Origin of the sequence: Streptomyces sp. NRRL F-5650 (assembly GCF_000721365.1) — a bacterium.
Lineage (GTDB): Bacteria > Actinomycetota > Actinomycetes > Streptomycetales > Streptomycetaceae > Streptomyces > Streptomyces ardesiacus.
In genome coordinates this window covers 394,736-606,902 of record NZ_JOGV01000001.1, presented here as the reverse complement: position 1 = coordinate 606,902, position 212,167 = coordinate 394,736, and the positions used below count along the sequence as shown (strand labels likewise).

At 73.6% G+C, this 212,167-nt stretch carries 196 protein-coding genes and 3 pseudogenes (1 of these 199 only partly in view); 103 read left to right on the top strand and 96 right to left on the bottom strand.

Annotated elements, in window-relative coordinates; genetic code table 11:
* From IG88_RS44080 to IG88_RS0102805, 4 genes and pseudogenes are all read left to right on the top strand, one after another.
* Window positions 1-1,334 (top strand): annotated as a pseudogene (locus IG88_RS44080) (alpha-amylase family glycosyl hydrolase); the annotation flags it as partial.
* 28 nt (window positions 1,335-1,362) lie between these two features.
* Complete coding sequence (locus IG88_RS0102815) at window positions 1,363-2,724, top strand: maltokinase N-terminal cap-like domain-containing protein (RefSeq protein ID WP_031034549.1); 1,362 nt, start codon at window positions 1,363-1,365, stop codon at window positions 2,722-2,724.
* A 3-nt stretch (window positions 2,725-2,727) separates the two neighbouring features.
* Entirely contained in the window at window positions 2,728-4,953 is a 2,226-nt protein-coding gene (gene glgB / locus IG88_RS0102810) for a 1,4-alpha-glucan branching enzyme (RefSeq protein WP_031034547.1), read from the top strand.
* Window positions 4,954-5,025: 72 nt separating this feature from the next.
* On the top strand, window positions 5,026-6,117 hold the full coding sequence (locus IG88_RS0102805) for a glutamate--cysteine ligase (RefSeq protein ID WP_031034544.1): 1,092 nt from the start codon (window positions 5,026-5,028) through the stop codon (window positions 6,115-6,117).
* Between the two features lie 40 nt (window positions 6,118-6,157).
* Here IG88_RS0102805 and IG88_RS0102800 read toward each other — a convergent pair whose 3' ends face one another.
* Entirely contained in the window at window positions 6,158-6,394 is a 237-nt protein-coding gene (locus IG88_RS0102800; RefSeq protein ID WP_030403920.1) for a DUF6480 family protein, read from the bottom strand.
* Window positions 6,395-6,489: 95 nt separating this feature from the next.
* On the opposite strand from IG88_RS0102800, the pseudogene IG88_RS44075 reads away from it, so the two are divergent.
* The 3 genes and pseudogenes from IG88_RS44075 to IG88_RS0102785 form a co-directional block, all read left to right on the top strand.
* Window positions 6,490-6,984 (top strand): annotated as a pseudogene (locus IG88_RS44075) (AMP-binding protein); the annotation flags it as partial.
* Window positions 6,870-7,244 carry a hypothetical protein gene (locus IG88_RS43695; RefSeq protein WP_420712063.1) on the top strand — a complete coding sequence of 125 codons (375 nt, stop codon included), beginning with the start codon at window positions 6,870-6,872 and terminating at the stop codon, window positions 7,242-7,244. The pseudogene IG88_RS44075 and the gene IG88_RS43695, both read left to right, overlap by 115 nt.
* An 84-nt stretch (window positions 7,245-7,328) precedes the next feature.
* The gene (locus tag IG88_RS0102785) at window positions 7,329-7,763 is read left to right on the top strand and encodes an ATP-binding protein (protein ID WP_031034539.1); all 435 of its coding nucleotides are present in this window, start codon (window positions 7,329-7,331) and stop codon (window positions 7,761-7,763) included.
* A gap of 9 nt (window positions 7,764-7,772) precedes the next feature.
* On the opposite strand, the gene IG88_RS0102780 is transcribed toward IG88_RS0102785, so the two are convergent.
* Both IG88_RS0102780 and IG88_RS0102775 read right to left on the bottom strand, forming a co-directional pair.
* Complete coding sequence (locus tag IG88_RS0102780) at window positions 7,773-8,246, bottom strand: ATP-binding protein (protein WP_031034537.1); 474 nt, start codon at window positions 8,244-8,246, stop codon at window positions 7,773-7,775.
* Between the two features lie 39 nt (window positions 8,247-8,285).
* Window positions 8,286-8,657 (bottom strand): PRC-barrel domain-containing protein, encoded by a 372-nt coding sequence (locus tag IG88_RS0102775; RefSeq protein ID WP_031034535.1) that lies wholly within the window; start codon window positions 8,655-8,657, stop codon window positions 8,286-8,288.
* A 317-nt stretch (window positions 8,658-8,974) separates the two neighbouring features.
* Here IG88_RS0102775 and IG88_RS0102770 point away from each other — a divergent pair, with 317 nt between their 5' ends.
* From IG88_RS0102770 to IG88_RS0102725, 10 genes are all read left to right on the top strand, one after another.
* Window positions 8,975-12,970 (top strand): HAMP domain-containing protein, encoded by a 3,996-nt coding sequence (locus IG88_RS0102770; RefSeq protein ID WP_107452016.1) that lies wholly within the window; start codon window positions 8,975-8,977, stop codon window positions 12,968-12,970.
* Window positions 12,967-15,432 (top strand): SpoIIE family protein phosphatase, encoded by a 2,466-nt coding sequence (locus IG88_RS0102765; RefSeq protein ID WP_031034531.1) that lies wholly within the window; start codon window positions 12,967-12,969, stop codon window positions 15,430-15,432. Before IG88_RS0102770 ends, IG88_RS0102765 begins: the two co-directional genes overlap by 4 nt.
* Window positions 15,433-15,550: 118 nt before the next feature.
* Complete coding sequence (locus IG88_RS0102760) at window positions 15,551-15,943, top strand: STAS domain-containing protein (protein WP_031034528.1); 393 nt, start codon at window positions 15,551-15,553, stop codon at window positions 15,941-15,943.
* 157 nt (window positions 15,944-16,100) lie between these two features.
* Entirely contained in the window at window positions 16,101-17,000 is a 900-nt protein-coding gene (locus IG88_RS0102755; protein ID WP_031034526.1) for an STAS domain-containing protein, read from the top strand.
* Window positions 16,997-17,428, top strand: a complete 432-nt coding sequence (locus tag IG88_RS0102750) for an STAS domain-containing protein (protein WP_031034524.1) — start codon at window positions 16,997-16,999, stop codon at window positions 17,426-17,428. Before IG88_RS0102755 ends, IG88_RS0102750 begins: the two co-directional genes overlap by 4 nt.
* Complete coding sequence (locus IG88_RS0102745; RefSeq protein ID WP_031034522.1) at window positions 17,428-17,868, top strand: anti-sigma regulatory factor; 441 nt, start codon at window positions 17,428-17,430, stop codon at window positions 17,866-17,868. Before IG88_RS0102750 ends, IG88_RS0102745 begins: the two co-directional genes overlap by 1 nt.
* Window positions 17,868-18,932 (top strand): ATP-binding SpoIIE family protein phosphatase, encoded by a 1,065-nt coding sequence (locus tag IG88_RS0102740; protein WP_031034520.1) that lies wholly within the window; start codon window positions 17,868-17,870, stop codon window positions 18,930-18,932. The genes IG88_RS0102745 and IG88_RS0102740 overlap by 1 nt, the downstream gene beginning before the upstream one ends.
* Window positions 18,929-20,650, top strand: coding sequence for a PP2C family protein-serine/threonine phosphatase (locus IG88_RS0102735; RefSeq protein WP_031034517.1), 1,722 nt, complete (start codon window positions 18,929-18,931; stop codon window positions 20,648-20,650). Before IG88_RS0102740 ends, IG88_RS0102735 begins: the two co-directional genes overlap by 4 nt.
* A gap of 211 nt (window positions 20,651-20,861) precedes the next feature.
* Complete coding sequence (locus IG88_RS0102730) at window positions 20,862-22,238, top strand: NAD(P)/FAD-dependent oxidoreductase (protein ID WP_031034515.1); 1,377 nt, start codon at window positions 20,862-20,864, stop codon at window positions 22,236-22,238.
* Window positions 22,239-22,372: 134 nt separating this feature from the next.
* On the top strand, window positions 22,373-24,619 hold the full coding sequence (locus IG88_RS0102725; RefSeq protein ID WP_031034512.1) for an FUSC family protein: 2,247 nt from the start codon (window positions 22,373-22,375) through the stop codon (window positions 24,617-24,619).
* A gap of 22 nt (window positions 24,620-24,641) precedes the next feature.
* Here IG88_RS0102725 and IG88_RS0102720 read toward each other — a convergent pair whose 3' ends face one another.
* The 5 genes from IG88_RS0102720 to IG88_RS0102700 all read right to left on the bottom strand — a co-directional run bounded on the left by IG88_RS0102720 (window position 24,642) and on the right by IG88_RS0102700 (window position 27,945).
* A complete protein-coding gene (locus IG88_RS0102720) occupies window positions 24,642-25,076 on the bottom strand; it encodes a hypothetical protein (protein ID WP_031034511.1) in 435 nt (144 codons plus the stop codon).
* Between the two features lie 28 nt (window positions 25,077-25,104).
* Window positions 25,105-25,938, bottom strand: coding sequence for a DUF1206 domain-containing protein (locus IG88_RS0102715; RefSeq protein ID WP_031034509.1), 834 nt, complete (start codon window positions 25,936-25,938; stop codon window positions 25,105-25,107).
* A 181-nt stretch (window positions 25,939-26,119) separates the two neighbouring features.
* Window positions 26,120-26,395 carry a DUF5133 domain-containing protein gene (locus tag IG88_RS0102710; RefSeq protein ID WP_031034505.1) on the bottom strand — a complete coding sequence of 92 codons (276 nt, stop codon included), beginning with the start codon at window positions 26,393-26,395 and terminating at the stop codon, window positions 26,120-26,122.
* Between the two features lie 55 nt (window positions 26,396-26,450).
* Window positions 26,451-27,311: a SigB/SigF/SigG family RNA polymerase sigma factor gene (locus tag IG88_RS0102705; RefSeq protein ID WP_031034504.1), complete on the bottom strand. Its 861-nt coding sequence runs from the start codon at window positions 27,309-27,311 to the stop codon at window positions 26,451-26,453.
* A gap of 184 nt (window positions 27,312-27,495) precedes the next feature.
* Window positions 27,496-27,945, bottom strand: a complete 450-nt coding sequence (locus IG88_RS0102700; RefSeq protein WP_031034501.1) for an ATP-binding protein — start codon at window positions 27,943-27,945, stop codon at window positions 27,496-27,498.
* Between the two features lie 153 nt (window positions 27,946-28,098).
* Here IG88_RS0102700 and IG88_RS0102695 point away from each other — a divergent pair, with 153 nt between their 5' ends.
* The 3 genes from IG88_RS0102695 (at window position 28,099) to IG88_RS0102685 (ending at window position 30,628) form a co-directional block, all read left to right on the top strand.
* On the top strand, window positions 28,099-28,335 hold the full coding sequence (locus IG88_RS0102695) for a hypothetical protein (protein WP_031034500.1): 237 nt from the start codon (window positions 28,099-28,101) through the stop codon (window positions 28,333-28,335).
* A 28-nt stretch (window positions 28,336-28,363) separates the two neighbouring features.
* Window positions 28,364-29,869: an aminotransferase class I/II-fold pyridoxal phosphate-dependent enzyme gene (locus tag IG88_RS0102690; RefSeq protein ID WP_031034497.1), complete on the top strand. Its 1,506-nt coding sequence runs from the start codon at window positions 28,364-28,366 to the stop codon at window positions 29,867-29,869.
* A gap of 303 nt (window positions 29,870-30,172) precedes the next feature.
* On the top strand, window positions 30,173-30,628 hold the full coding sequence (locus IG88_RS0102685) for a cyclic nucleotide-binding domain-containing protein (protein WP_031034495.1): 456 nt from the start codon (window positions 30,173-30,175) through the stop codon (window positions 30,626-30,628).
* Between the two features lie 7 nt (window positions 30,629-30,635).
* Here IG88_RS0102685 and IG88_RS0102680 read toward each other — a convergent pair whose 3' ends face one another.
* Window positions 30,636-31,943 (bottom strand): MFS transporter, encoded by a 1,308-nt coding sequence (locus IG88_RS0102680; RefSeq protein ID WP_031034493.1) that lies wholly within the window; start codon window positions 31,941-31,943, stop codon window positions 30,636-30,638.
* 99 nt (window positions 31,944-32,042) lie between these two features.
* Complete coding sequence (locus IG88_RS0102675) at window positions 32,043-32,657, bottom strand: LysE/ArgO family amino acid transporter (RefSeq protein WP_031034491.1); 615 nt, start codon at window positions 32,655-32,657, stop codon at window positions 32,043-32,045.
* 77 nt (window positions 32,658-32,734) lie between these two features.
* Between IG88_RS0102675 and IG88_RS0102670 the strand changes: the two genes are divergently transcribed.
* Window positions 32,735-33,637, top strand: coding sequence for a LysR family transcriptional regulator ArgP (locus IG88_RS0102670; protein ID WP_031034489.1), 903 nt, complete (start codon window positions 32,735-32,737; stop codon window positions 33,635-33,637).
* Between the two features lie 123 nt (window positions 33,638-33,760).
* Window positions 33,761-34,012, top strand: a complete 252-nt coding sequence (locus tag IG88_RS0102665) for a WhiB family transcriptional regulator (protein WP_031034487.1) — start codon at window positions 33,761-33,763, stop codon at window positions 34,010-34,012.
* A 91-nt stretch (window positions 34,013-34,103) separates the two neighbouring features.
* On the opposite strand, the gene IG88_RS0102660 is transcribed toward IG88_RS0102665, so the two are convergent.
* Window positions 34,104-35,777 carry an FAD-binding dehydrogenase gene (locus tag IG88_RS0102660; RefSeq protein WP_031034484.1) on the bottom strand — a complete coding sequence of 558 codons (1,674 nt, stop codon included), beginning with the start codon at window positions 35,775-35,777 and terminating at the stop codon, window positions 34,104-34,106.
* A gap of 39 nt (window positions 35,778-35,816) precedes the next feature.
* Window positions 35,817-36,440, bottom strand: coding sequence for a TetR/AcrR family transcriptional regulator (locus IG88_RS0102655; protein WP_031034482.1), 624 nt, complete (start codon window positions 36,438-36,440; stop codon window positions 35,817-35,819).
* A gap of 136 nt (window positions 36,441-36,576) precedes the next feature.
* Between IG88_RS0102655 and IG88_RS0102650 the strand changes: the two genes are divergently transcribed.
* The 3 genes from IG88_RS0102650 to IG88_RS0102640 all read left to right on the top strand — a co-directional run bounded on the left by IG88_RS0102650 (window position 36,577) and on the right by IG88_RS0102640 (window position 39,272).
* A complete protein-coding gene (locus IG88_RS0102650; RefSeq protein WP_031034480.1) occupies window positions 36,577-37,206 on the top strand; it encodes an alpha-ketoglutarate-dependent dioxygenase AlkB in 630 nt (209 codons plus the stop codon).
* A 77-nt stretch (window positions 37,207-37,283) separates the two neighbouring features.
* Complete coding sequence (locus IG88_RS0102645; protein ID WP_031034477.1) at window positions 37,284-38,030, top strand: MBL fold metallo-hydrolase; 747 nt, start codon at window positions 37,284-37,286, stop codon at window positions 38,028-38,030.
* A 9-nt stretch (window positions 38,031-38,039) separates the two neighbouring features.
* Window positions 38,040-39,272, top strand: coding sequence for a DUF4032 domain-containing protein (locus IG88_RS0102640; RefSeq protein ID WP_031034475.1), 1,233 nt, complete (start codon window positions 38,040-38,042; stop codon window positions 39,270-39,272).
* A 22-nt stretch (window positions 39,273-39,294) separates the two neighbouring features.
* On the opposite strand, the gene IG88_RS0102635 is transcribed toward IG88_RS0102640, so the two are convergent.
* The gene (locus IG88_RS0102635; protein ID WP_031034472.1) at window positions 39,295-40,167 is read right to left on the bottom strand and encodes a universal stress protein; all 873 of its coding nucleotides are present in this window, start codon (window positions 40,165-40,167) and stop codon (window positions 39,295-39,297) included.
* A gap of 207 nt (window positions 40,168-40,374) precedes the next feature.
* Between IG88_RS0102635 and IG88_RS0102630 the strand changes: the two genes are divergently transcribed.
* From IG88_RS0102630 to IG88_RS0102600, 7 genes are all read left to right on the top strand, one after another.
* Window positions 40,375-42,051, top strand: a complete 1,677-nt coding sequence (locus IG88_RS0102630) for an FAD-dependent oxidoreductase (RefSeq protein WP_031034470.1) — start codon at window positions 40,375-40,377, stop codon at window positions 42,049-42,051.
* Window positions 42,048-43,505 carry an ATP-binding protein gene (locus IG88_RS0102625; protein ID WP_031034467.1) on the top strand — a complete coding sequence of 486 codons (1,458 nt, stop codon included), beginning with the start codon at window positions 42,048-42,050 and terminating at the stop codon, window positions 43,503-43,505. Before IG88_RS0102630 ends, IG88_RS0102625 begins: the two co-directional genes overlap by 4 nt.
* Window positions 43,502-43,855 carry a UBP-type zinc finger domain-containing protein gene (locus IG88_RS0102620; protein WP_031034465.1) on the top strand — a complete coding sequence of 118 codons (354 nt, stop codon included), beginning with the start codon at window positions 43,502-43,504 and terminating at the stop codon, window positions 43,853-43,855. The genes IG88_RS0102625 and IG88_RS0102620 overlap by 4 nt, the downstream gene beginning before the upstream one ends.
* A gap of 58 nt (window positions 43,856-43,913) precedes the next feature.
* Window positions 43,914-44,591, top strand: a complete 678-nt coding sequence (locus tag IG88_RS0102615; protein ID WP_031034463.1) for an AIM24 family protein — start codon at window positions 43,914-43,916, stop codon at window positions 44,589-44,591.
* 103 nt (window positions 44,592-44,694) lie between these two features.
* Entirely contained in the window at window positions 44,695-45,654 is a 960-nt protein-coding gene (locus tag IG88_RS0102610) for a threonine/serine dehydratase (protein ID WP_031034461.1), read from the top strand.
* Between the two features lie 77 nt (window positions 45,655-45,731).
* Window positions 45,732-46,709 carry an LLM class F420-dependent oxidoreductase gene (locus tag IG88_RS0102605; RefSeq protein WP_031034459.1) on the top strand — a complete coding sequence of 326 codons (978 nt, stop codon included), beginning with the start codon at window positions 45,732-45,734 and terminating at the stop codon, window positions 46,707-46,709.
* Between the two features lie 96 nt (window positions 46,710-46,805).
* Window positions 46,806-47,234, top strand: a complete 429-nt coding sequence (locus IG88_RS0102600; protein WP_031034457.1) for an SsgA family sporulation/cell division regulator — start codon at window positions 46,806-46,808, stop codon at window positions 47,232-47,234.
* Window positions 47,235-47,267: 33 nt separating this feature from the next.
* On the opposite strand, the gene IG88_RS0102595 is transcribed toward IG88_RS0102600, so the two are convergent.
* A complete protein-coding gene (locus tag IG88_RS0102595) occupies window positions 47,268-47,693 on the bottom strand; it encodes a DUF6328 family protein (RefSeq protein WP_420712065.1) in 426 nt (141 codons plus the stop codon).
* Between the two features lie 230 nt (window positions 47,694-47,923).
* Here IG88_RS0102595 and IG88_RS0102590 point away from each other — a divergent pair, with 230 nt between their 5' ends.
* Window positions 47,924-48,268 carry a hypothetical protein gene (locus IG88_RS0102590; RefSeq protein WP_031034453.1) on the top strand — a complete coding sequence of 115 codons (345 nt, stop codon included), beginning with the start codon at window positions 47,924-47,926 and terminating at the stop codon, window positions 48,266-48,268.
* Between the two features lie 27 nt (window positions 48,269-48,295).
* On the opposite strand, the gene IG88_RS0102585 is transcribed toward IG88_RS0102590, so the two are convergent.
* From IG88_RS0102585 to IG88_RS0102565, 5 genes are all read right to left on the bottom strand, one after another.
* Window positions 48,296-49,279, bottom strand: a complete 984-nt coding sequence (locus IG88_RS0102585) for an aldo/keto reductase (RefSeq protein WP_031034452.1) — start codon at window positions 49,277-49,279, stop codon at window positions 48,296-48,298.
* A gap of 12 nt (window positions 49,280-49,291) precedes the next feature.
* Window positions 49,292-50,551 (bottom strand): FAD-dependent monooxygenase, encoded by a 1,260-nt coding sequence (locus tag IG88_RS0102580; protein ID WP_199807412.1) that lies wholly within the window; start codon window positions 50,549-50,551, stop codon window positions 49,292-49,294.
* A gap of 98 nt (window positions 50,552-50,649) precedes the next feature.
* The gene (locus tag IG88_RS0102575; RefSeq protein WP_031034448.1) at window positions 50,650-51,351 is read right to left on the bottom strand and encodes a ribonuclease H family protein; all 702 of its coding nucleotides are present in this window, start codon (window positions 51,349-51,351) and stop codon (window positions 50,650-50,652) included.
* Between the two features lie 31 nt (window positions 51,352-51,382).
* Window positions 51,383-52,180, bottom strand: a complete 798-nt coding sequence (locus IG88_RS0102570) for a VOC family protein (protein ID WP_031034447.1) — start codon at window positions 52,178-52,180, stop codon at window positions 51,383-51,385.
* 47 nt (window positions 52,181-52,227) lie between these two features.
* On the bottom strand, window positions 52,228-52,710 hold the full coding sequence (locus tag IG88_RS0102565; protein ID WP_031034446.1) for a VOC family protein: 483 nt from the start codon (window positions 52,708-52,710) through the stop codon (window positions 52,228-52,230).
* A 217-nt stretch (window positions 52,711-52,927) separates the two neighbouring features.
* Here IG88_RS0102565 and IG88_RS0102560 point away from each other — a divergent pair, with 217 nt between their 5' ends.
* The gene (locus IG88_RS0102560; protein ID WP_031034445.1) at window positions 52,928-53,581 is read left to right on the top strand and encodes an ATP-dependent Clp protease proteolytic subunit; all 654 of its coding nucleotides are present in this window, start codon (window positions 52,928-52,930) and stop codon (window positions 53,579-53,581) included.
* A 1-nt stretch (window position 53,582) separates the two neighbouring features.
* Window positions 53,583-54,185, top strand: a complete 603-nt coding sequence (locus tag IG88_RS0102555; RefSeq protein WP_031034443.1) for a ClpP family protease — start codon at window positions 53,583-53,585, stop codon at window positions 54,183-54,185.
* A 78-nt stretch (window positions 54,186-54,263) separates the two neighbouring features.
* Here the strand turns inward: IG88_RS0102555 and IG88_RS0102550 are convergent, their stop codons facing one another.
* Entirely contained in the window at window positions 54,264-54,713 is a 450-nt protein-coding gene (locus tag IG88_RS0102550) for a helix-turn-helix domain-containing protein (RefSeq protein WP_031034441.1), read from the bottom strand.
* A 174-nt stretch (window positions 54,714-54,887) separates the two neighbouring features.
* Between IG88_RS0102550 and IG88_RS0102545 the strand changes: the two genes are divergently transcribed.
* Window positions 54,888-55,775, top strand: a complete 888-nt coding sequence (locus tag IG88_RS0102545; protein WP_031034439.1) for an RNA polymerase sigma factor SigF — start codon at window positions 54,888-54,890, stop codon at window positions 55,773-55,775.
* 54 nt (window positions 55,776-55,829) lie between these two features.
* On the opposite strand, the gene IG88_RS0102540 is transcribed toward IG88_RS0102545, so the two are convergent.
* Window positions 55,830-56,285, bottom strand: coding sequence for an ATP-binding protein (locus IG88_RS0102540; RefSeq protein ID WP_031034437.1), 456 nt, complete (start codon window positions 56,283-56,285; stop codon window positions 55,830-55,832).
* Window positions 56,286-56,452: 167 nt separating this feature from the next.
* On the opposite strand from IG88_RS0102540, the gene IG88_RS0102535 reads away from it, so the two are divergent.
* The 3 genes from IG88_RS0102535 (at window position 56,453) to IG88_RS0102525 (ending at window position 58,992) form a co-directional block, all read left to right on the top strand.
* A complete protein-coding gene (locus tag IG88_RS0102535) occupies window positions 56,453-57,037 on the top strand; it encodes a PRC-barrel domain-containing protein (protein WP_031034435.1) in 585 nt (194 codons plus the stop codon).
* Entirely contained in the window at window positions 57,037-57,564 is a 528-nt protein-coding gene (locus IG88_RS43200; protein ID WP_420712064.1) for a hypothetical protein, read from the top strand. Before IG88_RS0102535 ends, IG88_RS43200 begins: the two co-directional genes overlap by 1 nt.
* A gap of 135 nt (window positions 57,565-57,699) precedes the next feature.
* Window positions 57,700-58,992: a streptophobe family protein gene (locus tag IG88_RS0102525; protein ID WP_234331982.1), complete on the top strand. Its 1,293-nt coding sequence runs from the start codon at window positions 57,700-57,702 to the stop codon at window positions 58,990-58,992.
* Window positions 58,993-59,023: 31 nt separating this feature from the next.
* Here the strand turns inward: IG88_RS0102525 and IG88_RS0102520 are convergent, their stop codons facing one another.
* Window positions 59,024-59,434, bottom strand: coding sequence for a hypothetical protein (locus tag IG88_RS0102520; protein ID WP_031034427.1), 411 nt, complete (start codon window positions 59,432-59,434; stop codon window positions 59,024-59,026).
* 323 nt (window positions 59,435-59,757) lie between these two features.
* Here IG88_RS0102520 and IG88_RS0102515 point away from each other — a divergent pair, with 323 nt between their 5' ends.
* Window positions 59,758-60,138 (top strand): nuclear transport factor 2 family protein, encoded by a 381-nt coding sequence (locus IG88_RS0102515; RefSeq protein ID WP_031034426.1) that lies wholly within the window; start codon window positions 59,758-59,760, stop codon window positions 60,136-60,138.
* A gap of 72 nt (window positions 60,139-60,210) precedes the next feature.
* Here IG88_RS0102515 and mgrA read toward each other — a convergent pair whose 3' ends face one another.
* Window positions 60,211-61,203, bottom strand: coding sequence for an L-glyceraldehyde 3-phosphate reductase (mgrA, locus tag IG88_RS0102510; RefSeq protein WP_031034423.1), 993 nt, complete (start codon window positions 61,201-61,203; stop codon window positions 60,211-60,213).
* A gap of 128 nt (window positions 61,204-61,331) precedes the next feature.
* Here mgrA and IG88_RS0102505 point away from each other — a divergent pair, with 128 nt between their 5' ends.
* Both IG88_RS0102505 and IG88_RS0102500 read left to right on the top strand, forming a co-directional pair.
* A complete protein-coding gene (locus IG88_RS0102505) occupies window positions 61,332-62,216 on the top strand; it encodes a LysR family transcriptional regulator (protein WP_030403862.1) in 885 nt (294 codons plus the stop codon).
* 70 nt (window positions 62,217-62,286) lie between these two features.
* Complete coding sequence (locus tag IG88_RS0102500; protein WP_031034421.1) at window positions 62,287-62,802, top strand: mycothiol transferase; 516 nt, start codon at window positions 62,287-62,289, stop codon at window positions 62,800-62,802.
* On the opposite strand, the gene IG88_RS0102495 is transcribed toward IG88_RS0102500, so the two are convergent.
* The 7 genes from IG88_RS0102495 to IG88_RS45215 all read right to left on the bottom strand — a co-directional run bounded on the left by IG88_RS0102495 (window position 62,784) and on the right by IG88_RS45215 (window position 68,742).
* A complete protein-coding gene (locus tag IG88_RS0102495) occupies window positions 62,784-63,863 on the bottom strand; it encodes an adenosine deaminase (RefSeq protein ID WP_031034413.1) in 1,080 nt (359 codons plus the stop codon). The two genes, IG88_RS0102500 and IG88_RS0102495, sit on opposite strands and share 19 nt — an antisense overlap.
* Window positions 63,864-63,955: 92 nt before the next feature.
* Window positions 63,956-64,351, bottom strand: coding sequence for a VOC family protein (locus IG88_RS0102490; RefSeq protein ID WP_031034408.1), 396 nt, complete (start codon window positions 64,349-64,351; stop codon window positions 63,956-63,958).
* A 178-nt stretch (window positions 64,352-64,529) separates the two neighbouring features.
* The gene (locus IG88_RS0102485) at window positions 64,530-65,429 is read right to left on the bottom strand and encodes an aldo/keto reductase (protein ID WP_031034406.1); all 900 of its coding nucleotides are present in this window, start codon (window positions 65,427-65,429) and stop codon (window positions 64,530-64,532) included.
* A gap of 27 nt (window positions 65,430-65,456) precedes the next feature.
* The gene (locus IG88_RS0102480; RefSeq protein WP_031034404.1) at window positions 65,457-66,347 is read right to left on the bottom strand and encodes a glycoside hydrolase family 19 protein; all 891 of its coding nucleotides are present in this window, start codon (window positions 66,345-66,347) and stop codon (window positions 65,457-65,459) included.
* A gap of 224 nt (window positions 66,348-66,571) precedes the next feature.
* Complete coding sequence (locus IG88_RS0102475) at window positions 66,572-67,720, bottom strand: LLM class flavin-dependent oxidoreductase (RefSeq protein WP_031034402.1); 1,149 nt, start codon at window positions 67,718-67,720, stop codon at window positions 66,572-66,574.
* Between the two features lie 90 nt (window positions 67,721-67,810).
* On the bottom strand, window positions 67,811-68,374 hold the full coding sequence (gene ssuE, locus IG88_RS0102470; protein WP_031034399.1) for an NADPH-dependent FMN reductase: 564 nt from the start codon (window positions 68,372-68,374) through the stop codon (window positions 67,811-67,813).
* Between the two features lie 284 nt (window positions 68,375-68,658).
* Window positions 68,659-68,742, bottom strand: coding sequence for a putative leader peptide (locus IG88_RS45215; protein WP_350891961.1), 84 nt, complete (start codon window positions 68,740-68,742; stop codon window positions 68,659-68,661).
* A 271-nt stretch (window positions 68,743-69,013) separates the two neighbouring features.
* Here IG88_RS45215 and IG88_RS0102465 point away from each other — a divergent pair, with 271 nt between their 5' ends.
* Together IG88_RS0102465 and IG88_RS0102460 are read left to right on the top strand one after the other, a co-directional pair.
* Window positions 69,014-69,457 (top strand): SPW repeat protein, encoded by a 444-nt coding sequence (locus tag IG88_RS0102465; RefSeq protein WP_031034398.1) that lies wholly within the window; start codon window positions 69,014-69,016, stop codon window positions 69,455-69,457.
* A gap of 194 nt (window positions 69,458-69,651) precedes the next feature.
* A complete protein-coding gene (locus tag IG88_RS0102460; RefSeq protein ID WP_031034397.1) occupies window positions 69,652-69,921 on the top strand; it encodes a GlsB/YeaQ/YmgE family stress response membrane protein in 270 nt (89 codons plus the stop codon).
* Window positions 69,922-69,936: 15 nt separating this feature from the next.
* Here IG88_RS0102460 and IG88_RS0102455 read toward each other — a convergent pair whose 3' ends face one another.
* A complete protein-coding gene (locus IG88_RS0102455; RefSeq protein WP_031034395.1) occupies window positions 69,937-70,896 on the bottom strand; it encodes an NAD-dependent epimerase/dehydratase family protein in 960 nt (319 codons plus the stop codon).
* 140 nt (window positions 70,897-71,036) lie between these two features.
* Here IG88_RS0102455 and IG88_RS0102450 point away from each other — a divergent pair, with 140 nt between their 5' ends.
* The 5 genes from IG88_RS0102450 (at window position 71,037) to IG88_RS0102430 (ending at window position 77,245) form a co-directional block, all read left to right on the top strand.
* Window positions 71,037-71,522, top strand: coding sequence for a nucleoside deaminase (locus tag IG88_RS0102450; protein ID WP_031034393.1), 486 nt, complete (start codon window positions 71,037-71,039; stop codon window positions 71,520-71,522).
* Between the two features lie 195 nt (window positions 71,523-71,717).
* Complete coding sequence (locus IG88_RS0102445) at window positions 71,718-73,382, top strand: alpha/beta hydrolase (RefSeq protein ID WP_031034390.1); 1,665 nt, start codon at window positions 71,718-71,720, stop codon at window positions 73,380-73,382.
* Window positions 73,383-73,443: 61 nt separating this feature from the next.
* Window positions 73,444-74,538 carry a hypothetical protein gene (locus IG88_RS0102440; RefSeq protein WP_031034388.1) on the top strand — a complete coding sequence of 365 codons (1,095 nt, stop codon included), beginning with the start codon at window positions 73,444-73,446 and terminating at the stop codon, window positions 74,536-74,538.
* 117 nt (window positions 74,539-74,655) lie between these two features.
* Window positions 74,656-75,675 (top strand): Gfo/Idh/MocA family protein, encoded by a 1,020-nt coding sequence (locus tag IG88_RS0102435; protein ID WP_031034385.1) that lies wholly within the window; start codon window positions 74,656-74,658, stop codon window positions 75,673-75,675.
* Between the two features lie 271 nt (window positions 75,676-75,946).
* The gene (locus IG88_RS0102430; protein WP_031034382.1) at window positions 75,947-77,245 is read left to right on the top strand and encodes a PAS domain-containing protein; all 1,299 of its coding nucleotides are present in this window, start codon (window positions 75,947-75,949) and stop codon (window positions 77,243-77,245) included.
* On the opposite strand, the gene IG88_RS0102425 is transcribed toward IG88_RS0102430, so the two are convergent.
* Window positions 77,242-78,750, bottom strand: coding sequence for a hypothetical protein (locus IG88_RS0102425; protein WP_031034380.1), 1,509 nt, complete (start codon window positions 78,748-78,750; stop codon window positions 77,242-77,244). The two genes, IG88_RS0102430 and IG88_RS0102425, sit on opposite strands and share 4 nt — an antisense overlap.
* 293 nt (window positions 78,751-79,043) lie before the next feature.
* Here IG88_RS0102425 and IG88_RS0102420 point away from each other — a divergent pair, with 293 nt between their 5' ends.
* Both IG88_RS0102420 and IG88_RS0102415 read left to right on the top strand, forming a co-directional pair.
* Window positions 79,044-80,186: an aminoglycoside phosphotransferase family protein gene (locus IG88_RS0102420; RefSeq protein WP_031034378.1), complete on the top strand. Its 1,143-nt coding sequence runs from the start codon at window positions 79,044-79,046 to the stop codon at window positions 80,184-80,186.
* 316 nt (window positions 80,187-80,502) lie between these two features.
* Window positions 80,503-82,428, top strand: coding sequence for an N-acetylmuramoyl-L-alanine amidase (locus tag IG88_RS0102415; RefSeq protein WP_037835173.1), 1,926 nt, complete (start codon window positions 80,503-80,505; stop codon window positions 82,426-82,428).
* A 15-nt stretch (window positions 82,429-82,443) separates the two neighbouring features.
* Here the strand turns inward: IG88_RS0102415 and IG88_RS0102410 are convergent, their stop codons facing one another.
* The 4 genes from IG88_RS0102410 to IG88_RS0102395 all read right to left on the bottom strand — a co-directional run bounded on the left by IG88_RS0102410 (window position 82,444) and on the right by IG88_RS0102395 (window position 85,841).
* Entirely contained in the window at window positions 82,444-82,941 is a 498-nt protein-coding gene (locus tag IG88_RS0102410) for a hypothetical protein (RefSeq protein ID WP_031034369.1), read from the bottom strand.
* Window positions 82,942-83,034: 93 nt separating this feature from the next.
* Window positions 83,035-83,937: a universal stress protein gene (locus IG88_RS0102405; protein WP_031034367.1), complete on the bottom strand. Its 903-nt coding sequence runs from the start codon at window positions 83,935-83,937 to the stop codon at window positions 83,035-83,037.
* 85 nt (window positions 83,938-84,022) lie between these two features.
* A complete protein-coding gene (locus IG88_RS0102400) occupies window positions 84,023-84,265 on the bottom strand; it encodes a DUF397 domain-containing protein (protein ID WP_031034365.1) in 243 nt (80 codons plus the stop codon).
* 37 nt (window positions 84,266-84,302) lie between these two features.
* A complete protein-coding gene (locus tag IG88_RS0102395; RefSeq protein WP_051851726.1) occupies window positions 84,303-85,841 on the bottom strand; it encodes an acyl-CoA synthetase in 1,539 nt (512 codons plus the stop codon).
* A gap of 174 nt (window positions 85,842-86,015) precedes the next feature.
* Between IG88_RS0102395 and IG88_RS0102390 the strand changes: the two genes are divergently transcribed.
* Window positions 86,016-87,791 carry a serine hydrolase domain-containing protein gene (locus IG88_RS0102390; RefSeq protein ID WP_031034361.1) on the top strand — a complete coding sequence of 592 codons (1,776 nt, stop codon included), beginning with the start codon at window positions 86,016-86,018 and terminating at the stop codon, window positions 87,789-87,791.
* Between the two features lie 31 nt (window positions 87,792-87,822).
* Here the strand turns inward: IG88_RS0102390 and IG88_RS0102385 are convergent, their stop codons facing one another.
* From IG88_RS0102385 to IG88_RS0102370, 5 genes and pseudogenes are all read right to left on the bottom strand, one after another.
* Window positions 87,823-88,014 carry a DUF2795 domain-containing protein gene (locus tag IG88_RS0102385; protein WP_031034359.1) on the bottom strand — a complete coding sequence of 64 codons (192 nt, stop codon included), beginning with the start codon at window positions 88,012-88,014 and terminating at the stop codon, window positions 87,823-87,825.
* Window positions 88,015-88,101: 87 nt separating this feature from the next.
* The gene (locus IG88_RS38265; protein WP_063760574.1) at window positions 88,102-89,685 is read right to left on the bottom strand and encodes a phytoene desaturase family protein; all 1,584 of its coding nucleotides are present in this window, start codon (window positions 89,683-89,685) and stop codon (window positions 88,102-88,104) included.
* 495 nt (window positions 89,686-90,180) lie between these two features.
* Window positions 90,181-92,367, bottom strand: a pseudogene (locus IG88_RS0102380) (tetratricopeptide repeat protein); the annotation flags it as partial.
* A gap of 20 nt (window positions 92,368-92,387) precedes the next feature.
* Window positions 92,388-93,290 carry an oxygenase MpaB family protein gene (locus tag IG88_RS0102375; RefSeq protein ID WP_031034352.1) on the bottom strand — a complete coding sequence of 301 codons (903 nt, stop codon included), beginning with the start codon at window positions 93,288-93,290 and terminating at the stop codon, window positions 92,388-92,390.
* 39 nt (window positions 93,291-93,329) lie between these two features.
* Window positions 93,330-93,707, bottom strand: a complete 378-nt coding sequence (locus IG88_RS0102370; protein ID WP_031034345.1) for a four-helix bundle copper-binding protein — start codon at window positions 93,705-93,707, stop codon at window positions 93,330-93,332.
* 157 nt (window positions 93,708-93,864) lie between these two features.
* Here IG88_RS0102370 and IG88_RS0102365 point away from each other — a divergent pair, with 157 nt between their 5' ends.
* From IG88_RS0102365 to IG88_RS0102355, 3 genes are all read left to right on the top strand, one after another.
* A complete protein-coding gene (locus IG88_RS0102365) occupies window positions 93,865-94,269 on the top strand; it encodes a ChaB family protein (protein ID WP_031034344.1) in 405 nt (134 codons plus the stop codon).
* Between the two features lie 37 nt (window positions 94,270-94,306).
* Window positions 94,307-94,660 (top strand): DUF6479 family protein, encoded by a 354-nt coding sequence (locus IG88_RS0102360; RefSeq protein ID WP_031034343.1) that lies wholly within the window; start codon window positions 94,307-94,309, stop codon window positions 94,658-94,660.
* Between the two features lie 73 nt (window positions 94,661-94,733).
* Complete coding sequence (locus IG88_RS0102355) at window positions 94,734-96,398, top strand: cytochrome b (protein ID WP_031034341.1); 1,665 nt, start codon at window positions 94,734-94,736, stop codon at window positions 96,396-96,398.
* On the opposite strand, the gene IG88_RS0102350 is transcribed toward IG88_RS0102355, so the two are convergent.
* The 6 genes from IG88_RS0102350 to IG88_RS0102325 form a co-directional block, all read right to left on the bottom strand.
* Window positions 96,374-96,784: a cytochrome c oxidase subunit 4 gene (locus tag IG88_RS0102350; protein ID WP_031034339.1), complete on the bottom strand. Its 411-nt coding sequence runs from the start codon at window positions 96,782-96,784 to the stop codon at window positions 96,374-96,376. The two genes, IG88_RS0102355 and IG88_RS0102350, sit on opposite strands and share 25 nt — an antisense overlap.
* The gene (gene ctaD, locus IG88_RS0102345) at window positions 96,781-98,457 is read right to left on the bottom strand and encodes a cytochrome c oxidase subunit I (protein ID WP_051851725.1); all 1,677 of its coding nucleotides are present in this window, start codon (window positions 98,455-98,457) and stop codon (window positions 96,781-96,783) included. Before ctaD ends, IG88_RS0102350 begins: the two co-directional genes overlap by 4 nt.
* Before the next feature lie 151 nt (window positions 98,458-98,608).
* Window positions 98,609-101,416 carry a hypothetical protein gene (locus tag IG88_RS0102340; RefSeq protein WP_031034335.1) on the bottom strand — a complete coding sequence of 936 codons (2,808 nt, stop codon included), beginning with the start codon at window positions 101,414-101,416 and terminating at the stop codon, window positions 98,609-98,611.
* 132 nt (window positions 101,417-101,548) lie between these two features.
* Window positions 101,549-102,274, bottom strand: coding sequence for a hypothetical protein (locus tag IG88_RS38260; RefSeq protein ID WP_107452005.1), 726 nt, complete (start codon window positions 102,272-102,274; stop codon window positions 101,549-101,551).
* Window positions 102,271-103,794 (bottom strand): sensor histidine kinase, encoded by a 1,524-nt coding sequence (locus IG88_RS0102330; RefSeq protein WP_031034331.1) that lies wholly within the window; start codon window positions 103,792-103,794, stop codon window positions 102,271-102,273. The genes IG88_RS38260 and IG88_RS0102330 overlap by 4 nt, the downstream gene beginning before the upstream one ends.
* Window positions 103,791-104,480 (bottom strand): response regulator transcription factor, encoded by a 690-nt coding sequence (locus IG88_RS0102325; protein WP_031034329.1) that lies wholly within the window; start codon window positions 104,478-104,480, stop codon window positions 103,791-103,793. Before IG88_RS0102325 ends, IG88_RS0102330 begins: the two co-directional genes overlap by 4 nt.
* A 113-nt stretch (window positions 104,481-104,593) precedes the next feature.
* Between IG88_RS0102325 and IG88_RS0102320 the strand changes: the two genes are divergently transcribed.
* Window positions 104,594-105,508 carry a DUF3152 domain-containing protein gene (locus tag IG88_RS0102320; RefSeq protein WP_031034326.1) on the top strand — a complete coding sequence of 305 codons (915 nt, stop codon included), beginning with the start codon at window positions 104,594-104,596 and terminating at the stop codon, window positions 105,506-105,508.
* 4 nt (window positions 105,509-105,512) lie between these two features.
* On the opposite strand, the gene IG88_RS0102315 is transcribed toward IG88_RS0102320, so the two are convergent.
* The 3 genes from IG88_RS0102315 to IG88_RS0102305 form a co-directional block, all read right to left on the bottom strand.
* The gene (locus IG88_RS0102315; RefSeq protein WP_030398960.1) at window positions 105,513-106,538 is read right to left on the bottom strand and encodes an SPFH domain-containing protein; all 1,026 of its coding nucleotides are present in this window, start codon (window positions 106,536-106,538) and stop codon (window positions 105,513-105,515) included.
* A gap of 2 nt (window positions 106,539-106,540) precedes the next feature.
* On the bottom strand, window positions 106,541-106,972 hold the full coding sequence (locus IG88_RS0102310) for an NfeD family protein (protein ID WP_031034325.1): 432 nt from the start codon (window positions 106,970-106,972) through the stop codon (window positions 106,541-106,543).
* Between the two features lie 148 nt (window positions 106,973-107,120).
* On the bottom strand, window positions 107,121-107,855 hold the full coding sequence (locus tag IG88_RS0102305; RefSeq protein ID WP_031034323.1) for a lytic polysaccharide monooxygenase: 735 nt from the start codon (window positions 107,853-107,855) through the stop codon (window positions 107,121-107,123).
* A gap of 311 nt (window positions 107,856-108,166) precedes the next feature.
* Between IG88_RS0102305 and IG88_RS0102300 the strand changes: the two genes are divergently transcribed.
* The 4 genes from IG88_RS0102300 to IG88_RS0102285 all read left to right on the top strand — a co-directional run bounded on the left by IG88_RS0102300 (window position 108,167) and on the right by IG88_RS0102285 (window position 113,177).
* Complete coding sequence (locus IG88_RS0102300; protein WP_031034321.1) at window positions 108,167-108,622, top strand: DoxX family protein; 456 nt, start codon at window positions 108,167-108,169, stop codon at window positions 108,620-108,622.
* Window positions 108,623-108,915: 293 nt separating this feature from the next.
* Window positions 108,916-110,100 carry a type III polyketide synthase gene (locus IG88_RS0102295; protein ID WP_031034319.1) on the top strand — a complete coding sequence of 395 codons (1,185 nt, stop codon included), beginning with the start codon at window positions 108,916-108,918 and terminating at the stop codon, window positions 110,098-110,100.
* A gap of 182 nt (window positions 110,101-110,282) precedes the next feature.
* The gene (locus IG88_RS0102290) at window positions 110,283-112,442 is read left to right on the top strand and encodes a SpoIIE family protein phosphatase (RefSeq protein ID WP_031034317.1); all 2,160 of its coding nucleotides are present in this window, start codon (window positions 110,283-110,285) and stop codon (window positions 112,440-112,442) included.
* Between the two features lie 108 nt (window positions 112,443-112,550).
* Complete coding sequence (locus IG88_RS0102285) at window positions 112,551-113,177, top strand: histidine phosphatase family protein (RefSeq protein WP_031034315.1); 627 nt, start codon at window positions 112,551-112,553, stop codon at window positions 113,175-113,177.
* A gap of 91 nt (window positions 113,178-113,268) precedes the next feature.
* Here IG88_RS0102285 and IG88_RS0102280 read toward each other — a convergent pair whose 3' ends face one another.
* Window positions 113,269-114,654, bottom strand: coding sequence for a PLP-dependent aminotransferase family protein (locus IG88_RS0102280; protein ID WP_051851724.1), 1,386 nt, complete (start codon window positions 114,652-114,654; stop codon window positions 113,269-113,271).
* 116 nt (window positions 114,655-114,770) lie between these two features.
* Here IG88_RS0102280 and IG88_RS0102275 point away from each other — a divergent pair, with 116 nt between their 5' ends.
* The 10 genes from IG88_RS0102275 (at window position 114,771) to IG88_RS0102230 (ending at window position 124,032) form a co-directional block, all read left to right on the top strand.
* Window positions 114,771-115,994 carry a Tm-1-like ATP-binding domain-containing protein gene (locus IG88_RS0102275; RefSeq protein ID WP_031034311.1) on the top strand — a complete coding sequence of 408 codons (1,224 nt, stop codon included), beginning with the start codon at window positions 114,771-114,773 and terminating at the stop codon, window positions 115,992-115,994.
* Between the two features lie 78 nt (window positions 115,995-116,072).
* Window positions 116,073-116,903 (top strand): phosphoenolpyruvate hydrolase family protein, encoded by an 831-nt coding sequence (locus tag IG88_RS0102270; RefSeq protein WP_031034307.1) that lies wholly within the window; start codon window positions 116,073-116,075, stop codon window positions 116,901-116,903.
* A 168-nt stretch (window positions 116,904-117,071) separates the two neighbouring features.
* On the top strand, window positions 117,072-117,512 hold the full coding sequence (locus IG88_RS0102265; protein ID WP_031034306.1) for a nuclear transport factor 2 family protein: 441 nt from the start codon (window positions 117,072-117,074) through the stop codon (window positions 117,510-117,512).
* Between the two features lie 107 nt (window positions 117,513-117,619).
* The gene (locus IG88_RS0102260) at window positions 117,620-118,666 is read left to right on the top strand and encodes an ABC transporter substrate-binding protein (RefSeq protein ID WP_031034304.1); all 1,047 of its coding nucleotides are present in this window, start codon (window positions 117,620-117,622) and stop codon (window positions 118,664-118,666) included.
* A gap of 44 nt (window positions 118,667-118,710) precedes the next feature.
* Window positions 118,711-119,721, top strand: coding sequence for a FecCD family ABC transporter permease (locus tag IG88_RS0102255; RefSeq protein ID WP_031034301.1), 1,011 nt, complete (start codon window positions 118,711-118,713; stop codon window positions 119,719-119,721).
* The gene (locus IG88_RS0102250; protein WP_031034299.1) at window positions 119,718-120,806 is read left to right on the top strand and encodes a FecCD family ABC transporter permease; all 1,089 of its coding nucleotides are present in this window, start codon (window positions 119,718-119,720) and stop codon (window positions 120,804-120,806) included. Before IG88_RS0102255 ends, IG88_RS0102250 begins: the two co-directional genes overlap by 4 nt.
* Entirely contained in the window at window positions 120,803-121,633 is an 831-nt protein-coding gene (locus IG88_RS0102245) for an ABC transporter ATP-binding protein (RefSeq protein ID WP_031034297.1), read from the top strand. Before IG88_RS0102250 ends, IG88_RS0102245 begins: the two co-directional genes overlap by 4 nt.
* A gap of 351 nt (window positions 121,634-121,984) precedes the next feature.
* Window positions 121,985-122,977, top strand: coding sequence for a dihydroxyacetone kinase subunit DhaK (gene dhaK / locus IG88_RS0102240; RefSeq protein WP_031034294.1), 993 nt, complete (start codon window positions 121,985-121,987; stop codon window positions 122,975-122,977).
* A 49-nt stretch (window positions 122,978-123,026) separates the two neighbouring features.
* Window positions 123,027-123,626, top strand: a complete 600-nt coding sequence (gene dhaL, locus IG88_RS0102235) for a dihydroxyacetone kinase subunit DhaL (RefSeq protein ID WP_031034292.1) — start codon at window positions 123,027-123,029, stop codon at window positions 123,624-123,626.
* A 10-nt stretch (window positions 123,627-123,636) separates the two neighbouring features.
* Window positions 123,637-124,032 carry a PTS-dependent dihydroxyacetone kinase phosphotransferase subunit DhaM gene (locus IG88_RS0102230; protein WP_031034290.1) on the top strand — a complete coding sequence of 132 codons (396 nt, stop codon included), beginning with the start codon at window positions 123,637-123,639 and terminating at the stop codon, window positions 124,030-124,032.
* Window positions 124,033-124,412: 380 nt separating this feature from the next.
* Here the strand turns inward: IG88_RS0102230 and IG88_RS0102225 are convergent, their stop codons facing one another.
* Window positions 124,413-125,264: a glycoside hydrolase family 75 protein gene (locus IG88_RS0102225; RefSeq protein ID WP_037835171.1), complete on the bottom strand. Its 852-nt coding sequence runs from the start codon at window positions 125,262-125,264 to the stop codon at window positions 124,413-124,415.
* A 420-nt stretch (window positions 125,265-125,684) separates the two neighbouring features.
* Between IG88_RS0102225 and IG88_RS0102220 the strand changes: the two genes are divergently transcribed.
* A complete protein-coding gene (locus tag IG88_RS0102220; RefSeq protein WP_031034285.1) occupies window positions 125,685-126,674 on the top strand; it encodes a fibronectin type III domain-containing protein in 990 nt (329 codons plus the stop codon).
* A 165-nt stretch (window positions 126,675-126,839) separates the two neighbouring features.
* The gene (locus IG88_RS0102215) at window positions 126,840-127,403 is read left to right on the top strand and encodes a hypothetical protein (protein WP_031034283.1); all 564 of its coding nucleotides are present in this window, start codon (window positions 126,840-126,842) and stop codon (window positions 127,401-127,403) included.
* Window positions 127,404-127,512: 109 nt separating this feature from the next.
* Here the strand turns inward: IG88_RS0102215 and IG88_RS0102210 are convergent, their stop codons facing one another.
* From IG88_RS0102210 to IG88_RS0102190, 5 genes are all read right to left on the bottom strand, one after another.
* Window positions 127,513-128,064: a PadR family transcriptional regulator gene (locus tag IG88_RS0102210; protein WP_031034281.1), complete on the bottom strand. Its 552-nt coding sequence runs from the start codon at window positions 128,062-128,064 to the stop codon at window positions 127,513-127,515.
* A 32-nt stretch (window positions 128,065-128,096) separates the two neighbouring features.
* Window positions 128,097-130,112, bottom strand: coding sequence for an NADPH-dependent 2,4-dienoyl-CoA reductase (locus tag IG88_RS0102205; protein ID WP_031034278.1), 2,016 nt, complete (start codon window positions 130,110-130,112; stop codon window positions 128,097-128,099).
* A gap of 110 nt (window positions 130,113-130,222) precedes the next feature.
* Window positions 130,223-130,594: a hypothetical protein gene (locus IG88_RS0102200; protein ID WP_031034276.1), complete on the bottom strand. Its 372-nt coding sequence runs from the start codon at window positions 130,592-130,594 to the stop codon at window positions 130,223-130,225.
* A gap of 167 nt (window positions 130,595-130,761) precedes the next feature.
* Window positions 130,762-131,643: a hypothetical protein gene (locus tag IG88_RS0102195; protein ID WP_031034274.1), complete on the bottom strand. Its 882-nt coding sequence runs from the start codon at window positions 131,641-131,643 to the stop codon at window positions 130,762-130,764.
* Window positions 131,644-131,800: 157 nt separating this feature from the next.
* Window positions 131,801-132,634 (bottom strand): putative protein N(5)-glutamine methyltransferase, encoded by an 834-nt coding sequence (locus tag IG88_RS0102190; RefSeq protein WP_031034272.1) that lies wholly within the window; start codon window positions 132,632-132,634, stop codon window positions 131,801-131,803.
* A gap of 281 nt (window positions 132,635-132,915) precedes the next feature.
* On the opposite strand from IG88_RS0102190, the gene IG88_RS0102185 reads away from it, so the two are divergent.
* The 6 genes from IG88_RS0102185 to IG88_RS0102160 all read left to right on the top strand — a co-directional run bounded on the left by IG88_RS0102185 (window position 132,916) and on the right by IG88_RS0102160 (window position 137,581).
* Entirely contained in the window at window positions 132,916-133,413 is a 498-nt protein-coding gene (locus IG88_RS0102185; protein WP_037835170.1) for a MarR family winged helix-turn-helix transcriptional regulator, read from the top strand.
* A gap of 107 nt (window positions 133,414-133,520) precedes the next feature.
* Complete coding sequence (locus IG88_RS0102180) at window positions 133,521-134,126, top strand: sulfite oxidase-like oxidoreductase (RefSeq protein ID WP_031034268.1); 606 nt, start codon at window positions 133,521-133,523, stop codon at window positions 134,124-134,126.
* A complete protein-coding gene (locus IG88_RS0102175) occupies window positions 134,119-134,895 on the top strand; it encodes a ferredoxin reductase (RefSeq protein ID WP_031034267.1) in 777 nt (258 codons plus the stop codon). Before IG88_RS0102180 ends, IG88_RS0102175 begins: the two co-directional genes overlap by 8 nt.
* Before the next feature lie 153 nt (window positions 134,896-135,048).
* Complete coding sequence (locus IG88_RS0102170; protein ID WP_031034265.1) at window positions 135,049-135,633, top strand: hypothetical protein; 585 nt, start codon at window positions 135,049-135,051, stop codon at window positions 135,631-135,633.
* Window positions 135,634-135,750: 117 nt separating this feature from the next.
* On the top strand, window positions 135,751-136,719 hold the full coding sequence (locus IG88_RS0102165; RefSeq protein WP_031034263.1) for an acetylxylan esterase: 969 nt from the start codon (window positions 135,751-135,753) through the stop codon (window positions 136,717-136,719).
* Between the two features lie 124 nt (window positions 136,720-136,843).
* Window positions 136,844-137,581, top strand: a complete 738-nt coding sequence (locus tag IG88_RS0102160; RefSeq protein WP_031034261.1) for a GntR family transcriptional regulator — start codon at window positions 136,844-136,846, stop codon at window positions 137,579-137,581.
* Here the strand turns inward: IG88_RS0102160 and IG88_RS0102155 are convergent.
* Together IG88_RS0102155 and IG88_RS0102150 are read right to left on the bottom strand one after the other, a co-directional pair.
* Window positions 137,559-138,317 carry a class I SAM-dependent methyltransferase gene (locus IG88_RS0102155; RefSeq protein WP_037835169.1) on the bottom strand — a complete coding sequence of 253 codons (759 nt, stop codon included), beginning with the start codon at window positions 138,315-138,317 and terminating at the stop codon, window positions 137,559-137,561. The genes IG88_RS0102160 and IG88_RS0102155 overlap by 23 nt on opposite strands.
* Before the next feature lie 4 nt (window positions 138,318-138,321).
* Window positions 138,322-138,909 (bottom strand): PadR family transcriptional regulator, encoded by a 588-nt coding sequence (locus tag IG88_RS0102150; protein WP_031034256.1) that lies wholly within the window; start codon window positions 138,907-138,909, stop codon window positions 138,322-138,324.
* Between the two features lie 80 nt (window positions 138,910-138,989).
* Here IG88_RS0102150 and IG88_RS0102145 point away from each other — a divergent pair, with 80 nt between their 5' ends.
* From IG88_RS0102145 to IG88_RS0102135, 3 genes are all read left to right on the top strand, one after another.
* A complete protein-coding gene (locus IG88_RS0102145; RefSeq protein WP_031034254.1) occupies window positions 138,990-139,418 on the top strand; it encodes a nuclear transport factor 2 family protein in 429 nt (142 codons plus the stop codon).
* Between the two features lie 340 nt (window positions 139,419-139,758).
* Window positions 139,759-140,898, top strand: coding sequence for a transcription termination factor Rho (rho, locus tag IG88_RS0102140; RefSeq protein ID WP_031034252.1), 1,140 nt, complete (start codon window positions 139,759-139,761; stop codon window positions 140,896-140,898).
* 123 nt (window positions 140,899-141,021) lie between these two features.
* Window positions 141,022-142,194 (top strand): D-alanyl-D-alanine carboxypeptidase family protein, encoded by a 1,173-nt coding sequence (locus IG88_RS0102135; protein WP_037835168.1) that lies wholly within the window; start codon window positions 141,022-141,024, stop codon window positions 142,192-142,194.
* A 10-nt stretch (window positions 142,195-142,204) separates the two neighbouring features.
* On the opposite strand, the gene IG88_RS0102130 is transcribed toward IG88_RS0102135, so the two are convergent.
* The gene (locus IG88_RS0102130; RefSeq protein ID WP_030398894.1) at window positions 142,205-143,137 is read right to left on the bottom strand and encodes a glutaminase; all 933 of its coding nucleotides are present in this window, start codon (window positions 143,135-143,137) and stop codon (window positions 142,205-142,207) included.
* A 135-nt stretch (window positions 143,138-143,272) separates the two neighbouring features.
* Here IG88_RS0102130 and IG88_RS0102125 point away from each other — a divergent pair, with 135 nt between their 5' ends.
* Window positions 143,273-144,331 carry a fatty acid desaturase family protein gene (locus tag IG88_RS0102125; RefSeq protein WP_031034247.1) on the top strand — a complete coding sequence of 353 codons (1,059 nt, stop codon included), beginning with the start codon at window positions 143,273-143,275 and terminating at the stop codon, window positions 144,329-144,331.
* A gap of 20 nt (window positions 144,332-144,351) precedes the next feature.
* On the opposite strand, the gene IG88_RS0102120 is transcribed toward IG88_RS0102125, so the two are convergent.
* Genes IG88_RS0102120 through IG88_RS0102105 form a run of 4 tightly spaced genes read right to left on the bottom strand, consistent with a single transcriptional unit; the run spans window position 144,352 to window position 146,404 of the window.
* Window positions 144,352-145,188: an undecaprenyl-diphosphate phosphatase gene (locus tag IG88_RS0102120; protein WP_031034245.1), complete on the bottom strand. Its 837-nt coding sequence runs from the start codon at window positions 145,186-145,188 to the stop codon at window positions 144,352-144,354.
* Between the two features lie 39 nt (window positions 145,189-145,227).
* Window positions 145,228-145,602: a fluoride efflux transporter CrcB gene (gene crcB, locus IG88_RS0102115; RefSeq protein WP_031034242.1), complete on the bottom strand. Its 375-nt coding sequence runs from the start codon at window positions 145,600-145,602 to the stop codon at window positions 145,228-145,230.
* Complete coding sequence (locus tag IG88_RS0102110) at window positions 145,599-145,943, bottom strand: DUF190 domain-containing protein (RefSeq protein ID WP_031034240.1); 345 nt, start codon at window positions 145,941-145,943, stop codon at window positions 145,599-145,601. Before IG88_RS0102110 ends, crcB begins: the two co-directional genes overlap by 4 nt.
* Window positions 145,940-146,404 carry a fluoride efflux transporter FluC gene (locus IG88_RS0102105; RefSeq protein ID WP_031034230.1) on the bottom strand — a complete coding sequence of 155 codons (465 nt, stop codon included), beginning with the start codon at window positions 146,402-146,404 and terminating at the stop codon, window positions 145,940-145,942. The genes IG88_RS0102110 and IG88_RS0102105 overlap by 4 nt, the downstream gene beginning before the upstream one ends.
* A gap of 285 nt (window positions 146,405-146,689) precedes the next feature.
* Between IG88_RS0102105 and IG88_RS0102100 the strand changes: the two genes are divergently transcribed.
* On the top strand, window positions 146,690-147,100 hold the full coding sequence (locus IG88_RS0102100; RefSeq protein ID WP_031034227.1) for a MarR family winged helix-turn-helix transcriptional regulator: 411 nt from the start codon (window positions 146,690-146,692) through the stop codon (window positions 147,098-147,100).
* 36 nt (window positions 147,101-147,136) lie between these two features.
* Here IG88_RS0102100 and IG88_RS0102095 read toward each other — a convergent pair whose 3' ends face one another.
* Window positions 147,137-147,538: an SseB family protein gene (locus tag IG88_RS0102095; protein ID WP_031034225.1), complete on the bottom strand. Its 402-nt coding sequence runs from the start codon at window positions 147,536-147,538 to the stop codon at window positions 147,137-147,139.
* A 213-nt stretch (window positions 147,539-147,751) separates the two neighbouring features.
* Between IG88_RS0102095 and IG88_RS0102090 the strand changes: the two genes are divergently transcribed.
* Window positions 147,752-149,197, top strand: a complete 1,446-nt coding sequence (locus tag IG88_RS0102090; protein WP_031034223.1) for a glyceraldehyde-3-phosphate dehydrogenase — start codon at window positions 147,752-147,754, stop codon at window positions 149,195-149,197.
* An 88-nt stretch (window positions 149,198-149,285) separates the two neighbouring features.
* Here the strand turns inward: IG88_RS0102090 and IG88_RS0102085 are convergent, their stop codons facing one another.
* From IG88_RS0102085 to IG88_RS0102060, 6 genes are all read right to left on the bottom strand, one after another.
* The gene (locus IG88_RS0102085; protein ID WP_031034221.1) at window positions 149,286-149,975 is read right to left on the bottom strand and encodes an N-acetylmannosamine-6-phosphate 2-epimerase; all 690 of its coding nucleotides are present in this window, start codon (window positions 149,973-149,975) and stop codon (window positions 149,286-149,288) included.
* Window positions 149,972-150,919, bottom strand: a complete 948-nt coding sequence (locus IG88_RS0102080; protein ID WP_031034219.1) for an ROK family protein — start codon at window positions 150,917-150,919, stop codon at window positions 149,972-149,974. Before IG88_RS0102080 ends, IG88_RS0102085 begins: the two co-directional genes overlap by 4 nt.
* The gene (locus IG88_RS0102075) at window positions 150,916-151,875 is read right to left on the bottom strand and encodes a dihydrodipicolinate synthase family protein (protein ID WP_031034217.1); all 960 of its coding nucleotides are present in this window, start codon (window positions 151,873-151,875) and stop codon (window positions 150,916-150,918) included. Before IG88_RS0102075 ends, IG88_RS0102080 begins: the two co-directional genes overlap by 4 nt.
* A 91-nt stretch (window positions 151,876-151,966) precedes the next feature.
* On the bottom strand, window positions 151,967-153,442 hold the full coding sequence (locus IG88_RS0102070) for an exo-alpha-sialidase (RefSeq protein WP_031034216.1): 1,476 nt from the start codon (window positions 153,440-153,442) through the stop codon (window positions 151,967-151,969).
* A 25-nt stretch (window positions 153,443-153,467) separates the two neighbouring features.
* Window positions 153,468-154,490, bottom strand: a complete 1,023-nt coding sequence (locus IG88_RS0102065) for an acetylxylan esterase (protein WP_031034215.1) — start codon at window positions 154,488-154,490, stop codon at window positions 153,468-153,470.
* Window positions 154,491-154,739: 249 nt separating this feature from the next.
* On the bottom strand, window positions 154,740-155,492 hold the full coding sequence (locus IG88_RS0102060) for a FadR/GntR family transcriptional regulator (protein WP_037835167.1): 753 nt from the start codon (window positions 155,490-155,492) through the stop codon (window positions 154,740-154,742).
* Between the two features lie 187 nt (window positions 155,493-155,679).
* Here IG88_RS0102060 and IG88_RS0102055 point away from each other — a divergent pair, with 187 nt between their 5' ends.
* From IG88_RS0102055 to IG88_RS0102035, 5 genes are all read left to right on the top strand, one after another.
* Window positions 155,680-157,233 (top strand): ABC transporter substrate-binding protein, encoded by a 1,554-nt coding sequence (locus tag IG88_RS0102055; RefSeq protein ID WP_051851731.1) that lies wholly within the window; start codon window positions 155,680-155,682, stop codon window positions 157,231-157,233.
* Between the two features lie 76 nt (window positions 157,234-157,309).
* On the top strand, window positions 157,310-158,260 hold the full coding sequence (locus tag IG88_RS0102050; RefSeq protein ID WP_031034208.1) for an ABC transporter permease: 951 nt from the start codon (window positions 157,310-157,312) through the stop codon (window positions 158,258-158,260).
* Window positions 158,260-160,236, top strand: a complete 1,977-nt coding sequence (locus IG88_RS0102045; protein ID WP_031034207.1) for a dipeptide/oligopeptide/nickel ABC transporter permease/ATP-binding protein — start codon at window positions 158,260-158,262, stop codon at window positions 160,234-160,236. The genes IG88_RS0102050 and IG88_RS0102045 overlap by 1 nt, the downstream gene beginning before the upstream one ends.
* On the top strand, window positions 160,233-161,240 hold the full coding sequence (locus tag IG88_RS0102040; protein WP_031034203.1) for an oligopeptide/dipeptide ABC transporter ATP-binding protein: 1,008 nt from the start codon (window positions 160,233-160,235) through the stop codon (window positions 161,238-161,240). The genes IG88_RS0102045 and IG88_RS0102040 overlap by 4 nt, the downstream gene beginning before the upstream one ends.
* Window positions 161,241-161,345: 105 nt before the next feature.
* On the top strand, window positions 161,346-163,631 hold the full coding sequence (locus IG88_RS0102035; protein WP_031034201.1) for a PI-PLC domain-containing protein: 2,286 nt from the start codon (window positions 161,346-161,348) through the stop codon (window positions 163,629-163,631).
* 21 nt (window positions 163,632-163,652) lie between these two features.
* Here IG88_RS0102035 and IG88_RS0102030 read toward each other — a convergent pair whose 3' ends face one another.
* Together IG88_RS0102030 and argG are read right to left on the bottom strand one after the other, a co-directional pair.
* Window positions 163,653-167,048, bottom strand: coding sequence for a CARDB domain-containing protein (locus tag IG88_RS0102030; RefSeq protein WP_031034199.1), 3,396 nt, complete (start codon window positions 167,046-167,048; stop codon window positions 163,653-163,655).
* A gap of 381 nt (window positions 167,049-167,429) precedes the next feature.
* Window positions 167,430-168,875 (bottom strand): argininosuccinate synthase, encoded by a 1,446-nt coding sequence (gene argG, locus IG88_RS0102025; protein WP_031034197.1) that lies wholly within the window; start codon window positions 168,873-168,875, stop codon window positions 167,430-167,432.
* A 185-nt stretch (window positions 168,876-169,060) separates the two neighbouring features.
* On the opposite strand from argG, the gene IG88_RS0102020 reads away from it, so the two are divergent.
* On the top strand, window positions 169,061-169,633 hold the full coding sequence (locus tag IG88_RS0102020; RefSeq protein WP_031034195.1) for a dihydrofolate reductase family protein: 573 nt from the start codon (window positions 169,061-169,063) through the stop codon (window positions 169,631-169,633).
* 24 nt (window positions 169,634-169,657) lie between these two features.
* Here IG88_RS0102020 and IG88_RS0102015 read toward each other — a convergent pair whose 3' ends face one another.
* Genes IG88_RS0102015 through IG88_RS0102000 form a run of 4 tightly spaced genes read right to left on the bottom strand, consistent with a single transcriptional unit; the run spans window position 169,658 to window position 175,122 of the window.
* A complete protein-coding gene (locus tag IG88_RS0102015; protein WP_031034193.1) occupies window positions 169,658-172,039 on the bottom strand; it encodes a beta-glucosidase family protein in 2,382 nt (793 codons plus the stop codon).
* Complete coding sequence (locus IG88_RS0102010; protein WP_031034191.1) at window positions 172,036-172,854, bottom strand: carbohydrate ABC transporter permease; 819 nt, start codon at window positions 172,852-172,854, stop codon at window positions 172,036-172,038. The genes IG88_RS0102015 and IG88_RS0102010 overlap by 4 nt, the downstream gene beginning before the upstream one ends.
* Complete coding sequence (locus IG88_RS0102005) at window positions 172,851-173,807, bottom strand: carbohydrate ABC transporter permease (protein WP_031034189.1); 957 nt, start codon at window positions 173,805-173,807, stop codon at window positions 172,851-172,853. Before IG88_RS0102005 ends, IG88_RS0102010 begins: the two co-directional genes overlap by 4 nt.
* A 10-nt stretch (window positions 173,808-173,817) precedes the next feature.
* Complete coding sequence (locus IG88_RS0102000) at window positions 173,818-175,122, bottom strand: ABC transporter substrate-binding protein (RefSeq protein WP_031034187.1); 1,305 nt, start codon at window positions 175,120-175,122, stop codon at window positions 173,818-173,820.
* Between the two features lie 138 nt (window positions 175,123-175,260).
* Here IG88_RS0102000 and IG88_RS0101995 point away from each other — a divergent pair, with 138 nt between their 5' ends.
* Window positions 175,261-176,307, top strand: coding sequence for a LacI family DNA-binding transcriptional regulator (locus tag IG88_RS0101995; RefSeq protein ID WP_199807407.1), 1,047 nt, complete (start codon window positions 175,261-175,263; stop codon window positions 176,305-176,307).
* Between the two features lie 33 nt (window positions 176,308-176,340).
* On the opposite strand, the gene IG88_RS0101990 is transcribed toward IG88_RS0101995, so the two are convergent.
* From IG88_RS0101990 to IG88_RS0101980, 3 genes are read right to left on the bottom strand one after another with little or no spacing between them, the layout of a single operon-like run.
* Window positions 176,341-177,366, bottom strand: a complete 1,026-nt coding sequence (locus IG88_RS0101990) for a pyridoxal-phosphate dependent enzyme (protein WP_031034182.1) — start codon at window positions 177,364-177,366, stop codon at window positions 176,341-176,343.
* A complete protein-coding gene (locus IG88_RS0101985) occupies window positions 177,324-178,343 on the bottom strand; it encodes a GHMP kinase (protein WP_031034181.1) in 1,020 nt (339 codons plus the stop codon). Before IG88_RS0101985 ends, IG88_RS0101990 begins: the two co-directional genes overlap by 43 nt.
* Window positions 178,340-179,128 carry a Rossmann-like domain-containing protein gene (locus IG88_RS0101980; protein WP_031034179.1) on the bottom strand — a complete coding sequence of 263 codons (789 nt, stop codon included), beginning with the start codon at window positions 179,126-179,128 and terminating at the stop codon, window positions 178,340-178,342. The genes IG88_RS0101985 and IG88_RS0101980 overlap by 4 nt, the downstream gene beginning before the upstream one ends.
* 300 nt (window positions 179,129-179,428) lie before the next feature.
* Between IG88_RS0101980 and IG88_RS0101975 the strand changes: the two genes are divergently transcribed.
* Window positions 179,429-180,715 (top strand): MFS transporter, encoded by a 1,287-nt coding sequence (locus IG88_RS0101975; RefSeq protein WP_031034177.1) that lies wholly within the window; start codon window positions 179,429-179,431, stop codon window positions 180,713-180,715.
* A gap of 69 nt (window positions 180,716-180,784) precedes the next feature.
* On the opposite strand, the gene IG88_RS0101970 is transcribed toward IG88_RS0101975, so the two are convergent.
* From IG88_RS0101970 to IG88_RS0101955, 4 genes are all read right to left on the bottom strand, one after another.
* Complete coding sequence (locus IG88_RS0101970) at window positions 180,785-181,795, bottom strand: ABC transporter substrate-binding protein (RefSeq protein ID WP_031034175.1); 1,011 nt, start codon at window positions 181,793-181,795, stop codon at window positions 180,785-180,787.
* A 14-nt stretch (window positions 181,796-181,809) separates the two neighbouring features.
* Entirely contained in the window at window positions 181,810-182,583 is a 774-nt protein-coding gene (locus tag IG88_RS0101965) for an ABC transporter ATP-binding protein (RefSeq protein WP_031034174.1), read from the bottom strand.
* Window position 182,584: 1 nt separating this feature from the next.
* Window positions 182,585-183,604, bottom strand: a complete 1,020-nt coding sequence (locus IG88_RS0101960) for a FecCD family ABC transporter permease (RefSeq protein ID WP_031034172.1) — start codon at window positions 183,602-183,604, stop codon at window positions 182,585-182,587.
* A gap of 269 nt (window positions 183,605-183,873) precedes the next feature.
* Entirely contained in the window at window positions 183,874-186,570 is a 2,697-nt protein-coding gene (locus IG88_RS0101955) for a M4 family metallopeptidase (RefSeq protein ID WP_158853741.1), read from the bottom strand.
* 708 nt (window positions 186,571-187,278) lie between these two features.
* On the opposite strand from IG88_RS0101955, the gene IG88_RS0101950 reads away from it, so the two are divergent.
* Window positions 187,279-189,327 (top strand): NPCBM/NEW2 domain-containing protein, encoded by a 2,049-nt coding sequence (locus IG88_RS0101950; protein ID WP_031034167.1) that lies wholly within the window; start codon window positions 187,279-187,281, stop codon window positions 189,325-189,327.
* A gap of 44 nt (window positions 189,328-189,371) precedes the next feature.
* Here IG88_RS0101950 and IG88_RS0101945 read toward each other — a convergent pair whose 3' ends face one another.
* The 4 genes from IG88_RS0101945 to IG88_RS0101930 form a co-directional block, all read right to left on the bottom strand.
* Window positions 189,372-189,851 (bottom strand): NUDIX hydrolase, encoded by a 480-nt coding sequence (locus IG88_RS0101945; RefSeq protein WP_031034166.1) that lies wholly within the window; start codon window positions 189,849-189,851, stop codon window positions 189,372-189,374.
* 67 nt (window positions 189,852-189,918) lie between these two features.
* Entirely contained in the window at window positions 189,919-191,532 is a 1,614-nt protein-coding gene (gene lnt, locus IG88_RS0101940) for an apolipoprotein N-acyltransferase (RefSeq protein WP_031034163.1), read from the bottom strand.
* A 94-nt stretch (window positions 191,533-191,626) separates the two neighbouring features.
* Window positions 191,627-192,169 (bottom strand): hypothetical protein, encoded by a 543-nt coding sequence (locus IG88_RS0101935; RefSeq protein ID WP_031034160.1) that lies wholly within the window; start codon window positions 192,167-192,169, stop codon window positions 191,627-191,629.
* A 79-nt stretch (window positions 192,170-192,248) separates the two neighbouring features.
* Entirely contained in the window at window positions 192,249-193,034 is a 786-nt protein-coding gene (locus IG88_RS0101930; protein WP_031034158.1) for a glutamate racemase, read from the bottom strand.
* 57 nt (window positions 193,035-193,091) lie between these two features.
* On the opposite strand from IG88_RS0101930, the gene IG88_RS0101925 reads away from it, so the two are divergent.
* Window positions 193,092-194,327, top strand: coding sequence for a glycosyltransferase (locus IG88_RS0101925; RefSeq protein WP_107452001.1), 1,236 nt, complete (start codon window positions 193,092-193,094; stop codon window positions 194,325-194,327).
* Between the two features lie 18 nt (window positions 194,328-194,345).
* Here IG88_RS0101925 and IG88_RS0101920 read toward each other — a convergent pair whose 3' ends face one another.
* Window positions 194,346-195,689, bottom strand: coding sequence for a TerD family protein (locus tag IG88_RS0101920; protein WP_031034153.1), 1,344 nt, complete (start codon window positions 195,687-195,689; stop codon window positions 194,346-194,348).
* A gap of 294 nt (window positions 195,690-195,983) precedes the next feature.
* Between IG88_RS0101920 and IG88_RS0101915 the strand changes: the two genes are divergently transcribed.
* From IG88_RS0101915 to IG88_RS0101900, 4 genes are all read left to right on the top strand, one after another.
* The gene (locus IG88_RS0101915) at window positions 195,984-196,436 is read left to right on the top strand and encodes a DUF6643 family protein (protein ID WP_031034151.1); all 453 of its coding nucleotides are present in this window, start codon (window positions 195,984-195,986) and stop codon (window positions 196,434-196,436) included.
* A gap of 42 nt (window positions 196,437-196,478) precedes the next feature.
* The gene (locus IG88_RS0101910) at window positions 196,479-197,306 is read left to right on the top strand and encodes an MOSC domain-containing protein (protein ID WP_031034149.1); all 828 of its coding nucleotides are present in this window, start codon (window positions 196,479-196,481) and stop codon (window positions 197,304-197,306) included.
* Window positions 197,307-197,539: 233 nt separating this feature from the next.
* On the top strand, window positions 197,540-198,145 hold the full coding sequence (locus tag IG88_RS0101905) for a hypothetical protein (protein WP_031034146.1): 606 nt from the start codon (window positions 197,540-197,542) through the stop codon (window positions 198,143-198,145).
* Between the two features lie 108 nt (window positions 198,146-198,253).
* Complete coding sequence (locus tag IG88_RS0101900; protein ID WP_031034145.1) at window positions 198,254-200,695, top strand: right-handed parallel beta-helix repeat-containing protein; 2,442 nt, start codon at window positions 198,254-198,256, stop codon at window positions 200,693-200,695.
* A 28-nt stretch (window positions 200,696-200,723) separates the two neighbouring features.
* Here the strand turns inward: IG88_RS0101900 and IG88_RS0101895 are convergent, their stop codons facing one another.
* The gene (locus IG88_RS0101895) at window positions 200,724-203,081 is read right to left on the bottom strand and encodes a hypothetical protein (protein ID WP_031034142.1); all 2,358 of its coding nucleotides are present in this window, start codon (window positions 203,079-203,081) and stop codon (window positions 200,724-200,726) included.
* A gap of 256 nt (window positions 203,082-203,337) precedes the next feature.
* Here IG88_RS0101895 and IG88_RS0101890 point away from each other — a divergent pair, with 256 nt between their 5' ends.
* Window positions 203,338-204,162 (top strand): DeoR/GlpR family DNA-binding transcription regulator, encoded by an 825-nt coding sequence (locus IG88_RS0101890; protein WP_031034140.1) that lies wholly within the window; start codon window positions 203,338-203,340, stop codon window positions 204,160-204,162.
* A gap of 58 nt (window positions 204,163-204,220) precedes the next feature.
* On the opposite strand, the gene IG88_RS0101885 is transcribed toward IG88_RS0101890, so the two are convergent.
* A complete protein-coding gene (locus IG88_RS0101885) occupies window positions 204,221-205,345 on the bottom strand; it encodes a PLP-dependent cysteine synthase family protein (RefSeq protein WP_031034138.1) in 1,125 nt (374 codons plus the stop codon).
* 361 nt (window positions 205,346-205,706) lie between these two features.
* On the opposite strand from IG88_RS0101885, the gene IG88_RS0101880 reads away from it, so the two are divergent.
* Together IG88_RS0101880 and IG88_RS0101875 are read left to right on the top strand one after the other, a co-directional pair.
* Window positions 205,707-206,030, top strand: coding sequence for a hypothetical protein (locus tag IG88_RS0101880; RefSeq protein ID WP_030398852.1), 324 nt, complete (start codon window positions 205,707-205,709; stop codon window positions 206,028-206,030).
* Between the two features lie 185 nt (window positions 206,031-206,215).
* The gene (locus IG88_RS0101875; RefSeq protein WP_199807406.1) at window positions 206,216-206,764 is read left to right on the top strand and encodes an ATP-binding protein; all 549 of its coding nucleotides are present in this window, start codon (window positions 206,216-206,218) and stop codon (window positions 206,762-206,764) included.
* Window positions 206,765-206,902: 138 nt separating this feature from the next.
* On the opposite strand, the gene IG88_RS0101870 is transcribed toward IG88_RS0101875, so the two are convergent.
* Entirely contained in the window at window positions 206,903-207,187 is a 285-nt protein-coding gene (locus tag IG88_RS0101870; protein ID WP_031034132.1) for an SHOCT domain-containing protein, read from the bottom strand.
* A gap of 284 nt (window positions 207,188-207,471) precedes the next feature.
* Between IG88_RS0101870 and IG88_RS0101865 the strand changes: the two genes are divergently transcribed.
* Window positions 207,472-207,867, top strand: a complete 396-nt coding sequence (locus IG88_RS0101865) for a VOC family protein (protein ID WP_031034130.1) — start codon at window positions 207,472-207,474, stop codon at window positions 207,865-207,867.
* A 21-nt stretch (window positions 207,868-207,888) separates the two neighbouring features.
* On the opposite strand, the gene IG88_RS0101860 is transcribed toward IG88_RS0101865, so the two are convergent.
* Together IG88_RS0101860 and IG88_RS0101855 are read right to left on the bottom strand one after the other, a co-directional pair.
* Entirely contained in the window at window positions 207,889-209,127 is a 1,239-nt protein-coding gene (locus IG88_RS0101860; protein WP_031034127.1) for an ROK family protein, read from the bottom strand.
* On the bottom strand, window positions 209,124-209,816 hold the full coding sequence (locus IG88_RS0101855; protein ID WP_037835209.1) for an alpha-ketoglutarate-dependent dioxygenase AlkB family protein: 693 nt from the start codon (window positions 209,814-209,816) through the stop codon (window positions 209,124-209,126). Before IG88_RS0101855 ends, IG88_RS0101860 begins: the two co-directional genes overlap by 4 nt.
* A 156-nt stretch (window positions 209,817-209,972) precedes the next feature.
* Between IG88_RS0101855 and IG88_RS0101850 the strand changes: the two genes are divergently transcribed.
* Window positions 209,973-211,106 carry a methyltransferase gene (locus IG88_RS0101850; protein WP_031034123.1) on the top strand — a complete coding sequence of 378 codons (1,134 nt, stop codon included), beginning with the start codon at window positions 209,973-209,975 and terminating at the stop codon, window positions 211,104-211,106.
* Here IG88_RS0101850 and IG88_RS0101845 read toward each other — a convergent pair.
* Both IG88_RS0101845 and IG88_RS0101840 read right to left on the bottom strand, forming a co-directional pair.
* Complete coding sequence (locus IG88_RS0101845; protein ID WP_031034120.1) at window positions 211,096-211,986, bottom strand: class II fructose-bisphosphate aldolase; 891 nt, start codon at window positions 211,984-211,986, stop codon at window positions 211,096-211,098. The two genes, IG88_RS0101850 and IG88_RS0101845, sit on opposite strands and share 11 nt — an antisense overlap.
* A 29-nt stretch (window positions 211,987-212,015) precedes the next feature.
* On the bottom strand, window positions 212,016-212,167 hold the 3' portion of the coding sequence (locus IG88_RS0101840; RefSeq protein ID WP_031034117.1) for an SIS domain-containing protein. 730 nt of this gene lie beyond the right edge of the window; 152 of the gene's 882 nt are visible here — the last part of the coding sequence; its start codon lies beyond the right edge, outside the window — the gene reads right to left on this strand; the stop codon is at window positions 212,016-212,018.

Here is a 212,167-nt window from a genome sequence, read left to right as displayed (position 1 = left end):
GGCGCACCAGCGCGGCATGCGCGTGATCATCGACTTCGTCATGAACCACACCAGCGACCAGCACCCGTGGTTCCAGGAGTCCCGCAAGAACCCCGACGGCCCCTACGGCGACTACTACGTCTGGGCCGACGACGACACCCGGTACGCCGACGCCCGGATCATCTTCGTCGACACCGAGGCGTCGAACTGGACCTACGACCCGGTCCGGGGCCAGTACTACTGGCACCGGTTCTTCTCCCACCAGCCGGACCTCAACTACGAGAACCCGGCCGTGCAGGAGGAGATGCTGGCCGCCCTGAAGTTCTGGCTGGACCTGGGCGTGGACGGCTACCGTCTCGACGCCGTGCCCTACCTGTACGCCGAGGAGGGCACCAACTGCGAGAACCTGCCCGCCTCGCACGCGTTCCTCAAGCGGGTGCGCCGGGAGATCGACGCCCAGTACCCGGACACGGTGCTGCTGGCGGAGGCCAACCAGTGGCCCGAGGACGTCGTCGACTACTTCGGCGACTACGCCACCGGCGGCGACGAGTGCCACATGGCCTTCCACTTTCCCGTCATGCCCCGCATCTTCATGGCCGTGCGCCGCGAGTCCCGCTACCCGGTCTCGGAAATCCTCGCCAAGACCCCGGCCATCCCCTCCGGCTGCCAGTGGGGCATCTTCCTGCGCAACCACGACGAGCTGACCCTCGAAATGGTCACCGACGAAGAGCGCGACTACATGTACGCGGAGTACGCCAAGGACCCGCGCATGCGCGCCAACATCGGCATCCGCCGCAGGCTCGCCACCCTGCTGGACCGGCGACGAGATCGGCATGGGCGACAACATCTGGCTCGGCGACCGCGACGCCGTGCGCACCCCCATGCAGTGGACCCCGGACCGCAACGCGGGCTTCTCCACCTGTGACCCGGGGCGCCTCTACCTGCCCACGATCATGGACCCGGTCTACGGCTACCAGGTGACCAACGTCGAGGCGTCCATGGCCTCGCCCTCGTCCCTGCTGCACTGGACCCGGCGCATGATCGAGATCCGCAAGCAGAACCCCGCCTTCGGACTCGGCACCTACACCGAGCTGCCCTCGTCCAACCCGGCCGTGCTCGCCTTCCTGCGCGAGTACGAGGACGACCTGGTGCTGTGCGTGAACAACTTCGCCCGGTTCGCCCAGCCCACCGAGCTGGACCTGCGCGAGTTCGCCGGACGCCATCCCGTCGAGCTGTTCGGCGGGGTCCGTTTCCCCGCCATCGGTGAACTGCCGTACCTGCTGACCCTCGGGGGCCACGGCTTCTACTGGTTCCGGCTCACCCGAGTCGCATCCCGCATCGGCCGCCGCGCTTGAGCGTGGGCCGAGGAAAGGACGCGTCACCATGCCGAAGACCGCACCCCTGCGCCCCAGCCGCGGGCAGCTCGCCGAGCCGATGGCGTCGCTCGGCGAGTTGCTGCGCCAGTGGCTGCCGCGCCAGCGCTGGTTCGCCGGCAAGGACCGGCCCGTGGCCGAGCTGGGTCTGCTGTCCATGACCGAGCTGTTCCCCGGCTGTCTCCACCTCCTGGTGCACACCGGGCAGGGCCCCGTGCCCTCCCCCGGCGGCACTCCCCCGGCCGGTGACTGCTACCAACTGCTGCTCGGCGTGCGCGAGCAGCCGTCGCCGCGCCTGGGACGGGCGGTCATCGGGCAGGTGCAGGACGGTCCGCTGGCCGGGCGGACGGTCTACGACGCGCTGCACGACCCGCGGACCGCCCAGCTCCTGCTGGAACGGCTGCGGCACCCGGGCAAGGCCGGCCCGCTGCGCTTCGAGGCCGACCCGGCGCGTCCGGTGCCGGGCGGTCTCGCACCGCGGCTGCTGGACGCCGAGCAGTCCAACTCCTCACTGATCTACGGCGACGAGTTCATCCTGAAGCTGTTCCGGCGGGTCCAGCCCGGCGTCAACCCCGACCTGGAGGTGCCGGACGCGCTGGCCCGGCAGGGCTGCGGCCGGGTCCCGGCGCCGGTGGCGTGGATGCGCACGACCCATCCGTACGGGGCGACGCTCGGTGTGCTCCAGCCGTTCCTGCACGGTGCCTCGGACGGCTGGACCCTGTCCCTGAACGCGCTGGCCGCCGGCGACGAGTTCACCGTGCAGGCGCACGAACTGGGGCGGGCGATGGGCGACGTGCACCTCGCGCTCGCCTCCGCCTTCCCGGTCGGCGCCCCCGGCGAGAACGGGCGTACGGCGGCGGACATGACCGAGCGGCTCACCGCCGCCGCGCACTGCGTACCGGCGCTGCAGCCCTTCGTCCCCGGTCTGCGGGCGGCCTTCGCGGCGCTGTCCACCTGCGACTCGGGGCCGCCCGCCCAGCGCATCCACGGCGACCTGCACCTCGGCCAGGTGCTGCGGGCCGGCCGGGACTGGTTCGTCATCGACTTCGAGGGCGAACCCTCGCGCCCGCTGGCCGAACGGCGCAGCGCGCACTCCCCCGTCCGCGACATCGCGGGGATGCTGCGTTCCTTCGACTACGCCGCCCGGCAGCGCCGCCCGTGGCGCCCCGAGTGGGCGCGCCGCTGCCGGGAGGCATTCTGCGCGGGCTACGCCGCGCGCGCCGGCTGGGACCCCCGCAAGAAGCACGGCCTGCTGCGCGCCTACGAGACGGACCGTGCCGTGTACGAGGTGCTGTACGAGGCCCGGCACCGCCCCGACTGGCTTCCCGTACCCATGGCGGCGATCGAACGACTCGCCGTGAGAGGAGACTGACCCGTGGCCCTCCGCGACACCTCGATCCCCGAGCCCTCCGCCCCGGCCCCGCACCCGTCCGGTGCGTGCGCGGCCGCACCGCCCCTGGACCCCGCCGACCGCGGGCGCCTGCTGGCGGGCGCCCACCACGATCCGCACGCCCTGCTCGGCGCCCACCCGGTGCCCGGCGGCGTCGCCTTCCGGGCGCTGCGCCCCTTCGCCCGCGAGGTGGGCGTGGTCGTCGACGGCGAGCGCCACGCCCTCGTGTCGGAGGGGGACGGGCTGTTCTCCGCCGTCCTGCCGCTGGCCGCGATTCCCGCGTACACCCTCGTGGTGGCGTACGAGGAGGGCGAGCCGCAGGAGACGCACGACCCGTACCGCTTCCTGCCCGCCCTCGGCGAGCTGGACCTGCACCTGATCGGCGAGGGCCGGCACGAGCAGCTCTGGCGGGCGCTGGGCGCGGAGCCGATGACGCACGAGGGCGTGACCGGCACCCGGTTCACGGTGTGGGCGCCCAACGCGCAGGGCGTGCGGGTCGCCGCCGACTTCACGCACTGGGACGGCACCGCGTTCCCGATGCGTTCGCTGGGCTCGTCCGGGGTGTGGGAGCTGTTCCTGCCGGGGGTCGGCGAGGGCACCCGGTACAAGTTCGAGATCCACTCCCGCTACGGGCACCGTTTCCTCAAGGCCGACCCGATGGCCCGCGCGGCCGAGGAGCCGCCGGACACCGCGTCCGTGGTGACCGCCTCGCACTACGAGTGGAGCGACGCGGAATGGATGCGGACCCGGTCCGCCACACCCGTGCACGAGGCGCCGTTCTCGGTGTACGAGGTGCACCTGCCGTCCTGGCGGCCGGGGCTGACCTACCGCGAGCTGGCCGAGGAGCTGCCCGCGTACGTGAAGGACCTGGGCTTCACCCACGTCGAGCTGATGCCGGTCGCCGAGCACCCCTACGGGCCGTCCTGGGGCTACCAGGTCACCGGCTTCTACGCCCCGACCGCCCGCCTCGGTTCCCCGGACGACTTCCGGTACCTGGTCGACGCGCTGCACCGGGCCGGGATCGGCGTGATCATGGACTGGGTGCCGGCGCACTTCCCGAAGGACGACTGGGCGCTGGCCCGCTTCGACGGGGACCCGCTGTACGAGCCCGGGGACTCCCGGCGCGCGGAGCACCCGGACTGGGGCACGTACACCTTCGACTTCGCGCGGACCGAGGTGCGCAACTTCCTCGTGGCGAACGCCGTGTACTGGTGCGAGGAGTTCCACATCGACGGCCTGCGCGTGGACGCGGTCGCCTCGATGCTCTACCTGGACTACTCGCGCGACTCCGGGCAGTGGGAGCCCAACCAGTACGGCGGCCGGGAGGACCTGGCGGCGATGGCGTTCCTCCAGGAGATGAACGCGACCGTCTACCGGCGCTGCCCCGGCGTGGTGACCATCGCCGAGGAGTCGACGGCGTGGGGCGGGGTGACCCGGCCCACCGACACCGGCGGGCTCGGCTTCGGCCTGAAGTGGAACATGGGCTGGATGCACGACTCGCTGGAGTACGTCGCCCACGAGCCGGTGCACCGCAAGTACCACCACCACGAGATGACCTTCTCGATGGTGTACGCGTACAGCGAGAACTACGTGCTGCCGATCTCGCACGACGAGGTGGTGCACGGCAAGCAGGCGCTGGTGTCGAAGATGCCGGGCGACTGGTGGCAGCGGCGGGCGAACGTGCGCGCCTACCTGGGCTTCATGTGGGCCCACCCGGGCAAGCAACTGCTGTTCATGGGGCAGGAGTTCGCGCAGGGCGCCGAGTGGTCGGAGAAGCACGGACCGGAGTGGTGGCTGCTGGAGGAGGGGTACCACTCGGCGGGCGACCACCGCGGGGTGCGGGACCTGGTCCGCGCACTCAACACCCGCTACGCGCGCACCCCCGCCCTGTGGCAGCGCGACACCGACCCGGCCGGTTTCCGGTGGGTGTCGGTGGACGCGGCCGAGGACAACGTCTTCGCGTTCCTGCGGTACGCCGCGGACGGCGCCCCGCTGCTGGCGGTGTCGAACTTCTCCCCCGTCGTCCGGCACGACTACGGGCTCGCGGTCGGTGACGGGGCCGCCGCCTGGCAGGAGGTGCTCAACACCGACGCGGAGGAGTACGGCGGCAGCGGCGTGACCAACCCGGACCCGGTCGAGCCGGAGGACGGGAGCATCCGCGTCACGCTGCCCCCGCTGGCGACGGTCTGGCTGGTGCCGTCCGCTCTGTGAGGCGACCAGGTGTCCGACCGGCCGCCCGGGGCAGTCGGTCGGTGGCACCGGCCCACAGAAAGGCGGCATCACGTGCGCACCGTCGGAGTGGAGGAGGAACTCCTCCTGGTCGATCCCGCGACCGGCGAGCCGCGGGCGCTGTCCGCCCCCGTGCTCGCCCGGGCCTCGCTGGACGACACCGGGCAGGACGTCTTCGAGAAGGAACTGCACGAGCAGATGCTCGAGTTCGCCACGCATCCGCAGGCGGACATGGAGCGGCTGCACGCGGAGATCGTCCGCTGTCGTGAGAAGGCCGGGCGGCACGCCGCGGGCACCGGATGCGCCGTCGCCGCGCTCGCCACGTCGCCCCTGCCGGTGGCGCCCTCCATCGCCGTGAACCGGCGCTACGAGTGGATGGCCGAGCAGTACGGCGTCGTGGTCCACGAGCAGTTGGTCCTCGGCTGCCACGTGCACGTCTCGGTCGACTCCGACGAGGAGGGCGTCGCGGTGATCGACCGGGTGCGGCCCTGGCTGCCGGTGCTGGCCGCGCTCAGCGCGAACTCGCCGTTCTGGCAGGGGCGGGACTCCTCGTACAGCAGTTACCGCAGCCGGGTCTGGCAGCGCTGGCCGTCGGCCGGTCCCACGGAGCTGTTCGGCTCGGCGGAGCGCTACCACCGCCGGGTCGCGGACATGCTCGCCACCGGGACGATCCTCGACGACGGGATGGTCTACTTCGACGTCCGGCTCTCCCCGCGCTATCCGACGGTCGAGTTCCGGGTCGCGGACGTGTGCCTGGACGCCTCGACGGCCGTCGTGCTGGCCGCGCTCGCCCGCGCGCTGGTGGACACGGCCGCCCGGGAGTGGCGCCGGGGCGCGGAGCCGGCCGCCCACAGCGTGAGCCTGCTCCGCCTCGCGGCCTGGCGGGCCGCCCGGTCCGGGCTGACGAGTGAGCTGCTCCACCCCGCGACGATGCGGCGGCTGCCGGCCGAGAGGGTCGTACGGGCCCTGCTGGAGCACACCGGGGAGGCCCTCGCGGCGTCGGGCGACCTCGACCGGGTGCGGGAGGGGACCGACGACCTGCTGCGGCACGGCAACGGTGCCCAGGTGCAGCGCGCGCTGCTGGAGCGCACCGGCAGCCTGCGGGAGGTCGTCGCCGCGTGCGTGCGCCGCACCCAGGCGGCCTGAGACACCCACCGGGAGCGTCGGGCAACGTGCTCCTCGGTGCTCAGTAGATCAGGGCCAGGGCGTAGCCCAGGAGGCCCGCCGCGAAGATCAGCACGACCGCGAGGATCAGGGCCATCGGGCCCTTGGCCCAGCCCTTGGCCGGATTGATGGGCAGGTCCTGGGGACCGGCCTCGGGCATGCTGCTCTCCGCCGGCGGGGTCTCCCCGGGCGGCACGCCGCCGCCGGGCTCCAGGCCGGTGCTGACTCGGGGATCGGGGTCGGGGTTCACGTAGGTCATGTCCCCCGGGTCCCCCGATCGGGCCGGATCACCGGGCGGGAACACTTCCGCGGTCCCGGCCCCCCACCGCTCGCGGCTGGGCCAGGAGGCGCCGTTTGGATCAGGCCGGGCTCGCGGACAGCCTCTTCGAGACGGCCGCCCGCACGCCGGACCTGCCGATGCTCACCCGCCGCCGGGCTCCCCGGCTCGGCGGTGTGGGACGAGGTGACGGCGGCCGGGTTCCGCGACGAGGTGGGCGGCCTGGCGAAGGGGTTGATCGCCGGCGGCCTCGCGCCGGGCGACCGGGGGGGGTGATCCCGGCCCGCACCCGGTACCAGTGGGCGATCTTCAGCCACGCCCTGTGGGCGGTGGGCGCCGAGGTGGTGCCGGTCCACCCGGCGTCCTCGCGCGACCAGGTCGTGTGGATCCCGCGGGGCGCGGGCTGCGTGGGCGTGCCGGCCGAGGACGAGCGGGGCGTGATGACCGTCGGCTCGGTGTGCGCGTGGCTGCCCGCGCCGTGCCACGTCGGGCAACTGGCCGCGGGCACGCCGTACACGCTGGTGGAGCGCGGCGCGTTCCTGCCGTCCGCCGCGGCAAGAGCGTGGCCCCGGCCGCCCTGGAGGAGCGGCTGCGGAGGCACCCGCTCGTCCACCAGGCCGTGGTGGAGGGTCACAGCCGGCCCTGCGTCGGCGCGCCGATCACGCCGGAGCCGGAGTTCCCGGCACCCTCGCGGGCCGCCCCGGCCCTGCCGGGCGACGCCTCCCGGCCGCCGCCCCGGGAGCCCGGCGGCTGGGAGGACACGGACAACGTCTTCCCGCGCCGACCCGCGCCTCCGTCCCCGCCCCTGGCCCGGCGACCGCGGCGCGACTAGGTTCGCCCGGCACGGGAACTTACAACGCAGGGAATGCGAAGGAGAAGGAACGACGCCCGGCCGGTGCCGGGCCGGGAAGGCGCAATGGCAGCCGAGTCGCGTTGGGACAGGACACTGGCTTCCGAGGAGATCACGAACCGCACCGCCAGCTTCACCGGGGAGCTGCACAACGTGACCGGTGCGCGGCTGGTCGCGGAGGAGTTCCTCCACGACCTGGCCCGGGCGGCGCCGCCCGCGGCGCCCGAGTACTGGGACGACATCCTCCTCGTCGTCACGGAGCTGGCGGCCAACGCCGTGCAGTACGCTCCGGGGCCGTTCCAACTGCGGTTGCGCCGTACCTTCGACGGCGTGCACGTGGTGATGCACGACACCAGCACGACGGAGCCCGCGCCGCGGCCCTTCCATCCGAGCAAGGGGGGCGGCGGCATCGGCTGGCACCTCATCCACACGCTGTCCGACCAGGTGAGCGTGGTCACCGGGGAGCAGGGCAAGGACATCCACGTCTTCCTGCCCTGGTGACCGCGCCGGTCACGGGGTGTCCGCGGCCCGCAGGGGCACCAGGGCGCTGATCGTCTTGCCGCCCTCGGGGCGCGGTTCCACCGTGACGTCCCGGGCGAGGCGGGCGACGAGCGGCCAGCCGTAGCCGCCGCCGGGGTGGGTGGTGGGGAACGCGGACGTGGCCCGGGGCACCACCGTGTTGTTGTCGTGGACGGCGATCCGCAGTCCCTCGCGCGTCGGCCGGGCCTCGAAGCCGGCCAGTCCGCCGCCGTGCCGGATCGCGTTGGTGACCAGTTCCGAGACCACGAGCAGCAGGTCGACGACGTCCTCCTCGCGCACCCCGCGGCCCAGACCGTCCCGCCACGTCCGCGCCACCGACTCCGCGTACGCCCGTGCCGCCGCCGCACCGGCCCCGGCACCCGGCGCCGGCGGGGCGGCGGGCACGGCGTCGGAGGGTGCCGCGACGGCTGTGACGGGCGTGGTGGTCCGGTCGGCTGGGCGCATGTCGGTGGTTTCCCCGTTGTCCGCGTGCTGGTGGTCCGGTCAGGTCGCGGGGCTCTCCCGCGGCGGCAGCCGGTGGTAGTAGTCGCCGACGGACGCCAGGTAGTCGCGGTCCATCGTCTCGCTGTCGGTCCGGAACCTGGGCGCGGCCTTGACCTCGGCCCTGGTGCAGTTCAACGTGACCGTGCGGGCCTCGGCGTCGATGCCGCGGATCAGTCCCACCGGCACCAGGACGCTGCGGCCGAACACCCAGACGCCGGTGTCCACGACGAGGTGGCGCATGCCGAAGTGTTCGGCCTGCCGGTCCACGTGCCCGATGGTGCCGTCGTCGGCGACGACGGTGCAGCCCGTCAGGTCCGCCACCGCCTCGTAACCGCTGTCCGCCGTGTACGACCAGATGCTCTCCATCGGCACGCTGTCCTTCCCTCCCGTTTCGGTGACGACCGTGGGAGCCGGGCGGCGCGACGGGCCGGACCGGCTCCACAGCAGCGGATACCCGGCCGCGCCCGCCGCAATCGGTCCCGGCGCGACCCGTCCGGGGGTACGCGTCCGGCCGGGTGACGCATCGCTTTGTCCCCGCCCGGAGGCTGGGTTAGCCTCTGACGTATTTTCTGCTGGGGGCACTCCGTGAACTGCGCGGACGCAGGCACGGGAGCCGGACCGCCCGAGCGGTCCGGAGGGGGTGGCGAGTCCTCGCACGAGGACTCCCGGGGAGCGGAACGAGGATGCGCATGACCAGCGACAGCACGGGATCCGTCGACACGGTTCCCGGCGACCAGGAGTTGCGCCGTCTCCTGGCGGGCCTGACGGCCGTGCGGGACGGCGACTTCGGCACCCGTCTGCCGGACGACGCGGACGGTCTGATGGGGGACATCGCCAAGGTCTTCAACGGCATGGTGGACCAGTTGTCCGTGTTCACCTCCGAGGTCACCCGGGTCTCCCGCGAGGTCGGCACCGAGGGTGCCCTCGGCGGTCAGGCGAAGGTGCCGGGGGTCTCCGGCACCTGGGCCGACCTGACGGACTCGGTCAACGCCATGGCGGGCAATCTCACCACCCAGGTCCGGGACATCGCCCAGGTGGCCACGGCGGTCGCCCGGGGGGACCTGTCCCAGAAGATCGACGTGGACGCCCGCGGCGAGATCCTGGAACTGAAGAACACCATCAACACCATGGTCGACCAGCTCTCCGCCTTCGCCGACGAGGTCACCCGGGTGGCCCGCGAGGTCGGCACCGACGGACGGCTCGGCGGCCAGGCCGACGTCCAGGGCGTCAGGGGCACGTGGCGCGACCTGACCGACTCGGTGAACTTCATGGCGGGCAACCTGACCAACCAGGTCCGCAACGTCGCCCAGGTGGCCACCGCGGTGGCCAAGGGCGACCTGTCCCAGAAGATCACCGTGGACGCCCGCGGCGAGATCCTCGAGCTGAAGAACACCATCAACACCATGGTCGACCAGCTCTCCGCCTTCGCCGACGAGGTCACCCGGGTCGCCCGCGAGGTCGGCACGGCGGGCAACCTGGGCGGCCAGGCCCGGGTGCGCGGGGTGTCGGGCACCTGGAAGGACCTCACCGACAACGTCAACGTGATGGCGTCCAACCTGACCGGCCAGGTCCGCTCCATCGCCCAGGTGGCCACCGCGGTGGCCCGGGGCGACCTGTCGCAGCGGATCACGGTGGACGCCGAGGGCGAGGTCGCGGCGCTGGCCGACGTGATCAACACGATGGTGGACACGCTCTCCGCCTTCGCCGACGAGGTCACCCGCGTCGCCCGCGAGGTCGGCACCGACGGACGGCTCGGCGGCCAGGCGCACGTGCCGAACGTCGCGGGGACCTGGAAGGACCTCACCGACAACGTCAACTCGATGGCCAACAACCTCACCAACCAGGTGCGCAACATCGCGCTGGTGACGACCGCGGTGGCCCGGGGCGACCTGTCGAAGAAGATCGACGTCGACGCGCGCGGCGAGATCCTCGAACTCAAGACGACGATCAACACGATGGTCGACCAGCTCTCCGCCTTCGCCGACGAGGTCACCCGGGTCGCCCGCGAGGTCGGCACCGAGGGACGGCTCGGCGGCCAGGCCGAGGTGGAGGGCGTCTCCGGAACCTGGAAGCGGCTCACGGAGAACGTCAACGAGCTGGCCGGCAACCTGACCCGCCAGGTCCGCGCGATCGCCGAGGTCACCTCCGCCGTCGCCGAGGGCGACCTGACGCGCTCGGTCAACGTGGAGGCGTCCGGCGAGGTCGCCGAGCTCAAGGACAACATCAACGCCATGGTGGAGTCCCTGCGCGAGACCACGCGGGCCAACCAGGAGCAGGACTGGCTCAAGACCAACCTCGCCCGCATCTCCGGCCTCATGCAGGGGCACCGGGACCTGCCCGTGGTCGCCGAGCTGATCATGGACGAGCTGGTGCCGCTGGTCTCGGCCCAGTACGGCGCCTTCTACCTGGCCGAGGACGGCGAGGACGGCCCCGAGCTGCGGCTCGTCGGCTCCTACGGCTACCCGCAGGACACGGCCAGACCCACCCGTATCGCCTTCGGCCGGACCCTGGTCGGTCAGGCCGCGCGCAGCCGGCGCACCATCGTGGTGGACGAACTGCCGCCGGGCTACCTGACCGTCTCCTCGGGGCTCGGCGAGGTGGTGCCGACCGCGCTGGTGCTGCTGCCCATCGTGGTCGAGGGGCAGGTCCTCGGGGTGATCGAGCTGGCCTCGGTCGCCCCGTTCAGCCAGATCAACCGGGACTTCCTGGACATGCTGATGGAGACCATCGGCGTGAACGTCAACACGATCGTGGCCAACGCCCGTACCGACGAGCTCCTCGCCGAGTCGCAGCGTCTGACCGCCGAGCTCCAGGCCCGTTCCGCGGAGCTGCAGACCCAGCAGGAGGAGCTGCAGCACTCCAACGCCGAGCTGGAGGACAAGGCGTCCCTGCTCGCGGCGCAGAACCGGGACATCGAGGCGAAGAACCTGCAGATCGAGCAGGCCCGGCAGGAACTGGAGGCACGCGCCCAGCAGTTGTCGCTGGCCTCCAAGTACAAGTCGGAGTTCCTGGCCAACATGAGCCACGAGCTGCGCACCCCGCTCAACAGCCTTCTCATCCTGGCCCAGTTGCTCGCCCAGAACCCCTCGCGCAACCTCACCCCGAAGCAGGTCGAGTACGCGGGGATCATCCACTCGGCGGGCTCGGACCTGCTGCAGTTGATCAACGACATCCTGGACCTGTCGAAGGTCGAGGCGGGGAAGATGGACGTCTCTCCCGAGCGCGTGACGCTGCGCCAGCTCATCGAGTACGTCGAGGCCACCTTCCGTCCCATGACGGGCCAGAAGGGCCTGGATTTCACGGTCACGACGGCTCCGGGGGCCCCGGCCGACCTGCTGACCGACGACTCCCGGCTGCGGCAGGTGCTGCGCAACCTGCTGTCCAACGCCGTGAAGTTCACCGAGCGGGGCGGCGTGGAGCTGTCCGTCGAGCCCGCTCCGGACGGCGAGGTGCCCGGCGGCGTGGTGCGGGGCGGGCCCGTCGTGGCCTTCCGGGTCAAGGACACGGGCATCGGCATCCCCGAGCAGAACCTGGAGTCGATCTTCGGCGCCTTCCAGCAGGCGGACGGCACGACCAGCCGCAAGTACGGCGGCACCGGGCTCGGCCTGTCCATCACCCGGGAGATCGCCCAGTTGCTCGGCGGCGCCGTCACGGTGGACAGCGTCCCGGACCGGGGCAGCACCTTCACGCTGTACCTGCCCGTGGCCCGGCCCGACTTCGAGGACCTGCTGGCACGCGGCCCCGAACACCTGGCGGCCGGCCACTCCGCCGACGTGCTCGACCGCCCGCTGCCGGTGGCCGAGCTGACCGGCGGCCACCGGCAGCGGCCGCGGCGCCTGCTCGTCGTCGAGGAGCGCCCGCGGGGACTGCTCACCCTCGTCGCGGAGAGCGTCGTCGCCGACCTGACGCACGGGCAGGACGACGCGGACGACCGGCCCCCGCTCGACGTGATCACGGCCGTGGGGGCCGAGGAGGCCGCGGGCGCGCTCGCGGCCGAGCCCTGCCACTGCGTCGTACTGGAGCTGGGCATGCCGGACGGCGAGGCGTCCCGCTTCCTGGACGCGCTGCGCGGTGACTCGGCGCTGGCCGGCGTGCCGGTGCTCGTGCACAGCGGGCACCGCGTGGACGCCGCCGTGGCGGAGGACCTGCGCTCGGGCGCGGCCGGCCGCTCCCTGGAGTTCCTGGCCGGCCTCGACGAGCTGCGCGAGCGCATCGCCCTGCACCTGGCCGCCGAGGAGCCCGGGGACGTGCTGTCGCTGGTCCGGCCCGAGGAGACGCCGCGCCCGGCCCTGCGCACCGGTGAGGACCCGCCCGCCGGGCGCACCGTCCTCGTCGTCGACGACGACGCGCGCAACCTCTTCGCGCTCAGCGGGATCCTGGAGCTGCACGGGTTCCGGGTCCTGCACGCGGAGGACGGACGCCGGGGCATCGAGACGCTCGTGGACCACCCGGAGGTGGCGCTGGTCCTGATGGACGTGATGATGCCGGAGATGGACGGCTACACGGCGACCGCCGAGATCCGCCGGATGCCGCGCTACGCCGAGCTGCCCATCATCGCGGTCACGGCCAAGGCGATGCCCGGCGACCGGGAGAAGAGCCTCGCCTCGGGGGCCAGCGACTACATCACCAAACCCGTGGACACCCAGGACCTCATCGCCTGCGTCCGGCGGTGGCTGCCCGCATGAGCACGCCCGAGCAGCACGGCGACCCCGGCGGCCTCCGGCGGTCCGGGTCCGGGGACGGGGACGGCCCGGCCCCGCTCTCCCCCGTGGGCAGGCTGGCGGCCACGGTCGACCGGCTCAGCCGGGAGGTGCGCGCCGCCCAGGCGGAGGCCGAGGGCCGGGCGCTGATCGAGCTGGCCAAGGGCGTCCTGGTCGCGCGGCTCGGCTGCGGTCCGGCCGAGGCCGCCCGGCAACTGGCCGAGCTGGCCGAGCAGTCCCGGGTGACGCCGCTGGAGTTCGCGGTCGACGTCATCAACCAGGCCGCCCGCGACCGCATGTCGGAGGTGACCGGCGCGTTCCTCGCGGCCACCGCGGCCGTACGGGCCACGGCCCCCGGAGAGGACGCGGACGGCGCACGGGGTGCGGACGCCCCGGAGGCCGGGGAGTCGGCGGCCGAGTCGGCGGCCGTACGGCTGCGGGCCGCCGAGAGCGGCGCGCTGGCGGCGGACGACACCCAGGCCGTCGCCGACGCGCTGCTGGAGCAGGCGCTGCGTCCGCTGGGCGCGGTCGCGGTGGCCATCTGGGCAGCCGGGTACGACGGGTCGCTGACCCTGGTGGGCAGCGCCGGGTTCCCGCCGGCCGAGGCGGCCCGCTGGCGCTACGTGCCGCCGGACGTGGCGACGGTGGCCCGGTGCGGTCTGACCGAGCGCTCGGGGCAGTGGTTCGCCTCCCTCGCCGAAACGGGGCTGCCCAGCGTGGGACGGCACCAGTACCCGGACGGCGGCCGGGTCGCGGTGCCCGCGGGCACCGGGGGACGCATCCACGGCGTGCTGGAGATCGCCTGGCCGGCGCCGCTGGCCCCGCAGCCGCCGCAGGTCGTCCGCCAGGTGGAGGCCCTGGCGGAGCTGTGCGCGCACACGCTGGAGTCGTACGCGCCGCCGCGCGGCCCCGGGCAGGAGCCGCGGGTCATCCCGGACGCGGTGGAGCTGATGGACCTGGCCGACGGGCTGCACGACCCCGCCCTGGTACTGGTGCCGCACCTGGACGCGGACGGGCACCTGGCGGACTTCCGCATCCAGCACGTGAACAACCGGTTCATGGACCCCGCCGGGCGGCCGCGTGCCGTCGTGGGCGGCGCGCTGCTGCTGGAGGCCTATCCGATGGCCGCCGGGGACAGCGAGCTGTTCCGCAGCGTGGAGCGGGTGTACGCCACGGGAGAACCGTTCCGGGCCCGGCACCTGAACCTGACCGCGCTGGTGGACCAGGTGCCGCTGTCGGCGGTCGCGGACATCAGCGTCAGCCGGCACGGCAACGCCGTGCTGCTCATCTGGCGCATCGAGGACGAGACGGCACGCCTGGCCAGCCTCCTCCAGCACGCCCAGCGGCTCGGCCGCATCGGCGGTTTCGAGGAGAATCTGCTCACCGGCGAGATCACCTGGAACGCCCAGCTCTTCGACCTGTACGGTCGCCCGCACACCAGCACCCCGGTGCCGCTGGAGGAACTGGCCGCGCACGCCCACCCGGACGACGCGGTCACCATCGGGCGGTTCCTGCGCACGCTGCTGCACCACCGGCGGCCGGCGTCGGCGGCGTTCCGGCTGCGCCGGCCCGACGGGGTGACCCGGCACGTGCGGGTGGTGGCCGAGCCGGTCCTGGACACCGACGACCGGCTGCTGCTGGTGCGGGGCGCCTGTCAGGACATCTCGGCCCAGCACTGGACGGAGGTGGCGCTCGCCGCGACGCGCGACCAGCTCGCGCACACCGAGCAGCAGGCCAGGGAGCGCGCCCGGCTGACCCTGCAACTGCAGCACGCCATCATGCCGCCGGCCCAGACCCCCTTGCAGGTGCCGGACCTACAGGTGGCCGTCCGGTACCGGCCCGCGGAGACGGAGCAGCTCGTGGGCGGCGACTGGTACGACGCGGTGATGCTGCCGAGCGGGCTGGTGCTGCTGTGCGTGGGGGACGTCGCCGGGCACGGGATAGAGGCGGCGACCAGCATGGTGGTGCTGCGCAACGCGCTGCGCGGGCTGGCGGTGACCGGGGCCGGTCCGGGGCAGTTGCTGTCCTGGCTGAACATCGTGGCGCACCATCTGACGGGCGGGGTCACCGCGACGGCGGTGTGCGGCCTGTACGACCCGGTGCGGCGCACGCTGCGCTGGGCCAGGGCCGGCCACCTGCCGCCGGTGCTGGTGCGCGGTCCGGGCGCGGAGCCGCTGCCGCTGGTCAGGGGCATGCTGCTGGGGGCGGCGGCGGAGGCGGCGTACGAGGAGGTCGAGGCGGAGCTGGCGTCCGGGGACACGCTGCTGATGTACACCGACGGCCTGATCGAACGCCGCGACCGCCCGGTGGAGGAGGCCCTGACCCAGTTGCTGAGCACGGTGCGCCCGACGCCGAGCACCCTGGACCAGCACCTGGACCGGCTGCTGACCTACAGCAGGTCGGACACGGACGACGACACGTGTCTGGTGGGCATACGGGTCGGCTGAGACACCCCGCGCGAGCCGGATGCCCGAGGGCAGGTGTGGAGGGCGGATTCGGGGGTAACCGCCGGGCGCGGCGGGCCACCCGACGGTCCGCCGCGCCGCCGCATCGTTGGAGGTACACGTGCCCATAGCCCAGAACCCGCTGTCCGTCGAGGTGACGCTGCCCCGCCAGGACGTCGCCCTGCTCAAGGTGGAGGGCTACCTGGACGTCGACACCGCGACCGAGTTCCAGCACCACCTGGCCAACCAACTGCACCACGGCAGGCGCCACTTCCTGCTGGACCTGTCCCAGGTGCCGTTCATGGACTCGTCCGGCATGAACATCATCCTGCGCGTCTACCAGGAGGCCCGCGACCTGCCGGGCAGCGTGCACATCATCTCGCCGGCCCCGGCGGTGCTGCGCGTCCTGGACCTGACGGGGGTGAGCATCACCGTGCCGGTCTCCCAGAGCGTCGACGAGGCACTGGCCCGGGTCGACGCGCACCCGGAGGGCCCGCGGGTGCCCGACGCCTGAGCGTCCCGCCCCGCGTCTCCTCCGGACCGGTCGTGCGGAAGCGGGTGCCGTGCCAGGTCGGCGGGTGGTTACAGTTGTCGCCCGGCAGAGTCACGTCGTCGGTACGTCGTCCCGCAGGGGGCGAGGTGCGGCGCAACGCGGATGAGGAGTGGGACAGGTGCCGGAACAGGCGGAGGGAACGGCGGCAGCGCCGACGCGTGAGATCAGGGACTTCCTGCGGCGCCGGCGGGAGCAGGTCGCCCAGCGGTGGTCGGACGAGCCCGTGTTCCGGACCGTGTTCACCCTCTCGCGGGACGAGGCGGTGGAGGCGGCCAAGGCCGTCGTGGACGCCCTGGCGCAGGTCGCGGACGCGGCGCGGGTGGAGGACCCGGACGCCGCCGGATTCACGGCGGTGCGCGAGCAGTTGGCGCGGATGGGCGCGGCCCGCTCGCGCGCCGGACTGAGCACCGCTCAGGTCTCCAGCGAGCTGGCCGCGCTGCGTCCCCCCGTCGAGAACCTGCTCGTGGCCGACCTGCCCGAGGACGCCACGGCCGAGCACGTCCGGGCCTGTGTCACCACGCTGAGCGTGCTGATGGGGACCCTGCGGGTCGTGGTCATGCAGACGGCACTCAGCGAGGGCCAGGCGCTCATCGACCGCCAGCGGCTGCAACTGCTGGAGGTGGCCACCCCGGTCATCAAGCTGTGGGACGGCATCGTGGCCGTGCCGCTGATCGGCACGCTGGACAGCGCGCGCAGCCAGGTGGTGATGGAGACCCTGCTGGAGTCCGTCGTCGAGCAGCAGGCGCGCTACGCGATCCTCGACATCACGGGTGTGCCGACCGTCGACTCGCTGGTGGCCCAGCACCTGATGAAGACGGTCGCGGCGGCCCGGCTGATGGGCGCCGAGTGCATCGTCTCCGGCATCCGGCCCGCGATCGCGCAGACCATGGTCCACCTCGGCCTGGACCTGGGCACGGTGGTGACCCGGGCCAGCCTCGCCGACGCGCTGGGGTACGTGCTGCACCAGCTCGGGGTCGGCATCGTGACACCCGGCACGAACGGTGCGGTCGCGCGGTGAGCCAGGCGTTTCCCGGACCCCACGGGGCTCCGGTGTCAGGGCATGTTCCGGTGCTGCGGCTCGGTGAGGTCCTCCTGGTCACCCTCCAGGGGGACCTGCACGACAGCACGGCTCAGCAGCTCCAGGAGGATCTCGCCGAGACCATCGTGCGCAGTGGTGCCACCGGTGTGGTGATCGACGTCTCCGGGGTGGAGATCGTCGACTCCTTCCTCGGCCGGATCCTGGCCGAGATCGCCGGGCAGACCGGTCTGCTGGCCGCGCGGACCGTGCTGGTCGGCATGCGGCCGGCGGTCGCGATCACGCTGGTGGAGCTGGGCCTCACGCTGCCGGGTGTGCACACCGCGCTCAGCACCGAGGTGGCCCTGGAGCTGCTCAGCCGGCAGGCCCCGTCGTCCCGCTTCGGCGGCCTGCGCCAGGAGCGTTTGTGATGCACACTGCCGCGGGCTCCCAGGCCCGCCTGCCGATCCGCTCCGACATGGATCTGGTGTGGGTACGACAGCACGTGCGGCAGGCCGCCGCCCAGCTCGGCTTCGGCCTGGTCGACCAGACCAAGCTGGTCACCGCGGCCAGTGAGCTGGCCCGCAACACGCTCGTGTACGGCGGTGGCGGCACCATGGAGACGGAGCCGCTCGTCGAGGGCACCACGCGCGGGCTGCGGCTGACCTTCAGCGACGAGGGGCCGGGCATCCCGGACCTGGAGCAGGCGCTCAGCGACGGCTTCACCTCCGGCGACGGCCTCGGCATGGGGCTGGGCGGCGCGCGGCGCCTGGTGCACGAGTTCGGGATCGAGAGCGCCCCGGGTTCCGGGACGACCGTGCGGGTGACGTCCTGGGTGGGCCGGCCGCCCCGCCCGCGTGAGGAGTCCTGATGCCCCGCGTGTGGGACGTCCCGGTGCACGACTCGACCCGGGTGCGCGACGCCAGGGTGGCCGCGGAGCACGCGGCGGCCCTGGCCGGCCTGGACGAGCAGCGGACCTCGACGGCGGCGCTGGTGGCGACCGAGCTGGCCACCAACCTGCTCAAGCACGCCGGGGGCGGCCAGGTGCTGATCGACGTGGTCCCGCCCGCCTTCCTCCCGGCGGACCGGGAGGCGGCGCCGCGGGTGCAGGTCGTCACGGTCGACCACGGCCCCGGGATCTCCGACGTGTCCGCCGCGCTGCGCGACGGTTTCACCACCACGGGCTCCCTCGGGGCGGGGCTGGGCACCTGTGCGCGCCTCGCCGACGACTTCGACCTGCACAGTGTCCCCGGCCGGGGCACGGTCGTCGTCGCCCGGGTGGGCGCCGTGTCCGGGGCCCGCGCCGTCGATTCCGGTCCGGCGGGCCGGCTGCGGGCCGGTGCGGTGAACGTCCCGTTCGGCGGTGCGGAGTACTCGGGCGACGCCTGGGCCTGGGGCCGGGAGGGGGACCTCGTCACGCTGATGCTGGCCGACGGTCTCGGTCACGGCCCGGAGGCCTCCCGCGCCTCGGCAGCGGCCGTGGAGGCGCTGCGGGCGTCCGCGGGACTGCCGCCGGCCGAGGTGGTGCGGCGGCTCGACCGGGCGCTGTCCGGCACCCGCGGCGCGGCCGTCGCGGTGGCCCAGGTGGACGCGCGGGTCGGGGTGCTCCGGTTCACCGGTGTCGGCAACATCGGGGCCCGGCTGTGCGAGGGCGGCACCTGGCGGCACCTGGTCTCGCGCCCCGGCATCGTCGGCACCCACCGGCCCACCACGCTGCGCGAGGAGGAGACGGCCTGGGCGGAGGACCGGGTGCTGGTCCTGCACAGCGACGGCCTGCCGAGCCGGTGGTCGCCGACGTCCGACACGTGCCGCACCGCGGCCGACCCGGCGGTGACCGCCGCCGTGACGATCCGTGACGCCAGCAGCCCGGCCCGGCCCGTACGGGACGACACCGCCGTCGCCGTGCTGGCCCCGACCCCGCCGGACGGCCCATGACCCGAACCTGGCAGATCAGCGACGTCACCGACGCCGCCGTGGCGCGCATCGCCACCGCACGGCTGGCGGCGGCCCACGGCGTGCCGCCCGTGGAGCGCGCGCGGCTGACGGCCTCGCTCGGCGCGCAGCTACGGCTGTGTCTGACCAAGGGCGGCACCTGGCGGCTCACCCTGGAGGCGCTCACCGACTCCCGCGCCGGGGAGGGTGTCCTGCACGCCGTGGTGACGCCGTCACCCGAGGCGGCCGCCGCGGGACAGCCGCCGTGGCGTGTCACCGTGCCCTGCCCGGAGGCGTCGGCGGACGTCGGCGCCGACGCCGTCGTGAGCGGCCCGGCGGAGCTGGCGGAGGCCCTGCTGGGTGCCGACGAGGACACGGCACTGGTGCTGGAGCGGCTCGCCGAGCAGGAGGGCCTGGTCGACTTCCACCGGGAGGAGCTGCAGCAGACGAACCAGGGCGTGGTGGCCCTGCACGCCGAGCTGGACGCGGCCGGGCGGGCCCAGCGCGAGGCGTTCGCGGCGGAGCGCAAGGCACGTAGGGAGGCGGAGGACGCCCGGCGCAGACTGACCTTCCTGGCGGACGCGAGCGCGGTGCTGACGGCCTCGCTGGACCACCACGAGATCGTGCGCCGCCTGCCGGAGCTGCTGGTGCCCGAGTACGCGGCGAGCGTGGACGTCTGGCTGTTCGACCAGGACGGCGACCGGCCGGGCCCGGCCCACGCGGCCGCGGCGGTGGCGGCCGCCCGCACCGGACGGCCGCAGTACGCCGCCGCGCACCCCGGCGGGCTGCCCGGCGTCGACGACCGGCCGCCCTCGGCACTGGCCCCGGACCGGCCCCTGCTGTGCATCCCGCTGCCGACCCGGCAGGCACCGCTGGGTGTGGTGACGCTGTCCCCGCCCGGGGAGCGCTGGGACCCGGACGACGCCGTGATGCTGATCGAGCTGACCCGGCGGGCCAGCACCGCCATCGACCACGCCCAGCGCTACCAGCACAACCGCGACATCGCCGAGACGCTCCAGCGGGCGCTGCTCACGGAGCTGCCGGCCCCGCCCGGGCTCACGCTGGCCGCGCGCTACCTGCCGGCCACCCACGGGCTGAACATCGGCGGCGACTGGTACGACGCGTTCCGTCAGCCGGACGGCGGTGTCATCGCCGTGGTCGGGGACGTCACCGGGCACGGGCTGCGCGCGGCGGTGATGATGAGCCAGCTCCGCACCGCCCTGCGGGCGTACGCGGTCGACGGCGGCAGCCCCGGGCAGTTGCTGACCCGGCTGCACATCTTCCTGCACCACCTCCAGCCCGACCTGTTCGCGACGGCCGTCATCGCGCGCTTCCATCCCGACGACCCGACCGTGACCTGGGCGGCCGCCGGTCATCCGCCGCCGGTGCTGCGCACGCCGGACGGGCTGGTGCGGACCCTGGACGCCAAGCCCGGCGCGATGCTCGGCATCCCGCTGCGGCAGGAGATCGCGGACCACACCGTGCCCATGGCGCCCGGTTCGACGCTCGCGCTGTACACCGACGGTCTGGTGGAGCGCCGGGCCCGGGGCATAGACCCGGGGATCGCGCGGCTGGCGGAGGCACTCGGCTCCTTCGGCCCGGCCGAGCTGGAGACGGACCTGGAGGGTTCGGCGGACCGCATCCTGCGTCCGATGCTCAGCGACTCCGAACGCGACGACGACGTGTGCCTGCTGCTGTGCCACCTCGGCGACGGCGGCTGATCCGCGGCGAGGATTCCACGCGACGCGCTCCCGCCCGGTGCGCCGCGGGCCCGGGCGGGGCATGGTGGTGATCAGGACGGGTCGCCTGCCTGCCGCGTCCGGCTGGCCGGGCCGGTGCGGGCGCGGTGGGATGGGCGAGGTGCGAAGCGGCGATCCCCGGGCAGGCGAAGGGCGTTCGCGGCGGACCGCCGCCCCGGAGGCGCAGAAAGGGATGAGCACCGTGACACGACCCAGGATCCTGGTGGTCGGAGCAGGTTTCGCCGGCGTGGAGTGCGTCCGTCGTCTGGAACGCAGGCTCTCGCCGGAGGAGGCCGAGATCACCCTGGTGACGCCGTTCTCCTACCAGCTCTATCTGCCGCTGCTGCCGCACGTCGCCGCCGGGGTGCTCACGCCCCAGTCGATCGCGCTCTCCCTGCGCCGCAGCCGCAGGTACCGGACCCGCATCCTGCCGGGCGGTGCCATCGGGGTGGACCTCAAGGCGAAGGTCTGCGTGGTGCGCGGCATCACCGGCCGGATCGTCAACGAGCCGTACGACTACATCGTGCTGGCGCCCGGCAGCATCACCCGCACCTTCGACATCCCCGGACTGACCGACCACGCGTTCGGCATGAAGACGCTGGCGGAGGCCGCCTACATCCGCGACCACGTCATCTCGCAGCTCGACATCGCCGACGCCAGCCAGGACCCGGCGGAGCGGGCCGCCCGGCTGCAGTTCGTGGTGGTGGGCGGAGGCTACGCGGGCACCGAGACCGCGGCGTGTCTGCAGCGGCTGACGCACGCGGCCGTCAAGCGCTACGCGCGCCTGGACCCGGCCCTGATCAAGTGGCACCTGATCGACATCGCGCCGAAGCTGATGCCGGAGCTGGGCGAGCAGCTCGGCCGGGACGCGCAGCAGATCCTGACGCGGCGCGGCATCGAGATCTCCCTGGGGGTGTCCATCGCCAAGGCCGGGCCGGAGGAGGTCACGTTCACGGACGGCCGGGTGGTGCCCACCCGCACGCTGATCTGGACGGCGGGCGTGGTGGCGAGCCCGCTGATCGCCACGCTGGGCGCGGAGACGGTCAAGGGGCGGCTCGCGGTGACCGCGGACATGTGCCTGCCCAACCACGACGGAGTGTTCGCGCTGGGCGACTCCGCGGCCGTGCCCGACCTCGCCAAGGGCCAGGAGGGCGCCGTCTGCCCGCCCACCGCGCAGCACGCGATGCGGCAGGGCCGGCACGTCGCCGAGAACATCATCGCCACCCTGCGCAACCAGCCGATGCGGCCGTACGTGCACAAGGACCTCGGTCTCGTCGTCGACCTCGGCGGAGCCGACGCGGTGTCCAAGCCGATGGGCGTCGAGCTCAAGGGCCTGCCCGCGCAGGCGGTGGCGCGCGGCTACCACTGGTCGGCGCTGCGCACGGGTGTGGCCAAGGCGCGGGTGGCGGCCGACTGGGCACTCAACGCGATCGCCGGGGACGATTTCGTGCGCACCGGTTTCCAGGCCCGCAAGCCGGCCAAGCTGAAGGACTTCGAGTACACCGACGCGTACCTGACGCCGGAGCAGGTGCGGGAGCAGGTGAAGGGGGCGCACCGGGCGGAGTTGTGAGCGGGGCCCGCCCCCGCGGCCCGTGCCGGACCGGGGCATGACATGCTGAGAAGTGGATCTCGGCGTGAACCGGCCGGGAGATGGCTGGAACCGGCTGTGAGAGCCGGCGGTGAATCGGGAGAGTGTTCGGCGGCGTGAAGGCAGCGGGAGGCTCGGCGCGGACACGGCTGCGGGACCGCGTCGCCGCCTCCGACCCGGGGCTGTTGCGGCTGACGGCGGGTCTGCGGACGGTCGGCGCCATCGCGCTGACGCTCGGTGTGCTCGCCGCGTTCGGCGTGGACGTCAAGCATCTGGTGGCGGGCGCCATGGTGGCGATGGTCGCGACCTTCGCCATCCGGGAGAAGGAGCCGGTTCCGCAGGCCGTCACGCTGGCGCTCGGCCTGCCCGTCGCACTGGCCTCGGTCTCGCTGAGCACCGTGCTCACCTCGCGGGTCGTGCTCGGTGACGCCTTCTTCGTCGTCCTGATCTTCTGCGCGGTCTTCGTCCGCCGGTTCGGCGACCGGGGCACGGCGCTCGGGCTGATCGGCTTCCAGGTCTACTTCGTGTCGCTGTTCGTCGGCGCGAAGGTGTCGGGGCTGCCGGGGCTGTGGGCCGCCATCGCCGTGGCGTTCGCCTCCAGCGCGGTGGTGCGCTTCGGAGTGGTCCCGGCGACGCCCGCGCGGATCCTGCGGCTGCTGCGGCAGGCGTTCCGCGCCCGGCTGGCGCAGCTCATCGCGACGCAGATCGAGTTGCTGGACGCCGGTCCCGACGCCATCGACAAGACGCTGGAGCGGCTGCGCGACGGCACCGCGCGGCTGCACGAGACGGCCCTGCTGATCCAGTCCCGGCTGGAGGAGGGCACACCCGACGCGTCCACGGCCCGCCTGGTGCAGCGGCGCATCGCCGACGCCGAGATCGCCGCCGAACGCCTCGGGCTGCTGCTGCTGACCGCACGCAGCGCCGAGCGGGCGGACACGCTGACCCTGCATCTGCCGGGCGCGCCCGCTCCGTCCGTCGGTCATTCGCCGGCACCGGGTGAGGCCACGGAGCGGCTGCGCCGCGATCTGACGGCGCTGCGCGTCCTGGTGCTGCGCCCGCCCGCGGAGGCGCGCGGCACGGCGCTGTCGCACCTGCGCAACCGGCTGCTCGGCTACCGCGACGAGGAGAACCTGCCCGAGGCGACGGCGGCCGTCCAGGACGTCTTCCGCGGCATCGGCGAGACGGCGCGCGCGGTCATGGGCCTGAGGATCGCACTGGACGGACCGCAGGACGAGTCCGACGACTCACCGGCCACCGCCCGTTCGCGCGAGGAGCTGGACGCCGAGGACGCGGCCATCGACGCCGGTGAGGAGGCGGCGCCCCCTCAGGAGCAGACAGGGCTGCGGCGGCCCACCACGCGGGCCGCGGTGCAGGTGGCCGTGGGGTCCTCGCTGGCCATCGTCGGCGGGGAGTTCCTGTCCACCCAGCGCTGGTACTGGGCGGTGCTCACCTGCTGGATCGTCTTCATCAACACCGCCTCGACCGGCGAGATCCTGGTCAAGGGCTACCGCCGGCTGCTCGGTACGGTGCTGGGCGTGGTCGCGGGCATCGTGCTGGCCGGTCTGGTGGGCAACCACACCTGGACCGCGTTCGGCCTGGTGCTGGTGCTGATCTTCGCGATGTTCTACACGGCGCCGCTGTCCTACACGCTGCTGTCCTTCTTCGTGACCGCGATGCTCGGACTGCTGTACACGCTGCTGCACACCTACAGCATGTCGGTGCTGCTGCTGCGGGTGGAGGAGACGGCGCTCGGCGCGGCCTGCGGGATCGTGGCGGCGGCGCTGGTGCTGCCGATCCGCACCCACCGGCGTACGAACGAACTGCTCGGCACGGTGCTGGAGCGGCTCACCGAGGTGACCGAGGGCGCCGTCGACCAGCTCAGCGGCGGCCCCGCGGCCGACCTGCTGGACAAGGCCCGGGAGCTGGACCAGGCGCTCGGCGATCTGCGCGGCGCCACCCAGCCGCTGACCCACCCGATCACGCCGCTGCGGGCCCGGCGGGACACGGCGCAGTACGTGGTGGCGCTGCTGGAGACCTGTGCCTACCACGCGCGGTCGCTGGCGGCGACGGCCGAGCTGCTGCCCACCCATCCGTCGATCGCGGCCGACCCCCGGCTGCGCGGCGCGGTGCGGCGCACGGTGCGCAACATCGAGGCGATCACCGCCCGCCTCGCCGACGACGACGCCGGCACGGAGGTGGAGACCGGGCCGAGCATCGCCTCGCTGCTGGAGCCGGACGCCGCCGGGGTGCCCCGTTACGGCCGCATCACCGGGCGCGTGCTGCGGCACCTGGAGCGGCTGGACGAGGCCGTGGTCGGTCTCGCCCGGCCGCTGGGTGTCCCCGTCAGGGCGCCGCAGCGGTGACGGCCCGGTCGGGTGCCGGGGATCAGAAGTCGCTGGGCAGACCGCTGGCCTCGGCGATGCCGCGCAGCTCCTCGTTCTGCTGGTGGCGCTCCTTGAGGTAGTCGGCGATCTCGCCGAGCCGCTCGGGGTCGGATGCGGTGGCGGCGTCGGTGACGACCCGGACCGGGCCGGTCTCGTCGGTGTCGATCTCGACGACCTCGTTGTCGAGACGTCCGGTGACGGCGGTGGCGATGACGAGCGCGGCCTCGTCCCTGATCTCCTGGGGCAGCGCCTCGGCGTTGTCCCCGTCCAGGGAGAAGTCGATGGTCGGCATCTGCTGCTCGTCGATCGCCCGGAGGACCGGTTCCACCACGCTGAGCAGGAGCTGGTAGTCGTCGTTCGGCATGCGAACGCGCAGGAGGTCGAGGTAGACGTCCACGGGACGTCCGTCCGGCGGAGGAATCTCGTGTTCGTTCATTCGCTCCGTGTTCCCCGTGCCGGGCCGCTCAGACCCTGCGCAGGCGCGCGAGCGCGAAGGAGAAGACGCCGAACAGCACCAGGCCGGCCGCGACCAGGCCCAGCAGCCAGGGGCCGAGTGGGGTGCCTGCGAAGGAGCGCAGGGTGTCGTCCATCCCCTTGACCCGGTTGGGGTCGTAGTCGAGGGAGGCCCGTACGGCGAAGGCGCCCGCCCCGGCGAAGACGAGGCCGCGGGCCACTCCGCCGCCGACGCCGGTGACGTCGACGAGCCGCCGGGTCCGGGGGCCGAGCGCGCCGGGCTTGAGCTTCCTGCGATAGGTGCGGCGCACCGCCTGGACGCCGATGACGACCCCGGCGACGACGATCGCGGCCCCGGCCAGGCCCACGAGCCAGCGCCCTGCGGGCAGCTCCATCACCCGTGCCGTGACGTCCCGGGACTGCCGGTCGCCGGAACCGCTGCCGCCGGCACCGGCCGCGAAGGCCAGTACGGAGTAGGCGACGAAGGCGTAGAAGACGCACCGGGCAGCGGCCGGCAGGCGCTTCCGGGCCGAGTGGCCGTCCTTGCCGGTGACGCCGAAGAGCGCCTCGGACAGCCGCCACAGGGCCATGCCGACGAGTCCGGCGCCGAGCGCCCACAGCAGCACGGCCCCGAACGGCTTGTCCGACAGCTCGGCCAGTGCGCCGCCCCGGTCCGCCTGCCGGTCGCCGTCGCCGAGGGCGATCCGCAGGGCGAGGACGCCGACGAGCAGGTAGATGACGCCGCGGGCGGTGAGCCCGGCGCGGGCGGCTCCCTCGGCCGCCGACCCGTTCGCGGCCCGCCGGACGCGGCCTCTCCCGCTGACGGCCAGGACACGTGCGTTCATGTGGTTTCCCCTCCCCGGCTCCGGATGCCCCGGATCGATCGCGTGCTCCGGATGCCCCGGATCGCGCCGCGCACACCACGCGGCAGTCCGTGCGCCGCGGGGCACGGGCGGTGTGGCGTCGCGCCCCGCCGTGGGTCCCCCGGTCCGTCCGTCCCGGGTCCGTTCCGTGCGTGCCTTCCCGTCAGTCCCCCACGCCCGCGCGCGTGCCGCCGGGCACGGGGGCCGCGGGCTCCAGCGCGTCGACGGGGGCCGCGGGCTCCGGTGTGTCCGCCAGCCGGCGCCGGGCGGCCTCCAGGGCCCGCCGCACGTCCCGCGTGCCGGTCGACACGCACAGGGTGTAGGCGAGGTCCCGGGTCCGCGGGCCCGGTTCGCCCGCCGCGCCCGCGGGCTCGTCCGCCGCGGCCTCCTCGTACTCGGCGAGGAGCCTGCGCAGTACCTCGGGGTGTGGCATCAGCATCCGTGTCGTCCCTCCCTGGTCCCCTGTCCTTCGGATGTGCCGTCGGCGCGCGCCCTCACGTGCGCACCGCGTGGCCGGGACGGGCGGCCCGCTCCCCCATCGCCTCGTCGCGCACCCGGGCGCAGCTACGGCTGATGAGCCGCGAGACGTGCATCTGCGAGATGCCCAGGCAGTCGGCGATGCGGCTCTGTGTCATGTCCTCGAAGAAGCGCATGTAGAGGATGGCGCGCTCGCGCTCGGGCAGCCTGCGCAGCCCCTCCTTGGCGGACTCGCGGTCGATCACGGTGTCGTACGAGCCGTCCGCGGCGCCCAGGGTGTCGGCGAGGCTGTAGCCGTCGTCGCCGGCCGACAGTTCGGCGTCCAGCGACAGGGTGCTGAAGCTCTCCAGCGCCTCCATGCCGGCGCCGACCTCGTCCTCGGTCAGCCCGGTGTGGGCCGCGAGGGCGGCCACCGAGGGCTCGGGGCTGCCCGGGCTCTGGGCGAGTTCCCGGCGGGCGATGCGCACCTTGTTGCGCAGTTCCTGGACCCGGCGGGGCACCCGCAGGGCCCACATGCGGTCGCGGAAGTGTCGCTTGACCTCGCCGGTGATGGTGGGCACGGCGTAGCTCTCGAAGGCTCCCCGCCCGGGGTCGAAGCGGTCGATGGCCTTGACGAGGCCGAGCGCCGCCACCTGGCGGAGGTCCTCCAGGGACTCGCCGCGGTCCCGGAACCGTCCGGCGATCCGGTGGGCCATGGGCAGCCACGCCGTGACCAGTTCGTCGCGCACGGCGTCGCGCTCGGGTCCGTCCGGCAGTTCCGCGAGCCGTCCGAAGAGGGCCATGGTGTCGGGGGCGTCGTCGTGACGACGGCGGGCCGGGGCGGCGGGATCGGCGGACTGGGGGGTACCGGGACGGATGGTGGGCGTTTCTATGAGCATGCGGATTCGCTCCTGAACGGTGGTCTCAGGGGACTTTCCGCGGGAACGGCGCTGTCCGGGTCGCCCCGGCACAGCCGGAGTACCGAAACAGCCGTACCGCTCCCGCTGCTGCGCCTCCGGTCCGAAGCACGAAACTGCGACTGCCCCTGCCCCGGTGGAACAAACTCCGCTTTTCCAAAAGTCATCAGGACAGCGGAACGACCACGGTGATGCACTTGCCTTCCAAGGGAAGGTCTGCCACGCGGACCTCGCGGGCCAGGCGGCAGACGATCGGCCAGCCGTGCCCGCCCAGGCGCCGTCGGCCGCGGTCGTCGGTGGGCGGTACGGCGACCGGGAGGTCGCGGCTGCGGTCGCACACCGACAGCCGTACTCCGGGGTGCGCGCCGGGTTCGACGACGTCGACCCGGAAGTCGGTGACGCCGCCGCCGTGCAGGATGGCGTTGGTGGTCAGTTCCGAGGCCACGAGCACGGCGTCCGACAGGGCGGCCACGTCGCACGGGGCGCGGATGCCGCGGCACTCGGTGACGGCGTGCTCGACCGCCCTGCGCGCATCGGCGGGCCTGCACGGCCGGCCTCGGCGGTGTGTGTCCGTGGCCCGCCGGTCGACGGGCCGGGTCGTGTCCCTCTCGCTCATCCGTCAGCTCCCTGGTCGGTGGACGGTTCGGTTCGGTCGTTGGCGCCGCACTGCCCCGTCACTGTCGGCTCACCTCTGCGGGTACCGGCAAACCTCGGGTCCTCCGTGCGGCCCACGGGCCATCCGGGCGCCGTGCGGGGGTACGCGGAGTGCATGACGGATGTTGTGGACTCGGACGAACTGCTGCGCCGCATGCGCCGGGCGAGGGCGTGTGCGCTGGAGGAACGGCGGAGCTGGCGGGCGCGCAGCGAGGCGCTGCGGGCCACCGACCCGGAGGGCTCCCGGGAGGCCGCCGTGCGGACGGTGGCCTACGAGGCGGTCCTGCGGGTGCTGGACGAGGTGCTGACCCCGGGCCGGGCCCCGCGGGTGAGGGACGGCGGGGCGGATTGACGCGCCACCGGGAGGGAAACCGGGCGGCATGACAGCCGATCACCGCCGCGCACCGGTCCTGGAAGCCCTCGTCGAGTACCGCCGCGAGGGGCGGCTGGCGTTCACGCCGCCCGGGCACAAGCAGGCGCGCGGTGCGGACCCGGCGGTGCGCGAGGTGCTGGGCGACGCGGTGTTCCTCGGCGACGTGCTGGCGACGGCCGGGCTGGACGACCGGCTCACCCGGGGGCGGGTGCTGCAGCGCGCCCAGGACCTGATGGCGGACGCCGTGCACGCCGATCACACGTTCTTCTCGACGTGCGGGAGTTCCCTGTCGGTGAAGGCGGCGATGCTGGCGGTCGCGGGTCCGCACGAGAAGCTGCTGATCGGCCGGGACGCGCACAAGTCGGTGGTGTCGGGGCTGATCCTGTCCGGCATCGCGCCGGTCTGGGTCGAGCCGAGCTGGGACGCCGGGCTGCATCTGGCGCACCCGCCGTCCGCGGAGGCCTTCGAGGAGGCGTTCGCCGCCCATCCCGACGCCAAGGGCGCCCTGGTCACCAGCCCGACGCCGTACGGCGCGAGCGCCGACCTGCGGGCCGTCGCGGAGGTCTGCCACCGGCGCTCGGTGCCGCTGATCGTCGACGAGGCGTGGGGCGCCCATCTGCCCTTCCACCCCGATCTTCCGTCCTGGGCGATGGACGCGGGCGCGGACATCTGCGTGACCAGCATCCACAAGATGGGCAGCGGACTCGAACAGGGCTCGGTGTTCCACCTGCGCGGCGACCTGGTGCAGCCCAAGCTCCTCGGCATGCGTGCCGACCTGCTGAGCACCACCAGCCCCTCGGTGCTGATCTTCGCGGGTCTCGACGGCTGGCGCCGCCAGATGGCGCTCGGCGGGCAGGAGCTGATGGGCGGGGCGCTGAAGCTGGCGGCCGACGTGCGGACGGCGATCGAGGGGATCGAGGGCATGCACGTCAACGACCGCGACGACTTCTGCGGCCCCGGCAGGGCCCACGGCTTCGATCCGCTGCCGGTCGTCGTCGACCTCGACGGGCTCGGCATCTCGGGGTTCCAGGCGGCGGACTGGCTGCGCGAGCACCGCGGCGTGATCGCCCACATCACCGACCACCGCCGCATCGGCGCGCAGATCACCCACGGCGACGACCGGGAGACGGCGGGCGAGCTGCTCACCGCCCTCAAGGACCTCGCCCGCGCCGCCCCCGGCATGGAGCCCGCCCCGCGGGTCGCGGTGCCGTCCCCGGCCGAGCTGCGGATGCCGCAGGTGCAGTTGCCGAGGGACGCGTTCTTCGGCCCCACCGAGGACGTGCCCGTGGACCGGGCCGCCGGCCGGACCGCGGCGGAGATGATCACGCCGTACCCGCCGGGCATTCCCGCCGTCCTGCCGGGCGAGAGGCTGGCCGAGCCGGTGCTGCGCTATCTGCGCAGAGGTCTGGAGGCCGGGATGTACCTGCCGGATCCGACCGATCCGGCACTGGAGACGATCAGGGTCGTCGCGGAGCGTGATACCCGGGGCGCGGACCGTGGGACGGCTCAGTGAAACGGATCACTCGCCCCGGTACCGGTTTCATGGAACCCCCGGAGATGGTTTAGCGTTCATACATACGTGGCGACGGAGTCGACGGGAAGTCCTCCGCGGTCACCGCTCACGGCCCTGGCCGGCCTCCCCCGTCCGGCCAGGGCTTTTTCACGTCCTTCGCGCGCCCTCGCGCCGCCGTCCCCGCCTCCCGCACACAATCCGCACCGGAACCCGCGTCCGCCGAGGTGCCCGGGGCGCCGGCAGCGACTGAAATGGACGTAGGGAAAGCCCCGGAATCGAATCGCCGGCGAGGAGCCCCGTGCCATGACCAAAGCGATCAAACTCCTGAACGCCCTCCCCGCCCCCCAGCGCGCGCGGCTGATGGAGCTGGCCCAGGAGGTCGTCTTCCCGGAGGACGCGCGGATCTTCGAGGCGGGGGGCAGGGCGGACCGTTTCTGGGTCGTCCGCTCCGGCGCCGTCTCCCTGACACAGCAGGTGACGTCCCTGCAGCGGGTCACGGTCGCCAGCCTCGGAGTGGGCGACCTGCTCGGCTGGTCCTGGCTGTTCCCGCCCTACGAGTGGGACTTCGGCGCCGAGGCGTTCAGCCCGGTGCGGGCCCACGAGTTCGAGGCGGCGGCGGTGCTCGACCTGTGCGAGCGGGATCCGCAGCTCGGCATCGTGCTGGTGCGCTCGGTCGCGGAGATCCTCGCGCACCGCCTGGAGAACACCCGGGCCCGGCTCATCGAGCACTACGCGCTGCACGGCCACGGCACCCTGTGAGGCACTGTCAGACGCGGTAGCGGCGCAGCGCCGGCATCGCGGCGGCCAGGGCCAGCATCACCGCCACGACCAGCAGCCCGCCCCCGGCCACGGCCTCCCGCGCGCCGAAGGCGGAGCCCGCCCCGCCGTGCAGGACGTCGGCGAGCCGCGGGCCGCCCGCCACGACGACGGTGAACACGCCCTGCATGCGCCCGCGCATCTCGTCGGTGGCCGCGGACAGCAGGATCGCACCCCGGAAGACCATGGAGACCATGTCGGCGACGCCGGCCACGGCCAGGAACGCCACCGCGAGCCACAGGCTGCCGCTCAGACCGAAGCCGGTGATGGCGGCGCCCCACACCACGACGGCGCCGATCACCATCCAGCCGTGCCGGCGGGCCCGCGAGAAGGTGCCGGAGAACAGCCCGCCGGCCACCGCGCCGACGGGGATCGCCGCGAACAGCAGGCCCAGCGCCAGCCCCTCGCCCCACGGGGCGTACGTTTCGGCCGCGAGCTGCGGGAACAGGGCGCGGGGCATGCCGAGGACCATGGCGACGATGTCGGCGAGGAACGAGAGCAGCAGCACCTTGTGCCCCGCGATGTAGCGGAAGCCGGCCACGACCTCGCGCACGCCCGCGCGCCGCACCGCCGGGCCCGCCAGGGGCGGCAGCGCGGGGAGCCGGTGGACCGCCCACACGGTGACGCACAGGGCCAGGGCGTCGACGAGGTACAGCTCGGGCAGGCCGATCAGCGGGATCAGCGCACCCGCGAGCAGCGGGCCGACCACCTGCCCGGTCTGCATGACGGTCGAGCCGAGGGCGTTGGCGGCGGGCAGCTCGTCCTCGGGCACCAGACGGGCGATGGAGGCGCTGCGGGCCGGGGAGTTGAGGCCCCAGAAGGCCTGCTGCAGGGCGAGCAGCAGCATCAGGGCGGCCACCGACTCCAGGCCGGTGACCGCCTGTATCCAGAAGAGCAGCGAGGTCACCGCGATGCCGGTGTTGGTGATCAGCAGCAGCTTGCGGCGGTCCACGGTGTCGGCCACCGCGCCGCCCCACAGCGCGAACACGACGAGCGGCACGAGTCCGGCGAGGCTCGCGGCGCCCACCCAGGCCGAGGAACCGGTGATGTCGTAGATCTGCTTGGGCACGGCGACCGCGGTGAGCTGGCTGCCGACGGCCGTGACGACGGTGGAGGACCAGAGCCTGCGGTAGGCGGGGCGGCGCAGGGGGCGGGTGTCCATGGCCCAGCGGCGCCACCCCCGCCGCCGCCCGTCCGGCGCCGGATCCTTCGCCCCGGTTCCGGTGCCGCTCCCGCTGCTGCTCTCGCTCGTGTCCACGCGCTTCCTACATGCTCGGTACATCTTTCGGTGCGGGGATCACTATCGCACCTCCGTTCGGGTCCGCTCGGAGGCGTCCGGCCGGATCCGGCCGCCCGCTCAGGCCCCGAGGACGAGGGAGAGGCCGAGGGCGATCATGGTGGCGGCCACCAGCCCGTCGAGGACGCGCCAGGCCGCGGGCCGGGACAGGAAGCGGCCGAGGTGGCGGGCGCCGAAGCCGAGCGCGGCGAACCAGACCAGGCTGGCGAGGGCGGCCCCGAGACCGAAGGTCCAGCGCAGCGGCCCCCGGTCGGCGGCGACGGAGCCGAGCAGGAAGACGGTGTCCAGGTAGACGTGCGGGTTGAGCCAGGTCAGCGCGAGGCAGGTGAGCACGGCCCGGCGCCGGGAGCCCGTGGCGTCGCCGTCCGTCCGCAGCGCGCCGGCCGGACGGAACACGCGCCGGGCGGCCAGGGCGCCGTAGCAGAGCAGGAAGGCGCCGCCGATCCAGCCGACGGCGGTCAGCGCGCCCGGCCAGGCCACGACCACGGCGCCGACCCCGCCGACGCCGAGGGCGATGAGCACGGCGTCGGACAGCGCGCAGATGCCGACCACGGCGAGCACCGCGTCACGGCGGGCCCCCTGACGCAGGACGAAGGCGTTCTGGGCGCCGATGGCGACGATGAGCGAGAGTCCGGTGCCGAAGCCGGCGGCGGCTGCCGTGAGGGCGTTGTTCATGCCCTCGACGCTAAGCGGACGATCACAGGACGTACAGCTAAGGATTCTTACGTATCATTAGCCGGTGTGATGACGACATGACGCCGCCCTTCGCCGACCTCCCGCTGGACCACGTACGCACTCTGCTGGCCGTCGTGGACGAGGGCACGTTCGACGCGGCGGCCGCCGCCCTGCACGTGACCCCGTCCGCGGTCAGCCAGCGGGTGAAGGCGCTGGAGCAGCGCATCGGCCGGGTGCTGCTGCTGCGCACCAAGCCGGTGCGGGCCACCGACTCCGGGGCGGTGCTGGTGCGGCTGGCCCGCCAGGTGGCGCGGCTGGAGCGGGACGCCTCGGCCGAGCTGGGCCTGCGGCGCGAGGGGGAGCCGACCCGGGTGTCGGTGGCCGTGAACGCGGACTCGCTGGCGACCTGGTTCCTGCCCGCCCTGACCGCGCTCCCCCGGGAGCCCGCCCTCTGCTTCGAGCTGCACCGCGAGGACGAGGGCCACACGGCGGCGCTGCTGCGGGAGGGCGCGGTGATGGCGGCGGTGACCTCGTCGCCCGAGCCGGTGCCGGGCTGCACGGTGCGGGCGCTGGGCCGGATGCGCTATCTCCCGTGCGCCGCGCCGGACTTCGCCGCCCGGTACCTGGCGGGACCCCCGCAGGAGACCGTCTCCGACGCGCCCGTCGTGGTCTTCGACCGGCGCGACGACTTCCAGGACTCCTTCGCGCGCCGGCTCGGACTCGGCGGCGCGAGCGCGGCCCGGCACTACGTACCGACCTCGGAGGGCTTCGTCGAGGCGGTCGCCGCCGGGCTGGGCTGGGGCATGGTCCCGCAGCCGCAGGCGGAGCCCCTGCTGCGCGGCGGACGGCTGGTCGGCTTCGCCCCCGACCTTGCGGTGGACGTCACGCTGTACTGGCAGCAGTGGAAGCTCGACTCGCCGGCGCTGGCGACGGTGGCGGACGCGGTGGTGACGGCGGCGGCCGGAGCACTGCGCCGGTAGCCCGGCGGCACCGCTCCGGCACCGCCGGGCGCCGCGCCGGTTTCGCCCCGCTGCCGACCGGTCACCCGCAGGGGAGCAAGGAGTGCACGAAGACGCGAACGAGACCGAACGCAGGTGACCTTGATGGACGACTGGCGAGAGTACGCCGCATGCCGGACGGAGGATCCCGACCTCTTCTTCCCCATCGGCACCACCGGGCCGGCGGCTCTGCAGACCGAGCAGGCCAAGGCGGTCTGCCGTACCTGCCCGGTCCAACAGCAGTGTCTGCGCTGGGCGTTGGACACCGGGCAGACCATCGGTGTGTGGGGCGGGACCGGCGAGCTGGAACGCCGGGCGCTCAAGCGGCGCGAGGCCGCGCGCCGCAGGTCCGGCTGATCCGGCCGCCCGCCCACCCGTACCCGACGCGGCCCCGCGAGCGCGCCGCACCGCTCGGACGGCCGCCCGCCGCGTCGGCGGGGTCCGCCGCTCAGGCGGTCTGCCGTGTCGCCGCCCGGCCCGCCGCCCGGCCGGAGAAGAGGCAGCCGCCGAGAAAGGTGCCCTCCAGCGCGTTGTACCCGTGCACCCCTCCCCCGCCGAAGCCGGCCACCTCGCCGGCCGCGTAGAGGCCCTCGACCGGGGTGCCGTCGGCGCCCAGGGCGCGGGAGTCGAGGTCGGTCTGGATGCCGCCGAGCGTCTTGCGGGTGAGGATGTGCAGCTTGACGCCGATCAGCGGGCCGGCCGCCGGGTCGAGGAGGCGGTGCGGACCGGCGACGCGGCCGAGGCGGTCGCCGATGTAGCGGCGGGCGTTGCGGATGCCCTGCACCTGGGCGTCCTTGGCGTACGGGTTGGCCATCTGGAGGTCGCGGGCCTCGATCTGGCGCCGGAGCACGGCGGCGTCCAGGAGCGGCTTGTCGGTCAACGCGTTCATCCTGTCGACCAGTTGCTCCAGGTCCGGCGCGGTCACGAAGTCGGCACCCTTGCGCAGGAACGCGTCCACCGGGGCCGGGGCCCCCTTGCCGAGGACGCGTTCCCGCAGGAAGCCGGCGCGGTCCTTGGCGGTGATGTCGGGGTTCTGCTCGGAGCCGGAGAGGGCGAACTCCTTCTCGACGATCTTCTGGGTGAGGACGAACCAGGAGTGGTCGTGCTCCGCGAGGCCCTCGGCCGTGCGCAGGTGACGCAGGGTGCCCAGCGTGTCGTAGCCGGGCAGGTACGGCTCGGGCAGCCGGCGGCCGAGCGCGTCGAACCACATGGAGGACGGTCCGGGCAGGATGCGGATGCCGTGGCCGGGCCAGATCGGGTCCCAGTTGCGCACGCCCTCGGTGTAGTGCCACATGCGGTCCCGGTTGACCAGGCGGGCGCCTGCCTCGGCGCTGATGCCGAGCATCCTTCCGTCGACGTGGGCGGGGACCCCGGTGACCATCTCGGCGGGCGGGGTGCCCAGGCGTGCGGGCCAGTGGCGGCGGACGGTGTCGTGGTCGGCGCCGATGCCGCCGGAGGTGACGATCACGGCCTGGGCGGTGAGTGCGAACTCCCCGGCCGCCTCCCGGCTGGAGGCGACGCCGCGCGGTGAGTCGTCGGGGACGAGGACCGTGCCGCGCACCCCGCGGACCGTGCCGCCCTCGACGTCGAGGTGGTCGACGCGGTGGCGGTGGTGGAGGGTGAGCAGCCCGTCGCGCACGGCCTGCTTCGCGTACCGCACGAACGGCTCGACGACCCCCGTGCCGGTGCCCCACGCGATGTGGAACCGGGGCACGGAGTTGCCGTGCCCGCCCGCCCGGAGGTCGCCGCGCTCGGCCCAGCCGACGGTGGGCAGGAAGGTGATGCCGTGCCCGGCGAGCCAGGACCGCTTCTCCCCCGCCGCCCACTCGACGTACGCCCGCGCCCAGCGCACCGCCCAGGAGTCCTCGTCGTCGGTGCGGTCGAAGGCGGCGCTGCCCCGCCAGTCGTTCCAGGCGAGGTCGAAGGAGTCCCTGACGCCGAGGCGGCGCTGCTCCGGGGAGTCGACGAGGAAGAGACCGCCGAAGGACCAGAACGCCTGCCCGCCGAGACTGGCCGCGTTCTCCTGGTCGACCAGGGCGACCCTGCGGCCCCGGCTGGTCAGCTCGTGGGCCGCGACCAGCCCCGCGAGCCCCCCTCCGACGACGATGACGTCGGCATCCATGGCGACCGTCCCTTCCTTGATCTGTCGGTGACGCTGGGGTCAGTGACGCGCGCCGCCGTCGGTGAGCAGCGCGGTGAGCAGTTGCCCGAGCCAGGCGCGGGCGCGGGCACCGTCCCGGTCGAGGAGCAGTTGGGTGGTGACCCCGTCGTACGCGGCGACCACGGCGTGCGCGGCACCCTCCGCGTCACCCAGCACGGCGGGCAGGGCGGTGTGCCCCCGGGCCCGGGCGAGCCGGTCGGCGATCGCGCGTCTGAGGCGGGCCCGGTGCTCCAGGAGGGTCCGGGCGACCTCGGGGTCGCGGGCGGCGTGCACCAGGAAGTCCGTCTTCACCAGGAGCCAGTCCCGGTCCAGGAGCAGCGCCTCGGTGACGCGGTCCACGGCGGCCGGCACGTCCAGGTCGGGGCCGTCGGAGGCGAGGGCGGCGGACACCTGCTCGGCGATCAGGCCGGCCCGTTGCTCGTAGAGGGCGAAGAACAGCTCGTCGAGGCTGGCGAAGTTGGAGTAGAAGGCGCCCCGGCTGTACCCGGCCGCCTCGCAGACCTCCTCGATCGACACCCGCCCGAACCCCTTGGCGGCGAACACCGTGAACGCCGCGTCCAGCAGGTTGGCGCGGGTGTGCGCACGGCGCCTGGTCACCCGCCCGGTCGTCTCGCGCACCGCCATGCCCGGCCCCTCCGCCTCGTTCGATGCGCGAATGTATCGGATACGCCGGTGTATCGAAAGGGCTCCGGCACGGCGAGCGGGGAGGGGATGAGGGCGCGAATAGAACAGATTTTCGAGCAAGGGGTACGCTGGTCCCATGACCACGCACCTCCAGGGCTCGCTCTTCGACCAGACCGACGAGGTACGGCTGGCCCCGCTCGACGGGCTGCGCCGCACCCTCCTCGGTTCCGGAGCCTGGATCGACCTGCTCCCGGGGTGGCTGAGCGGCGCCGACGCGCTGTTCGAGCGGCTGGCCGCCGAGGTCCCCTGGCGCGCGGAGCGGCGGGAGATGTACGAGCGGGTCGTCGACGTACCCCGGCTGCTGGCGTTCTACGGCGCGGCGGACCCGCTGCCCCACCCCCTGCTGGCCGAGGCGCGCGACGCCCTGTCCGCGCACTACGCCGAGGAGCTGGGCGAGCCCTTCACCACCGCGGGCCTGTGCCACTACCGCGACGGCCGGGACAGCGTCGCCTGGCACGGCGACCGGATCGGGCGGGGCGCACGCCAGGACACGATGGTCGCGATCCTGTCGGTCGGCGCACCCCGCGACCTGCTGCTGCGCCCGGCGGGCGGGGGCGGCCGGACCCTGCGCCGCCCGCTGGGCCACGGCGACCTGATCGTGATGGGCGGCTCCTGCCAGCGCACCTGGGAGCACTGCGTCCCCAAGAGCACGCGCGCCGCCGGGCCCCGCATCAGCGTCCAGTTCCGCCCGCACGGCGTGCGCTGAGGCCCGGGCAACCGCCCACGCCCCGTTTCTGGTTGGCTGTCCCGCACGCAGGCAGCCAAGCAGAGACCCGGGAGACCATGAACGCGGACGTACGGCAAGTGGCGGACGGCACCTACCTGGTGCACGGCGGCAACACCAACTGGGTCGTCCTCACCGACGGCGACGCGGTGACGCTCGTCGACACCGGCTACCCCGGGGACCGCCGGGCACTGCTCGACTCCCTGGCCGCCGTGGGGAGTTCACCCGAGGCGGTGGCGGCGGTACTGATCACCCACGCGCACAACGACCACCTGGGCTCGGCCGAGTACCTGCGGGCCACGTACGGCACCCCGGTCCTCCTGCACGAGGCCGAGGTGCCGCACGCCCGGCGCGACCACCTCCAGCAGGTGTCGGTCGGCACGGTGCTGCGCAACGCCTGGCGGCCGGGCGTGCTGCCCTGGTTGACGCACGTACTGCGCACCGGCGGCACCCAGCAGCATCCCGTGACCGCGCCCGCCCCCTTTCCGGTGGACGGCCCCCTCGACCTGCCCGGCCGCCCCGTGCCCGTGCACACCCCCGGGCACACCGACGGCCACTGCGTCTACCACCTCCCGGACGCCGGCGTGGTGATCTCCGGCGACGCCCTGGTGAGCGGGCACGCCATCTCCCGCGTCCAGGGTCCGCAGCTCCTGCCCGACCTGTTCCACCACGACCGGCCGCGCGCGATCGCCTCGCTCGACATCGTCGCCGGGCTGGAGGGCGACCTCCTGCTGCCGGGGCACGGCCCGGTCCACCGCGGGCCGGTGAAGGACGCCGCGGAACTGGCCCGGGAGCGCGCCGTTTAGAGTCGTGGCATGGCCTTGCAGATCAGTGCCACCAATCCGGAGCACCCAGCGCTCCTGCTCGAACTGCCCTGGCACCTGCCGCTGGAGCAGTGGCCCGAGGAGTACCTCGTGCCGCTGCCCCGCGGCATCTCCCGGCACGTGGTGCGCTACGCGCGCGCCGGGGACGAGGTGATCGCGGTCAAGGAACTGGCGGAACGGCCCGCGCTGCGCGAGTACCAGTTGCTGCGCGACCTGGACCGGCTCGCCATCCCGGCGGTGGACGCGCTGGCCGTGATCACCGGCCGCGCGGACGCCGCCGGAGAGACGCTGGAGCCGGTGCTGGTCACCCGGCACCTGGGCGGCTCGCAGCCCTACCGGTCGATGTTCGAGACGACGCTGCGCCCGGCGACCATGCACCGGCTGATGGACGCCCTGGCGGTGCTGCTCGTACGGCTTCACCTGGCCGGGTTCGCCTGGGGGGACTGCTCGCTGTCCAACACGCTCTTCCGGCGCGACGCGGGCGCCTACGCCGCCTACCTGGTCGACGCCGAGACCGGGGAGCTGCACCAGCGGCTGAGCCCCGGCCAGCGCGACTACGACCTGGACCTGGCCCGGGTGAACATCAGCGGCGAACTGCTCGACCTGGAGGCCTCCGGGGCGCTGCACCCCTCCGTCGACCCCGTCGACTTCGGCATGGAGATATGCGCCCGCTACCGCAGCCTGTGGGAGGAGCTGACCCGCACCTCCGTCTATCCGGCGGGCAAGTACCACTACATCGAACGCCGGATCCGGCGCCTGAACGACCTCGGCTTCGACGTGGCCGAGATGCAGATCGAGCACGCCTCCAACGGCGATTCGGTCACCTTCGTGCCCAAGGTCGTCGACGCCGGCCACCACCAGCGCCAACTGTTGCGCCTGACCGGTCTGGACGCCGAGGAGAACCAGGCCAGGCGGCTGCTGAACGACCTGGAGAGCTGGATGGCCACCCAGGACGACTACGCCCCGGGCGACCCCCTCGGCGCCCGTCCCGAGGTCCTCGCCCACCGGTGGGTGCGCGAGGTCTTCCGGCCCACCGTGCGCGCCGTGCCGGTGGAGCTGCGCGGCGCGATGGACCCGGCGGAGATCTACCACGAGCTGCTGGAGCACCGCTGGTACCTGTCCGAACGGGCCCAGCACGACATCGGTCTGGACACGGCGGTCGAGGACTACCTCGTCAACATCCTGCCCAGGGCGCGGGAGACGCTGCAGCCCACGGCGGACTGAACGACGCCCTGGCGCCGCGCCCTCACGTGTGCGGGACGACCGCCACCGGGCACTCCGCGTGGTGCAGCACGCCGTACGCCACCGAGCCGATCCGGGCGCCGACGGCGGTGCGGCGGGCCCGGCGTCCGACGACCATCAGCTGGGCGTTCGCGGCGACCGACAGCAGCACCTGGCCGGCGCTGCCCATCTCCACGTGCTCGACCACCGGGACGTCGGGGTGCCGCTCGCGCCACGGGGCGAGCGCCTCGCCGAGCGCCTTGCGCTCGTACTGCTCCAGGCCCCCGGCCTCGTCGGCGAGGGCCATGGAACCGGGGCTGTAGGTGAACACCGTCGGCAGCGTCCAGGCCCGTACGGCGCGCACGGTGGCGCCCCGCGCGGCGGCGGCCTCGAACGCGAAGCCGATGACGTCGGCGCTGTCCTCGGGCTCGCCCTGCTGGCCCACGACCACCTCACGGCCGGACGCCTCGCCGCTCGGCTCGTCCCCGGCCCGCACGAGGACCACCGGCCGGGTCGCCTCGGCGATCACCTGCCGGCCGACCGAGCCGAGCAGGAAGCCGACGACCGGACCGTGGCCGCGGGAGCCGAGGACCAGCGTGCCGGCGTCGGCCGCGGCGGCGAGCAGGGCGGCGACGGCGTCGCCCTCGCGCAGGTCGGTGGTGACCGTGAGGCCGGGGTGCCGTCCGGTGACCGTCCCGACCGCCTCGGCCAGGGCGTCGCGCGCCCACGTCTCCTGCGTCTCGCGGTTCACCGTGCCGGCCACGCCCCGGTCCTGGAACCGCCAGGCGTGCACGACGTGCAGCGGGGTCCCCCGGCGTACCGCCTCCCTCGCCGCCCAGGCCAGTGCGGCCAGGCTCTCCTGCGAACCGTCCAGGCCTGCCGTGATCGGGCGCGTCATGCGGGTCCCTCCCTGTGTCGCGGTCACCTCGTTCATGGCGCCCAGTCTTCCCCAAGCCGTCCCCGTCGCCGCGCAGGGGGGAGCGGTCGGGCGCCGGCGCCCCGCGCCGCCCGAGCGGGCACCGGCGATCGAACATACGATGGGCTGCAGGCCGGTGCGGTGACGGGGACGCCGTGCCGTGAACCCGGCCGCTCCACTGGGGGACGCATGGCACAGGCCGACGGGGAGACGCGGACCGTCATCATGACCGTGGACGACGATCCGGGGGTCTCCCGCGCCGTCGCCCGCGACCTGCGGCGACGCTACGGCGCCACCTACCGGATCGTGCGCGCGGAGTCCGGCGGGTCGGCGCTGGAGGCGCTGCGCGAGCTCAAGCTGCGCGGGGACCTGGTGGCCGTGATCCTCGCCGACTACCGGATGCCGCAGATGAACGGCATCGAGTTCCTGGAGCAGGCCCTGGACGTGTACCCGGGCGCCCGGCGGGTGCTGCTGACGGCGTACGCGGACACCGACGCGGCGATCGACGCGATCAACGTCGTCGATCTGGACCACTATCTGCTCAAGCCGTGGGACCCGCCCGAGGAGAAGCTGTACCCGGTCCTGGACGACCTGCTGGAGGCATGGCGCACCGGCGACCACCGTCCGGTGCCCAGCACCAAGGTCGTCGGGCACCGCTGGTCGGCGCGGTCCTCGGAGGTCCGGGAGTTCCTGGCCCGCAACCAGGTGCCCTACCGCTGGTACTCCTCGGACGAGCCGGAGGGGCGGCGGCTGCTGTCGGCGGCCGGGCAGGACGGGCAGCGGCTGCCGGTGGTGATCACGCCGGACGGGACCCCGCTGGTGGAGCCGGAGGCGCCCGAGCTGGCCGCCCGGGTGGGTCTGGCGACCACGCCGACGGCCGACTTCTACGACCTGGTGGTGATCGGCGGCGGCCCGGCCGGGCTCGGCGCGGCCGTGTACGGGGCCTCGGAGGGGCTGCGCACGGTGCTGGTGGAGCGGTCGGCGACCGGCGGGCAGGCCGGGCAGAGCTCCCGGATCGAGAACTACCTGGGCTTCCCGGACGGCGTCTCCGGCGGCCAGCTCACCGACCGGGCCCGGCGGCAGGCGGCGAAGTTCGGCGCCGAGATCCTCACCGCGCGCGAGGTGACCGGCCTGGAGGCGAGCGGCGCGGCGCGGGTCGTGCGCTTCTCGGACGGCTCGGCGATCGCCGCGCACAGCGTCATCCTGGCGACCGGCGTGTCCTACCGGCAGCTCACCGCGCCCGGCACGGCGGACCTGGCCGGCTGCGGGGTGTTCTACGGCTCGGCGCTGACCGAGGCGGCCTCCTGCCAGGGCCACGACGTGTACGTCGTCGGCGGCGCCAACTCGGCCGGGCAGGCCGCGATGTACCTGGCCCGGGGCGCCAAGTCGGTGACCCTGCTGGTGCGCGGCGCCTCCCTGGAGGCGTCGATGTCGTACTACCTGATCCAGCAGATCGAGCAGACGCCCAACATCCGGGTGCGCTGCGGCACCGTCGTCGAGGGCGCGCACGGCGACGGGCACCTGGAGGGGCTGACGCTGCGCGACGCGGAGAGCGGCGCCACCGAACGCGTCGACGCCCAGTGGCTGTTCGTGTTCATCGGCGCGGCCCCGCTGACGGACTGGCTGGACGGCACGGTGCTGCGCGACGAGCGCGGGTTCATCCTCGCCGGACCGGACCTCACCCCGGACGGGCGGCCGCCGGCCGACTGGGAGCTGGACCGGCCGCCGTACCACCTGGAGACCAGTGTCCCGGGCGTGTTCGTGGCGGGCGACGCCCGCGCGGAGTCCGCCAAGCGGGTCGCGTCCGCAGTCGGAGAGGGAGCCATGGCCGTGATGCTCGTCCACCGTTACCTGGAGCAGTCGTGAGCGGCCGGCCGATGCCGTGCAGCCCCGCGGAGATCGGGAAGCTGTTCCTGTTCGAGAAGCTGACGCCCGAGCAGTTGGGCCGGCTGTGCGCCGAGGGCCGGGTGGAGCTGTTCGACCCCGGTCCGGTGTACACCGAGGGCGAGGACGCCACCTGCTTCTACGTCATGCTGGAGGGCACGGTCGTGCTGTCCCGCCGGGTCGGCGCGGACGACGTGGAGACCAACCGCACCTCGCAGCGCGGGGTGTACGCGGGCGCGATGCAGGCGTACGTCGGTGACCGGGTGCCGCAGGTCTACAACAACTCGATGCGGGTCACCGAGCCGACGCGGTTCTTCGTGCTGCCGGCGGACACGTTCGCGGCGGTGATGCGGGAGTGGTTCCCGATGGCGGTGCATCTGCTGGAGGGGCTGTTCTTCGGCTCCAAGAGCACCCAGCGCGCCATCGGGCAGCGCGAGCGGCTGCTCGCGCTCGGCTCGCTGTCCGCCGGGCTCACCCACGAGCTGAACAACCCCGCGGCGGCCGCGGTGCGGGCCACCTCGGCGCTGCGGGAGCGGGTGGCGAAGATGCGGCACAAGCTCGCCGTGATCGCCGAGGGGCCGTTCTCCCGCGACGCGCTGGCGGGGCTGATCGAGATACAGGAGCGCACCGCGGAGCGGGTCGCCAAGGCGCCCTCGCTCAGCCCGTTGGAGGCCGCCGACCGCGAGGACGCCCTCACCGACTGGCTGGAGGACCACGGCATCGAGCAGGGCTGGCAGCTCGCGCCGACCTTCGTGCAGGCCGGCCTCGACACCGAGTGGCTGGAGCAGGTCGCGGCGGCCGTGGACGCGGAGATCCTGCCCGGCGCGGTCGGCTGGCTCAACTACACCGTCGAGACCGAGCTGTTGATGAACGAGATCGCGGACTCCACCGCCCGCGTCTCGCACCTGGTGGGCGCCGCCAAGCAGTACGCGCAGCTCGACCGGGCCCCCCACCGGACGGTCGACGTCCACGAACTGCTCGACAGCACCCTGCTGATGCTCTCCGGCAAGATCGGCCCGCGGATCGAGGTCGTCAAGGAGTACGACCGCACGCTGCCCCGCATCCCGGCGTATCCGGCGGAGCTGAACCAGGTGTGGACCAACCTGATCGACAACGCCGTCGCCGCGGTGGACGAAGCGGGCGGCGAGGGGACGCTGACCGTGCGCACGGCGCTCCACCACGACCGGCTGCTGGTGGAGTTCCGCGACACCGGCACCGGGATCGCACCGGAGATCCGGGAGCGCGTCTTCGACCCGTTCTTCACCACCAAGCCGGTGGGCGAGGGCACCGGGCTGGGCCTGGACATCTCCTGGCGGATCGTGGTCGACAAGCACCACGGCAGCCTCCAGGTCGAGTCCGAGCCGGGCGACACCCGTTTCCAGGTGCTTCTGCCGCTCACCAACCCGGAATCCGACCCGACCGAGGAGCCGGTATGACCAGCGACACCGGAATCGACCCCACCGTCCCGCCGAGCGGCAACGGCTGCGCCGAGTGCGACGCGTCCGGCGGCTGGTGGTTCCACCTGCGGCGCTGCGCGAGCTGCGGCCACGTCGGCTGCTGCGACAGCTCTCCCGGACAGCACGCCACCGGCCACTTCCGCTCCACCGGCCACCCGGTGGTGCAGAGCTTCGAACCGGGCGAGGACTGGTACTGGGACTACGCCGCCGACGAGGTGCGCGCGTCGGGCCCGGACCTCGCCCCGCCCCGCAGCCATCCCGGGGACCAGCCGTCCCCGGGCCCGGCGGGCCGCGTCCCGGCGGACTGGGCGGCGGCCCTGCACCGCTGATGCGGCCGGACCGCGCCCGTTCTTGGCGGAAGGAGCCGCTCCGGGCCAGGATGCGGTCATGAAGGGTGACCTCTTTTCCAGCGAGCACATGGTGGAGCCCGCCACGGCGCCGGGCATGACCGTCGAGAACTCCAAGTGCATCCGGTACGTGGTGAATGGCGAGATGCTCGCCCGGCAGGGGGCGATGGTCGCCTACCGGGGCAGTCTCCAGTTCGAGCGCAAGGGCCAGGGCGTGGGCGGCATGCTCAAGCGCGCGGTCACCGGGGAGGGGCTCCCGCTGATGACGGTGCGCGGGCAGGGCGAGGCATGGTTCGCGAACGAGGCGCAGAACTGCTTCGTCGTCGAGGTGGAGCCGGGCGACGAGTTCACGGTCAACGGCCGCAACGTCCTGTGCTTCGACGCGTCGCTGTCCTACCGCATCGCCACCGTGAAGGGTGCGGGCATCGCAGGTGGTGGCCTGTTCAACAGCGTGTTCACCGGGCACGGCAGGCTGGGCCTGGTGTGCGAGGGCAACCCGCTGGTCATCCCCGTCTCGCGGCAGTACCCGGTGTACGTCGACACGGACGCGGTCGTCGGCTGGTCCGCGGGGCTCGACACCTCCCTGCACCGTTCCCAGTCCATCGGCTCGATGCTGCGCGGCGGTTCCGGCGAGGCGGTGCAACTGGTGCTCCAGGGCGAGGGCTTCGTCGTCGTACGGCCCAGCGAGGCGACACCGCAGAAGACGCAGCAGCACTGAGCCTCCCCTCTCCTCTCCTCCCCTCCGCTTGTTGACCTTGGAGGCCGCGCGCGAAAGGCTGCCGGGGGCGCGGATCACCGCCCGCCCCGGAAGGAAGACTGCCTTGATCGCGATCACGGAGATCGAAGCCGCGGCCGAGCGGATCGCCGGACATGTCGTACGCACCCCGACCGTGCCGAGCCCGGGGCTGTCCGCGCTGCTCGGCGTACCGGTCACCGCGAAGCTGGAACTGCTCCAGCGCACCGGCTCGTTCAAGGCGCGCGGCGCGACGGCGAAGCTGCTGTCGCTGACCGGGGCCGAGCGGGCCGCCGGCGTCGTCGCGGTCAGCGGCGGCAACCACGGCATCGCGGTGGCGGTGATGGCCGCCGCCCTCGACGTGAAGGCCACGGTGGTCATGCCCCGTACGGCGCCGGCCCGTTCCGTGGAGATCGCCGAGGAGGCGGGCGCGGTGGTGCGCCTCACCGACGGCATGGACAGTGCCTTCGCGCTCGTCACCCGCCTCCGGGAGGAGGGGCTGACCCTGGTCCACCCCTTCGACGACCCCGTGGTGATCGCGGGGCAGGGCACGGTGGGCCTGGAGTTCGCCGAGGACGCCGCCGATCTCACCGACGTGCTGGTGAGCATCGGGGGCGGTGGCCTGATCGCGGGCGTGGCGGCGGCGCTGCGGGCCCTGCGGCCCGGGGTGCGGGTGTGGGGCGTGGAGACCGGGGGCGCCGAGGCCATGTCCCGGGCGCTGGCGGCGGGCGGGCCGCTGGCGGTGCCCCTGTCGTCGGTCGTCACCACGCTCAGCGCGCCCTCCGTCTCGCAGCTCACGTACGACCACGTGGCCGAGTTGGTCACCGAGGTGCTCGTGGTGCCGGACCGGGAGGCGGTCCGGGGTTCGCTCGCGCTCGCCGAGCACGCCAAGGTGTGGACCGAGCCGGCCGCCGGCTGTCTGCTGCCGGCGGCGCGGCGGGTGGTGGACCGGGTGGGTGACGGCGCCCGGATCGGGCTGGTGGTGTGCGGCGGCAACGCCACGGTGACCGACATGGCGGCGTGGGCGGACCGCTTCGCACTGGACTGACGGCCGGGACGGGGCCCGGTCCCTTCCGCCCCCGTTTCCCCCTGTTTTCCCTCGGGTCTCGCGGGGACTCGGCCGCCATGGCACACATCGGATACACGATGATGACCGAGCAGGCCGGCCCGCGGGACCTCGTCGGCCATCTGGTGCGGGCCGAGGAGGTGGGCTTCGACTTCTCGGTGACCTCGGACCACTACTTCCCCTGGTTGCGTTCGCAGGGCCACGCGCCCTACGCCTGGAGCGTGCTGGGCGCCGCGGCGCAGGCCACCTCCCGCATCCCGCTGATGACCTACGTGACGTGTCCGACCTTCCGCTACCACCCGGCGGTGGTGGCGCAGAAGGCGGCGACGCTGCAGTTGCTGTCCCAGGGCCGGTTCCGGCTGGGGCTCGGCAGCGGCGAGAACCTCAACGAGCACGTGGTGGGCGGCGGATGGCCGTCGGTCGACGTCCGGCACGAGATGCTGCGGGAGGCCGTGGAGATCATCCGGGCGCTGTTCGCGGGCGGTCACGTGAACCACCGCGGCACGCACTTCGACGTGGAGTCGGCCAGGCTGTGGGACCTGCCGGACAGCCCGCCGCCCATCGGCATCGCCGTCTCCGGGGAGCGCTCGGCCAAGCTGGCGGGCGAGTTCGCCGACCTGGTGATCGCCACCGAGCCGAAGGCGCCGCTGCTGGAGGCCTTCGGCCGGTACGGCGGCGAGGGCAAGCCGAGCGTGGGCCAACTGCCCGTCTCCTACGACCCCGACCGGGACGCCGCGATCGAGCGGGCCCACTCCCAGTTCCGCTGGTTCGGCAGCGGCTGGAAGGTCAACTCCGAGCTGCCGCACCCGGATTCCTTCGACGCGGCCACCCAGTTCGTGACGCACGACGACATCGCCGGGTCCATTCCCTGCGGCGACGACCCGGACGCCTTCGTCGAGGCCGTACGCCCCTACGTGGACGCCGGGTTCACCGAGATCGCGCTGGTGCAGATTGGCGGGGAGACCCAACCGGCCTTCCTGGACTGGTCGGAGAGCACGCTGCTGCCCGCCCTGCGGGAGGCGTTCGGCCGCGACTGAACCCGGCCGGTGCCCCAGCCTCACTCGAACGAATGAGCATCTTGCCCGTGAACCGGGTACTCGAGGGGTCCACGTCCGTTCCCACCGGAGGCCCTCGTGACCCCTGTCGTGCGCAAGACCCTGGTCGTCCAGCTCCAGGCGGGGCAGGCCGGCGACCGGTTCCCCGTCCTCGCCCACCTCGGGTACGACGCGGCGGACCCGTTCGCCCTCACGGCGGTCTTCAGTCACGACGGACGGGTGCTGGCCGAGTGGACGCTGGACCGGGAGATGGTCGCCGCGGCCCTCACCCGTCCGGTCGGCGTGGGCGACGTGCGGATGCGGCCGGAGTCGCGGGGCATGTGGGACGAACTGCGCATCGAACTGCTGGGCGACGACCGGTCCGACGGGGAACGGCACCGCGCCGTGGTGTTCGTCTGGGCGGCGGCGGTGGAGGCGTTCCTGCGCGAGACGCACGCGGTCGTCCGGCCCGGTGAGGAAGAGGTGTCCGTCGACGCGTTCCTGGCCGGGCTGACCGCCGAGAACTGAGGGCCCGCCCGGCCGCCGCCGCGCCGAGGCGGCTCAGCGGGCGGTGTGGCGGTGCCGGGTCCACAGCGGGATCCCGAACCAGCACAGCAGGTACCAGAGCACCACGCCGGTGACGAGGTAGGGCACGAAACCGTCGTGCGTGGCGACACGCAGGATCAGCAGGAGCGAGCAGGCGGTCGTGGCGAGCAGCAGCACCAGGCCGAGCAGCGTCAGCCGGGACGCCCACCGCACCGCCTGGGGCTTCACCCGCCGCCCGGAGACGAGGCGGTGCAGGGAGACCGGTCCGATCAGCGCGCCGGTGGTCACCGCTCCGAGGACCACCGTGACCAGGTAGATCGTCTGGTCGGTGTCCGAGAGGGTCGCGTACTTGGGCTGGAAGACGACGGTGAGCAGGAAGCCGAACAGGATCTGCACGCCCATCTGCGCGACGCGGACCTCCTGGATCAGCTCGGTCCACATCCGGTCGGCCCGCTCCTCCTCGGTCTCGTTGCGCCCCCTGCGCCGACCCGCCCCCTCGGCCGCTTCCGGGTCCCTCACGTCGTCCTCCCGATGACCGTCCCGCCTGCGTCCTCTTCCCAGTTCCCGGGATCCCGTCACTCAGGCGCACGGGGGACGGCGTCCGGTTTGGGCGGCCGGGGGACGGTTACACGGGCCGGGACCCGACCCAGGCGCGGCAAGGAAGGCGAAGGATGTCCGACACTCAGCTCACCGTGACGCTCGACGGCGGCGGCATCGACGACGCGCGGGCCATCGTGCGCGCCCTGGAGGGCGTTTTCGGGCCCCCCGGTGACCTGCCCGCGGACGAGGGGGCGACGGTGCGCACCGCGACCTTCGACGCCCCGGACGCCCCGCGGGCGGCCTCCGCTCCGGCGGCGGGCGGGACCCTGTCGGCGCCGGTGACGGTCACCGTGCAGGGCACCCCGCAGGCCGTGGAGGCGGCGAGCGGGACGCTGTCCCGCGCCTTCACGGCACGCGACGAAGGGGCGGCCGCCGGCGACCAGGAGCGGGAGCGGCAGTTGCTCCTGGTGCCGTGAGCCTCCGGGACGCCGCCCGCGGGCCGGCTACCAGCGGCCCTCGACCTGGTCCTTGATGCGGCGGTCGTACAGGTCGCGGACGGCGGCGAGGGTGTCGTCCGACAGCTCCGGCAGGCGGGCGGCTTCGCTGTTGGCGCGGGCCTGCTCGGGCGAGCGGGCGCCCGGGATCACGCTCGTCACCCCGGGCTGCTGGACGATCCAGCGCAGTGCCAACTGGGCGGGCGTGTATCCCTCGGGGGCGAGCGCGGCGAACTCGGCGGCGGCCTCCACACCGGTGGCGAAGTCGACGCCGGAGAAGGTCTCGCCCTGGTCGAAGGCCTCCCCGTGGCGGTTGAAGGTGCGGTGGTCGTTGGCCGCGAAGACCGTGTCCTTGGTGTACTTGCCGGACAGCAGGCCGGACGCCAGCGGCACCCGGGCGATGATGCCGACGCCCGCCTCGCGGGCCGCGGGCAGGACCTCGCGCAGGGGCTTCATGCGGAACGGGTTGAGGATGATCTGCACGCTGGCCACGTTCGGCCGGGCGATCGCGGTGAGGGCCTCCTCGCACGTCTCCACGCTGACGCCGTACGCGGCGACGCGCTCCTCCTCGACGAGGGTGTCCAGGGCGTCGAACACCTCGTCGCTGGAGTAGACGGGCGTCGGCGGGCAGTGGAGCTGCACCAGGTCGAGGCGGTCGACGCCGAGATTGCGGCGGGAACGGTCGTTCCACTCGCGGAAGTTGTCCAGGACGTAGTTCTGCGGGATCTGCTCGACCCGGCGGCCCATCTTGGTGGCGACCAGCACGTGCAGGTCGGGACGGCTCGCGAGGAAGGTCGCGATGGTCTGCTCGCTGCGGCCGTCGCCGTAGACGTCGGCCGTGTCGAAGAAGGTCACCCCCGACTCGGCCGCCGCCTCCAGTACCGCGAGGGCATCCTTGTCGTCGACGTCTCCCCAGTCGGCACCCAGTTGCCAGGTGCCGAGGCCGATCACCGACGCGTGCTGATCCGACCTGCCGAAAGTGCGCTCGTCCATGGCGTCAGTCTGTCATCCGCGGTGCCCGGGCAGCGCGTCGGGAGGCCCCGGGGGAACCGCTCCCCCGCCGGCGGCGAGCCGGCGTGCCTGCACCGTGCGCGCGATCGCGGGTCCCAGCCGGCGCTTGAGGCGGCGCAGCGTCTCCAGCCGGCCGGCCGCCCGGTCGATCCGGTAGTACAGACGCGGCGGCAGGTGGGGCAGCAGCGGCGAGTGGCGCTGGCCGAGCAGGGCGAACATCTGCTCCGGCGGCAGGTGGATGTACCGGGGCAGGTTCTCGTACCACTGGGCGCTGAGCCGGGCCGCGCTCTGCACCGGGAGCAGGGCCGCCCGGCGTTCGCGTTCGTAGCGGGCGAGGGCGTCCGCGCGGCTCCCCGGCCCGTGCAGCGCCGTTGCCAGCGCCATGGCGTCCTCCAGGGCGAGTGTGGTGCCGGCGCCGACGGAGTAGTGCGTGGTGTGGGCGGCGTCGCCGAGCAGGACGAGGTTGCCCCGGGACCAGGTGCGGTTGGTGAGGGTGCGGAAGACGGGCCAGGCGGCGCCGGCCCGGCCGGCGGACCGCGCGGTGAGCGGGTGCCCGTCCAGCACGTCGGCGAAGAGCTTCTCCAGCAGGACCAGCCCTTCGGCCTCGTCGGCCCGGTCCAGGCCGAGGCCGGTCCAGGTCTCGGGCGCGCACTCGACGACGCAGGTGCTGCCCTCCGGGCCGTAGCCGTAGCCGTACACCCAGATCCAGCCGTGGCCGGTCTCGACGAAGGCGAAGGTGAAGGCGTCGAAGACCTTGGGGGTGCCGAGCCACACGTAGTGGTTGCGGCCGCTGGTGATCTCGGTGCCGAAGTGCTCGGCGTGATGGCCGCGCAGGGCGCTGCCGGCACCGTCGGCCGCCACGACGAGGTCGGCGGCGGGCGGGTTGGCGCCGGTCACCGGGTGCTCGAACTCCAGGCGTACGCCGAGGTCGCGGGCGCGGGCGGCGAGGATCGCGAGGAGGCGGTGGCGGCCGATGCCGAAGCCCTCGTCGCCGTGGTGCCGGGTGGCCAGGTCGCCGACGTGGGCGACGCCGTCCCGCCAGCGCACCGAGTGCTCCTCGACGGCGCGGGCCGACTCCGGGTCGTGTTCCCGGAGCCGGTCGAGCAGTCCGCGCCAGTAGGTGACGCCCCAGCCGTAGGTGGAGCCCTCCTCGTCGCGTTCGTACACGGTGACGTCGTGGGCGGGCTCCTGCCGCTTCAGCAGGATCGACAGATACAGTCCGGCGGGCCCACCGCCGACGCAGGCGACCTTCACACGCACCCCTGACACGCACTCATGGTGGTCGTTCGGAAACGCAGGGTAACAAGGGGAGGACGCGGAGCGGCCCGCTACGCGGCCGTGGCCGGCGCGGATTACCCGGCGGCCGCCGTGCGGCACTCCGGGTGGCCCCAGCCCTGGTCGTTCTTGGCGATGGACTCCCCCGCCGCGTACGAACGGCCGCACAGGCAGCGTCCGGGGAACTTCGCCTTGATGGTGCGGGACGAGGAGCCGCCGCCCTTGCGGGCCGCGCCCGGCCCGCGGCGCGGTGCCTTGCGTGCCGCCGGGACGTCCGGGGCGGGCGGCGGCTCGGGCGAGCCGAGACCGCTGCCCGCGGCTTCCTGGACGACGGCCGCCTGGCTGGCGGCGCGGTCGGCGAAGTCGTTGAGCTTGTCGCCGTCCACCTGGTGGGCGGGCACGTAGCGGAACTCGACCGAGCGGCCGGCGAGCAGCTCGTCGATGCGCACGACCAGTTCCCGGTTGGCCACCGGCTTGCCGGCGGCCGTCTTCCAGCCGTTGCGCTTCCAGCCGGGCAGCCAGGCGGTGACGGCCTTCATGGCGTACTGCGAGTCCATCCGGACCTCGAGCGGCACGTCGGGGTCGGTCGACGCCAGCAGCCGCTCCAGCGCGGTCAGTTCGGCGATGTTGTTGGTGGCCCTGCCCAGCGGGCCGGCCTCCCAGCGGACCGGGCTCTCCGAGGCGTCGGCGACCACCCAGGCCCAGCCGGCCGGACCCGGGTTTCCCTTCGAAGCCCCGTCGCACGCGGCCACTACACGTTCACGCATGCGCTCGATCATGCCATGGCCCGCCTGGGGGTCCGGACCTGGATCAGGGGACGTCCGCGACCTCCGGCATCCGCCCCTCGGTGGTCGTGGTGTCGATCACCGAGAAGGTTGCGCCCTGCGGGTCGCTCAGCGCCGCGAACCGGCCGAACGGGGTCGTGACCGGACCGAACCGCACGACGCCGCCGAGCTTCGTGGCACGGGCCACGGCGTCGTCGCAGTCGGCGACGGCGAAGTAGACGTTGATGTAGGGCGGGACCTCGGGCGGGAATTCCTCCGTCATGGCCATGCGGCCCAGAACGGGGCCGTCGCCGAGGCCGTAGACGCGGAAGTCCATCCGGTCGTCCTGCATCTGCTGGGACCGGTAGGAGAAGACCGCGGGGAAGAAGGCGTCCGACTTCGCGGGCTCGCGGGTGAAGACCTCCGCCCAGCAGTACGCGCCGGGCACGGCCGTCGCCTCGAAGCCCTGGTGCCTGCCGCCCTGCCAGACGCCGAAGACGACGCCGCCCGGGTCCCGGGCCAGGCACATGGTGCCGTAGTCGCCGATCCGCATCGGCTCCAGCAGCAGCTCGCCGCCGGCCTCGCGGATCCGGCCGGCGGTCGCGGCCGCGTCCGGGGAGGCGAGGTACAGACACCACTGCGACCGCTCCTCGTGGCCGGGCGGGGGCGGAACCACGGCGGCCACCGCCTTGCCGTCGGAGTAGCACTCGGTGTAGTTGCCGTACTCCGACGACGACTCGCCGAAGGTCCAGCCGAGGACGTCGCCGTAGAACCTCTTGGCTCCCTCGACGTCGGTGAACATCGCGTCGGCCCAGCAAGGGGCCCCTTCGGGTGTTGCGGCCATGGTTGCCGCCTCCTTGGCGAACGTGGGGTGGGTCTGGTGCGGGTGGGTCACTCACCGGCGTACGCACGTTCCAGCGCGGCGATGTCGAGCTTGCGCATCGACATCATGGCCTTGTTGGCGCGCGCCACCTTGGCGGGGTCGGGGTCGCGGAACATCTCCTCGAGCCGGCGCGGGACGACCTGCCAGGACACCCCGAACCGGTCCTTGAGCCAGCCGCAGGGGCCTTCCTCACCGCCGCCCTCGGTGAGCCGCGACCAGTAGTGGTCGACCTCCTCCTGGTCCCGGCAGGAGACCTGGAAGGAGATCGCCTCGCTGAACCGGAACTGCGGGCCGCCGTTGAGGCCCACGAACTTCTGGCCGTTGGCCGTGAACTCGACCGTGAGCACGGTGCCGGCGGGCTGGTACGACCCCTCGGGGTAGCGGGTGACGGCACCGATGGCGGAGTTGTCGAAGACGGAGACGTAGAAGCGGGCGGCGTCCTCGGCGTCGCCGTCGAACCACAGGCACGTGGTGAATCCGTCGGTGCTCATGACTACCTCCTGGGCGTGCGGCACGGTCACCTCTGTCGACCGGCGCGGGCCGCGGAACTCATCGCTCTGCCGGTGGCGAATCTGCCGCGGGCAGAGAAACGCCCGGCGGGGGCCGCGGCGGGCCGAGAGTGGAGGGACCGCGGTGCCTACGGCCGCGCACCACTGCCACCACCACTACCACCCCTCACCACCCGCCACGACTCGACAAGGAGTGCCGATGTCTCCACTCATCGCAGGTCCCGCCCCCGCCGCACCGCCCAGGGCCGAGGACGGCGACACCCCCGCGACCCGGTTCGACGACCGGCTCGCCGAGCAGTTGCTCGACCAGCGGATCGTGCTGCTGGGCACCCAGGTCGACGAGGTCTCGGCGAACCGTGTCTGCGCGCAGTTGCTGATCCTGTCTGCGCAGGACCCGCGCACCGACATCAGCCTGTACGTCAACAGCCCCGGCGGTTCCGTGCACGCGGGGCTCGCCATCTACGACACCATGCGGCTGATCCCGAACGACGTCTCGACGCTCGCCATGGGGTTCGCCGCCAGCATGGGGCAGTTCCTGCTGAGCGTCGGCACGGCGGGCAAGCGCTACGCGCTGCCGAACGCGCGGATCATGATGCACCAGCCGTCGGCGGGCATCGGCGGCACCACCGCCGACATCGAGATCCAGGCGGACAACCTGGAGTTCACCAAGCGGACCATCGAGCGGATCACCGCCGAGCACACCGGTCAGAGCCCGGAGACCATCTCCCGGGACGGCGACCGCGACCGCTGGTTCACGGCCGAGGAGGCCAGGGAGTACGGCATGGTGGACCGGGTCGTGCAGTCCCTCGCGGACGTGCGCCCGGCCGCCACCCGGCGACGGATGGGGCTGTGACATGGGCAGCTACACGATTCCGAACGTCGTCGAGCGGACCCCGCAGGGCGAGCGGTCCTACGACGTGTTCAGCCGGCTGCTGTCGGAGCGGATCATCTTCCTGGGGACCGAGATCGACGACGGCGTGGCCAACGTCGTGATCGCGCAGCTCCTGCACCTGGAGTCGTCGGCCCCGGAGAGCGAGATCGCGATCTACATCAACTCCCCCGGCGGCTCGTTCACGTCGCTGATGGCGATCTACGACACGATGACCTTCGTGCAGGCGCCGATCTCGACGTTCTGCGTCGGGCAGGCGGCGTCCACGGCGGCCGTGCTGCTGGCCGGCGGGGACCCGGGGCGGCGGTTCGTGCTGGAGCACGCGCGGGTCCTGCTGGGGCAGCCGGCCAGCGGCGGACGGCAGGGCACGGTCTCCGACCTGGCGCTGCAGGCCAAGGAGATGGTCCGCATCCGCTCCCAGGTGGAGGAGGTGCTGGCCCGCCACACCCACCACGACGTGGCGACGCTGCGCGCGGACATGGACCGCGACAAGGTGTTCACCGCCCAGGAGGCGGTGGGGTACGGGCTGGCCGACGAGGTGCTCGCCCGCCGCCTGGCGAGGGTGTGAGCGGCGTGGGCCGGTGTTCCGCCGGGAGCGGGACACCGGCCCGCGCGCGTCCGCACGTCCGCGAGCCCGCGCGCGTCCTCAGGCGGCCAGGCACATCCCGTCGAAGCGGGCTCCGGCGGTGGACGTGCTCCGGCCGGCTCCGGCGCCGGTGTGCCGGGAGGTGAGGCGGAGCAGTTCGCCCTGCGCGCGGGCCAGCAGGTCGGCGAGGCCCAGTCCGAGGGCCCCGGCGGCGGCCGCCAGCACCTCCGAGGACGCCTCCTTGCGGCCCCGTTCCACTTCCGACAGGTAGGGCATGGAGATCCGGGCGGCCTCCGCGACCTCCTTCAGGGTGCGCTCCTGGGCGAGGCGTTCACGCCGCAGGACGTCCCCGACCAGGTCGCGCCACAGCGGTTCGCGCACGCTGGGCGGCCTGCGGTCCGGGGGGACGGGCGGGGCCGCGGGGCGGGCCGCGGCGGGACGGTTTTCGGGGCGCGCGGCCTGCGGGCGCAGCGCGATGACGCGGGCTTCGTTCGGCACGTGGCTGGTCACCTCCTCAGCCTAGGGTTCCCGCCGGTTCACGGAAGGGTGGGGCGTTCCGCCCTCAGGGAAATCCGCGCACCGCGGAATCGGCAGGCATGGACCGCCGCGTTCCGGGTACTCGGCGGCCGGAACCGTCTGGGGAGTCCAGGGAGACGTCCAACCGTGACTTTCGTGGGAGAGGCAATGGAAGCCGCCGTGGTCCGGCCGCAAGCGCGGGTCGCCGAGGAGACCGCCGGAAGTGGGGGCGGCGGGGAATCGCCGCGGTACGTCGCGGACCCGCGCGCGGTGGCGCCGCGTGACGCGCGGCAGTTGTCCCGCCAGTTCTTCCAGCGCCTGACGGAACTCGAAGAGGGCACGCCCGCGTACCAGTACGCGCGCAACACCCTGATCGAGATGAACATGTCGCTCGTGCGGTTCGCCGCGGGCCGCTTCCGCGGTCGCGGGAACGACATGGAGGACATCGTCCAGACCGGCATGATCGGTCTGATCAAGGCGATCGACCGCTTCGAGCTGTCCCGCGAGGTGGAGTTCACCTCCTTCGCGCTGCCGTACATCGTCGGCGAGATCAAGCGCTTCTTCCGTGACACCACCTGGGCCGTGCACGTGCCGCGACGGCTCCAGGAGCTGCGCGTGGAGCTGGCCAGGGCCCGCGAGGAGCTGTCCTCCCGACTGGACCGCGAGCCCACCGTCGCCGAACTCGCCACGCTCATGAGCATCGGCGAGGACGAGGTGGTGGAGGCGCAGATCGCCGCCAACGGCTACAACTCCTCCTCCCTGGACGCCGCGCTGTCCGGTGACGGACCCGAGAACGGCGAGTCGGTCCTGGCCGACTTCATCGGCGTGGAGGAGGACGGGCTGCGGCTCGTGGAGGACCTGCACTCGCTGGCCCCGCTGATGGCCGGGCTGAGCGAGCGCGACCGCCGGATCATCCATCTGCGGTTCGTGGAGGAGGCCACACAGGCGGAGATCGGTGAACAGCTCGGCTGCTCGCAGATGCACGTGTCCCGGCTGATCAAGCGGATCGTCTCCCGGCTGCGCGAGGGCATGCTGGGCGAGCTGGGCTGCGCCTGAGCCCCGGTACTTCGATGCCGACGGTGCCCTTCACCCCTCCGAGGGGCACCACGGTCACCCCTCGGTGAGGGGCACCACGGCGCGCACCCGCTTGCCGACCGGGACGCGCTCGACGACGACCGTCTCCACCAGGGCGTGCACGATCTCCAGGCCGTGCCGGCCGACGCGCTCGGGGTCCCGGGGAAAGCGCTCCGGCGCCGCCTGGCTGCTGTCGTAGACGGTCACCGCCACCGAGGTGCCCGTGCCCTCCAGCTCCAGGATGTACGGCCCCCTGCTGTGCCGGTCGGCGTTGGTGACCAGCTCGCTCACCACGAGGAGCACGGCGCCGTCGGCGCGCGGGCCGATCGTGGCGCACCACTCGGTCCTGAGCTGGTCGAGGAAGAGCGAGGCGAAGGAACGCGCCTGCGCTATGCATCCCGGCTCGCCGGAGTAGTGTGCCGCCCGCCTCAGCGGTTCAACGGGTACGTCGAAACCGGTCGGTATCACTGCCCCGTCCAGGTACTCGGTCATGCGTTTCTCTCTCGGAAGCCGGACTGGCCGGACGCTGCTGCACCTGTCCTCGTACCCCGAGCCGCGCATCGCAGTCCCCGTCTCTTCAAGTGCGGGCATCGTCACAGTCGTGCGGGGAACCCGTGGGTGCGAGAAGGGTGTGCGAGCGGGTGGGGCAAGGGGGTGCGATGGACGAGTTGATGACCGCACGAAGCCTCACCACCCGGCCGGTGGTCACCCTCGGCGGCGATGCCGTCGCCCACGTCAAGGACACCGTATGCGACGCCGCCGCGGGCTCGATCACCGGTTTCACCCTGACGGGACGGGGCCTGCTGTCCGGCTCCCTGAAGGAGGGCCTGCCCTGGCGGGCGGTGTACGCCCTGGGACACGACGCGGTGCTGATCCGGGACCGGGGCGGCCTGGTGAACGCGGCGGCGTTGACGGCCCACCGGCAGAACCTGCGGGCCCGGCTGCTGGGGGCGGAGGTGGTGACCGAGGCGGGGACGGAGGTCGGCACGGTGCTCGACGTCGTCGTGGAGGGCGGCACCGCTGGGCGGATCGTCGGCTTCCGGGTGGCGGCGAGCCGCCGGTTCCTGCCGGGCCCCACGCGGCACCGGCGCCGGGTGTACGTACCGCGGGGCGAGACGCTCACGGTCGCCGGCCGGTCACTGGTCCTGCCCGAGGACGCCGTCCGGCACGTCGCGGACGACCTGCCCGGTTTCGCCGCGCTGGTCGCCGCCGCGCCCGGTCCCGGGAAGGGCGCGCTGCCGTGATGCTCTTCACGGAGGTGCTCGGGCTGCCGGTGCTGGCGGCGGACGGGAGCGGTCCGCTCGGTACCGTGACGTCCCTGACCGTCGACGTCGTCTCCGGCTCGGTGAGTCATGTGCGGTTCCACCAAGGCGCCTTCGGCCGATCCCCCTCGTTCGGCCGGATCGGCCGCCGGTTCGGCCGGATCGGCGTGTTCGGCCGGTCCGCCCGGTCCGGTCGGTCCGCCCGGTCCAGCCGGTCGGCCCGGTACGGCCGGGAGCAGGCGGTGCCCTGGGAGGCGGTGGACACGCTCGCGCCGGGTGCCGTCCGTCTCCGGGCCGCCGTCACCTGCGCGTGGCCGCCGCCGGCCCACCACGACCTCCTGGGTCACCGTGTCCTCCTCGACACGGGCACCGGGCACGGCACGGTGCTCGACGTCGCGTTCGACACGCGCACCGCCCGCGTCCTCGCGCTCTTCACCACCCGCGGCGAAGTACCGGCCGGCCGTCTGCTGGGCCTGGGCGACTACGCCCTGGTGGTGCGCGCGGGCTGAACACCGGCCGGTGCAGGGGACGGAGTCGTACCCCCCTTGCCCCCGCCCCGGAGCCTTCGGCGCGGACGGCCCAGTCGGCGGGCGGCTCCGGCGACCGCTGCTTAGCGTGGCAGCGTGAGTCCGCACCCCCCGGCCATGCCCCCCGTGCCGCCCGCACCTCCCGCGCCTCCCGGAACCTCCGGTCGGGCGGCCGTCCGGCACGGCTGGGTGCAGGCCCTGGGCACGGTGCTGGCCGGGCTGGTGGCCATGGGGGTCGTGGCCGCGCTCGGGCTGTGGGCGGCCGGTGCCGCGTACCTGCCCGACAACGCCTTTCCCCGGGTCGTCGTGGCCACCGTCGTCACCGCCGTGGGCGGCGCGCTGGAGCTGTCCGGCGACGCGGGCGAACTGGCCGCCACCGACGCGGGGCTGACCGTGATGCCGCTGTCCGTCACCCTGACCGGTGCCCTGGTGGTCGCCGCGGGCTTCCTGCGGCCCCTGCGCCACCGTGTCCTGACCGGCGTCCGCGAACTGGCGGGCTGGGCCGCGCGGATCGCCGTCCTGTGGCTGCTCGCCCTCCTCGGCATGGCGTTCGCCGCCCGGCAGACCTTCGAGGTCTCCCTCGGCCAGGGCCTGCTCAGCGACCTCGGCGACCTGTTCGGCGTCACCCCCACGGTCGGCTTCACCACCGACGTGCCGCTGACCGTCCTCTTCGGGCTGCTGTGGCTGGCGGGGGTCTTCGTGCTCGCCCTGCTGGTCACGCCGTGGGTGCCGCTGCCCGGGCGGCTGCCGCGGCTGCGGGCCTCGGTGCGTCCGGCCGCGTACGCGATGGTCGCGCTGCTGCTCGCGTACGTGGTCGTCGGCGTCGTCGTCGCCCTGGTCACCGCCGGGACGCGGGGGCATGCGGCGGACACCTTCGCCGTACTGCTGCTGGGGCTGCCGAACCTGGCCTGGCCCGCGCTCACGATCGGCCTCGGCGCGACCTGGAACGGGCGTGTGGAGGGGCCGTTCGGGCTGCCGATGCCGCACGTGCTCGACGAGGTGCTGCGCGCCCCGGACGTCTCGACCGTGAACGTGGGCACGCTCGCCGAACGCGACGGCCGGATGTGGTGGCTCCTGGTCGCCGCGGCGGTCCTGGTCCTGGCGGCCGGGTTCCTCATGGCGGCCCGATCCCCCGTCCGCAGGCCGGCCTGGCTGCACGCGGTGCACCTGGCGGTGGCCCTGGCCCTCACGGTCCTCGTGATCGGTCTCGTCGGCCGGATCAACGCGCACTTCGGACTGTCGGTGCTCGGCATCGGGGACCTGGGCGGCGGGCTGTCCGGGCGGCTGTTCCTGCGGCCGCGCCTGTGGGGTGCGGTCGGTCTCGCGCTGCTGTGGGGGCTGGTCGCCGGGTTCCTCGGCGCGCTCCTCGCCCGGTGGGCGGGCGAGCGGCCCGGCGGGGTCCGCTCCTGAGGCCCAAGCGGCGGCTGCGGCGGCACGGGGTTCAGGCGACGGGGACGACCAGCGGCGGGGCGGCCCGCTGCATGCGCAGCGCGTCCACGGACTCGGCCATCAGCTCGTACTCGGTGGTCTCGTCGCTGGTCGCGACGCGCACCAGGTGTCCGGCGGCCAACTCCTCGGCGACCTGCTCCTGTTGGACGTCGTCGGCACACCAGGCGCGCAGCATGCGCGGCACGTCGGGCGCGTCGTCGGCGACGGGAGTCAGGGCGCCGCGCGGTAAGTGGGGGGTGTCGGGCTGCGGATCCAGCCGTTCGGCGATCCACGAGGCCCGGTCCCGCAGCCACCACAGGGCCAGGGCGAGGGTGGGCGCCCGGTAGGTGCCCAGGGGGACCCCGATGCGCCGGCCTTCGCAGACACCGTAGGCCGTGACATGGCACAGGAACTCGTCGTGCACTGCTACCCTCCCCCGTCACTCAGCCCGCCTGCCGGTCCGGCATGACGTCCGTGCGGCTCGTGTGCTGTGCGTGAGGGCGCTGTCGCGTGGTGTGAGAGGCCCTAGTGGTGAGTATGTTCACGGCTGAACCACTGTCACCACGAATTTCCGGCCAGTCTCCTGGCATATTCGCGGCCCTGGTTGGCCGAAATACCGCGCCGCGCGCCATGACCCCGGGGGTAATCGACGCCGCGGACGGGTGCGGGCAGGGTTGCGGTACCGGGTCGCCGAGACCGGGATCCGGTTCCTGACCGGGACACCCACCTCATTGGAGGCTGATCGCCATGTCCGCACCCACCCGTCGTCACGAGGACGCCGTCGCCCGCTACCTCGACGCCTGGAACGCAGCCCCGGACGCGGTGGCCGAGGCGGTCGCCGCGGCCTGGACGGAGGACGGGAGCTACACCGACCCGCTGGCCGACGTGCGCGGCCACGAGCAGATCGCGGCCGTGGTGGCGGCGGTGCACGAGCAGTTCCCCGGCTTCTCCTTCCGCCTGTCGGGCGCGGTCGACGGGCACCACGACACGGCGCGCTTCTCCTGGGAGCTGGTGAGCGGGGCCGACGGAGCCGCGCCGGTCGCCGGGTTCGACGTGATCACGCTGGACGACGAGGGCCGCATCCGGTCCGTGTTCGGCTTCCTGGACCGGGTGCCCGCGGGGGCGTGACCGGGTCCGCGCGCGCAGGTCCCGGAGGCGGCGCGCCTCCGGGACCTGCGTACGGGTTCCGCCGGACGGGCCCTACCCCTTGACGATCTCGTCGATGCGGGCCAGTTCGCCGGCGTCGAAGTCGAGGTTGCCGATGGCCGCGACGCTGTCCTCCAGTTGCCGCGGGCTGCTCGCGCCGACGAGGGCGGAGGTCACCCGGCCCTGGCGCAGTACCCACGCGAGGGCGAGCTGGGCCAGTGACTGGCCGCGGGCCTCGGCGATCCCGTTGAGGGTGCGCAGCCTGCCGACCAGTTCCTCGGTGACCGCGTCGGAGTTCAGGAAGGGGCTGTCGCTCGCGGCCCGGGAGTCCTCCGGGATGCCGTCGAGGTAGCGGCCGGTCAGCAGGCCCTGCTCCAGCGGGGAGTAGGCGATGGAGCCGACCTGCAGCTCGTCCAGGGTGTCGAGCAGGCCGCTGGTCTCGGGGCGGCGGTCGAGCATGGAGTAGCGCGGCTGGTGGATCAGCAGCGGGGTGCCCAGCCCGGCGAGGATGCGGGCGGCCTCGCGGGTCTGCTCCGGCGAGTAGTTGGAGACGCCGACGTACAGCGCCTTGCCCTGCTGCACCGCCGTGTGCAGGGCACCCATCGTCTCCTCCAGCGGAGTGTCCGGGTCCGGGCGGTGCGAGTAGAAGATGTCGACGTGGTCCAGACCCATCCGGGACAGGCTCTGGTCCAGGGACGACAGCAGGTACTTGCGCGAGCCCCACTCGCCGTACGGGCCGGGCCACATCAGGTAGCCGGCCTTGGTGGAGATCACCAGTTCGTCGCGGTACGGCGCGAAGTCGGCCTTCAGCGCCTCACCGAGCGCGGACTCGGCCGAGCCGGGCGGCGGGCCGTAGTTGTTGGCGAGGTCGAAGTGGGTGACGCCCAGGTCGAAGGCGCGGCGCAGGATGGCGCGCTGGGTCTCGACGGGGCGGTCCGGGCCGAAGTTGTGCCACAGGCCGAGCGAGAGCGCGGGGAGCTTCAGGCCGCTGTGTCCGGTGCGCCGGTAGGGCATCTCCGCGTAGCGGTCGGGGTGTGCGGTGTACAACGCGACTCCAGAGGGGTTGGCCCCCGAGGTACGGGGCTTGGGCGGAACCGCCCTCCACTCTCCCCTGACCTGCGGGCAGTGGTCCAACAGAAGAATCCGATGGGATTGCGCGGTTACGCTTCTCAATCATGGAACTGCGTCATCTCCAGCACTTCGTGGCGGTCGCCGAGGACCAGCACTTCACCCGGGCGGCGGAACGCCTGCTGGTGTCCCAGTCCGGGCTGTCGGCGTCGATCCGGGCGCTGGAACGGGAACTGCGGGCGCCGCTGTTCGTGCGCACGACCCGCCGGGTGACGCTGACGGAGGCGGGGCGGGCACTGCTGGAGGAGGCACGGCGGATTCTCGCCCAGGTGCGGTCGGCGCACGAGGCGGTCGCCGCGGTGCAGGGGGTACTGCGCGGGACCCTGTCGCTGGGCGCCGAGCAGTGCATCGCCGGGGTGCCGGTGGCCGGGCTGCTGGCCGGCTTCCGGCGGCGCCATCCCGATGTGGAGATCCGGCTGCGGCAGGCGGGCTCCGGGGAACTGGCGGAGGAGGTCGCGGCGGGACGGCTCGACCTGGCCTTCGCCTACCGGACCCAGGCGGACACCGACCAGTTGCGCTCGGTGTCGCTGGCCGGCGAACCGATGACGGTGCTGTGCCACCCGGACCACCGGCTCGTCGCGGACGGCGCGGTGCTCACCCCGCACGACCTCGCCGACGAGGTCTTCGTCGACTTCCACCCGGACTGGGGCCCGCGCCGCGTCACCGACGCCGTCTTCGCCGCGGCGGGCGTGCGGCGGACCGTGCCGCTGGAGGTGAACGACGTGCACGGGCTGCTCGACCTGATCGACGAGAACCTGGGCATCGCGGTCGTGCCGCGCCACTTCCGGCACAAGCGCGCTGCTCTGACCTCGCTGCCGCTCAAGGACGCGGACGGGACGGAGTACGAGACCATCGCGCTGCTGCCGCCCGCGCAGGCGACCAGCCCGGCGGCGCGGGCGCTGATGGGGCTGCTGGAGACGGCGGGCACGTGAACGGCGGACGCGTGAATGGCGGGCGCGTGAACGGCGGGCGCCGGAGCGCGGACTGCGCGATGGTGGACACATGCTTGCCAAGGACATCCTCACCGAGGGCTACGGCCGTATCAAGGAAGAAGTCCACGCCGCCGTCGGGGGCCTGGACCCCGACGGCCTCAACGCCCGCCCCGCCGCCGACGCCAACTCCGTCGCCTGGCTGGTCTGGCACCTCACCCGCGTCCAGGACGACCACGTCGCCGACGCCTTCGGGCTCGACCAGGTGTGGCTGACCGGGGAGTGGGAGAAGCGCTTCGGTCTCGGGCTGCCCCGCGACGACACCGGGTACGGGCACAGCTCCGCGGAGGTCGCCAAGGTGCAGGTCGACTCCGCCGGCCTGCTGACCGGCTACTACGACGCGGTGCACGAGCAGACGCTCCGGGCCCTGCGCTCCCTGACCGCGCAGGACCTGGAGCGGGTCGTCGACGACAGTTGGGACCCGCCGGTCACGCTCGCCGTGCGGCTGGTCAGCGTCCTGTCCGACGATCTCCAGCACGTCGGACAGGCCGCCTATGTGCGCGGGCTGGTTCAGAGCGCGGACGCGTAGCCCGGCAGGACCACGTCGCGGATGAGGGCGTTGCGCTCCTCGAAGGGGAGGAAGGCGCTCTTGAGGGCGTTCACGGTCACCGTGCGCAGGTCCTCCACGCTCCAGCCGGCCTGCTCGACCAGCAGCGACATCTCACGCGTCATCGTGGTGCCCGAGACGAGCCGGTTGTCGGTGTTGAGGGTGACGCGGAAGCCGAGGTCCTTGAGCGCGGTGATCGGGTGCTCGGCGATCGAGGCCGCGGCGCCGGTCTGGAGGTTGGAGGTCGGGCACATCTCCAGGGCGACGCGGCGGTCGCGCACCCAGGCGGCGAGCCGGCCGAGCTTGCCGGCGGCGAGGTCGGGGATGTCGTCGGTGATGCGCACGCCGTGGCCGATGCGCTGGGCGCCGCACACCTGGAGCGCCTGGTGGATGCTGGGCAGCCCGTGCGCCTCGCCGGCGTGGATGGTGAAGGGCACGTTCTCGCGCCGCAGGTGCGCGAAGGCGTCGAGGTGGTCGGCGGGCGGGAAGCCGTCCTCGGCCCCGGCGATGTCGAAGCCGACGACGCCCGCGTCCCGGAAGGCGACCGCGAGGTCCGCGGCCTCGCGGACCCGGTCGAACATCCGCATGCCGCAGAGCAGGGTGCCGACGCGGACGGGCGTCCCGGCGGCGGCCGCTTTGGCCATGCCGGCGGCGAGACCCTCCTGGACGGTCTCCACCACCTCCCGCATCGACAGCCCGCCCCTGGTGTTCAGCTCGGGGGCGTAGCGCACCTCGCCGTAGACCACGCCGTCGGCGGCGAGGTCGAGGACGTACTCCTCGGCGGCGCGCAGCAGGCCCTCGCGGTTCTGCAGCACGGCGAGGGTGTGCTCGAAGGTGGCGATGTAGCGCACCAGGTCACCGGAGTTGGCGGCCTCGTAGTACCAGGCGGCCAGCTCGTCGGGGTCGGTGGTGGGCAGGGTGTGGCCGACGGAGGCGGCGAGTTCCACGACGGTGGCGGGGCGCAGGCCGCCGTCGAGGTGGTCGTGCAGGACCGCCTTGGGGAGGCGGCGGAGGGTCTCGGTGTCTATGCGCGTAGATGGCATGTGCGGCGGTTCCTCGGCGGTTCGGTGCGTGAAGGCGGGGACGGGTGTGCGTAAGGGGGATTCGGGCGGTGGCGGTTACGGGCGGGGACGGATCACGGGGCGGCCGGCTGGAGCAGGTCCCAGCGGTTGCCGTACAGGTCCTGGAAGACGGCGACCGAGCCGTAGGGCTCGTGGCGGGGCTCCTCCAGGAAGGTCACACCCGCGGCGGCCATGCGGGCGTGGTCGCGGGCGAAGTCGTCGGTGTGCAGGAAGAACCCGACGCGCCCGCCGGTCTGGTCGCCGATCCGGGCCCGCTGGGCCTCGCCCCTGGCGCGGGCCAGCAGCAGGGCGGCACCCGTGCCCGGGACACCGGGCTCGACGACGACCCAGCGGGAGCCGTCGGGCCGGGGCGTGTCCTCGGCGAGGCGGAAGCCGAGGGCCTGGGTGTAGAAGCGGATCGCCTCGTCGTAGTCGTCGACGACGAGGGCGACCAGGGCGATGCGTGTCATCGGCACCTTCCGGGACGGGCGATTGACGGGAGAGGTTATACGTAAAACCCCTCGGACGCCAAGTCCCCCGCCCGGAGGACCGCCGCCCGTTCGCGGTGGGTCGGCCCGGTCACGGTGGGTCGGCCCGGTCGGGCGGGGTCGGCGCCCGCATACGCGGGTCGGCTCGTACCGGCGCGGGTCAGGCCCTGCGGGCGCCGTCCAGGCGTGCCATTTCCTCGTCGGTGAGGCGGAGCGCGCCGGCCGCGACGTTCTCGGCGAGGTGCCCGGGGTCGCCGGTGCCCGGGATGGCGAGGACGTGCGGGCCCTGGTGCAGGGTCCAGGCGATCCGCACCTGCGCCGGGCTCGCCCCGTGCGCCCTGGCCACCGCGCGCACCTCCCCCTCGTGCGCCGTACCCGCGCCCTGTGGTCCGGCCTCGCCGGCGATGGCGAAGAACGGCACGAAGGCGATGCCCTGGGCGCGGCACTGGGCGAGGAGCGCGTCGGTGGCGGGGTCGTGGAAGCCGAGGCCGTACCGGTTCTGGACGCTCACCACCGGCGCGATGGCCTGTGCTTCGGCGAGGTGCCGCGGCTCCACGTCGGACAGGCCGAGGTGGCGGACCAGTCCGGCCTCGCGCAGCGCGGCCAGGGCGCCGAAGTGCTCGGCGATCGAGTCCTGGCGCATGCGGCGCAGGTAGACGACGTCGAGGTGGTCGCGCCCGAGCTGGCGCAGGTTCTCCTCGACATGGGCACGCAGGTCCTCGGGGCGGGCGGCGGTGCCCCACTCGCCCGACCAGTCGCGGTACGGGCCGACCTTGGTGGCGACGACGAGGTCGTCGGCGTAGGGCGCCAGCGCGCTGTTGATCAGTTCGTTGGCGGAGCGCAGGGAGGAGAAGTAGAAGGCGGCGGTGTCGATGTGGTTGACGCCGAGTTCGACGGCGCGGCGCAGTACGGCGAGGGAGCGTTCGCGGTCGCTCGGGGTGCCGAGGTGGAAGGCGGCGCTGCCCGTCAGCCGCATCGCGCCGAGGCCGACGCGGCGGACGGGCAGGTCGCCGAGGCGCCAGGTGCCGGAGGACTCCGCAGTGATCGTTTCCGAGGTCATCGGCGGAGTTTCGCACACCCGGCGGGGTCAGCAGTACAGGTTCCCGCCCGGGGAGACACCGAGGATCTGGCTGAACTGCTGGTACTTGGTGACCCTGCTCTGGACCTGGGCGGGGTTCTTGCCGTCGCACTCCAGCGAGCCGTTGATGGAGCGGATGGTCTGGCCGAAGCCCGCGCCGTTGACCATCGCGTTGTGCGCCGTCATGGTGCCCGGTCCGGACTGGGTGTTCCAGTACCACAGGCCGGTCTTCCAGGCGACGGACGCGTCGTTCTGCACCAGCCAGGGGTTGTTCAGCAGGTCGATGCCGAGCGCGTCGCCCGCCGCCTTGTAGTTGAAGTTCCAGCTGAGCTGGATGGGACCGCGTCCGTAGTAGGCCGCCTGACCGGCGGGGCAGCCGTAGGGCTGGTTCCAGTCGCAGTAGTGCGGGTAGTTGGCGGTGTTCTGCTCGACGATGTGCACCAGGCCGCCGGTCTCGTGGCTGACGTTGGCGAGGAAGGCCGCGGCCTCCTGCTTCTTGGTGGTGTCGCTGCCGGTGTTGGCGAAGCCGGGGTAGGCGCTCAGCGCGGCCTTGAGGCCGCTGTAGGTGTAGAAGGAGTTCCGGCCCGGGAACATCTGGTTGAACTGGGCCTCGCTGACCACGAAGTCGCCCACCGGCGTCTGCGAACCGCCGTCGCACGCGTACGGGTCCCAGTACCAGGTGCTGATGAGCGGGTCGTAGCCCGGGTTGGCGTGCTCGGCGATGTAGGCCTTGCCGTCGGTGTAGCGGACGATGTCGCCGGCGTTGTAGTTGGTGCCGGCCGACCATGCCGGGTAGCTCGAACAGGCGGCGGCCGACGCCTGTTCGGCGGGCATGAGCAACGGCACGGCGCCCGCGAGCGCGAGTGCGGTCACCAGGGCGGATGCGCGGCGCCTCGACACGGGTCGTCTTCTTGACACAGGTCGTCTCCTTCTGCGGAGCACGGCCGCTCCCGCACCGTGACGGGGGACGGGGCGGGGAGGAACCTGGTGCGCGCGTGCCGGCCGGGCCGGCCACGGCGTGGGGGCGGCCGTGGAGGGGGGTGTGGGGCCCACTCAACCGCTTTGGTATGTACCAGTCAAGGGTGTAGACCAGGGCAACTCCACGCCACCCCCGTCGGGTTGGCCTAGAGGGCGACCGGCAGGGTCCCGGGGTCGCGCCCGGCGGGCACGCGGGCCGGGTGCTGCCACAGTCCGCGGGCGGCGAGGCGCGGCAGGACGCCCTCGCCGAACCAGTAGGCCTCCTCCAGGTGCGGGTAGCCGGAGAGGACGAACTCGTCGATGCCCAGGGCGTGGTACTCGGCGATCCGGTCCGCGACCTCGTCGTGGCTGCCGACCAGGGCGGTGCCCGCGCCGCCGCGCACCAGGCCGATGCCGGCCCAGAGGTTGGGGTGGATCTCCAGGGCGTCGCGGGAGCCTCCGTGCAGGGCGAGCATCCGCCGCTGCCCCTCGGACTCGCTGCGGGCCAGACCCTCCTGCACCGCCCGCACGGTCTCGGGGTCGAAGCCGTCCAGCAACCGGCGCGCCTCGGCCCAGGCATGCCGCGCGCTGTCCCGGGTGATGACGTGCAGCCGGATGCCGAAGCGCAGGGTGCGGCCCTCCTTCCCGGCCAGCGCCCGCATCCGGTCGATCTTGCCCGCGACCTGCCCGGGCGGCTCTCCCCAGGTGAGGTACACGTCGACGTGCCGCGCGGCGACCTCCCCGGCGGCCGGCGAGGAGCCGCCGAAGTACACCTCGGGCACGGGATCGGGCAGCCGCACCAGCCTCGCGTCCTCCACACTCAGGTGCTCACCGCGCAGGTCGACCGTCCTGCCCGCCCACAACTCCCGCACGACGTGCAGGAATTCGCCGGTACGGCGATAGCGGGCGTCCTTGTCCAGGAAGTCCCCGTAGGCCCGCTGCTCACGGCTCTCACCGCCGGTGACGACGTTCAGCAGGAGACGCCCGCCGGTCTGCCGCTGGAAGGTGGACGCCATCTGCGCCGCGAGCGTGGGCGAGACGAACCCGGGCCGGAACGCGACCAGGAACTTCAGCCGTTCGGTCGCCTGGGAGACCATCGCGGTGGTCAGCCACGCGTCCTCGCACCAGGCACCGGTCGGGGTGAGCGCGGCGACGAAGCCGAGGTCCTCGGCGGCGCGGGCGATCTGGGTCAGATAGGCCACCGTCGGCGGCCGGTCGCGCCCGGAGCCGGTGGCGGGGGCGCCGTGACCGCCTCCGACGACGTCGCGACTGTCGCCGCTGGTGGGCAGGAACCAGTGGAAGGTGAGGGCGGACACGGGGGCTCCGTTCGGGAGGTGGACACGGTGGGCGGGCGGCCCGGGGGCCGGGCGGGTGCCGCGCCCCGTCACGCGGGGGCGTCGGCCGGTTCAGCCCGCCACGGCCAGCGCGGGGGCGGCGGGGCGGGTGCCGAGGGCCGCCGAGAATTGGTCGACCACCTGGCCGAGGGCCTCGGCGGCGCCCGGGGCGACGGTGACGGTGCCGTCCTCGTGGACCGTGATGTCCCGGTCCAGGGTGAACCAGCCCTGCACGACGTGCGCCGCACCCATGGAGCTGAGCACGGGGCGCAGCGCGTAGTCGATCGCCAGGACGTGAGCGGTGGAGCCCCCGGTGGCGAGCGGCAGCACGGCTTTGCCGGTGAGGGCGTACTGCGGCAGGAGGTCGAGCAGGGCCTTCAGGACACCGGAGTACGACGCCTTGTAGACGGGGGTGCCGACGACGACGCCGTCGGCGCGGGCGAACAGTTCCGCGGCCTCACTGATCGCGGGATGCCTGAAGTCCGCCCCCAGCAGGGCCTGGGCGGGGACGGTGCGGACGTCGAGCGGGATCACCTCGTGACCCTGTGCGGTCAGCCGGCCGTCGAGGTGGCGCAGCAGCCGGTTGGTGCGGGAGGAGGCGGACGGGCTGCCGGAGACGGACAGAACGGTGGCCATGGGACCTCTTTTCGGGAAGACGGGCACGGCTCTCCGGGCCGGCGGGCGCGGCGGACGACCCGGCGGGGGTGTTGCCGCGGGAGCACACGGGAGCGCGTCGGCCGGACACGGGAAGCACGGACGGGGAAAGCACGGACACGGGAAGCACGGACACGGGAAGCACCGGTACGGCCGGCTCGCGGGGCGGCCGGGTTCAGGCGGCGCTCGGAGCCGTCCGCGGGCGGCGGGTGCCTGGACGGTGCGGCGGGGGGGGGAGAGGGGGAACGGGCGGCGGATCGGCGGGATCAGGCCGCGGTGCGACAGGAGGCGCTGGAGACGCGCGCGAGGTCGACGTGGCGTCGCCGCGTGAGGTCCGGTCGCGTGGTCATGCCGACGATCGTGGCAGCCGCCGCCGAGAACGGTCAAGGAGAACCGAACCGGTCTCGGATGCCGGGCCGGGAATTCACACGGGCGTGACATGACACGCCGCCCGGAGACCGGAACGGCCGGACCCGGCCTTCGGGCGGCGCTCGCACCGAGGGAGAAACCGGGCCACCCACCCCTACACATAAGGGCGGAATAAGAGCAGAATGGACTTATGCGGCGCTACCGCACACCGCATCAGAAGCGGATGGCCCTGCAACTCGAAGGAGACGACTCATGGCCCACGTCTCACACTCCCGGGGTGACCTCACCGGCCACCCGGACGCGCCGGAAATGCAGGCGCGTTACGCGCGCGTGCTCGGTGGTCGCGACGTGGCACTCATGGACGGGCCGGTGTTCCTGCTCGGCCTGTACTGTGCCGTGTCCCCGTGGATACTCCACTTCACCGCCAGCCAGCCCCCACTCGTGGCCCACAACGTGATCGTGGGCGTCGCCATCGGTCTGCTGGCCCTCGGATTCACCCGCGCCCCCGAGCGCATGTACGGCCTGAGTTGGGCCATGTGCGCGATCGGCGTGTGGATGATCATCTCGCCGTGGATCGTCGGCACGCACCCTGACGCCGGCGTCATCTGGAACAACGTCGTCATCGGAGCCCTGGCCGTGATCCTGGGCATGGCCTGCGCCGGTACGGCGGCGCGGAGCGCCCCACGCAGGCACTAGACGCACCGGAAGGAGACGGCACGGGCCGGTTTCCGCACGGGCGGACCGGCCCGTCGCCCGTGTCCGCACTCCGCCCCGCCCCGCCCCGCCCCGGGCTCGTACGCGTCGGCCGACGGCTCCGGGCCCCGGCGGACTGCCGGCCCCCGCAGTGGGCAGACGCTCTACTGCGGGGGCCTTGAGACGAAGGGGTGGAGATGGAGATCGACGGCATTATCAGTGCCATCGTCATCGGTGTCGTCATCGGCGTACTGGGCCGGCTCGTCGTCCCGGGCCGACAGCGCATCGGCGTGCTGTGGACGATTCTCGTCGGCGTCGTGGCCGCGTTCATCGGATCGTGGATCGCGTCGGCGTTCGGCGTGGCGGACACCAAGGGCGTCGACTGGATCGAGTGGCTCATCCAGATCGGCCTGGCCGCGGTCGGCGTGGCCGCACTGGACCGGTCGCGCTCGCGCCCGGTCCGTTGAGTCCCGAGGCGGCCGTCACCGGCTGCGCAGCCACGCCTCGTACCAGGTGACGGTCGCGTCCACGGTGTCCACGAGCGGCGTCGGGGCGGCCCCGAAGTACCCCTCGAAGGCGGCGGAGTCCATGATCTGCGGCTCCGTGTGCTGGTAGAACATCTCCTCGTACTCGGCCATCATCTGCTCGTCGAAGGGGCCGAAGGGGCGGGGCCGTTCGAGCACCACGACGTTCAGCGGGCGGCCCACCCGCTTCTCCACCATCGTGTGGATCTCGCGCGTGCTGACGGCGGGCGCGGTCGGCAGGTGCCAGACGCGGCCGTCACCGTCGGGACGCTCGCCGAGGGTGGCGAGGCCGGCCGCCACGTCCCGCACGTCGGTGTAACTGTGCGGCAGATCGATGTCCCCCATGGCCAGGACGTCCCCGCCGGTGAGGGCGCCGGGGAAGACGGCGCCGCCCAGGGAGGAGTTGAGGACGCCGGGCCCGACGAAGTCGGCACTGCGGCCGAGGACCACGCGGGCCCGGCCCGACCGGTGGGCGTCGAGGTACCGCTCGTCCAGCTCGGCGCGCATCCGGCCCTTCCGGCTGGTCGCCTTCCAGGGGCTCTCCTCGGTCATCACCGCTCCCCCGGTCTCGCCGTAGGGGTAAAGCGTGTCGAGCACGACCAGCCGGGCGCCGCTCGCCCCGACGGCGGCCATGACGGCCTCCTGGACCCGGGGCATCACCTCGACCTGGAGGTGGTAGGCGACGTTGACGCAGTGGTACACGACGGCGGCGCCGCGCACGGCGGCACGGGCGCCGTCGACCGTGCTCACGTCGGCGGCGACCCGCTCGACGCCTTCCATCGCGGGACCTGTCGCCCTGCGGTCCACCAGCCGGACGGAGTGTCCGCGGCGCACCAGCTCACGAGCGAGCGCGGTGCCGGCGGGACCGGAACCCAGGACGGTGTGCGGGGCCTGCTGCTGCGGCGTTTCGGTGGACATGGCTCTCCCCTGCCTCGGTCTGCTATCGCCATTCTCTTTCGTTAGAGACTCTAACGCGCACTAGTGGCAGTAGCAAGGTGCCCGGCCAGGGGCGCATAGGCTGGTGCGAAAGGATCACGTCACGAGGAGGGCCGTACGCCATGGCCGTGAAGGACACCGAACTGACCCACCTGCGCCGTTGCGTGGAGCTGGCGGCCGAGGCACTGGAGGCCGGGGACGAGCCGTTCGGGTCGGTGCTGGTGGGCGGGGACGGCACGGTGCTGGCCGAGGACCGCAACCGGGTGGCCTCCGGCGACCGCACCCGTCACCCCGAGTTCGAGCTGGCACGCTGGTCCGTCTCCCGGCTGAGCCCCGAGGAACGGGCCGCGGCGACGGTGTACACGTCCGGCGAGCACTGCCCCATGTGCGCCGCCGCACACGCGTGGGTGGGCCTGGGCCGCATCGTGTACGTCGCCTCTTCGGAGCAACTGACGGCATGGCTCGAGGAGTTGGGCGCCCCGCAGGCGCCGGTACGGCCGCTCGCGGTGCGGGAGGTGGCGCCCGGCGTGACGGTGGAGGGTCCGGTGCCGCAGCTCACCGACGAGATCCACGCCCTGCACCGGCGCTTCCACTCGGGACGCGCCTGACGCCCGTTCGCCGCCCACGGCCGGGCTGCCGGCGTCGACCGCGTCGGCCCTGTCACCGGCGGCGTCCGTGCCGGCGGAGGGCGGCCGGAGCCCCGTCCGGTGTGCCGCCGCCCGGAAGGCGCCGGATGCGCACCCCGCTTATGGTGAGCGAGGGCGCCGACCACCGGTCCGCGACGGGGCGTCCGGGAGGCATCGATGCAGGCCAAGCTGGAGACTCGGCCCTCGGTCCGGCGCTGCGCGGTCACCGGAGCGCTCGGCCTGGCCCTGCTGGGCGCGGCACTGCCGGCCGCGAACGGCGCGACCGGCACGAACGGCGCGACCACGAACGGCGCGACGACGGCGGCCGGGCAGGACACCCGCGGGACTGCCGCACGGGACGCCGGATCCGGCCTGTCCCGGTTCTACGACCAGAAGGTCACGTGGTCGGCGTGCAGGGGCACGGAGATGCCCGCGGACCTGCAGTGCGGCAAGGTCACCGTCCCCGTCGACTACGCGCGCCCCCGGGGCAGGACCCTCGACATCGCCCTCGCCCGGTACCGGGCCACCGGCCGCTCACGAGGCTCCGTACTGCTGAACTTCGGCGGCCCCGGCGGTTCCGGCGTCAATGAACTGGCCGTCGGCGGCAAGGAGTTCATGCACCTCACCAACGGCTACGACGTCGTGACCTTCGACCCGCGCGGCGTCGGCCGTTCCTCCCCGGTCTCCTGCGGACCGGCCACCCTGAAGATCATGGAGGCGACGGACGGCGACGGTGGGACGGGCGACCCTCGGGACGCGCTGGCCCGGCTGCGGGACGCGGCGGCCGAGTGCGCCAAGTACTCCGGGCCCGTGCTGCCCCACATAGGCACGGTCGACGCCGCGCGCGACATGGACGTGATGCGCCGGGCACTGGGCGACGACCGGCTCAACTACCTGGGCTTCTCCTACGGGACCCGGCTCGGCGCGGTGTACGCCGCACAGTTCCCGGACAAGGTCGGCCGGATGGTGCTCGACGGCGTGGACACCCTGACGGAACCGCTGACCGAGCAGGGACTGGCCGGCGCGCGGGGGCAGCAGACCGCGCTGGAGAACTTCCTGGACTGGTGCGTCGAGGACGTCGCCTGCCCGTTCGGCCAGGACGCCCGCAGCGCCCGGGACCAGGTCGTGCGGCTCGTCGCCTCCCTCGACTCCGACCCGGTGCCGTCGGCCTTCGGCGAGCCGTTCACCGGGCAGGACATGGTCGGCGCGATCGGCCAGGCGCTGTACAGCCGCGAGTTGTGGCCCTCCCTGGAGCGGGCGCTCGCGCAGTTGCTGCAGGACGGAGACACCGGCGGTTTGGAGGGCTTCTCCTCCGGCGGCGTCACCTTCCCGGTCCGTGCGGACGGGGGCGGCGCGGGGCTCACCGACGAGGCGGACGTCCCCATGGACAACCTCCCGGCCGCCCTGATGGCGATCAACTGCGCCGACGACCCCGACCGCCCCTCCGCCGCCCAGGTCACCGCGTCCCTGGGGCGGCTGCGGGCCCGGTACGAGGAGGCCTCGCCGGTCTTCGGCCGCTACCGGCTCACCCAGGTGCTCATGTGCTACGGCCGGCCCAAGGGCACGGACTACGTCCGGGAGGACGTGAAGAACCTCGACACCGCGAAGATGCTGCTGGTCGGCACCCGCGGCGACCCGGCCACGCCGTACCGCTGGACGACGGAGACGGCCGACCGGCTCGGCCCCTCCGCCGTGGTCCTGGACAACCGGGGCGAGGGCCACACCGGCTACGCGTCCTCCGAGTGCGTGCACCGCAAGGTCGACGACTTCCTGCTGTACGGCTCCCTGCCGCCCGACGGCAGCTCCTGCGGCTCCGAGTCCACCGGTGCCGGGGCCGACTGAGCGGCGATCCGCGCCGGACACCCGACATGCCCGACATGCCCGTTCGCCCTATCGTGCTGACATGGAGCACGATCTGAGTCCCGCCACCCTCGCCGAACTGCGGCGCCCCCGCCCGTACCCGGCCGTGTCCGTGCTGACGCCGACCCATCGCCGTGAACCGGACAACGCCCAGGACCGGGTCCGGCTGCGCAACGCGGTCGCCGCCGCCAAGAGACAGCTCGAGGAGGACCCGTCGGTCACCCGCGACCGGCGCGCGGAGGTGTCCGGCGAACTCGACCGGGCCGTGGCCGAGGTCGACCTCACCCACGCCGAGGACGGTCTGGCCATCTTCGCCGCCCCCGGCGAGCACCAGGTCTGGACCCTCAGCCGTTCGGTGCCCGAACGCGTGGTCCTCTCGGACACCTTCCTGACCCGCAACCTCGTCGCCGCACAGGCCGCCGAGCGGCCGTTCTGGGTCCTGTCGGTCGCCGCCGACCGCGTCACGCTGTGGAGCGGCGGCGCGGGCCGGGTCGTGGCGGAACACCTCGGCAGTTTCCCCCTCGACCGGCCAACGGAGGACTTCGACCCGGAACGGCAGGAGCGGATCGGCGACGCGCCCAGCACGTTCCGGGACGAGGGCACCCGCAGGTTCCTGCGCGACGCCGACGCCGCCATGGGCAAGGTGCTGCGCGCGCACCCCCGGCCGCTGTACGTCACCGGTCCCGAACCGGCGCTGTCCCTGTTCGAAGAGGCGGGCGCCCTCGCCGCGGAGGCGGTGCTCGTCCCGCACGGCGGGCTGGCGCACGGTTCCGCCGAGGCGGTGTGGCAGGCGGTGCGGCCGGTGCTGGAGGACGAGGCGCGCGCGGCGGTCGACGCGGTGGCCAGGGAGCTGGACGCGGCCCGCGGCCGCAAGGACTTCGCGGCCGGGGTCGACGAGCTGTGGGAGAGCGCCCACACGGGCCGGGTCCGGCTGCTGGCCGTCGAGAAGAACTTCAAGGTGACGATGCGTGACGACGGGGAGCACCTGATCCCGGCGGAGGACGGTGACCTCGACGCCCGCGAGGACATCGTGGACGAGATCGTCGAGCAGTGCCTGGAGACGGGCGCCGAGGTGCGCTTCGTGCCGGACGGCACGCTCGGGGACGCGGCCGGCATCGCGGGAGTCCTGCGGTACTGACCTCCGCGGCAGCCGGGCCGCCCCCTCCCGTGGGCCCGGCGGGCGTGAAAGCCTGTCCGCCGTACACGTACCCGCTGTTCGCGGGTGTGCGGCGGACGGCGAAGGAGCGGGTGCGGCATGGGTGAGCCTCTGGGTGTGGCGGTCCTGGGCGCGGGTCACATGGGTGCCGACCACGTTCGGCGCCTGGACCGGGTGGTGAGCGGCGCCCGGGTCGCCGCGGTGGCGGACCCGGACGCCGAGCGGGCGAAGGAGGCGGCGGCGGGAATCGACGGGGTCGTCGTGCACACCCGGGCAGAGGCCGCGCTGGACGCGCCGGGCGTGGAGGCGGTCCTGGTCGCCTCGCCCGGCGAGGCGCACGAGGAGGCGCTGCTGGCGGCCTTCGCACGGGGGCTGCCGGTTCTGTGCGAGAAGCCGATGGTGCCGGACTCCGCGGGCGCGCTGCGGGTGGTGGAGGCCGAGGCGCGCCTCGGCCGGCGGCTGACCCAGGTCGGGTTCATGCGGCGGTACGACGCCGAGTACCTGCGGCTCAAGTCGCTCCTGGACGACGGGCGGCTGGGCCGTCCGCTGATGCTGCACTGCGTGCACCGCAACGTCTCCTCGCCGCCCCGCTTCACCTCGGCGATGCTGATCAACAGTTCCGTCTCGCACGAGATCGACGCGGCCCGCTGGCTGCTCGGCCAGGAGCTGAGCGCGGTGACCGTGCTGCGTCCGCGCCCGTCGGCGGGTGCGCCCGAGGGTCTGGCCGATCCGCAGTTGGTGCTCTTCGAGACGGAGGGCGGCGCCGTCGTGGACGTGGAGGTCTTCGTCAACTGCGGCTTCGGCTACGAGGTGCGCTGCGAGGCCGTCTGCGAGAGGGGCAGCGCGCGGATCGGCCAGGCGCACACCATGGTGGTGACGGCCTCGGGCGGTGCGTGCGAGGAGGTGCCGCAGGACTACCTGGTGCGGTTCGCGGACGCCTACGACCGCGAGGTGCAGGGCTGGGTGGACGCCACCCGCCGGGGACGGGTCACCGGGCCCGGCGCCTGGGACGGCTACGCCGCCGCGGCGGTCGCCGAGGCCGGGGTGCGGGCCCTGGAGACGGGCGCGCGCACGCCGGTCGAACTGGCGCCCCGCCCGGCCCTCCACGATCAGGCATAGAACGGACGTCCGTCGAACGCGGAGGCGACGATGCGTCCGGGCCCGCCACCCCATCAACTCCCGTAGGCCTCCTACGACTTGTCCCCTCACCGGGTACGCGGAATGCGTAGCCGAGTCACTCCGGGAAGACTGTGGCATATGCCAGAAGCACCACCGTATCGTGTGTTGCCAAATCCCTTACGGGGCGTGGCAGGCTGTGCCACAGTCGTAACGGTCCTTCCACCAGCCTCGGTTCCGCCTTGGTCGTACCGTCAGCACATCGGAGTGCGTCATGTCGTCCCATCTCTCCGCGGACCACCCGGCCGCCCCGCCACCGGGACACGGCTCGGTCGAGGCGCTCATCACGCAGGCGCGCCGGCTGCGCGGCGACGTGGACGCGGTCCGGCGGGACAGCCAGGAGGACGCGGCGGACCCCAGGGGGCGCTGGCAGCGCGCCCTGTACGACCTGGCGCTGCACCAGCTCACCGATCTCGACGCGCACCTGGCCCAGTTGCGGGACGGCCCGGCGCCGCCGCCGCGCCCGGGTTCACTGCTCAGCCGGGTCGGCAGCGCGGAGTGGAACCTGCTGACGGACGAGGCCGAGTGGTCCGGGGAGCTCTTCCACATCCTGGGCCGCGACCCCGCGTCCGCCCCGCTGAGCCTCGACGAACTCCCGTCCCTGGTCCTGACCGAGGACCGCCCGAAACTGACCGTGATGGTCACGGACTGCCTAGTCGACGCCCGGCCCATCGACGGCGAGTTCCGCGTCGTGCACCCCGACGGGGCCGTCCGCACCGTGCACATGATGGGCGAGCCCGTCCTCGACACCGACGGCACCACCGCGTCGATGTGGGCGGTGCTGCGGGACGTGAGCGAACTGCGGCGCAGCCAGCGGGTGGTGAGCGAGACCCGTGACTCCCTCCGCCGTCCTCCGCCGCCGCCCTGGCACGACGTCCTGCGCTTCCCGGACCAGGGGCGGCCGGGCCTGGACCTGGCCGCCGCGCATCTCCCGTCCGCGCCCGCGCCGGGCCCGCGGTCGCGGTACGGCGGCTGGTACGACGCCTGCCCGCTCGCCGCGGACGGCGAAACCCTCCTGACCGTCGGCGGGTTCGAAGCCCCGGGTGCGGAGACGCACGGCCCGGCGGTGCTCGTCGGGGCCCTGCGCGGGCTGGCGCTGGCGGGCGTCCGGACGGTCGAACTCGGCGACCGGCTCGGCCCGTTACTGGCCTCGACCGCCCTTCCGCCGGTGCGCACCGCGGTGTTCTGCGGTTACCGGCCACTCACCCGCACCCTCACCTGGGCCCACGCCAAGGGCCCCGCCCCGCTGCTGTTCCGCGGCGGGACGGGGCGCGAACTGACCGGCCGGGGCGGGACGTCCGGGCAGGCCGAGGCGCGCCTCGAAGCGGGCGACCTGCTGCTCCTGCACACCGGGACACCCGGACCGGCGGCCCTGGAGCACCTCCTCTCACTGGCCCCCCGGCTGACCGGGGCGGATTCGGCACAGGACGCCGTACGGACCGTGGTGCGCGAACTCGGTGAGCCGCCGGACCGTCGGGACATCTGCGTACTGGTGGCCCGGGTGACCCCTTAGGCCGGCGCGACGGTGCCCTCCGGCCCCTTCCCCTTCGCGGACTTGCCCTTGGGCAACGCCTGCTCGATCTCCTCGCGCAGCTCCTGGATCTTCGGGTAGCCGGCGTACTGGGCGGTGAGCCGGTACATCTGGCGCAGCCGGTCCCAGGTCCGCCGGGAGGAGTTGGAGCCCATCGACACCAGGGCGAGGCGGGCGTACCGGTCCGCCTGCTCGGGGTCGTCGGCGATGAAGCAGGCGGAGGCCATCGACAGGTAGTCGAAGATCTTCGACCGCTGCCGGCCGTCGATCCTGAGGGCCAGGGCCTTGTCCGCGTAGTGCTGGGCGTGCGCGGCGGCCGACGGCTCGAACTCGGCGAGCGTCCGGTAGGCCAGGGCCTGCATGCCGTACAGGTCCTCCTCCTTGAACGTCTGCATCCAGTCCGGGGGCGGCACGTCCGCGTGGTCGGAGACGAAGAGGTCCTCGGCCCGGCCCAGGGTGCGGCGCATCGCCTGCCCCTTGCCCATGGATGCCTGCGCCCAGGCCTCGATGGTGCAGAGCATCGCCTTGGTGCGCGGCAGGACCTGGTCGCCGGAGCCGGACTGGGCGAGCTTCATGAGGTCGAGCGCCTCGTCGGGGCGGCCCAGGTGCACCATCTGGCGCGCCGCCCGGGAGAGCGCCTCGCCCGCCCGGGGCCGGTCGCCGCCCTCGCGCGCGGCGTGGGCGGCGATGACGAAGTACTTCTGGGCCGTCGGTTCCAGGCCGACGTCGTGGGACATCCAGCCCGCGAGGACGGCGAGGTTGGCGGCGACGCCCCACAGGCGCCGCTGGAGATGGGGTGGGTGGTGGTAGGCGAGCATGCCGCCCACCTCGTTGAGCTGGCCCACCACTGCCTTGCGCTGGAGCCCGCCGCCACGCGCGGCGTCCCAGGCGCGGAAGACCTCGACGGAGCGCTCCAGTTCCTCCACTTCCTGCGACCCGATGGGGGCGGCCTCGTAGCGGTCGAACCCGGCGGGGTCGGCGTGCAGGGGTTGATGGAGGTCGGGGGCGTCGGCCGCCAGGGCCGGGTCGGTGTGCAGCCAGTCGTGCATGGCGCTGCTGAGTGCGGAGCCCGCGGCGAGCGCGGCGCCCGCGCCCACCAAGCCGCGTCGGTTGAGCATGAGGTCCATTCCCGTGAATTCGGTGAGGACCGCCGCAGTCCGCTCGGGCGCCCACGGCACTCCGTCGGGATGCGCTTCGCTCCCGTCGCGTGGCCGTTTCCCCGCACGCCCGTGCCGGACCAGACCGAGGTCCTCGATGGTCACGACACGGCCGAGACGCTCGGTGAACAGAACCGCCAGCACCCGCGGCACCGGATCGCGCGGGATCTCTCCCATGTCGATCCACCGCCGCACCCGCGAGGTGTCGGTCGCAAGCTGGGGGTGGCCCATGGCCGCCGCCTGCCGGTTGACCAGCCTCGCGAGTTCGCCCTTGGACCAGCCGGCCAGGCCGAACAGGTCCGAAAGACGGGTGTTGGGTTCTTTGCTCACGTCAAGCCCCCAGGTTCTCGGCTGAGTTGACACTAGCCCCGTGAGGGTTGCCGGGCGACTATTCGCCACCGTTCGCCAGGGTGCGCCAGATGGTGTGCCACGGGGGGCCGGGTGTCAGGTAGGAATGCGCCACCCCGACCCGGTCGCCGCGGGGGTACTCCCCAGGGTGGCCCCGGGCGGCCGGTCGGGCGGCGCGAAGGCTTTCGGAAGGCGTGCCCCCGGCACCGAACGGGCCGGGCGGGCACCGCTCTTCAGGCAGGCACAGCAGGCACACGAAGGGATCTGTCTCGCCCATGTACGCAGCATCGTCCTCCGTGTCCGCCCCGCAGCGCGCACTGCACCCCCGTCCGACGGCGGGCGGCGGCCCCTACCTCGCCCCCGCACGGTCGGCGGCCCCGGTGCTCGGGGGCGGCAGGGCGCGGCTCGGCGCGGGGCCGGGCACCCAGCCGCTCAGCGGAAGAATCGACCTGTCCGGCGCCCAGGGCGCCCAACTGTGCACGGCGATCGCCGCCGTGCACCGGATCTGCCCGGAGTTCTCCCCCGTCCAGGTACTGCGCCGCAGCGGGCGGTCCGTGCTCCTGGTCGGTACGACCGGTCGCAGCACGGCGGTGGCCAAGTGCTTAGTGGACCACTCCCCCGCGTGGGCGGAGCGCAGCCGGCACGAGATAGGGGCATACCGCTCGTTCGTCCGGCAGCGCCCCCCGGTGCGGGTGCCGAGACTGATCGCGGCGGACCCGGACAACGGCACGCTGGTGATCGAGCGGATGCCCGGGCGGGTTGCGGCCCTGCAACGGCACCCCTTGGAGGCCCCGCCCCGGGCGGACATCAGGGCGGCGATCGGAGCGGTCTGCCGGCTCAACGCATGGCGGCCGCCGGCCGGCACCTTCGACGCCCCCCTGGACTACGCGGCCCGGATCTCCCGCTACCACGAGCTGGGACTGCTCACCGACCGGGACCTCGGCGACCTGCAGAAGCTGCTGCACGGCATCGCCCACGCCGGCGGGCGCCAGGGCCTGGGCCAGTTCTGCCACGGTGACGCGCTGCTGTCCAACGTGCTCATGTCCCCGGCCGGTCCGGTCCTGGTGGACTGGGAGCACGCAGGGTGGTACCTGCCGGGCTACGACCTTGCGACGCTGTGGGCCGTTCTCGGCGACGCCCCGGAGGCACGCCGTCAGATCAGCCAGATCGCCCAGGCGACGGGCACGGCGGCGCGCGACGCGTTCCTGGTGAACCTGATGCTCGTCCTGACCAGGGAGATCCGTACGTACGAGACGGCCGTGCAGCGGTCGATGCAGGACTCGGTCGCTTCCGCTCCGGCACCGGCGCATCCGGGTACCACGCCGACCGGTGAGGAGCAGCGGCTGCTGCTGCGCCGGTTGCACGACGACTGCCAGATGGCCCGGCGGGCCGTGCGCGCGGCGGTCGGCACGCGCTGACGGCAGGACGCGAGGACAACGGCGGTCCGCGGTGCGCCCCCCTTCCGCAGGGGGGCGCACCGCGGTTTTCGTGTGCCCGGCGGGCCGGTTCGGGCGGGAGCCATTGGTGTGCGCCACTGACGGAGCGCAGGCCCGCGGGCCGCCGCCGGGAAACTCGCCACACCCCCCTGCTGACGTGGGGAATCGCCGCCGCGACGGCATGATTGACGGATCGTCGGACCGCCGGGTACCACTGACCCACGCCCGGCCCGCACGTCCCGCCACGCCCCGTCACGCCCGACCGTCACAGGAGGCCGTTTTGCGAGGAACCCCCGTCGTGCCCGCCCTGGCCACCGCGGCACTGCTGCTGCCGCTCCTCGGCGCGGCACCGTCCGCCGCCGCGCCCCCGGACCCACCGCCCGCCCCGGACCGGCTGCAGCGGGCGTTCGCCGCGGCGGCGGCCGAGTACCACGTGCCGCAGAGCGTCCTGCTCGGCGTCTCATACCTCCAGTCCCGCTGGGACGCGCACGGCGGCGCGCCGAGCGTGACCGGCGGTTACGGCCCGCTGCACCTCACCGACGCCCGCACGGCGCTGGCCGGGGCGCCCCGCTCCCACCACGGCGAGGGCTCCGAGGACCCGCGCGGTGACGACGCGCGCGCTCCGCTGCATCCGGTGAATCGTTCCGCCGCGCTCTCCGCCGACCTGCCGGAGCGGCTCACCACGCTGCCGAAGGCAGCCGAGCTGACCGGGCTGAGCCCCGAGGCGCTGCGCACCGACCCGGCGGCGAACGTCTCCGGCGGTGCCGCGCTGCTCGCCGCCGCCCAGCGGGACCTGGGCGAACCGCTCAGTGCGGACCCGGCTGACTGGTACGGGGCCGTGGCCCGCTTCTCGGGAGCGGAGGACTCCGCGACGGCGGCGGCGTACGCGAACGACGTCTTCGAGGTCATCCGCACCGGCGAGCGGCGCACCACCGACGCCGGTCAGCGGGTCGCCCTGGCCGCCCGCCCCGGGGTGGCACCGGAGGTCTCGCAACTGGACGGCGCGGGTCTGCGGGCCGCCTCCGCCGCCGGGACCGAGTGCCCGGCGTCGGTGTCCTGCGAATGGGTCCCCGCGCCGTACGAGGAGTTCGGCGGCGACGACTACGGCAACCACGACCTGGGGGACCGGCCCGGCGCGCAGCGCATCCGGTACATCGTCGTGCACGACACGGAGGGCACCTGGAACGGCGTCCTCAACATGGTCCAGGACCCCACCTACGTGTCCTGGAACTACACGCTGCGCTCCACCGACGGCCACATCGCCCAGCACGTGAAGGCGAAGGACGTGGCCTGGCACGCGGGCAACTGGTACGTCAACAGTGCCTCGGTCGGCCTGGAGCACGAGGGTTTCCTGTCCGATCCGGACGCCTGGTACACGGAGGCGATGTACCGGTCCTCGGCGCGGCTGGTGAAGTACCTCGCGAAGAAGTTCGGCATCCCGCTGGACCGGCAGCACGTCCTCGGCCACGGCAACGTGCCCGGCACCACCACGGCGACGATCCCGGGCATGCACACCGACCCGGGCCCGTACTGGGACTGGCGGCACTACTTCCGGCTGCTCGGCCGCCCCGTCGAGCCGACCGCCGGCAAGAAGTCCTCCCTGGTGACGATCCGCCCGGACTACGACACCAACCGTCCCGAGTACACGGGCTGCGAGACGGCCGGCGAGCCCTGTGCGGCGCACGGTTCCAGCGAGGTGCGGCTGTACTCCGACCACGACGTGAACGCCCCGCTGATCAAGGACGCCGGCCTCGGCACCACGCCCACGACCGGGGTGAACGACCTGTCCTCCCGGGTCTCCACCGGCCAGCAGTACGCCGTGGCCGACCGCTGGGGCGACTGGACGGCCATCTGGTACCTGGGCCAGAAGGCCTGGTTCCGCAACCCGGCGCAGAGCCCGGTGGCGGTGCCCGCGTCGGGACAGGTGATCACCCCGAAGAAGGGCCTCGCGAGCGTCCCGGTCTACGGGCGCGCCTACCCGGAGAAGGCCGCCTACCCGGCGGACGTGCCCGCCCAGCCGGTGTCGCCGCTGCCGTACGCGCTGCCCGCGGGGCAGCGGTACGTGACCGGTGGAAAGGTGCCCGGCGAGTACTACTACGCGGTCGACTTCGACGGGGCGTCCCACCGGGTGGTGCGGGGCGAGGACCAGTACTACGAGATCCAGTACGGCCACCGGGTGGCGTACGTCCGCGCCGCCGACGTCACGGTGTCGACCGTCCGCTGACGGCGGGCCGGGGCCTCAGCCCTGCTGGAACAGCTCCGCCGGGAGCGGTTTCAGCAGGGCGTACAGGTCGTCGGTGATGGGGCGGTCCCAGGCGGCGATGGTGACCAGGACACCGTCGCTGCGGTCGAACTGCACACAGGAGATGCGGCTCTCGGACAGCTTCAGACGGCGCACGATGAGCAGGTTGTCGCCCTGCATCACCGGAACGTCCTCGGCGCCGGCGACGGTGACCTCCTCGTCGTTCTCCAGCGCGAGCAGGAGCTGGGCCACCTCGAAGGGGATCTCCCCCTCGGGGACCTCGCGGGCCGGGGAGCCGTCCGGGAGGTTGCCGATGATCATCGCGGGGCCGCGGCCGCCGAACAGGTCGTAGCGCAGGAAGACGCCCTGGCACGTGCCGTCGGGCGCGGGCAGCAGGCCGGCGCCGAGATTCCCGGGCCAGTCGCCCGGGTCCATGGCCAGTACGTCGAAGTCGGGCCCGGCGGGCGTGGCGCTGCGGCGGCGGAGGAACGACATGCCGCCATGGTACGTGGCCGGGCCGGGTGTACGGCGTGCGGGCGGACGCCGTACGGGCGGCCCCGTCCGCCCCGCGCCGCCGCCCGCGGCGGGTCACTCCCGCGGCGGGGCCGGGGGGACCACCGCGACCGGCGACGCCGCGTGCAGCAGGACGGCGTGGGTGACGGAGCCCATCATGCGGGCGGGGGCGAGCAGGCGCCGGCGGTGGCGGCCCACGACGACCAGGTCGGCGCCCTGGGAGGAGGCGACCAGGTGCCCGGCGGCGTCGCCCGGCGCGACGTACGGCTCGGCCCGCACGCCGGGGTGGCGCTCGCGGTGGGGGGCGAGGAAGCCGTCGGTGAGGACCCGGGTCTCGCTCTCCAGGGCCACTTCGTCGATCACTTCGGGCACGATCTGCCCGGCGGCGGCCCAGGTCCGCACCGGCCACGGGTAGGCGGCGACCACCTGAAGGCGGGCGCCGCGCAGCTCCGCCTCGGTGAAGGCGAAGGACAGGGTGGCGTCGTCCGGGCTGTCCACGTGCAGGCCGACCACCACCCGGGGTCCGGGTTCCGCCGGTGCCTCGCCGTGGACCTCGCGGCCGGGGCGGGGCACCACGACGACGGGGCACTCGGCGTCGCGGGCGGCGGCCATGCCGTTGGAGCCGAGCAGCAGGCCGGTGAAGCCGCCGCGGCCCCGGGAGCCGAGCACCAGTAGCTGGGCGTCGGCGCCCAGTTCCGGCAGCAGGGCGCCCGGTACGCCCTCCAGGCCGACGTACTCCGTCGGCACCGCGAAGGCCCGTCCCTGGAGGTGCGCGCGGGCCTGGCCGAGCGCCGGGTCCTCGGCGGTGTCCGGCTCGCCCGCGACCAGGACGTCGGTCTGCGCCCAGGCGGCGTACTGGCGCACGTGCACCACCCGCAGGGGTGCCTCGCGCCGGTGGGCGGCGTCGAACGCCCAGTCCAGGGCGCGCAGGCCGTCCTCCGAACCGTCGACCGCCGCGATGACCGGCAGGGTGCTCATGGGTCCTCACCTCCGGGGTACGGGGTTCCCTCCGGCGGCGGGGGGAACACCCGGGTTCGGCCGGTCGGCGCACCCCGCGGTCGCCCTAGGTGAGGTCGAACTCCCCGTCTCGCGCTCCCGACACGAAGGCGCCCCATTCGGCCGGCGTGAAGATCAGCGAGGGGCTCTCCGGGCTGCCGCTGTTGCGCATGGGGATGAATCCCTCGACGAAGGCGATCTGGACATCCCCCAGGCCCCGGCTGCTGGACTGCCACTGCGCGTTGCTCAGATCCAGCTCCGGCTTGTCCCAGCCCGTGAGCGGGCGCTGTTGGGTGGTGCTCTCGGCCACGTCCGTGCTCCTCCCGGTGTCGTCGTCCGCGGTCAGCCTAGCGATCCGGTCCGACCGCCGACAGGCCGTCGCGGCCCCGGGAACCGGCGAAGCGGTCCCGCAGCTCCCGCTTGAGGATCTTGCCGCTGGCGTTGCGCGGCAGGGCGTCCACGAAGCACACCCGTTTGGGTGCCTTGAAGGCGGGGAGCTTCTCGCGGGCGTGGGCGATCAGCTCCTCCTCGGTGACCTCGCCGCGCGGGACGACGACGGCCGTGACGGCCTCGATCCAGCGGTCGTCGGGCAGCCCGACGACCGCCGCCTCGGCGACGGCGTCGTGGGTGTAGAGGGCGTCCTCGACCTGCCGGGAGGCGACCAGCACGCCACCGGAGTTGATGACGTCCTTCACCCGGTCGACGATCGTGTAGTAGCCGTCGGCGTCCCGCACGGCGAGGTCGCCGGAGCGGAACCAGCCGTCCCGGAAGGCGGCCTCCGTCTCCTCGGGCCTGTCCCAGTAGCCCTCGCACAACTGCGGGGAGCGGTAGACGACTTCGCCGGGGGTGCCGTCGGGCACGTCCTTGCCGTCCTCGTCGACCACGCGCGCCTCGACGAACAGGACGGGCCGGCCGCAGGAGTCCATCCGGCCCTCGTGCTCGTCGGGGCCGAGGACGGTGGCGAGGGGGCCGATCTCGCTCTGGCCGAAGCAGTTGTAGAAGGCCAGGCCGGGGAAGCGGGCGCGCAGCCGCTCCAGGACGGGCACCGGCATGATCGAGGCGCCGTAGTACGCCTTGCGCAGGCCGCCCAGGTCGCGGGTGGCGAAGTCGGCGCGGTTGGCGAGGCCGATCCACACGGTGGGCGGTGCGAACAGGCTGTCGACGCGCCCGGCCTCGATCAGGTCGAAGAGCCGGTCGCCGTCCGGTGCGTCCAGGATGACGCTGCTCGCGCCGACGGCGAGGTAGGGCAGCAGGAAGACGTGGGTCTGCGCCGAGTGGTAGAGCGGGAGCGCGTGCGCCGGGCGGTCCCCGGCGCGCAGGTCGAGGGCGGTGATGGCACTGAGGTACTCGTGGACCAGTGCCCGGTGCGTCATCATCGCGCCCCTGGGCAGGGCGGTGGTGCCGGAGGTGTACAGGAGCTGCACCAGGTCCTCGGAGCCCGGTCCGGGTCCCTCGTGGGCGGGCGCCGAGGCGAGGCGGGCCAGGAGCGAGTCGTCCGCGTCGCGCAGCGGCAGGGTGCGCGTCCCGTCGGGGAGGCGGGCGGCGAGGCCGGGGTCGGCGAGGACCAGGGTGCTGCCGGACTGGCCGAGGATGTGGGCGAGGTCGTCGCCGGTGAGGTTCTGGTTGACCGGGACGTGCACCAGGCCCGCGCGGGCGCAGGCCAGGAAGGCAATGACGTAGGCGTCGGAGTTGTGGCCGTAGGCGGCGACCCGGTCGCCGCGGGAGAGGCCTGTGGCCAGCAGGACGCTCGCGGCGCGGGAGACGGCGGTGTCGAGTTCCCCGTACGTCCAGGTGCGGTCGCGGTACTCCACCGCCGTGCGGGCCGGAGTGCGTCGGGCGCTGCGCCGCAGCACCCCGTCGACGGTGCTGGCGTGTCCGGGCGTCATGACCCGATCCTCGGCCGGTCGCGGGGGCGGGTCAAGCAGTGTGCACCGGTCCGCGGAGGGGGCGGGGCCCGTCGCGTCCGCCCCATTGACACGACCCGCCACTGACAGGAAAGTTTCACTCCGCACGGCGATCCGGGAAAGATACTTTCAGCTTCGGCGGCGGGAGGCTCTTCGATGGCCGGTCAGGGCGCGCACGGATTCTCACGGCGGCAACTCGGTGCGGGCGCCCTGGCCCTGGGCGGTGCCCTGGCCGTCGCGCCGTTCGCGGCGGGTCCGGCCGAGGCCGCTTACGGCCGGGGCCGCGGCGCCACCCTGGCGCACGGTTCCGCCGAGCGCGCCGGGCTGCTCCCCGGCCATCTGCGCCGGCTCGTCAGCGACGCGGAGGCATACCTCGGCCCCTCCCCCGAGCACCCGTGGTACGCGGGGGCGGTCCTGCTGGCGGGCCGGGGCGGCACGGTGGCGCTGCACGAGCCGATCGGCATGGCGGTGCGCTACCGGGCCTACGACGAGGCCACCGACACCGGCGTGGAGTTCCCGGCGGGGCAGCAGATCCCGATGGCCCGGGACACGGTGTTCGACCTCGCGTCGGTCTCCAAGCTGTTCACCTCGATCCTCGCCGTGCAGCAGATGGAGCGGGGCACGCTGGAGCTGGAGGCGCCGGTCGCCTCGTACCTGCCGGACTTCGGCCGGGCGGGCAAGCAGGACGTGACGATCCGTCACCTTCTCACCCACACCTCGGGCTTCCGGGCGTGGATCCCGCTGTACGGTGCGCCCACCCACGAGGAGAAGGTGCGGCTGGTCTGCGACGAGGCGCCGGTGAACGCCCCCGGCACGGCGTACCTGTACTCGGACCTGAACATGATCTCGCTGCAGTGGGTGCTCGAGAAGGTCACCGGCCGCGCCCTGGACGTGCTGCTGCGTGACGAGATCACCCGGCCGCTCGGTCTCGGCCGCACCCGCTACAACCCGCCCGCCTCCTGGCGGCCCGGGATCGCGGCCACCGAGGACGCCCGCCGGCCGTGGTCCGGTCTGGACCGCGGGCTGGTGTGGGGCGAGGTGCACGACGAGAACGCCTTCGGCCTGGGCGGGGTGGCCGGTCACGCGGGGGTGTTCTCCACCGCGTGGGACCTCGCGGTCCTCGGCCGCACCCTTCTCAACGGCGGCTCCTACGGCCGGGCGCGCATCCTGCGGCCGGAGTCGGTGGAGCTGATGTTCACCGACTTCAACACCGACTTCCCGGGCGACGAGCACGGCCTGGGCTTCGAGCTGTACCAGCACTGGTACATGGGCGCGATGGCGACCCCGCGCACCGCGGGGCACACCGGATTCACGGGCACCTCGCTGGTGCTGGACCCGACGACCGACTCCTTCCTCGTGGTGCTCGGCAACTCCGTCCACCCGGTCCGCAGTTGGCGTTCCGGCTCGGCTCCCCGGGTGGCGGCGGGCACCCACCTGGCGCGGGCGGTGCCGGTACGGCCCGCGCACGGACGCACCGCCTGGTTCTCCGGGACGGCGAGTTCGGCGGCGGCCACGCTGACGCTGCCCGCCCTGGACACCTCGGCCGGGCGGGCGGGGCTGCGCTGCTCGCTGTGGTGGGACACCGAACCCGGGTCGGACGCCCTGGTCCTGGAGTCCTCCGCCGACGGCGGCGCGTCGTGGCAGCCGGTGCCGTTCACCACGACCCGGCCCGGCGAAGCGCCCCGGGAGCATGCGGAGGGTTCGGCCACCGGCTGGTCGGGGCGCGTGTGGCACCGGCTGAGCGCCGGCCTGCCGGCCGGTCGCGGGCTCACCCTGCGCTGGCGGTACACGACCGACCGCCTGTACGTGGGCCGCGGGGCGTACGTCGACGGGGTGCGGGTGGAGGCCGGCGGCGCCGTCCTGTTCGACGACGCGCGCCCCGCGGACGCGGCGCGCGTCGAGGCGGCGGGCTGGTCGGCCTCCGCCGACTGACGCGGGGCCGGCAGGGCCCCGCCCGGGTCCGCTAGCGGTTGAAGACGGCCTTCTGCACCTCGTTCGGACCGTCGAAGCTGTTCTCCTTCAGTCCGTCGAGACGGCTCACGACCTTGTCGTCGGCCTTGTTCTTGCGGGCGCGGTCGACGAGCGCCTTCTTGTCGGCCGGGTAGTCCATGCCGTTGAGGGCCTTCTGGAGGTCGATGGGGCTGAGGTCGGCCATGACGGGCTCCTTGTCGCGTGCGGGATGACGTACGGAATGTCCGTCATGTCGCGGTACCCAGCGCGGTGCGGGACATGCGCGTGGCCGTCAGCTCCCGGTCCCTTCCAGGACCGCCATGGCCGCATTGTGGCCCGGCACCCCGCTCACCCCTCCCCCGCGCACGGCACCCGCGCCGCACAGCAGGACGTTGCCCAGGCCGGTCTCCACGCCCCAGCGGCCGGTGCCCTCCTGGGCGTGGGGCCAGGACAGCTCGCGGTGGAAGATGTTCCCGCCGGGCAGGCGCAGGTCGCGTTCCAGGTCGAGCGGCGACCTGGCCTCGATGCAGGGCCGCCCGTCCGCGTCGCTCGCGAGGCAGTCGGCGAGGGGTTCGGCCAGGTGGGCGTCGAGTTGGGCGAGGGCCGACGTCAGCAGTTCGTCGCGGACGGCGTCGTTGTCCCGGGCGAAGAGGCGGGCGGGGGTGTGCAGGCCGAAGAGGGTGAGGGTGTGCATGCCCCGCGCGGCCGGGCCGGGGCCGAGGATCGTCGGGTCGGTCAGTGAGTGGCAGTAGATCTCGGAGGGCGGGGCGCCGGGCAGTTCCCCGGCGGCCGCCCGGGCGTGCGCGGCGGCCAGTTGCCCGTATCCCTCGGCGATGTGGAAGGTGCCGGCGAAGGCCTCGCGCGGGTCGGTGCCGGGGTCGCGCAGCCGCGGGAGCCGGGTCAGCACCATGTTGGCCTTGAGCTGGGCGCCCTCTGCGGGCGGGGGCGGCACCTGCCCCGTGAGTGCCGCCAGTTCCCGCGGGGAGGCGTTGACCAGGACGTGGCGGGCGGCGGTCACGTACTCGCCGTCGGCGAAGCGGTGGGTGACCTCGGCCGTGCGGCCGTCGGCCTCGATGCGTACCGCCTCGTGTCCGGTGGCGAGCACGGCACCGGCGGCGCGGGCCGCGTCCGCCAGCGCGTCGGTGAGGGCGCCCATGCCGCCGACGGGCACGTCCCAGGCGCCGGTGCCGCCGCCGATCACGTGGTAGAGGAAGCAGCGGTTCTGGGCCAGGGAGGGGTCGTGGGCGTCGGCGAAGGTGCCGATCAGGGCGTCGGTGAGGACGACGCCCCGGACCAGGTCGTCGGCGAAGTGCTCCTCGATCGCGACGCCGACCGGCTCTTCGAACAGGGCCCGCCAGGCCGCCTCGTCGTCGACCCTGCGGCGCAGCTCGTCGCGGGTGGGCAGGGGTTCGGTGAGGGTGGGGAAGACCCGCTGGGCGACGTGGCCGGTCAGGGCGTAGAAGCGCCGCCAGGCTTCGTACTCCCGGTCGGAGCCGGTGAGCCGGGCGAAGGACTCGCGCGTGCGCCGCTCGTCCCCGCCGACGAGCAGCCCGGTGGGCCGCCCGCCGCGCTCGACGGGCGTGTAGGAGGAGACTGCGCGGGCGCGCACCCGGACGTCCAGGCCGAGGTCCCCCACGATTTTCCCGGGCAGCAGGCTGACCAGGTAGGAGTAGCGCGACAGCCGCGCGTCCACCCCGGCGAACGGCCTCGTGGACACGGCGGCCCCGCCGGTGTGGTCCAGCCGCTCCAGCACCAGTACGGAGCGCCCGGCCCGGGCCAGGTAGGCGGCGGCGACCAGACCGTTGTGACCACCGCCGACGATGACGGCGTCGTAGCTGCGGGAGGTCCGGGCGGAGGCAGGGGGCGGGGTCGTCATGGCCCTTGGTAACACGACCGGCTCCGAGGCGGCCAGCCCGCGACCGGCCGCCGTCCTGAGCCCCGGGGCGCCGCCCGGCACCCCGGGACGGGCGTCCAGGGCCCGGCCTGCGGACAGGCGGCATCGCCCGACGCCCCGGAGCAAGCGTCCAGCGTCGGGCGTCCGACGCCCGGGATCGGCGTGCGGGGTCGCGGGGTGCCGGCGACCGATGCCCGGCCTCGTGGCCCGTCCCCCGGCACCCCGAGCCCGGCGAGCCGTGAGGAGCGGCCGGCATCCGGCGCCTCGCGCCGGGCACCTCGATCGAGGCCGTCCCCGGCACCCGCGGCCGGCCTCTGCCGCCGGCACCCCGAGCCCGGCGAGCCGTGAGCAGCGGCGGCTCCCGGCGCCGGGGCTCCGGTCCCCGGCCTCCGGTCCCCGGCCTGGGGTCTCGGGTCTCGGGTCTCGGGCCTTCGGTCTCGGGCCTACGGTCCCGGGCCTCAGTGCGACGCCGCCCCCGCGCAGTGCCGCGGTCCTGCGGTGCAGTTCCGTGGCCTCGGTGGTGCGGCCGAGTTGTTCCAGGCAGTGGGCCTCGTCGTCGCGGGCGACGAGGGTGTCGGCGTGGTCGGGGCCGAGGACACGTTCGCGGGCGGCGGCGACCAGGCGGTACTCGGTGAGCGCGGCGGACCAGCGGCCCAGCCGGCCCAGAGCGACGGCCGTCTCGCGGCGGCTGGCCAACGTGTCCGGGTGGTCCGGGCCGAGCACGCGCTCACGGATCGCGCGGACCTCGCGGGCCTCGGCGAGGGCCTCGCCCCAGCGCCCCAGCCTGCCGAGGGTGACGCCCAGGCCGTGCCGGGCCCGCAGGGTCTCGGGGTGCTCGGCGCCCTGGGCGCGGGCCCGGTCCTCGGTCAGCTCCTCGTACACCGTCAGCGCTTCGGCGCAGCGGCCGAGGCGGCCCAGGGCGACGCCGGTCTCGTAGCGGGCGGCGAGGGTGTCGGGGTGGTCCGTGCCGAGCACGCGCGCGCGGGCGGCGGCAACCTCGCGGTAGGCCGCCAGGGCCTCCTGCCGGCGGCCCAGCCGAGCGAGTTCGTAGGCGACCTCGTAGCGGGTGACGAGGGTGTCGGGGTGCTCGGGGCCGAGCACGCGGGTCCGGGCGGCGGCCACTTCGCGGGCCGTCCGGTGGGCTTCCTCCGTCCGGCCGAGCCGCCCGAGGTTGCAGGCCAGGTTGTGCCGGCAGCGCAGGGTGTCGGGGTGCTCGGCGCCCATGGTGCGCTCGCGGGCGGCCAGGACCGACGCGTACACCCGGTGGGCGTCGGCGTACCGGCCCAGTTGGCCCAGGGTGTAGGCCATCTCCTGGCGCACGGCGAGGGTGTCGGCGTGGTCGGCGCCCAGCGTTCTGATCCTGGCCGCGGCGACTGCCTTGTACGCGCGCAGCGCCTCGGCCGCACGGCGGGTCCGGCCGAGGACGAAGGCGGCCTCGTAGCGGCTGGCGAGGGTGTCGGGGTGGTCGGGGCCGAGCAGCCGCTCGCGGGCGGCGGCGACCGCGCGGTGCACCTCGCCCGCCTCCGTCCAGCGGCCGAGCCGGCTCAGGCCCAGCCCCACGTGGTGGCGTCGGGCCAGCCCGGCTGTCTCGGGGGCCGGGTCCGGCTGTTCGTGCGGGACGGGTGCGGCGGGGCGCGGGGTCCACGCGTGGGACAGGCCCGCCGCGGGGTCCGGGGGCGTGACGCGCGGGCCGGGGCCGGTCGCCTTGTGGCCGGTGGTCATGCCGCGGGTCCAGGACGGCAGCCCGGCGCCGCGCCCGGCCGGCCGGGGCGTCCACGGCCGTGCGGCCACCAGGGCCGGCGCGGACGCCTGGTCCGCCCGTCCCGCGCCGATGCGGCGCACCAGTTCCCCCGCGTCGTCCGGCCGCTGCTCGGGCCGTTTGGCCAGCAGGTCCAGGATGACGCGGTCCAGGTAGGCGGGCAGTCCGGCCCGGTGGTTGCGGGGCGGCTCGGGCTCGGTGTCGCGGTGGCCGACGAGGATCGCCCAGGGGTCGTCGAGGTCGAACGGCGGGGCGCCGGTGGCGATCTCGTAGAGCACGCACCCCAGCGAGTACAGGTCGCTGCGCGGGTCGACCTCGTCGCCGCCGATCTGCTCGGGCGACATGTAGTGCGGGGTGCCCATGGCGATGCCGGTGCCGGTCAGCCGGGCGGTGAAGCCCGCGTCACGGCCGAGCCGGGCGATGCCGAAGTCGCAGATCTTCACGGTGCCGTCGGCGGTCCGCACGATGTTGGCGGGTTTCAGGTCGCGGTGGACGACGCCCTGCGCGTGGGTGTGGGCGAGCGCGGCGGCGACCTGTTCGGCGATGTCGACGACGACGGGGACGGGCAGCGGGTGGCCCTTGTTGTCCTCCAGGAGCCGGCTCAGGTCCTGACCCTCCAGCAGCTCCATGACCAGGAAGAGCACGCCGTCCCACTCGCCGAAGTCGTGGACGACGGTCACCCCGGGGTGCTGGAGCCCGGCGGCCACCCGGGCCTCGCGCCGGAACCTCTCCCGCAGCACGCGGGTGGCGGCGTGGTCGTGCTGCGTGCCCAGCGGTTTGAGGCACTTGACCGCTATGCGGCGGCCCAGCGACTCGTCCCGTGCCCGCCACACCTCGCCCATGCCGCCGCGCCCGATTCTTTCGAGCAGCCGGTACCGGCCCTGGATCAGCGTGCTGTCCCCCATGACTTCGCCGCCCCCGTGGTTCAGTCCGCCGCGTCCTCCCCTGGCGGGTCCAGTATGGCCGCTTGTCGTCCGATTCTGTATGGCGCCGGACGCGCGTCCGGGCCGAGCCGCGCCATGGCACGCAGGATGTGCCGGGGCGGCACCTGCCAGCGCACCCGTGCGGGGATCGCGCGCAGCACGGTGCCGGTGGCGCGCAGCCGGCGGGTGACGGTGGCGGGCGGGGGCGCGGGGCGGCCGTAGAGCTCGTGCGCGTACGGCGGGAGCGAGTCGTAGGCGAGCCGGGCGACCCGCCGCCACAGCAGTGCGCGGGCCGGGACCAGGAGGGGGTGCGTCGGCGGGCTTCTGAGGAAGGCGTCGACCTCGCGGGCGTCCGCTCCGGCGGCCAGTTCGGGCCGTACCCGTGCGAAGTAGGCGGCCAGTTCGGCGCGGTCGGCGGGTACGGAGCCGGGGTCGAGGCCGACCAGGCGGGCGCTGTGCCGGTGCTCGGCGAGATACCGGTCGGCGTGGGCGTCGGTGAGGGGGAACCCGGAGCGGCGCAGGACGTGCAGGTAGGAACCGATCTCGGCGCAGTGCACCCACAGCAGCAGCGCGGGCTCGTCGAGGGCGTAGCGCTCACCCGTGCCGGGGTCGGTGGCGCCGAGCATGCGGTGGATCTTCCGTACCCGGGCACCGGCCCGCTCGGCGGCCTCGGTGGTGCCGTACGTCGTGGTGCCCACGAAGCCCGCGGTGCGCATCAGCCGGCCCCAGGCGTCGCGCCGGAAGTCGCTGTTCTGCATCACACCGCGCACGGCGCGCGGGTGCAGTGCCTGGAGATACAGGGCGCGGATGCCGGCCACCCACATCATCGGGTCGCCGTGCGCCTGCCAGGTCACGGAGTCCGGTCCGAAGAGCCCCGGATCGCCGCCGGTCCGCGTCGCCGCCATGGGGGCAGGCTAACGCGGCGCGGGACCCGCTCCCAGGGTTCAGCGCAGGGTGGTCAGGAACTCGCCGCAGGCGCGGGCGCAGTCGCGGCAGGACTTCGCGCTCTCCTCGGCGCCCGGGTGGCCGTCGAAGACGTGGGCGCTCTCCAGGCACACCTGGCGGCACCACTCCAGTTGGGCGCGGATGGCGGCCTCGTCGACCTGGTTCTGTTCGGACAGCACCCGGCAGGTCGCGTCGCAGACCTCCGCGCACATGATGCCCTTGCGCCGCACGAGTTCCTGGTTCTCGGTCCCGTCCGGGTCCACGAGGCTCGCCCGCAGGGCACAGGCCCGGGCGCACTCGGCGCACGCCTGTGCGCACGCGAAACGGTCCTCGAGGAAGCGGAACAGTTCCTGCTGGGAAGTCGTCGTCGATGTCACACCGCGCGGGTTGCCGCCGGCGGCTGTGCCAAACCGCGCGGCGGGGTCCCGGCAAGGGTTCCGGGCCGTTTTCCGGGACGCTCGGCAGGGCACCCGTGGACCGTCCCCGCGACCGCCGGGGACCACGCCGGCGAGGACGCACGGAGGTGCACTGGACATGCCGGGACGACAGGAACTGCCGTCGACCCTGGAGCGCTCCCCGCAGGAGGCCCGGCGCACCTGGATCAAGGCCCATGACTCGGCCGTCGAGGAGTACGGCGAGGGCGAGCGGGCTCACCGGGTGGCGTACGGGGCGCTCAAGCACAAGTTCGAGAAGGTCGGCGACCACTGGGAACGCAAGGAGGGCGGCCGCAAGGGTCCCTCCGACCCCCGGTCCGGACGGCCCCGCGGACAGGGCGGGCGCAGTGGCGAGGGCGTCGACGAGCAGGCCTCGAAGGAGCACCTGTACGGCGTCGCCCGGCGCCTGGGCGTCGAGGGCCGGTCGAAGATGTCGAAGGCGGACCTGCTCGCGGCGATCAGGAAGGCCAACCGGTCGCGGACGCGGGCGTCGCGGCCGGGGTGAGCAGGTTGGCGGCGCGGCCCCGGGGTACCCGCGCGCCATGACCAACGCATGGAGGGACCTGGCAGCGGGCGGATCCGGCGGCTTCCCCGTCTGGCTGATCATCGCGGCCGTCGTGGTGGTGGGCGTACTGATCGGAGCGTTCGCCTTCGGCAGCCGGCAAAAGCGCCGGGAGCCGCCCCCGCCGACGGCCGACGAGCAGCCCCGGCTGCCGGACAGCGGGCCCGTCCACGAGGAGCGGGAGCGCCGGGAGCCGAACGAGATGCCGCAGCGCGACGACCGCACGCTGCCGCACGAGCTGCGGCACCAGGGCAGCCGTACCGCCTCCGACCAGCAACGGCCGCGCTGGGAGGAGGGCCACAGCGGCTCCTTCGGCGGCGGCGGCCCGGGCTGACCCCGTGACCGGAGGGTGACCGGCCCCGACCGGTGCGTAGTTTCCGGTACGGCGCCCGGGGAACCCATGCGCCGTGCTGCTGCAGAGGAAAAGGGCCCGCGCCGGTGCGCGGGCCCGCCACACGGCCGAACACACCGTCAACTGGGCCGACGGGCGGCTTCCCGTCTCCGGGGGCGGGGGGCTGCTGCGCAAGGCCTTCCCCGAGCACTGGTCGTTCCTGCTGGGTGAGATCGCCCTGTACAGCTTCGTCGTCCTGCTGCTGACCGGGGTCTGGCTGACGCTCTTCTTCAAGCCCTCGATGACGGAGGTCCTCTACGACGGCTCGTACGAACCCCTGGTCGGGGTGAGCATGTCGGAGGCCTACCGCTCGACGGTGGACATCAGTTTCGACGTGCGCGGCGGGCTGCTGATCCGGCAGACGCACCACTGGGCGGCGCTGGTGTTCGTGTCCGCCATCGGTGTGCACCTGCTGCGGATCTTCTTCACCGGGGCCTTCCGCCGGCCGCGCGAGGTCAACTGGCTGATCGGTGTCACGCTGTTCCTGCTGGCCCTCGTCGAGGGCTTCGCCGGCTACTCCCTCCCCGACGACCTGCTCTCCGGCACGGGGCTGCGCATCGCGCAGGGGGTCCTGCAGTCCGTCCCGGTGGTGGGGACGTATCTCACCATGTTCGTGTTCGGCGGCCAGTATCCCGGCCACGACATCGTCCCGCGACTGTACTCGTTGCACATCCTGCTGCTGCCCGGGCTGCTGCTGGCGCTGGTCACGGTCCACCTGATCCTGGTGTTCTACCTCAAGCACACCCAGTGGGCGGGGCGCGGGCGCACCAACCGGAACGTGGTGGGCAAGCCGCTGTTCCCGAACTTCATGGCGAACTCGACGGGCCTGTTCTTCACGGTCTTCGGTGTGCTGACGGTGCTCGCGGCGGTGGCGCAGATCAACCCGATCTGGACGTACGGCCCCTACCGCCCGGACATCATCTCCTCGGGTTCGCAGCCGGACTGGTACGTCGGTTTCCTGGAGGGCTCGCTGCGGCTGATGCCCCCCTTCGAGACGGCCGTGGCGGGCCACACCGTCATGTGGAACGTCCTGGTGCCCGCGGTGCTGCTGCCGGGCGCCCTGTTCACGGTGCTGTACGCGTACCCGTTCTTCGAGCGGTGGGTGACCGGCGACCACGAGGAGCACCATCTGTGCGACCGACCCCGGGACAAGCCCGTGCGGACCGGGCTCGGCGTCGCCGCGATCGTCTTCTACGGGGTACTGCTCCTGGCCGGCGGCAACGACATCCTGGCCCACACGTTCCACATCTCGCTGAACGTGCTGACCTGGATCTTCCGGGTCTCCCTCGTGGTGGCGCCGCTGCTCGCCCTCGTCGTGGCCAAGCGGGTCTGCCTGGCGCTGCAGGAACGCGACCGCGAGCGTCTGGCGGAGGGCGAGGAGACGGGCGACGTGCACCAGACCCTCGCCGGCGGCTACGCCGAGAGCAACGGGCCGCTCGATCCCGAGGAGCGTCACGTACTGCGTTCCCGCCGGGAGCCCGAGCCGCTGGCTCCGTCACCGAAGGGGGGCGACGCCCCGCACGTGGGACGGCTGCGGGCCACGCTCAGCGCGTGGTACTACGACGACCGGGTCGACGTCGAGGAGGGCGAGCCGGAGCGGGGCCCGCAGTCGGCACTCGAAGCGGCGCCGGGGGCGGGGCCCCCGGAGCGGGATGCCTACTCGGGCGAGCCGGAGCGCTGAACGCCCCGGTCGGCGTACTGGAGGACCAGGCCGCAGATGCCCATGCCGAGCAGGCCGAAGCCGATCAGTGCCAGCCACAGGCCGAAGACGATGCCGAAGGCGAGCACCACGGCGGCGAACGCGATGGTGACCGGCCAGGGGCTGTGCGGCGGGAAGAAGTCGAGCGGACCCGCCGTGTCGACGACCTCGCCCTCGCTGCGGTCCTGCGCGCGCAGGCCGCGCTTGTGGTATTGCACCCGGAGGAAGAACCCGATGAGCGAGGCCATCAGGAAGGCGAGGACGAGCGCGGCGGTGCCGGCGGGCTCGCGCGACCACCAGCCGTAGAGGGCGGCCTCGCCGCCGAAGAAGACCGCGACACCGGAGAACAGACGGGATTCGGTCCTCACTGCACATGCCTCTGATCGTGTCGGGTGACGTCGGGGTGGTGGAGGTCGAAGGCCGGGGACTCGGACCGGATGCGCGGCAGCGAGGTGAAGTTGTGGCGCGGCGGCGGACAGCTGGTGGCCCATTCGAGGGAACGGCCGTAGCCCCAGGGGTCGTCCTGCTCGACCTTCCTGCCGTAGTGGTGGGTGTGCCACACGTTGTAGAGGAACGGCAGGGTGGACAGGCCGAGCAGGAAGGCGCCGAGGGAGCTGACGGTGTTCAGCGTGGTGAATCCGTCCGCGGCCAGGTAGTCGGCGTAGCGGCGCGGCATGCCCTGCTCGCCGAGCCAGTGCTGGACGAGGAAGGTGGTCTGGAAGCCGATGAAGAGCGTCCAGAAGTGGATCCTGCCGATGCGTTCGTCGAGCATCTTGCCGGTCAGCTTCGGCCACCAGAAGTAGAAACCGGCGAACATCGCGAAGACGACCGTGCCGAAGACCACGTAGTGCAGGTGGGCGACGATGAAGTACGAGTCCGTCAGGTGGAAGTCCAGCGGCGGGGAGGCGATCAGGACCCCGCTCAGGCCGCCGAGCAGGAAGGTCACCAGGAAGCCGCACGACCACAGCATGGGCGTCTCGAAGGACAGCGAGCCGCGCAGCATCGTGCCGGTCCAGTTGAAGAACTTCACTCCGGTCGGTACGGCGATGAGGAACGACATGACGGAGAAGAAGGGGAGCAGCACGGCGCCCGTGGCGAACATGTGGTGGGCCCACACCACCGCGGAGAGCATGGTGATGGCGATCGTCGCGCCGATCAGGCTGACGTAGCCGAAGATCGGCTTGCGGCTGAAGACCGGGATGATCTCGGTGACGATGCCGAAGAACGGCAGCGCGATGATGTACACCTCGGGATGCCCGAAGAACCAGAACAGGTGCTGCCACAGCAGGGCCCCGCCGTTGGCGGCGTCGAAGACGTGCGCGCCGAACTTCCGGTCGGCCTCGAGCATCAGCAGCGCGGCGGTGAGGACGGGGAAGGCGGGCAGGACCAGGATCGAGGTGAACAGCACGTTCCAGGTGAAGATCGGCATCCGGAACATGGTCATGCCGGGGGCGCGCAGGCACAGGATGGTGGTGATGAAGTTGACGGCACTGAGGGTGGTCGACACGCCGCTCAGCACCAGGCCCATGATCCACAGGTCGCCGCCCGGACCGGGGCTGAAGACGGCGCTGTTCAGGGGCGCGTAGGCGAACCAGCCGAACGAGGCCGCTCCGCCGGGGGTCAGGAACCCCGCCGCCACCGTCAGTCCGCCGAACAGGTACAGCCAGTACGAGAGCGCGTTGAGCCGGGGCAGCGCGAGGTCCGGGGCGCCGATCTGCAACGGCATCACGGCGTTGGTGAAGCCGGCGAACAGCGGGGTCGCGAACAGCAGCAGCATGATGGCGCCGTGCATGGTGAAGAGCTGGTTGTACTGCTCGTTGCTGAACAACTGCAGCCCCGGGCGGGCGAGTTCCGCGCGCATCAGCATGGCGAGGACGCCGCCGAAGACGAAGAAGCCGAATGACGTCGCCAAGTAGAGATGGCCGATCACCTTGTGATCGGTCGTGGTCGCCCACCGCACCAGAGCCCGCCCCAGCGTGCGGTTCGTCCGCTGCCGAGCCGGTGTCCGGCGCGGCGGCTCGGTCCTGCTGTCCACCGCCATGCGGCGGAGGGTACCCAGGGGCCATGGGCCCAGACGTACGACGCGGCCGGGGCCGGCGACGGGTGTCCGGCGGATGGGCCACCCGGCGCGCGGGTGCGGACGGACGGTGCCGCTTCCGCACCCGCGCGGGGCCGGGGTGTCGGCGCGCCGGTTACGAGGCGTCGAGCACGGCGCCGGTCAGCGGCGGGCCCTGCGGCCTGCCCCACTCGTCGGTGCCCTGGAAGCCGATGTACTCGGTGGGCTCGGCGATCTCGTCGCCGACGGTGGGCACCGTCACCTCGGTGTCGGTCTCACCGGCCGGCACGGAGGCCCAGAGCGCGAACCAGTCCAGCCGGGAGAGCGGGACCTCACCGTCGGGGACCTCGCCCACCGTCTCCAGCAGCCAGTCGTGGTCGACGTCCTTGGTGGACAGCTCGGGACGGGAGTCGTCGGGAACCGCGACCAGCAGCGTGCCCAGGTCCATGTCGGCGGGTTCGGAGAGCGAGACCCGCCAGCGCAGCGGCTGCCCCTCGGTGACCTCGTCGGCCACCGGCGTCACGCTGATCTCCGGCATCGGGTCGTCCTCCTCGACCGTCACCCCGCCGGCGTAGGAGCCCACGACCGAGCCGTGCACGGCCTTGACCCACAGGTCGTGGTACACGTCGCCGCCGTACCGCTTGTTGCCGGTCACCTTCACGGTCACGTCGGTGAAGGGGCGCCCGGAGCGCACGGTGACCAGGCGCTCCTCGGCCGCCGTCCCGTCCGGTTCCATGACGTACATCCGGACCGTGCCGGTGCCCTTGCCGGAGACCCGCACCGGCACGTGGTAGGTGCGCATGCCGGAGTCACCCTCCTCGACGGTGGTACGGCCGACGTCGACACGCGCGAGGGGGGCCGGTCGCACCCGGGGGGTGCCGGGGTGCCAGGCGTGGGCGTCCATCAGCCAGGCCCGGCCCGCGTGGGAACGCGGCGTCAGTTCCAGCGCGGTGACGCGGCGCAGGTCCAGTCCGGCCCGGCCGGCGGCGGTGAGCGGTACGCGCAGTTCCTGGGCCCAGTAGGACGCGGTGCGCTCGCTGCCCGGCAGGCCGTCGGCGCGGACGCTCCCGAGGGTGACGCGCCGGCCCGCGGCGTCGGTGAGGGACACGTCGAGCCGGGTGCCGGTGCTGCCGGGCGGCACGATGACGCGCAGGGCGAGGCTGTCGGCACCCTTCAGGGAGAGGGGGGTACCGGGCCGGACGCGGGTCGCGGTGCCGGGGGCGGTCCATGCGAGGGCGACCGCGCTGCGGCCCGTTTCGCGCTCCGGCCACCAGTACGCGAAGTGCGGTGAGGCGCCCTGCGTCTCCTCGTCGAGGCAGGCGACGGCCGGGTCGGGGTCGACCGCGGAGCACAGGCGTCCGCCGGTCACCCGCACGCCGTCGTCCGGCAGGAACCCGGCGCCGCGGCCGGCGCCGACCGCGTGGGTGAGCACCCGGGCCGGGTCGGCCGAGGGGGCGCGGCGTCCGGTGCCGTCGATCAGTTCGCGCACGCGGTCGTCACCGGCGACGAACAGCCTGGCGGCCGCGGCGACGTAGGTGGCGCCGGCCCGGTGCTGCTGCGCGGCGGTGAGCCGGGTGGGGCTGTCGGCGGAGCAGACCGGGTCGGGGGACTCGGGGTCCTCCCAGAAGTCGTCGGAGGCGGGGGCCTCGGCGAGGCCGGGCGTCCACTCGCTGTTGAAGTAGTTGTGGTTGGCGCCCGTGATGTGGACCGCGCTGTGCAGTGCCCGGCCCCGGCTCACGCCGCGCGTGCCGTCGACGTAGAGCTGGCCCTGGAGGTCGGAGACGTCTCCGTCGCAGCCCGGCAGGACGGTCAGGGACGGCACGTCGGGCACGGGGTTCTGGCCGAAGGCGGTGGGGCCGACGAGTACGGTGCCGCGGATGGTCCAGCGGGCCCGGCCGGGCCGGGCGTCCTGGCTCGCCGGCGGCGGGTAGAGGCTGTCCATGGCGGCCCGGGCGACGCCTTCGCCGCCGCGGGAGTGGCCGACGAGCAGGACGCGGGACAGGTCGGCCCTCGGGCCGCGGCCAACGGCGGCCGGGGCGGCGGAGGTGCCCGCCGCCCAGTCGGCCCAGCGGGCCAGGTGCGCGCGCACCAGCGACGAGCGGGCCTGGGCGCCGCCGTCCTCGACCACGGCGTCCTGGCCGTTGACGCCGTTGGCGGAGATCGAGACGGTCACGTAGCCCTGGGAGGCCAGCAGCTTCTGGTCCTGGAGGTAGCCGCGGTGGCTGGGGATGGGCCGGGCGCCGTCCGCGCAGGGCCAGTCGATGGTGACGGACTCCTCGTCCTGGCCGGGGACGTAGCAGGTGGCGTGGCGGCCGTGCAGGAAGAGCGCGAGGGGGCGTTTGCCGGTCGCCCCCTTGGGCGCGACGACCACGCCGCGCATCTCGACCGGCGCGGGCAGCCCGGGCAGTTCGACGGGGTCCAGCGTGTACTCGCCGGTGGTGGTGGCGAACCGGCCGGGACGGCCCGGGTCCACGGCGCCGGCGGGGAGCAGGGGCGGCAGCTTGGCCGGGGGCGCCGCGGTTGAGCGGCGTTCGCGGGCGGCGGCGCCCGGGTCCCCGTCCAGGCGGCGGCCGGCGGCGCGGACCTGGAGGCCGGACGGGCTCTCCAGCGCGGCCGCCGGAACGTCCTTGAGGGGCAGGCGGAAGGTCTTGCCGTCGTCGTCCGGCTCCGGTACGCCGAGGCGCCTGCCGTCGGTGTGGAACTCCACCCGTGCGTCGCCGGGCGGGACGGGGCGCGGGGAGCGCCACTCCAGGGCGGCGGCCCCACCGGTGCCGGTGATCCGCCAGCCGGGCGGCAGGTCGGCGGTGTCCGTCGGGGCCGTCCGTACCGGTGCGGTGCTGCTGCTGCCGGGCGGACGCGGGTCGGCGTGGGCCGCGGCGGGGGCGATACCGACGAGGGTCAGTACGGCTGTCGCGGCGGCCCATGTGGTTCGAGCACGTATCAAGAATCGGCTCCTCAACACCTCAGTCATGGCTCGGTCGTGCCATGGTTCGGGGGCCGGCCCGTGCGGGCGCCCCTGGTGGGAGGAGGGGCAGGAGTACTCCCGGGTTGCCTGTGAGCCGTCAACCGCCTTGCTTCAGCCGCCGGTTGGCCCGTTTCCGCCGACGCTGCCGCCGGTGCCCGGGCCGGTTTCGGGGTCCGCGGCCGGGGCGGTCTCGGCGGGGGCGGTGGTCGGACGGGCAGCGCCGGACGGGCAGTCGTCGCTGGAGCGGCCGGCCAGTCGGCCGCCGGGCTGCTCGACGGTGACCTGCGCGCTTCCCAGCGCCGGGTCCTGCCGCAGCCGGGCGACGGCGACCGTGCAGGCCAGTTGGTCGACGGCCGTGTCGCTCAGGCCCCCGGCGGTCCGCGGCAGTTGGACGGTGACCGCCGGGCCGTCGGTGCGGATGGTGGGGGCCACGGCGGCTTCCGGCAGCTCGGTCGTCAGTCCCCGTCCCCGTTCCCGGGCGTCCGGCCCCTCGAACAGCATGAGGACGGTGCTGCCGAGGTCGCCGGGGCCCGCCACGGTGCGGGACACCGCCGTCAGGGCGCCGTCCTCGACGAAGTAGAGCGGCACCTTGACCAGGGGCACCGCCTCGGGTGCGGTCTCCGACGGCACCGCCGTGACACCCGGTGGCAGAACGCCGGTGGCGGGTTCGCCCGCCTCGACCACACCGGTCTCGGGGATGCCGCAGGCGGCGAGCGGGAGCAGCGCCGCGAGGACAACGGGCAGCGCACGCCGGGCGCTTCGGCCGGGACGGCCGTCGAGCGGGCGCCTGCGCGGGGCCGGGGCGGGGGCGGTCCGTGGGCGCGCCGAGGGGTTCATGTCCGGGCCTCCGTCGACGGGTTCGGGTCCTGGTGTGCGGTCCGCTCCGCCGTGTCGTCCGGTGCCAGGGGCAGGACGACCGTGAAGACGGCACCGCCCTCGGGACGGTTGGCGGCGCGCACCGTGCCGTCGTGCAGGCGTACGTTCTCCGTGGCGATGGCCAGCCCGAGGCCGCTGCCCTCGCTGCGGGCGCGGGCGTCGGCCGACTTGTAGAAGCGGTCGAAGACGTGGGGCAGGACGTCCTCGGGGATGCCGTCCCCGCCGTCGCGGACCGTGACGACGGCCTGCCGCCCCGCGACCGGGTCGTCCTGGGCACTCAGCTCCAGGACGACCGGGGGCGCGCCGTGTCTCAGGGCGTTGGCGACGAGGTTCGCCACGATCACGTCGAGGCGGCGCGGGTCGACCCGGCCGCGCAGTTCCCCCGGTCCCGGCAGCGCGGTCTCCACGGTGTCCTGCCAGCCGCGGGAGGCGAGGGTGCGGCGCAGGGACTCGGCGAGGTCGATCTCGTCCAGGTGGAGGGCGGCCGCGCCCGCGTCGAACCGGGAGATCTCCATGAGGTCGTCCACGAGAGCGGCCAGCTTGGTGGTCTCGGTGCTGATGAGGCGTACGGCCGTCGCGGTGTCCTCGTCCAGGCCGGCCGCGTCCTCGTCCAGCACGTCCGTGACCGCCGACATCGCGGCCAGCGGAGTGCGCAGTTCGTGGGAGACGTCCGCGGCGAAGCGCCGGGCACCGGCCTCCATGCGCCGCAGTTCCGCCACCGAGCCCTCCAGCGCCGCGGCGGTCTCGTTGAACGTGCGGGAGAGATCGGCGAGTTCGTCGGACCCCTGCACCGCGAGCCGGGTGTCCAAGCGGCCCTCGGCGATGCTGCGGGTCGCCCGGCGCAGCGCCCGCACCGGCCGCAGGACGCCGCGGGCGGCGAGGAGCGCGATCAGGACGGCCAGGACCAGCGCCGGCACGGTGGCGCGTTCGATGGCGCTGACCAGCGCGTCGACGTAGCCCTGCTCCTCCTGCTGGGGCACGGTGAGGTAGACCTCCAGTCCGGAGGCGCCCTGCTCGGTGCTGTACTGGCCGGCGAAGGTGACGGGCATGCCGACCACCAGCGAGGCGCGGCCGTCGTGCGACACGCGCTGGAACACGGTGGCCCGGCGGGAGCGCACGGACTCGCGCATCGCCGAGGACAGTTCGGCGAACCGGTCGTCGGGGACGGAGGTCGCGCTGGCCTCCCGGTAGGCGGCCAGCACCCGCCACGGCTGGGACCGTCCGCCCCTGGACACGTCGTCGGCGAACGACTGGAGGTCGGCCGGATCGGGCGGGAACCGGTAGTTGGGGACCAGGGTGTTGACGCGGTGCCGGAAGTCCTCGATCACCGTGTCCTGGCTCTGCTGCAGGACCCCGGTCCGGGCCTCGCGGAAGGTCAGCGCTCCGGTGGTCACCGTGGCCACGACGGCGACGAGGGTGAACGCCACCACGAGCCTGAGGCGCAGCCCCACCAGTGCGCGCAGGACCCGCGGCACCCTCACCGGGGGCCGAACCGGTAGCCGAATCCGCGCACGGTGTGGACGTAGCGCGGACTGCCCGGCACTTCCCCGATCTTGGACCGCAGCCGCTTGACGCAGGCGTCCACGAGCCGCGCGTCCCCGTGGTAGTTGTGCTCCCACACGGCCTCCAGGAGCTGCTGGCGGCTGAACACCTGCCCGGCGGAGGCGGACAGCGTGAGCAGCAGCCGCAGTTCGGAGGGGCCGAGGGCGACCGGCCGTCCCTGGTGGGTGACGGTCAGTCCGGCCCGGTCGATGACCAGGTCCCCGTGGTGCTCGGTGCGCGGCGTGCCCGGGGCGTCGGACGCGCTGCCGACGCGGCGCAGCACGGCGCGTATGCGTGCGTCCAGGACGCGGGCGCGGACCGGCTTGACCACGTAGTCGTCGGCACCGGACTCCAGCCCGACCACGATGTCGGTGTCGTCGCCGCGGGCGGTGGCCATGATGATCGGGAGCTGGTCGTGGGCGCGGATGCGACGGCACACCTCCAGGCCGGACATGCCCGGCAGCATCAGGTCGAGGACCACGGCCTCGGGCCGGAACGACCGGAGCTGCTGCAGGCCGTCCTCGCCCGTCGCGGCGGCGGCGACTTCGTGCCCCTGCCGGCGCAGGGCCAGCAGCAGGCCGTCCCGGACGGCGCGGTCGTCTTCGATGATCAGGACCCGTGGCATGGACCTCAGTATGCGTGTGCGCGGGCGGGATCCGGCCCGGGGGTGAGGGCTGTTACACAGCGGTCCACAAGGCGTCCCCGCACGATCACACGCCGGGAGCACGCTGTCTGATCATGAACGAGCACCGCCGACCGACTCCCCCACCCTCCTCCGCCGCGGGCCGCCGGCGCCGCGGCGGCCGTGCTCGCCGCCGACGGGGCGGCCGGTCCCGACTGCTGTGGCCGGGGGTCGCGGCCGGGGCCGTCCTGGCGCTCGCCGGGGGCCTGGCTTTCAAGGGGGGCACGGAGCCCACCGGCCACTCCGCCGACGCGGCCGCCACTCCCGCGCCGACGCAGACCGGCCGTACGGAGGAGGCCCGGAAGGACGCGGCCTCGCCCACCCCGGAGAAGGGCGAGGAGGAGAAGGGCGCCGGGGAAGGCGTCGAGAAGGGAACGGACGAGAAGCCGGACCCCGGATCGATACCCTCGTCCGGGCCGGGGACCTTCGCCACCGCCGACGGGGGCGGCGACCGGGTCGGCGGCAGCGGCCGGACCCTGACCTACGTGGTGCAGGTCGAGGACGGCATCGGGATCCCGGCCGGGGAGGTGGCGGCCGAGGTCGAGCGCGTCCTCGCCGACGAGCGGGGCTGGACGGCCGACGGGAAGGTGGGCTTCCGGCGGGTGACCGGCGGGACGTCCGACTTCCGGGTACGGCTCGCCACGGCGTCGACGGTGGACGACATCTGCGGGCGGTACGGCCTGGACACCGGCGGGGAGGTCAACTGCAACGTGGGCCAGGACGTGATGGTCAACCTCAAGCGGTGGCTGCTGGCGACGCAGTACTACGCGGACGACGTGACGTCCTACCGGGCGCTGATCATCAATCACGAGGTCGGGCACTTCCTCGGCCACGGTCACGAGGGGTGCCCGGGAGCGGGGCGTCCGGCCCCCGTGATGATGCAGCAGATCAAGGGGCTGCACGGCTGCCGGACCAATGTCTGGCCCTACGACGCCGAGGGCCGGCCGGTCACGGGCCCGGCCCTCGGCTGAAAGCTCACGCCGCGTGGCCCTCGGGGGGCACACCGTTGGCCCTGGCCGCGTCGGCGAGGGCCTGGGCGGCGGCCTCCGCGGCCTGTGCCGTGTCGCTGGCCGCCTGGGCGGCGCCGTCGTCGGACGGGTGCTCCCGGGTGGCCGGCGACTGGGGCAGCGCTTCGGTGAATGCCCGGGACACTCCCTGGAGCGCGGAGGTGACCTCGCTGGGGATGACCCAGAACGTGCTGCCGGAGCCCTGGGCGAGCTGGGGCAGCACCTGGAGATACTGGTAGGCCAGCAGCTTGGGGTCGGGGTCGTTGCGGTGCACGGCCTGGAAGACCTCGTCGATGGCCCGGGACTGGCCCTCCGCCTTGAGGATCTCGGCGGTGCGGTTGCCCTCGGCACGCAGGACGGCGGCCTGCTTGTCGCCCTCGGCGGTGAGGATCTGCGACTGGCGCTGGCCCTCCGCGCCCAGGATCGCGGCCCGCTTGTCCCGCTCGGCGCGCATCTGCTTCTGCATGGCGTCCTTGATGGACTGCGGCGGGTCGATCGCCTTGATCTCCACCCGGTTCACCCGCAGCCCCCACTTGCCGGTGGCCTCGTCGAGCACGCCGCGCAACTGGCTGTTGATGGTGTCGCGCGAGGTGAGGGTCTTCTCCAGGTCCATCGAGCCCACCACGTTGCGCAGGGTGGTGACGGTGAGCTGCTCGACCGCCTGGAGGAAGTTCGCGATCTCGTAGAAGGCCGCGCGGGGGTCGGTGACCTGGAAGTACAGCACGGTGTCGATCTCGACGACCAGGTTGTCCTCGGTGATGACCGGTTGCGGCTTGAAGGAGACGACCTGTTCACGCAGGTCGATCACCGGATAGACGCGGTCGATGTACGGGATGACGACGCTCAGTCCGGGTTTCAGGGTGCGGTGGTAGCGGCCCAGCCGTTCCACGTTGCGGGCGCGGGCCTGCGGCACGATGCGCACCGCCCGCACCACGGTGAAAACGGCGAGAAGCGCGACGATCACACCGGCGATGAGGAACGCCGAGGCTTCCATGGTCACTCCCGGGGGTAGACGAATGCGGTGGTGCCGCTGATCTCCAGAACGTCGACGGTCGCACCCCGGGGGATCACCAGCGTTTCGTCGTAGGCACGGGCCGACCATTCCTCACCGCCGATGCGCACCCTGCCGTCCCTCCCCGTGACGTCGGAGACGACGTAGGCGGCCTGGCCGACCAGGGCTTCCACGCCGAAACGCTCGGTCTGGGGCTGGTGCAGGTGGCGCACCGCGACGGGGCGCAGGAAAAGGAGGGTGACCGCGGAGACGACCGTGAAAACCAGGAATTGAAAGGGCGCCGAAAGGCCGGCCGCAGCGGACGCGGAGGTGATCAGCGCGGCCACTCCGAGCATTCCGAGAGCGGCGGTCAGGGTGAAGATCTCCGCCACGATCATCACGCCGGAAACGATCAGCCAGATCAGCCACGGATCCATTGCGGCCCCCTTTCCGCTTTGAATTTATTTTACCGGCTTCCGGGAAAAGCGGACCCGGTCGTCCGCGGGAATACTCGGGTCGCCGGCGGGGCCGGCGCGCACCCCGGGCGGTGCGCGCCGCTCCGTCGCGGTCACGTGGCCGGGAGGGTCACGCGGCCGCGCAGGCTCCCAGGTCCTCCCAGACGCCCCACTCGCCGGTGGTGCCGGGTTCCTCGCCCGTCACCCACCACTTGGCGCGCCAGTGGTGGCCACCGTGGGAGACGGTGTCGCCGCCGCCGTAGACGCCGCCGGCGCTCCACAGCGGAGCGTCGCAGGCGCCGGGCTCGCCGCTTCCGCCGTCGCCGCCGCCCCCGTCGCCGCCGCCGCTCCCGCCGATGTTGACGTCGATGCAGGAGTAGAACGCGTTGCCGGTGTCCGCCACGTTCCAGACGGCCAGCACCTTCTGACGGCCGGTGAAGCCGCCGAAGTCCACCTGGTGGCTCACGTCCGGTGCGGGCTGCGCGCCGCGGCCGTCGAACTCGGCGATCTTCTGGTTGCCGATGAAGTACTGCCAGTTGGCGGTGGCGTGCCGGGCCGTGTGGTGCCAGGTGAAGGTGTGCGTCGTACCGACGGGGGTGACCCGCCAGCCCTTGCTGTCGTCGTCGAGTTCGGCGAACTGGCTGTTCCCGCCGCTGCAGCTCTTGAGGCCCTTGGGTCCCTCGACGCTCTGGGGCTCGTACTTGATCTGACCGCAGTCGACGACCCCCGCGGCGCACTGGTCCTGCCTGCTGCCGGGCGAGGTCACCCATCCGTGGGCGCCGGCCGTGCTCGCCGGGAGGCTGACGGCGAGCAGCGGTGCGACCAGTGCCCCGACCGCGACGGCCACCCGTCTCTTCGTGCGCATCTCGTGCCCCTTTCCCTACAGGTCTAGACCTGGCAAGTTCAGGTCTAGACCATAGCGGCGAAGCCGACGCGGTCAAGGGGTCGCGCACCACCAACCGACGGACGGCCGAGGGCACTTGGCGCACGCAGGCCGGAATGCGACTCGTCACGCTATTGGTCTAGACAAGGATCGGGGCGATGGTTAAAAGTCGAATGGGCCGCGCGTCTTCCCCCCTCCCTCGGGACGCCGTCGTGCCCCGCCCCGTGCTGCGCACCATCCCCACCGGCCGCCCGGTTCGCCCGCGGCCGTTGCGCAAGAGAGGAGCACCACCGTTGGAAGCGTTGGAGAAACGCAGGGAGCACGTGATCGCGCTCTTCCGCATCGTCACAGGCCTGCTGTTCGCCTGCCACGGAGCCGCCACCCTGTTCGACGTCCTGGGCGGACCGCACGGAGCCGCACCCGGCTTCGCCGCCTGGCCGGGCTGGTGGGCCGCCGTGGTGCAGCTCGTCGGCGGCACGCTGGTTCTGTGCGGCCTCGCCACCCGCGCCGCGGCCGTCCTGTGCTCCGGGTCGATGGCGTACGCCTACTTCGTCGAGCACCAGCCCGACGGACTCTTCCCGATCGAGAACGGCGGGGAGCCGGCGGCCATGTTCTGCTGGTCCTTCCTGCTGGTCGCCGCCCTCGGACCGGGCCGCTGGAGCCTCGCCTCCCGGCTGCGTCCCCGCCGGGGCGCGGATGACCGTCCGGCCACCGGGTCGCTGCCCACCGACACACCGACGTCCGCCTGAGGGGCCGGGTGTGCCGTCCACGCCGACGGTCGGCACGCCCTTCCCCGTCCGGACACCGGGCGGCCTGTGCGCGTGTGCGCCGTCTCACGCACGCGGAGGCCGTCCGCGTTGCGTGGGTCACTGCGCAAATGCCCTTTTCGCGTCCATGCTCGTAGAAGAACACGCGCCGCCCGAAGTGGCGTGCGCCGACGACGACTTGGTCGCGACGGTCCGAAGCGGGCCACGCCGCAGCACGCGTGGCGCCACTCCGTCGCCGACGGCTCAGCGCAGACCCCCGCAGAAAGGTGCCGACCGTGGCCGCATACCTGTGCCCTCCCGCCGTGATACACGGCGCGCACTCCGTGCACACCCGAGAGATCGTGGCGGAGGTGCACGACCGGCACCCGGACGCGGCGTGGGCACCACGGGCCGAGGGCATCGCGGCGAGCACGGGGATCGAGACCCGCGGCTGGATGCTCCCCCTGGAGGCCGCCGTCGCCCCCGGCGACGGGAGCGGCGCGGGACCGGCCGGCCCCGGGCCCGCCCGGGAGGCGCTGCTCCGCGACGGCTTCACCGAGCAGGACGCCGACCGCGTGATCGCCGCGCTCGAGGCCGTACCCGCACCGCAGACCGTGCAGGAGCGCACCGCTCCGGCCTGGGAGGCCGTGCAGGCCTACGGGGAGCGCGCGGCGCGCGGGGCCCTGCAGATCGCCGGGCTGGACGTCGCGGACGTCGACTGCCTGATCACGAGCAACTCCACCACCCCGGCACTGCCCGGTCTGGACGTCGCCCTGGCCAACCGGCTTCCGCTGCGCGGTGACACCATGCTGCTGCCGGCCACGCAGTGGGCCTGCGTGGCCGGGACCCGTTCGCTGGCGCTGGCGGCGGACCTGGTGGCGGCGGACCCCGACCGGGTGGTCCTGGTCGTGATCTCCGAGGCGCTGAGCACGACCTACCAGCCCGCGGACGACACCCTGGAGTCCCTGATCGTCCGGCTGCTGTTCGCGGACACCGCGGTCGCCGCGGTCGTCACCGGCCGCCCGAGGCCCGAGTCGGTGCTCCGGCTGGACGCCTCCTGGCACCACACGCTGCCCGGCACGCGGGACCTGCACCGCCTGGAGACGCGGGCGGACGGCACCCACTTCGTGATGGACCGGCGCGGGCCGCGGGCGGTTCAGGAGACGGTCGCCGCGATGTGGGAGTGGCTCCGGGCCCGCCACGAGGACGGCCCCGGCTCCTGGCACCCCGACCTGCTGCTCGCCCACCCCGGCGGCACCCGGGTGCTGGAGTACATGGAACAGACGATGCCCGAGGAGTGGCCGCCGGGGCTCCTGCGCCACAGCCGGGACAGCTACACCACCGGCAACCGCGGAGGCGCCGCCGTCTTCGACATCCTGCGCCGGGCCCACGACGCGGGCCAGGAGGCGGGCAGCCGTGCCGTCCTGTACGCGGCTGCCCCGGGGCTGACGGCCACCGCCCTGGAAGGCGAGTGGCTGTAGGACGCCTCAGGGGCGAGGACCGGTCACCGTCCGTGGTCGCCGTGCGGTCCGCCGGTGTGGGCGAAGCACCCGCGGGTGTTATTGAATGGGGGGTGCGGTCGGGGTACTCGGGGCTCTTCCGCACGGGTTCGGGTACGGCCCCGGCACTGTGCCAGGGTTGGCGAGTGAGCTGAGGGAGCCGCATGGACTCCACACCCCCCTCTTCGTCCTCGTCGGGGTTCGACCTGGTCAGCAGCGCCTTGGGTCGCTACCTCCCCCATGACCGGGCGGGCGGTCCCGACTCCGCCGAGTCGAACACCGAACCCGCGGGACAGCCCTCGGAGCACGAGGGCCGGGCGGCGGGCCGGCCGGAGCAGATCCTCGGCGCGGTCAATCTCGACCGGGAGCTGAGAGTCACCCACCGCAACCTCGAGGCCCCCGTTTTCGCGGGAGTGGACGCGGTGATCGGCAGACCGTTCGTCGATCTGCTGCCGCGGGGGGACGTACCCACCGTCACCCGCCGGCTGCGCCAGGTCCTGGAGACCGGTGAGGCGCACGTCGCCCGGGTGCAGCGCCTGCGGCGCACCGACGGCTCGGAGCTGGTCGTCTCGATGAGCATCCTGCCCGCGGCGGCTCCCCGGGAGGGCCTGACCGTCTCCGTGATCGCGATGGCCAGGAGGCTGCACCTGTACGCCGCCGAGACCGCGATCGGCACCTCCCTGGACATCGGCGAGACCGCGCAGTCGCTCGCGGAGTCCCTGCTGGCCTGGGGGGACGTGGCCGCCATCGACCTCGACTTCGCAGTGTGGACGGGCGAGCACGTCACCGGGCGGGCGCAGGACCGCATCCGGCTGCGCCGGGCGGCGCTGGTGCCGGACCGGGCGTGGCCCGAGGGCTACGTCACCCTGGGCGACGACCTCCCCGGCGAGGCGAGCCGGCTGCTGGCGCGGGCCACACGGCGTGCCGACGCACCGCAGTCCTTCGTCCTCCCCGACCGTACCGCGATCGAGCGTGTGCTCGGCAGTCCGCGGCTGGTGCGGGCCCTGGTGCCCGGCGAGCGTTCGGCGGGGGTGGCCTGCGTTCCGCTGGTCCTGGAGGGCGACCCGCCCGTCGTCCTGGGCGTGGCGGAGGTCTGGCGCCGGGCGGACCGTCCCTTCGCCGACAGCGAGCTGTTCGACTTGCAGGAACTGGTGGCCAGGACCTCCCACCACGTGGACCTGGCCCGCCAGCACCAGCGCGAGCACACGCAGGTGCTGGCCCTGCAGCGCCGGCTGCTGCCGCGCTCCGGCGGCGGCACCGTCGAGACCGCCAGCGTCTACCAGCCCACCACGCCCGACAGCGCGGGCGTCGGCGGTGACTGGGTGAACAGCTTCCCGCTGCCCGACGGGCGGACCGCGCTGGTGGTCGGCGACGTCGTCGGCCACGGCCTGGGAGCCGCGGCGACGATGGGCCAGTTGAGCATGGAGGCCCGGGCGCTGCTGTCCGCGGGACTCGCGCCCGACGAGGTGCTGGAACACCTGGACGAGACCGTGACACTGCTGGACGACGCGGACTCGGGGCTGGCGGCCGGCTACAGCGCCCTCGGGTCGACCTGCTGCATCGCCGTCTACGACCCGGTCGGCCACCGGCTGGCACTGTCCAACGCGGGCCACCTCCCTCCGATCCTGGTGTCGCCGGACGGACGGGCCGCCCCGCTCCCGGTCCACCCGCACCCCGGTCTGGGTGCCGAGTTCGCCCTGCGGGAGCCGTTCGGCGTGCACACCTTCCCCGCGCCGCCGGGCTCCCTGCTGGCCCTCTACACCGACGGTCTGGTCGAGGACCCGGCCCTGCCGATCGACGAGGGCATCGGCAGGCTGACGGAGGCCGTGGCCGCGGTGCACCCCTGGGACACGCTGCAGCAGGCCGCGCGGAAGGTGGTTGCCGAGGTGATGCCGACCCGCCGGCGCGACGACGTCACGCTGCTGCTCGCGCGCACGATCGGTCATCGCAGGGGCGACACCGCGACCTGGCACCTGCCGGCCCGCGAGGACTCGGCCGCGCGGGCGCGCGCGCTGGTCTCCGCGCCGCTGCGGCAGTGGGACACCAGGGACACCACCCGGGACAAGGTGCTGCTCCTGGTCAGCGAGCTGGTCACCAACGCGGTCCGCCACGCCGGCGGACCCGTCACCGTACGGCTGATCAGGACCGGCCACGGCCTGCTGTGCGAGGTCGGCGACACCGGCAACGGCCGGCCGCGGCTGGGCCGGTGCCGGCCTCTCGCCGACAGGGGCCGCGGCCTGCACGTGGTGCACCGGCTCACCACCCGGTGGGGGGTGCGCTGGACGGAGACCGGCAAGGTGGTCTGGGCGGAGGTCGCACGCTGAGGCCGCCGCCGGGGGGCGGCTCGGGGAGCGCGAACGGGAACCGGGGAGTGCGGAGCGTGCGTCCGCCGAAGCGTCAAGAGCATGCGTGCGCGCCCCAAGGAGTCCGAGATGACCGGCACGGCCACCCGCTACCTCTACCTCGCACGGCACGGCGAGGCGTCACCGGACGAGACCGGACTGACGGAGGCGGGACGGCGCCAGGCCACCCTGCTGGGCAAGCGGCTGCGGGGCATCCCCTTCGCCGCCTTCCACCACGGCCCGCTGCCGCGGGCGCGGGAGACCGCGCGCCTGGTCGCCGGCGAACTGACCGGTGTCACCCCGCGCGTCTCGGAGATCGCCGGTGACTACCTGCCCCACGTACCGGAACGGGCCGAGCTGCCGCCCGAGTCGGCCGACCACTACCTCCGCTTCCTCGCCGGAGTCACGGCCGAGGAGCGGGAACACGGAGCGGAACTCGCCCGGCAGGCGCTGCGCCGGTTCACCGGGCCGGTGACGGACGGCACGGAGGACCGGCACGAACTGGTCGTCACCCACAACTTCCTCGTCGGCTGGCTCGTCCGTGACGCGTTGTACGCGCCGAAGTGGCGGTGGCTCGGTCTCAACCACGGCAACGCGGCGCTCACGGTCATCCGTTACGCCCCCGGCCGGGCGGCCTCCGTCCTCGTCTCCAACGACATGCGGCACCTGCCTCCCGAGCTGCGCTGGACGGGCTTTCCCGCCGAAGAGCACGTCTGAGCGCGGGGACGGCCACGGCGTCCGGCGCCGTCTTCGGCAGGCGCGCTCGTGCTCGGCGGTGGTGTCGCCCGGCCGTCGACTCGGCGGCCCGTCACTCCGCGCCCGGTGCGCCGAGTTCGGCCAGGGTGCGGGCGACGTCGAGCACGGTGCTGTGCGGGAGCCACACCGGGAGACGGACGTAGCGGTCGTGGCTGTGGTGCGGGGAGAAGGCCGGGCCCGGGGTGAGCCGCAGGCCGCGTTCCAGGGCCCGGCCGGCCAGCCGCACGGCGTTGGCGCCGGTGTCGATCCACAGGCCGGAACCGCCGGCCGGGGGCTGCCACCGCCAGTGCGGCAACGTCGCGCGGAGCACCGCTTCGGTGTCCGCGGCCTGCCGCAGCAGGAACGCGCGCCGGTGCTCCCGCTGCTGAGCGGCACGGGGCAGCAGGAGGAGGGCGGCGAGCTGGTCGGCGACGGGGCTGCCGAGGTCCACCGCCCGGCGCACCTCCACCAGCCGCCCGACGATCTCGCGGGGACCGCGGACCCAGCCGACGCGGATGCCGCCCCAGAACAGCTTGGAGAGGGTGCCGACGGTCAGCAGTGCGGCGGGGTCGGTGTGCCGGTCCAGGCCCGGCAGCGGCTCGGAACGGTGCCAGCCCAGGTCGGCCTGGGACTGGTCGTCCACCACCAGCAGGCCGTGGCGCGCGGCGAGTTCGCCCAGGGCCCGGCGCCGCGGTCCGGGGGTGTGGACGCCGGTCGGGTTGTGCAGCGCGGTCTGGACGTAGAGCAGGTCCGCCCCGGCGCCGGCGCGCGCGAGGAGGTCGAGGTCCGGGCCGGCGGAGGTGAACCGTACGCCCTGGACCCGGCCGCCGGCGCCGGCGAACGCCTCCAGCGCGCCGCGGTAGCTCGGGTCCTCCACCAGGGTGAGGGTGCCGGGCCCGGTGAGCGCCGTGGCGATCAGCCAGACCGCCTGCTGCGAACCGGCGGTGATCACGATCTCGTCCTCGCGGGTCGGCACCCCCCGGCGGGTGAAGTCGTCCGCCAGCGCCTGCCGCAGCTCGGGGAGGCCGGCGGGGTGGTAGCCGGGTCCGCGCAGGTGGTCCCGGAGCAGCCGGCCGACCTCCGGCATGACGTCGGCGACCAGGTCGGATCCGGGAAGCGCGCCGGAGGACAGGTCCACCACGGGCCGCGTGCCGTCGAAGGAGGTCAGCCTCCCCTCCCCCGGCCGTGCGGCACCGCGCGCACCGCGCACGTAGGTGCCCGAGCCGTGGCGCGAGGAAAGGCGGCCGTCGGCGACGAGGTCCGCGTACGCCCGCGCCACGGTGCCCCGGGCGACACCGAGCGCGTCCGCGAGGTCCCGCTGCCCCGGCATGCGCCACCCGGGTGGCAGGTGCGCGCCGTCGACCAGCTCGGCCAGGGCGTCCCGCAGGGCCGTCCGCACGGGCTGCTCCGTGCGCCACGCGCCGAGCAGGCGCGCCACCCGTTCCGCCTCGCCGCGCATGCGCCCGCTCCTCTCCTCACCGGCGTGGACCACTTGCCTCCAAGTGGACCACGCCCGCCGGCACGGCGAGGTCGAGGATGGGTACGTCGGCTCGAAGGAGAGCGGGAGGCAGGAACATGGCGACGGTGGTACTCCTCGGCACCCTGGACACCAAGGGCGCCGAGTACGCGTGGCTCGCGGAGCGGCTGCGCGGGCACGGAGTGGACGTGGTGACGGTGGACGTCGGTCCGCTGTCGGACGCCACGGCGGACGTCACCGCGCAGGAGGTGGCGCGGGCGGCGGGCGCCGACCTGGCGGCGCTGCGGGCCGCGGGCGACCGCGGGAGGGCGATGGAGGCGATGGCGGCGGGCGCCGCCCGGACCGTCACCCGCCTGCACGCGGCCGGACGCCTCGACGGCGTGCTGGCGGTGGGCGGCTCGGGCGGCACGTCGGTGGCGTCCCGGGCGGTGCAGGAGCTGCCGGTGGGCGTGCCGAAGGTGCTGGTGTCCACGATGGCCGCGGGCGATGTCACCCCGTACGTGGGCGCGGTGGACGTGACCCTCATGTACGCGGTGGTGGACGTGGCCGGGATCAACTCGCTGTCCGCGCAGGTCTTCGGCAACGCGGCGGCGGGCGTCTGCGCCATGGCACGGGAGTACGCGGAGCGGCGGGCGGCCCCCGCGGCAGGGCACCGCCCGCTGGTGGGGCTGTCGATGTTCGGCCTGACCACTCCGGCGGTGGACGAGGCCCGGGAGGAGCTGGACCGGCTGGGCTACGAGCCGCTGGTCTTCCACGCCACCGGGGCGGGCGGCCGCACCCTGGAGAAGCTGGCCGGTGACGGCCGCTTCGCGGGCGTGCTCGATCTGACGACGACGGAACTGGCCGACGACCTGGTCGGCGGTGTGCTCAGCGCCGGGCCCCGCCGCCTGGAGGCGGCGGGCGCGCGCGGCGTCCCCCAGGTCGTGTCGACCGGGGCGCTGGACATGGTCAACTTCGGGCCGCGCGAGACCGTTCCGGACCGTTTCGACGACCGCACGTTCGTGGTCCACAACCCGACGGTGACCCTGATGCGCACGACGCCCGCGGAGAACGCCGAGCTGGGACGGCGCATCGGCGCCAAGCTGGCCGCCGCGCGGGGACCGGTCACGGTGTTCCTGCCGCTGCGCGGCGTGAGCGGCGCCGACGCGGACGGCGGCCCGTTCCGGGACGCGGAGGCGGACGCGGCGCTGTTCACCGCGCTGCGCGAGGCGCTGGCCGGGTCGGCCGTGGAGGTCGTGGAGGCCGACGCGCACATCAACGACCCGGGGTTCGGCCGGCGGGCCGCGCGCCGCCTGCACGAGTTGATCACCGCCGGGCGGTGACCCGGGGCCCGGCGCGACCCGGCGCCGGGCCGGCAGCGAACGGCCCACGCACCGTGGGCCCGAGGAAGGAGCGACATCATGGACCGCGCAACGGCCCTGCGGCGGCTGAGGGAGACGGTGGCGTCCGGCCGCCCGGTCATCGGAGGCGGCGCCGGAACCGGCCTCTCCGCCAAGTCCGCGGAAGCGGGCGGCATCGATCTGCTGATCATCTACAACTCCGGGCGCTACCGCATGGCCGGCCGGGGATCGCTGGCGGGTCTGCTGGCGTACGGCGACGCGAACGCGATCGTGATGGAGATGGCCGACGAGGTGCTGCCGGTGGTGCGGGACACCCCCGTGCTCGCGGGGGTCAACGGCACCGATCCGTTCCGGGTGATGGGCCGGTTCCTGGACCGGCTGAAGGAGGCCGGTTTCACGGGCGTGCAGAACTTCCCCACGGTGGGGCTGATCGACGGCGTCTTCCGGCAGAACCTGGAGGAGACCGGCATGGGCTTCGGCCACGAGGTCGAGATGATCGCCGCCGCGCACGAACGGGACCTGCTGACGGCTCCGTACGTCTTCGACCCGGACCAGGCCGCGGCGATGGCGGAGGCCGGCGCCGACGTCCTGGTGCCCCACCTGGGCCTGACCACCAAGGGAACGATCGGGGCCACCACCGCGCTCGGCCTCGACGAGTGCGTCGACCGGATCCAGGCGATGCGCGACGCGGCGGTGAAGGTGAACCCCGGCATCATGGTCCTGTGCCACGGCGGCCCGATCGCCGAGCCCGAGGACGCGCAGTACGTGCTCTCGCGCACGCGCGGCGTGGTCGGTTTCTTCGGGGCCAGCTCGATCGAGCGGCTGCCCACGGAGACGGGCATCCGGCGGCAGACCGAGGCCTTCAAGTCGCTGGCCCTGCCGGCCTCGTAGAGCGGCGGGCCCGGCTCCGGCGCCTCCCCGCGCGGCTGACCCCGGCCGCAGCACGGGCACCCCTCGCGCTCGCCCTACCTCTGCGGTAATGGTCTCAGCGGGGAGACGCTGTCAGGCTCGGTGCGGTCTCCGCGTCACCGGACGCGGACCGGCGAGAGGAGGTCGGCCGTGTCCACAGCCGCGCCCGCGAACACCCGCTCCGTGGTCGAAGAGTTGCTGCGCAGGATCGGCGAGGGCGATCCCGAGCGCATCGCCGAGCTGTACGCCGAGCAGGGCGACTGGAAGCTCGACTGGCCGGAGGCCGAGCACGGACGGGACGCCACCCCGTGGATCCGGCACCGGTCCACCCGGGCCGACGCGGCCGCCCACTATCGCGAGCTCGCCGAACACCACGTGCCCGAAGCGGTGGCGACCGAGGTCGAACGCGTCCTCGTCGACGGCCGCGACGCGGTGGTGCTCGGCGAGATCCGCCAGACGGCCCGGCCCACCGGACGCGCGTATCGCGCGCGGTTCGCCCTGCACCTCACCGTCGAGGACGGTCTGGTCACCCGGCATCACGTCTACGAGGACAGCCTGGCCGTGGCCCAGGCGTTCGAGCCGGAGGAGTGATGCGGCCCCGGGGAGCTTCTCCGCCCCCGCTTGCGTCCCGCGCGGGAGATGCACTTAAGGTAAGGCTCGCCTAAATATTCACAGGTGAACCGGATCTAGGAGTCAGCATGTCTCATCGGCGTCGCGGTGCAGCCGCCGTCGCTCTCGTCGCCGCCGCCGCGCTGTCCCTGGCTGCGTGCGGCGCCGATTCCTCCGGGAGCGACCAGGACCGGGGCACTGCCGCCGGCGCGAAGGACTCGAAGTCGGTCGCCAAGGGCGGGAAGGACTTCGCCGACGCCGCCGAGAAGACCGCCGCCCTCGGTACGGACGCCAAGCCCGGCCAGTGGCCCCGCACGGTCAAGCACGCCATGGGCACCACCGAGATCAAGGCGCGGCCCGAGCGTGTGGTCGTGCTGGACGTCGGCGAGCTCGACAACGTCGTCTCGCTCGGTGTGAAGCCGGTCGGTCTGGCTCCGACCGAGGGCTCACCGGAACTGCCGTCGTACCTCAAGGAGGACGCGGGCAGTCCGAAGAACATCGGCACCATCAACAGCCTCAACCTGGAGGCGATCGCCGCGCTCAAGCCGGACCTGATCCTGGGCAGCCAATTGCGCGCCGCGAACTCCTACGACGAGTTGTCGCAGATCGCGCCCACCGTCTTCTCCATCCGCCCCGGCTTCACCTGGAAGGAGAACTACCGTCTCAACGCCGCCGCACTGGACAGGACGGCGCAGGCCGAGGCGAACCTGGCGGCGTACGAGAAGAAGGCCAAGGAGCTCGGGGACGAGCTGGGGAACGACAAGCCCACCGTGTCCATGGTCCGCTACCTGCCCGACGGTGTGATCCGGCTCTACGCCAACGCCTCGTTCATCGGCACGATCCTCCAGGACGTCGGCATCCCGCGCCCCGAGAACCAGGACATCATGGACCTGGCCGCCGAGGTCAGCGCCGAGAACATCGACCAGGCCGACGCCGACTACGTCTTCACCGGTGTCTACGGCGATGCGAAGGCCACGGACAAGAGCAAGGCGCAGGCCAACCCGCTGTGGAAGAACCTGAAGGCGGTCAAGGACGGGCACGCCTACGACGTGCCGGACGAGACGTGGTACCTGGGGCTCGGCGTCACCGCCGCCAACGAGGTGCTCGACGACCTCCAGAAGCACCTGACGGCCTGAGCGGAGAAGAAGAGCGGAAGAGCAGAAGAGAGCGAGCGCGGCGCATGTCGCCACCCAACCCCACCCGCCGACGGGCGGGCTGGCTGCTGGCCGGCGTGGCGATGCTGCTGACCGCCGTCCTCCTGAGCCTCATGGTCGGCAGTCGTCAGATCGCGCCCGGTGAGGCGCTCCAGGCCCTGTTCCACCACGGCGGCAGCGACGACGCCCAGGTGGTGCGCGCGCTGCGGGTGCCCCGGACCGTGGTCGGCGTCCTCGCCGGCGTCGCGCTCGCGCTCGCGGGAACGGTCATGCAGGGCATCACCCGCAACCCCATCGCGGAACCGGGCATCCTCGGTGTCAGCCAGGGCGCGTCGGTCGGCGTGGTGAGCGCGATCGCGTTCTTCGGCGTGCACACGCTGGGCGGCTACGTCTGGTTCGCGTTCGCCGGAGCCGCGGTGGCCGGGGTCGGTGTCTACGCGGTCGCCAGCGGCGGACGGGGCGGAGCGTCGCCGATCAAACTCGCGCTCGCGGGCGCCGCGATGAACGCCTTCCTCGCCTCGCTCGTCTCCGGGATCGCCACCACCAACGCACGTGCTCTGGACGAGTTCCGTTTCTGGCAGGTCGGTTCGATCAGCGGGCGGGACGGCGAGGTCATCGGCCAGGTGTGGCCGTTCGTCCTGGCCGGGACCGTCCTGGTGGTGGCGCTCGCCCGGGGTCTCGACGCGCTCGCGCTGGGCGACGACGCCGCCAAGAACCTCGGCAACAACGTCGGCCTGCTGCGGCTCCTGGGAGCGCTCGCCGCGACCGTCCTCACGGGCGCCGCGGTGGCGGCGGTGGGCCCGATCGCGTTCACCGGCCTGGCCGTCCCGCACATCGCCCGCGCCCTGGTGGGCACGGCGCACCGCTGGGTCCTGCCGCTGGCGGCGCTGCTGGGTCCGGTGATGGTCCTCGGCTCCGACGTGCTCGGCCGGATCCTCTTCCCGCCCTCGGAGGTGCCGGTGGCCGTCATGACCGCCCTGATCGGTGTGCCGTTCCTGATCGCCCTGGTCCGGCGTCGAACGGTGGTGGCCGCGTGAGCCTCCCGGAATCCGTCGCCACGGCCTCCCGGCCCGCTCTGCGCCCCGCGGGGCATGCCGTACTGCGCGGCGGGCGGGCCAGCTTCCTCGTGCACCGCAGGGCGGTCGTCGTCGCGGTCGCGCTGGCGGTGCTGCTCGCCTGCGCGGTCGTGGCGTACCTGTGCGTCGGTGAATCGTTCGTCGCACCGACGGAGGTCGTACGCGTACTGTTCGGCCTGCCCAGTTCCGACGAACTGGTGGTGGGCACGCTGCGGCTGCCGCGTCTGGTCGTGGGGCTGCTCGCGGGAGCGGCGTTCGGCGTCGCGGGCGCGCTGGTGCAGACCGTTGCCCGCAACCCGCTCGCCAGCCCCGACGTCATCGGCGTCACGCACGGGGCGGGAGCCGCCACGGTCGCCGCGCTGAGTTTCAACGCCGTGGAGTCCGGCACCCTGCCCTACGTCTCCGTCGCCGGTGGCATGGCGGCCGCCCTGCTCGTGTACGTCTTCGCGTGGCGGGGCGGGCTCCACTCCTCCCGCTTCGTGCTCGTCGGCATCGGTGTGTCGGTCGCGCTCGGCTCACTGACCCAGTTGCTTCTGACCAAGGGCGACTACCTGGTGGCCCAGCAGGCCAAGGTCTGGCTGACCGGTTCGCTCAACAGCCGCGGCTACGCGGAGGCGGGCCCCCTCGCGCTCGTGCTCCTGGTCGCCGTCCCGGCGGCCCTGTGGGCGGCGCGGGCCCAGCGCGGTGTGTCCTTCGACGACGACACCGCGACCTCGCTCGGTGTGCCCCTGGGCCGGGTCCGGCTCGGGCTGACCGCACTCGGCGTGGTCCTGGCGTCGGTGGCCACCGGCGCGGTGGGACCGGTCGACTTCGTCGCGCTGCTCGCCCCGCAGATCGCGCGCCGGCTCACCCGCACGGCTCAGATTCCCCTGCTGTCCTCGGCGTTGACCGGTGCCCTGGTCGTCGTGGTCGCGGACCTGTTCGCCCGCCGCCTGTTCTCCCCGATCGAGCTGCCGACCGGTGTACTCACCGCCGTCGTGGGCGCCCCGTACCTGATGTGGCTCATCATCCGTACCCGCAGCCGTTCCGGAGGCACCTCGTCATGAGCCGCCCGTCCGTCAGCCGACTCTCCGCCCGCGACCTGAGCCTGGCCTACGAGGACCGCACCGTCGTCGAGGGCCTGGACCTGGAGATACCCGACAGCAGGATCACCGTCGTCGTCGGGCCCAACGCCTGCGGCAAGTCCACCGTCCTGCGGGCGCTGGGCCGCCTCCTGAAGCCGCGGCGCGGCGCCGTGCTGCTGGACGGCGCCGAGATCGCCGGTCTCCCGGCCAAGCAGATCGCGCGGACCGTCGGTGTCCTGCCGCAGTCCCCGACGCCACCGGACGGCATCACCGTCGCCGACCTCGTCGCCCGCGGCCGGCAGCCGCACCAGAAGTGGTGGCAGCAGTGGTCGGAGGCCGACGAGCACGCCGTGGGCGAGGCCCTCGAACGCACCAACACGGCCTCCCTCGCCGACCGGCCCGTGGACGAACTCTCCGGCGGCCAGCGGCAACGCGTGTGGATCGCCATGGCCCTGGCGCAGGACACCGAGCTTCTGCTGCTCGACGAGCCCACGACCTACCTCGACATCGCCCACCAGGTGGAAGTCCTGGACCTCGTCCGCCGTCTCAACCTCGAACGCGGCCGGACCGTCGTGGCCGTCCTCCACGACCTCAACCAGGCCACCCGCTACGCCGACCACCTCGTCGCCATGAAGGACGGCCGCATCGTCGCGCAGGGCCCACCGGACGAGGTCGTCACCACCGAGATGGTCCAGGAGGTCTTCGGCCTGGCGTCCGTCGTCATCCCCGACCCGGTCACCGGCGGCCGCCTCGTCGTCCCCGGCTACAGTTCCCAGCACGCGCCGGCGCCGGAGACACAGGCACACTGAACGGTCCTTGACCGCAAGGTCCGTGGCCTACCCCTCCCGCGTCCCCGCACCCCGACTTCGTCCGTACGCCCGGTGCCCACCACGCCGTCGGCCACCCTGACCGTGGCCCACGTGCGTGGTCAGGGCCGGCCAGGAGGGCGCGGTCGCCGTGAGTCCTGGACTCTCCGGACGTCGCTTCAGGTGACCTTCCCTGTCGCAGGGCTGATACTGCTCCTGTAGGTCTCGTGCCGGTGCGTGGCCGGCGCGGCGCAGAACCGGACACGCCGCCGCCGAAGTCGGCGTCAACGCCCCGCTCCGACCAGCAAAAGCACAGGTCACAGGCCCATCCGCCGATCTACCCAGGAGATACCCGTGAGGATGCTCATCAACGTCCCCGAGACCGTCGTCGCGGACGCGCTGCGTGGTGTGGCGGCCGCCCATCCCGAGTTGACCGTGGATGTCGAGAACCGGGTGATCGTGCGGCGGGACGCCCCCGTCGCCGGGCAGGTCGCGCTGGTGTCGGGGGGCGGTTCCGGGCACGAGCCGCTGCACGGCGGGTTCGTGGGTCCCGGGATGCTGTCGGCGGCGTGTCCGGGCGAGGTGTTCACCTCGCCCGTGCCGGACCAGATGGTGCGGGCCGCCGCGGCCGTGGACAGCGGGGCCGGCGTGCTGTTCGTCGTCAAGAACTACACCGGCGACGTGCTGAACTTCGACATGGCCGCCGAACTGGCCGAGGACGAGGGCATCCGGGTCGCGAAAGTGCTGGTCAACGATGACGTGGCGGTGACGGACAGCCTCTACACCGCCGGCCGGCGCGGCACGGGGGCGACGCTGTTCGTGGAGAAGATCGCCGGGGCGGCGGCGCGGGAGGGGCGGCCACTGGAGCAGGTGGAGGCGATCGCCCGCCGGGTCAACGACGGCTCGCGCAGCTTCGGCGTGGCGCTCAGCGCCGTCACGACGCCGGCCAAGGGCAGCCCCACCTTCGACCTCCCCTCCGGCGAGCTGGAACTGGGCATCGGCATCCACGGGGAGCCCGGCCGGGAACGACGGCCCATGATGACCTCCGGCGAGATCGCCGAGGCGGCCGTGGACGCGGTGCTGACCGATCTCGTCCCGCGCAACCCCGTCCTGGTCCTGGTCAACGGCATGGGCGCGACGCCGCTGCTGGAGCTGTACGGCTTCAACGCCGAGGTGCAGCGGGTCCTTGGTGAGCGGGGCGTGGCCGTGGCCCGCACCCTCGTCGGCAACTACGTCACCTCCCTCGACATGGCCGGCGCCTCGGTCACCCTGTGCGAGATCGACGAGGAGCTGCTCGGACTGTGGGACGCGCCGGTCAGCACCCCCGGTCTGCGCTGGGGCATGTGACGGCGGGCAGGGAAACCGTCGCGACGTATCTACGAGGCAAGGAGATCCTGTGCTCGACGCCGACTTCTTCCGCCGTTGGATGACGGCGACCACCGCGCTGGTCGACCGTGAGGCGGAGCGGCTCACCGCTCTCGACTCACCCATCGGCGACGCCGACCACGGCAGCAATCTCCAGCGCGGGTTCACGGCCGTGTCGGCCGCGCTGGAGAAGGACGCGCCCGCGACGCCCGGCGCCGTCCTGGCCCTCGCCGGACGGCAGCTCATCTCCACGGTGGGCGGTGCCTCGGGGCCGCTGTACGGGACGCTGCTGCGCCGTACGGGCAAGGCGCTCGGCGACTCCGGCGAGGTGAGTGCGGAGCAGTTGGCCGAGGCGCTGCGCACGGGGGTGGACGCGGTGCGCACCCTCGGCGGTGCCGCGCCGGGCGACAAGACCATGGTGGACGCGCTGGTGCCGGCCGTGGAGGCCCTGGCCGACTCGTTCACGGCGGCCCGTACGGCGGCCGTGGAGGGCGCGGAGGCGACCACGCCGTTGCAGGCCCGCAAGGGCAGGGCGAGCTATCTGGGCGAGCGCAGCATCGGGCACCAGGACCCGGGGGCGACCTCGGCCGCGCTGATCTTCGTGGCACTGGAGGAGACGGCCGGTGAGTGACGAGCGGCAGATGGTGGGGATCGTCCTGGTCTCCCACAGCGCCCAGGTCGCCGCCTCCGTGGCAGAGCTGGCCAAGGCCCTGTCGGGCGGCGGCGGTGCGGTGCCCGTCGCCCCGGCGGGCGGTACCGCCTCCGGCGGGTTCGGCACCAGCTCGGAACTGGTCGCGGCCGCCGCGGCGTCGGTGGACCGGGGCGCGGGGGTCGCCGTCCTCACCGATCTCGGCAGCGCGGTCCTCACCGTCAAGGCGTTGCTCGCCGAGGGCGACGAACTCCCGGACAACACCCGTCTGGTGGACGCGCCGTTCGTGGAGGGCGCGGTGGCGGCGGTCGTCACCGCCTCGACCGGCGCGGACCTCGCCGCCGTGGAGGCCGCGGCAGCGGAGGCGTACTCCTACCGGAAGGTCTGAGCGGGCGGCCGGGACGAGGCCCCAACGGAGCCCGAGCGGACTCGCCCAACGGGGTCCGTGCGGACTGACCCGGCGAAGGACGGCAGACGGACAGCGGGCGGAGCCCCCGAGCGTCCCGCCCCCGCAACAGACCGGACACGGCCGGGCGAGCACAGCGGGCCGGACACGGCCGGGCGGAATCCGCCAAGCGGACACGGCGGGCCGCCAACGGCAGAGCCGCGACAGCCGGACGGACACGGCATACCTCAGGCGGCCGGGCGGACACGGCCGGGCCACGGCCTGCCGCCCGGGAGCCGCCTCCGGAGGGCGCGGCGGGACGGTCCGCGCTGCGGTTCCGCCGGCACCGGGCGCGGCTGATCGCGCCGGGACCCCGCACCCGCTCAATCTCCGGCCGCGAACTTCCGTGCCAGGCGTTCGCCCGCCTTCTCGGCCGCGGCGGTGTCCTCCACGGGCGTCACCTTGCTGTCCTTGAAGACGATGTACGTCACGTCGGATGCCGCGCCGCCGCCCGCCGGGTCCGCCGGGATGCCGAGGGAGCGTGCGGCGGCGTAGGAGGCCTCGCCGATGAGGTCGGTGGGGCCCACGTCGCCGACGACCGCGTACCGCACCCGGTCGCCGTGGACCAGGGCGGCGAGCGACCCGCCGCGGACGTGGTCCTCGCCGGGGTCCCAGGTGTCGCTGGGGCCGGGTACGACGACGTACGGCAGGCGTTCGGCGTCCAGCGGGCGGCCGTCGGAATCCGGGTACGCGGTGGCGGGGCTGAACTCCGGGTCGGTGCGCCCGTTGCACCGGTCGCCGGGCCGGCCGTCGCAGTCGATGTCCAGGTCGGCCTTCCAGTACACGGCCTCCCGCGTTCCGCACACCGGGATGTCCGCCGGTGCGCCGGCGTCGCTGCGGTACCGCCCGCGCGAGACGGGGTCGCAGTGCCGCGCCCTGGCCAGCAGATCGGCGGCGCGGACGGGCCCGTCGCCCTCGGCCCGCTCCCCGCCGGCACCGGTCCCGGAGTCCGGGCGGACCCGCGGCGAGGGTCCGGGCGGCCCCGCCGGGACGTGCGGAAGGGGCCCGGCCCGTACGCCCGACCGGTCCGCGTGCCGCGGCACGTCCCGGTCCGGGAGGCCGGGCAGCAGGACCCGCGCCGGGTCCGGCAGGGGCGCGGGCGGCGCGGCGGGGAACGTCGTGGGGGCGAGCAGGGCGGCGCTGGCCGCGACCAGTGTCAGCGACTGGACACGCACGATGTGGCCTCTCCCTCGGGGACATGGGCAGCACTCGGCCCCATCTGTCCCCGAAACGTCCGCGCGAGCACCTTTCGCAGGGCCAGACGGTGCACACCCGGTGTCCGGCCCGCGCGTCGAGGTGGCGGACGACCGGGGGCGGGCGGGCCGGGTCCGTTGCGGCCCCGGCCCGTCCGGCCGTCTCGCCGGCGCGGGTCAGCGACGACAGCGGTCCACGCGCCAACGACCCGAACTACGCCGGGTGTCCCGGGAGTTCGGCCGTGAGAGGTCCCAGCATACGTAACCCTTCCGAGTGATCCGCACCGACGGCCCTCTTGATGTGATCGCGACACAGGAGTCATATTGGTCCGGACCATTGCGGGCCCCAGTCGTCGCATCACCGTCGCGGCCTTCGGGCCGCCGCCGCAGGGAGGCACAGCCGTGCGTGACGTTCCCGTTCCCGCGCTCGCGCGCCGGTGCGCCCTGCTCGGCGGAGCGCTCCTGCTGCTCGCCTCCTGCGGCTGGGGCGGAGGCGGGGACGGCGAGGGCGACGGCGGCGGGCTGCCCGCGGTGCCCACGGGCGTCACCGCGAAGGCCGGCAGCGCGACGACCGTGCACGTGATGTGGCACGCGGTCGACGACGTCGAGAGCTACGAGGTGTACCGCGGCGGCACCCTGGTCACGAAGGTGCCGGCGACCCGCCGGATGGTGGACGTCACCCGGCTGAGCCCTTCGACGGCCTACGTCTTCACCGTCCGGGCGCGGGACGCCGACGGACGGCTCGGGCCGCGCAGCCGGGAGGTGCGGGCGACCACCCCCGCCGCCGTGGCCGACGACTCCGCCCCGACCCGCCCGGGCGACGTGCGCGGCAGAGCGGCGGGCAGCCGGGCGGTCCAGCTCACCTGGTCGGCCGCGAAGGACGACCGCGAGGTCGTGTCGTACGACGTCTACCAGGGCGACGCCAAGGTGCACAGCGTCGGCGGCGGTCAGACCGCGGCCGTGGTCACGGGGCTGCGACCGGGCACCCGCTACTCGTTCACCGTCCGGGCGCGGGACGCCGCCGACAACGTCTCCCCCGCCGGCGCCGTCGTACGGATCACCACCCCGGGCACCGACGACGGGCGCGCCACGGCGCCCACGGAGCTGCGCGCCGCCTCCCACCGTGCCGACGGGGCCTACTACCTGGACCTCTCCTGGGTCCCGCCGGACAGCGAGTCCCCGGTGACCGAGTACCAGATCCACCTGGACGGCCGGGCCGCCACCTCGCTGGTCTACGGTGCCGACGCGCCGCGCGACCGTGCCGAGTACAGCTTCTACGCCGGACGCGAGGCCGGCGTCACGCACCGGGTCCGGGTCCGGGCGAGGCTGGCCGACGGCACCTGGGGCGGGTTCTCGGCGGAGCGGAAGGTGACGCTGGGCGCGGGCGGCTGACGCACGTCAGGCCCGCCGCCGGACGGTGTGCCCGTCACCTGGGCGGTCGCGCTCCGCATGCGGGGGCGATCGGCGCCCTGTTGGCTGCCAGCGGGGGCACGGGCGTTCCCGATCCCGGCGGCGCAAGGGATGTACCGCCGACCGTGCCGCCGGAGGGCAGTCCACATGCGCAGCTCATCGCCACTTGTCCGTTCCGGTGCGACCGTGGCAGCCGTCTTCGCGCTGCCCGTCCTCCTGGCCGCCCAACCGGCCGTGGCGGGACCGGGGATCTCCGTGAGCACCACCGGGACCACCGTGTCGGTCACGACCACGGCCTGCGCCCAGCTCAACGGCGCCTGGGGCACCGCGTCGCTGCTCACCAGCAGCCAGCGGGACTTCGCGGAGGGGCGGCAGGTGGCGCTGTCCGGCAGCGCTTCGGGCCAGTCCGCGGCCTGGTCGGGCATCACGCCGGGCACGTACACGGTGATCGTCATGTGCTCCAACAACAGCACCGCGGGCACGCAGACGGTCATCGTCTCCTCGGCGCCCTCCCCCTCGCCCTCGCCCTCCCCCAGCCGCTCCGCCGCCCCCTCCCCGTCCGCGTCGCCGGGCGGCGTCATGGGCGGCCTCGGCGGGGCGGTCCGGGACTACGGCACGGCCACCCTGGCGGCGGGCGGCGCGCTGGTGGGGGCCGGGGTCATCGCAGCGGCCTGGTTCCTGCGCCGCCGCTCGAAGCCGTACCGGTTCTGAGCCTGCCTCCGGCCGGGTCGGGTCTCCGGCCGGGTCGGGTCTCCGGCCGGGTCGGGTCTCCAGTCCGAGGACGTCTCCCGGCCGGGGGGCGGCGCAGGGCGGGGGCCGCTCAGGCCGGTTCGTCGTCCGGCAGCTCGGCGAACTCCGCCAGGGCGTGCCCGAGCCACTGGGTCCAGAACGTCTCCAGGTCGATCCCGGCCCGCAGCACCAGGTGGCGCAGCCGGTCCTCGGTGCTGTCCCGGCCGGGCGGGAAGTCCCGCTCCTCGATCTCCTCGTACTCGGCCAACTGCCTTTCGTGCAGCTCCAGATGGCGGCGCAGGTCCGCCTCCACACCGGCGGTGCCGACCACCGCGGCGGCGCGCAGCCGCAGCAGCATCGTGTCCCGCAGGGGCTTGGGGTCGTGCGGGGCGGCGGTCCAGCGGGCCAGTTCGGCGCGGCCCGCCGGCAGGACCTCGTAGGACTTCTTCTGCCCGCGGACCGGCCGGCCGCCGGGCAGTGCGCGGATGAGGCCCTCCGCCTCCAGTTTTCCCAGCTCGCGGTAGATCTGCTGGTGCGTGGCCGACCAGAAGTAGCCGATCGACCTGTCGAACCGGCGGGTCAGCTCCAGCCCCGACGACGGCTTTTCGACCAGGGCGGTGAGGATCGCGTGCGGGAGTGACATGGGGCTCATCCTAGGGACGGCCCACGCCCCTCCTACAGCGCCGCCGCCAGCTCGGTGCCCTGCTTGACGGCGCGCTTGGCGTCCAGTTCGGCGGCCACGTCGGCGCCGCCGACGAGGTGGACACTGCGTCCGGCGGCCAGCAGTTCCTCGTACAGTCCCCGGTTCGGCTCCTGGCCCGTGCACAGCACGACGGTGTCGACCTCCAGCACGGTGGACTCGCCGCCGACGGTGATGTGCAGTCCGGCGTCGTCGATCCGGTCGTAGCGGACGCCCGGGACCATGGTGACGCCGCGGTGCCGCAGCTCGGTGCGGTGGATCCAGCCGGTGGTCCTGCCGAGTCCTGCGCCGACCTTGGTGGTCCTGCGCTGGAGCAGGTGGACGGTGCGCGGCGGTGCGGGGCGCTCGGGCGCGGTGAGGCCGCCGGGGGTGCGGTAGTCGGTGTCGACGCCCCAGAGGCGGAAGTACGTCCCGGGGTCCTCGTACGCCTTGTCGCCGCCGTCGGTGAGGAACTCGGCGACGTCGAAGCCGATGCCGCCCGCGCCGAGGATCGCGACGCGCCGGCCGACGGGCGCTCCGTCGCGCAGGACGTCGAGGTAGCCGACGACGGACGGGTGGTCGACGCCGGGGATGTCCGGGGTGCGCGGGGTGACGCCGGTGGCGACGACGATCTCGTCGTGACCGGTGAGGTCGTCGGCGCCGACAGGCGCGTTCAGGCGTACGTCCACGCCGTGGGCGGCGAGCTGGGTGCGGAAGTAGCGCAGCGTCTCGTCGAACTCCTGCTTGCCGGGGACCTTGCGGGCGACGTTGAGCTGCCCGCCGATCTCGCTCGCGGCGTCGAACAGGGTGACCTCGTGACCGCGTTCGGCGGCGCTCACCGCGCAGGCGAGGCCCGCCGGTCCGGCGCCGACGACGGCGACGCGCTTGCGCAGCCGGGTCGGGGTCAGCACGAGCTCGGTCTCGTGGCAGGCGCGGGGGTTGACCAGGCAGGAGGTGATGCGTCCGCTGAAGGTGTGGTCCAGGCATGCCTGGTTGCAGCCGATGCAGGTGTTGATGGCCTCGGGCCGGCCGGCCGCGGCCTTGGCGACGAAGTCGGGGTCGGCGAGCATCGGCCGGGCCACCGAGACCATGTCGGCGGCACCCTCGGCGAGCAACTGCTCGGCGAGTTCGGGGGTGTTGATGCGGTTGGTGGTGACGAGCGGGACGGAGACCTCGCCCATCAGCCGCTTGGTGACCCAGGTGTAGGCGCCGCGCGGCACGGAGGTGGCGATGGTGGGGATGCGGGCCTCGTGCCAGCCGATGCCGGTGTTGATGAGGGTGGCCCCGGCGGCCTCGACGGCCTTGGCCAGGGTGATCACCTCGTCGAGGCTGGAGCCGCCGGGCACCAGGTCCAGCATGGACAGCCGGTAGACCAGGATGAAGTCCTCGCCGACCGCCTCGCGCACCCGGCGGACGATCTCGACGGGGAAGCGCATGCGGTTCTCGTACGAGCCGCCCCAGCGGTCGGTGCGGTGGTTGGTGCGCGTGGCGACGAACTCGTTGATCAGGTAGCCCTCGGAGCCCATGATCTCGACGCCGTCGTACCCGGCCCCGCGCGCCAGGCGGGCGGTGCGGACGTAGTCGTCGATCGTGCGCTCCACCTCGGCGTCGGTCAGCTCCCGCGGCACGTGCGGGCTGATCGGGGCCTGCAGGGCGCTCGGGGCGACCAGGCCGGCGTGGGAGGCGTAGCGGCCGAAGTGCAGGATCTGCAGGGCGATGCGGCCGCCCTCGCGGTGCACGGCGTCGGTGACGACCCGGTGCTGGTCCGCCTCCGCCTCGGTGGTGAGCCTGGCACCGCCCTCGTACGGGCGGCCCTCGTCGTTGGGGGCGATGCCGCCGGTGACGATCAGGCCCACTCCGCCGCGGGCCCGGGCGGCGTAGAAGGCGGCCATGCGCTCGAAGCCGCGCTCGGCCTCTTCCAGGCCGACGTGCATGGAGCCCATCAGGACCCGGTTGGGCAGGGTGGTGAAGCCCAGGTCGAGCGGGCTCAGCAGGTGGGGGTAACGGCTCATCGGGCCCTCCGTGCGCGGTGTGGTGCCTCATTCTTAGAGGACCGCCGACCCATTGTGCAACAAGTTGCATAACAGGGTGGCGCACACCTCACCGCCCACGGGGGACGGGCTCAGTGGCTCTCGAGCCGTACGTGCAGTTCCCGCTCCTGGTCCCCGGAGGCCGTGCTCAGGTCGTGCACGGTGAACAGGGAGTCCAGGGTGGTGCGGAACTGCTCGATCGCCCAGTACCCGCCCTGCACGTCGGCCTCGACGGACGCCCCGAGCCGGGCGGGGCCGCACTCGCCCCGCCGGGCGTCGGCCACGTCGAAGGTGCCGAGCCACACGGTCGGGCGCACCTCGTCGTACTCCCGGGTCACGTCACCCGCGTGCCGGTCGGAGGAGAAGCAGGCGCACAGGGTGTCGAACACGGTCCGGGCGTCCTCCTTGCTGCAACCGCTCAGCTCCACCGAGACGGACTCCGGATGCAGTCGCTCACCGTCCATCGTGATCGCTCCCTCTCGCTCGTGGTCGTGGGGCGCTGCCCATGGGGCCACTGCCAATGGACTGCCACCCATGGGCCGACACCAATGGACTGCCACCCATGGGCCGACACCAATGGGCTGACACCACCAGAAAAGCACCACCCGCCGTCCGGCGCGAAGGGGCTGCTTCAGCCCCGGGTGAACCGGTACGTCTTGCTGTCGGTCAGCACGCAGAAACCGGGCGACACGACGATCACGCGCAGGGTGCCCGTGCGCCGGTCGTAGTCGACGCCCTCCGCCTCGAAGGCGCCCGAGCAGGCGCTGCGCAGGGGCAACTGCCGCAGTGCGCTCACCCGTCCGGTGACGTCGGCCGTGCCGTTCGGCGGGGCCGACAGGTCGATCCGCAGCAGTGGCTTGGTCATGCCGAAGAGGGTGCCCTCCGGGTCGTCGGAGGAGCACAGCAGTGTGGTGGCGTCCTGGAAGTCGCAGCCCTGGACGTCCCGCACGGCGCGGTCCAGGCGGACGGTGGCCGCCTGGGGAAGGTCCGCCGAGGGCGAGGTGGCGGGGTTGACACCAGGGGTGGGGAAGACCAGCAGGCGGTTCATCGTGCCCCACTCGCCCGCCAGCATCCACTGCCCGTCGGGCGAGATCGCGGACCACGAGTTGTTCCGCGCCTCCCCGGCGCTCAGCGTGTGCACGTACTCCGCCCAACTGCCGTCCGGCGCCTGGACGCGGAACATCTTCGTGTTCCCGTCGTCGCGCTGGTACGGCTCGACGTAGTGGCCGTCGTAGGAGGCGTCCGGGTCACCGACGTGGTTCCAGCCCCGGGCGCTCAGGGCGAGCGGAATGGTGCCGATCCCGGTGTAGCGGTTGGGGCTGCCCGCGGGGACCTCGAGCGAGGCCAGGCCCTGGCTCTCGGTCAGCGGGTCGGCGCGGTCGGAGCCCACCTCGGTCCAGGTGTCCGCGGCGGGGGCGGCCGCGTGCGCCGGACCGGCGAGGCCGACGGAGAGAGCGAGGGCGGCGAGTCCGGTCAGGACGGTGTGACAACGTTGCCGGGCGCGCAGGGGCATGGGGGCTCCTCGGTGGGGGGCACGGTGGGCACGGACACTCCGGCGCACAGTCTGGACCGACCGCGCGGTCATGTACAGGGCAACTCCGGACGCGCGTCGTGCGGCGCCCGCGGTACCGCGGGGAGTTGCCGCGCCGGCCCTGCCGTGAGGGCGGGGATCAGACCCTGACGCCGATCACCACGTGGGCGTACAGGTCCTCGCAGACCGCGAGGCGGGTCCTGAGACCGGCCCGGGTGAAGGCGTCCACGGCGTCGGCGGCCTGGCGTTCGCTCGTCTCGACCAGGAGGCAGCCGCCCGGCGCGAGCCAGCCCGGTGCGCCGGCCGCGACCCTGCGGAGCACGTCGAGGCCGTCGCCGCCGCCGTCGAGGGCGACCAGCGGTTCGTGGTCGCGGGCCTCGGCCGGGAGCAGCGCGACCTCCCCGGTGGGGACGTAGGGCACGTTGGCCGCGAGGATGTCCACCCGGCCGCGCAGCACGTCGGGCAGCGCGTCGAACAGGTCGCCGCCGTACACCCGGCCGCCCACGTCGGCGAGGTTGCCGCGGGCGCAGCGCACGGCGGCGGGGTCGACGTCGGCGGCGTGCACCTCGGGCCGGTCCAGGGCGGTGGCCAGGGCCAGGCCGACGGCGCCCGACCCGCAGCACAGGTCGACGACGACGTCCGCGTCCGGCGCGTGGGCCAGGGCCTCGGAGACCAGGAACTCGGTGCGGCGGCGGGGCACGAAGACGCCGGGGGCGACGGCGACGCGCAGGCCGCGGAAACCGGCCCAGCCCACGACGAGTTCCAGGGGCAGCCCGCTGACGCGGCGCTCGACCAGCGTGGTGAGTTCCGCCGGGGTGCGGGCGGCATCCAGGAGGAGCGCGGCCTCGTCCTCGGCGAAGACGCACCCCGCGGCGCGCAGCGCGGCCACGACGGAGTCACGCGAGTCGAAGGCCCCCGAGAAGAGGGAGGAACCGGGGGACGGTGAGGGCGAAGCGGGAACGGTGGGAGGCATGGAAGCCGAGAGCCTTTCGGGAACCGAAGGGCGCTCTCCCGGTCACTCGTTTCCGGTGACCGCACTGCCGTGAGGTGGGAGCACCCGGGCCGACACAGCGGTAATCGGTCTCACCTCCCAGTCGTCCGGCGGCCGGGGCGGTCCGCGGCCGCCGGTCACACTACCGCAGTGATCAGGCGCCGGTACCTGAGTGATCAGGCGCCGGTACCTGCCGGACGGAGGTGACGGGAGCGCCCCCCGGGCCGAGTTGTATTCTGCAACCAGCAAGGCGAGGAGGACCCGTGACGGCTGCCGGAACACCGGACGAGACGACAGCCGGCCCTCCCGGCCCGGGTGCCGTGGACGCGGCCGTGGAGACCATCCACCGCGAGATGACGGCCTTCGCCCGCCGGGCCAGGGCCTCGGCGGGGCGCATGCACCCGCAGCTCTCGCTGGTCTCGTACACCCTGCTCGGGCACCTGGAGGAGCGGGACGGCCGCCGCGCCACGGACCTGGCCGCGCACTACGCGCTGGACAAGTCCACCGTCAGCCGCCAGGTGTCCGCGCTGCAGCGCGCCGGGCTCGTCGAGCGGCGCGTCGACCCGGACGACCACCGGGTCCAGGTCCTGCACCTGACCGAGGCGGGGCGGCACATCCTGGGCGAGGTCACCGAGAGCCGCCGGGCGGCCTTCCGGGAGCGGCTCGCCGGCTGGCCCGCCGAGGACCTGCTGCGTTTCGCCCTGTACCTGGAGCGGTACAACGCGTGGCCGGGCGGGGCGCCGGGCGAGCAGGGGGACTGAGCCGCGCTGCGGGCACGTACGGTTGACGGGTACGCACTGACGACGGGACCGCACTGATCACGCCGTCCGCGGGCGCCCCGCCCCGACGGCCCGAAAGGCACCACCGCATGAACACCACCCGAGGCTTCACCGGGCGCCCGCGCGCCGCCCGGCCGGGACTGCCGCCCGGGCAGTACGACGCGGGCGACGACTGGCCCGTGCTGTCCGCCGAGGTCACACCGGAGATCGCGCCGGCCGACTGGAGCTTCCGGGTGGGCGGTCTGGTGGCCGAGCCGCGCACCTGGGACCTGGCGGCCGCGCGCCGGCTGCCGGCGTCGAGGTACGCGGGCGACATCCACTGCGTCACCGGCTGGTCCAAGTTCGGGGTGCGGTTCGGGGGCGTGTCCCTGGACGCCTTCCTGGACGCCGCGGGTCCGCTGCCGTCGGCCACGCACGCGGTCGCCCACGCGCACACCGGCTACACCGCGAACCTGCCGCTCGCGGACCTCACCGGCGGCCGGGCCTGGATCGTGTGGGAGTACGACGGGCGGCCGCTCGCCCCCGAGCACGGCGGTCCGGCACGGCTCGTCGTCCCGCACCTGTACTTCTGGAAGAGCGTCAAGTGGATCGCGGGCCTCGAACTCCTCGACCACGACGAGCCGGGGTTCTGGGAGCAGAACGGCTACCACGCGCGGGGCAACCCCTGGGAGGAGCAGCGGTACTCCGGTGACTGAGACAGCCACGCACACGGCGGGGACCTTCACTCCCCCGACGCGGTTCGCCGTGCCCGGACGCATCGAGGTGAGCGGCCCGGCCGCCGGGACGTGGCAGACGGCCACGCTCACGGAGATCCGCCGCGAGACGCCCCGCGCGTCGACCTTCCGGCTGGCCGTGCCCGGCTGGGCGGGCCACCTGCCCGGCCAGCACCTGATGCTGCGGCTCACCGCCGAGGACGGCTACCGGGCCCAGCGCCACTACTCGCTGGCCTCCGCGCCGGACGACTCCGGGCACATCGAGCTGACCCTGGACCGGGTGCCCGACGGGGAGGTGTCCGGCTGGTTCCACACGGTAGCGCGGCCCGGCGACGAGATCGAGGTGCGCGGCCCGCTCAGCGGCTTCTTCGCCTGGCCGGGCGACCGGCCGGCCCTGCTCCTCGGCGCCGGGTCCGGGGTCGTCCCGCTGATGTCGATGGTGCGGCACCACCGGGCGCGGGGCCTCACCGTGCCGCTGCGCCTCCTCGTGTCGGCACGCGGCCCCGGGGAGCTGATCTACGCCCGCGAGTACGGCGCGGAGACGACGCCCGTGTTCACCCGCACCGCACCGGACGGGGTGCCCGTGGGCCGGCTGGCCCCGGGGCACCTGGCGCCGTTGCTGGCCGATCCCCCGGCGGGCGGCTGGGAGGCGTACGTGTGCGGGTCCAACGCCTTCGCGGAGCACGCGTCGCGGCTGCTGGTGGCGGCCGGGCAGCCGGTGGACCGGATCCGGATCGAACGCTTCGGCTGATCCCGCCCGGACCGTGAACGAGTCCGCGGGACTGGGTACCTGTCCAGTGCGGGCATTCGCACACGTGGCGCGACACGAAGGCGCGGCGGCCCTCCCGCACTCCCCCGGCCGTCCGTCCGTTCCTCCGGTCGCGGTGATCGCGGGGAGGTCGACATGCGAACCCGGGTACGCGGCTGGCGCTGGCGGCGCAATCCACTGCGGCGCCGCTCGGACGTCGTCGAGGCGTGGCTCACGGTGGTCGTCGCCCTCCTGCTCTTCGTGGGCGCTCCGCTGCTCGGGGCCGCCACCGCCTGGTGGGGCTACGGGCAGGCCCAGGCGGTCGTCGCGCAGCAGCGGGCGGAGCGGCACCACGTCCGCGCCACCGTGGCCGACCGCACCCCCGGCTCGCTGTCCACGGAACAGCTGGGCGGGCAGCAGTCGTACCGAGCGGCCGTCCACTGGAAGGCACCCGACGGCACGGAGAAGAGCACCACGGCACGGGTGCCGGCCGCCGCCCGGCACGGTGACACGGTGGACGTGTGGCTGGATTCCCACGGCCGGAGCGTGCCGCCGCCGTCGGACGGTGCCGAGATCTGGCAGCACAGCGCCACCGTCGGCTCGTTCACCGCCCTCGGGACCGGGCTCACGGTGCTCCTCGCGCACCGTGCCGTACGCGCGGTGACCCTGCGGCGCCGCCTGGCCGAGTGGGACCGCGACTGGGCACTGACCGAGCCGCAGTGGACCCACCGCCGGGCCTGACGGCTCCCCCTGCCGCCGTGGGTCCCGGCACCGCCCGGACCTGGTCAGTCCTTCGGGCGCTCACGTACGGTGTGATCGCTCGTACGGACCGACACATCCCCGCAAAGGCGGTTTTCGATGGCCCTGTTCGACCTTCCGCTCGACGAACTGCGCGCGTACCGCAGCGCGTCGGCCGAGCCCGAGGACTTCGACGCGTTCTGGAGCAAGACGCTCACTCAGGCCCGTGAGCACGACCTGGACGCCCGCTTCGAACCGGTCGACACGGGTCTTGCCACGGTGCGGGTGTACGACGTGACGTTCGCCGGGTTCGGCGGGCACCCGGTGAAGGGCTGGCTGACGCTGCCGGCCGCGGCGGCCGAGCCACTGCCGCTGGTCGTGGAGTTCGTGGGGTACGGGGGCGGGCGCGGGCTGCCGCACGAGCACCTGCTGTGGGCGTCCACCGGCCGGGCCCACTTCGTGATGGACACCCGCGGCCAGGGCAGCGCCTGGGGAGGTGGCGGCGGGACCCCGGACCCCGTCGGCGGCACGCCCGCGTACCCGGGCTTCATGACCCGCGGCCTGGACGCCCCGGAGAACTACTACTACCGCCGGGTCTTCACCGACGCCGTGCGCGCGGTCGAGGCGGCCCGCTCGCACCCGCTGACCGATCCGGCCCGCACGGTCGCGCTCGGCGGCAGCCAGGGCGGGGGCATCACGATAGCGGTGGGCGGTCTGGTGCCGGACCTGGTCGCGGTCGCGCCGGACGTGCCGTTCCTGTGCGACTTCCCGCGCGCGACGACGCTCACCGACCGGCACCCTTACCGCGAGGTCGGCCTGTACCTGAAGACGCACCGCGGCCGCACCGAGGACGCGCTGCGCACGCTGTCGTACTTCGACGGAGTGCACTTCGCGGCGCGGGGCCGGGCGCCGGCCCTGTTCTCGGCCGCCCTGGAGGACCAGACCTGCCCGCCGTCCACCGTTTTCGCGGCGTTCAACGCCTGGACGCACGAGGACAAGAGGATCGAGGTGTACGACTTCAACGACCACGAGGGCGGCGGGCCGTACCAGGAAGCCGCCAAGCTGCGCTGGCTGAGCGCGTACGCCTGAGGTCCGCGGGTGGCGTTTCGGCCTAACCGGCGGCCCGGACTTCCCAGTTGGTTTAGACCAATGGTAATTCTGGTGGCGCACCGAGCCCGCGCGGCTACCGTACGTCATCAACAGGAGGCGCGGCATGGCCCGCACCACCCCTCACGACCCGTCCCCCCGGCCGCCCCTGTACCGGAGGGTGGCCGACCAGTTGCTCGCCGAGCTGGAGGGCGGGACCGTCCCGCCGGGCGAACGGCTGCCCGGTGAGCGGCGGCTGGCGGAGCGCTACGGAGTGAGCCGGGAGACCGTACGGCAGGCGCTGGAGGTGCTGCGCCGGGACGGTCTGCTCAGCACCGACCGGCGGGGCAGCCACGTCGCCCTGCCGGGACCGCCGGCCGGCGGCACGGCGCCGCTCGTCTTCCCGGTGGGTGCCCGGTCGGCCGAACCCCGCACCGGCGACCGGACCACCGTCGTGTGGGCACCTCCGCCGCCGGAGCACGCCGTGGCGCTGGGGCTGGCGCCGGGCCGGCCGACCCTGGTGCACCGCTACACCTCGGCGGCGGCCGGCGGAGACGGCAGGCGGACGGCCGTGACGTCGTTCTCCGCCGTCGCGCTCGCCGAGGTCGAGGAGCTGGCCCGCTACCGCGACCGCGCCGACGGCGTCGCCTGCGCCCAACTGCGGCGGGCCTACGACTGGATGCGCCGGGCGGGCCTGACGCTGCACCACCGGGACACCATCACCCTCCAGCCCGACACCGCCTCGGTGCGGGTGGTGCGTCGGGTGCAGGACCAGTACGCGCGGCCGCTGGAGATCACGGACCTCCTGGTGGACACCCGGCGGGATGCCCTGGTCTACGAGTTCACCCTGCCGGCGGCCGGCTGACGCGGCGGCCGGAGGGTGTCGCCCGGGCCACCACCAGCCGGACCCGCGGACTGCCGTCGGGGCGCCGCCCGAACTCCGGCAGGGCGTGCAGGTCCGTCCGGAACCCGGCGCGCGCCAGCTCCCGGCCCACGTCCCCGAGCCGGAAGGTCCGGTAGTACATGACGAACGGCGGGCGCCACAGCGCGTTGCGCACCCGCATCGCCGCGTCGAAGCCGAGCAGCGTCCAGTACGCCGCCGAGCCGGGCCGGGGCGGGGCGGCGACGGGGAAGGCGAAGTGGCCGCCCGGCCGGAGGACGGAGCGCACCTGACCGAACAGGCCCGGCAGTTCGCGGGGCAGGAAGTGCCCGAACGCCCCGAAGCTCACCACGAGGTCGAAGGCGGGGCCGAACGGCAGGGCGCGGGCGTCCGCGCGCACCCAGGAGACCGCCGGGCCCTGCGGCGGGGTGCGCTCCCGCGCGACCCGGAGCATGCCGGCGCTGAAGTCGACCCCGGTCACCCTCTGCCGGCACACCCGGGCCAGGACGCCCGCGCCCGCGCCGGTGCCGCAGCACAGGTCGAGCCCGGCGCCGAAGGGGCCCATCGGCTCCAGCGCGCGGGCGACGGCGTCCAGCACCCGGTCCGGTGTCCGGTACGGGGTGTGGTCGAACTTCGGGGCGAGCAGGTCGTAGCCCCGCTCGACCGACGACAGTGCCTGGACGGCGAGTTCGCGCAGGGTGGGGCCTTCGGAGCTGAACATCCGGTCAGCCTAGGGCCTGTCCGCCGGGCTGGGCGGGGGCACGCCGCTCGCTCAGCACGGTGAGGACGCGCTCGCACCAGCGGGCGTTCTCCCGCTCGAACGCGATCCCGGCGGCCAGCGTGAGGTAGGGCCCGACGCGGTCGGCGTCCCGGAGGTGCTCCTCCTCGGTGCGGCCGTCCAGGAGCCGTTCGCGCATCCGCTCGTACCGGGCGAGCTTGCCCAGCGCCCAGGCCCGGCGCTCCTCGACCAGCGCGCGCACGGCCCGGGGGTCGACGCCGTCCATGGCCTGCATCTTGATCAGGAACTCGTCGCGGACGGCGGTGGGCCGCCGGGTCGGCTCGGCGGCGAAGGCGCCCAACTGCTCCCGGCCGGCCGCGGTGAGCGAGAACAGCCGCTTGGTGGGCCTGCGTTCCTGCGGCACGGTGCGGGCCTCGATGAGTCCGTCGCCCGCGAGGCGCTCGAGCTCCCGGTAGAGCTGCTGCGGCGTGGCGGGCCAGAAGTTGGCGAGCGACACGTCGAAGAGCTTGGACAGCTCGTAGCCCGAGGCCTCGCCCTCCAGCAGGGCGGCCAGGACGGCGTACTTGAGAGACATGTCGACACGCTAGCAAGCGGGGAGCGGGGCGAATACTCTACTTCACGTCTAGTCAAATAGTTGAGTACTGAGGAGTGGTGATGCGGGCATTCCGCGAGGCCGTCGAGGCGCACGACCTGGACGCCGTCGAAGCACTGCTGGCCGACGACGTCGTCTTCTCCAGCCCCGTCGTCTTCAAGCCCTACCGGGGCAGGGCGGTCACGGCGGCGATCCTGCGCGCGGTGGAGCGCGTCTTCGAGGACTTCCGCTACGAACGCGCCATCGGCGAGGCGGACGGCCGCGACCACGCCCTGCTCTTCACCGCACGGGTGGGGGACCGCGAGATCGCGGGCTGCGACTTCCTGCGACTCGACGCGTCCGGCCGCATCGCCGAACTGACCGTGATGGTCCGCCCGTTGTCCGGCGCGCAGGCCCTTCAGGCGGCCATGGCCGAGCAGTTCGAACGGATCGCACGAGAGGCGGAGGCGGGGGCGGGGGCGGAGACGGCCGGGACGCGCTCGGACGACTGAGACCGGGACGGCAGGCACGGAGGGAAGGCGGGGCGGCGGCAGGACGGGGTGACGGCAGGGCGGGGTGACGGCAGGGCGGACGGTGTGGTAGGTTTCCCGCAGCACTTTTGTACGCCCCTTCGATGGGGCGCCGGTGCCAGTTTCCTTCCAGATCGCAGATCCGCCCGTCCTCGTGCGACCGGCGGTCCGCTTCCCAGCACAACCTCGTGAGCAGGGCTTTCTTCCCCGCTCGGTTCGGGGTGCTGATTCCGCCGCCCGGAGGCGTGTCGTTCCGACCCCTCGCGGCTCCCCCCTTCCTTCCGCATGTCCCATGCCCGTGTCCTCGAAAGGACCGACCACCATGACCACCACACTCGAACACCCCCCTGTACAGCAGTCCCCGGCCGAGACCGCGAGCGGCGTCCTCGACATCGAGGCGGGCGGCAAGGGGTACCTGCGGGGAGAGCGCCTGCTGCCCGAGCCCTCCGACCTCGCCCTCTCGCCCGCGCTGATCCGCCGGCACGGGCTGCGCCGGGGCGACCTCGTCGAGGGCGTGCGCGGCGAGAGGCGCACCCTGACCGAGGTCGTCCGCGTCAACGGCCGTATGCCCGAACGGCGCGGCGGCCGAAGGCACTTCGCCGACCTGACCCCGCTGCACCCGCACGAGCGGCTGCGGCTGGAACACCCGGCGGCCGGACTCGCCGGACGCGTCGTCGACCTCGTCGCCCCCGTCGGCAAGGGCCAGCGCGGCCTGATCGTCGCGCCGCCGAAGACCGGCAAGACCGTCCTGCTCCAGCAGTTCGCCGCCGCCCTGGCCGGCAACCATCCCGAGGCCCGGCTGATGGTGCTGCTGCTCGACGAACGCCCCGAGGAGGTCACCGACATGCGGCGCTCGGTGCGGGGCGAGGTGTACGCCTCGACCTTCGACCGGAGCGCCAAGCAGCACATCGCGCTCGCCGAGCTGGTGATCGAGCGGGCCAAGCGGCTCGTCGAGGCCGGCGAGGACGTCGTCGTCCTCCTGGACTCCCTCACCCGGCTGTGCAGGGCGCACAACAACGCCGCCTCGTCGGGCGGCCGCACGCTCAGCGGCGGTGTCGACGCGGGGGCGCTGCTGGGCCCCAAGCGCTTCTTCGGCGCGGCCCGCAAGCCCGAGGAGGGCGGCTCGCTCACCGTCCTCGCCACCGCGCTGGTGGAGACCGGTTCGCGTGCCGACGACTTCTACTTCGAGGAGCTCAAGAGCACCGGCAACATGGAACTGCGGCTGAGCCGGGAACTCGCCTCCCGCCGGGTCTTCCCGGCCGTGGACGCGACCGGCTCGGGCACCCGGCGCGAGGAGCTCCTGCTGTCCGCGGCCGAGACGACCGCCGTGCGCGGGCTGCGGCGGGCCCTGGGGGCGCGGGAGGGACAACAGGGCCTGGAGACCCTGCTGGAACGGCTGCGCCGCACACCGGACAACGCGACGTTCCTGCGTCAGGTGCAGCCCACCCTGCCCGCGGACTGATGCCCCCTGCGACCGTGCCGGCCGGCACGGCTCACCGGCCGCCGTTGCGGCATCCGGGTGCTTGCGGGCGCGATCCGGCCCGGTCAGCGTGGTGGCGCGGGGGGCCGTTCCTAGGTTTGCGGTATGACTATCGGATTCTCATTCCGGGCGGCTCGGTCCACCTGCTTGCTGTGCCTCGCGGGGCTGCTCACCCTCATGCCGGCCGCCGCGGCCGCTCGTACGGGACGCCCGGACCCCGGCCCGCCCGGCACCGCGGGGGCGCAGCCCTCGCCGCTGTACCGCTCCGGCACGCAGGTCCGGCCGCACCCGGGAGCGCCCCGGGTCCCCGATGTCTCCGCCCTGTCCTGGGTCGTGGCCGACGCCGGTACGGGCGACGTGCTGGCGGCCAACGACGCGCACCGCGCCCTGCCCCCGGCCAGCACCCTCAAGACCCTGTTCGCCCTCACCGTGCTGCCGGTCCTGCCGGGCGGCCTCCACCACGAGGTCGGCCCGGAGGACCTGTCCGGCATCGGTCCGGGCAGCAGCCTGGTCGGCGTCGTCGAGGGCGAGACGTACCGGGTCTCCGACCTGTGGAACGGCGTCTTCCTCAACTCCGGGAACGACGCCGTGCACGTCCTCGCCTCGCTCACCGGCGGCTGGAGTGCCACGGCCGCCCGGATGCAGGCCAAGGCCCGCGCCCTGGGCGCCCGCGACACCCACGTCCGGTCGCCCGACGGGTACGACGTGCCGGGTCAGGTCTCCTCGGCGTACGACCTGGCCGTCTTCGGCCGGGCGGGGCTGCGGCGGCCCGACTTCGCGCGGTACTGCGCCACGGTCGACGCGATGTTCCCCGGCCGCGACGGGAGTTCGTTCGGGATCATCAACACCAACCGGCTGCTCACCGGCGCCGACGGCGTGGAGCCGTACCCGGGGCTCATCGGCGTCAAGAACGGCTACACCAGCAACGCGGGCAACACGCTCATCGCCGCCGCCCGCCGCGACGGACGGACCCTCCTCGTCACGGTGATGAACCCGCAGCAGGGCGGCGGCCACGCCGTCTACGAGGAGGCCCGGTCGCTGCTCGACTGGGGCTTCGAGGCGGACGGGGAGGTTGACCCGGTGGGATCGCTGCCCCCCGGGGGTGCCCGGCCGCGGCAGGGACCTCAGGCGGTCCCGGCGGCTGCGCCCGCGGCCCGGCCCGCCGAGGACGGGCCGGGCTGGCCGGAGACCGGCGCGATCCTGGGCGTCGCGGCACTCGGCGCGGGCGTCACGGCCCTCGCCCTGCGGCTCAGGCTGGTGCGGGACAAGGTGACCTGACACGGCCGGATCAGAACACCGACAGCCCGGTCAGTGTGGTGAAGCGGTCCAGGGCCGCCACCCCGGCCACCGAGTTGCCCCGCTCGTCCAGACCCGGACTCCACACGCACAGGGTGCAGTGGCCCGGCACGACCGCGATGATGCCGCCGCCGACCCCGCTCTTGCCGGGCAGACCCACCCGGTGGGCGAAGTCACCGGCCGCGTCGTAGGTCCCGCAGGTCAGCATCACCGCGTTGATCTGCTTGGCCCTGCTGCGGCTCAGCAGCCGGCTGCCGTCGGCGCGGATGCCGTGCCGTGCCAGGAAACCGGTCGCCAGGGCCAGGTCGGCGCAGGAGGCGGCGACGGAACACTGGCGGAAGTACTGGTCGAGCAGGACCGGCACGGGGTTGTCGATGTTGCCGTACGACGCCATGAAGTGGGCGAGGGCGGCGTTGCGGTCGCCGTGCGCGGCCTCGGAGGCGGCGACCTCCGCGTCGTGGGCGAGGTCCGGGTTGCCGCTCTCCTCGCGCAGGAAGGCGAGCAGTTCACCGGCCGCGTCGCCGGTTCGGGTGTGCAGCCGGTCGGTGACGACGAGGGCACCCGCGTTGATGAACGGGTTGCGCGGGATGCCGTTCTCGTACTCCAACTGGACCAGGGAGTTGAACGGATTGCCGGACGGCTCGCGGCCCACGTGCTCCCACAGGGCGTCGCCCTCCCTGGCCAGGTCGAGGGCGAGGGTGAAAACCTTGGTGATGGACTGCGCGGAGAACGGCTCCCGCCAGTCCCCCACTCCGTACACCGTGCCGTCCGGCTCGGCGACGGCCATGCCGAAGCGGCGCGGGTCGCGGGCGGCGAGCGCGGGGATGTAGTCGGCGGGCCGCCCGCTGCCCGGGGTCCGCTCGATCTCCTCGGCGATGCGCTCCAGGACCGGCCGGAAGGTCGTCGGTGTGCTCATGATCGCCATTCTCCCTCTGGGCGCGTCATGGCGGCGGGAGGCCGACGGCGGGCGGACCCCCGGGCCGGGGTGGTGCTGGCCACACCCCCGTTCCGGGGGCGGACGCCATTCTGCGGCCGGGCCGCCGTTCACATACTCGGGTGCATGGTCGAATCAACGGTGCTCGTCGAGAGCCTGCCCACGCCCGCCCGGGAGAAGGAACGCGAGAAGGGGAGCGACTTCTCCGAACTCTCCCGGCGCATAGCCGACGCGGAGCTGCTGCGGCGCCGCCCCCTCTACTACACGGTGCGCTTCGGCGCCGTCGCCCTCGCGCTGGCGGGGGGTGTCGCCGCGTTCGTCGCCCTGGGGGACAGCTGGAGCCAGCTCTTCGTCGCGATCGGGCTCGCCGTCGTCTTCGGCCAGCTCGGGCTCGCGGCCCACGACCTCGCCCACCGGCAGGTGTTCTCGCGCCGGCGCCCCAGCGAGGCGGGCGGCCTGCTGGCGGCCAACCTGCTGCTCGGCATGAGCTACGGCTGGTGGATGAACAAGCACACCCGCCACCACGCCAACCCCAACCACGAGGAGAAGGACCCGGACGTCTCCCCCGACATCCTGGTGTGGTCCCGGGGCCAGGCGAGCCGGGCGACCGGGCTGCCGCGCTTCATCGGCAGGCACCAGGCCGCCCTGTTCTTCCCGCTGCTGACACTGGAAGGGCTCAACCTGAGCTTCAACAGCTTCAAGGCGCTGGGCGGCCGGGCCGTGAAACGCCCGGTCCTGGAGGGCACGCTGCTCGTCGCCCACTTCGCGCTCTACTTCGGCGGCCTGTTCACGGTGCTGTCCCCGGGCAAGGCGCTCGTCTTCCTCGCCGTCCACCAGGGGCTGTTCGGGATCTACCTGGGCTCGGTCTTCGCGCCCAACCACAAGGGCATGCCGATGATCGAGGAGGGCACGCGGCTGGACTTCCTGCGCCGCCAGGTGCTCACCTCCCGCAACGTGCGCGGCGGTGTGCTCGTCGACGCCTTCATGGGCGGCCTCAACTACCAGATCGAGCACCACCTCTTCCCCAGCATGCCGACCCCGGCGCTCGGCCGGGCCCAGGTGCTCACCGAGGCGTACTGCGCGGAGCTGGGGGTGCCGTACCACCAGACGGGGCTGCTGGCCTCGCACCGCGAGGCCCGGCGGCACATGAGGAGCGTCGGGGAGCCGCTGCGCGCGGCCCGCTGACCCGGCGGCGCGCCCGGCGGTCAGCTCTGCAGCACGCCCGTGCCGAGCAGCCCGAACAGCAGGACGCCGACCGCGATCCGGTAGATCACGAACGCGCTGAAGGTGTGCCGGGCGACGAACTTCAGCAGCCAGGCGATGGAGGCGTAGGCCACCACGAAGGAGACGAGGGTGCCGACCGCCAGGGGCGCGGCACCCGCCCCCGTGCCCAGGGCGTCCTTCAGCTCGTACAGACCCGCGCCGGTCAGGGCGGGGATGCCGAGGAAGAAGGACAGCCGGGTGGCGGCGACCCGGTCGAGGTCGAGCAGCAGGGCGGTGGACATGGTGGCGCCGGAGCGGGAGAAGCCGGGGAAGAGCAGGGCGAGGATCTGGGAGCCGCCGACCAGCATCGCGTCCCTCAAGGAGGTGTCGTCCTCGCCCCGCTTGTGCCGGCCGGTGCGGTCGGCCCACCACATCACGCCGCTGCCGACGATCAGCGAGCCGGCGACCACCCACAGGGAGGCGAGGGGGCCCTTGATCAGGGGCTTGGCGGCCAGGCCGACCAGGACGACGGGGACGGTGGCGAAGACCACCCACCAGGCGAACCTGTAGTCGTGGTGGTAGCGCTCCTGCGGGTCGCGCAGCCCGCGTCCCCAGGCCGAGACGATCCGCGCGATGTCCTTGGAGAAGTAGACGAGCACGGCGGCGATGGCGCCGACCTGGATGACCGCGGAGAAGCCGATGACGGCGTCGTCGTCGACCGGGATGCCCATCAGGCCCTCGACGATCTTGAGGTGTCCGGTGGAGGAGACGGGCAGGAACTCGGTCACCCCCTCGACCGCTCCGAGGACGACGGCCTGACCGATGCTGATGGCGCTCATGGCATCCAGTTCCTACTACACCGCGCGGTGTGCCCGGCGTCAGCTCCAGAGCGCGTCGGCCAGAGTCACCCCCGCGAACGCCGCCGCGAGGCCGGCCGCCACGCTCCCCAGCACGTTGACGGCGGCCTGCAGACGCGCACCGGTCTCGGTCAGCCGGAGCGTCTCGTAGGAGAAGGTCGAGTACGTCGTGAGGGCGCCGCACAGTCCGGTCCCCAGCAGCAGCCGCACCTCGGAGCCGGCCGCCCCGGCCAGGGCGGCGCCGGTCAGGACGCCGAGGACCAGGCTGCCGGTGACGTTCACCGTGAAGGTGCCCCAGGGGAAGACGGAGTCGTGCCGGGACTGCACGGCCCGGTCGGTGAGGTAGCGCAGCGGGGCGCCGATCATGCCGCCCGCGACGACCAGCAGCCAGTTCACGACGGCCTCCCGCCCTCGTACCTGACGACCTCGCACGGGTCGAGGGTGACCAGGCCCCCCGTGACGAGTTCGTCCAGCAGCGGCAGGAAGCCGCGGATGCGCTCCTCGGTGTCGACGACGACGACGACCACCGGCAGGTCCTCGCTCAGGGACAGCAGCCTGCTGGTGTGGACGATCGAGGAGGCGCCGAAGCCCTCGACGCCCCGGAAGACGCTGGCCCCCGCGAGGCCCGCCGCGTGGGCGCGGTGGACGATCTCCGTGTACAGGGGGCGGTGGTGCCAGGTGTCGTTCTCGCCGACGATGACGGTCAGGCGCAGCGCGCCGCCGGTCAGCCTCGTCATGACTGCCTCCACTTCAGGACCCGGCGGGCCGCCCATGCGGCGAGCCAGACCGCCGTGAGTGCCGCGACCGGGGTCGCGGCGAGGTAGGCCAGGCCGGTCGGGACCCGGTCGCCGGCGAACAGGTTCCGGCTGTCGACGGCGTAGGTGGAGAAGGTGGTGAAGCCGCCGAGGACGCCGGTGCCGAAGAAGGGCCTCACCAGCCGGTGGGCGGTCCACACCTCGGTGATGACCACCATGAACACGCCGATCACGGCGCACCCGGCGGCGTTGACACCGAGGGTCGTCCAGGGGAAGCCGCCGGCCGGCGTGGGCCACCACAGGGAGGCCGCGTACCGGGCGGCGGCGCCGGTGCCGCCGCCGAGGGAGACCACGGCGACGAGCGGTGCCTGGGCGAGCCACCGGGGCCGTCCCGGGGCGCCCGGCCGGACCCGGCCGATGCCCCCGGTCTTCGGGACTGTCATGGTCGTACGTCTCCTACTCGCCGGGCAGGGGGTGCCCCCGGTGCGCAAGTAGGGACCGTTGGCGGCGTCCGAGCCGCGGTTCGGGTACGGCGGGCCCCACCGCCGCGCCGCGTCCCTGCGGGTCGCGGCCGGTGCTCAGCGTAACGCCGGGGCGGTGTCCGGGTCATCCCGGGAGGGGACCCGCGGCAGCCGGCCGACCGGCCCGGAGCCGGGCGCCGCCCCGGCGGTCCCGCCGAGCCATTTGTGACATTCAACCAATATCGTTCGCGGTGCTACCGTTCAGTCATGGCAGCCAGAACCGCCGGCGCGCGGCTCGAGGAACGGTGGCGGGACATTCTCTCCGCGCACGCGCGCACCATGTGCGAGATCGACCGGGTGCTGCATCCGTACGGTCTGGGCGCGAGCGACTTCGAGGTGCTCGACCTCCTGGTGAGCGAGGGCCCCGGGGACGGCGACCGGTGCCGGGTGCAGAACCTGGTGGGCCGGGTCCATCTGAGCCAGAGCGCGCTGTCCCGGCTCATCGCCAGGCTGGAGAGGGACGGGCTGGTGAGGCGCTCCACGTGCGCGGAGGACCGGCGCGGGGTGTACGTCGCGCTCACCCCCAGGGGCCGCGACCTGCACGCCGAGATCCTGCCGCTGCAGCGGGCCGCGCTGGCCCGCACGCTCGGCGACGCCGAGGGCCCGGGCCCCTTCTGAGGGGGCGAAGGCCCTCGGCGGCGCGGGTTCCGGCCCTCAGGGGCGGGCGAGCAGGGTGCGCACGCCGTCCGACGTGAGGGTGAGCCGGTGCTCGGAACCGGCGTCGATGGACAGCGACAGGTCGTCGGCCGGCCACTGCGCGGCGAGTGCGCCGAGCGGCACCATGCGGTAGCGGGAGACGTACGGCAGCAGGTCGGCCATCTCCAGCTCCGAGGTGAACACGGGCACCACCTGGCGGCCGCCCTGCTGTTCCAGCACCGGCAGCGCCAGCATCCCGGGGTCGGCGGCGTCCTGCTCGTTCGCGTCGTCGGGCACCGGCACGAGGACGTCGCTGCTCGCGAGCGTGTCGAGCGCCGCCGAGTCCTCGGTGTTCTCGGCGAGCGTGTCCAGCGCCCGCCGGGCGGGGGTGACGGGGTGGTCGTTCGCGGGTGTCTCCATGGCAGATTCCCTGGTAGCGGCGGTATTACGGCCCGCGCGGACGATCGGCACGGACGCGGTCCAGCCTCGCGTACCCGGGCCGCGCACGGCGCAATCACGTTCGGGGCACGTACACGGGTCCGTACTCATCTGATCGGCCGGGGGCCCACTTGATCGATCAGCAAAGGGGTGGGGTTAGCATATGAGCGCCGCCTAGCTCGAAAGATAAGAGACGTGACTGTCAACGACGACTCGTTCACCAACTGGAAGCACCGCGAAGAGACCGCGGAATCGATGATCCCGATGATCGGGAAGCTGCACCGGGAGCAGGACGTCACGGTCCTGCTGCACAGCCGCTCCCTGGTGAACAAGTCGGTGGTCAGCATCCTCAAGACGCACCGCTTCGCCCGCCAGATCGCGGGTGCGGAGCTGTCGGTCACCGAGACGATGCCCTTCCTGCGGGCGCTCACCACGCTCGACCTCGGGCCGTCGCAGATCGACATCGGCATGCTCGCCGCGACCTGGAAGAGCGACGACCGCGGTCTGTCGGTCGAGGAGTTCACGGCCGAGGCCGTAGCCGGGGCCACCGGCGCCAACAAGATCGAGCGGCGCGAGGGCCGCGACGTCGTCCTCTACGGCTTCGGCCGCATCGGCCGGCTCGTCGCCCGGCTGCTCATCGAGAAGGCCGGCTCCGGCAACGGGCTCCGGCTGCGCGCCGTCGTCGTCCGGGGCGGCGGGGACCAGGACCTCGTGAAGCGCGCCTCGCTGCTGCGCCGCGACTCCGTGCACGGCCAGTTCCAGGGCACGATCACCGTCGACGAGGAGAACAGCACGATCCTCGCCAACGGCAACGCCGTCAAGGTCATCTACGCCAACGACCCGGCCGAGGTCGACTACACGGCGTACGGCATCAAGGACGCCATCCTCATCGACAACACCGGCAAGTGGCGCGACCGCGAGGGCCTGTCGAAGCACCTGCGGCCGGGCATCGACAAGGTCGTGCTGACCGCTCCGGGCAAGGGCGACGTCCCGAACATCGTCCACGGCGTCAACCACGACACCGTCAAGCCGGACGAGCGGATCCTGTCCTGCGCCTCCTGCACCACCAACGCGATCGTCCCGCCGCTCAAGGCGATGGAGGACGAGTACGGCGTGCTGCGCGGTCACGTGGAGACGGTGCACTCCTTCACCAACGACCAGAACCTGCTGGACAATTACCACAAGTCGGACCGCCGTGGCCGCAGTGCGCCGCTGAACATGGTCATCACGGAGACCGGCGCCGCCTCCGCCGTCGCCAAGGCACTGCCCGACCTCAAGGCGCGGATCACGGGCAGCTCGATCCGGGTGCCGGTGCCGGACGTGTCGATCGCGATCCTCAACCTGCAACTGGCCCGTGAGGCGAGCCGCGAGGAGGTCCTGGACCACCTGCGCGAGGTGTCGCTGACCTCGCCGCTCAAGCGCCAGATCGACTTCATCAGCGCCCCCGACGCCGTCTCCAGCGACTTCATCGGCTCCCGCCACGCCTCGATCGTGGACGCCGGCGCGCTGAAGGTCGAGGGCGACAACGCGATCCTCTACCTCTGGTACGACAACGAGTTCGGCTACTCCTGCCAGGTCGTCCGCGTCGTCCAGCACGTCTCCGGGGTGGAGTACCCGACGTACCCGGCTCCCGCGGTCTGAGCCGGTCCCGTCCAGGGCGGACGAGCGGCGCGGACGTGCGCGAGGGGCGGTGGGGCCGCGGTTCCCACCGCCCCTCGCGCGTGCCGGGTCAGGCCAGGGCGCCGGCGAAGAGCCGGGTCAGCGCGGTCGGCGCCGTGATGGCGGTGCCCACGACGACGCTGTGCGCACCCGCCGCAAGGGCGCGGGCCGCCTGCTCGGGCGTCGCGATGCGGCCTTCGGCGATCACCGGCGTGTCGAGCGTGCCGGCGAGGTCGGTCACCAGTGCCAGGTCGGGTCCTTCCTGCACCGGGGAGCCCGGCACGTAGCCCGACAGGGTGGTGCCGACGAAGTCCGCTCCCCGACCGGCGGCGGCGCGGCCCTCACCCGGCGTCGACACGTCGGCCATGACCTGCGCGCCCGCCGCGTGGACGGCCTCGGCCAGCTCGGCGAAGGTGCTGCCGTCGGGCCGCGGGCGCGCGGTGGCGTCGGCGGCCACGACCGCGGCCCCGGCCTCCACCAGGGCCAGGGCGTGGCGCACGGTCGGGGTGATGAAGACTCCGCTGTCGCCGTCCTTCCACAGCCCGATCACCGGGAGGCCGACGGCCGCGACGGTGGCCGCGACGACCTCCGGGCCGTTGACCCGCACGGCCGCCGCGCCGCCGGACCGCGCCGCCAGGGCCATGCGGACCAGGGTGTCGGTGTGGCGCATGGGGTCGCCGGGAGGCGCCTGGCAGGACACGATGAGGCGGCCCTTGAGCCGATCGGCCAGGGACGGGGACGCGGTCGGGGGCGGGGTCATGTCGGTGCTCCGGTGGTGGCGGGCTGGTGCAGGGGCAGGGTGCGGGGCAGCGCGGCCGCCCCGAGGACCGCGGCGTCGGTGCCACCCCGCGGCGGGCGCGGGCGCAGGCCGCGCAGCGGGGGCATGAGTTCGGCGGCGAAGGCCGCGCACAGGGCGTCCCAGTACAGGGCGCCGACGCGGGGCACGCCACCGGCGACGACCACGTGGTGCGGGCCGAGCGCGTTGGCGAGGCCGCCCAGCGCCCGGCCCGTCGCGCGGGCGCCGAGCGTGATGGCGGCGACGGCGTGCGGGTCGCCCTGGGCCGCGCGCCGGGCGACGGTCTGCAGACGGCCGGCCGGCCGCCCGCCGAGCCGTGCGCAGTGGGCGGTGATGGCGGGGCCCGCCGCGACGGCCTCCAGGTGACCGGTGGCGCCACAGGTGCAGGGCAGCCCGTCCGCCTCCGGGCTGGGCAGGTGCCCGAGGTGCCCGGCGATGCCGGCGGCGCCGTGCAGCATGCGTCCCGACGCGGCGACGGCGCCGCCGACTCCGGTGCCGACGGCAGCGTAGAGGAGGGTGGTGTCGTCGTCCGGGCCGTCCAGTTCCGTCGTGGCGGCGGCGCGTACGTCGTTGTCGCAGGCCACGGAAAGGCCGGTACGGGCCGCGAGGCCGGCGGCGAGGGGGGTGCCGGCCCAGCCGCGGATCGTGTCGGTGGCGCTGGTGACGGTCCCGGTGGCCGGGTCGATCACGCCGGCCGCGGCCACGCCGACCGCGGTGATGCCGTGGACCCGTACCGCGCGGGCGGCGGCGGCCAGGGCGTCCAGCACCGCCTCGGCGCCCTCCGTCGCCGGGGTGGGCCGGGTGTGCCGGGCCAGGACGGTGCCGTCGGAGCCGACCAGGGCGGCAGCGATCTTGGTACCGCCCAGGTCGAGGCCGATGACCGGTGCGTCCGGGTGCGGTGCGGTCATCGGACCGGCAGCAGCCCGGCACCGCGCAGGTGCCGCTCGACGTGGGCGACGGACTCCTCGCCCAGCGGGATCTGCGGGGCGGCGGTGGTGCCGTGGGTGAAGACACCCAGCAGCCGCAGGGCGTGCTTGAAGGCGCCGATGGCGGAGGAGTTGCGGCCCATCTCGCGCTCGGGGCCCGCGTCGACCAGGCCGAACAGCTCGACGAGCCGCTCCTGTTCCTTGACCGCGCGGTCCAGGTCACCGCCGCGCACGGCGTCGAAGAGGCGGACGTAACCGGCCGGGTCCACGTTGCCGAGACCCGGTACCACGCCGTCGGCGCCGGCCAGCAGGGCGGCGTCCACGGTCAGTTCGGAGCCGGTGAGGATGCTGAAGGAGGGGGCGGGGCCGTCGGCCCGGCCGTGGCGTCCGCCGAGTTCGACGAGGAGCCTGCGCAGGCCGCCCTCGTCGCCGCTGCTGTCCTTGAGCCCGGCCAGCGTGCCGTCCTGGGCGAGTTCGCGCACCAGGGCGACGGAGAGCTTGCTGTGCACGGAGACGGGGAGGTCGTAGGCGTACAGGGGCAGGTCGACGGTGGAGCGGATCGCACGGAAGTGGGCGGCGATCTCCCGGGGGTGGGTGCGGGCGTAGAAGGGGGCGGTGGCCACGAGGGCGTCGGCGCCGGCCTTGCGGGCGGCCTCGGCGTGGACGAGCACCCGGGGGGTGGTCATGTCGATGACCCCGGCGAGGACGGGGACGCGGCCCGCGACCGTCTCGACGACCGTGTCGAGCGCGACGGCCCGCTGCCGGTCGGTGAGGAAGGCGACCTCGCTGCTGGAGCCCAGGGCGAACAGCCCGTGCACTCCCCCGCCGACGAGGTGCTCGACGAGCCGGGCGAGCGAGGCGGTGTCGACTTCGCCCGACGCGTCCAGAGGAGTGCAGACGGGCGGCACGACGCCGCTCAGGGGCGGGGACGAGGACATGGTGTTTCTCCTGGGCTGTGCGAGTGGTGGTACGGGGACGGGGAACGGGCCGCCGGGCACGGGGTGCCGGCGCCCGGCGGCCCGGGGCCGGCTACGGCCGGGTGACGGTGAACGTCGTGTCGCCGTAGGAGTGCTGACGACCGCGGACCTCGTAGGCCGCGGTGGCCCGCACGTCGCCCGCGGCGGCGTTGGCGGGGACCGTGACGGGGATCTTCATGTTCGCGCCCTGACCCGGGTTGAGCGCGGGCACGGCGGTCTCCGGCGCGCTCCAGCCGTCCGGCAGGTCGAGCGAGACGGTGCCGGCGGGGAGCCGTACGTCGTTCTGGCTGACGACGCGGACGGTGACCGTGGTGGTCTGCCCGGCGGGCAGGGAGGCGGGCGAGGTGACGGTGACCGGCGCGCAGACCCCGCCGAGCCACTGGAGGTCGAAGGAGGAGTAGGTGATGTGGTCGACGCTGCCCCGCTCCCACAGCAGGCCCATGCTCGGGTTGGGTCCCGTGCCGTCGCTGAGCGGGGTGAGCGTCGAGTAGGCGGCGGCGCCGGACTCGACGGTCCTGCGCACCGGCCAGGTCTGCCCGTTGTCGCAGGAGAGGCGGACGGTGAGGTTGCTGCGGCTGCTGGTCGTCGCGGTGTTGCTGAACACCAGCCACGAGGCGCGCGGGTGCGAGGGGTCCACGTCCGGCGCGAAGCGCGTGAGGGAGCCGTTGTTGGCCGGGTCCGGCAGCTCGGTGTCCTGCTGGAAGGGGGTGTAGGTGACGCCGCCGTCGGTGGAGTGGGCGACCGTGCGGTACGGCTTGGAGCGGTTGTTGAGCATGATGCGGCCGTCGGACAGCTCGACGGTCTTGTTCTCGTCGCCGCCGGGGCCGACGGGGGTACCCGTCTTCCAGGTGGCGCCGTGGTCGTCGCTGTAGGCGCTCACCGCGTAGTTGGCGCCGTCCTTGCGGAGGGCGTACTGCTGGATGAGCCGGCCCTTGTAGGCGCCGTGCCGCAGTTGGATGCCCTCGCCGGAGGAGGCGAACATGCCTCCCCAGGAGGGGTCCTTGAGGTCGGCGGTGATCCGCTCGTGCTTCCAGGTGAGGCCGTCGTCGTCGGAATAGCTGTAGTCGGCCTGGAGGACGTTCGGGTCGCTCTCGTCGTTGCCGGTGGCCGAGCCGGCGAAGCCCTGGTTCACGGAAGCGGCGTAGAAGAGGAAGACGCGGCCGGTCTCGCGGTCGACGAGCAGGCTGGGGTCGCCGTAGCCCTTGGGGGCGGCGTCCTTGCGGACGACCTGCTGGGCCTGCCAGGTGGTGCCGCCGTCGACGCTGCGCCTGAGGACGACCCCGATGTTGCTCGGCAGGTCGCCGAGGGTGGGGCGGGCGTCGTAGGCGGCGATCAGGGTGCCCTTGGTGGTCCGGGTCAGGGCGGGGATGCGGTAGTAGGGGGAGCCGGTGCCCGCGGTGGCGAGATCCTGGGAGCTGAGGGTGCCGGCGGCGTCCGCCGCGGGGGTGGCGCCGTGTGCGGCGGGGACGGTGCCGGCCAGTACCACCAGGGCGGCGGTGCCGGTGGCGAGAGCGACTCTTCGCTGCATGAACAGGCCTCTTCTCGGTGAGGGGTCAGGCGAGTTGGGGGTCGTGCAGGGCGGAGAGGGGGTGGGCCGCCTCGGGGCCGGGAGCGTGGAGCAGCTCCCGGACCCAGGCGAGTTGTTCGCGGCGGTGGTGGCCACCGCCGCCTTCGTGGCCGTTGAACTCGTATACGCGCAGGTCCTTGGGCCCGCCGTAGCGGTGGTAGGCCGCGAAGCTCGTCGAGGGCGGGCAGATCTCGTCCATCATCGCGATGGAGAAGAGGGAGGGGGCGGTGGCGCGCGCGGCCAGCAGGGCGGCGTCGACGTAGGACAGGGTGGTGAAGACGGTCTCACCGCGGTCGCGGTGCAGTCGCAGGTACTCGGCGATCTCGGTGTAGGGCGGCCGGGCCGCGATCGTCGCACCGCGCCGGATGTCGCAGAGGAAGGGGACGTCGGGCATGACACCGGCCAGGCCCGGCACGAGACCGGCCACCGCCAGGGCGATGCCGCCGCCCTGGCTGACGCCCGTGACGACGACCTTGTCCGGGTCCACGGCCGGGTGCGCGCGAGCCGCCTCGACGAAGCGCACGGCGTCGGTGAACACCCTCCGGTAGTAGTGGTCGTGGGGGCTTTCGACGCCGCGGGTGAGGAAGCCGGGGACGGTGCCGTTCAGGGCGGCGGTGTCGGGGGTGTCGCCGCCCGCGGTGGACCAGCCCTGGCCGCGGGTGTCCATGATGAAGTGCGCGTGACCGGCGTTGGCCCAGAGCACCTGCTCGTGTGCCAGACCGCGGCCGCGGCCGTAGCCGAGGAACTCCACCACGCAGCCGAGCGGACCGCCCGCCCGGGCCGGCAGGTGCAGCCAGCCGCGGACGGGCTCGCCGGCGAAGCCGGACACCGTGACGTCGTGGGTCACGACCTCGGTCAGTCCGGTGTCCACCGGAGTGAAACCGGGTGCGCCGCCGGCGTCCCGGGCCTCGCGGAGGGTCTGCTCCCAGAAGGCGTCGAGGTCGGCGGGCTCGTCGAGGTCGGGCCGCAGTGCCAGGCACTGGGCGAGGGTGAGGTCCGTCAGTGGCATGGAGGGGCCCCGGTGGGTGAGGCGTGCGCGCGGCGCAGCGCGGGCGAACGGGAGGGACCGGCGGGCCGGGCCCGGCGCGGAGAGCGGTTGCTCGTATTCAGCAGACGTCTGACGTCTGCTGATCGAGGACACTAGAGATCCGGGGAGCGAGCGTCAAGTGCCTCCCCCGGGGCCCGCATCGGCTCCACCGGCCCCGGACGCCCGGAAGGCGCCCCCCGGCGGGGGGCGCCTCCGTCACAGGCGGGCCGGTCAGCGCCGGGCGCGGGCCTCCTCGATCCGCAGGCGCACCGGCGCGTAGTGCTCGGTGAGGGCCGCCGCGAACTCGGCCGGGTCGCGGTCGCGCACCGCGTCGACGATGCGCTGGTGGTTGGCGATGGTGGCCGCCTCGTGCTCGCGCGTGAAGACGTCGAGGTGCGGGGCGACGATGACGTAGACGTCCCAGAAGGCCGTGGAGAGCTGGCCGATGAGGTCGTTGCCGAGCGGGGCGAGGAGCAGGGTGTGGAAGGCGCGGTCCGCCTCGACGAACCCGTGCCCCTCCCCCGCGCCGGCCCTGCGCATCTCGTCGACGTGGGCGGCGAGGCGGTCGATCTGCTCCTCGGCCAGGCAGGAGACGAGCCGTTCGGCCATGCCCCGCTCGAACAGCTCGCGGACCTCGATGAGGTCGCTCATCACCTGGAAGTCGTCGTCCGGGCTCAGCAGGCCGCGGAAGGTCAGGCTCTCCACCAGGGCGGACAGGCTCAGCCTGCCGACGTAGGTGCCGTGGCCGTGCCGTACCTCGACGATGTCGAGCGCGGTGAGGATCCTGATCGCCTCCCGCACGCTGGACCGGCTCGCCCCGAGCGCCTCGCACAGGGCGGGCTCGGTGGGCAGCGGATCCCCCGGACGCAGGTCGTTGCGCAGGATGTAGGCCTTGATGCCGTCGACGACCTCCTGGCGCAACGGTTGTCGTGCCGTCCTGGGCTCCGGTTCTCTGCCCCGGATCGCCCTTTGCCCCACCGCCACCTCTTGACCCCTCTCACTTGCCCGGGCTACGTTCCCACGTTATCAAGCATCAGACATCAGACGTCTGATGCTCCGTCGGTCGAGGCGCCGACCACACTCGCCTCCTCCACCTTGCTCGATTCTCGTCTCCCGCCTGGAGGACTCCTTGTCCGCGCGCAGTGCAGCCGGCGTCTCCCGCCGCACCTTCATGAGATACACCAGTGCCCTCGGTGTGGCGACCGCCGTCACCACGGGCCTGACGGCCTGCGGAGGCCCGGCCTCCAGTGGAGACGGTACCGGTGGCACGGGCAGCGGCGGCGACACCATCGAGGCGGGCATCTCGTACCCGCTCTCCACCGGCTTCGACCCGATGATCACCTCGGGTGCGACCCCGTACGCGGCCAACATGCACATCTTCGAGGGCCTCGTCGACCTCGATCCCGCCACGCTCGTGGCGCGTCCGGCGCTGGCGACCGGGATGCCCGAGAAGATCAACGCGACGACCTACCGGGCCACCCTGCGCAAGGGTGCGACCTTCCACGACGGCTCGGAGGTCACCGCGGACGACGTGGTGTTCAGCTTCGAGCGGGTCCTGGACGAGGCGAACGCCTCGCTCATGGCACAGTTCGTCCCGTTCGTCGACCGGGTCACGGCCGTCGACAGGTCGACGGTGGAGTTCAAGCTGAAGTACGCCTTCGCGCTCTTCCCGTCCCGCATATCCGTGGTGCGGATCGTGCCGAAGAAGATCGCGGGCGCGGACGCCAAGTCCTTCGACGCCAACCCCGTGGGCACCGGTCCGTACAGGTTCGTCTCGGCGGTCCGCGAGGACAAGATCGTCATGGAGGCGTACGACAAGTACAACGGGCCCCGCCCGGCCAAGGCCAAGAAGATGATCTGGCGGCTGATGTCCGACCCGTCCGCCCGGGTCAGCGCGCTCAAGTCGGGCCGCGTGCAGGCCATCGAGGACGTGCCCTACATCGACGTCAAGGGCTTCACCGGCCGGGACAAGGTGGAGTCCGTCCAGTCCTTCGGGCTGCTCTTCCTGATGTTCAACTGCGCCGACAAGCGGTTCGCGGACAAGCGGGTGCGCCAGGCGCTGCACTACGCCCTGGACACCGAGAAGATCATCTCCACCGCGCTGCTCGGGAACGCCGAGGCCGCCACCGGGTACGTCCCGGCCACGCACCCGGACTACCACAAGGCCGCCACCGTCTACGCGCACGACCCGGCCAGGGCCAGGAAGCTGCTCGCCGAGGCGGGCGCGGGCAAGCTCTCCTTCACGCTGATGCTCACCGACAACGGCTGGGTCAAGGACATCGCTCCGCTGATCAAGGAGAGCTGGGCCGCCGTCGGCGTCGACGCCGAGCTGGACATCCAGCAGTCCGCCGCCCAGTACGCGGAGATCGACCGGGGCAGGTTCGAAGCGCTGGCCGCGCCGGGCGACCCGTCGGTCTTCGGCAACGACGCGGACCTGCTGCTGCGCTGGTTCTACTACGGCTTCTGGCCGGAGAACCGTTACGGCTGGAAGGGCAGCGACGCGTACAAGCGGACCAAGTCGCTGCTCGACAAGGCCGCGGCCGAGGCCGACGAGGCCAAGCGCAAGGAGCTGTGGGGCCGGGTGACCGACCTGGTCGCCGACGAGGCGGCCCTGTACCCCGTCCTGCACCGCAAGCTGCCCACCGCCTGGCGGGAGGGGGCGCTGACCGGGTTCAAGCCGCTGCCCACGACCGGACTGTCCTTCCTCGACGTCGGCCGGGGCTGACCCCGCACGCCCACGCCGCCGGGCCGCCGCGCCACCGCGGGCGGCGGCCCCCGCCCCAATCGCTAGGAACCTCACGATGGTTGCATTCCTCCGGCTCGCGCTGCGCCGCGTCGCGATGATGCCGGTGATGGTCCTCGGCATCGCGCTGCTGGTCTTCGTGGTCCTCCAGTTCTCGCCGACCGATCCCGCGTACAACGCGCTGGGCGAGTCGGCGAGCCCGGAGGCGCGAGCGGCGTTCGCCGAGGCGAACGGACTCGACGACCCCCTGCCCGTGCGCTACGTCGCCTTTCTGGGCGATCTGCTGCACGGCGACCTCGGCGTCACGATGTCGCCCAGTCAGCCCGTCACCGACCGGATCGCCACCGCGTTCCCGCTCACGCTGCAGCTCACCCTGCTCGGCCTGGCGCTGGCCGTCGTGCTGGCGCTGGTCTTCGGCGTCCTCAGCGCGGTCTACCGCGACCGCTGGCCGGACCAGGTCTTCCGGGTGCTGTCGATGGCCGGCATCGCCCTGCCCTCGTTCTGGATCGGCGTGCTGCTCATCCAGCAGTTCTCGCTGAACATGCCGCTCTTCCCGACCGGCGGCTACGTCAACCCGGCCGACTCCCTCTCCGGCTGGCTCGAGAGCATGACGCTGCCCGCGCTCTCCCTCGCCCTGCCGGTCGCCTCGTCGCTGGCCCGCCTCATCCGCACCTCGATGGTCACCGAACTCGACCGCGACTACGTGCGCACCGCCCGGGGCAGCGGCCTGCCGCCGTTCCTGATCATCCGCTCGGTGCTGCGCAACGCGCTGGTCACGCCGCTGACCGTGCTGGGCGTCAAGGTCGGCTACATGCTCAGCGGCGCAGTCGTCATCGAGGCGATCTTCGACCTGCCCGGCATGGGCAAGCTGATCCTCGAGGGCGTCAACGGAGGCGACGTCGGCCTGGTCCAGGGCACCGTGCTCACCATCGCGATCGCCTTCCTCGTGGTCAACGTCGTCGTCGACCTGCTCTACCTGCTCGTCAACCCGCGCATCAGGACGGTGTGATGTTCGCTCCACGATCCCTCGCCGGGCGACTCGCCCGGCCCGGCACCCGCCTGCGCCGGCTGCCCCTGCCCTCCCGGATCGCCCTCGGGATCCTCCTCGTGGTGGTGCTGGGCGCGATCTTCGCGCCGCTGCTCACCCAGGACCCGCTCGCCACCGGCGTCCCCGCCCGGGCTCCGGGCGCCGACCACTGGTTCGGCACCGACCGGGCCGGCCGCGACGTGTTCGCCCGGGTCGTGCACGGCGCGCGCTACTCCCTGGTCATCGGGCTCGGCGCGACCCTGCTCGCCCTGGTCCTCGGCTCCGCCCTGGGCGCGCTGGCGGCCACCTCGCGCAGGCTCGCCGACGAGACGGTGATGCGCACCCTCGACGTCGTCATGTCCTTCCCGCCGATCGCGCTGGCCGCCGTGCTCGTCGCGGTCTTCGGGCCCAGCGTCCCGGTCATCATCTTCACCATCGCCTTCGTCTACTCGCCCTCGCTCGCCCGCGTGGTGCGGGCCAACGTGCTGGAGCAGTACGGCGAGGACTACGTCGCCGCCGAGCGGGTCATCGGCGCCCGCCGCGGCTACATCGTGGCCCGGCACGTCGCGGTCAACTGCGCGGCGCCGGTCCTGGTGTTCGCGACGGTCATGGTGGCCGACTCCATCATCTTCGAGGCGAGCCTGTCCTTCATCGGCGCCGGTGTGCAGGACCCCGACCCGAGCTGGGGCAGCGTGCTGGCCTACGGCCGGCAGATCCTGCTGTCCGGCGGCTGGTGGGCGACGCTCTTCCCGGGTCTGTGCGTGCTGGTCACGGTGCTCGCGCTGAACGTGCTCTCCGAGGGCATGACCGACGCCGCCGCCTCGCCGGACAAGTCCCGCACCGGCGGCACCGGCACCGACGACAACGCGACCGGTCTCCCGCCGACGGCCGACGAGCCCGAGGTGGACGCCGCGCTCGCCGAGCTGGCGGCCCGGCTGGAGGCCATGGCGCCCGCCGTGCGGCCGGTCGCCGAGGACGCGGCCGACCTGCTCGTCGTACGGGACCTGTCCGTCCGCTTCCCCGACCGCTACGGCGACACCCGCGTGGTCGACGGCATCTCCTTCACCGTCCGCGAGGGCGAGACCCTCGGTCTGGTCGGCGAGTCGGGCTGCGGCAAGTCCGTCACCAGCCTGGCCGTCATGGGGCTGCTGGCCCGCAACGCCGAGGCCGAGGGCGAGATCCTCTACCGGGGCCGCGACCTGCTGAAGCTGGCGCCGAAGGAGCGCCGGGCCCTGATGGGCCCGGAGATCGCGATGGTCTACCAGGACGCCATGTCGTCCCTGAACCCGTCCGTGCTGATCGGCACCCAGCTCAAGTGGCTCACCTCCCGCGGCGGCACCCGCACCCCCGCCGAGCTGCTGGAACTCGTCGGTCTCTCCCCCGAGCGCACCCTGCGCAGCTACCCGCACGAGTTGTCGGGCGGGCAGCGCCAGCGCGTGCTGATCGCGATGGCCCTCTCCCGCAGCCCGCGCCTGCTCATCGCCGACGAGCCGACCACCGCCCTCGACGTCACCGTGCAGGCACAGGTCGTCGAACTGCTGGTCCGGCTCCGCGACGAACTCGGCTTCGCGATGGTCCTCGTCTCCCACGACCTGGCCCTGGTCGGCGACCTCGCCCACCGGGTGGCGGTCATGTACGCCGGGCAGGTCGCCGAGGCCGGTGACACCCGCGCGCTGCTGACCGACCCGGCGCACCACTACAGCCGCGGACTGCTCGGCTCCGTCGTCTCGCTGGAGTCGGGTGCCGGACGGCTGCACCAGATCCGCGGTGTCGTTCCGGCACCGAAGGCGTTCGGCGCCGGCTGCCGGTTCGCCTCCCGCTGCGCCGCCGCCACCGGCGTGTGCGCCACCACCCCGCCGCCCGCCACCGACCGCGACGCCGGTCTCGACCACCTCTTCGCCTGCCACCACCCGGCGCCCGCGCGCGGGGCGGCGAAGCCGCTGGAGAGTGCCCGATGACCGCCACCAAGGACAGCACCATGGACCCACTCGTCCGGCTCGACCGCATCCACGTACGGCACCGGGCCCGCAGCGGCGGCATCCTGCGCCGGGACGCCGTGCACGCCCTCACCGACGCCTCCCTGGAGGTGCGGCGCGGCGAGATCCTGGGTCTCGTCGGCGAGTCGGGCTGCGGCAAGTCCACCCTGGCCCGCGTGGTCACCGGACTGCAGCGCCCCACGGAGGGACACGTGTACTTCCGCGGCCGGGACCTGTGGACCATGGGCGCCGCCGAGCGCCGTACCGGATTCGGCGCCGCGGTCGGCGTGGTCTTCCAGGACGCCTCCACCGCCCTGAACCCGCGGCTGCCCGTGCGCCGGATCCTGCGGGACCCGCTGGACGTGCACCAACGCGGTACGCGCGTCGAGCGCGAGGCCCGGGTGGAGGAGCTTCTCGACCTGGTCGGGCTGCCCGCCCACACGCTGGACGCGCTGCCGGGGCAGTTGTCCGGCGGTCAGCGCCAGCGCGTGGCCATCGCCCGTGCCCTGGCCCTGGAGCCGGAGCTGATCGTGGCCGACGAGCCCACCAGCGCCCTGGACGTGTCGGTGCGCGCCCAGATCCTCAACCTGCTGGTGGACCTGCGCGCCCGGCTCGGCCTCGGCATGGTGTTCATCTCCCACGACGTGCAGACGGTGCGCTACCTCGCGGACCGGGTCGCGGTGCTGTACCTCGGCCGCGTCGTCGAGGAGGGCGGGGCGGCCGAGGTCTCCGGCGCCTCCCGGCACCCGTACACCGAGGCGCTGCTCTCCGCGACGCCGAGCCTGCTGGAGCGGCCCGAGCGGATCGTGCTGCACGGCCCGGTGCCCTCGGCCACCAACCCGCCCTCCGGCTGCCCCTTCCGCACCCGCTGCTGGAAGGCGGACGACGCCTGCGCCACCGCCTTCCCGGCGGCGACGGAGGGACCCGGCGGGCACCGGTGGCACTGCGCCCACCCCCAGGAGGGCGCGGTCGAGGCGAGGAGCTGAGCGGCGGCCGGCACGTATCGGCCCGCCCGGTGCGGGGCAGGTGTGTGAGGCACGCCCCTCCCGGCGCCGCGCGGCACGGCGGCCGGCCGATACGAGAATGGGTCCATGAACGCACTGGTACGGCGCCCGCCCTGGCTCAGGGTGCTGGTCTGGTGCGTGGCGGTGCTGAGCCTGACCGTGCTGGCCGCGGCGGCCGTCGTCCGCAGCACGGTCCTCGACCCCCAGTTCTACGACCAGGTGCTGGAGGACGAGCGCGCCTACCAGCGCGTCTACGACGAGGTGCTGGTGGACCCCGCCAGTACGCCGCTGACCAGCGACCTGCTGGAACGGCTGCCCGTGCCGCAGTCGACCATCACCTCCAACCTCAAGGTGGTCATCCCCCCCGAGACACTGCGGACCATGGGCGAGGGCCAGATCACGGAAGTCGTCCACTACCTGGAGGGCGACCGCGACCGGCTGCGGATCAGGGTGGATCTGGAGCCGGTCGTCGCCAACGTCGAGCGGCTCAGCCGGGCCTACTTCGGTGATGCCGTCGCCGCGTTGCAACAACGCTCCGAGCCCGACTTCCAGGCCTTCGTGCAGCGCCTGTCCGAACTGGTGGCGCGGGTGGTGGCGGGTGAGGCTCCGCTGGAGGAGCTGCCGACGCTGCCCCTCTCCCGCGACCAGGCGGTCGCGGCCACGGACGCCCTCATGCGTCTGGTGCCGGACGGCGCGACGCACGACGGCGTGCGGTCCACCGTGCTGGCGGCCCTGGACCGGGGGGACGTGGCCTCGGCCCTGGCCGCGATCGCCCCGGTCGCCCTGACCGACCAGGTCCGGGGCGCGGCCGAGGAACTGCTGCGGGAGGCGCGGCAGGGCACGTGGGTCGTCGCCGTCGACGTCGAGCCGGGGACCGGGGCACTGGCCCCGCTGGACCGGGCCCGGGGCGTCACCCGGCTCTTCCAGGACGTGGTCGAACCGGCAGCGGCCGTGCTGTGCGCCGCCGCACTCGCCCTGCTGTGGTTCCTGACGCCCTCGCCCGCCGGGCGCCGGCTGGTCTCGCTGGGCTGGGTGCCGGCCGCCGCCGCGTCGCTGCCGGCGCTCGCCGTGGCCGGGCTGCGGCTCGCCCTGGGCGACACGCTGGTCGGCGTCCCGGCGTCGTGGCCCCCGGCCGCCTCGGACCTGCTCGCCGACGTCCAGGCCGCCGCGCTCGACCGGCTGCTGACCACCGCCGTCGTCGTCGCGGTGATCCTGCTCGCCGCGGGCGCCCTGCTGATCACCGTCGGCTGGGTCCGGCTGACCCGGCCCAGCGTGCCGGTGCTCACCGATCCGCGGCACGTTCCGGCGCTGACCTTCGCCGTCACCGCCGTCGCGCTCGTCGGGACGATGCTGGCGCCGGTGGCGATCACCGGTTCCTCCCCGCGCATCTGCCAGGGCAGCGCCGAGCTGTGCGACGCCCGCTACGACGAGATCGCGCAGCTCGCGTCGCACAACGCGATGGCCACGACGGCGGACCGGTTCATCGGCCCCCTCCAGGACCCGGACATCGTCGGTCAGCTCGGCGCCGGCTCCCGGGTCCTGCTCCTGGACACCCACCGCTGGGAGCGGCCCGAGGAGGTGGCGGAGCGGTTGAGCGCCTCGGACTTCTCCCCCGCCGAGCGCCGCGAGCTGACCTCGATCCTGGAACGGGTGAATCCGCCCCACCCGGGCCTGTGGCTGTGCCACTCGGTGTGCGGCGCCGGCGCCCTGGAACTGGAGCCGACGCTGCGGCAGATCGGTGACTGGCTGCGCGACAACCCCACGGAGGTCGTCACGCTGATCCTCCAGGACGGCGTGGACGCCGTGGCGACCCAGGACGCCTTCGTGCGGGCCGGTCTGTCGGACCTGCTGTACGAGCCGGACCCGAACCCGGACCGTCCGTGGCCGAAGCTCGGGGACATGATCGACAGCGGCCGGCGGCTGGTCGTCTTCGCGGAGAAGGCCGACGGCCCCGCGCCCTGGTACCGCAACCTCTACCGGTACGCCATGGAGACGCCCTTCGCCTTCCGCAGCCCGGACGAGATGACCTGTCTGCCCCACCGGGGCGGTTCGGACCGGCGGCTGTTCCTGCTCAACCACTTCGTGACGGCGGGCGGCGGGCTGCGCCTGGACGCCGGGGCGGTCAACTCCCGGCAGCGGGTGCTGGAGCGGGCGCACACCTGCGAACGGCAGCGCGGCAGGCCGGTCAACTTCATCGCGGTGGACTACGCGACGATCGGCGACGCGCTCGGCGCGGTGAACGAACTCAACGCCGAACGCCTGGAGCACCACGGTCCCCGCGCGCCGGTCGAGCGCTCGCCGGGCCGGCTGGAGGGCGCGGCGGAGACCCGGCGGCGCGGTGGTGGCCCGCGCCGCCGGGCGGTCTCCCGGTGAACCGCCGCTACGGAGCGGCTCCTACTGGTTGATCGTGAACTGGGAGCCCGGCTCCGTCCGTACGTCCTCCTTCGCCGAGTTGGTGATCGTGACGTCCTTCAGGGTGGCGCTGCCCCGGGCACCGGCCATCGCGAGGATGCCGGAGCCGTTGTTCGACCTGTCGATGCGGACGTTCTCGATCCTCACGTCCGGCATCGCGCCGCCGCCCGTCTTGAACTGGATGCCGTCGTAGGTCGAGTCGCTGATCTCGGTGTCCCGGATGGTCACGCCCGGGATGTCCTGGCCCTGCGCGAAGAGGGTGATGGCGCCGAACTCCTGCGCCTCGCCCCAGAACGCGCCGCCCGTGCGGTGCAGGGCGTTGCCCGCGACGAGTGTCTGTCCCGAGAAGGGCAGCGGGTCGTGGTCGGTGGCGAGCATGATGCCGGGGTAGTTCATGGTGTCGGAGACGACGTTGTTCTCCACGGTGTTGCCGTGACCGCCGTACACCGCGATGCCGTTGGCCCGCCATGGGAGCTGGATCGTGTTGTTGCGGAAGTGGTTGTCGTGGCCGACGTCCACGGAGGTGTCCTTCACGTACTTGTTGGCCCAGACCGCGAGCGAGTCGTCGCCGGTGGTGCGGAAGGAGGAGTCGTAGACGGTGGAGTTGCGGGTGCCGTTGGAGAAGTTGATGCCGTCGGCGTAGGTGTCGCGGATGCGCATGCCCGTGAACTCCAGGCCGTCGGCGGGGCCCCACAGCTCGGGGATGTTGGAGTAGTCGCGGCCGACCCAGACGCCGACGTTGGCGTGCTCGATCCACACGTTGCTGATTTTGGTGTTCTTGCCGAAGCGGCCGTTGAGCCCGACGCCGCCCTCCTGGTTGCCGTCGCCGCCGCGGATGGTTCCGGAGCCGAAGATGGCCAGGTCGGAGATCTGGGTGTTGTCGTCGATGTCGAAGCCGAAGTTGCCCTCGTGCGGGTGGTTGATGCCGCCGGCCTCGTGGGGCGGGGTCAGGGTGTAGAGCTGGGAGTGCCACATGCCGGCGCCGCGGACGGTGACGTCGCGGATGCCGACCTGGTTGTACTGGCCGCGGTTCTGCGGGTCGTCGGTGAGGATCTTCTGCTCCTGGCGCCACTGTCCGGCGGGGATCCACACGCAGTCGATCCTGCCGTTCTGGTTGTCGGTGACGGCGCGCTGGATGGCGTCGGTGTCGTCGAGTCCGTCGCCGGGGACGGCCCCGTACTCGGTGATGGAGGTGCACTCGGCGGGCTTGGTCTTCGCGGGCGCGACCTGCTCCAGGTCGATCAGGTCGATGACGTAGAAGGCGGCGGAGTCGCCCGCGTCGCGCTGCAGCCGGAACTCGGTGCCCTGCGGGAAGGTGCGGTCCAGGAGTGCGTGGGACTCGTCGAACAGGCGCCGCGCGTCGCCGCCGGGCCGGTTGGTGAGGCCCTCGGGGTCGTCGGTGCTGCCGTAGAGCCAGCTGTGCTTGGACGACAGGGTGAGCTTCTGGACGAACACGCCGTCGGCGTAGAGGCTGAGGGTGGCCTCGGTCCCGCCGCCGCCGGGTGCGTCGGGGACGGAGTTGCGCACCACGATGGAGTTGGTGGGCGTGGTGGACGTGAACTCGACGTACTGGCCGGTGGTGTCGAGCCGGACGGACTTGCGGCCGGAGGACTCGGTGCCGAAGTTGGTGTGCCCGAAGGTCCGCTTGGCGTCGGTGGTGAGCAGGGTGCCGTCGTAGCGCCCGTCCTCCGCCTCGTACTCGGTGTAGGGGACGGCGGCGCCGCGTCCGACGACGAGGGACTTGGCGAGCACGTTGTTGTTCTCGTTGGTCTCGGCGACCAGGTCGGTGGCGTCGGCGGTGGCCGTGAGGGTGACTCCGCCGCCGGCCGCCTTCCAGGTGCCGGCGATGGGCACGTTCACCGTGGCGCCGGCCGCGATCTGCCCGGTGGTGCCGTCCAGGGTGGTGGCGCCGGCCTGGACCCGGGTCACCGTGCCCGCCGGGGCGTCGCCGGTGCCCCGGTTGTGCACGGCGACGGTGAAGGAGACCTCGGCGCCCACCGCCGGGTTGGCGGGGTTGGTGGTGAGGGAGCGCACCTCCAGGTCGGGACCGGGTGCCCGGCCGACGACGAGGCGGTCGGTGGCGGCGCGGCTGTTGTTGGTGTCGTCGAGTTCGGCGACGGTGTCGCGCGGATCGACGACGGCGGCCACCGCGTAGCTGCCGGCCGCGTGGGTGCCGGTGGCGACGGCGACCTCGGCGGACTCTCCGGGGTCGAGCGCGGGGACCGTGGCGCTGCCGGCCTGGCGGCCCTCGACGGTGACGTCGGTGGTGGTCGCGGCCGAGGCGGCGGTGCCGGCGTTGCGGACGGTGGCGTTGACGGTGACCTCGTCGCGCTCGTCCGGCGCGGCGGGCGACCAGTCGAGCCCGGTGACCGTGAGGTCGGGGGCGGGCGCGGCGGTGCCGAGGACCTGGAACTCGGCGACCTGGCCGCCGGGCGCCCCGGAGTTGGAGAAGAACCGGAGCCGTACGTCGGAGACCCGGCCGTCGGCCGGGATGGTCACGGCGTTGCCCTGGCCGGGGCTGAAGACGTAGTCGGCACGGTCGCGCAGCGAGGTGAAGCCGCTGTCTCCCCGGGCCCGGCCGAGCACCTGGATGCTCTGGGTGCGCGCGGACCACGCCGGGTCGGGGTTGAGCTTGACGACGACACCGCTGACGTCGGCGTCGGCGCCGAGCTGCACGGTGAGGTCGGCCGGGTTCCCGGCGGCCTCCCAGTAGGTGGAGGTGGAGTCGTCGGTGGCGTTGGCGGCGACGTAGTTCTGGGTGGTCGAGGTCGCTTCGGCCGGCTTGTTGCGGGCGAGGTTGGTGCCGGTGGGCGGCGGGCCGGTGTCGACGTCGTCGCCGTACACCTCCAGTTCGGCCAGTTGGGCGGCGTTCCAGCCGGTGTTGCCGGTGATCTCGACGCGGACGTAGCGGGCCTCGGCGGGCGAGTCGAGGCCGACGGCGACGGTGCCCGCCTGCGCCGGGCCGAACGCCCGGGCCCGGGAGGCGTCGAGGGTGCGGAACGTGGCGCCGTCGGTGCTGCCCCGCACGGAGAGCGTCTGGGTCCGGCTCTCCCAGCCGGCGGGCAGTTTGAGGACCAGCCGGTCGACGTCACGGGCGGTGCCGAGGTCGACCTGGAGCCACTCGGGGAAGGTGCCGGACGGTCCTTCCCAGTAGGTGGCCTGCTGTCCGTCGGTGGCGTTGCCGGCCGGGTAGGCGCCGTGCGAGCCGCCCGCGGTGGCCGGGCGGCCGAGGGCGAGGTTGACGTCGGCGGCGGCGGTCACCGGCGCCGGAGCCGCCTGCGCGGTGGCGGCGAGGGGCAGGGGCAGCAGCCCGGCGGTCACGAGCCCGGCGACGGCGGCGCCCGTGAGCATCCGCCGGCCGGGGGATCTCCGTCTCATGGGGTCCTCTGTTCCGTGGGGAGTCGGGAGGGCGCGACGGTCCGGCGGTTGGGGGGAAGCACCGACTCTGCGCGCCAATTGAGCAGGACAGTCGATTCTTTGCGGAAAGCGCGTCATCAGGTTTCTAGCGCGTCACCTGTTTGTCAACGGTCGCGGACGAGGCCGGAGTTGGGGCGCAATTGACTTGCGTTGCTTGCGGTCGGCTTGCGTACCGCTTGAACTGGCAACCGAGCAGAGGGACGGGCCGAGCAGGCCGCTGGAAGCTCGCAACGCGCGCAAGCCGCACGCGCGGGAGAGAAAACAGAAGGGCCGGCCCGGCGCCCTCAGGCGTCGGGCCGGCCCTTGCCGGTGCGGGGCCCCTCGGACAGGGGGCGGGGACGATCAGTCCGTGCCGGACTCCATCGCCGCGCGGTCCAGCAGTTCGTCGTCGCCGGAGACCTCGCCGCGGGAGGCGATGGCCTGGGCACCGCCCTCGGGCATGGCGCCGATCAGCCCGGTCGCGGCGGCCTGGGCGGCACCGATGGCGGGGTTGGCGGTGCCGATGAGGCCGAGCCCGGCGTACTGCTCCAGCTTGGCGCGGGAGTCGGCGATGTCCAGGTTGCGCATGGTGAGCTGGCCGATCCGGTCCACCGGGCCGAACGCGGAGTCCTCGGTGCGCTCCATGGAGAGCTTGTCCGGGTGGTAGCTGAACGCCGGTCCGGTGGTGTCGAGGATCGAGTAGTCCTCGCCGCGCCGCAGCCGCAGCGTGACCTCGCCGGTGACGGCCGAGCCGACCCAGCGCTGCAGCGACTCCCGGATCATCAGCGACTGGGGGTCGAGCCAGCGGCCCTCGTACATCAGCCGGCCCAGGCGCCGTCCCTCGGTGTGGTACTGGGCGAGGGTGTCCTCGTTGTGGATGGCGTTGACGAGGCGCTCGTAGGCGGCGTGCAGCAGGGCCATGCCAGGGGCCTCGTAGATGCCGCGGCTCTTGGCCTCGATGATCCGGTTCTCGATCTGGTCGGACATGCCCAGACCGTGCCGGCCGCCGACGGCGTTGGCCTCCATCACCAGGTCGACGGCGGAGGCGAACTCCTTGCCGTTGATCGTCACCGGGCGGCCCTGGTCGAAGCCGATGGTCACGTCCTCGGGCGCGATCTCGACCGAGGGGTCCCAGAACCGCACGCCCATGATGGGCTGCACGGTCTCCACGCCGGTGTCGAGGTGCTCCAGCGTCTTGGCCTCGTGGGTGGCACCCCAGATGTTGGCGTCGGTGGAGTACGCCTTCTCCGTGGAGTCCCGGTAGGGCAGGTCGTGGGCGACCAGCCACTCCGACATCTCCTTGCGGCCGCCCAGCTCCGTCACGAAGTCCGCGTCCAGCCAGGGCTTGTAGATCCTGAGCTGGGGGTTGGCGAGCAGGCCGTACCGGTAGAACCGCTCGATGTCGTTGCCCTTGAACGTGGAGCCGTCGCCCCAGATCTGGACGTCGTCCTCGAGCATCGCCCGGACGAGGAGCGTGCCGGTGACGGCTCGGCCCAGCGGGGTGGTGTTGAAGTAGGCACGCCCGCCCGAACGGATGTGGAACGCCCCGCAGGTCAGCGCGGCCAGCCCCTCCTCGACCAGCGCCGCCCGGCAGTCGACCAGGCGCGCGACCTCGGCGCCGTAGGTCTTGGCGCGGTCGGGCACCGAGGCGATGTCGGGCTCGTCGTACTGGCCGATGTCGGCGGTGTACGTGCAGGGGACGGCGCCCTTGTCACGCATCCACGCGACCGCGACCGAGGTGTCGAGGCCGCCCGAGAAGGCGATACCGACGCGCTCGCCGGTGGGGAGGGAGGTGAGGACCTTGGACATAGGAAGAGTATGCATCATTACGCATGACCATGCAAAGCGCCGTCCTGCGTCGTCCGCGTCACCCAGCCGGACGCCCCCCTCGAACTCATCGGCCTCGGCCGATGAGTTTTCCGCCGGCCGGCGGTCGTAGGGGTGTACCGAACCGCACCGGGCCCGGACCCGGCCCCAGGCATCGAGGAAACCCCATGCGCACGCTGATCAGCACCGCCTTCGTCTCGCTCGACGGTGTCGTGGAGGCACCGGGCGGCGAGCCCGGCTACCGCAACTCCGGCTGGACGGTCGAGCTCGTGGACTTCCTCCCGGAGGCGTACGAGATCAAGGGCCGGGAACAGGACGAGGCCGCGGCACTGCTCCTGGGCCGGATCAGCTACGAGGCGTTCAGCGCGGTGTGGCCGGACATGCCGGAGTTCCCCCGGTACCGGACGATGCCGAAGTACGTCGTCTCCACCACCCTCGCCCAGGACGACCTGGTCACGAACTGGGGCGAGACGACGATCCTGCGGTCGCTCGACGAGGTCGCCGCGCTCAAGGAGACGGACGGCGGCCCGGTCATCGTCCACGGCAGCGCCGCCCTGAACCGGAGCCTGTCGGACGCCGGCCTGATCGACCGCTACCACCTGCTGGTCTTCCCGCTCCTCCTCGGCGCGGGCAAGCGGCTGTTCAGCGACGCGGACCGGGACGCGCAGCGGCTGAGGCTCGTCGAGCACGAGGTGTACGCCAACGGCATCCAGAAGAACGTCTTCGACGTCGTCCGCTGAACCGCGCCGCCCGGCGCGTCCGGCTCAGGCGCCCTCCACGGCCTCCTGCGTGAACACCGCGTGCAGGCGTCGCGTGTGGTCGACGTGCCGCTGCGGCCCGGTCAGCGCGACCGTCGCCGTGAGCCGAGGCTCGGTGCTGGACGCGGCGAACCGCAGTTCCAGCGCGCCCGGTTCGACGACGCGGCGGCCGTCGCGGCCGGTGAAGGAGGCCAGGTCGGCCGGGACCTCGACGCGTACCCTGCGGGCCTCGCCCGGAGCCAGCGGCACCCGCGTGTAACCGATGAGGCGCTGCACCGGCTGGACGACGGAGGCGACGGGGTCGTGCAGGTAGAGCTGCACCACCTCGGTGCCGTGCCGGCCGCCGGTGTTGCGGACCGTCAGTTCCAGCGAGAACGCGCCGTCGGTCGGCGCCTCGTCGTGGTGCGCCACCAGACCGTCCCAGGCGAACGTGGTGTACGTCAGCCCGTGCCCGAACCCGAAGGCCGGGCTCGGGTCGATGCTGGACACCTCGCTGGCGTGGGCGAGCCGTGCCCCGAGATAGGTGGTCGGCTGGGCCCCGCCCCCACTGGGCACGCTGACGGGCAGCCTCCCGGAGGGGCTGGTGCGCCCGCTGAGCACACCGGCGATCGCGGCGGTGCCCTCCTCGCCGGGGAAGAACGACTGCACGATCGCCGCGGACTCGGCGACGGCCCGGCCCAGCGCGTAGGGCCGTCCGGCGAGCAGGACGGTGACGACCGGCCGGCCGGAGTCGAGCAGCGCGTCCAGGAGCTGCTGCTGGGCCCCGGGCAGCGTGAGGGACTCGGCGTCGCAGCCCTCGCCACTGGTGCCGCGGCCGAACAGGCCCGCGCGGTCGCCGAGCACGGCGACGACGACGTCCGCCTCACGGGCCGCGTCCACCGCCGCGCCGATGCCGGAGAGGTCGCCGTCGTCGACGCCGGTGCCGCGGGCGACGGTGACGTCCGCGTCGGGGAACTCGGCGCTCAGCGTGTCGTACAGCGTGGGCAGGTCGATGCCGACCGGGACCTGCGGGTGCCGCACGCCGACGTGCCGCGGGAAGGAGTAGCAGCCGAGCACGGCGGTCGCCTCGGTGGCGTTGGGGCCGACCAGGGCGATGCGGCGCGGCCGGGCGAGCGGCAGGGTGCCGTCGTTGCTGAGCAGGACGACCGCCTTCTCGGCGATCTCGCGGGCCAGTTCCCGGTTCTCGGGCCGGTCCAGGTCGATACGGCCGCGCAGCGCCTCCGGGTCCGTCAGGTCCACGCCGTCGAGCGCGGGCGGGACCGGGCTCCAGTCCGGGTCGAGCAGGCCGAGCAGCGCCTTCTGGCCGAGGACGCGGCGCACCGCCCGGTCGATCAGTGCCTCCGGGACCCGGCCCTCGGCGACCGCCTCGGTCAGCGGGGCGCCGAAGGTCTTGACGGTGGGCAGTTCGACGTCGACGCCCGCCCCCAGCGCGGCGCCGGCGGCGTCGGCCCAGTCGGCGGCGAGGCCGTGCAGGGTCTTCAGGAAGGCGATGCCGAAGTAGTCGGCGACGACCGTCCCCTCGAAGCCCCAGGTGTCGCGCAGCAGCCCGGTCAGCAGCGCCTCGTCGGCCGCGGCCGGCACGCCGTCGATGTCGGTGTAGGCGTGCATGACGGAGCGGGTGCCGCCCTCGCGCACGGCCATCTCGAACGGCGGCAGCAGGACGTCGGCCCGTTCGCGGGCGCCCACGGACGCGGGGGCGAGGTTGCGGCCGGCGCGGGAGGCGGAGTAGCCGACGAAGTGCTTGAGGGTGGCGACGATCCCGGCGGACTCCAGGCCCCGCACGTACGCGGTGCCGATGGTGCCGACGAGGTACGGGTCCTCGCCGATGGTCTCCTCCACCCGGCCCCAGCGGGCGTCGCGGACCACGTCGAGGACGGGGGCGAGGCCCTGGTGGATGCCGACGGACCGCATGTCGCGGCCGATGGCGGCGGCCATGCGGCGCACCACGTCCGGGTCGAAGGTGGCACCCCAGGACAGCGGGACGGGGTAGGCCGTGGCGCCCCAGGCGGCGAAGCCGGCCAGGCACTCCTCGTGCGCGACGGCGGGAATGCCGAAGCGGCCGGCGGAGGTGATGCGGGCCTGGGTGCGCATGAGGGAGAGCGCGCCGAGGGCGGGGTCGACGGGGACGGTGCCGAAGGGCCGGGTGAGCTGGCCCAGGCCGGCGGGGACGAGGGCGTCGAGGTCGACGGCCTCCTCCATGTCGTGCTGGTGGGGGGCGACCTCGCCGCCCTCGTCGGAGGCGCCCACCCACACTCCGTAGAGCTGGGCGATCTTCTCCTCCAGGGTCATCGCGGCGACGAGCGCGTCGACTCGGGCGGCGACGGGGCGGTCGGGGTCGTTCCACAGGGGCTTTTCGGGGGTGGTCTCTACGGCCACGTCGGCAGTCACTTTCCTCCGACACCCATCAGGCCCTGGACCAGGGCACGACGGGCGAACAGGTAGACGAGCAGGATGGGCACCATGGACAGCACCACGGCTCCCAGCAGACCGGGGATGTCGATGCCGTGCGCGGTCTGGAAGTTGTACAGGCCCAGGGTGACCACCTTGGTGGACTCGGACTGGGTCAGCACCAGCGGGAACAGGAAGCCGTTCCACGCCTGGAGCGCGGAGAACACCACGATCGTGGACAGTCCGCCGCGCGACAGCGGCACGACGAGCTGGAAGAACATGCGCCGCGGACTCGCGCCGTCCATGGCCATGGCCTCGTACAGCTCCGGGGAGATGTCCCGCATGGCGCCGCTGAGGATGAGCGCGGACATCGGCAGGCAGAACGCGGCCGTGGGCAGGATGACGCCCAGCAGGTTGTCGTACAGCCCGGCTTCGCTGATCAGGTAGAACATCGGCACGATCACGGCCTGTGCCGGGATGGCGAGGCCGAGCAGGAAGAGCCGGAAGATCGCCGACGTGGTCCGGCCGCGGCTGCGGACGATGGCGTAGGCGAGCGGCGGGACCAGCAGCAGCACGATGCCGATGACACAGGCGGTGACGACGAGCGTGTTGAGGAAGTACCGGCCGAAGCCCGAGTCGAAGGCGCCGGTGAAGTTGTCCAGGGTGAAGCTGTCCGGGATCGAGACCGGACCGTTCTCGGCGTAGTCCTGGCGGGTGCGCAGGGTCGCGGCCAGCATCACGTACAGCGGCAGTCCGACCAGGACCAGCCAGACGAGCGACCCGGCGCCGGCCAGGTAGTTGGGTCGGCGCCTCATGACACACCCTCCATGGAGCTGCGCATCTTGTCGTAGCCGGAGACCCGGACGACGACGAGCGAGATGATCGTGGCTGCGACGACCAGGGCCAGCGCGATCGCGGAGCCGATGCCGTAGTCGAAGCTCTTGAACGCCTTGTCGTACATGTAGTAGGCGCTGATCGTGGTGTCGGTGCCGGGGCCGCCCTGGGTCAGGATGAGGACCGTCTCGAACGTGGTCAGGCCGCCGACGATCATCAGGATCATCGAGGTGATCATGGAGGTGCGTAGCTGCGGCAGGGTGATGTGGAAGAACTGCCGGTAGCGGCCCGCCCCGTCGATCTCCGCCGCCTGGTACAGCACCTGGGGGACCGCGCGGGCGGCGCCCTGGTAGATCAGCGTGTGGAACGGGGTGAACTGCCAGGTGCTGACGAACGCCAGCACCCCGATGGCGGTGGCCTGTTCGCCGAAGAGGTTGCCGTCGCCGAAGAGCCAGCTCGCCTCGGCCGGGATGCCGAAGTTGGGGTCGAGCAGTGCCCGCCAGAGCACGGAGACGGCCGTGGCGGACAGCAGCAGCGGGATGAAGTAGATGACGGACAGGACGGCGCGGTTGCGCTGGTGACCGGCGGCCCAGACGCCGAGCAGGATGCTCAGCGGGGTCTGCAGGACCACGCCGAGAGCGGTCAGCAGCAGGGTCAGCCAGATGCTCTTGAGCATCACCGGGTCGTCGATGAGGCGCGACCAGTTGTCCGTGCCGACGAACTCGGGCGAGCTGATCCCGTCCCAGCTCATGAAGGACAGCACCGCCACCATGATCAGCGGGACGATCGCGAAGAGGAAGAAGAACACTGCGGCGGGCACCGCCCAGCCGAAGCCGGGCCGGCCCACCGTCGTCGCGGACGGCGCGGGCGGCCGCCGCCGGGACTCCTTGCGGGGTCCGGCGGCGGGCCGTGCGCTCGTGAGGTGTGTGGTCATGAGCCGTTCGTCACTCGGTCGGGAGGGCCTGCATGGCCTTGATGAAGCCGTCCGTGTCGAGCTGTCCGTTGAAGAACTGCTGGATGGCCTTGTGCAGGTCCGAGCTGGCCTTCTGCGGGTACGCCTGGTCCCAGGAGAGCTGGAAGGAGGGGGCCTTGGACACGAGGTCGTACTGGAAGCGCGAGTACTCGGGGGTGCCGGAGCTGTCGATGAACTTGTCGGTGTTCGTCGTGGTCGGCAGGTTGCCGATGTCGAGCTGCGCCTTGACGAACTCGTCGGAGTACATGAGCTTCAGGAACTCGGCGACCGCCTCGGGGTGCTTGGTCTTCTTCATCACCGAGTAGTAGTTGTTGGTGTTGCCGGCCACGTCGGCCGGGTCGCCCTTGCCGCCCTCGACGCTCGGGAAGGCGGAGTACCCGAGGTCCTTCTCGGCGAACTCCTTGTGGTCCGTGAGCTGCTGGGAGTAGTACCAGGAGCCCATCAGCTCGAAGCCGGCCTTGCCGGAGGCCACGAGCTGGACCGAGCCGCCGTTGGTGTACTTGACGGAGTCGTAGTTCTTGCCGAAGGCGCCGGTGTCGACGAGCTGCTTGATCATGTCCAGGGCCTTCTTGCTGTCCGCGCTCTCCCAGGCGCTCTTGTCGCCGCCGACGGCCTTGGCGAACAGCTCCGGACCGGCGATGCGGTCGTAGAGGTACTGGAACCACATCTGGGTGGGCCAGACGTCGCCGCCGCCGAGCGCGATCGGGGTGACGCCCGCGTCCTTGAGCTTGCCCACCGCGGCGATCAGCTCGTCCCAGGTCTTCGGCGGCTGGACGCCCGCGTCTTCGAGGACCTTCTTGTTGTGGAAGAGCAGGACCGGCTGGGTGCCGCGCATCGGTACGCCGTACGGCTTGCCGTCCACGACGGCGCTGTTGAAGACGGACGGCAGGAACTTGCCCTTGAGGTCCGGGTTCTTCTTGATGAAGTCGTCGAGCGGCAGCAGCAGGTCGGCCTTGACGAACGGCTTGATGCTGCCCCCGCCCCAGTTGAAGAAGACGTCCGGGGCCTGCGGGGTGTTGATGATCGTCTGCAGCTTCGTCTGGTAGTCGGCACCGGGGATGGTGTCGAGCACCGCCTTGACGTCGGACGTCTTGTTGAAGGTGTCGACGATCTGCTGTTCGACCTTGTTGCTGGCGTCCCCGTAGACCAGGACATGGATCTTGCCGTCGTCCGACGACGCCCCGCCGTCCCCGTCACCGCAGGCCGACAGGCTCAGCGCCAGGGCGAGCGTCGCACCGGTGGCGACCAGTCTGGGCAAGCGCGCACGTGTCTTCATCGTTCGCCTTTCGAAAGTTTCGGCTCCATCACCGAAAGTCCATGCTGGTCGGACAGTAAAGTGAGACCGGATTTCTGGTCAATGGCCGTGCGGCTGCCGACTCAAAACGTTATCGATCGCATGGCCTATCCTGCCCGCATGCACGGTGAAGTTGAGGTGGGTGCCAGGGTGACCCTGGCACAGGTTGCGAAAGAGGCGGGGGTCTCCGCAACGACAGTTTCGAAGGTCCTCAACGGTCGTTCGGATGTCTCCCGCGCCACCCGGGCCAGGGTGGAGCGCCTCCTCGACGTGCACGGATACCGTCGCCGCACCGCCGCCCGCCCGCGTTCACCGCTGGTCGAACTCGTCTTCCACGAGCTGGACAGCGTCTGGGCGATGGAACTCGTCCGGGGTGTGGAGAACGCCGCCCGGGCCCACCGCACCGAGGTCGTGCTCACCCGCAGCGGCACCCGGCACGCCCCCGCCCCGGACTGGATCGAGGGCGTGCTCGGGCGCCGCCCGCTGGGCGTCGTCCTGGTCTTCTCCTCGCTGCCCGCGGAAGTCAAGCAGCGGCTGCGGTCGCGGAGCATCCCCTTCGTCATCGTCGACCCGGCCGGCGACCCCGACCCCGACGTCCCGTCCGTCGGCTCCGCCAACTGGGCCGGGGGTCTGGCGGCCACCCGTCACCTCACCGGCCACGGGCACCGACGCGTCGCGATCATCACGGGGTTCGAGGACATGCTGTGCTCGCTGGCCCGGCTCGACGGGTACCGCTCGGCGATGACCATGGCGGGCCTGCCGGTCGACCCGGCCCTGGTCCGCCACGGCCGCTACGACGTGCGCAGCGGCTTCGAGCACGGCATGGACCTGCTCGCGGGCCCCGGCCGGCCGACGGCCGTCTTCGCGGGCAGCGACCTCCAGGCGCTCGGCGTGCTGGAGGCGGCGCGCGTCCGCGGCCTGAGGGTGCCCCAGGACCTCTCGGTCGTCGGCTACGACGACGTGCCGCTGGCCCAGTGGTCGAGCCCGCCGCTGACCACCGTGCACCAGCCGCTGCGGCACATGGCGGAGGAGGCCACCCGCATGCTCTTCCGCCCGGACGACCCGGGCCGCCCGGGCCGCCGCATCGAGCTGGCGACCCACCTCGTCGTACGGCAGAGCACCGCGCCACCGGGCGGTACGGCGGCGCCCGGTGACGCGGTGGCGTGAGGGAGGGAGGGAGGGAGGGAGCTGCGGCTGCCGCTACCCGGCTGCGGGTCCGACGGCGGCCGCCCGGGGGGCGGGGGCGCCGTTCCAGGCCATGCGCGACCACGGCAGGTCCAGCTCGTCGGTGCCCCGGACCTGCCGAGGGGTCAGGTCCTCGACGCGGGGCGCCTCCCGGTGCCGGCCGAAGACCGTGTCGACGTAGCGGTGGCCGGTGTCGGCGGCGACGAAGAGGGCCGGCCGGTCCGGTTCCTCGCGGCGTTCCCACCGCGCGGCGAGGTAGGCGGCACCGGTGGACAGTCCGGCGAAGACGGCGTGCCGGCGCAGCAGGTCGACGCTGCCGGCGAGGGCGGCGTCGAAGGCGAGCCAGTGCACGGTGTCGTAGTGCTCGTGCCGCACGTTGCCGAAGGGGATGGAGCTGCCGATCCCGGCGATGATGATGTCGGGGTCGGCGACGTGTTCACTGCCGAAGGTGACGCTGCCGTACGGCTGGACGCCGACGAGCCGCACATCGACGGAACGTTTGCGCAGGTAGTGGGCGAGGGCACCGGTGGAGGCCCCCGACCCCACGCCGCCGACGAGGGACAGGGGCCCCGCGCCGGTCTCCTCGTGGATCCGCTCGGCGACGGCCTCGTAGCCCAGGTAGTGGACGTCGTCGTGGTACTGGCGCATCCAGTGGTGGCCGGGGTGTTCGCGCAGGATCTCCCGGACCCGGGCGACCCGCCGGCTCTGGTCCATTTTCAGGTCCGTGCTCGGCGGCATCTGTTCCAGGCGGGCACCTAGGACGTCGAGCTGGGTGCGCAGGGTGTGGTCGACGGTGGTGGAGCCGACGATGTGGCAGCGCATGCCGTGGCGGTGGCAGGCGAGGGCGAGGGCATAGGCGTAGATGCCGCTGGAGCTGTCGACGAGGGTGTCGCCGCGCCGGACGGCGCCGGTGTCGAGCAGGTGGCGTACGGCCGCCAGGGCGGAGACGACCTTCATGGTCTCGAAGCGCAGACAGACGAGTCCGTCTTCGACGCGTATCAGATCCGGGCGGCCGATGGCTTGCGAAACGTGTTCGTCCATGGAACGACTCCTCGCTCGGGGCGCGTGGCGAAGGTGGTGAAGGTCCGCGTCGGCGGGATGCCTTCGCGGCCCAGGGCTTGTGCGCACTGACGCAGCCGGCGCTCCAGGCCGGGGGTCCGGGGGTCGAAGAGGAGGCCGGCCACGTTGCCGCTGTGGGCGATCTGCACCCCGGCGGCTCCGGTCCGGTCGGCGATTGCGGTGAGGGCGGGGAACTCCCGGTGCCGCAGCACGCGTTGGCGCAGCCGGGCGCTGGCCGTGCCGACCCGGCCCAGCAGGGCGGTGTCGGCGTCGGTGACCGCCCGGCGGAGCATGCGGCGCAGGTGTTCGTACGCGGCGAGGTCCTCGTCCCGGGCGGAGACGGGAAGGGCGAGGGTGTCGACCGGTTCGCCTCCGCCGAGCGCGCACCCCACCACGACCGCGGGCGGCAGCGCGCGGCCCAGCGTTTCCAGCACGCGTCCCTCCCGCTGCGCGAAGAGCAGCGGACGCGGGCCGTGCATCAGGGGGTCGCTGGCGCCCTCGGCGCGCACCGACAGCCGGGCGATCGCGTCCGGGGGCAGGCGCACGCCCCAGGAGTCGGCGACCGCGCGGACGGTGGCGATGACGTCGCTGGTGGACGAACCCATGCCGAGTCCGAGGGGGAGGTCGCCGGTGAGGGTCAGTTCCCCGCCGCAGGGTTCCGCGCCACGCCGTGCCGCGCAGGCGCGCACCGCGAGAACGGCCGCCGCGCGGGCCTTGGTCCGCCCGCCGGGCGTGACCGTCACCTCGTCGGACGGGCTGCCGGGCCGGTGGGTGAACCGGGCCGCGCTCGCCCGCACGTTCACGGGCAGGGTGACCAACGCCGGGCAGGGCAGGCCCCGTGCGTCGCGGAAGACTCCTTGCAGGATCTCGCCGTGGTGGCAGGCCGCGTGTCCGGCTCCCGTCGGTCCGGGTGCGGCGGGGCCGGACGGGGCGGGCCTGCGGGCCGGGGCAGCCGTCATGTGCCGGCCGCCGCCCGGTAGCGGTACAGCGTCGTGGGCTCGGCGCTGAACTGCGAGAAGGGGAAGGGTTCCGCGGACAGGGCGGTCACCCCGGCTCCGAGGAACGCCCGCGCGACCGCGCTGCCGCTCTGGGCGTAGACGACGAGGGGCAGACCGCGCTCGCGGCAGCGGGCGAGGATGGCGTCGAAGCTGCCGTTGCCGAGAGTCATGCCGGTGGCGACCACCGCGTCGGCGGCGTCGAGCACTTCGTGCATGTCGTCGGTGACCGGGTCGCCCCACTGGGTGGTGCGCAGGTTGAAGTCGCACGGCAGGGGCACACCCCCGCGCTCGCGGATGGCCGCGACGAGCGGGTTGACCACCCCGATCAGGGCGACCTTCGCGCCGGGTCCCGCGTCCAGCAGCCCGGCGACGGCCTCGTCGCGGGCCACAGCGCGCACCTCGGGCGTACCGGCGGGCAGGACGACCGGTTCCGCCGCGTCGTCCTGCCGGTGCGGGCGGACCGCGCCGAGGTAGGCGTCCAGCGCGGCGATCCGCAGTGGCCGGGGCGCCTCGCGCAGCAGGGTGCCGAGCGGGGCGCCGGAGGCGTCGCGGCACAGGGAGGGGTCGATCTCGCCCGCCTCGAAGGCGCAGCCGCCGAAGGAGTCGCCGAGGCGGACGAGGACGTACTGGTTGAGGTAGGTGGTGTTCCCGCCGGCCAGGCGGGTGCCGTGGTGCACCCAGAACACACTGGTCGCCACCAGGCCGTCGGGGCGGGGGCCGTGGTCGCCCGCCAGCACACCGGCCAGGAGGTCCTCGGTGTTCTGCGTCGCCGCTGTCCGGCTCGGGGGCGCGGCGGGTCCGGTCGTCACACGGTCCACAAAGGGTCCTTCCGTCGTCTTCGTGCGTGGCCCCGGACGGGATTCCGGGGCGTGCGGGCGGTGCGCGGCCCTCCTTCGGCGACCGCGCACCGCAACGGCCCCAGGCCGAAGGGCCGTTGCGGCCCGGTGGGGTCGACAGCACACTAATGGAAATGATTGTCATTGCGATAGTGTGACGCCGACGCGGGCCCGGCCCGACGACACGGCACACGACAGGAGCGCGACATCGTGACCTCTTCCTCCGCCCCGCCCAGGCCCGCCGGGGCCCGGCCCCCGCGGCGGCGCACCGTTCTGCTCGACCTCGCCTTCCTCCGGCTCTGGACGGGTGCCACGGCATCGGGGCTGGCCACGTGGGCGCTGCCCTTCGTACTCGGCCTCGCGGTCTTCGACCGGACCCTCGCCGCCACCGACCTGGGTCTGCTCCTCGCGGCCCGCACCGCGGGATTCCTCGCGGCGGTGCCCGTGGCCGGGGTGCTGGCCGACCGGCACTCACGCCGGAGCGTGGTCCTGTGGGCGGGGCTGGCCGCCGCGGCCGCGGCACCGCTGATCGCGCTCGGACTGGGCCGTTCGGTGCTGCTGATGGCCGCGGGGGCCGCCGTGGCCGGAGCGGGGCAGGGCGCCTGCCGGCCCGCCTACCAGGCACTGACCGCCGAGGTGGTGGACGCCGGCCGCAGGCAGGAGGCCAACGCGGCGATGACACTGGCGGTGCGGGTCACCACGCTCGTGGGACCCTCGCTGGCCGCCCTGCTCGCCGTCTTCCTCGACACCCGGGCACTGCTGGTGGGGATCGGGCTGCTCTGGCTCGTCGCCGCGTGCGTCCCCGGGCGGGGAGCCCGGCCCGGGGACGCGCACGGCGACGAGCCCCGGACGGCCGGCGGTCCGGGCCGTGCCTCGTTCCTCGCCGAGTTCGCCGACGGTGTCCGCGAGGCGCGCCGGCACCCGTGGTTCCTGGCCGGCCTGGGCGCGCTGACGGCCGTCATAGCCACCGGGTACTCCGCCACCAGCGTCGCCCTGCCCATGGTCAGCAGGGACGTCTACGGCACGGAGGTGGTGCTCGCCGGTGCCATGACCGCCTACACGGCCGGGGCCCTGGGCGGTGCCGTGCTCATCGCCCGGTGGCGTCCCCGCTCCCCCGGCCGGGCGGCCCTGGCCGGGCTCGCCGCCTACGGGTTCGCCCCGCTCAGCCTCGTCCTCCCGGTGCATCCGGCGGTCGTGCCGGCCGCCTACGCCGTCGCGGGCGTCGGCATCGAGCTGTTCAACGTGCCCTGGTTCACCGCCGCCCAGCGCGAAGTGGCCCCGGACAAGCTGGCCCGGGTCTCCTCCCTGGACTTCCTGCTCTCCTACGGCCTCGCCCCGGTGGGACTCGCCGTCATCGCGCCCGCCATCGACGCCTTCGGGGCCACGGCGGTCCTCGCCGGCTGCGCGGTCGTCTGCTTCGCGGCCCCGGCCGCCGCGGCCCTCGCTCCGGGCGCCCGCACCTTCTCCCGGCCGGCCGCGAGGGACGGGGCGCCCTGACCCGACCCGTCGCACAGCGGTCCGCCCGGCGCGTTGGAGAGCACCGGGCGGACCGTTCGTTTCCGGGGCTCAGCCCTTGAGCCCGCGGACGTACGCGGCGAACTTCTCCAGTCCGTCGACGTTGCGGGGACCGCTGATGCCCTCGTTGTAGTCGAGGACGAAGAAGTTGTTCCTGCGCACCGCGGGGAGTTGCCTGGTGTGGGGGGACTTCTTCAGGAAGTCGATCTTCTTCTCGGCGGGCAGGTCGCCGTAGTCGAGGATGATGACGACCTCGGGCTCGGCCTTCGCGACGGACTCCCAGTTGACCTGGGTCCAGCGCTCGTCGAGTCCGTCGAAGACGTTCCTGGCGCCGGCCTTCTCGATGATGTCGTTGGGCGGCACCTGGTTGCCCGCGGTGAACGGCTGGTCGGTACCGGAGTCGTAGAGGAAGACCGGGACCGGGTCCCCGGCCGGGGCCTCGGCCTCGACCGCCGCCACGCGCTTCTTCAGCCCGTCGACCACGTCCGCGGCCTTCTCCTCGACCCGGAATATCCTGCCGAGCCGTTCGAGGTCGGTGTAGAGCGCCTCGAAGGGGGTCATCCGCTCGGGGTGGCCCGGGTAGTTGAAGCAGCTCTCGGTGTGCATGAAGCTCTGGATGCCGAGCCGGTCCAGGATCTCGGGCGTGATGCCGCGCTCGTCCTTGAAGCCGGAGTTCCAGCCCGCGACGACGAGGTCGGCCTTCGCCTCGACCACGACCTCCTTGTTGAGGAGGTCGTCGCTGAGCATCTTCACCTTGGCGTACTCGGAGGCCCACGGGGACTCGCTGACGGGCGGGTTGGCCGGAGGCATCACGTAGCCGTGCACGTGCTCGGTCAGGCCGAGGGCGAACAGCTTGTCGGCGCTGCCCCCTTCGTAGGCGACGGCGCGCTCGGGGAGCGTGTAGGGCACGGGTTCGCCGCAGCGCTCGACGGTGACCTCGGCGGAGCCCTTGGCGTCCTGTTCGACCTCGGCGCCGCAGCCGCCGAGGACCAGGGTCGCCGCCAGGGCGGATCCGACGGCGGCACGACGGCGGGCCGTCGCGGGGACGGTGGTGGTACGCATGTGTGAGCGGCCTTTCAGGACGAGGGACTGAGCGTGTACAGCAACTGGGGGTCGCCGGTCAGGGGGTGCGCCACGACGCTCGCCCGCACGCCGAAGACGTCGGCGACCAGGCGGGGCGTGAGCACGTCCGCCGGCGCACCGGACGCCACCAGACGGCCTTCCGACAGGACGCCGAGCCGGTCGCAGGCCGCTGCGGCGAGGTTGAGGTCGTGCAGGACGACGAGCACGGTGAGCCCGGACGCGCGCAGCAGCGAGAGCAGGCCGACCTGGTGGCGGACGTCGAGGTGGTTGGTCGGCTCGTCCAGGACGAGGACCCGCGGTTCCTGCACGAGCGCCCGGGCCAGGAGCACCCGTTGGCGCTCACCGCCCGACAGGGTCAGGACGCCGCGGTGCGCGAGGTGGGCGATGTCGAGCCGGTCCATCGCCCGGCGGCACAGCTCGCGTTCGCGCGCGCTCAGCGCCTGGTTGCCGCGCAGGTGGGGCGCCCGGCCCAGGGCGACGACCTCCTCGACCGTGAAGTCGAGGTCGACGCCGCCGTCCTGCGTCATCGCCGCGATCGTCCGCGCACTGCGGCGCAGGGGCAGCGCGGTCAGGTCCTGCTCACCCACCCAGACGGTCCCGGAGCTGGGGCGCAGCGCCCGGTACACGCATCTGAGCGCGGTGGACTTGCCGCTGCCGTTCGGGCCGACCAGGCCCACCACCCGGCCGTCCGGAACGTCCAGGGACAGGCCGCTCACCAGGCTTTTGCCGTCGGTGACCACGGAGAGCCCGTCGAGTCTCAGGTCCATGTCAGCGTCCCCCGAAGGTGTAGCCCCGGCGGCGCATCAGAGCGACGAAGACGGGCACTCCCACCAGTGCGGTGATGACTCCGAGCGGCAGTTCGCGCGGCGCGACCACCGTTCTCGCCGCGAGGTCCACCCACACCATGAAGACCGCGCCGGCCAGGGGGGCCACGGCCAGCACACGGGCGTGCGCGGCGCCGACGACCATGCGCACCACGTGCGGCATGACGAGTCCGACGAAGGCGATGGCGCCGCTGACGGCGACCATGACACCGGTGACGAGCGAGACGACGACCAGGAGCACCTTGCGGTGCCGGTCGGGGCCGACACCCAGGCTCGCGGCGGTCTCGTCGCCGAGCGAGAGGACGTCCAGCACCCGCCCGTACCGGTGCAGCACGACGAGGCCGGCCGTCACCGCCGCGGCGACGACGGGCAGCGCGTCCCAGGTCGCGGCGCCGAAGCTGCCCATGGTCCAGTACAGGACCGTGCTGGTGGCCTCGCCGTCCGGCACGAAGTAGACGATCAGGCTCATCACGGCCTGGAAGCCGAGCGACAGGGCCACCCCGGTCAGCACGAGGCGCAGCGGCGAGAGCGCGCCGCCGCCGGAGGAGGCGACGTACACCAGGAGCGAGGCGACGAGCGCGCCGACGAAGGCGCCGGCCGACACCGCGTGGATGCCGAGGGCCGCCAGCCCCCCGGTGACCGTGACACCGACGGCACCCACGGAGGCTCCCGAGGAGACACCGAGGACGAAGGGGTCGGCGAGGGCGTTGCGGACCATGGCCTGGACCGCAACGCCGACCGCGCTCAGCCCGGCACCCACGAGCGCCGCCAGCAGCACCCTCGGCGTGCGGATCTGCCAGATGATCTGATACGTCGTCACCTCGTCCGCACCGATGCGTCCGCCGCTGAGCGCGGCCCACAGGTGACGGGCGGTGTCCTGCGGGGTGACGACCGCGGGCCCGAGGCCGATGGCGACGACGACGGAGCACAGCAGGGCGGCGGCGAGCACCGCGCAGGCGGACAACAGGGCTCTGCGGCTTGCCAGTCGGCCCCGCACGCGCGTGGCGTGCGGGGCCGGCGGCGCCTTGGCCGGCACGGCAGTGTCCGGCACTGCCGACGAAGTGGAGGTCGAGGGCCCGAGCACGGGAGGACGCCTACGCCTTCTCGATGAATATGGAAACGATGTTCATGTTCGAGAATCTAGCACGCCCCCTCCGCACGGCAACGCCCCCGACCGGAGTTCTTGAGTTCCGGCCGGGGGCGTTGCGGGGACGGGGTCGGTCCGCGGTTGCCCTATTCCTCGCAGGCCCCCGCGAAGGTCGGCTTGGTCACCACGTCGGTGGCCGCGGCGGAGGTGTCCAGCCACGCGATGCGCCGGCCGTCGCCGAGCGAGGGCGCGAGCTGGGCTCCCGACGAGCAGGAGACCCTGCCGAAGTCGGCGCCGCCGGCCAGGACGTCACCGGTCGCGGCGACCCGTACCTTGCCGGGACCGGTCCAGGAACCCAGCGCTCCCCAGAGGTCGTAGGTGGAGTAGGCGAGGTAGTCGTCCGTGACGGAGAACTGGGCCAGGGCCAGACTCGACGGGAACTTCAGGTTCGCCATCCGCGACAGGTCGGAGACCGGCGCCGACCCGATGCTCGTCGTCGGGAAGAGGAAGCCGCCGGAGACCCGGTAGAAGACCCGGTCGGAGGTGAGCTGGATGTCCGACAGGGAGTTCAGGAGCCAGCCGGCGATTCTCTTGGTCTGCAGCGCCCCGGTGGCGATGTCGTAGACGGTCAGGTGCGTGGCGTCGGCACCGCCGGCCCAGGCCACCGTGCCGTCGTGCATCGCCAGGCGCGAGGCCCTGGTACCGGCCTCCGGCGTCAGGTTCACGGTGCGGCCGTCCGCGCCGCGCAGCATCACGTCCTGTTCGCCGTCGGCCGTGGTGCGGATGTAGGCGAGCGCACCGTCCTCCGTCACCGGCTCGGTCTCGTCGGCGTCGGGCTCGTCGACCAGCTTCTTGACCGCGCCCTGGCCCTTGGCGCCCGTGCGGTAGATGCCGATGCCGTCGGCGCTGACGCGGGTGAAGACCATGCGGTCGTCGTCGAGCGAGGGGTCGAGGAGGAAGGCGTCGGCCTGGGCCACCTCGTGGACGGGCTGCTTGCCGAACCGGCCCACGGTGATGCCGAAGGCCGCGGAGCCCCGGTCCCAGGCGATGGCGTCGCCGTGACCGACGGCGTACACGTCGCCGTTGATCTGGGCCGCCTGCTCGTCGACGCCGCTGTACACCTCGTAGGCCGGCAGCACGTCGCGGACGAGGGTGGTCCCGTCGTGTGTGCCGCCCTGGTACTCCCAGCCCTTGACGATGCCGTGTCCGTCGAACGCCTCGTTCACCGCGGCGAGTTCGGCCGACGAGACCTTCAGGGACGTGGCCGCGAGGGTGACGGCGTTGCGCATGTCGGTGAAGCCGGACAGGGGCGTGAGGTAGTTCTGTGCCGCGCGGTAGACGATCCGGTCGGCGAGTCCGGGGTCGATGCTCTTGCGCAGGTCCCACAGGGCCCCGCCGACGACGGTCGAGTTGTAGTGCACGCCGCCGTTGTCGATGTCCAGGGGGATGGGCTCGTAGTCGCGCCGGGCGTCGCGGCCGTCGTTGAGGTCGCGCAGGGCGCACTCGTCGAGCGGCTTCGTGCCGTTGCACAGGTACTCGCCGACGAGCCCGGAGTTCGGGTCGTCCATGGCGATGCCCTTGTCGCGGACCTCCATCGCGTTGCCGAAGTAGTCGGATATCGCCTCGTTGAGGGCGCCCGGCTGGTTCAGGTAGACCAGTCCCGCGCTGTGCTCGGTGACCCCGTGGGTCATCTCGTGGCCCACCACGTCCAGACCGACCGAGAGCGGCACGCCGTCCAGGTGGCCGTAGACCATCTTGGAGCCGTCCCAGAAGGCGTTGGCGTAGTCCTTGCCGCCGCTGGAGACGTTCACCACCGAGTGGATGCTTCCGCCCTTGCCGTCGATGCCGTCGCGGCCGATCTCGTTCTTGTAGAACTCGTACACCTTGGCGGCGTTGACGTGCGCGTCGACCGCGCCGGAGGCGGTGTGGCCGCCCTCGAACCGGTCGGTGGCCGAGGTCACCAGCGGCACGGAGGCGGGCACCGGCCCGCCGGCGAGGTCGGCGTAGTTGGCCCGCTGGGCGTCGTAGGTGCGGATCTGGCCGCCGGCGCTGCCGTACATCGGGCGGCTGGAGTCGACGAGCGTGTAGGTGTCCTCCGTCGGCCGGTCGGCGTTCAGGGTGACCTCGCTGCCGTCGACCCGGACGCCGGTGGCGGTCGTCGGGGCCGCGTCGGCGGCGTCGATGTTGTCGTACGACAGGGCCAGCCCGCCGACATGCGCGTCGACGTAGGACTCCTGGCGCACCGGGGAGCCGTCCTTGCGGGCGCCGGTGACGGTGAAGTGCCAGGCCAGCCGGCCTCCTTGTGCGTCGGGCAGCACGACCAGGCCGTGGCCCGCGGTCCGCCGGCCGTCGACGCCCGCCAGCCCGGGGTCGAGGGTGAACAGGCGCTCGCGGGCGGTCGCCTCGTCGACCTCGGGGGTAGTGGAGACCGTCAGGTCCGTGTACAGCGTGCCGGTGGCCGAGGTGACGCGGCGTCCCTTCTCGCCCGCGCCCTCGGTCTGCACCGCGTAACGGGCGCCGAAGACGGGTACGCCGTGGTGCCGCTGTTCGAAGCGGACGGCGGTTTGATCCCCGTCCTTGGTGGTGCCGACCGTCCTCAGGTCGGAGACGGGGACCTTGTAGACGTCCCGGTGCGCCTTCAGGTGGGCCCGGGCCGCCTGCGCCGGGGTGCCCGGGCGCGGGGCGTCGTCGAGACTCCGTGTCATCGCCGGGGCCACCGGTGCCGGTGCGCCGTCGCCGGCCGGCGCGCCGGCCGCCCAGCCGGGTGCCGCCAGCAGCGCCGCACCGCAGGCGGCGCTCACGACACCGGCCGCCACGGCACGGTGCAGGGGTCTCTTCCTCACGCGAACCTCCCCATCGCATACGGAGCATGGCCAACGGCCCCAGTGCGCAACGCATTTGATGGTTCGCCACGGCTGGGCGGGGAACAAGGGACGCCGTGCGGCGCGAAGCCGCCATGGCGTGGACACGCCACCTCCACCCGGCCTGCAGCAGGGTCGGTATCCGCCGGCCCAGGGGTAGCCCCCGCCTCCCCGGTCCGCGCGCCCGGTTCCCTCCCCGGCCGGCACCCGGCCGTCGAAGGCACGCATCAGGGCGCCCTCGGCGAAGCACCTCTCGCACAGGGCCACCAGAGGCGCCCGACAGCACCTCGAACGGTGCGACGGAACCCCGCACCTCCACCGTCCGGCGCCGTTCGGCGAGGTCCGCGGCCAGGAACTCGGCCCGCCAGGCCGGCCGGTCACTGCCCGCCCGGTCGACGAGCAGGTGGCGGACGGCGCCCTCGTCGGCTCCGGGCCCCAGCAGGGCGAGCGGGGGGCGTCCGCGGGGCAGGGTCGGCGCCTCAGCCACAGCAGCCGGCCCCGCGGCAGGCGACGACGATCCCGCACCCTCCGGCCGCGTGCGCCGAGCCTCCCCCGCGGCCGGGACGACGCACAGAAGTCCTCAGGACCGCCCTCTTTCGCTCAGACCTCAACACCCCTACTGTGAGCCCGCGTTGACGGTGCGCGCTCCTCACGCGCGCCGCTTCCGACGAGCCGCGGAGGAACGTAACGATGCGTCACCTTCCCTTGCGCACACCACGTGTCACCGGTCGCCGAGTCCTGGGCGCGCTCACCGCCGGGCTGCTGGCCGCGGGATGCCTGGGGGTGAGCGCGCAGGCCGTCCCGGTCACCGTGCCCGCCCCGGTCCCGGCCCCGGCGGCGTCCGGCGACGAGGAACTCGCCCGCACGCCGCCGATGGGCTTCAACAACTGGAACTCCACGCACTGCCGGGCCGAGTTCGACGAGTCGATGGTCAAGGGCATCGCCGACCTCTTCGTCGAGCGCGGTCTGAAGGACGCCGGCTACGAGTACGTCAACCTCGACGACTGCTGGGCGCTGCCCGAGCGCGACGCCGACGGCCAGTTGGTACCCGATCCCGAGCGCTTCCCGAACGGCATCGGGGCGGTCGCCGACTACGTCCACTCCAAGGGCCTGAAGTTCGGCATCTACACCAGCGCCGGCACGAAGACGTGCAGCAGCGTCGGCTTCCCCGGCGCGCTGGGACACGAGTACAGCGACGCCCGGCAGTTCGCCGGCTGGGGTGTCGACTACCTCAAGTACGACAACTGCAACAACCAGGGCGTCGACGCGAAGCAGCGTTACACCACGATGCGCGACGCGCTGGCGGCCACCGGCCGGCCGATCGTCTACAGCATCTGCGAGTGGGGACAGAACAAGCCCTGGGAGTGGGCCGGCGACCTGGGCCAGCTCTGGCGCACCACCGGTGACATCAGCGACTCCTGGAGCTCGATGTCGTCGATCATGAAGGCCAACCTCGAACTCGCCCCGTACGCGCGTCCCGGCGGCTGGAACGACCCCGACATGCTGGAGGTCGGCAACGGCGGCATGACGGACACCGAGTACCGCACGCACTTCTCCATGTGGTCGATCATGGCCGCCCCGCTCCTGATCGGCACCGACCTGCGCACGGCGCCCGAGTCGGCGTTCGAGATCCTCACCAACGGCGAGGTCGTCGCGGTCGACCAGGACCCCCTGGGCAAGCAGGGCGAGGTCGTCGCCTCGCAGGACGGCCGGTGGGTCGTCTCGAAGGAAATGGCCGACGGCAGCCGGGCGGTCGCGCTGTTCAACGAGGGCTCACGGGCCCAGCGGATCGAGACCACCGCACAGGCCGTCGGCCTGCCCGAGGCACGCGGCTACAGCGTGCGGGACCTGTGGAAGCACAGTGACACCCACACGACGGGCACGATCGCGGCGACGGTGCCCGCGCACGGCACCGTGCTGGTGCGGGTGCACGCCGACAGGAAGTGGGCCCAGCACCCGCCCGCCGTGGACCTCGGCGCCGACGGCGGCACGGTGACCGAGGCCGGACGGACCGAGCGGATCACCTCCGAGGTCACCGACCTGGGCGGCACCGCGGCCCACTCGGTGAGCGTCTCCCTGACCGCCCCCGAGGGCTGGCGCGCCGCTCCCGTCTCCGCCACGTCGGCGCGCGCCCTGAGGCCGGGCGCGACCCTGGCGACCGACTGGGACGTCACGGTCCCCGCGGGAACGGCTGCGGGCGACCGGGACCTCACGCTGACGGCCGAGTACCGCACGCGTAACGGCACCCGGATCACCTCCGCGGTGCCGGTCACGGTGCGCGTCGGGGTCCCGCTGCCCGCCGGGGAGTCCGCCCTGTCGGACGCCGGGCCGCTGAGCGCGTCCAACGGCTGGGGCCCCGTCGAGCGGGACCGGAGCGTGGGCGAGAGCGGCGCCGGCGACGGAGGGCCGCTCACCATCGGCGGCACGACGTTCGCCAAGGGGCTCGGCGTGCACGCGCCGAGCAGCGTGGAGTACTACCTCGGCGGCGCCTGCAGCACCGTGACCGCGCAGGTCGGGGTGGACGACGAGACGGGCGACCGGGGCAGCGTGGCCTTCGAGGTCTGGGCCGACGGGACCCGCGCCGCCTCGACGGGCACGGTGACCCACGCCGACCCGGCCCGCGCGGTCTCCGCCGGCGTCTCCGGCGCGGACGTCGTCCGTCTGGTGGTCACCGACGCCGGGGACGGCATGGACTACGACCACGCGGACTGGGCCGACCTGCGGGTCACCTGCGCCTGAGGCGGCGGCACGGGGTGCTGCCGCCGTGGGGCGCACCCCGTGCTTCAGACGGAACCGGCTGGTTCGAACCAAGCGGGGGCGTCGGACAGGGCCTGCTTGATCCTGGTCCGCCCGAACTCCTTGATGTCCGGCAGCGCGTCCACCGCGAACCAGCCCACCTCCAGCGACTCGTCGTCGTTGACCCGGGCCTCGCCGCCCACGGCCCGGCAGCGGAAGGTGATGTCCATGAACTGGCAGACGTCACCGTTGCCGTAGGTGACCGGCTTCAGCGCCTGCACGAGGACCAGCCGCTCGACGACGCACTGGACGGCGGTCTCCTCCTCCACCTCGCGGACGGCGCAGTCGGCGGGCTGCTCCCCAGGCTCGGGGATGCCCCCGACGAGTGACCAGCGACCATTGTCCGATCGCCGGCCGAGCAGCACTCTGCCCTCGTCGTCGAAGACGACGGCGGTGACTCCGGGGAGCCACAGGAGCTGGTGTCCGGCCGATGCGCGCAGGTCACGGATGAAATCGGGAGTAGCCATGGGCACGACCCTAACGGGGCGCGCGGCCCGCTCCCGCCGTGTCGCGGGGCGTGCGGCGGGCGTACGGCTACACGTCGCGGGCGCGTCGACCGCGCACACCGGCGCCGACGGCCCCGCCGAGCCCGCCGGCCGCGATCAGCACCAGGGCGGTCTCGGGGACGACGCCGAGGCGGGTGGCGGGTGTCTCGGAGGAGCGCAGGGGCACCTCCTGGACCAGGGAGTCCGCCACGAACATGCCGGTCCGCCGGGTGATCCTGCCGTCCGGCATGATGATCGCACTGACGCCGCTGGTCACCGGGACGGTGACGGTGCGGCTGTGCTCGACCGCGCGGATCCGGGACATGGCGAGCTGCTGGTAGGTCATCTCGCTGCGGTCGAAGGTCGCGTTGTTGCTGGGTACGGAGATCATCTGCGCGCCGTCGGTGACCTCGGAGCGCACCGCCCAGTCGAAGGCCGCCTCGTAGCAGGTCACGAGACCCACCTTGGTGCCGGCCATGGTGAACACGCCGGGCTCGGTGCCCCGGCTGAAGTCACGGCTGACCATGGTGGTCCAGGTGTCGTTGATCGCCCCGATGAGCGAGCGCAGGGGCAGGTACTCCCCGAAGGGCTGGATCTGCCGCTTGTCGTAGGTGTCGACGGGTCCCTTGTCCGGGTCCCACAGGATCTGCTCGTTGAGCAGCTTGCCGTCGCGTTCCACGACGCCGCCCACCGAGATGGGCACGCCGATCGCCCGTGCGGCCCCGTCGATGATCCGGCGGGCGTCGGCGTTGGCGAAGGGGTCGATGTCCGAGGAGTTCTCCGGCCAGAGCACGAAGTCGGGGCGTGCCGCCCTGCCCGCCTTCACTTCGGCGGCCAGGCGCAGGGTCTCCCGGGCGTGGTAGTCGAGGACGGCCCGGCGCTGGGCGTTGAAGCCGAGCCCCGCGCGGGGCACGTTGCCCTGGATCACGGCGACGGTCGCGGTGCCGTTCTCGGCCTCGTCGCTGACCAGGGGCCGGGCGGCCAGGGCGCCCACCACGGGTACGGCCACACCGAGCAGTGCCACCGCCGCGGCACCGCGCCGCACCCCCTCGCCGCGGCGGGCCCCGACGGCCAGGCGCACGCCCTCGCAGAGACCGAAGCCGCACAGCACGACGGCGAAGCCGAGCAGCGGCGTGCCGCCCACCGCCGCGAGCGGCAGGAACACGCCGTCCGCCTGTCCGAACGCGATCTTGCCCCAGGGGAAGCCCTCGAAGGGCACGCGCGCGCGTGCGGCCTCCCCCGCGGTCCACAGCGCCGCCGCCCACACCGGCCACCCCGGCAGCTTCGAGACCGTTGCGACGCCCGCGCCGACCGCCGCGACGAAGAGCGCCTCGACGGCGGCCAGGGCGATCCAGGGGCCGGGGCCGACCTCCACGCCCGTCCACACCAGCAGGGGCAGCAGGAAGCCGAGACCGAAGAGGTAGCCGAGGCCGAGGCCCGCCTTCCAGCTCCGGCCGCGCAGCGTCCACCCGAGGACGGCGAAGGCGGGCAGCGCCAGCCACCACAGGGTGCGCGGCGGGAAGCTGACGTAGAGCAGCGCTCCGGAGAGCGCCGCGGCGACGGCCGGGAGGAGGCGCAGGAGCCGCGCGACGGCCCGGGAAGGGGGCGTGGTCTGCGGCTGCGTCCGGTCCGGCTCGCCGACGGAGGTTGCGGTGGCTGTCACCCCCCGGAGTGTACGGCGGGTGCCCCGGGCCGCAGCGGGACGGTCCGGGGGCGGCTCGGGCGGGGACACGGCGCGTACGGACCGCCCGGCCGGCTCAGTGTGCCGGACCCGGTGTCTTCGGGCGCAGGCGGTCCTTGATGACCTGGACGGCCGCCTCCGCGTCGTCCACGGTGATCGTGAAGGTGTGGCCGTCCCACAGCCGCAGGATCAGGCCCTCCCCGCGGCGCACCACGACGGCGGTGCCCCGCTCGGGCCGCCAGCGGTAGCCCCAGCCGCCCCAGTGGCGCGGGGTGACGTGCGGGGCGAACTCGGCGCCGGCGACGTGCGAGAGGGGGATGCGGCGGCGGGGCACGCCGATGTGGCCGCACCGCACCTCGAGGCAGTCCTCGTCGACCCTCAGTGCCACGTGCACGAACGCGAGCGTGCCGAACAGGACGAGCAGTCCCGCCGCGATGCAGCCGACGACGGCCATGGCGAGCGGGGCGACTCCGGACTCCCAGGCCGATTCGACGGCCAGGGCGACGCCGAGCGCCACGCAGGCGGCGCCGATGAGCGCCAGGAACCACTGGATCCGGCTGGTGGCACGGCCGGTCCAGACGTGCGGCTGGGGGACGGTCTCGCCGTGGCGACGCCTCATGGATATGAGGTTACTCATGTTTCGCTGCGCGGGTACCTCGTCGCACAGGGTGACTGGGCCGACCGGGCGGGCGGCCTGGTCAGCGGGCGGGCGTGACCGCGCGCAGGAGCCTGCCCTCGTCGTAGGCGAGCGCGGGTGCGGGCAGGGTGCCCTCGCGCCCGCTGAGCAGCACGGTCAGGGTGCCCGCCGCCGGGGCGCCGGGGTCGGGCCGGGCGCCGATCCGGCGCAGCGCCTGGGCGGCCACCGCCCCGGCGGAGCCGTGCAGGACGAGGCGCGGCGCGTCGGGCCGCTGCACGGCGACGCGGATGCGCTCGGCCACCAGTTCGTAGTGGGTGCAGCCCAGGACGATGGTCGTCACGTCGTCGGGTGTCAGGGCCGCGGCGGCGGCCACGGCCGCGGTGACCGCCGCCTCGTCCGCGTGCTCGACGGCGTCGGCGAGTCCCGGGCACGGCACCTCGGTGACCGTCGCCCCGCCCGCGAACTCCTCGATCAGGTTCCGCTGGTACGGGCTGCCGGTGGTGGCCGGAGTCGCCCAGATGGCCACGGGGCCCCCGCCCGCCGCGGCGGGCTTGATCGCCGGCACGGTGCCGATGACGGGCACGCCGGGTTCGAGCCGGGCGCGGAGCGCGGGCAGCGCGTGCACGGTGGCGGTGTTGCAGCCGACGATCAGGGCGTCCGGGCGGTGCGCGGCGGCGGCCTCGGCCACGGCCAGGGCACGCCCGGTCAGGTCCTCGGGGGTGCGCGGGCCCCAGGGCATCCCGTCGGGGTCCAGGGAGAGGATGAGATCGGCGTCCGGTCGCAGCCGCCGTACCGCGGCGGTGGCCGCCAGCAGACCGATCCCGGAGTCCATGAGCGCGATCTTCACCCGGCCACCATAGACGATGCGCTGCCACCGGCCCGTGCCGTGGGGCAGACTGCGCACGTGAGCGCCGATGTGTGGACTTCCGTCGAGACCGTCGAGACCGTCGAGTCCGTCGTGACCTTCGTGGCAGCCCTCTCCCTCGCCGCCTGGCTGTGGCTGCTGCTCGCCCGGGGCTTCTTCTGGCGCACGGACGTCGGGCTCCCGGCCCGGAAGGAGCCGGCCGTCTGGCCTCCGGTGTGTGTCGTCGTTCCGGCCCGGGACGAGGCCGCGGTGCTGCCCGCGAGCCTGCCCTCGCTACTCGCCCAGGACTATCCGGGGCGGGCCGAGGTCTTCCTGATCGACGACGGCAGCACGGACGGCACCGGTGAGCTGGCGTGCGCGCTGGCCCGGCGGCACGAGGGGCTCCCGCTGACCGTGGCCTCGCCCGGGGAGCCGCCCGCGGGCTGGACGGGCAAGCTGTGGGCGGTGCGGCACGGGATCGGCCTGGCACGCACGCGTGAGCCCGAGTACCTGCTGCTGACCGACGCCGACATCGCACACGCGCCGGACAGTCTGCGCGCGCTGGTCTCGGCGGCCGGCACCGGAGGGTTCGACGTCGTCTCCCAGATGGCACGGTTGCGCGTGGAGAGCCTGTGGGAGCGGCTCGTCGTGCCGGCGTTCGTCTACTTCTTCGCCCAGCTCTATCCGTTCCGGTGGATCGGCGGGGGCCGCACCGGGACGAAGCGGACCCGGACGGCGGCCGCGGCGGGCGGCTGTGTGCTGCTGCGCACCGAGGCCGCCGAGCGGGCGCGGATCCCGGAGGCCATCCGGCACGCCGTCATCGACGACGTGGCCCTCGCCCGCGCGGTCAAGGGCGCGGGAGGCCGGGTCTGGCTGGGCCTGGCCGAGCGGGTGGACAGCATCCGTCCGTATCCGCGGCTGCGCGACCTGTGGCGGATGGTCTCGCGCAGCGCCTACGCGCAGTTGCGGCACAACCCCCTGGTGCTCGTCGCTACGGTCGCCGGCCTGGCCCTGGTGTACCTGGTGCCGCCGGCGGCGGTGCTCTTCGGCCTGGCGGCCGGATGGGGCACGGCGGCCCTGCTGGGCGGCGCCGCGTGGCTGGTGATGGCGGGGTCGTACCTGCCGATGCTCGGCCACTACCGGCAGCCCCGGTGGCTGGCGCCGCTGCTGCCGTTCACCGCGTTCCTGTACCTCCTGATGACGGTCGACTCGGCGGTGCAGCACTACCGGGGGCGGGGCGCGGCCTGGAAGGGCCGCACCTACGCCCGTCCGGACGCCGTGCCGGAGGAGGGCTGAAACACCGCTGCGCGGCGGTCACTTCCGCCCGGGGGTCCAGTTCATGCCCCAGCCGTACGCGTGGTCGATCGTCCGCTGCGGGCTGACCCCGCGCTCGGGCACCAGGTAGCGGGCCTCGCGCTGGACGACGAGGTCGTTTCCGGTGTTGGTGATCAGCGCGAGGGCGCACACCGTCGAGGGCACGGTGCACTCGTCGAGCGAGAAGTCGACCGGTGCGCCGTACTGCGGCTGGAGGGTGACCGTGGCGTGCAGGTCGGCGAAGGAGCGGGCGCCCTCGTAGATGGTCACGAAGACGAGGATGCGCCGGAAGTACTGCTTATGGTCGAGGCTGATGGTGAGGTTCTCGCCGGTCGCCACGGCGCCGGTGCGGTCGTCGCCGTCGAGGTGGATGAACGGCGGCTGGTGCAGCGCCCCGAAGGCGTTGCCGAGGGCCTGGACGACGCCCTTGCTGCCGTCGCTCAGTTCGTACAGGCAGCACAGGTCGAGGTCGAGGTCGTCGTGCATGGCGGCCGGGCGGCCGAGCTTGCGGGCCCAGCCCGAGAACTGCTTGCGCACCTGCCAGTTGAGGTTGACGCGCATGGCGCCCGAGGTGCCGCCCTGTTTGGTCAGGGAAACGGAGGGCGCCGCCTTGGTGAGCGTGACCTTGGTCAGGCGGACCGGGGCCGCGGCGGCCGGTGCGGGCGGCGGGGGCGGTGCGGCCGACGAGGGCGGGGTGGCCGGGGGCCGCGCGGCCGGGGGCGCGGAAGGTGCCGGCGGGGGCGTCGTGGCCGCCGGTGCGGGCGGTACGGGCGGGGACACCGGCGCGGGGGGCGCGGGTGGGAGTGGGGGCGGGGGTGTGTGCTGCGGCTCGTCCACCGAGATGCCGTAGTCGGTGGCCAGGCCCTCCAGCCCGCTGTCGTACCCCTGGCCGACGGCACGGAACTTCCAGGCGCCCTGCCGGCGGTAGAACTCCCCGAGCACGAAGGCGGTTTCGACGGTCGCGCCCGGGTTGTCGAAGCGGGCGACGACGGCGTCGCGTGCGGCGTCGCGCACCTCGATGTACAGGTCCGGGACCTGTCCGAAGGGTCCGCCGTCCGAGGAGGCGGCGAGGATCACGGTCTCGATCGCGGGCTCCACGCGCGCGAGGTCGACGAGCAGGGTGTCGGTCACCCGGCCGCCGGCGTCCCGCTTGCCCTCGTGCCGGACCGCTCCGGAGGAATGGGCGGGTTGGTTGTAGAAGACGAAGTCCCCGTCGGAGCGCACCCTTCCGCTCACCAGGAGGAGCGCGGAGGCGTCCGCGTCGGGCACGCCGGGGCCGGACCGCCAGCCCAGTTCGACCCGCAGTGCCGCCGTCGGCACCTGGGTGTTCGAGCCTTTCGGCATTGACATGTCCGCCCCCATCACGTGTCACGGAGCCGGGCCGTTCCCGGCGCGTCGTCGGGTTCCGACGCACAACCTATTCTCCGCGCCGCGCCCCCTGGGTGAGGGAGCCGGTTGGAAGTGCGGCCGACCCGCCGGTAACCCTCCCGGAACTCCGCCTTTACCGCAAAAACACACGGCATGGCGCCCCTTTTCGCCGAGTTCGCTCGGATTGGGTACGTCAGGTCACTGCGGACACGGAAAACAACCCTCTTATCGGTCTCCCCAACCAGCAGATCGTGGGCTTAACTTATGGCCATGACCTCCCCCCGCTCCACTTATGGCGGCGGCTACTACTCCGCCTCCTTCCCGGACACCCCGATCTACGACTCGCTCGTGGCCGAACGGGGCACGCCGCAGATCGCCCCGATCCGGGTCCCCGCCGCGTACGACACGCCGAGCAGCAGTCACCTGCCCGCACTGCCGTCCGCCCTGCCCGCCCTCCCGGCGGGCCCCTCGCAGCCCTCGTACGGCTACCCGCAGCAGGCCCCGCAGCCCGCGCCGCTGCAGCAGGCCCCGGCCGCCTACATCCCGCACCAGGCGACCGCGCCGCGCGGGTACCCGGGCCCGCAGCAGCAGCCGCCGCCGCAGCCGCCCCGCCCGGCCGCGCCCGGTCCCGCGGGGTACGAGGCGATGCGCCCCGCGGCTCCCCGGCCGGCCCCCGCGCCGTACCAGGACCCGTACAACCAGCAGCAGTACCGCGGCTACTGAGCCGTCCTCCGGGTTGTCGGTGCCACCTGGCACGATGACCTCATGAGGGATGCGCGGCTGCAGTCGATCCACGTCCATCCGGTCAAGGCGCTCCGGAGCCTGTCGCTCCAAGAGGTCGTCATGGAGCCCTGGGGGCCGGCCGGGGACCGACGCTGGATGCTGGTCGACGACGGGGGAAAGGTCGTCACGCAACGCGAGCAGCCGCGCCTCGCGCTGGCCGCCGCCGAGCTGCTGCCCGGCGGCGGCGTACGGCTGTCCGCACCCGGCGCCGCGCCGCTCACCGTTGCGGTCCCGCGCCCGGGAGCCACCATGACGGTGCAGCTCTTCCGGGACAAGGTCGAGGTGCTGCCCGCCGAGGACGAGGCCGCGCACGCCTGGTGCAGTGCGCTGCTCGGGTCCTGCGCCCGGCTGGTGCACCTGGACGACCCGGCCACCCGTCGTCCTGTGGACCCGCGGTACGCGCTGCCGGGCGAGACCGTCTCGTTCGCGGACGGCTACCCGCTGCTGCTGACCACCACGGCCTCGCTCGACGCCCTCAACTCGCTGATCGCGCGGGGTGATCACGCGGACGAGGGCCCGCTGCCCATGAACCGTTTCCGGCCGAACCTGGTCGTCGCCGGCACCGAAGCCTGGGAGGAGGACGACTGGTCGCGCGTCGCCGTCGGCGAGGTCGTGATGCGGGTGGCCAAGCCCAGCGGGCGGTGCGTGGTGACCACCACCGACCAGAGCACCGCCGGCCGCGGCACCGAGCCCCTGCGCAGCCTCGCCCGGCACCGGCGCATCGCCGGAAAGCTGCTCTTCGGGCAGAACCTGGTCCCCCTCGGCGGCGGCACGGTCAGGGTCGGCGACCCCGTGCGGATCATCGAGTGACGGGCACCCGTTCGCACGTCTCGGGCGGCACCGGGGCCCGTCCCGGACGAGCGGCCCGGGGACGGGAACCCGTTGCGGGGTCCGCGCGTTGGGCTTCATGAGAGCTTCATGAGAACTCGGCCGGCGGGAACCGACGGACGGGGACGGCACGTTCCCGCTGCCCGGCCGGCCGGGTTCCGCGTGAACGGCTCGGCGGGGGGAGCGGCGGACCGGAGCGGGAAGGGGGCACGGGCGTGCGGGCGATCAGGGGTCTGTGGCGCTGGCGAGGCAATCCCCTGTGCCGCGCGAGCGATCTGGCCGAGGCCTGGGTGGCGCTGACGGCGCTGCTGCTCATGTTGTCCGTGGCGCCCCTGGTCGGCGCGCTCACGGGCGGCTCCGCGCAGCAGGCGCTGCAGCGGTCGGTGCGCGAGCAGCACGAGTCGCGGCACCGGGTGACGGCCACCGTGGTGCGTCCGCTGGAGCGTTCGCCCCTGAGCGTCGACCCGGAGGGCGCCGCCGGGGAGGACCTGCGCAGCCGCGTCCTGGCCGACTGGACGGGACCGGACGGCTCGCGGCACGAGGCGCCCGTACTGGTGGGCCTCGACCGGCCGTCCGCCGGCGACCGGTTCGCGCTGTGGACGGACGCGCGGGGCCGTGAGGTCGCCCGCCCGCTGGACCCGGCGACCGCGACCACCCATGCCGTCCTCGCCGGGTTCGGTGCGACACTGGGGGTCGCGGCCCTCGTGGAGGCCGCCCGGCGGATCGCCGTCTGGCGCCTGGTCCGCCGCCGGTACGCGCACCTGGAGCGGGAGTGGGAGCGGGCGGGACCGGACTGGGGCAGGACCGGCGCGGGCAGTTGACCGGCTTCCGCCTCCGGTCAACCCACCACCTGCGCGCACGCTACGGTGGACCGGCCGAACCGAATCGGCGACGACCCGCGTACGACGAGGTGGGGGCACAGCAACGCCATGGCACAGGGCACGGTCCAGGTGACGCACACCGGCACCTCGCGGTGGCGGCGCCGCACGGGTGAGTACGCATCGCTCGCCGCCGCTCTGGAGGCCGCGGCCGACGGTGACGTCCTCACCGTCGCGCCCGGGACCTACCGGGAGAACCTCGTCGTCCAGCGGGCGGTGACCCTGCGCGGGCCCGAGGGCGCCCAGGGGTCGGTGCGCATCGCGCCCACCGACGGCGTCCCGTTGACGGTGCGGGCCTCGGCGGTGATCCAGGACCTGCACGTCGAGGGCCAGGACGCGGCGGCTCCCGCGGTGCTGGTCGAGGACGGCACGCCGGAGTTGCTGGGGCTGCGCGTCGTCGCGCGCTCCGCATCCGGGATAGAGGTGCGGGGCGGCGCGCGTCCCACGGTGCGGCGCTGCACCGTCGACAATCCGGCGGGGGTGGGCATCGCCGTCCTGGACGGCGGGGGCGGCGTGTTCGAGGAGTGCGAGGTCGTCGCGGCCGGCCAGGCGGGGGTCGCGGTGCGCTCCGGCGCCCACCCCCGGCTGGAGCGCTGCCGGGTGCACCACGCGGCGGGTTCCGGACTGACGGCGACGGGCGAAGGTTCCGCCCTGGAGGCCGTGGGGTGCGAGGTCTACGAGGTCCGGGGCAGCGGCGTTCAGGTGACCGGCCGGGCCACGGCCCACCTGACCGACTGCGACGTGCACCGCACCACCGGCGACGGCGTCACGCTGGACACGGACGCGGTCCTCACCCTCGCCGACTGCCGCATCCACGACATCCCGGAGAACGCGGTCGACCTCAGGTCCCGCTCGGTCCTCACCCTGACCCGCACCAGCGTGCGGCAGTTCGGGCGCAACGGCCTGTCGGTGTGGGACCCGGGCACGCGCGTGGACGCCAACCAGTGCGAGATCTTCGACAGCACCGGCGACTACCCCGCGGTCTGGGTAAGCGACGGCGCCACCGCGGTGCTCGACTCCTGCCGGGTGCACGACGTGCCGGACGCGCTGTTCGTGCTGGACCGCGGTTCGCGCGCGGACGTCGTCGACAGCGACCTCTCCCAGGTGCGCAACACCGCCGTGTCGGTGAGCGACGGCGCCACCGCGCAGCTCGACGACTGCCGCATCCGGGACGCCGCCACCGGCGCCTGGTTCCGGGACCACGGCAGCGGCGGCGTCCTCAACAACTGCACCCTGGACGGCAATCGCACGGGTGTGATCGTCACCAAGGGCGCCGATCCCACCATCGAGCGCTGCACGGTCGACGGGCCCTCCGAGGCGGGCGTTTACGTGTCGGCCGGCGGCCGCGGCAGCTTCCTGAACTGCCGGGTCACCAACAGCGCGGGCTACGGCTTCCACGTGATCGACGGGTGCCGCACGACGCTGAGGAAGTGCCGTACGGAGCGGTGCGCGCGCGGCGGGTACGAGTTCGCGGACGGCGGCCCCGACACGGCGTACGGCTCGGGGCCGTTGGTCGAGGACTGCACCGGCGACGAGAGCACCGGCCTGACGGCGGAGCCCGTGGCGCCCGAGCCGGTGGTGCAGACGGCGGCCCAGTCCCCGGGGCTGCTGGGCTCGATCCCCGGGCAGCGCACCACCGAGCAGGAGCCGCTGATCGCGGGCACCGTCCCGGCGGAGCCCGCCCGGACCTCGAAGGCCGTCCTGGGCGAACTGGACGCCCTGGTGGGCCTGGACAGCGTCAAGCGCGAGGTGCGGGCGCTGACCGACATGATCGAGGTGGGCCGGCGCCGGCAGCGGGCGGGCCTGAAGGCCGCGTCGGTCAAGCGGCACCTGGTCTTCACCGGCTCCCCCGGCACCGGCAAGACGACCGTGGCCCGGCTGTACGGCGAGATCCTCGCCTCGCTCGGGGTGCTGGACAAGGGCCACCTGGTCGAGGTGTCCCGGGTGGACCTGGTGGGCGAACACATCGGCTCGACGGCGATCCGCACCCAGGAGGCGTTCCAGCGGGCGCACGGGGGCGTGCTGTTCATCGACGAGGCGTACGCGCTCTCGCCCGAGGACGCGGGCCGGGACTTCGGCAAGGAGGCCATCGACACCCTGGTCAAGCTGATGGAGGACCAGCGGGAGTCCGTCGTCGTGATCGTCGCGGGGTACACGGCGGAGATGGAGCGCTTCCTGTCCGTCAACCCCGGTGTGGCGTCCCGGTTCTCGCGGACCATCACCTTCGGGGACTACGGCCCCGGGGAGCTGCTGCGGATCGTGGAGCAGCAGGCCGACGAGCACGAGTACCGGCTGGCGCCGGGCACGCCCGAGGCGCTGACGAAGTACTTCACGGAGATCCCCAAGGGCCCGGCCTTCGGCAACGGCCGCACCGCCCGCCAGACCTTCGAGGCGATGGTGGAGCGGCACGCGAGCCGGGTCGCCCAGCTCGCCGACCCCAGCACGGACGACCTGACGCTGCTGTACCCCGAAGACCTGCCCGAACTGCCGTAGCGCGGACGGTGTCCGGGCCGGGCGGGGCTCAGCAGTTCCCGGTCGTGTCGTCCGCCGCCGGGACGGACGTCGCCGCGCCGCCCGTGTGGCGCGGTCCCGGCACCTCCGGGCGCAGCCGGGCCAGCAGGCGTGCGCGTTCCTCGGCGAAGGCCGGGTCGGCCTGGTAGTCGGAGTGGCCGAGGATCGGCGCCGGCAGCGGGTGGAGTTCGGTGCGGCCGTACGTCAGCGGGTCCTTGAGGGGCGGGCGGTCCACCGCGGGGCCCGCGTCGCCCGGCAGCCGGATCGGGCCGCCGATGGGGTCGGTGCGCCGGTACAGGTTGCGCCAGCAGTCGACCTCCCCGTGCAGTGAGGCGAGCGCGTCGGGTCCGAAGTGGGCGGGGAACCAGCGGCCGTACAGCCGCTCCAGCGGGGAGCCGTAGGTGAGCAGGGCGACCCGTCTGCGGGCGGACGGCTCGAGCTGCCAGGACGCGGCTGCGGCCAGGACGCTGCCCTGCGAGTGCCCGGAGATGACCAGGCGGCCGCCGGTGGCGCGGGTCCAGGTCGCCATGCGCCAGGTCAGGTCGGGCACCGCGCGCTCGGCGTAGCAGGGCGGGGCGAAGGGGTGTGCGGCGCGCGGCCAGAAGGTGCCGACGTCCCACAGGATGCCGATGGTGCGCCGCGCGGAGGCGTCCTTGTAGGCGCGCCTGCCCCAGGTGACGAACAGTATGAAGCCGAGGCCGATCAGCCAGGAGCCCAGTTCCTGCGCGGTCTGCGCGGCGCCCTGGACGACGGCGTACGTGCCGCGCGCCGCCTCCCCGGGCACCTGGCCGGTGGTCAGGGCGCCCACCAGGGCCCCGGCGCCGAGCAGCAGGGTGGCGGTGGAGGTGATGGCGACCAGCAGCGGGGCCCGGTCGGTCAGGCCGGCCATGGCCCGGGTGAGCGCGATGCGCCGGGTGCGCCCCGGGTCTCCGGTCTCTCCCGGGTGGTCGCGTTCCACGGCCTCGCGTTCCACGCGGGCCCGGCGCACGGTGTGCCGGGCGAGGGCGGCGCACATCAGGAGCACGACGACGAGCAGCGGCGGGATGACGGACGCCTGCCACGTGAGCAGGACGGGCGGGCCGTCGAGGTAGGTGCCGGTGCCGTCCATCCAGTCGGAGACCCGCTGGGAGACGCCGCCGGACATGACGCCGCCCAGGGCGCAGGCCAGCATGGCGACGGCGGGGCCGCCCAGGCCGCGGACGGCGGCGCGGGCGTCGGGGCGGCTGCGGTGGAGCAGGTGGGCGACGACGGCCAGCGCGACGACGAGCAGGCCCTGCACCAGGGCGATGGTGCCGAAGGCCGCGTCCCCGGAGAGCCGTCCGTGGGACGTCCACCCGGGGCGGTCCCAGCCGCCGTACACCAGGGCGAGGACGAACAGCAGGAGGGAGGCGAGCGGCAGGCGGCGCACGAGGTGTTCGTCGAGTTCCCGGTCGAGGCGGTTCTCGCTGCGGCCCCGGCGGCACACCACCGCGACCACGGCGACCGCTCCCGCGACCAGTGCCCCGAGCAGCACCCAGCCCAGCGTGTCCAGCGGCGCGGGCCCGCCCGGCCGGCGGTCGTGGCGGGCCGCCGGGACGACGATCCCCGTGCTGACGGTCAGCAGCCCGGCGGCGGTGTGCGCGGCGCGCAGCCGGGCCACCAGGCGCCGCCCGTACCAGAAGCCGGGCCGCCCCAGCGCGGCGCGGCCCGGCTCCCCCTCGGGGTCGGTCTCGCGGTCCATCGGCTGCTGGGACTCGTACGCCCGCCAGGTGCGCAGCGACAGGTACCACAGCAGCCCGGTCAGCGCGGCGGGCACCGCGGCCGCGAGGGCGAGCCTGCGGCCGGGCGTGCTCCACCAGCCGCCGTCCGACATCACCGGCGACAGGAAGCCCAGCCAGGAGTGGCGTTCGGCGCACGCGCGCGTGCCCGCGCACTGCCAGGCGACGAGGTCGAGGGCGACCTCGCAGGCGGCGGCGACCAGGAGCACCGTGAGGGTGAGGCCGGTGAGCCGCAGCAGCAGCCCGTAGAGGCGGACCGTGCGGATGCGGCCGTGGGCGGCGGGTCGCATCCAGTGGGCGATGTTGACGACCATGAAGGGCAGGAGCAGCAGCCACAGGGCGCGGGTGCCGTTGCCGGAGGTGAGGTTGCACCAGACGTAGGCCTCGGGCACCGGGCGTCCCCGGTAGTCCTCGGGCCGGGACTCGGCGTCGGCGTCCTCGGCGCGCCGGAAGACGGCCGCGACGTGGTCGCCGGTGATCCGCACGGTCCGCGGGTCGTCCAGCATCTCGGCGGGCGTCGTGCCGCCCACTCCGTGCACCAGCAGTTCCAGGGCCGTGCCGCTCTTCCCGGCCGTCCCGGCCGTCCCGGCCTTCTCCCGTGCCTCTGCCACTGTCCGCACTCCCCCGTGACCCGCCGTCGGCTGTGCCCGTGCGGGCACAAGGATCTCCATTCCGCGGGCGCCTCACACCCGTCGGCACGGAATCTCCCCGATCCGTGTGACCGGGGCTGCGGGGGCGGGCGGTGGCGCGGGCCGCCGCGGGGCGTGCGAGGATGGGTCGTCCGCGCACGGGTGCGGGGAGAAGTCCTCATCGGAGCGAGTGCGTCGGCGTGTCGGACGGTTGTGCGGCGAAAGGACCGAAGCGTACGTGAGTGAGAATCCGAACCTCCTCGCGGAGCAGCGACGCGCCCTGATCCTCGACGAGGTGCGCCGCCGGGGCGGGGTCCGGGTCAACGAGCTGACCCGCAAGCTCGGTGTGTCGGACATGACGGTCCGCCGCGACCTGGACGCGCTGTCCCGGCAGGGTGTGCTGGAGAAGGTGCACGGCGGCGCGGTGCCGGTGGCCGAGGCGAGCACCCACGAGCCGGGGTTCGAGGCCAAGTCGGGTCTGGAGCCGACCGCCAAGGAGGACATCGCGCACGCCGCGGCGGAGCTGGTCGCGCCGGGCGCCGCGATCGCGCTGTCGGGCGGTACGACGACGTACGCGCTGGCGCACCGGCTGGTGGACGTGCCGGATCTGACGGTGGTCACCAACTCGGTGCGGGTCGCCGACGTGTTCCACGTGGCGCAGCGCACCTCGGGGGCGCGGCAGGGCGCGGCGACGGTGGTCCTCACCGGCGGGGTGCGCACGCCCTCGGACTCGCTGGTCGGCCCGGTCGCCGACCAGGCGATCGCGACGCTCCATTTCGACGTGCTGTTCCTGGGCGTGCACGGGATATCGGCCGAGGCGGGCCTGTCCACGCCGAATCTCGCCGAGGCCGAGACGAACCGGCGGCTGGTGCAGTCGGCACGGCGTGTCGTGGTGGTCGCGGACCACACCAAGTGGGGTGTGGTGGGCCTGAGTTCGTTCGCGACGCTGGAGCAGGTGGACACGCTGGTGACCGACTCCGGCCTGTCGGCACCGGCCCGCGCGGAGGTCGCCGAGCATCTGCGCCTGGTCGTGGCGGGCGAACCGGAGCCGGCGGCCGAGTGACGCCCGTCCCGCCCCGGTCGCCCGGGGCGGCCGGAGGGGTGGTGGCGCCCGGCCGTGGTCAGTGCGGCCAGGTGCCCGTGCGCAGCAGGGACTCCAGCGTCGCCGTGTACGGCTCGATGTCGAGGCCCTGTTCGGCGAGCCAGGCATCCGAGTAGTACTTGTCGAGATAGCGGTCCCCCGGGTCGCACAGCAGCGTCACGACGCTGCCCCGCTCCCCCGCGGCCACCATCTCGGCGACGATCTTCAGGGCGCTCCACAGCCCGGTGCCGGTGGAGCCGCCCGCCTTGCGTCCGACGGCCCGCTCCAGGGCGCGTACGGCCGCGACGCTGGCCGCGTCCGGCACCTTCATCATGCGGTCGATGGCGCCGGGCACGAAGCTGGGTTCCATCCGGGGCCGGCCGATGCCCTCGATGCGCGAGCCCCGGTCGCAGGAGACGTCGGGGTCGCCGGTGGTCCAGCCCTCGAAGAAGCAGGAGTTGTCCGGGTCGGCGACACAGATCCGGGTGTCGTACTGCATGTAGTGGACGTAGCGGGCGAGGGTGGCCGAGGTGCCGCCGGTGCCGGCCGTGGCGACGATCCAGGACGGCTCGGGATACCGCTCCAGGCGGAGCTGGCGGAAGATCGACTCGGCGATGTTGTTGTTGCCGCGCCAGTCGGTGGCGCGTTCGGCGTAGGTGAACTGGTCCATGTAGTGGCCGCCAGTGCGGGCCGCGAGACGGGCGGACTCCTCGTACATGTGCCGGGAGTCGTCCACGAAGTGGCACCGTCCGCCGTGGAACTCGATCAGGCGGATCTTCTCGGTGCTCGTCGTGCGGGGCATGACGGCGACGAAGGGCACGCCGATCAGCTTCGCGAAGTACGCCTCGGAGACGGCGGTCGAGCCGCTGGACGCCTCGATCACCGGCCGGTCCGGCCGGATCCAGCCGTTGCACAGGCCGTACAGGAACAGCGAGCGGGCGAGGCGGTGTTTGAGGCTGCCGGTGGGGTGGGTCGATTCGTCCTTCAGGTACAGGTCGATGCCCCACTCCTCCGGGAGCGGGAACAGCAGCAGGTGGGTGTCGGCCGAGCGGTTGGCGTCGGCCTGGACCTTGCGGACGGCCTCTTTCAGCCAGGTGCGGTAGGCGGCGTCGCTGTGGTCGACGTCCAGGGTGGTGCCGGTGCCGGTCTGCCGGTCAGTGCTCACTTCAGGGGCTCCTTACGCGGTGCGCCGACGGCGGACAGCGCGGCCGACAGCACCGATCATAAACACCTTCCACACGCTTCTCACCTGCATAAACACCTCTTTGGGCGCCTCAAAGGCACCCCTGGGCCGGCGTGTCCGGCGCGTCCGGGGCGCGGTGGGGGGGCGCATTGGCGCGAGTGCTCCGGTCGCCTCCGGAAAGGGGGCGGCGCGCACTGGTGCTCGGGGCGCGGTGCGGGCAGACTGCCAGCGGCGGGACCGGATTCCCGTCGCGGGCGCACACTGGAGCACGACACGAGCCGGTACCGGAGCACCGCGGTCGGTGCACGGTCCGGCAACCGACGCGCACGAGGGGGCGACGGCCATGGCGGAGCCGGAGTTCAGGGCCACGGGGGTGCGGATCGGCAGACGGCTGCGGTCGCTCACCCGGGCCGGGACGGTCCGGATCAGCGGTGGCCGGGTCGAGTTGCTCACCAGTGTCGGCAGCGAGATAGACAGCGCGCCGGTGCAGGCGGTGCGCGCCTCCCGCCCCTGGTTCGGCCCCGAGGACCGCGCGCTGGCCGACCTCAACGGCACGCGGTACCTGCTGACCCTCGGCGACCACGACCCCGCCCCCGGCGAGCCGGGCCCGCCCGCGGCACGGCGCTTCATCGAGGCGGTGCGCAGGGCGGCCGGACGCCGCGGCTGAGGGATGTCCGCGACTTGCGGTGCCCCACCCCTTGCGTCACGCTGGTCTCACGTCACTCTGGGTTTACCGGCGACAACGCTGCGAACCAGCCCGCCGGCCATGACAGCGGGCGGCGTGCGCCGTGTGCGCCTCGCTGGATCCGAACTCCGTGTTCTTCCGGACCTCTATGTCGGGGAGTCGCAGCCGTGATCAGTCACCCAAGCAGACAGTGCACGGTGGAGCTGCAAGCCCTGCCGTCGCGGATCGGCCAGGTCCGCAGAATCGTATCTGCGCAACTGCGCTACTGGCACATGGATCTCCTGATCGACCGGGCGGTGCTCGGCGTGACGGAGTTGCTGACCAACGTCCACCTGCACGCACGGCCCGACAAGACGTGCACCGTGGAGATGGAACTGCTCCTGGACCGGCTCACGGTCTCGGTGCGCGACCACGACCCGCGCCTGCCCGTCGTGGACGACGCCGAGCCGCTCGCGACGTGCGGGCGGGGGCTGGCGATGGTGGCCGCGATGAGCGAGAGCTGGGGCGCACGGCCGGCGGGCGAGTCGGGCAAGGTCGTCTGGTTCACGCTCCCGACGTCCGCCGGAGCCGCCCCTCCCGTGCCACCGCCCGTGCCGGCCCGAGCGCCCCGCCGTCTGGTCGAGGAGGTGCCGGCCGCGGTGTTCGCCGAGGTCGAGCACGCGGTCGACCTCGGCAGCCGTCAACCCGCTCCCGCCCGGTCGGCCGTTGCCGGCTGACCGGGCGGTGACCGCCGTCCGCTGCCGGGGGCCGTGCGGCGGGGTCCGGGCCGACGCCGGGGGCGCCCGTCCGTCATGACGCGGGCCCGGGCGAGGGCCGGGCGGCGGTGCCGTCACCGCAGCGTGCCGTCGCCGTGGTCATGATGCGCCGCCCCTGCCCGTCCGCCCGAACTGCTCGTCCAGCACGGTCAGCCGGCGCCAGTACTCGTCCTCGTCGATCTCGCCGGAGGCGAAGCGGTGGCCGAGTACGGCGATGGGCGAGTTGTCCTCGACGGCCGCCGGCCGCCCGGGTCCGCGGCGTCCGCGCCACACCGTGCGGCGCAGCAGGGTGATCGCGCCGCCGATGACCAGCACCCAGATCACCGGGAAGAGCAGGATCCACGGGCCGGGCCCGCCGTCGCCGAACTGTGCCAGGGTCTCCATGTCGTCCAACTCCTCGGTCGCGATGTCTTTTCCTCTCGCTTCCGAGCCTGGCCCGGGACAGGCCCCGAGTCGTCGTACGGCCGGCGGCAGTGTGCGTACCCCGCGGGGAGTACGGCGGAGGTCCGGCCCTGCTTCGCCCGGCTCCGCGGCGACCAGCGCGCCGCGGCCGGACGCACGGCCCGGGAGACGCGGGCGCCGGCGCCGCCCTGCCCGCCGGCGCGCGGGACGCCGTGCACGCACGGGTCGCCGGGCAACGGGCGGGCGCGGTACGTAGGGTCGGGATCATGCTGAGACTCGGAATCCCCGTCGTCGGTGTCACGGACATCCCCCGCGCGGTCGCGTTCTGGACGGCGGCACTGCCGCTGGTCGCGGTGGAGGAGTGGAGCAGCGAGACCTGGCGCACGCTCGCGTACGCGGACGGCTCCGGGCACGCGCTCGGGCTGTTGCGCAGCGACTCGCCGCCCGAGCCGCGGCCCCGGCTCCATCTCGACCTGTTCACGGACTCGGCCGAGGAGCAGCAGGCGGAGGTGCGGCGGCTGATCGGCCTCGGTGCGCGGGCCGTCGAGTGGGACCTGTACCCGCCGGAGCCCGACTTCGTCGTCCTGGCCGACCCGGACGACAACATCTTCTGCGTGGTCGACCTCGGCCGCGCCCCCAGCGGCGGCGGACCCGCGGCCTGAGACGCACCGCCGTCCGGCTCGTCAGGCGGGAACGCCCAGCGGGTCGTCCAGGACCGGTTGCCAGGCCAACTCGGCGGCGCCGACCAGGCTGTTGTGGTCGAGGCCGCAGGGCAGGATGGGTACCCCGCCGCTCTGGCCCCACAGGCTGCGCCCGGCGACGACGGCGCGCAGCCGCTCGGGGTCGGCGTCGAGGAGTGCCCGGTGCAGTCCGCCGAGGACGATGCGGTCCGGGTTGAGGATGTTCACCAGGCCCGCGAGGCCCAGGCCGAGGCGGTCGACGAGGGTCTCGGTGGCCGTGCGGACGGCCGGGTCGGCGTAGTGGTCGCGGATCAGGTCGTAGGACTGCTGGAGCAGGGACACCTCGGGTCCCGGCTCGCGACCGGCCGCCGTGAGGAAGGCCAGCGGGTCGGTCTCCACGTCCAGGCAGCCGCGGCTGCCGCAGTGGCACGGGCGCCCCTCGGGGTTGACGGCGAGGTGGCCGACCTCCAGGGCCAGTCCCGAACTTCCGGTGTGCAGACGGCCGTCGAGGACCAGCGCGCCGCCGACCCCGCGGTGGCCGGTGGCCACGCACAGCAGGTCGCGGGCGCCGCGTCCGGCACCGTGGCGGTGCTCGGCGAGGGCGGCGAGGTTGACGTCGTTCGCGGCGAAGGCCGGTCCTGCGATGCCCGCGGCGCGCACCTGCCGGGCGAAGATCTCCCGCACGGGCGCGCCCGCCGGCCAGGCCAGGTGCAGCGGGTTCAGGGCCAGGCCCTCCGGTTCCGCGACGGCGGACGGCACGGCGAGTCCGGCGCCGACGCAGCGCCGCCCGGTCTGCCGCAGCAGCTCCGCGCCCGCCTCGACGACCGAGCCCAGGACCTTCGCCGGGTCCGCGTCGACGACCTCGCAGCCGGGCGCGGTGGCGACGATCCGGCCGCCCAGACCGACCAGGGCCGCGCGGAAACCGTCGGCGTGGATCTGGGCGGCGAGGGCGACGGGGCCGTCCTCGGCGACCGAGAGGCGGTGCGAGGGGCGGCCCTGGGAGCCCGCCGCCGCGCCGGGCCGGGCGTCCACCCTGATCAGGCCGAGCGCCTCCAGTTCGGCGGCGACCGCGCCGGCCGTGGCCCGGGTCACGCCCAGTTCCGCGGTGAGGACGGCCCGGGTGGGGGCGCGTCCGGTGTGCACGAGCTCCAACGCGGGTCCGAGCGCACCGCGCCCCCGGTCCAGCCGCGTCCTCGAGGTGGTCCCTTCCCCCGCCGCCCGGGGGTCCGCCTTGCCGCTCATGAGGGGGAGTCTCCCATGATCCGTCCCGCGCGGCCGACCTGGAGCCCACTGACCCGGAGCGTGATGTTCAGCCGCCCGGCGAGCCCCAACTCGGGCGGCGCGGTGCCCGGATGCACCCTCGGCACCCCGTGGTACGCGAGCCGTGAGGGGCCGCCGAAGACGAACAGGTCGCCGCTGTGCAGCGCGGTGTCCGTGTAGGGGCGGGTGCGGGTCTCGGGGTTGCCGAAGCGGAAGACGCAGGTGTCGCCGAGGCTCAGGGAGACCACGGGCGCGTCGGAGCGCTCGTCGGCGTCGCGGTGCATCCCCATGCGGGCGTCCGCGTCGTAGAAGTTGATGAGCGCGATGTCGTACGGCGCGGGCGTCACCGCGTCGGCGCCGAGCGCGTCGGTCACCGCCCGGCGGGCGAGGACGTCGAGCCGGGGCGGGAAGGGCTTGACCGGGGCACCGTCCCCGTCGACGGCGGTCGGGGCGTAGCCGTACGGGTACCAGTGCCGGCCCAGGCAGACCTGCCGGGCGGTCATGGTGCCGCCGCCGGGGATGCGCACGGTGCGCAGTCCGGCCGGGGGCCGCGCCCACGCACGGCAGGCGTCCAGCAGCTCGCGCTGCCGTTCCGCGTCCAGCCAGTCCGGCACGTGGACGGCGCCGGGCGCGATCTCGGCGCGGGTCCTGGGGAACAGTTCGGCGTCCATGGTCCCCATCCTGCCTCCGCGCCGTGCCCCGCCGTGGCCCCGGCGGGCGCGGCCGGTGCCGAGCCGGGGCTCGGCTAGCCTGGGCGCACGATGAACGACCGCAGCCCGAGCGACCGCACCTCCACCGACCCCCGTACGCACGACCGCGACGACCGCATGACCACGCCCTGGGGCGAGCACGTGCTGTCGCGCCACCCCGAGGACCCGCGTGACCGGCTCCGGGCGTGGGACGCGTCCGACGAGTACCTGCTGAGGCACCTCGCGCAGCGGGAGGTCCCGCTCGACGGCACGGTCGTGGTCGTCGGCGACCGCTGGGGAGCGCTGGTGACGGCGCTGGCCGCGCACCGGCCGGTGCAGATCACCGACTCGTACCTCGCCCGGGAGGCGACGCGGGCCAACCTGCGGCGCGCCGGCGTCGAGCCGGGCGCGGTGCGCCTGCTCACCACGCAGGACCCGCCGCCGGACCGCGTCGACGTGCTGCTGGTACGCGTGCCGAAGAGCCTGGCGCTGCTGGAGGACCAGCTCCTGCGGCTGGCGCCCGCGCTGCACGGGGGCACGGTGGTGGCCGGTGCCGGGATGGTGAAGGAGATCCACACCTCGACGCTCCGCCTGTTCGAGCGGATCGTCGGACCGACCCGGACGTCCCTGGCCGTGAAGAAGGCCCGGCTGATCTTCGCCGAGCCCGATCCCGCGCTGAGGCGGCCGGCCAGCCCCTGGCCGCTGCGCTACCGGCTCCCCGACGACGTGGGGCCGCTCTCCGGGCGCCCCGTCGTCAACCACGCCGGGGTCTTCTGCGCCGACCGCCTCGACGTCGGCACCCGCTTCTTCCTGAGGCACCTGCCGGACACCAGGGGCGCGGGGCGGGTGGTGGACCTGGGCTGCGGCAACGGTGTGGTCGGTACGGCGGTGGCGCTGGCCGATCCGGACGCCGAGGTGCTGTTCACCGACGAGTCGTTCCAGGCCGTGGCCTCGGCCGAAGCGACGTGCCGGGCCAACGAGGTCGCGGGACGTGCGCAGTTCCGGGTCGGCGACGGTCTGGCCGGGGTGCCCGACGGCAGTGCCGGCCTGGTGCTGAACAACCCGCCGTTCCACTCCCACCAGGCGACGACCGACGCGACCGCGTGGCGGATGTTCACCGGGGCGCGGCGGGTGCTGCGCCCCGGCGGCGAACTGTGGGTGGTCGGCAACCGGCACCTGGGCTACCACGTCAAGCTGCGGCGCGTGTTCGGCAACAGCCGGCTGGTGGCGGGCGACCGGAAGTTCGTGGTGCTCAAGGCGGTCAAGGAGTAGCCGGAGGGGCGGGGGGCGGTGCGGCGGCGGTCCGGGCGACCACCTGGACGAGCGTCGCCACCGTGCGGACCATGGCCTCCCTCCCCGCCGTGAGGTAGCCGCGCGAGTCGACCGCTTCGGGCCGGGCGGCCAGGTACTCCCTGATCGCGCCGGTCATGGCGATGTTGAGCGCGGTGCCGACGTTGACCTTGGCGATGCCGCCCGCGACGGCCGCGGCGAGTTCGCCGTCCGGCACTCCGGAGGAGCCGTGCAGGACGAGCGGCACGTCCAGGGCGCCGGACAGTTCCTTGAGCAGGTCGTGGTCGAGGGCCGCGGTGCGCGTGGTCATGGCGTGCGAGCTGCCCACGGCGACGGCGAGGGCGTCCACGCCGGAGTCGGCGACGTAGGCGCGTGCCTCGGCGGGGTCGGTGCGGGCGCCGGGGGCGTGGGCGTCGAGCGGCGGGGCGCCGTCCTTGCCGCCGACCTCCCCCAACTCGGCCTCGATCCACAGCCCCTGGGCGTGTGCCCAGTCGGCGGCGGCCCGGGTCGCCGCGAGGTTGTCGGCGTACGGCAGCCGGGCGGCGTCGTACATCACCGAGCTGAACCCGGCGTCGGCGGCCCGGCGCAGCAGGGCGTCGCTCTGGACGTGGTCGAGGTGCAGGGCGACGGGCACCGAGGCGCCCTCGGCGGCGGCGACGGCCGCGCGGGCCAGGGGCAGGAGGCGGCCGTGGCGGTACTTCACGGCGTTCTCGCTGACCTGGAGGACGACGGGCGTCCGCGCGGACTCGGCGCCGGCGACGACGGCCTCGATGTGCTCCAGGGTGATGACGTTGAAGGCGGCGACGGCGGAGCGGCCGGCCGCCGCGCGGCCGACCAGGTCGCCGGTGGTGGCGAGGGGCACGGTCTGTTCTCCTTCCCGGGCGGGGGGCGTCAGGGGGCGAGGACGACCGAGCGGGTCAGGTGGCGCGGGCGGTCCGGGTCGAGGCCGCGCGCGGCGGCGACGGCGACGGCGAGCCGCTGGGCGCGTACCAGTTCGGCCAGCGGGTCCAGCCCGCCCGGCACCCACATCGCGCCGGTGTCGC

Bases quoted from the DNA above. Each gene is read 5' to 3' on its own strand.
- IG88_RS0102200 (WP_031034276.1), bottom strand. From the start codon at position 130,594: ATGGACGGTGAGCGACTGCATCCGGAGTCCGTCTCGGTGGAGCTGAGC.
- IG88_RS0102280 (WP_051851724.1), bottom strand. From the start codon at position 114,654: ATGCGCGGCGAGGCGGAACGGGTGGCGCGCCTGCTCGGCGCGTGGCGC.
- IG88_RS0102215 (WP_031034283.1), top strand. From the start codon at position 126,840: ATGCGCAGCTCATCGCCACTTGTCCGTTCCGGTGCGACCGTGGCAGCC.
- IG88_RS0102595 (WP_420712065.1), bottom strand. From the start codon at position 47,693: ATGTGGACCGAGCTGATCCAGGAGGTCCGCGTCGCGCAGATGGGCGTG.
- IG88_RS0102785 (WP_031034539.1), top strand. From the start codon at position 7,329: ATGGCAGCCGAGTCGCGTTGGGACAGGACACTGGCTTCCGAGGAGATC.
- IG88_RS0102145 (WP_031034254.1), top strand. From the start codon at position 138,990: ATGCGGGCATTCCGCGAGGCCGTCGAGGCGCACGACCTGGACGCCGTC.
- IG88_RS0102120 (WP_031034245.1), bottom strand. From the start codon at position 145,188: ATGAGCGCCATCAGCATCGGTCAGGCCGTCGTCCTCGGAGCGGTCGAG.
- IG88_RS0102260 (WP_031034304.1), top strand. From the start codon at position 117,620: ATGTCTCATCGGCGTCGCGGTGCAGCCGCCGTCGCTCTCGTCGCCGCC.
- IG88_RS0102590 (WP_031034453.1), top strand. From the start codon at position 47,924: ATGTCCGACACTCAGCTCACCGTGACGCTCGACGGCGGCGGCATCGAC.
- IG88_RS0102430 (WP_031034382.1), top strand. From the start codon at position 75,947: ATGTCGTCCCATCTCTCCGCGGACCACCCGGCCGCCCCGCCACCGGGA.
- IG88_RS0102675 (WP_031034491.1), bottom strand. From the start codon at position 32,657: ATGAACAACGCCCTCACGGCAGCCGCCGCCGGCTTCGGCACCGGACTC.
- IG88_RS0102045 (WP_031034207.1), top strand. From the start codon at position 158,260: ATGTTCGCTCCACGATCCCTCGCCGGGCGACTCGCCCGGCCCGGCACC.
- IG88_RS0102275 (WP_031034311.1), top strand. From the start codon at position 114,771: ATGGCGACGGTGGTACTCCTCGGCACCCTGGACACCAAGGGCGCCGAG.
- IG88_RS0102815 (WP_031034549.1), top strand. From the start codon at position 1,363: ATGCCGAAGACCGCACCCCTGCGCCCCAGCCGCGGGCAGCTCGCCGAG.
- IG88_RS0101870 (WP_031034132.1), bottom strand. From the start codon at position 207,187: ATGGAGACCCTGGCACAGTTCGGCGACGGCGGGCCCGGCCCGTGGATC.
- IG88_RS0102645 (WP_031034477.1), top strand. From the start codon at position 37,284: ATGAACGCGGACGTACGGCAAGTGGCGGACGGCACCTACCTGGTGCAC.
- IG88_RS0102255 (WP_031034301.1), top strand. From the start codon at position 118,711: ATGTCGCCACCCAACCCCACCCGCCGACGGGCGGGCTGGCTGCTGGCC.
- IG88_RS0102030 (WP_031034199.1), bottom strand. From the start codon at position 167,048: ATGAGACGGAGATCCCCCGGCCGGCGGATGCTCACGGGCGCCGCCGTC.
- IG88_RS0102655 (WP_031034482.1), bottom strand. From the start codon at position 36,440: ATGGCGGTGCGCGAGACGACCGGGCGGGTGACCAGGCGCCGTGCGCAC.
- IG88_RS0102315 (WP_030398960.1), bottom strand. From the start codon at position 106,538: ATGGAAGCCTCGGCGTTCCTCATCGCCGGTGTGATCGTCGCGCTTCTC.
- IG88_RS0102540 (WP_031034437.1), bottom strand. From the start codon at position 56,285: ATGACCGAGTACCTGGACGGGGCAGTGATACCGACCGGTTTCGACGTA.
- rho (WP_031034252.1), top strand. From the start codon at position 139,759: ATGACCACCACACTCGAACACCCCCCTGTACAGCAGTCCCCGGCCGAG.
- IG88_RS0101910 (WP_031034149.1), top strand. From the start codon at position 196,479: ATGAGGGATGCGCGGCTGCAGTCGATCCACGTCCATCCGGTCAAGGCG.
- IG88_RS0102230 (WP_031034290.1), top strand. From the start codon at position 123,637: ATGGTGGGGATCGTCCTGGTCTCCCACAGCGCCCAGGTCGCCGCCTCC.
- IG88_RS0102560 (WP_031034445.1), top strand. From the start codon at position 52,928: ATGTCTCCACTCATCGCAGGTCCCGCCCCCGCCGCACCGCCCAGGGCC.
- IG88_RS0102390 (WP_031034361.1), top strand. From the start codon at position 86,016: ATGGCCGGTCAGGGCGCGCACGGATTCTCACGGCGGCAACTCGGTGCG.
- ctaD (WP_051851725.1), bottom strand. From the start codon at position 98,457: ATGGCGGTGGACAGCAGGACCGAGCCGCCGCGCCGGACACCGGCTCGG.
- IG88_RS0102065 (WP_031034215.1), bottom strand. From the start codon at position 154,490: ATGCCACTGACGGACCTCACCCTCGCCCAGTGCCTGGCACTGCGGCCC.
- IG88_RS0102285 (WP_031034315.1), top strand. From the start codon at position 112,551: ATGACCGGCACGGCCACCCGCTACCTCTACCTCGCACGGCACGGCGAG.
- IG88_RS0102075 (WP_031034217.1), bottom strand. From the start codon at position 151,875: ATGTCCTCGTCCCCGCCCCTGAGCGGCGTCGTGCCGCCCGTCTGCACT.
- IG88_RS0102155 (WP_037835169.1), bottom strand. From the start codon at position 138,317: ATGTTCAGCTCCGAAGGCCCCACCCTGCGCGAACTCGCCGTCCAGGCA.
- IG88_RS0102585 (WP_031034452.1), bottom strand. From the start codon at position 49,279: ATGGACGAGCGCACTTTCGGCAGGTCGGATCAGCACGCGTCGGTGATC.
- IG88_RS0102095 (WP_031034225.1), bottom strand. From the start codon at position 147,538: ATGGAGACACCCGCGAACGACCACCCCGTCACCCCCGCCCGGCGGGCG.
- IG88_RS0102190 (WP_031034272.1), bottom strand. From the start codon at position 132,634: ATGCCTCCCACCGTTCCCGCTTCGCCCTCACCGTCCCCCGGTTCCTCC.
- IG88_RS0102290 (WP_031034317.1), top strand. From the start codon at position 110,283: ATGGACTCCACACCCCCCTCTTCGTCCTCGTCGGGGTTCGACCTGGTC.
- IG88_RS0102640 (WP_031034475.1), top strand. From the start codon at position 38,040: ATGGCCTTGCAGATCAGTGCCACCAATCCGGAGCACCCAGCGCTCCTG.
- IG88_RS0101860 (WP_031034127.1), bottom strand. From the start codon at position 209,127: ATGAGCGGCAAGGCGGACCCCCGGGCGGCGGGGGAAGGGACCACCTCG.
- IG88_RS0102445 (WP_031034390.1), top strand. From the start codon at position 71,718: ATGCAGGCCAAGCTGGAGACTCGGCCCTCGGTCCGGCGCTGCGCGGTC.
- IG88_RS0102320 (WP_031034326.1), top strand. From the start codon at position 104,594: ATGAACGAGCACCGCCGACCGACTCCCCCACCCTCCTCCGCCGCGGGC.
- IG88_RS0102630 (WP_031034470.1), top strand. From the start codon at position 40,375: ATGGCACAGGCCGACGGGGAGACGCGGACCGTCATCATGACCGTGGAC.
- IG88_RS0102125 (WP_031034247.1), top strand. From the start codon at position 143,273: ATGGTCGAATCAACGGTGCTCGTCGAGAGCCTGCCCACGCCCGCCCGG.
- IG88_RS0102110 (WP_031034240.1), bottom strand. From the start codon at position 145,943: ATGACGAGGCTGACCGGCGGCGCGCTGCGCCTGACCGTCATCGTCGGC.
- IG88_RS0101865 (WP_031034130.1), top strand. From the start codon at position 207,472: ATGCTGAGACTCGGAATCCCCGTCGTCGGTGTCACGGACATCCCCCGC.
- IG88_RS0102395 (WP_051851726.1), bottom strand. From the start codon at position 85,841: ATGACGCCCGGACACGCCAGCACCGTCGACGGGGTGCTGCGGCGCAGC.
- IG88_RS0102780 (WP_031034537.1), bottom strand. From the start codon at position 8,246: ATGCGCCCAGCCGACCGGACCACCACGCCCGTCACAGCCGTCGCGGCA.
- IG88_RS0101995 (WP_199807407.1), top strand. From the start codon at position 175,261: ATGCACGGTGAAGTTGAGGTGGGTGCCAGGGTGACCCTGGCACAGGTT.
- IG88_RS0102410 (WP_031034369.1), bottom strand. From the start codon at position 82,941: ATGTCGTTCCTCCGCCGCCGCAGCGCCACGCCCGCCGGGCCCGACTTC.
- IG88_RS0102515 (WP_031034426.1), top strand. From the start codon at position 59,758: ATGTCCGCACCCACCCGTCGTCACGAGGACGCCGTCGCCCGCTACCTC.
- IG88_RS0101970 (WP_031034175.1), bottom strand. From the start codon at position 181,795: ATGCGTACCACCACCGTCCCCGCGACGGCCCGCCGTCGTGCCGCCGTC.
- IG88_RS0102420 (WP_031034378.1), top strand. From the start codon at position 79,044: ATGTACGCAGCATCGTCCTCCGTGTCCGCCCCGCAGCGCGCACTGCAC.
- IG88_RS0102565 (WP_031034446.1), bottom strand. From the start codon at position 52,710: ATGAGCACCGACGGATTCACCACGTGCCTGTGGTTCGACGGCGACGCC.
- IG88_RS0102495 (WP_031034413.1), bottom strand. From the start codon at position 63,863: ATGCCATCTACGCGCATAGACACCGAGACCCTCCGCCGCCTCCCCAAG.
- IG88_RS0102770 (WP_107452016.1), top strand. From the start codon at position 8,975: ATGACCAGCGACAGCACGGGATCCGTCGACACGGTTCCCGGCGACCAG.
- ssuE (WP_031034399.1), bottom strand. From the start codon at position 68,374: ATGGCCACCGTTCTGTCCGTCTCCGGCAGCCCGTCCGCCTCCTCCCGC.
- IG88_RS0102660 (WP_031034484.1), bottom strand. From the start codon at position 35,777: ATGGATGCCGACGTCATCGTCGTCGGAGGGGGGCTCGCGGGGCTGGTC.
- IG88_RS0102405 (WP_031034367.1), bottom strand. From the start codon at position 83,937: ATGAGCACCCTGCCGGTCATCGCGGCGGTCGACGGTTCGGAGGACGGC.
- IG88_RS0102385 (WP_031034359.1), bottom strand. From the start codon at position 88,014: ATGGCCGACCTCAGCCCCATCGACCTCCAGAAGGCCCTCAACGGCATG.
- IG88_RS0102465 (WP_031034398.1), top strand. From the start codon at position 69,014: ATGGCCCACGTCTCACACTCCCGGGGTGACCTCACCGGCCACCCGGAC.
- IG88_RS0102695 (WP_031034500.1), top strand. From the start codon at position 28,099: ATGACGGATGTTGTGGACTCGGACGAACTGCTGCGCCGCATGCGCCGG.
- IG88_RS0101900 (WP_031034145.1), top strand. From the start codon at position 198,254: ATGGCACAGGGCACGGTCCAGGTGACGCACACCGGCACCTCGCGGTGG.
- IG88_RS0102710 (WP_031034505.1), bottom strand. From the start codon at position 26,395: ATGCTGATGCCACACCCCGAGGTACTGCGCAGGCTCCTCGCCGAGTAC.
- IG88_RS38260 (WP_107452005.1), bottom strand. From the start codon at position 102,274: ATGAACCCCTCGGCGCGCCCACGGACCGCCCCCGCCCCGGCCCCGCGC.
- IG88_RS0102195 (WP_031034274.1), bottom strand. From the start codon at position 131,643: ATGCCCCTGCGCGCCCGGCAACGTTGTCACACCGTCCTGACCGGACTC.
- IG88_RS0102070 (WP_031034216.1), bottom strand. From the start codon at position 153,442: ATGCAGCGAAGAGTCGCTCTCGCCACCGGCACCGCCGCCCTGGTGGTA.
- IG88_RS0102375 (WP_031034352.1), bottom strand. From the start codon at position 93,290: ATGGCGGCGACGCGGACCGGCGGCGATCCGGGGCTCTTCGGACCGGAC.
- IG88_RS0101945 (WP_031034166.1), bottom strand. From the start codon at position 189,851: ATGGCTACTCCCGATTTCATCCGTGACCTGCGCGCATCGGCCGGACAC.
- IG88_RS0102160 (WP_031034261.1), top strand. From the start codon at position 136,844: ATGGCCCGCACCACCCCTCACGACCCGTCCCCCCGGCCGCCCCTGTAC.
- IG88_RS0102085 (WP_031034221.1), bottom strand. From the start codon at position 149,975: ATGACCCCGCCCCCGACCGCGTCCCCGTCCCTGGCCGATCGGCTCAAG.
- IG88_RS0102165 (WP_031034263.1), top strand. From the start codon at position 135,751: ATGGCCCTGTTCGACCTTCCGCTCGACGAACTGCGCGCGTACCGCAGC.
- IG88_RS0102360 (WP_031034343.1), top strand. From the start codon at position 94,307: ATGACCAACGCATGGAGGGACCTGGCAGCGGGCGGATCCGGCGGCTTC.
- IG88_RS0102005 (WP_031034189.1), bottom strand. From the start codon at position 173,807: ATGACCACACACCTCACGAGCGCACGGCCCGCCGCCGGACCCCGCAAG.
- IG88_RS0102745 (WP_031034522.1), top strand. From the start codon at position 17,428: ATGCACACTGCCGCGGGCTCCCAGGCCCGCCTGCCGATCCGCTCCGAC.
- IG88_RS0102620 (WP_031034465.1), top strand. From the start codon at position 43,502: ATGACCAGCGACACCGGAATCGACCCCACCGTCCCGCCGAGCGGCAAC.
- IG88_RS0102730 (WP_031034515.1), top strand. From the start codon at position 20,862: ATGAGCACCGTGACACGACCCAGGATCCTGGTGGTCGGAGCAGGTTTC.
- IG88_RS0102490 (WP_031034408.1), bottom strand. From the start codon at position 64,351: ATGACACGCATCGCCCTGGTCGCCCTCGTCGTCGACGACTACGACGAG.
- IG88_RS0101920 (WP_031034153.1), bottom strand. From the start codon at position 195,689: ATGCCGAAAGGCTCGAACACCCAGGTGCCGACGGCGGCACTGCGGGTC.
- IG88_RS0102650 (WP_031034480.1), top strand. From the start codon at position 36,577: ATGACCACGCACCTCCAGGGCTCGCTCTTCGACCAGACCGACGAGGTA.
- IG88_RS0102665 (WP_031034487.1), top strand. From the start codon at position 33,761: ATGGACGACTGGCGAGAGTACGCCGCATGCCGGACGGAGGATCCCGAC.
- IG88_RS0102435 (WP_031034385.1), top strand. From the start codon at position 74,656: ATGGGTGAGCCTCTGGGTGTGGCGGTCCTGGGCGCGGGTCACATGGGT.
- IG88_RS0101880 (WP_030398852.1), top strand. From the start codon at position 205,707: ATGGCGGAGCCGGAGTTCAGGGCCACGGGGGTGCGGATCGGCAGACGG.
- IG88_RS0102735 (WP_031034517.1), top strand. From the start codon at position 18,929: ATGACCCGAACCTGGCAGATCAGCGACGTCACCGACGCCGCCGTGGCG.
- IG88_RS0102485 (WP_031034406.1), bottom strand. From the start codon at position 65,429: ATGACCTCGGAAACGATCACTGCGGAGTCCTCCGGCACCTGGCGCCTC.
- IG88_RS0102010 (WP_031034191.1), bottom strand. From the start codon at position 172,854: ATGAGGCGCCGACCCAACTACCTGGCCGGCGCCGGGTCGCTCGTCTGG.
- IG88_RS0102535 (WP_031034435.1), top strand. From the start codon at position 56,453: ATGGACGAGTTGATGACCGCACGAAGCCTCACCACCCGGCCGGTGGTC.
- IG88_RS0102575 (WP_031034448.1), bottom strand. From the start codon at position 51,351: ATGATCGAGCGCATGCGTGAACGTGTAGTGGCCGCGTGCGACGGGGCT.
- IG88_RS0102100 (WP_031034227.1), top strand. From the start codon at position 146,690: ATGGCAGCCAGAACCGCCGGCGCGCGGCTCGAGGAACGGTGGCGGGAC.
- IG88_RS0102555 (WP_031034443.1), top strand. From the start codon at position 53,583: ATGGGCAGCTACACGATTCCGAACGTCGTCGAGCGGACCCCGCAGGGC.
- argG (WP_031034197.1), bottom strand. From the start codon at position 168,875: ATGTCCAAGGTCCTCACCTCCCTCCCCACCGGCGAGCGCGTCGGTATC.
- IG88_RS0102080 (WP_031034219.1), bottom strand. From the start codon at position 150,919: ATGACCGCACCGCACCCGGACGCACCGGTCATCGGCCTCGACCTGGGC.
- IG88_RS0102000 (WP_031034187.1), bottom strand. From the start codon at position 175,122: ATGAAGACACGTGCGCGCTTGCCCAGACTGGTCGCCACCGGTGCGACG.
- IG88_RS0101965 (WP_031034174.1), bottom strand. From the start codon at position 182,583: ATGGACCTGAGACTCGACGGGCTCTCCGTGGTCACCGACGGCAAAAGC.
- IG88_RS0102105 (WP_031034230.1), bottom strand. From the start codon at position 146,404: ATGACAGTCCCGAAGACCGGGGGCATCGGCCGGGTCCGGCCGGGCGCC.
- IG88_RS0101915 (WP_031034151.1), top strand. From the start codon at position 195,984: ATGACCTCCCCCCGCTCCACTTATGGCGGCGGCTACTACTCCGCCTCC.
- IG88_RS0102130 (WP_030398894.1), bottom strand. From the start codon at position 143,137: ATGGCGATCATGAGCACACCGACGACCTTCCGGCCGGTCCTGGAGCGC.
- IG88_RS0102505 (WP_030403862.1), top strand. From the start codon at position 61,332: ATGGAACTGCGTCATCTCCAGCACTTCGTGGCGGTCGCCGAGGACCAG.
- IG88_RS0102740 (WP_031034520.1), top strand. From the start codon at position 17,868: ATGCCCCGCGTGTGGGACGTCCCGGTGCACGACTCGACCCGGGTGCGC.
- IG88_RS0101855 (WP_037835209.1), bottom strand. From the start codon at position 209,816: ATGGACGCCGAACTGTTCCCCAGGACCCGCGCCGAGATCGCGCCCGGC.
- IG88_RS0102765 (WP_031034531.1), top strand. From the start codon at position 12,967: ATGAGCACGCCCGAGCAGCACGGCGACCCCGGCGGCCTCCGGCGGTCC.
- IG88_RS0102440 (WP_031034388.1), top strand. From the start codon at position 73,444: ATGGAGCACGATCTGAGTCCCGCCACCCTCGCCGAACTGCGGCGCCCC.
- IG88_RS0102180 (WP_031034268.1), top strand. From the start codon at position 133,521: ATGAACACCACCCGAGGCTTCACCGGGCGCCCGCGCGCCGCCCGGCCG.
- IG88_RS0102525 (WP_234331982.1), top strand. From the start codon at position 57,700: ATGCCCCCCGTGCCGCCCGCACCTCCCGCGCCTCCCGGAACCTCCGGT.
- IG88_RS0102270 (WP_031034307.1), top strand. From the start codon at position 116,073: ATGGACCGCGCAACGGCCCTGCGGCGGCTGAGGGAGACGGTGGCGTCC.
- IG88_RS0102040 (WP_031034203.1), top strand. From the start codon at position 160,233: ATGACCGCCACCAAGGACAGCACCATGGACCCACTCGTCCGGCTCGAC.
- IG88_RS0102365 (WP_031034344.1), top strand. From the start codon at position 93,865: ATGCCGGGACGACAGGAACTGCCGTCGACCCTGGAGCGCTCCCCGCAG.
- IG88_RS0102700 (WP_031034501.1), bottom strand. From the start codon at position 27,945: ATGAGCGAGAGGGACACGACCCGGCCCGTCGACCGGCGGGCCACGGAC.
- IG88_RS0102035 (WP_031034201.1), top strand. From the start codon at position 161,346: ATGAACGCACTGGTACGGCGCCCGCCCTGGCTCAGGGTGCTGGTCTGG.
- IG88_RS0102170 (WP_031034265.1), top strand. From the start codon at position 135,049: ATGCGAACCCGGGTACGCGGCTGGCGCTGGCGGCGCAATCCACTGCGG.
- IG88_RS0102500 (WP_031034421.1), top strand. From the start codon at position 62,287: ATGCTTGCCAAGGACATCCTCACCGAGGGCTACGGCCGTATCAAGGAA.
- IG88_RS0102325 (WP_031034329.1), bottom strand. From the start codon at position 104,480: ATGCCACGGGTCCTGATCATCGAAGACGACCGCGCCGTCCGGGACGGC.
- IG88_RS0101950 (WP_031034167.1), top strand. From the start codon at position 187,279: ATGCGTCACCTTCCCTTGCGCACACCACGTGTCACCGGTCGCCGAGTC.
- IG88_RS0102455 (WP_031034395.1), bottom strand. From the start codon at position 70,896: ATGTCCACCGAAACGCCGCAGCAGCAGGCCCCGCACACCGTCCTGGGT.
- IG88_RS0102210 (WP_031034281.1), bottom strand. From the start codon at position 128,064: ATGTCACTCCCGCACGCGATCCTCACCGCCCTGGTCGAAAAGCCGTCG.
- IG88_RS0102450 (WP_031034393.1), top strand. From the start codon at position 71,037: ATGGCCGTGAAGGACACCGAACTGACCCACCTGCGCCGTTGCGTGGAG.
- IG88_RS0102570 (WP_031034447.1), bottom strand. From the start codon at position 52,180: ATGGCCGCAACACCCGAAGGGGCCCCTTGCTGGGCCGACGCGATGTTC.
- IG88_RS0101850 (WP_031034123.1), top strand. From the start codon at position 209,973: ATGACCACGCCCTGGGGCGAGCACGTGCTGTCGCGCCACCCCGAGGAC.
- IG88_RS0102055 (WP_051851731.1), top strand. From the start codon at position 155,680: ATGAGATACACCAGTGCCCTCGGTGTGGCGACCGCCGTCACCACGGGC.
- IG88_RS38265 (WP_063760574.1), bottom strand. From the start codon at position 89,685: ATGACGACCCCGCCCCCTGCCTCCGCCCGGACCTCCCGCAGCTACGAC.
- IG88_RS0101985 (WP_031034181.1), bottom strand. From the start codon at position 178,343: ATGACGGCTGCCCCGGCCCGCAGGCCCGCCCCGTCCGGCCCCGCCGCA.
- IG88_RS0102670 (WP_031034489.1), top strand. From the start codon at position 32,735: ATGACGCCGCCCTTCGCCGACCTCCCGCTGGACCACGTACGCACTCTG.
- IG88_RS0102020 (WP_031034195.1), top strand. From the start codon at position 169,061: ATGCGCACGCTGATCAGCACCGCCTTCGTCTCGCTCGACGGTGTCGTG.
- IG88_RS0102720 (WP_031034511.1), bottom strand. From the start codon at position 25,076: ATGAACGAACACGAGATTCCTCCGCCGGACGGACGTCCCGTGGACGTC.
- IG88_RS0102690 (WP_031034497.1), top strand. From the start codon at position 28,364: ATGACAGCCGATCACCGCCGCGCACCGGTCCTGGAAGCCCTCGTCGAG.
- IG88_RS0102050 (WP_031034208.1), top strand. From the start codon at position 157,310: ATGGTTGCATTCCTCCGGCTCGCGCTGCGCCGCGTCGCGATGATGCCG.
- IG88_RS0102605 (WP_031034459.1), top strand. From the start codon at position 45,732: ATGGCACACATCGGATACACGATGATGACCGAGCAGGCCGGCCCGCGG.
- IG88_RS0102135 (WP_037835168.1), top strand. From the start codon at position 141,022: ATGACTATCGGATTCTCATTCCGGGCGGCTCGGTCCACCTGCTTGCTG.
- IG88_RS45215 (WP_350891961.1), bottom strand. From the start codon at position 68,742: ATGACCACGCGACCGGACCTCACGCGGCGACGCCACGTCGACCTCGCG.
- IG88_RS0101935 (WP_031034160.1), bottom strand. From the start codon at position 192,169: ATGAGGCGTCGCCACGGCGAGACCGTCCCCCAGCCGCACGTCTGGACC.
- IG88_RS0101990 (WP_031034182.1), bottom strand. From the start codon at position 177,366: ATGGACGAACACGTTTCGCAAGCCATCGGCCGCCCGGATCTGATACGC.
- IG88_RS0102615 (WP_031034463.1), top strand. From the start codon at position 43,914: ATGAAGGGTGACCTCTTTTCCAGCGAGCACATGGTGGAGCCCGCCACG.
- IG88_RS0102205 (WP_031034278.1), bottom strand. From the start codon at position 130,112: ATGAGCCGTTACCCCCACCTGCTGAGCCCGCTCGACCTGGGCTTCACC.
- IG88_RS0102545 (WP_031034439.1), top strand. From the start codon at position 54,888: ATGGAAGCCGCCGTGGTCCGGCCGCAAGCGCGGGTCGCCGAGGAGACC.
- IG88_RS0102715 (WP_031034509.1), bottom strand. From the start codon at position 25,938: ATGAACGCACGTGTCCTGGCCGTCAGCGGGAGAGGCCGCGTCCGGCGG.
- IG88_RS0102310 (WP_031034325.1), bottom strand. From the start codon at position 106,972: ATGGATCCGTGGCTGATCTGGCTGATCGTTTCCGGCGTGATGATCGTG.
- IG88_RS0102705 (WP_031034504.1), bottom strand. From the start codon at position 27,311: ATGCTCATAGAAACGCCCACCATCCGTCCCGGTACCCCCCAGTCCGCC.
- IG88_RS0102150 (WP_031034256.1), bottom strand. From the start codon at position 138,909: ATGTCTCTCAAGTACGCCGTCCTGGCCGCCCTGCTGGAGGGCGAGGCC.
- IG88_RS0102800 (WP_030403920.1), bottom strand. From the start codon at position 6,394: ATGACCTACGTGAACCCCGACCCCGATCCCCGAGTCAGCACCGGCCTG.
- IG88_RS0102460 (WP_031034397.1), top strand. From the start codon at position 69,652: ATGGAGATCGACGGCATTATCAGTGCCATCGTCATCGGTGTCGTCATC.
- IG88_RS0102245 (WP_031034297.1), top strand. From the start codon at position 120,803: ATGAGCCGCCCGTCCGTCAGCCGACTCTCCGCCCGCGACCTGAGCCTG.
- IG88_RS43200 (WP_420712064.1), top strand. From the start codon at position 57,037: ATGCTCTTCACGGAGGTGCTCGGGCTGCCGGTGCTGGCGGCGGACGGG.
- IG88_RS0102635 (WP_031034472.1), bottom strand. From the start codon at position 40,167: ATGACGCGCCCGATCACGGCAGGCCTGGACGGTTCGCAGGAGAGCCTG.
- IG88_RS0102685 (WP_031034495.1), top strand. From the start codon at position 30,173: ATGACCAAAGCGATCAAACTCCTGAACGCCCTCCCCGCCCCCCAGCGC.
- IG88_RS0102305 (WP_031034323.1), bottom strand. From the start codon at position 107,855: ATGCGCACGAAGAGACGGGTGGCCGTCGCGGTCGGGGCACTGGTCGCA.